Genomic DNA, 230,686 nt, shown 5'->3' on the forward strand with positions numbered 1-230,686 from the left:
CCCGTCATCATGACCGCCTTACCGCTGTATCATATTTTCTCGTTTACCGTGTGCGGCATGTTCGGTCTGTATCGCGGCTGCATCAACCTATTGGTGCCCAACCCGCGCGACCTAGACAGCTTATTAAAGGCCTATGAGGCGCATCCGCCCGCGTTTTTCCCAGCGGTCAATACGCTGTTTAACGCCCTTGCCAACAATGAGCGCTTTGCCGCGATGGACCACAGCAAGCTGACCACCTCAATGGGTGGCGGCATGGCAGTACTTGCACCCACCGCTGAAAAATGGCGACAAATCACAGGCAATGTCATCACCCAAGGCTACGGTCTGTCTGAAACCTCACCTGTCGCGACCGCCAACCCCATTAACAGCGCGCACTTTAATGGCACGATTGGTATTCCGATGCCTGCGACCGATGTGGCGATTTTGGATGAAAACGGCGATGAGTTGCCCCTCGGCGAGCGCGGCGAGATTGGCATCCGTGGTCCGCAGGTCATGAAAGGCTACTGGAAGCGTGACGATGCCACCGCCGAGTCGATGACCGAAGACGGATTTTTCCGTACAGGTGACATCGGCATCATGGACGATGAAGGCTACGTGACCATTGTAGATCGCAAAAAAGACATGATTTTGGTCTCAGGTTTTAACGTCTATCCGAACGAAGTTGAAGAAGTGATGGCCGCGCATCCAAAAATCCTAGAATGCGGTGTGATTGGCGTGCCTGATGATAAAAGCGGCGAAGTGCCCAAAATCTATGTGGTCAAAAAAGAGGACAGCCTCACCGAAGAAGACGTGCTCAGCTATGCCAAAAAAGAGCTGACAGGGTACAAGCGCCCGCGTCATGTCGAGTTCATTGATGAGCTGCCAAAGTCCAATGTGGGCAAAATCTTGCGTAAAGACTTGCGTCAGCTCGAAGAAGATAAGCATGGCAAGAATACCAAAGCGGCGGACACGTCAGCGGCAGCAGACAGCGTAGACGCAGGCGACACGCAAGCCTAACCGCGCTCACTGCTCTGCGGCAACCCAGCAATATCAAGGTATTGACACTGCACTAAGGCTGAGCGCCTTATAAACGCGCTCAGCTTTTTTTGTGGCAGAGAGGTCGTGCGCTGGCACATAGCGCTTTTTCAACAAAACTGCTATAGTGCCAGCGGATGATTTTTTCTGACCCATGCTGTCCGCCACGCGGCTCAAGTGTCACGCGGGCAGACTTGCAGGTATTTTTTTTGCCGCAAGCAAGATGCACAAATCACCATTAACGTATACGATAGTGGTCCCCACATTCCATTAAGCTGTAGTTTTTATCAACACTTTTAGGACAAGTCATGACTGACCATACCAATAACAACACCAGCCAATCATCTGACCAAAAGCCTGCCCATAAGCATAACGATAAAGACATCGCCGAGGTCAATGAGTTTCCGACCATGCCTGAAGTGCCAAGCGACCGTCCGTGGCTGAGTGCCTATGAGCGTTACGGCATCAAGGCAGACATCGACATGCCCGCAGAGGACACCTCGCTCCTTGACGTCTTTGAGCGCAATTTTCGCCGTTATGGCAACAAGCCCGCCTACATTTGCATGGGCTCGAGCATCAGCTATAAACAGCTCGATTTATACAGCCGTCAGATTGCCAGTTATTTGCAATCGATTGGTCTACAGCAGGGTGACAGAGTCGGCGTGATGATGCCGAACATCTTGCAATACCCGATTGTGGCGCTCGGCATTATCCGCGCAGGCATGATACTCGTGAACGTCAATCCACTCTACACCAGCCGCGAGCTGTCGCACCAACTGTGTGATAGCGGCGCAAAAGCGCTGTTCGTGGTCGAAAACTTTGCCAAAACTTATCAAAAGGCAGAAGATAAAGGCGCAGTCAAGCACGTCATCGTCTGTAAACTCGGCGATATGCTCGGTCTGCTCAAAGGCACAGCGGTCAATCTGGTCGCCCGCCACGTCAAAAAAATCATTCCCGCTTATCGCTTGCCTGAGAGCGTAAGCTTTAAACATGCGCTCGGCGAAATCTCAGCCAGCCATTACCAGCGCCCCTCATTGAACCTCAGTGACGTTGCCTTGCTGCAATACACAGGCGGCACGACAGGCGTCGCCAAAGGCGCGATGCTCTCGCACGGCAACCTCGTCGCCAATATGCTACAAATTAATGCACTGATGGAAAGCGCCTTTGATGATGACGTACACGCTGATGACGTGATTTTGACCGCGTTGCCGTTGTATCACGTGTTTTCATTTATGGTCTGCGGCATGTATGGCATGTATCAAGGCTACGCAGGACTGCTCATTCCAAACCCACGCGATTTGGACGGTTTGATTAAAGAGATGGGCAAATACAAGCCTGCCTTTATCCCTGCGGTCAATACCTTGTTTAATGGCTTGGTCAATAAAGACGGCTTTGCTGACCTTGACTTTTCGAACCTCAAAGCCTCGATTGGTGGCGGGATGTCGGTACTGCCGAGCGTCGCTAAAAAGTGGCATGAGATTACTGGTCTGCCGATTGTTGAGGGCTATGGTCTGTCTGAGACCTCACCTGTGGTCGCCTTTAACCCCATGACCATCGCCGAATTTACGGGCAAGATTGGCATACCAGCGTCCAGCACCGATGTTGTCTTGATTGATAATGATGAAAACGAAGTGGCACTCGGTGAGCGCGGCGAGATTTGTGTCAAAGGTCCACAGGTGATGATTGGCTATCAAAACCGCCCGAAAGAAACTGCCGAGAGCTTTACCGCATCGGGCTATCTCAAGACAGGCGATATCGGCATCATGAATGAAAAAGGCTTTATCAAAATCGTGGATCGCAAAAAAGACATGATTTTGGTCTCGGGCTTTAACGTCTATCCGAACGAAATCGAAGAGGCGATGAGCGAGCACCCAGCGGTCAAAGAATGCGGCGCTATTGGTGTGCCAAGCGAAGAGCGCGGCGAAGAGCCAAAGATTTTTGTGGTCAAAAAAGGCGAGGTCAGTGAGCAAGAGCTGCTAGATTTTGGCAAAGAGCAACTGACAGGCTACAAACGCCCACGCCATGTCGAATTCGTTGATGAGCTGCCAAAATCAAACGTCGGTAAAATCCTACGTAAAGAGCTGCGCAAAATGGAAGGGTTGGAATAAACCACCGCCAAAACGCAGTCGCCTAACGCAGCCACTTTCTTGCTATTGCGCGTGGTCCGCGTTAGGATATCCCGATATTGGGCAGGGCAGCGCCTATACTGCCTTGGTGGCAGGCGGGCGTAACAGGCGTCCGCGCATGGCCTGCGTCAATATCACCCCTTAGAGCATCGTACTGGAAAACATTATGCGTATTGATAATCGTCAGCTGGACCAACTTCGTTCAATCAGTTTTGAGCGCCATTACACCAAACACGCGGAAGGCTCAGTATTGGTCAGCTTTGGAGACACCAAAGTGCTGTGTACCGCCAGTGTCGAAGCAGGTGTGCCACGCTGGCTCAAAGGCAAAAACAAAGGCTGGATTACTGCTGAATATGGCATGCTACCCCGTGCGACCAACACCCGCAACCAACGCGAAGCGGCACGCGGCAAGCAGTCTGGACGCACCCAAGAGATTCAGCGCTTAATCGGTCGTAGCCTACGCGCGATGATTGATTTGAGCAAATTGGGCGAAAACACCATCTATATCGACTGTGACGTACTGCAAGCAGACGGCGGCACACGCACCGCGAGCATCACAGGTGCGGCCATCGCGCTGATTGATGCGCTTGAGAGCGTACAAAAAAGCAAAAAGCTTAAAACCGACCCGTTAATCGGCTTGGTGGCGGCGGTGTCTGTGGGCATCAAAAACGGCGAAGCCTATCTGGACTTGTGCTACGAAGAAGATGCCAGCTGTGACACTGACTTAAACGTGGTCATGACCCAAAAAGGCGAGTACATCGAAATCCAAGGCACCGCAGAAGAAAAGCCCTTTAGCCGTATGGAAGCGAATAAGATGCTCGACTTGGCAGAAAAAGGCATCGCCGAGCTGGTTGAGCTACAAAAGACAGCGCTTGACTGGTAATGGGCAGACGGCTTTGACTCACTGATAAGGACTCGCTATGCTTAAACTGACCGATGAGGGCGCAAAAATCACCCTACAAGGACAGCCACCCACGGCGGATAATGGCATGTTTTGGTTTGGGTCGGCGCTGCTTATCGGAGCGGTTGCGGTTGCGATGGCGATGAGCTTTTTGCCTGAGCGCCTAGCGATTGGCGCGCTGGCATTATTGATTATCGGCTCGTTTATTTTTAACCGTCAGCGCTTAAAGCAAAAGCAAGCGAATGCTGGACGCATCTGCGGCGGTGTGTTGTGGGTGCGGGCAGGCGAGCTGGTACATGATGGCAGCAAGCGCGAGCATATCGTGCTTGAGCCGACCGATCACGTCACCATTTATGGCGCGCAGCTACAAATCGTCGCTGCTGACAATACGCGTAAATACCACATCAGCGGCTTTGACAGCGCGCAAGAAGCTGAGGCGACCAAAGCCATTTTAGAAGGCAAAAGCCTCACCAAGCGCCACGTCAATATCAAAATGCAAGACAGTCCCGCACCGTGACTCTGCGGTATGGATTGATGTGAATAAACACACCACCTTATCCCTATCGGGTCGAGCATAGCGCCGTTGTCGGCGTTATTTTTATGCCTAATACAAACCTATCAAATGCGCCTGATGCCTAAAAAATCGCGGTCACATACAGCGCGCTGCCTGTGATAAACACAGTCAATTTGCCCCTTTTGTCCTGATAAGGTCACTTTTTGTCGGTAATAAGACTTGCACAAGCAGGGCAAGATGGTTTATAAAATAGGACGGGTCAGCTCATCACGATAATACGTTTACAGGTAAGATTCTCGTTTTATAACAAGGAGTTAGTTATGCCGTGTTTGTCCCTGTTTACCCCCGCAAGCCAGCGACCGCACTCAGCGCGTCGTTCTTTTTTTAACGTACCGCATGCGTTGTCCGTCGCCGTAGGTCTGGGCGGTATGCTGACTGTGGGCAGTATCAGCGCCCATGCCGACAGTCTCGGCGCGCTGATTGCGCAAAAATCGGTACAAGCGGATGATGGTGTGCCGCCTGCGCGTATCAGCAACCGCATCCGTATCCAGCCCAGTAGCGCACGCGCGAACGTCAATGCCCAAGCTACCATCAGCCCCAGCTACACCAGTACCCGCCGCAGCGCCAGTTATCAAAGCACAAGCCAGCCTGCCCAATCCAGTTACCGTATTTCAAATCAGTCAGGTCGTCAGATGTCCAGCGCGGACAATGCCCCAGCCACCCGCAATACCTACGCCACCCGCTACGTCACGTCCAACACCTATAGCGCACCCACCTACAGCACGTCTTATAGCGCCCCTCAGCCTGCGCAGCAAAGCATCTCGCACCAAGCCTCTATGGCACTGCTCAATCAACTAACCCGCAGCCAATACGACAATGTGGACAGTGCGCATTTGCCACTGGTCAGCAATGCCGAGAGCGTAAGCAATCAGGCGGTGCGTGAGGTGATGAATACCGCACGGGTCATGGCATTGAATGAGCGCGCCATTATTAAAGGCGGCTGCTGGGACTATTTAAACGCGGTATTCAACCGCGCAGGGGTCAGCCGCAGTACCGTGCATAAAGGCGAGTATCGCGGTGGTCCTTATGCCAATCGTGAAGATATCCAAGTCGGCGATTGGCTGTATTACATCAACCACGGCTACAACGATATTGAGCACAGCGGACTGTTCGTCGGCTGGGTGGACAAAGAAGCCAACCAAGCCTTGATACTGAGCTACGCGGGCGAAAACCGCCACGAGCCTGCGCGCTATCGCGTGTATGACTTGAGCCATGTGTATAACATCATGCGTCCCAATGCCTAATTGGGGCATCATTGTGGCGTAATCGGGCGCTGCTGCTGACCCACCAGCCGCCCAAAACCTAGCGACAGGCTCAGCCGATAGCACAAAAAAAGCCCACATAAGGACATGTGGGCTTTTTTGCGGCGGGGCAGCGTACTAAAACGGCTTGACCACCACCAAAATCACAATAAAAATCAAGGCAAACACGGGCACTTCGTTAAACCAGCGCCAAAACTTATGCGTTTTATAATGCGGGTTGTCGATGAGCTTTTTGCGGTAATAGCCGCACATGCCGTGGTAGCCAGAGAGCAGCACCACGAGCGCCAGCTTGGCATGTAGCCAGCCTTGGGTTTTGTACACCTCCCAGCCAAGCACCACCATCCACAGACCGAGCGCCCATGTGGCAATCATCGCAGGGGTCATGATGCCGCGATACAGCTTGCGCTCCATCACCACAAAACGGTCATGACTGACGCCATCGTCACTCATCGCATGGTACACAAACAGGCGCGGTAAATAGAAAATCGCCGCAAACCAGCAGACCATAGCGATGATGTGCCACGCCTTAATCCAAACAAAATACTCTGGCATAATCTCGCCTCTATCGGTGAATCGCTATCGGTCGTTCAATCACTCAGCGAGCATCATTTGTGATTCGTGCCCACTCATGGCATCAACCACAGGCAGCACTTTTGGCGCGCGCGGCTTGGCATACATCGGGGTCAGCCCAAGCGTCTTCATCAAGCGTTGGTCACCTGACTGGCTGGCATTGCCCGTCGTCAATAGCTTGTCACCATAAAAGAATGAGTTGGCACCCGCCATAAAGGCTAAGGCTTGCTCAGCGTCGGACAGGCTCTCACGTCCTGCCGATAGGCGCACATAGCTGCTCGGGCAGCAAATACGCGTCACCGCAATGGTGCGAATCCACTCAAGTACTGACAGCTCGCCCTCGGCAAGCACTTTGTCACCAAGCGGCGTACCTGCGATAGGCACGAGCAAGTTGACGGGAATAGACTCAGGCGGCTTGGGCATTTTTAGCAGTTCATGCACCCAGTCAATGCGGTCGTCACGGCTCTCACCCATACCAACGATGTTGCCGCTACAGACATTGATGCCCGATTGACGCACGTGCGCGAGCGTATCTAAGCGCTCATCATAGGTGCGCGTGCTGACCACTTGCTCATAGTAGCTGCGCGAGGTGTCAAGGTTGTGATTGTAGTAGTCCAAACCTGCGTCAGACAGCTGCTCGGCTTGGTTGGGGCTGAGCATACCTAGCGTCATGCAGGTCTCAAGCCCTAGGCTTTTGACTTCTTTAATCAGCTCGACCACATAGGGCATGTCTTTTTCGCTGGGGTGCTTCCACGCCGCTCCCATACAAAAGCGCGATGAGCCTGAGGCTTTGGCTTGCTTGGCAGCGGCAATCACCTTATCGACCGCAAGGCGCTTTTCGGCTTGTAGCTTGGTTTTGTCGCGGTGGTGTCCTGATTGTGAGCAGTAGCCGCAGTCTTCAGGGCAGTTGCCCGTCTTAATCGACAGTAGGGTGCTGATTTGCACTTCATTAGCGGCAAAGTGCTCGCGGTGTACGGTTTGCGCTTGGAGCAATAAGTCCATCAATGGCAAATCAAACAGCGCGGCGATGGCTTCGCGGCTTTTGGGCGGGGTGGGGGCAGTTGAAGTCATAGGCGTATCGGTTGCTGAGTTGGGGGTATTTGCGGTAGGTTCTGTGATTGAGAGCAGTCCTGCCATGATACAAATCCTTTTATCTGTAAAGCTTAAAAAACAGCGTTAAAGAACGGTGTCTAAGGGTGTCGCCATAGCAGCGCGCGTCGTTTGGGCGCTGAAAAAAAGGCTGCGATACCTGTAGTATACCGCAACCTTTGGTATAAAAGCACACTTGTACACCAAACCATGGCGCAACGCACGAAGCAAAAGCGTAAAAGCGTGTGCTGCACAAGCTAGGACTTATGATTTGCCCATTTTGTGCTTGGCCACACCAAGCCAGTGGTGGGCGGTTTTTTGTGCTTTATACGCATAGGGCTTGGCGCGCTGGATATAAGGCGTCAGCTCTTCTGGTACAGGTGGTACGATGTGTTTTGCCAATTTATTAAACCACATAATCAGGCTGTAATCACCCTCCATGCTCAACTTGCCTTCTTGCACAGCCGTCATAAAGCCTGTGGCGTTGCCTTGGGTCAATAGCTTAACACCCGTCATCGAGTCTTTAAACTTGATAGACAGTGATGGCGCGTCAGCGTGACCGCTGTGCTGAGAAAACTCACCATTGTCAAACACATAGTAGCGCGCGACGCCCGTTTCTTCACTGGTGAACTCAATGGTCGCTTGACGGTCAGCAAATAGGGCTTGCACGTCTTCGTTATCACTTGAGGCCAGCATAGACAGACGATAGCCAATGACGGCAAGCAGCACGTCTAACGGGTCAGATTTGATATCCAAAACAGGAATAGTAAACATAATCGCGCTCCTAAAATTGATCAATATAAGGGGGTCATGAAATATAGCACATCGGTGCTATAGCATTGGCACTGAGTATAAACCATTTCTGCTAAGCGACTCTTTATGAATTACGTAGAAGGTATTAACTATCTTGTAACAATATGCACAAGCGTCGGTTGTTGCTTCTGGCGTATTCAGGCTTGACAAAGCACTTATGCGCGCAGACAACCCGCTACTCAAAGCGCGGCTCAAAATCCTCGCCATAGACGGGGGTGTGCTCGACAAGACGCGGTGGGTGCGTGCGGCGCGCCTGTGCCACTCGTCCGCTGACATCGTCATAACGCAGCGCCCGATACAGCACCCATGCAAACAGGGGCAGCCAGCTGATACCAAGCGCCAGCACATAGCTGTGCCATGTCGATAACTGCGCAAAATGCACAAGGCTGCTGTGTATCAGCGCCACCAGCAGCGTATACAGCACCCCGCCGCACACATACCATAGCAGCCAGCGCTGTGCAGGCAGCAGCACCGCCGCCAAAAATCCCAGCGACATCCCTATCACAAACAGGAGCCCGCCCTGCATCGCGACCGCCCCATGTGTCAAACCAACCAGTAATAGCATCGTTATTCTCGCTGTCATTAGGTGAATGTGAACCCCTGTATTATGACAACAAGCACCCAAAAGCTGAATACGACCCAAGCGCCTAAGCGTCAGCAGCTGACGTTTGGTTTTACTCATGGTACACAGCAAAAACTGCAAGCAGCGCAGTTATCATAAAGGTAACCATCAGCCGCAAAAAAGGGCAGCCAAAGCCGCCCTTATCTTAGTCAATCTTAGGGAATGATATCCCAGCGAATCATCGCTCTAGGTTTGGTATATGTAGCGCATCACGCCTCGTGGCGCGCGCCCCACCATGACAGCAGCCATACCAGTACCGCCCCTAAGATGATTAAGCCCACAGTCACAGGCCACTGCGCCCCACCAGGATAATGCCACGGCGCAACGTTGTGTACCGCTTGGGTCGCAAGTGTCGTCACCTTCCACGGCCAGACCTTGACCAGCGAGCCTGCGATAAAGCCCGTTAGTAGCGCAAGCGTGCCTTGATAATAGTGCGACAGCAGCCACTTTAGCAGACGCGTAAACAGCAGCAGTCCTGTGACCATACCTGCCATCACCGTCGCCACAATACCGATATCCAGTCGATGTACCGCGTCGAGCACCGTATCATACACCCCAAGCAGCAACAGGATAAAGGAGCCTGACACCCCAGGCAAAATCATCGCACAAATGGCAATCGCCCCAGCAAAGAACAAATACGGCAAGCTCGGCTCAGTCGTCAGTAACGGCAATGTGCTGATAACCACTGCCGCCACCATACCGACCCCGAATAAGGCAACGCGTGACAACGTCCAGCGCTTAATCTCCGCCAGCAGAATGACCACCGTCGCCACGACCAAGCCAAAAAAGAACGACCAAATCAGTAGCGGCTGATTGTCCAGCAAGTTTTTGATAATGCCTGCAAGGGTCGCAAAGCTGGTGGCGATGCCGAGCACCAAGCACAATAAAAAGGTCGCATCGACATGTCGCCATACCGCTGCAATGCCGCGCATCCCACCTTCAGCGCGAAAAATCGACCACAGATGCGGGCCAATACGACTGAGCGCACCAATCAAGCGCTCATAAATGCCTGCAATCAGCGCAATCGTACCGCCTGAGACACCAGGCACGATATCGGCGGCACCCATTGCAATGCCTTTGACATAGACGGTGGCGAGTGACTTTGGGGTGTTGTGGTATTCAGGCGGCTGATGCTGGGACGCGGTAGGTTTTGAGGGTGTGGTCATGACCACTCCTTGTAACGACAAAAAAGGTAAAAAAGAAAAAGAAGGCGATAAATAAATCCGCGTCAATCAAGGCGGTCACTATAATTTGGCGTGACCTGTGCCTTATTAAACGCGGATAGCAGTGTAGGGGTTATCAAGATGCCTGTCAGTAATGGACGTGTTATGTTCGGTCGCTTATGCGCGTGCGGGAACCAGCGCAGGGTAGCCAAGCGCGTACAAGACGCCTTCGAGCCCTGTGACATTGACCGCCGCATCTGCGCGCGCTTGCACAATCGGCTTGGCATGATACGCCACACCCAAATCAGCAATGCCCATCATTGGCAAGTCGTTTGCGCCGTCGCCCACACATACCACTTGCGACAGCTCAATGCCCAGCTGCTTGGCAGTTTGTTTGACGATTTCAGCTTTTTTGGCGCCGTTGACAATTGGCAGCTGTACGCGCCCAGTGACCGTGTCTTCATCAATGTCCAAATGGTTGGCGTGGACTTCATCAATGCCCAACTTGTCAGCGATGTATTCGGCAAAATAGGTAAAGCCACCTGAGACCAAGACCGTGTGATAGCCCAAAGACTTGAGCGCACGAATGGTGGTCAGCGCCCCCGTTGATAGGGTCAAGCGCGCACAAATCTCATCAAGTACCGTGGTCGGAATGCCTTCTAATAAGGCAACCCGCTTGGCGAATGACTCATCAAAATCAATCTCACCGCGCATCGCCGATTCGGTGATGGCTTCGACTTGCTCGCCGATGCCTGCGGTCTTAGCCAGCTCAACGATGACCTCTTGCTCAATCAAGGTCGAATCCATATCAAAACAGGCAAGCTTGTGCGTGCGCAGCATGTGCCCGACCGAGAGAATATGGCAATCTACCAAGTGGTCACGGTCAACGGCAAGCAGCGCTGTCTTCTCGCTGTCTTGGCTGTCATAATGGGCAGCAAGGTCACGGCGCAAGCGCGCGGTCAGCTGCTCATCGATGATGTGCGCAGCGGCAGTCTTTTTGGCGGGGTGCATCAAGGTATCGCCGACAGGCACCAGCAGATAGCGAAACACCGACGCGCCTACGAATGAGTTTTTGGGCGCTTGGTTATCAGAGGTGAGCGACACATCGACAAAGCGCGCGTGCTGGTCTTCAGCCACCGTCACCAGATGCCAGCTTGGCTGCTCATCGACCCATGATTGTACATAATTGTGGATATCAAGGGCGGGCACGTGCGCAGGCAGTACCACCACCAGAGCAAAGACAGGTAGGGACTGCAATGCATCAAAATCTCGCAAATTCGTACCATCAGGCAATAATGAGGCCACAGAATCCACAGCTTGTTGCCAAGCTTTGCTGTCTTTTGGTAACGAGTAAGGCGTATTTTTTAGCATGGCTGAATTGTCCCTTGTATGCTCAGATAAGATTAGGAATAATAACAGCTTTACTGCGTAGCGACCATAGGCGCTATAGGAAGTATTTTTGTGCGCTTTTGCCAAAAATAAGTTGATGATAAACTCCCATTGTTACGGGCTTTGGCGTAAAATGGCGAAGCCTGCAAGCGCACAATGAGCAGCGCGCGACACCGTCATGTGCGCGGCATGATGGCAAGAGATGACAGACCGTATGGGGTGTGCGCAACCAGATTATTCTAAGATGAGCGATTGGCTCATTTTTATTTTTTTCATTCAATAAAGTTTTGACATCATGATGTATTTTGCGCCACGGCAAGGGTTGTTTGCCATTATTATCTTGGTTAGTTTTTGTTTGCAGACTCTGCTACTTATTATCAGTACCGACCAACAGCTGACCAAAAGCCGTGAGCAAAAAGGCGAACAGATGGTCACCCAGCTGATTGACGAAGCGCGTCTGGCGATGGAGAACAAAGACCGCGTCAGCCTAAGCGTGATTGCCAACCGCTACACCAGCGAGCAGGACGTGGCGCGACTGGTAATTACCGATGGTAAAAATGATGTGCTCGTTCCTGTCGGCAACGCGCCGATGCAAAAGGGCGACACCATCCGCCAGATTGCCACCCAAGGCGAGTCGGTCATCGGTACGGTCGAGCTGACCTTAAAAGATGTCAGCACCGGCGAGATTATCGCCATGCAGTGGCCGTTTGTGGTCGGTTCATTAATATTGCATCTGTTTTTATGGCTGATTTATGGCTATATCGCTCGCCCAACCAAAGAGCAAATCAATGCCCTAAGCCGTGATATACACAGCTACAAGCTTGACATGGTGCCGCCTGCCGACAATAAAGACGCCCAAGCGCAAGAAGAGGGCGACATCGACGGTCAGCAGCACACCATCGTCAAACGCGCCGCGCTCAAGAGCAAAACCATCCATCAAGAGCTAAACGCCTACCTGAAATCGCACCAGCGTACGGACAAAGACGCGGAAGAAACTGCGGACGCGCCAGTACAGCCCATCAGCGCCCAGCCGACCAAATTGTCAGCGGCGCGCGAGTTTGATAGCGTCAGCGTCAATATCATGTTCCATGATGAATACAATATGCTAGAGCGCCTCGCGCCTGAGATGCGCATGCCGTATCTTGCGCTATGCACCCAGCTGCTGAATCAAGCCATCGACGAGCTGCTCACGCAGCCGATACTCTCAGGCGTGCAGCTACAAAACCGCCCAAGCTTTGATGACAAAGGGGCGTGTGCGCTACTAAAGGCGGACAATCGCCATGCCAAAGTGGCGCTCGCTGGCGTGATGCTCGGCAAGCTGTATCTGATGCTCAACAAAATCATCCATGACAAGCACATTGAGCTGTCACGCTTTGCGCTGCCTGTCAAAGTCGGCGTCAGCGATGAGGGACAAACCGATGCGCTAGAGCGCCTGCTCGACAGTAAAGGTAAAAAAGAGCAAATGCTCATCTTACTGCCCACTGAAGGGCTCAAGCAAATCGGTCATCATGTGCAGGTTTATAGCTTTAAGCGCCCAACCAGCGTTTATGAGCGTGAATGCGCCGTCTTTGATGGCGCCAATGAAACGCTCATGCAGCGCTTGGCGGATGCGCGCAATGCTGTACTTATGAGCGGTAATAACGAAAAGTAAACATTGCCAACAAGTCGTGTAGCCTGACTTAAAGGCACTTTAGTATGCGTTTGGCGTGTGAAAAGGATTGACAAGACGATGCCAAGACTTTATAAGGCATATATAAATCGAAGTAGTTTTTCATACGCCCACATAATAGGAGTTTGTCATGAGTGATTCTGATATTGATGACGATTTTGATGGTGATTTTGCAGATGACGATGATGCCAAACTGGTCGAAGAAGCCGAAACCAGCGCCCGCACGCGCCTAAGCAGCCTAGAAAAACGTCGTTTGATTGACAATTTGCTTGAAGAAAAGCGTTTAGAAAAGGCGCTTAAAGACGAGCTAGAAGACCTAGGCGACGATGACGACTGGGATGATGATGACGACTGGGACGACGATGACGACCTATAATGGCGCGTCATAACCCATATTGCCGCACGACCACTACCACTAGGAGACGTACTTAATGAGCAACCTACTAAGCTTTGATGAATTGCTGGATTTTTTGGACAGCTCAGATAGTCCTTATATCTTAGACAGTGTGGCAACACACGGGTTTTTGACCGCGACCATTATCGGGCCTGAGCTGCCCAACTGGTTGGACGCGTTGTTCGACAACGAAACCAAACAAGTCCCTGACAACGTCGTTGACGGCATTAAGCGCTGGCGCATGGCGATTATCAATGATTTAAAAAACGAAACCCCCATTGAGCTGCCGTTCAATGAAGACGCGGGCGACAGCGAAGTGGCGGTGGACTTTTCTGAGGACTCAGACATCGTGGCGTGGTCGATTGGTTTTGTCGATGCCATGTATGCCGATGATGCCGAAGACTGGTTCGCCGATGACGACACGGCTGATGATGTCGCGGTATTGACCCTGCCAATGGTGGTGCTCAGCGGCGTTGATGACGAAGACGAAGAGCTGATTGCCATGCGCAATGACGAAGACACGCTGGCTCAGATGGCGAACAGTATTGAAGGCAACTTAACGGAGCTGTTTTTGTTGTTTCATACCAACGACTAAGCAGCACGGATTCCACTTTTGGCACATAAGGCACTTCTATGCAGCTATCGAACCTTGAGCATTTGCCCAACTACCGCATCACCGAGCGCCTCGACGTGGTATACGGCAGCACGGTACGCTCTAAACACGTGGGCAAAGATTTTTTTGCAGGGCTACAAAACCTTGTCGGTGGCGAGCTGACCGCGTACACCGAGCTGCTTGAAGAGTCGCGCCAAGAGGCCATCGACCGTATGATTGTTAAAGCCAACGCCTTGGGCGCAGATGCTATCGTCGGCATTCGTTTTTCGACCTCCAGCATCGCTCAAGGCGCATCCGAGCTGTTCGTCTATGGCACGGCGGTCAAAGCTGTGCCGAGCACAGAGGTCAGCCCGCAGCCTTACGTCCAGCCTGCCAGCGCGCAGTCTGCCGATGACTTACCGCGCTTTAATCCTTTTGGTGAGTAACACGGCCGTCTGCATCCTGCGCCCCTACCGAGACGTCTCATGAACGATACGTTAACCAATCTGTTGATTAACTACGGCCCGATACTGGTTTTGATTGCGGTGGGCTGGTTTTTTGGGCGTCGCCATGAGCAAAAGCACCTAAACACGCTGGCACGTGACGAAGCAAGTCTTGCGTACATCAGCGTCTCTAACGAGCGCTTTTATCAGCCGACATTGACCGTAAATACCGAGGGCGCACTGGTGCTCGGCAGTGTGGTCATTGCCCAAGATTACTTTAAAATGTTTATCGCCAGAGTATTGAATTTCTTTGGCAAAAACCTGACCACCTACGAAACCTTACTTGAGCGTGCGCGCCGTGAAGCCTTATTGCGCCTGCGTCAAGAGGCCGCCGAGCAAGGCTATGACGCAGTCTACGGTCTGCGCTTTGAAGTTACTACCTTGAACCCGATGGGCACCATGGTCGAAGCCATTGCCTACGGCACAGCGGTAAAAAGTGCGCCGCGCTAAGCGGATGCTTATCTGTTTTACCTCAATGCCTTAATGCCGCACCTGCGCTTTGGTTTTTTCAAAATCAAATAAGAAGGTACGGTTTTTGAGCACCGCCACGAACACCACACCGCCAATCGTATTGCCCGCCAACACCACCAGCAAAAACCACAAATACGTACCGAGGCTCACTGTAGTGCCGTACATCAGCGCCGAAAATACCTCGATATTGCCAACGATGCTGTGATGTAAGCCCAAAAAGCCAATGCTGCCGGTAATCAACGACACCAGCACAATACGGCTCAAGGTGTCACGCGCCGAAGTCACGAGCCACGCGGCAACGCCCATCATCCAGCCCGCCAAAATCGCACTGCCAAAAATCACCCACCAATCAAAGCCCAGCACGTGATGCGCGTAGGCGTCGATGCTGTCGGTGGTAAACAGCTGCATATGAATGCCAAGCCCAATCATCAGCGCGGCAAACAGACAGCCGCCCGCGATATTGCCCGCAATGACGATGCCCCACAGACGGAGCAGCTTATACAGCGGCTCGATTTTGTTTAACACGGGGAGGCTCAGCAAAGAGGTCTGCTCGGTAAATAACAGCGACTGCCCAATCACCACGATGATAAAGCCAAGCGGATACAGCAGGGAGGAGAGTATCATCGCGTATTGGCTGGGCATTAAATCATGCAGCACCGCAAAGACCGATAAAATGACAAACAAGCTAAAGCCAATCTCCAGCCCTGCGGTAAAGGCACTGGTAAACAGCGCACCGAGTGAACGATTAAACGTTGCCTTAGCGTCCATGACCTGCTCGAGCAAAATGCTGGCGTAGCTCTTTGGCTCGCTGATGTTGTCTTCGCTGGTCACCGCTTCGATGGTTTCTTTGTCCTCGTCGCTGATGTCTTCGGTCAGCGCGTCTTCACTGAGTGGGTCACTGACCGTTGTCGGAGTAGCATCGTCGCTGTGCTTCTCATCGCTATCATGTGTCGGGCAGGTATCGGTTGCTGGGTGTGTGCGCAGGTCGGTCTCAAGTTTGGGGTCGGACATGAAAGCTACTCATTGAAGTGGGGCGACGCATCATGTGATGCGTGCAAGCCGCGTATTTTACCACGATACCTTGACGCTGACTTTTATCCAATTGCTATCAGAATGCACGGACAAAACGCATTCGATGCTAACAAAATGCGCGCATATAAGCTAAAATCAGTGCTATTGTGCTTTTTTGCCGCCGAATCTATAGCTGTTATTTTTTATGACCCGATATTTTTCGTGTTGGTCATCGTAACCAGTATTGGCTACTTCCTATTATCCATTCACTTTTTTGTTTGAGAACTTTATGAGTAATCAGAACTTAACCACCTCTATCCAAGCCGCCTTGCAACAATTAGAAAACGCCTATCACCCTGCGACGGTCGAGGCTGGCATGTACCAAGGCTGGGAAGACAACGGTTATTTTGCCCCCACTTTTGATAAAGAAGAATCGTTTTCTATCGCCTTGCCGCCGCCGAACGTCACAGGCTCGCTGCACATGGGGCATGGTTTTAACAACACCATCATGGACGCCTTGACCCGCTTTCACCGTATGAATGGCGAAAACACCCTATGGCAGCCAGGCACTGACCATGCGGGCATTGCCACGCAAATGGTGGTTGAGCGCCGCCTAAACGCTGAGGGCATCAAGCGCCATGACCTTGGGCGCGACGCCTTTGTCGATAAAGTGTGGGAATGGAAAGAAGAGTCAGGCGGCAACATCACCAGCCAGATTCGCCGTCTAGGCAGCTCGGTCGATTGGACACGCGAGCGCTTTACTATGGATGATGGGCTGTCGAACGCAGTACAAGAAGTGTTCGTGCGTCTGTTTGACGATGGCTTGATTTATCGCGGCAAGCGTTTGGTGAACTGGGATCCCAATTTCCAAAGCGCGCTGTCTGATCTTGAAGTCGAAAACCATGACGAAAAAGGCAGCCTATGGCACTTTCGCTATCACTTTACCGACAGCGATGTGACCACCCAAGACGGCAAAAACTATCTGGTCGTCGCTACCACGCGCCCTGAAACCCTGCTGGGTGATACCGCCGTCGCAGTCAACCCAAGCGATGAGCGCTATGCCCATTTGATTGGCAAAACCGTAACGCTACCCATCACAGAGCGCGTCGTGCCTATCGTTGCTGATGATTATGTCGAGAGCGACTTTGGTACAGGCTGCGTAAAAATCACCCCCGCGCACGACTTTAATGACTATGAGCTGGGTCGCCGTCACAACCTGCCACTAATTAACATCCTAGATGCGCAGGCGCATATCTTGCCTGAGATGCAAGTCTATCCTGATCTGCAAACCCGCGAGCCAAGCCTTGAGACCACGCCTGAGCGCTATGCAGGGCTAGAGCGCTTTGAAGCGCGTAAGCAACTGGTCGCCGAAGCCACCGAAAACGACTGGTTAGAAGCCATCGAAGACTACGCACTCAAAGCGCCACGCGGCGACCGTAGCGGTGTCATCGTTGAGCCGTGGCTGACCGATCAATGGTATGTCGCGGTCGAAAAACTTGCCAAACCTGCGATTGAGGCGGTCGAAGATGGCAGCATCGAGTTCGTACCCGCGCAGTACAAAAATATGTATATGGCGTGGATGACCGACTTACAAGACTGGTGCATCAGCCGCCAGCTGTGGTGGGGTCACCGTATCCCTGCATGGTATAACGAAGCGGGCAACATCTATGTAGCGCGTGACGAAGCGGAAGTGCGCAGTAAATACAATCTGGGCGCGGATGTGACCCTAACCCAAGACAATGATGTATTAGACACGTGGTTCAGCTCGGCGCTATGGACCTTTAGCACCCTTGGCTGGGCAGACGGCAGCGCCGACCCACGCGTGATGGCGACGTTTCACCCGACCAGCGTACTAGTGACAGGCTTTGACATCATTTTCTTCTGGGTCGCCCGTATGATTATGATGACGCTCTACTTCGTCAAAAACGACGACGGCAGCGCGCAAATCCCATTCAAAACCGTCTATGTCCACGGTCTAGTGCGTGATGGCAACGGACAAAAAATGTCTAAGTCAAAAGGCAACGTCCTTGACCCCATCGACATCATCGACGGTATCGACCTTGAATCATTGGTTGCCAAGCGTACCAGCAACATGATGAACCCTAAAGACGCCGCCAAAATCGAAAAGCAAACGCGTAAAGAATTCGTTGATGGCATCCCCGCCTACGGTACAGATGCGCTGCGCTTTACCTTTACCTCGCTGGCAAGCACAGGACGCGACATTAACTTTGACCTAAAGCGTGTCGAAGGCTACCGCAACTTCTGTAACAAAATCTGGAACGCCAGCCGCTTTGTGCTCATGAACTGCGTGGACAAAGAAGGCAACGCCAAGCCCATCGACCAAAGCGCCAACAGTGACGTGTGGGAGCTGCCAGAGCGCTGGATTATGAGCCGTCTGAACTCTACCATCAGCGACATCCGCCAGCACTTCGCCCAGTATCGTCTGGACATGGTCAGCCAAGACATCTATGAATTCATCTGGAATGAATACTGCGACTGGTATGTCGAGCTTGCCAAAGCCAGCCTCAATGACGACGCGGTATCGGACGAGCGCAAGGCGCAAATCCGCTATGTGCTCCTGCATGTACTTGAAACCGCACTGCGCTTTACCCACCCCATCATGCCGTACCTGACCGAAGAAGTCTGGCAGACCATCGCCCCGCTACTGGGTCGTAAAGACACCGACAGCATCGTCGTCGCCGCCTACCCACAGGCGAATGATGCGCAGATCAGCGAGCAGGTCGAGGCGGACATGGCATGGCTACAAGAAATGATCGCAAGCATCCGTAACATTCGCGGTGAGATGAAGCTTGGCAACGCGGTGCGCCTGCCTGTACTGCTCCAAGGCATCACCCAAGACGAGACCGACCGCCTAGCGCGTATCGAAAACCAGTTCAAAGCGCTGGCTAAAGTCGATAGCCTCGATATCCTAAGCACTGATGACACCGCGCCACTGTCGTCATCGAGCATGGTCGGGCAGCTGCGCGTCCTTGTACCGATGAAAGGGCTGATCGACCCCACCGCCGAGCTAAACCGTCTGGGCAAAGCACAAGAAAAGCTGCAAAAACAAGCCGACGGCATCGCACGCAAGCTGGGCAATGAAGGCTTTGTCAGTAAAGCGCCAGCAGACGTGGTCGAAGCAGAACGTGCCAAACTGGCTGAGCTAGAAGGGCAGCTTGATACCATGAATGCACAGATTGAGCAGTTAAAGGCGTTGTGAGTTAAAGCCTTAGCCGTCTGATAAATAAAAAACGCCTCCGTGATGGGGGCGTTTTTTTTGGTTTGATATTAATATTCTGATAAAAATATAGATAATTGTGTGGTATTATTTTAAGCGAAATTATACCAAAGTGAGTATTTTTGAATATAAAGTATTATATTCATATAATTATTTTTTATAAAGGAGAATAGAAGTTGCTAAATTTTGAGCAAAAGAAGAAAGAGTTGGAAGAAGAAGTAGATATTGAGAGAAAGAGATTATCTGCTGATAGAATGGATATATCTTTTGGCGAAATAATAAATATGTATAAGTCTGAAGAGTTAATAATAAGACCTGAATATCAGAGGTTGTATAGATGGAATGATGTTCAAAAGACTGCTTTGATAGAGTCTTTACTGCTATCTATACCAATACCCCCAATATTTGTCGCTGAAGACGAACAAGGTATATGGGAAGTAATAGATGGCTTACAAAGAATATCAACATTCATTAGTTTTTTTGGTGAATTAAAAGAGAATTTTTCTTCTATAGCTAACCAGTCAGAAGAATTTTTTGATGGAGAAGTGCCTGTACAGGAAGACCTCTTAGAGACTGAAGAAGAAAATACCGAAAATCCACAAATTAATGGTAATAGATGGGTGCTACAATCAGGTTCTATATTAGAAAATCTTGAAGGGTTTAATATTGATAACTTACCAGTATCTTTTAAGATAAATCTAAAGAGGTCAGTGTGTAGGGTAGAAATATTGCGAGGGCAAAGTAAGACTGAAATGAAATATGAGCTATTTAAAAGACTTAATTCTGGAGGGTCTAAGCTTACACCACAAGAAATAAGGAATGCTATATATCGAGGTATAGATTCTAGATTGAATGAACTATTATTGAGACTGTCATTAATTAATTCATTCCAATCATTAACCACCCTTAGTCCAAAACAGAAAGAAGAGTTATATGATCAGGAGTTAGTACTAAGGTTTCTAGCATTTTTTGATAGGGTGGAATTAGTTAATGAGAATACTGAAATATACTTAAATAAATTTATGGAAGAAACTGTAAAAGATGAAAATTACGATTATGAAAAAATGGAGAAAATATTTTTAGATACGCTTGAAATATTATATAGTCTTCCTAACAGCCATGATAAAGTGTTTAGAAGTCGTAGGAATAGGTTTGTACCAGCATTTTTTGAAGGTATCACTATTGGTGTGGCTCAAAATATAGATAGATATAGAGATGATCTAAATCTATTAGAAGAAAAAATACAGATGTTGAAGGAAGATGAGGATTTCAAAGCTTATTCTGGTAGTGCTTCTAATAGTAAGACGAGAATTAAGAGAAGATTACAAAGAGCTATTGAGATATTTTCTGAGTAAATTCGGGCTTAAAAATGAACAATTATACAGATAGAATTATGGAGCTTGTACAGGAAACTGAGAGTAATATATATAATATAGAGAAAATTATATATACTGGGAGGTATAGCTATCTAGAAAATGATTTTAAAGTGATATCTAAACAATCTTTGGTAATGTTATACTCATTATGGGAAGGTTTTGTTCAAGATGTTTTTGGTATTTTTTTAGATGAAGTTAATAATAATGTAAATTCTATTTATGATCTGAAAGATGATTTTATGTTATCTCAAGTTGAGAGTACTTTTCAACAATTTAAGGAGTATCCTAAGAAAGACAATAGCAGAAAAAAATTTCATAATGGATTATTTTCTTTTTTTAAAGAAAGTAATCATAATCTAAATAAGATTGTAAGATGTAATAATAACGTAGAGATAGATGTTCTGAATAAGCTTCTTGTTACTTATTGCATGGACGAAATACCTAATAATTGGAGAGAGTATTCACGACCTAATAAAAACCTAAAAGATACTTTGAAGGACTTTCTTCATTATAGGAATAATCAAGCACATGGAAATAGAGCAGCTACAGAAGTAATAGTTAGTCATAATGATTTTGAAATATACAAGAAAGTTGTTATTGATTTAATATATGAGGTTTCCGAAAAAATAGAAAAATGTTTAACAAGAAAAAACTATTTGAAACAAAATGGAGTTCCATGAGCCTCACTATTGGACAGCGTTTACCCATCAGCAGTCTTGCCATTGACGCTAGCGCCCCACTGACACTCACGTTCACGCGCCAAAGTTTGATTTAGTGTGGTATCTTTTTTCATCGGAAGAAAAAACAAGGACGTCCCATGCTCTTAAATCTTAAATATGCCGCCAGTTTAGCAACAGCACTGCTACTCTCAAGCTGAACGAGTACCAGTCAGGCAACATTTTATTATGCTCAAAGCGCTGGCGCTAACTATGCTTTTCCTGACGGTATCTACGAGGGGTTTTGGGCAGCCGATGACGTGATTGACAATCATGCTGTCGTCGTAAAATTTGAAAAAGACTTCAACGTACTTTTCTATTTTGAGTGCCAGTCAGACGCAAACTTTAAACTTGATACTGTCTATAAAAATGAGACTGTACCACGCGCTGAGAGTATGGGGATAAAAGATAGTAAAGGCGTGATATGGACAGAGCTTCGCGTCACCGATATTGTCCCGAAGCAAACGTTGTCGCTGCATCAGAATTATATTGCTAACACGAAGCGCAAGCGTGAAAATCCTAATGGTAAAGACTATACCTATACTTACACACCAACACTGACGCCGAACTGCCCATAGTGAGTCATTCATTAACGCCAGTAGCCACCATATACGCTGTATATAAAATCTGAAATGTAATAAAAACAAAATAAAGTCCGCTTTTTGGTATAGAATCATATGACAAGCCATTCATATATCATTATTAAAGGACATACCATGAGCCATCACACCAAATGTTTGACCGCCTTTGCCCTAGGCAGTGCAGTATTATTATCAGCGTGTGCCAGCACAGGGCAGGGACAGGCAGCGCACACCACCGCAGCCCAGCACCAAAATAGCAACTTATATGCGTTTCCAAACAGTATCTATGAGGGCTATTGGGCGATGACGAGTGACATCAACGGCGAGATGCCCGTGATAGGCTTTCGTGACAATGTGAGTTACAACTATCGTTTTAAATGCAATGCAGACGGCAGCTTTACCCAAGTGGATAGGGAAGTTGCTACACTGGTGCCGAGTAAGACAGGTATGCAGCTCAAATACCCAGATGCTTCTATTATGTCAGAGCTAAGAGTAGATCAGCTCACGCCAAAAAAAGCACTGGCGCTGACGCAAATGTTTATCGAACCGACTTTGAAGGCAGCCGTACCTGATGGCATGCAGTTCATTTATGTTTATCGACCCACGCCTACGCCTATCTGTAAATGAGTCGCCATAGCACGACAAGTGTATAACAACAAAAACCGCCTAAGATAGGCGGTTTTTGTTGGAACGAGAAACAGTTACTCTGCGTATAACGGGCTGAGTATTTTATCTTTTGTATTAACAGTACCTGTTACTGGACTTTTGAATACTTCAGTAGTAATCAGACCTGAGTTGTTCCACTGCACTTGATTGGTTTTTAGATTTACTAAGTGAATAGAATAAACGCTACCTGGTGCTCTATTGATCAAAGCGCCAGCCAGTGGCGATGTAGAGGCTGCTACAAATCTGAGACCAAATGATTGCTTGTTAGCAGCAGCAAGGAGAACAAAGACTTTGTCGCTATTTTCGGTCTGACGAATTTTATTCAGGCTCGCGGTATCTAGATTAAGCGGGACGTTTGTGCCCGTTTTCTGACTTTCGGCGCTCTCTTTTCTAACATTAACCAGAGCTTTATACAGATTTAGATACGCTTGATTGGTAACGTTATCAAAAGCATTGTTCGTACTTAGAATCGGATAATCTGTATTGGGGACATCTTTAGCATCTTCAGTCGCTAAGATATCCATTTCAAGCAATTCTTTTTGTGTCATAGCACCACAGACAAAGGGAGAAGATAAATGGTTGACAGTCACCCCTTGTTTATTCAGGCTGTCTTTTAAAGTGTTTGCCATGGCGACAGACAGCGCATTTGAGTGCTGATACATAATATCGTCTTGTCCCATTTCCACCAACAGTACACAAGCATCACTGACGATACTCACTGGCTGCGCCTTTAAAGACTGCTGGGTCTTGTCATAAGCAGAGCGGGCTTCGGGGCTAACGGTAGTGGTCGCACAGCCAGTCATCAGCGCCATAGCGGCAAAGGCGCTGGCTAGGGCAGTCGTTTTGGTAAACCAAGTTGTCATAATCATCCTTATCTATCGCACAAGAAAAACACAGGTCTCTAGCGTTACGGCTTGGGTTTGCGTGCCTGAAATAGCGCCGACTATGGGCGCAAAACTACACGATGAAACAATAACTTACGCGATGTAACGATATAGAAACGTCATGATTATGCCCAAAATTTAAACAAATATCTATAAAAAAATCAGAACTTTTGCGTATTTTTTTGGAATATTGACGTACGGTTGTGAGCCCATTAAACAAAACACAAACCAAAGCTGCAAAAGTCTGCTTGAGGGCGGGGGCATACTCGGTGATGATAAGGGTTAGACAGCCAGCCCCATTGACCTTTGTTTGATTAGATTGATTGTTTTTGATTATGAGTGAATCCAAGCGCACGTTTTATCATCGTCCCCGCAACAACCAAGCCAAAAGCCCAGCCGTGCGCTGGCTGTTTGTTGTTTTGGGCTGGGTGTTTTTTGTGCTCGGGATTATTGGTACAGTTTTGCCTGTAATGCCGACCGCGCCTTTTATTTTGCTCGCCGCCGCGTGTTGGGCGCGCAGCTCAAAGCGCTTTCATTTTTGGCTGATTAATCACAAATGGTTTGGCAAGTTTGTACGTGATTGGGAGGCAAACCACGCCGTGCCGCGCTATGCCAAATGGCTTGCGACGGTGATGATGGCGGCATCGACGGCGCTGCTGTTTTATCGTCTAGAGGGTAACATGATGTGGATAGCGTGGCTCGTGGCGGTGGTGTGTACGGGTGTGGCGATTTATTTGTTTCGCTTGCCTGATGCCAAGTGAGCCGCGCTTCATTTGACTTTATAATAAGCTAACGCCAACATTAATCAGCCCGCCACCCAAGATAAGCCAACCAAACACTACCGCACCCAGCAACAAGGGCTTGATGCCCGCTTCCTTAATTGCGCCTAAATGCGTGGTCAGACCAAGGGCAAACATCGCCATGGTCAACAGCACATTGTCCATTTGTACCAACGCGCTCACCAGCCGCGCATCGATCGGCAGCCACGTATGCACAGCGACCATCGCAATAAACCCAAAGGCAAACCACGGCACATTGACGCGCTGTAGACGGGTTTTTAGGGGCATTTTTTCGGTATTCGGCTCGCGTTTGGCGGTCAAAACAAAGGACAGTAGCAGCAAAAACGGCGCAAGCATCATCACCCGTATCATCTTAGTGACCACCGCCGTATTGCCGATATCGGCATTAATAGCGTTGCCCGCGACCACCACTTGCGCCACTTCATGAATGGTCGAGCCGCTATAAATGCCATAGCTTTCGGCGTCGAGCCACGGCGCAAGCCAGCCCAAATGATACAAAAACGGATACAGCAGCATGGACAGTGTGCCAAAGACCACCACCGTCGCCACGGCTATCGTCACCTTATGCGCCTTTGCCTCGACCACAGGTTCGGTCGCGATGACCGCCGCCGCGCCGCAAATGCTTGCACCCGCACCGATTAATAGCGTGGTTTGCTTGTCGAGTTTTAGCCAGCGCGTGCCCAACTGATAGGTTAAGAAAAACGTCGAGCCGAGCACCAAGGTATCACACAATACCGCTGGCAGCCCCACGCCCGCGACTTGGGTGAAGGTCAGCTTAAAGCCATAAAGGACAATCGCGAGGCGTAAGAGCTTGCTTTTGGCAAAGCCCACACCCGCCATGAGTTTGGGCGCATAGCGCGGATAGATAGAGTTGCCAAGCAGCATCCCAATGATGATTGCCAGCGTCAGAGATGACAGCCCAAGCGTGCGTCCGACAGATGATGTCGCCGCCACGTGCGCGAGCCACAGGCACAGCATGCTACCGATAGCCACCACCACGATGCCGAGTGCGTGCGGCGTGCGCGGGGTATAGCTGTCGAGCGTGCGCTGTAGGGCGGTGGTCATGGTCTGTCCTTTCTTGCCAATGCGGCATAATATAATTATTTTTCGCAATATAGACAGTATACGGCGCGGCTATTTATAATAAAAACAGATTGATAAGATAGTTATTATCGGTTTTTTAGGTAAATTATTTATGAAGTTATTTGTTAAGTGATTTTTTAAAAAATGACAGTCACAACAAAACAGGACGCGCGATGACGCCAGATACTCCGCCATTACCAAAGCTCACGCTCAAGCAGCTCGCGATCTTTGTCAGTATTTACCAAACGGGCAGCACCAGCGCCGCAAGTGAGTCGCTGCATTTGTCACAATCGGCGGTCAGTAGCGCGCTGGGGACGCTGGAGGCGCGTTTACAGATGCCGCTGTTTGAGCGCGTCGGGCGGCGTCTGCTGCCGCATCACAATGCGCACGCTATTTATGTGCAGGCGCAGACGTTACTTGAACAAGCAGTGAGCCTAGAGCAGTATCACGAGCATCAAGCGGCGCAAATCCGCATCGGCGCGAGCACCACGATAGGCAACTATGCGCTGCCGCCACTTATCGCCCAGTTGTATGGCGCGCTGCCTGAGGCGCATATTGACGTGACCATCGCCAATACCCAAGAGATTATCCGTGAAGTCGAGCAGTTGACCGTTGATATGGCGCTGGTTGAGGGTACACCGCGCCCGAGTGATGCTAAGCAGATTGTGCAGCGCGCATGGCGCACCGATACGCTTATTATTTTTGCGAAGGTGGGCAGTCAATGGCTTGATGCCAGTGATTATGATGCCGATGAGCAGTGCTATCGCTTGAGTTTACAGCAGCTGGCGCGCTTACCGCTGTTAGTGCGCGAGGTTGGCTCAGGCACGCGGCAGGTGATTGACGCACAGCTATTGCAGCATATGCCAGACGCGCGGGTGATGATGGCGGTGCAGCAGTCAGAGGCGATTAAACACATGGTCTGCGCGGATGTGGGTATCGGCTGCCTGTCGCAGCACGTCATCCAGCCTGAGCTACGCTCGGGGAGTCTGGTACCCGTCAAGGTCACAGGCATCAACCTTGCGCGTACGTGGTGGCTCGTCTGGCACAAAGCGCGGCATAAAAGCACTGTTTGGCAAACCTTTATGACGCTGCTAAATACGGATAAGGCGTGAGAAGAAGTAAAAAATCGGGTGTAACAAGAAAAGCGATTCAGAGCAATGAAAAAAGAAACGCATAACAATACCAGCGCTATCTACTAGCGCTGGCAAGTCCCTACAAATCAGACAACGACAAAACGCAGGTCGTTACTCATTTCTATCTTATATGTCGTTTGGTTTGGGTTTGTCCAAGCGTACCACCAAGCTGTCGCAAGGTACATTGGGCAAGATGTTGTCTGCGGTCGCACCGCTCAGCCATGCGGCAATGCCGTGGCGCTCATGGCGACCAATGACCAACAAATCGACGTCGTGTTTGTGGCAATAGTTGACGATGCCCTCGCTGCTTGAGATGGCGGTCGTGACTTCGGAATTGACCGCGTGCAAGTCATTGTCGGTCAAGAACTGCGCCAGTTTCGCGCGCGCTTCTTGGCAGCGCTCGTCATCAATCGCGTCATAGAGGCTGGAGGCGGGCACCAGCTCGTAGCCAAAGCCGACCATAGTATCGCGGACGATATGCAGTACGGACAGCTTGGCATTGGGACGATTTTCGACGATGCGTTTTGCTTTTTGCGCGACGATGTGCGCGTCGGGCAGTAGGTCGGTGACCAGTAAGATATGTTTGTAGCTCATGGGGATGCTCCTCAAAACCGTGTCTTTTATACTAGCACTACTGTGAGGGACTGTTAAGGGGTGCGCGTGTGCTTATTGTGTGCGTATTTTTAGCGCGGTTTTTGGCTGTTCTTAAGTGTTGGTAGGGCATGATGGTTAGCCGTAGGTTACCTCGTAGAGGGATACCCTTTTTTTATAGGTGTCTCTTTTTTCTTTTTCTGAATGCAGCTTTAGGCGTACCTTGATTTAGCGTGCTGCGTCCCCAATTAACAGCGTTAGGCAGGCTCCTTTGGCATGTGCACGCTTCATGTGTACGGAGTACCCCCTCTTTTTTTTACCAACGCTTTTTTATTGAATCATATTTCACGCACTGACCGCGACCCTACAACAACAGACGATAGGGCACCGCGCCATATAAGGACAACCATGACCGAGACTGATTTTACTGCTGATTTGACCTTGCATCCTGAATTTGCGCTGATTGAGCATCGCCATATCGAGGCGCTGTCGATGGATGTGCTGATTAGCCAGCACAAGCAAACGGGCGCAATGCACTACCATTTGGCGCATCCAAGTGACGAAAATGCCTTTTTGGTCGGCTTTCGCACCCAGCCGATGGATTCTAAAGGCGAGGCGCATATCCTAGAGCATGTGGCACTGTGCGGCTCAGAAAAGTTCCCAGTACGCGACCCGTTTTTTTCGATGATTAAGCGCTCGCTAAATACCTTTATGAATGCGATGACCGCCGCCGATTGGACGGCGTATCCGTATGCCACGCAAAATAAAAACGACTACTTTAACTTGCTATCCGTGTATTTGGACGCGTCATTTTTTCCCAATATTCACCCGCTGGACTTTGCTCAAGAAGGCATCCGCGTGGAGCTGGACGAAAACGATAAGCCGCAGTTTAAAGGCATTGTGTTTAATGAAATGAAAGGCGCGATGAGCGGCGAGATTGACCAGCTGTATCATGCGGTCGCGCATCATCTGTTCCCGACCACGACCTATCACTACAACTCAGGCGGCGACCCTGCGGACATTCCTGACTTGACGCACAGCGAGCTGGTGGCATTCCACGAAAGCCATTACCACCCGTCAAACAGCGTGATTATGAGCTTTGGTAATATTCCTGTGCAGGAAACCCAAGCCAAACTGCATGACGATGCTTTAGCGCGCTTTGAAACGGGCAAAAAGCACGTCTCACGCCCTGAGCAGCGCTTGTCAGCACCGATTACCGCGACTGAGACTTACGGCGTGGACGAAGCGGGCGCGAACCAGACGCATCACGTGTTGGCGTGGCTGCTACCGAGCATCACCGACCCTAAGCAGCGCTTGGCACTGCGTCTGTTAGAGGGCGTATTGATTGAGCATGCAGGCTCGCCACTGCGCGCGTATTTGGACAGTCATCCCCTTGGCAAAGCGCCCAGTCCGCTACTTGGTTTGGACGACAGCCATTATGAAATGGTGTTTTATACAGGATTGCGCGGCTCTGAGCCTGAGCACGCCGAAGCGGTCGAGCAGGGTATTTTAGACTTGCTAAACCAAGTTGCCAGTGCGCCGATTGATGATGAAGTCATTGAAACCATTTTGCATCAGATTGAGATTGACCAGCGTCATATTGGCGGTGACAGCATTCCTTACGGACTGAACTTGATGCTCGAAGGCTTTAGCACCGCTGTGCATGATGGCAATCCGATTGATGTGTGGGCGGTGGATGAACATCTGGCGTGGCTGCGTGAGCAAGTCAAAGACAAAGATTGGCTGCCCAACTTGATTAAGACGCACCTGATCGATAACACGCACCGCGTGCGCGTGAGCTGTGTGCCTGACAGTGAAAAATCAGCACGCCAAGCCGCCGCCGAGCAAACGCGCTTGGACACCATCGCCGCGAACCTCACCGACGATGACAAAGCGATTTTGCGTCAGCAAGCGCTTGACTTGGCAGCGCGTCAAGCAGCGCCTGATGATTTGAGCCTATTGCCAAAAGTCGGCTTGGAAGATGTGCCAGAAGACATCCAATGGCAAGACGGCAAGCGCACGACCGTGAACCTAAGCGGACGCGACAGCAGTCTGTTTGAATATGAAGCGGGCACCAATGGTTTGTATTATTATCAAGTGATTGTGCCATTAACCGCGCCACTTGCAGGACATGACAATGTCGGTGATTTGCCCGCCAATGACGTGATTAACCATCCGCTATTACCGATTTATCTCAGTCTGTTATCGGAGCTGGGCACTGACAGCATGAGCGCGCACGAGATGCAGGCAAAGCAAGCCGCGCATTCTTCAGGTGTGACCGCGCGTATCAGTCAGCGTACCAGCGTGGATGCGCGTAATGATATTAACAGCTACTTTGTGGTGGCGACGCGCGCATTAAACCGTAAGCCAAACGCCATCGACTTGTTAAAAGAAGTGATGGAGCACAGTGTCTTTAGCGAGCACAGCCGTATTAAAGAAATCTTGCAGCAGCGCCAAGCGGGCTGGCAGTCGCGTCTGGCAAGTGCAGGTCACGCCTACGCGATGCAAACCGCGAGCCGTGGTATGAGCCGCCAAGCGCACCTTGAGTATGTGCGTAGCGGTCTGCCTGCGTTAAACGCGTTAAAAGGCTTTTTGAATGAAGCGGATAACGATGACAGCGTGTGGGACGACTTGGCGAGTGGTTTAATGGCACTGCATCAACGCTTGATTCATTTGCCCAAGCACGCGCTACTGATTTGCGAAGCCGAGCAAACGGACAACTTGCGCGAGCGCATTATTGACAGCTGGCAGTTGGATGCGCCTGTAGCGTATAGCGGCGCGGACATCAATCAAGACGTGCCTGAAGTGTTTAAGCTGCCGCTAGATGCCGCTTTGTCAGGCGACAACGTAGAAAGTGACAGTGCAGATAGCAACAATGAAGACGCCCAAGCAGTACAACCTGTGACCGACAGCGCGTGGCTGGTGGCGACCAATGTCTATCACAATGCTAGCGTGTACGCCGCGCCGCCTGCGGACAGCGAAGATACCGCCGCTTTGATGGTACTTGCGCCATACTTGCGTAACGGCTATTTGCACAGCGCGATTCGTGAGCGTGGCGGGGCGTACGGTGGCGGGGCAGGCTATGACGCCAACGCCTGCGCCTTTAAGTTCTTTAGCTACCGCGACCCGTACTGCGCGGAGACCTTTGAGCACTTCACGTGCAGTATTGATTGGTTGTTAAATGAGCCGCAAACTGAGGCGCAATTAGAAGAAGCCATCTTGGGCATTATCTCAGGCATGGACAAACCCGGTTCGCCAGCGGGTGAAGCGGTCAAGGCATGCTTTGCCGATTTGCACGAGCGTAGCGCCGATTGGCAACGCAAAATGCGCGCGCTTATCCTTGGGGTGACTATTGATGACTTGCAGCGCGTGGCACGCAAATACCTGCTCGACCAGCCGCATGTCCGCGCCGTACTTGCGCCGTATGACAAAGAAGCGCATGTCCGCGAGCTGGGCTTTGAGGTCAATAAAGTCAAAAGCTAATTTTGCTTAATTAAGTTGTTTAATAAAAAAAGCCAAGCGTGATGCTTGGCTTTTTTGTGCGTGCTTATTTTTACTGTGTTTTATTTATCATAAAGATGATTAATTACACCTAATACCGCTTAATGCTTTTGTCTTTGCTGATGCGGTCTTGATGCACAGGGTAGCTGGCGCGGCTATCATGTGTAACGCGGTCATTAAAGTAGCGCTTGAGCGTGCGTTTGACCGCTTCAAAGGCGACATCATCCCACGGAATGTCCACTTCATCGAACAGCGCGCATTCTAGGCTCTCAACCCCAGCGCCATACGCGCCGTCTTTTAGGTCGGTCAAGTAAATGATATAAATCTGCCCAATATCAGGAATGTCATAGATGCAGTACAGTTGCGGGTTGATGGCGGTGGCGTCCGCTTCTTCAAAGCTCTCACGCGCTGCGCCCTCGGCGATGGTCTCGCCATTTTCCATAAAACCTGCAGGTATCGTCCAATAGCCGTAACGCGGCTCGATAGCACGGCGGCAGAGCAATATTTTGTCTTCATGTACCACCAGCGTGCCGCAGATGATTTTGGGGTTTTCATAATGGATGTAGCCGCAGTTTGGGCAGACCAAGCGCGGCATGTTGTCCATTTCAGGGATTTTGTATTCGGCCTCGTGACCGCATTCTAAGCAATAGCGCATACGGGCTACCTTTTAGCAAAAATAAAAATAAGCCCCATTGTAGCGCAAATGTTGGGCATGCATAGGGACTTCCTGTGACAAAGGGTGGCGCTTTTTATCGCGCTTAGCCATTGGTAATCATGCCGCCATTAACGTGAATCGTCTGCCCTGTGACAAAGCTGCTGTCACTTGAGGCTAAAAACACATACGCACCGCCCAGCTCATACGGCTGCCCGATACGTCCCATCGGTGTGGTCATGGATGTGATAATGTCTTTATCAAAGTCCTTAAACGCCTTTTGGATTTCGGTGGCGATAGGACCAGGGGCGACTTGATTGACACGAATGCCGCGCTCCGCAAGCTGCAAGGCAAGCGCGCGGGTATAGCCGACGATAGCGCCTTTGGTTGCGGTGTAGGGCACGAGCACGTCATTACCGACAAAGGCATTGACCGAGGTGGTGTTAATCACGCTGCTGCCTTTTTGCATGTGGGGCAGTGCGGCGCGAGTGGTATAAAAAATCCCTGCCATATTGACATCAAAATGCTGTTGCCAGTCGTCATCGCTGATGTCGGTCAAATCGTTATACGGCTTTTGCATGCCTGCATTGTTGACGAGCACATCCATGCCGCCCCACGCATCAACCACTTGTTGCACCGCATCTTTGCAGCTGTCGCTATCACTGGCATTGTTTTGAATGACCAGCGCTTCGCTGCCTTCGGCTTCGATGCCTTTTTGTGTCTCATTGGCTTGCTCTTCATCGCTGTGGTAAAAAATCGCGACTTTTGCGCCCTCGCGTGCCATGTGTAGTGCCACCGCGCGCCCGATACCGCTATCGCCACCTGTGATGATGACGCGCTTGTCTTTGAGCTTGTCCGCGCCTTTGTAGTCGTCGGTGATGTATTCTACGTCAGGGAGTAAGTCGTCGAGATGGTCTGCCATGAGGGTTTTCCTTATCGGTTTTATTATTAATAGAAAGTTATTGGTATTTGCAGGCTTGGCGCGTATTTTTTATAAAAACTTTATTGGTGTCGCTTTAAGCCAGCAGTAGCAAGCGTAGCACGCACAGACTTGAGGCAAGGCAGTTTGTTGCTACGGTGCGTTACTGCGCGTAGCGGCGATGTAAAAGCAGCAAGATATCTACAACACGCGCGCCATTTATGCTCAACACAGATACGCGGATGATTCAAATTGCGTTTTAGGCTATGCTAAAGAGCACAGAAAAACATATAAAAATGATAAGGAGTAGGGCATGCCGCTTGAGCACTCACCACGTTTTGATGAATTGAGCGTTGCTTTGCCGCAGCATATCGAGCAGCCGATACTCAGACAAATGACTGCAAGGCTCCAGCAAAGGCTACTCGGCACGGCGGACATCCCAAGCCATGAGAATGAGACCAGCGACATCTCGCACAGCGCGCAAATCTTAGCGCGTTTGTATCAGACGCCCATCGCCGATGCGTCGATTTTGGTCGCCATCACCAATGAGGCACGACCGCGCTTGTTATTAACCCGCCGTGCTGGGCACTTGAACAATCATGCAGGCGAGGTGTCGTGCGCGGGCGGCAAGCATGACGCAGGCGATGGCAATAATGTGGTGACCGCGCTGCGCGAGGCGAGTGAGGAGACTGCGTTGCCCGCAAGTCGCGTGCATATCATTGGGCAGCTGCCGCCGCAAGAGTCCAAAAAAGGGCTGAGCGTGCGTCCTATCGTGGCACTGATTGACGCTGATTTGGTACTCGTGCCTGAGCTTGGCGAGATTGCGCGGATATTTTGGGCGGATTTTGAGGCGCTGCTTGCCGCGCCGACCGTAGAGTACACCGTGCCTTATACAATAGGTGAGCAAAATATGACACTGGTGACGCCCAGCTGGCAGGTCGATGGCGAGACTGTCTGGGGTCTGACGGGGCGTGTACTGGCAAGTCTGATGGAGATTGGTTTTGATAGGGAGTTTGACTGGTATTACCGCCGTCCTGCCAGTGCCCGCGATTGAGTCTACTCTTCATGCGCTAGCGGTTGGCGCGCCAAAGCACTCAACAGGACAGCACGGTACCTTAGCGTTTTTATGACAAGTATTACTGATAATACTTGTCGTTTTGTTTGAGCCACCAGTTCATGTTGTCTTGGCGTTTGGCACGAAAGCGCTCCAGCTTGTCCGCAACTTTATCGTTGCGCTGGCGCGCGGTGTCGAGGGCAAAGAGAATCGGTACGGAGGACAAGACACCAAAGCGCAGTTTGGGTTTGGGTAAGTCCAAGCCATCACCGATATCATCGCCGACCAGCGTACGCGTCACGCTGGCATTGACCTGCTCGACAAAGCGCCCGCGCCGATTGTCTTCACCCATGATTTGGCTGGGCAAGTCGTGCAATGCCTTTGCCAAAGGTCGCCCCATCTTAAAGTCCAGCTGCTGTATCGACAGATAGCTGTACAGCCATTCCCAGCAGGCGGTTTCGTCCTCGGGCAAGCGCTTGATGTCCACACCCAGCCAATAGCTGGCAAGGCTCCAAAGGTGCAATATTCCCGCTGCTTCCTCTTTACTGATACGTGCGCCCAAAAGCTGCAAACCGCGCATAATAAGCAAAGAAAACTGCAAATGCGTCGCCACCATGTCGGTTTGATTGATGGGTATGCCCCAGTAATCGGTATTCCATGTGGGCGTAGCGCCGTTCGCCAATGCCGCCGCGCTCGGCGTCTCGTGCAGTAGCTGACGGCGCACCACGCTATGAATGTAGCGCACCTGAATCGACTGTCGCCAGCCCTCGCTACCAATCGCCAGTACTTGTGACAGGGGCGCGTCCGCTTGTTTTTTGAGGGCAGGATATTCCGACACTGCCAAAATATAGGCATAGGTGCGCATCAGTCGCGGTAGCGCGTCGTGTACCAGCGCTCCTGTTTGTATGAGCGGTAAGGATAGGGCAGGAATGCTATAGCCCGCCATCAATGCCACATTGCGCAGCAGCCAAATCAGCATCAGCGGATAGCGGCGATAAGCGGTCGCGCCGATTTCGGCAAGCTTAGGGTCGAACCACTCAGGATGCGCGGAGAATTGCTCGGTCAATGCCGCAAATTCAGGCAGCGCCATATACTCGTGCGTGTCAATATCGCCTGCCGCCATTTGCTGCAAAGGCTTAATCACAGGCAGCCGCTGCATACACAAACTGTCCATCAACCCATCGCCAATATCATAGCCTGCCGCCATATCGCTCAACAGTGCGGGCGAAACCACGAAATCCTTGGGCAACAAAAAGCGCTTGATACGGCGCAGTACTTGTAAATCACTGTGGTCATCAGGACGTGTGGTGCGCCCGTGGCGTAAGTAACACGCAGCATCAACAGAAGTATGAGCAGTCGGCATAATCAACGCAGCCTATGAAAAGTAAAAAAGGATAACAAGGTGAGCCCTAAATAGCAGGCATAAAAAAACGACCGAGGCACAGGGCGTCGGTCGTTTTTTGACAATCTAGAGCGCACAGCCGTCGACTATCAATGTAGCATCATCGCTACGCAATGTCATTAATGACGCGTCAAGTCCACCGACGTGGTGTTCACATTGTCTTTTAGCGTCAGCTTGAGCATCACATAGCCTGCGATACCTGAGATGATTGAGCCCATAATGATGCCCAAGCGCTCATCGAAGCCAGGCGTCTCGCCGCCAAATGCCAGACCGCCGATGAATAAACTCATGGTAAAACCCACACCGCAGAGCAGCGCCGCGCCATAGATTTGTTTAAAGTCCATACCGCTTGGCATTTTTGAGATACCAAGTTTAAAGATAATCCAGCACATCAGCATCACGCCGACTTGTTTACCAATAAACAGACCTGCCGCGATGCCGAGCGGTACAGAATGGAACAGCTCGGCAACGCCCGCGCCTTGCAAAGAAATACCCGCATTGGCAAAGGCAAAAATCGGCAAAATACCAAAGGATACCGTGTTCTGTAAGTCGTGCTCCAGCTCCTCAAGCGGTGAGTGCTCAGGGTCGGTGCGGTCAAACATCGGAATAAACAGCGCCAAGACCACACCCGCAAGCGTCGCGTGAATGCCTGATTTGAGTACCGCAATCCACATGATGATGCCGATAAGCAAATAAGGGGTGATGCTGGTCACGTTGCGGCGGTTTAGTAGATATAAGAACGGTAAACACAGACCCGCAATCGCCAATGAGCCGAGCGACAAATCACTGGTATAAAACAGTGCAATGATTAAAATCGCGCCAATATCATCAAAAATCGCAATAGATACCAAGAACACTTTGAGCGAGTTGGGTACTTTGTTACCCAATAGGCTTAAAATACCAAGAGCAAAGGCAATGTCGGTCGCCGCTGGAATCGCCCAGCCTTTTAGATAATGCGCGTCATGGTAGTTAAAGAACACATACACCAAAGCGGGCATAATCATACCGCCAACCGCCGCGCCTGCAGGCAGAATAATCTGCTTGACGTTCGACAGCTCACCGACCAAGACCTCGCGTTTTAGCTCCAAGCCGACCAAGAAAAAGAACACCGCCATCAGACCATCATTAATCCAGTGGTGCGCATCTTTAGCAATGGCAAAATCACCAATACGAACGGAGACAGGCGCATGAATAAAGGCTTCGTACCAATCATGTAGTGGCGTGTTCGCGATAATCATCGCAGCGATAGCGGCGAGAGCCAAAACAATGCCACCTGCTGCCTCGTACTCAAAAAACGCCTTAACCCTTTGTATTGCCATATCATCCTCATTTGCTAAATACTAAAAAATATTGCCATCTTTATCCTGTGCCGTCCGCCATCACAAAAGGGATGTCCGCACGCCAGATAAAGGAGTTTTGTCTACTACGGCATCCGTTGCGCGTAGCCGATGTCTTAACAAACACCGTTATAATGGTTGTAAAATCCGTCAAACCCTTGACCCATTCTTGATATCATACCCCATTGTTACGCTTAGGTACGTATCAATGGCGTAGTCTCGTAAGCCTTGTCCCAAGACCCTTGGCGAGGACGACCAAAACGCATCGTTCACCAAAAGTTTGCTCATTTTGCTGTGCAATTTATATCAAAGCTGTTACCTTTTAGCATAATTTTTTTTATAAGGCTAGCAATATGGACATCTCCTTATCATTAGACATCATTGCTATGCTGGTTGTCGTCGCCGCTGTGGCGGGCTTTATTGACGCCATTGCAGGGGGTGGTGGGCTGCTCACCATACCCGCAATGCTGCTGGCAAACATCCCACCCATCCTGACCTTGGGCACCAACAAATTTCAGGCAGCATCGGGCGCGCTTGCCGCATCCATCACCATGATAAAAAAAGGCGTGGTCAAGCCAAGCCAAATGAAAACTGCGATTGTTGCCGCATTTTTAGGCTCAGTTATCGGTACGATAGCGGTACAGCTCTCCCCACCTGACATGCTAGAGACCGTCATTCCTTTCTTGATTGCGGCGATTGGTATTTATACCTTGTTTGCGCCAAGCCTTGGCGATGTGGAAGCAGAGCCGCGCATCAGTGAGGGCAAATGGCAAAAAATCGCCGTGCCCTTAGTCGGTGCCTATGATGGCTACATCGGTCCTGGGACGGGGATGTTTTTTGCGCTCGGCAATGTGGCACTGCGCGGTCGCCAAATCATCGAGGCGACAGGCACCGCTAAGGTATTGAACCTATCTACCAATATCGGCTCGCTTATCTTTTTTATTTTGGGTGGCAAGGTATTGTGGGTCGTTGGCTTTGCCATGCTGGTTGGGCAGACCATCGGCGCGTACTTGGGCTCGCATATGGTGGTCAGAGGCGGCAGCAAGCTGATACGCCCTGTGATTGTGCTGGTGTGTTTGGCGATGGTCACCAAATATGTGATGAGTGAATAGCGGCTTTTTCTTATGTCTCATACCCATGAACAACCATAAAAAAAGCCACCAATACGTTGGTGGCTTTTTTATTGCATGATTGACTAACGAGCGGTTAAACGCCGTTGGCATTAGGGACGATTTTCGTACTCGCTGCCCATTTTGCCATCGTGGAATACCGCTGACAGCTCACGCTCGCTGTCTTCGTCGATGTGACCATCATACACGTCTTTTGAACCTGCATCAGGGTCGTTATACACGGCAAGGTCGAGCTTGCTTTCAGATTTGGCTACGATAGCCGTTACTGCCGCATCACCGCCGACGTTCACTGCTGTACGTAGCATGTCTAGAATACGATCCACACCCAAGATGAGACCAATACCTTCGACAGGCAAGCCGACTTGCGCAAAGACCATCGACAGCATAATCAGACCCACACCAGGGACGCCTGCCGTACCGATAGAGGCGAGTACCGACATCAAGATAACGATAAGATAGTCCACAACGCTCAAATCTACGCCGTAAATATTGGCGATAAAGATGGTCGCTGTACCCTGCATGATGGCCGTACCATCCATATTGATAGTTGCACCAAAGGGAACGGTGAACGACGCGACCGAGTTATCAACACCCATACGCTTGGTGACGGTACGTAAAGTAATCGGAATCGTCGCGTTTGAGCTTGAAGTACTGAACGCAAAAATCTGTACTTCACGCATTTTGGTCAAGAACGTGCGTATAGAGAGTCCTGAGAACAGCTTTAAGATAATCATCATAGTGACAAAGAAGTGGAAGGCAAGCGAGCCAACCAAGACTGCCATATAGCTAAGTAGTGACAAAATCAACTCAAAGCCCAGCTCCGACATGGCTTTGGCAAGTAGCGCAAAGACACCATAAGGGGCTAGGTTCATAATGATGGTCACCATCTTTAGGATGACTTCGTTAATCAGCTCTAGGCTCTGTACCAACCCCTTAGCAGGTTTGCCCACCATCAAGATACTGACGCCAAGCAAGATGGCAAAGAAGATGATGGAGAGCATATCGCCGTTAACCATCGCAGCGATGGGGTTTGATGGGACGATGTTTGAGAATACCTCTAGTAGCGGCGGCGCTTCCTTGGCTTCAAAGGCAGCATCAGTGGCGATGTTCATACCTGAGCCGATACCAAACAGCGAGCCCAAACCAATGGCGGTGGCAATCGCAAGGGCGGTCGTTACCATATAGATAAAGAAAGTCTTGGTACCGATACGTCCGAGCAAACGGATGTCACCAATACCACAAACCCCGCAGATGAGCGAGACCAGTACTAAGGGTACGACCAGCATTTTTAACGAGTTGACGAAGAGTGTGCCGACAATGGCAAAAAAGCCGTTGGTGATGTATGTATTTACAAAGCCGCCTTCACCATTGAGGTTCAGCCCGTTTATCACCAGACCGACGATGATACCGAGTATCATGGCAACGATAATCTTGCCCGTGAGTCCTAAATTTTTCCACATAATCCATATCCTTGGTCATGCATAACAGCGGTCAGCAAAAAGGGCAATAAAGAGCGTATCTACCCATGCCTGCGACACTGCGGTTATGTCTGTAACATTCTTTTGACAATCACTTACGTCAATTGCCCGCGCCACTATAAAAGCATTCACAAAACAACTGCAAGATTTTTTTGAAACTCGTAAGTTTTTTTCATCACAAAGTGACAGCCCGCTTAATGTAAGTCCTTTTAATTAGGGAGGTGGTACGTTATGGCCGATGTTTAGCAAGAAAATCCTTATTTATATCAGCAAGTTTTTCTTGTTAAACAGGCAGCCATACGCTTATATATATTCAATCATTGTGCATAGCCGTTTACTTGACTATACATTCAATATGTCTATTATGTTACGCCTTTTATATCGTAGGATAAACAAAAGTTTTTTTGTTAATGCGTAAAAGGCAGAACTGGCAAGGGCTGGACGGCATAAAAAAGCGCGCCAGTGGTTAGCGCGCGCTCTAAAACAATCCTTGCTAAGCCATAAAAAGACAGATGACTTTACAGGCAATAGCGTTAGCTACTTGCGTGGTGGCGTATCATCTTCCCCATCGGCTTCTGTAGTAGGGTCGTCATACGCATCGTCGTCCAGCGATGCGTGGTTGCGTCCCATACGCTCGCTTAAGGTCGATTCGGCATCGCGGTAACGGTGCGCTAGCGCTTCCTCATCAGGATTGGACTGGTTAAAATTGGTTTGCTGCGCGGCATCTGCTGGCGAGCGTTGCTGATTTTGGGTTTTGACATCGCCATCAGGCTCATAGCCGTGGTTGGGGTTTTCATCGCCGCTGTGCGTCTCAGGCACTTTTGGAGGGAGCGAGTCTTGATAATCACGTTTGCGCTCGGCGTAGTCGGTCAGCTGATACACTGCATTGTCTAGGCTGTGCGGGTTGGGGCGCTCTAGCGCGTTGGTCAGCTGTGCATCGAACACATCGGTCAAGAGCGCATCAAAGCGCATGGCGTTGTATTCAATCAGCACTTCGGCTTCTTCTTCGGTAATAAAGGCTTGCTGGCTGGCGGCAACCACATGGTCTTCAAAGCTCAAACCTGCAAACTTGCCTTGATGCTCCGCCTTTTTAAAGCGCTGCCACAGCGGCTCGACACCAATCAATGACTGATAGGCATTCTCTAGGCGACCTGTAACGTCATCGGGATTGGTGTTGTAGTACACCATGCCTTTGAGATAGTCGCGAAAAGGGTTGTCCGCGCCATCGGTCATAAACACATCACCCAGCTGACGCTTAAGCTCATCGCTGACAGGGCTAAAGATGCGACCCGTCGGGAACGTCACAAAGCGCACCACTTTGGCGGCCATACGGTTCGGGAAGTTGTCAAAGAACGCCAAAAAAGCCTCTTGAATGGTGTATAAGCTGTTGTCTAGCGCTACGCGTGCGTGCAAGCGCTCCGCTTCTGACTGACTGCCATGCTGATAAAATTGCAAAATGGCGGTGACAATAAACAGGTGCGCGTGAATATCTGCAAGACGCCCTGAAAGCATCTCTTTACGTTTTAAATCGCCCGCGAGCAAGCCGAGCGCCATGTCTGCTGTCAAAGCAAAGCCTGCGCTCAAGCGGTTGACGTGCTGATAGTAGGGGCGGGTAAACTTGTTGGCAAAGCGCGGTACTTTGTTGCTGCCGCCTAGATAACCTGCGACAAAGGCTTTTGCGCCACGGTTAAAGGTGTAGCCCAAATGCTTAAAAAATAGCGTATCAAAGTCTTTGAGGGCAGCAGACTTGTCCTCTTGCTGTAATAGCTGCAGCTCATCGAACAAGTACGGATGGCAGCGCATTGCCCCTTGACCAAAAATCATCAAAGAGCGGGTCAAGATGTTCGCGCCTTCGACCGTGATGGACACAGGAATAGACTGATAAGAGGTCGATAAAAAGTTGCGCGGACCCATCTGAATGGCGCGCCCGCCGACCACGTCCATACCGTCATTGATGATGTCGCGCATGGTTTCGGTGGCGTAATATTTTGCCATGGCGGTCATGACCGATGGCGTGCCGCCTTGGTTTAGCCCGCAGGTGACCAAATGACGAAATGCCTCTAGCATATAGGTTTGGCTCGCCATACGGCTGGTCACGTCTTGCACGCCTTCAAACTTACCGACCGAGATTTTGAACTGCTCGCGCACTTTGGCAAACGCGCCGACATTCAGATACGCCATTTCACTGGCGGCGGTCGATAACGCAGGTAAGGAGATACCGCGCCCAACGCCCAAGCATTCCATTAGCATGCGCCAGCCGCGCCCTGCATTGTCCACGCCGCCGATAATGTAATCGAGCGGAATGAATACGTCCGTACCATCGACTGTACCGTTCATAAAGGGCGAGCCGCTTGGATAATGACGCGCCCCTGTAATCACGCCGTCATGGTCGGCAGGAATCAGCGCGCACGTGATGCCGTAGTCGCTTTTTTCATCGTCACCGAGCAGCCCTTCAGGGTCATAGAGTTTAAACGCCAAGCCCACAACCGTAGCAATCGGCGCAAGCGTAATCCAGCGCTTTGAAAAAGTCATGCGCAGACCGAGCACGTTTTGTCCTTCATGCTGACCGATGCACACCACGCCCGTATCAGGAATCGCGCCTGCGTCCGAGCCTGCCTCAGGTCCTGTCAAACCAAAGCACGGAATCTCATCACCTGAAGCAAGACCAGGCAGCCAGCGCTCTTTTTGTGCGTCCGTACCATAGTGCATGAGCAGCTCGCCAGGACCGAGCGAGTTGGGCACCATGCAGCTGACGGCGGCAGTAGGTGAGCGCGAGGCGATTTTACTCATGATGCGGCTTTGCGCGTAGGCGCTAAATTCAAGCCCGCCATACTCTTTGGGAATAATCAGACCAAGCAGTCCGCTGTCTTTAATAAACTGCCAAATATGCGGCGGCATGCCTTGATAGGTGTGCTGAATCTCCCACTCATCGAGCATCGAGCACAAGGTTTCTACTTCGTTGTCAATAAAGCGCTGTTCTGTCTCGGAGAGTAGCGGATAAGGATAATCGGCAAAGGTCTTCCAGTTGGGCGCGCCCATGAACAGCTCTTTTTCCCACCAGCTGGTGCCTGCGTCCAAGGCTTCGCGTTCGGTGTCGCTCATGCTCGGCATTGCCCCTGCCAGCGCCTTATACGTGGGCTTAGTGATGAGCGATTGGCGAATGGGGTCAATCAATAAGGTGAGACACAATAAAATAATCGGCACACCGACAATCAGCGCCCACGGACTGATATAGATGGTCAGCAGTACGGCAATAATCGCCAGTACGCTGCCTGTGGTACGTGACAAGGACAGCAAAAAGATGACCAAGACGACGGCAAGCTGAATGAGGACTGCTAAAATAAATAAGCCAATCGCCATGATTGTCTCCCTAACAAAGCATGAATAAAAACCAATAACAGACGCGCTGAGCGTGCGTCACCCGCTTTTTTTAATGATGAACAACACCGTGTGATAACCTATAGCGCATCTATTGGCCATTATGTAGGTTACTGTGAGGATTATAATATAATTATTCACAATCGCTGAACAATGTTGTCATAAAATAAGGTTGCCCTAAGTAAGAGTAACACTATGTAAAAATGGTCGACGCTTATCAAGAGCAATCATGCTACGCTGTGTCGAGAATCTGTATCAATAGCCATGCTCACTGGCAAAAGTCGATTTTCTGCATACGAAAACACATCGTTGCGCCCCACAATAATATGGTCAACGAGCGTCATGTCTACCAGCGAAGCGGCTTGTGCCAAGCGCTCGGTCAAGTGGGTGTCGGCGGCTGAGGGCATAGCGTCTGTGTGCGGGTGGTTGTGCGCGACAATCAGCTGTGTGGCACTGTGGCTGAGCGCATGGCGCAGCACTTCTTTGATACACACCGAGCAAGACGACACCCCACCGATAAACAGCTTTTCAAAATTGAGCATCTGTAGCGCATTGTCGAGTGACAACAGCGCAAAGACTTCGCGCCGCTCGCGCCGCAGCTGGGTGCTAAGATACGACTTGACCACCTCAGCATGGGCAAAGTTTGGCTTCGCTTTGAGCTGACTGCCCAAATAGCGCGTACCCATCTCAAGTGACGCTATAATCTGTGCGTACTTGGCAGGGCCGATACCATGGCAGGCAAGCACCGTCTCTTGCGGCGCGCCAAGCAGCTCCGCCAAACTGCCAAACTCCTCAATCAATGACCGCGCAAGCTCAATAGCCGATAACGACGCTGTACCCGTGCGCAAAAATATCGCCAGTATCTCAGCATCACTCAGATGCGCTGCGCCCAAATTCAGCAGCTTTTCGCGCGGGCGGTCGTCTGCATGCCAGTCTTTGATTGCCATAAGCGTGTCTCAACAAGCGAATAAAATAAACCATAAGACCAGAAAGTATGACAATTTGCACAATAAATGTCGATAAACGACTTCAAAAAAACCGCGAATAAAACCTTACCCAATACAAAGCATAATTGATACTATAGACGCTCTTTTTTGCGTATTCCTATCTGTGTGAACCTTGCTATGCCAACAACCAATATTTTACTTGCCATCACAGGCGGCATCGCGGCCTATAAATCGGCTGTTTTTGCCCGTTTATTAATCAAAGCAGGCTTTGATGTGCGTGTGGTGATGACCACAGGCGCACAGGCGTTTATTACCCCTTTGACCTTGCAGGCGCTGACGGGCAATGAGGTACACACCTCTTTATTGGATGAGCGCGCAGAAGCAGGCATGGGACATATTGAGCTTGCCAAATGGGCGGACCTTGTGGTGATTGCGCCTGCGTCTGCCAATACACTGGCACGCCTTGCGATGGGGGCGGCAGATGATTTGTTGACCACAGTATGCTTGGCAACCACCGCCCCTGTACTGATTGCCCCAGCGATGAACCAACAGATGTGGGCGCACCCAGCGGTACAGCTGAATGTGACCACAATGCGCGATTTGAACTACCACATCATCATGCCTGAGAGTGGCGAGCAGGCGTGCGGCGATGTGGGGGCAGGGCGCTTGCCTGAGCCCGAGCAGCTGCTCGCGCAAGTGCTGCACTTTTGCGTCCAGCAAGCGACGCCGCAGGTCTTGGCAGGTAAGCGTGTGGTGATTACCGCAGGTCCGACCATTGAGGCGATTGACCCTGTACGCTATTTGTCCAACCACTCATCTGGCAAGATGGGCTTTGCCTTAGCACGCGCCTGTATCGCGGCAGGTGCTGAGGTGGTGCTGGTCGTTGGCGGTAAAGTGGCATTAGAGACGCCGATTGGCGCGACGCGTATTGATGTGCGTGATGCTGCCGAGATGCTGGCGGTCAGTGCAGCATGCGTCGAGGGTACTCACCCTGCGCTGCCGTGCTGCGATGATGAGCATGACCACGACCACGACCATCATCATGACCACGACCACCATCACCATCATGATGACACCCCGCGTCCCGCCGATATCTTTATTGCGACGGCGGCAGTGGCGGACTATCGCACCCGTGACGCTGCGCCGCAAAAGATTAAAAAGACCCAAGACACCATGGCGCTTGAGCTGGTCAAAAACCCCGATATTCTAGCGACCATCGCGGCGAACTATCCTGATTTGTTCGTGGTGGGCTTTGCGGCAGAGACGCAAGATGTCGAGCATTATGCGCGCGGTAAACTGGTCGCCAAAAAGCTCGATATGATTGCCTGTAATGATGTGTCACGTACCGATATTGGCTTTGCCAGTGATGACAATGCCATGCGTGTGTTTTTCGCTGAGCGTTACAACAAAGCCGCCGTCACCTTGGATAAAGACAGTAAAGCAAATATCGCGCAAGCGCTTGCCGCGCTTATCGGTGCGCTGCTGCCCGAGCATACGCCGCAGGTAACCTGCACGCATTAATCTTTTACCCTATCGTCCGCCTAAGGAGCTGACATGACTGACCATTCTGAGGTACAGACGCAGCTCTTAGCGATTATCTTTGCGGCAGCCGCCTTATTGCATGGCATCAGTGGTCTTGGCTCGACCTTGGTGACCACCACCGCGCTTGCCAGCATGTATCCGCTGTCACACGCCATCGTCCTTGTGCTGTTTCCCTCAATGCTGATGAACATCATGACGTGGCTGGTCGGCGGCGGGCAGGGTCTGTGGCACAATGCGATTTATTACCTCAAGCATTACTGGCTGCTGGCGCTGATGAGTCTTATCGGCGGGGTCATCGGCGCGCAAATGCTATTGTGGGTGGACAGCACGTATTTGCTACTATTGCTGGCGGCAGTGATTGCGTATTATGTCATCAGCAGCCTGATGGGCAAGCAAATCCGTCTGCCCAATACACGCGCTTCTTTAATCGGTGCGGGACTCTTGGCAGGCATTATCGGAGGCTCGACCAATGCGATGTCCACCATTTTGATGATGTATCTGCTGTCGATTAGCGATGATAAAAACACCATCGCCAAGGTCGGTAATCTGTGTTATTTCTTTGGTAAAGTGGCGCAAATCATCGTTTTGCGCGAGCAAATTGGCGCGCTTAGTGCGCCCGATTGGCAGCTGATTGCGATATTAAGCGCCTTGTCTATGTTGATGCTGTGGTTTGGTATTTATCTGCGCCGCTACTTATCACAGGCGCGCTTTCGCCAGTTGATACTGCTGATTGTCAGCATATTGGGCGTGCGCGTGGCGTGGCAGGGTCTGGCAGAATTATTGATGTAAGCACCCATCAACCCGCAAAAAACAGCGCCTGCGCCAAGCGAAAGGTGTTGCAGTGCGCCTCGACCACATCATTAATATCTTCTGAATAGCCGCCACCCATCACCACTGCCACAGGAATGCCCGCGTCTTTGGCTTGACTTAAGACAAAGCGGTCGCGCTCATAGCAGCCCGCTTGCGTCAGTGCTAGCTTGCCAAGCTTGTCTGTTGCCAGCACATCGACTGCCGATTGATAAAATATCATGTCAGGCGCGACCTCAGTAATCAGGCGCGGCAGCGTGTCTTTGAGCACCGATAGATAATCGGCATCGCCCGTATCGTTTGGCAGCTCGATGTCTAAGTCGGAGGGCGGTTTGCGAAACGGATAGTTTTTTGCGCCATGCATGCTAAACACAAACACCCGCGGCTCATCTGCCATGATGCTGGCATTGCCATTGCCTTGGTGTACGTCCAAATCTACGATTAAGATTTTTTGCGCTTCCCCGCGTGACAGCAGCAAATTGCTGGCGATACACACATCATTAAACACACAAAAGCCCTCGCCATGGTCGGCAAACGAATGGTGCGTGCCGCCTGCGACGTTCATGGCGATGCCGTATTGTTTGGCATATAAGGCGCATTGATAGGTGGCGTGCGCGATATGGCGACCGCGCTCGACCAGCTCAGGGGTCATCTCAAAGCCAATCGGGCGTGCTTCTTTTGCGCTTAGGGTTTGGGTTTTGAGCTTGTGCCAGTATTCGGCAGTATGCGTGCTCAGTATTTCATCTTCAGTCAGTGCCCGCGGCGCAAAAAAATTCTCCGTCGTAATTGTGCCCTCCGCTAGCAAGCGCTCGGGTATCATGGTGTACTTTTTCATGGGAAAGCGGTGCTTTTCGGGCACGTGATAACGAAAAATCTCGGAATAAGCAATCTTGAGCATACACAATATCTCTAAACGATAAATGACAAACGCGTGAGGGTGACTACTGCACCGAATCGGTGGGCAAAAAGAAGGTACGCGCATCGGCTTCTTGTTGCAGCTCTTGGAGTAAGCTGTCCATATCGCTGGCGGGCGATTGGGTTTTTAGCAAATCCCCAAACACTTCGTACGCCACCGTCGTCATGGCGACCACACTTTGTAGCAGATGGTCGATGATGTCGTGACTGATGCCCACCACCTCGATATCGAACGCGTTTTTGAAGCGTATCTCGCCATCACTGAGGTCCATCTCCAGATTGCCCACAATCATATCGTAGTTAATCTGCGTCATCAGCAGCAGCGCCGCGTTTTTATGACTATCAGGAATGGTAAAGGGCAAGATGCCATACACTGCCAGTAAGCCATTGTTTTCTTGAATACGAAACAGATAGCCACACTCAATGTCTTTGTGGCGCATGCGTAGCGATAAGTGCGTGGTGTGCAGCGCGTCATCGGACTTGGCGGCATATTCATTGTACTGCCAGTCTTGCTGCTCAAAATAGCGCTTGAGCGTATCGGTGATGGGCGTGGCATTGGTGTTGTCCGTTGCGCTCTTAGCGCCTTGCGGCTTGGCTTTTGCTTGAGTATCGGTGGCGGCTTCTGCAATGTCGTCAGCGGCATTATCGGTTGCGGCGCTGATCGGCTGGGCGGTGTGCTCTGCGTTTGCTTCGGTGGCGGCAGGGTTTGACCCAAAAAGCTGTTTGATTTTTTGCCAAAGGGATTTGTTGTTTTGACTCATAAGTAAGCGTGTCTTTATTAGTATAGTAAATATGCTGAGCGTCGTATCACGGTCTGGGGTTATGCCTCGCGTAGCGCGTAGAGGCATCTGTAGGTAGCATCTCATATAAACGCGTGTTAAACCAGTCACCGCGCGCATCTGTACTTTGGAAATGTGCGGCAGCAACGCGCAATCATAGCTGTTTTGGCAGGGGGACAATTTGCTATACTGTGGCGTTTATCACAAGCGGTATGTGCTGCCCGATGCGCCTTGCTGTGTCGCAGCAGCCACACACAATTGCCCCCGATGGGAACGATGAATGAGCCAGATGACGACAACAGAGCCGACCCCTTTGGTATTGGCATTACAGGCGTGGACGGTACAGCGCGGAGAGGCTGCCCTGTGTGAAGGGGTGACGCTGCAGCTGCCTGCGGGCGGTATTTGCCACTTGATTGGTGCCAATGGCACGGGCAAGACGACGCTTTTGATGCAGCTGGCGGGACTGTTGCCTGTATTGACAGGGGAGGTGCGCTATCTGGACGCGGAGACCTTGCCCGTTCAGCCTGTGTACGTGTCGCATCAGTTGGGCATTCATCCCAATCTGACAGTGGCGCAAAACCTGCGTTTTTTGCTAAATCTTTATGGTATCAATCCAAGCGATGAGGACATTGATGCGGCATTGTCTTGGGTGGGGCTGGCAGGCTTTGAGCGCATCAGCTCAAGTCACCTATCGGCAGGGCAGACGCGGCGCATTACGCTGGCACGTTTGTATTTATTGACCCCCAAGATTGCGCCTTTGTGGCTGCTTGATGAGCCGTTCACTGCGCTTGATGTGGAGATGGTGGCGCGAATGGAGGCAAGACTGCAAGCGTTTGCGCAAGCAGGCGGCGCGATACTGATGACCAGCCACCAACAGGCCATGGTCGCCAATCAGACGCTGGACTTGTCCGCGTATATGGTATGACAATAGGATGAGGAGCGCGACTATGCGTAGCAACACTGCGACAAGCCACGCCCAGAGTATCCGCTTTGGGCAGATGTGGCGGCGTGAGTGGCAGCTCAAGCAGCAAGGGGCGGTGCAGTGGCTGTACCCGCTGGTGCTGTTTTTGGTGATTATCACGCTGTTCCCTTTGGCGCTCGGTAGCGAGCCGCAATTGCTACAGCGTCTTGGGGTGTCGGCGGTGTGGATTGCCGCGCTGATATCTTTGGTCATGGGCGTCGATGGTTTGTTTAAGCCTGCCTTAGACAATGGCACGCTGGCACAGTTGATTGTCGCACGCGCGTCGCTTCCGCTGTGGGTGCTGATACGTCTTAGCATCCACTGGCTGTTTAGCAGTGGCTTTGTGGCGCTGCTCAGTCTGCTTGCGGTACCGATGTTTGGGCTAAGCTTGAGCGAGACGGGGGTATTGATGGCGTCTATTTTGGTCGGCAGTCCCATGCTGTTGATGCTGTCCGCTATCGCCAGCAGTTTAACCTTGTCATTAAAAAACGGCGCGGTACTGGTGCCACTCATTGCGCTGCCGATGCAGCTGCCGGTCTTAATCTTTGCCACAGGGGCAGTGGACTTGTTCGCCACAGGGCTAAATGGGCTGCCGATTTTTGCGCTGCTGCTGGCAGGCAGTATCTTTTCAGTGCTGATTGTACCGTGGGTGATTGCGCTGACGCTAAAGATGGCATGGCTAAATTGAGGTACTGTCTGCGCGTTAACTGCCATCAACAGGTGTGCTGAAAACGGGCAATTTTGCTATAATAAGCCTGACAGATGCCTATCCCATCTGAATCGCTATGCGATGACAGGTTCTCATCACCATGCTGTGCAATAGGTCAACTCCATGCCCAATCTAAAAAACGTTTCATCACCGAATCTCTGGCAGCGTCTGTGGCAGGGGTTCTTGATTACTGTGGGTACCAAGCAGTTTTTTCATATCTTTGCGCCATGGGTCAAGTGGCTCTCAGCGCTTGCCGCGCTGTGTCTGCTGGTCGGTAGCGTGTGGGGCTTGGCGTTTGCGCCGCCCGATTATTTGCAAGGCAACAGCTACCGCATTATCTTTATTCATGTGCCTGCCGCAAGTCTTGCCATCTCGATTTATTTTGCGCTCGCGGTGCTTGGGGTTATTTATTTGGTCTGGAAAATCAAGACCGCCAACCTTGTGGCACAAGCGCTTGCACCTATTGGTTTTTTGTTGTGTGTGATCAGTTTATTGACAGGCTCGATTTGGGCAAAGCCCACGTGGGGCACTTATTGGGTGTGGGATGCGCGCTTGACCTCGATGCTGATTTTGGCATTTTTGTACGCGGGCGTGATGGCGCTGTTTGCTGCCTTTGAACACACCGCCAATCGTGGCAAGGCGGCCGCGATACTCTCTATCGTGGGCGCGGTGAACCTGCCGATTATCAAGTATTCGGTGGAGTGGTGGAACACCTTGCACCAAGGCGCAACATTCACGCTGACCGAAGCGCCAAAGATGTCAGCGGATATGTGGATGCCTTTGTTACTGATGATGCTGGGCAGCTATCTGCTGGTCGCGGCGCTGACCATTTATCGCACCAATACCTTAATCCTTGCCCGTGACCAAGGCAAAGCGTGGGTCAAAGAATACGTGCGCATGCAGCACAAATAATTGCTAGGAAATCACAATGCAGCCTTATTTTTATAGCTTGTCTGAGTTTTTTGCGATGGGAAAGCACGGGGTGTTCGTTTGGTCGTGCTGGGGCATTACCGTCGGTGCGGTGCTGCTGCTGATTCTCTATAGCCGCAAACAGCGCCAAACCCTGCTCAAAGAGCTGTCCATACAGCAAGCTCGCCAAGCTCAGCGCGCCGTCAATAAGTCGCTATAACCGCGCCTGTCCTCGGTCTGGCTATGGCAAGTGCTTAGCAAAATGACATAAAAATCAACAGCTTGAAAATACGGCGTGATTGCTGCTATTATCAGGCAGCACACGCAAGGATGAGCGCCTCAGCACCGCAGCCACTGCATTGCAAGTCGCCCCATGGAACGCATCCCCACCCAAGGACGGTCTGGCATATCGGCAGGGTTTGTGCCTGCCATCTACTCTTCTATGAGGTCGCTTAATGAACGCCGTTCGACGCAAAAAACTGATGTGGGTCTTTTTCACCTTGGCAGGGGCTGCCATCGCGGTGGTGCTGGTCATCTACGCCATCGGTCAGCAGACCGACTACTATTTTGACCCCACCGCCATCGCCCAAGGTGAAGCGCCACAAGACAAGCGCATTCGCGCAGGCGGCATGGTGGTGGCAGGCAGCGTTCAGCGCTCCGCTGACAATCCGCTCAATGTCGAATTTGCCATCACCGACTTCAAATCGACTGTGCCTGTCACTTATCAAGGGATTTTGCCCGACTTGTTCGCTGAAAACTCAGGCGTGGTCGCCACAGGCAAAATGCAGGGCAAGACCTTTGTTGCAGGCGAAGTGCTGGCAAAACACGATGAAAACTACATGCCGCCAGAGGTTGCCAAATCTTTAAAAGAAAACAACCGCCAAAGTGCGCCAAGCTCTGAGCAATATAACCCTGCCGAAAAAGTACACCAAAGCGAAACCTTGGTGCAGTAAGCTCAATCCTTGGATAGCGTACCGCCTTGCAGCAGCAATGCTGCGCCCATAAAAAAGCCGCCTAATGATTGGGCGGCTTTTTTGTGCTTAATACATCAATAGAGCAGAGGACATATCAGTCATCCCATTCAGGCGTATAGTCTGGATGCTCAATTTTACGACCATCCGCGCGCGCGAGGCTGTTGATTTTTTCAATCTCGTCATCGCTGAGCGTAATACTGGCAGCGTCTAGGTTGCCTTGTAAATGGTCAGGGTTCGCCGTTTTTGGAATCGCCACGCGGTCTTTGTCTGACAAAATCCACGCCAGCGAGATTTGCGCCGCATTCACGCCATGAGCATCAGCGATTTCTTTTAACACTTCATTGTCAAACACGTCGCCACGCGCCAGCGGTGAGTAGGCTTCGAGCAAGATATGATGGTTGTTCAAAAAAGCTTGCAGCGTGTTTTGTTTGATAAACGGATGAAACTCAACTTGGTTGACGACCAACGGCACGTCCGCGTATTTTTGCGCCTCAGTGAGGTGCGCGATATTAAAGTTTGAGACACCAATATGCTTGGTCAGTCCTTGCTTTTGTAGCTCGCACAGTGCAGGAATGGTTTCTGACAAAGGCACGCGGTCATCTGGCCAATGCAGCAATAATAAATCCACATAATCGGTGTCAAGGTTCTCTAGCGAGCGCTGTGCCGCTGCTTTGAGTTTTTCTGGCTGAAACTTCAAATCATCAGGAAAGATTTTGGTGGTCAAAAAGAACTTGTCGCGCGCAACCCCAGATTGTTTGATGCCTTCGCCGACTTCTTTTTCGTTGTCGTAGGCTTGCGCAGTATCGATATGCTCATAGCCCATTTGTAGCGCTTTACTGACCACATCGATGCAGTCTTGACCTGTGGATTGCCACGTGCCCAGTCCCAAAACAGGAATGTTGGCCGCGCCTGCGGTACGAATGTTATAAGTCTTATTACTCATTAGGTATCCTTATTATCGATTTATCATAGTTATAAAGGCGGTAGCTTTGCCCGCCTTGGTTATCAGTAATCGTTATTATCAATAATGCAAGTTGTGATGATTATAAAAACGAACGATAAATGCCCAAGCGTCAGTGAATATTAAAAAATACGCACGGCGGCTTGAACAAAGCGTCTCTACTATAAGAAAAATGGCAGGCAAACGATAGGGCGAGTGACGCTTTCATACAAAGGACACACAGGCTGTAACGTCAAAATATAGCTGCATACGGGCATAAAAAATACCCAACCAGCAGGACTGATTGGGTATACGTGACGTAAGACGGTGCTTTAGGTACTACTGACAGCAGGATTACTGCGCTGCTGCTGGAGCTTCGGTGCTTGCTGCCGCGTCAGTGCTGGCGGCTTTTTTGTCGCCTGCCATGTGCGCGCCGTGGTCTTCACCCCAGATTTTTGGATACTTGTAGCCAGGGAATGTCTCGTGCGCGTATTTTTTGAACGCGTCAGAGTTGTAAGCGGCGGTCACGTCTTGTACCCACTTGGCGTCTTTATCAGCGGTCTTCACGGCTGACCAGTTGATGTACGCAAAGCTTTGCTCTTGTGCCAAAGCGTCGGTCAGCTTGATGCCAGCGTCGGTGGCGTAGTTACCATTGATGATGGCAAAGTCCACTTCGTCACGGGCGCGTGGCAACTGAGCTGCTTCTAGCTCAACGATTTCGATGTCGTATTTGCTGTTGTCCGCGATGTCTGATTTTGATGCGGTGAGTGGGTCAATGCCTTCTTTTAGCGTAATCCAGCCCAAATCTTGCATCATGACCAGCGCACGCGCAAAGTTACTTGGGTCATTTGGCGCAGACACGCTCATGCCTTTGTAGGCTTCTTCGATTTTGGTCTTTTTGCCAGAGTATAGACCAAGCGGTGCGGTCGGTACTTGGAAGACTTCAACCAAGTCTAGGTTGTTGGCTTGTTTAAAGGTGTCTAGGTAAGGCTTGTGCTGGAAGATGTTGATGTCCAAGTCGCCTTCGGCAAGTGCCAAGTTCGGGCGTACATAGTCAGTGAACGGTACCAGCTCCACTTCATAGCCTTGCGCTTCTAGTGAGCTTTTAACTTGGTTACGAACCATATCGGCAAAGTCGCCTTCGGTCGTACCGATAACGATTTTGGTATGGTTAGGGTCGATGTCACCGCTTGCCGCAGTGGTGGTCGTTTCGCTGGTTTCAGCAGGTGCGCTTTCTGTGCTGCCTTCAGTGGTGCTTTCTGGGGCTGATGAGTTGTTGCAACCGACCAGTACCAAGCCTGATACGCCAGCAATAGCAAACGCGCCAACCACTTGACGGCTGATGTCTGTAAGTTTCATAGGTTATCCTTGAGTGATAGAACAAATAAAGACTGCATGAGCATGTAACACCCCCGTAATGCCAAAATCATACAACAAAGCACTATTGGGGTTATAAATCTGAAGGTGGCGTTTTGCGCATCAATAGGAGCGCGCAAGCCACCATTTGGGTCGATATTTTAACGCTTATCTAAGCGTCTCGCCAGCCAGTTACCAAAGGCCTGAATGCCAATCACCATGATAGAGAGCATCAAGACGATAAACACCATCACCTCTGTTTGGTAACGATAATAGCCGTAGCGGATGGCCAAATCGCCCAAACCGCCGCCGCCAATCATACCCGCCGCCGCCGAATAGGACAGCAAGCTGATACACAAGATGGTCACGGACAACACCATACCAGAGCGCGCTTCATTCAAGAGCACCTTGATGATGGTCATCGGGCGTGCGCCCATAGACTCAGTCGCTTCCATAATGCCGCGCGGCACTTCGCGCAAGTTTTGCTCAACTAAACGGGCAAAGTAAAACGAGCCTGCAATCGCCAGCACCAAAGAGGCGGCAATCGGACCGATGCCCGTACCGACAATCATCTTAGTAAACGGACTCATGGCAATCATCAAAATGACAAACGGGAACGCGCGCATAAAGTTGGTGACCGCGCCCAAGATGCCGTACAGCGTCTTGTTTTGCAAAAACTGCTTGTCGCTCGATAAAAACAAAAAGACGCCGAACAAGCCACCGATGACAATCGCCACTGTGGTTGAGATGCCGAGCATCAAAAAGGTCTCTAGTGAAGCCTGCCAAATCTCTTTACGCAGCGCCCACAGCTTGTCTATCGAGGCGGACAGCTCAGTACCTGTTAACATAATCTCTCTCCTGCCGCGTCAGTCTTCGACAATCAAACGTTGACCAATCTCAGTATTGGCATGAATCTGGCCATCGGCAATATCCGCCACTTCAAGCAAAGCGCCCTTGTGTAAGAGTGCCACGCGGTCGCACAAACGGCGAATCACGCTCATCTCATGGGTCACGATGACGATGGTCACGCCAAGCTTGGCATTGATATCGCGCAGGCAGGTCAATAGGCTACGGGTCGTGGCAGGGTCTAGAGCACTGGTCGGCTCATCAGCGAGCAACACTTTGGGGTTTGGTGCGATGGCGCGCGCAATACCGACGCGCTGTTTTTGTCCCCCTGAGAGCTGGGCAGGGTAGTGCGAGGCACGGTCGGTCAAATCGACAATCTCTAAGCACTCCATCACCCGCTTATGTATTTGCGCGCTTGGGTAGCCAGAGACGGTCAGGTTAAACGCCACATTCTCAAACACCGTGCGGTTACTCATCAGGTTAAACTGCTGAAATATCATGCCGATATTGTGCCGCGCTATACGCAAATCACTGGCAGACAGGCGCATCAAATCGACGCCATCGACCAGTACTTGACCGCTATTAGGACGCTCAAGCAAATTAATCAGACGCAGCAATGTGGATTTGCCCGCACCAGAGTAGCCCATTAGACCGAAGATTTCACCTTGCTTGATGGCAAGGGATGTCGGCTCTACCGCAGTAAAATAACGGGGCGTATCGGCTGGGCTGCCTTTGGTTGGTGTACTGGCAAAGCGCTTGGTCACCTCATTTAAGACAATCATGTCATTCATAGAGTGCTCAAAATACAATAAAAAATAGGTCATCATGCCCGCTGTAGGCAAATACACCACAGCCAAGCATCATGTCATCAACGCGTCAGGCCGCGCAATATAGAAGAATAAGGGGCGCTAATATAGCATATTCACTGCGCTTTGAATATGTGTAGGCGTGACTTGTCAATATGCTAAGTGTCAGTGTAGCTTATGCTTATTTGTCATAAAGCGGATGTTGCAAGTGCCACATCCGCGTTAAATTCTTATTAAGAAGTGCTGTTTTGTGCCGTGAGGGTGGGCAAACGGTGGGTGTTTGCTTCGTTTTTTGGCGCATGGTCATGGTAATGTGGGTCGTGAATGACAGGCAGCACCACCAAAAAGCGCGTGTGACCGTAGAGGGTATCTGTGGTGATGCGGCCTTGATGCGCGGCGACGATTTGAGACACCAAAGACAAGCCAAGCCCTGAGCCTTTGTTCTTTTGCTGTAGGCGCACAAAGGGGCTAAATATCTCTTCGCGCTTGTCCTCAGGAATCCCGCTGCCTTGGTCAATCACTGCCAGCACCATGTATTTGGGCGCGTTGCGGACGCTTTTGGCTTTTTTCAGATGCTTTTTAAACAGGCTTTCTTTTTTGACGTCGGCTTTGTTGTCCTTATCGGTCGCAATGCCTGCTTTGGCGGCATCGCTAGACGCCTCAGGTACGGCGCGCCACATCATCTTTTTGAGTTTGCCTGAGTATTCTGCGACCCAGTGGCTGTCGTGATGCATGGCGGCATCGTCAAACGGTGGCGGTAAGCGCGCAGGATTGTCGGTAGACGATAACGGGTGCGTCGTTGGCAGATAGGCATTGGCGTCTAGGCGCTCGCCATTTTGGTAGAGAGCAGGCCAGTTTTCGATTACTTCTGGCGATATCGGTGGCGCAGCGGTGGCTGTCGCTTCATTTGCGCAATCACCGATCAGCGTTTGTAATACAGGCTTGAGATAAACGGGCGTCTCGATGGCTTCGGCCATCTCTTCGACACCGTACAGCAGTACCGTTACAGGCGGCGTACCGTGCAGCATGGCGTTGTTTAATAGGTTACGAATCAGGTGCGTCAATAGCGGCGGCTGTCCTTCGATGGTCAAATGCTCACCGACAAAGGTCGCTTGCGAATAATGCTGGCGCTCTTGATTGATTAGATCATAGACCTCGATAGGCTCGATTTGCTGCATCGCATGACCCGCGTCCAAGCGACTGACCAATAAGATACTCTCGACCAAATCATTCAGCCCTGATAAATCGCGGTTAATCGCCTGCGCGCGCTTATCGAATTTTGCTTTGACATCGGTAGGCAGGTTGCCCGCCAGCATGTCCATCATCTCAACTTGTAGACGGATGCGGGTGATGGGCGTGCGCAGCTCGTGTGAGGCGTGCGCCAGCAATAAGTTATTGGCATTAATCAAATGCTCGATTTTTTGTGCCGCTTGGTTAAAGCCGCGCGCCAGTGAGGCAATCTCATCATTACCACGGCTGTTGACGCGCACGGTAAAATCGCCGTCGCCCAGCTGACCCATCTGCTGGCTCATCTGATTGATGCGCCACGTCATTGAGCGCGCAATCCACCACAGCACGCCTGCCATGATGATTAATAGCAATAAAGTACCTGTAAATAAGTTCAGCGCGGCAGATAAGACAGGTTTTTTGGGTGGCAGACGCGATTCGTAGAGTAGGGTGTAGCCTGTGCTGCTATACACTTGCGCCTGCTGAGGAATGGGCGGCATGTCTGCAAATGAGGGGAAAATACGTGCCAAAAAAGACGGCGCAGCGGGCAGTTCGCGCGGTAAATCGCTGTTGTCGGTTTGCATAAGCAGCATGCCCTGCTGGTCATACAGCCCCATTTTGGCTTGCAAAGACTCATCAAAGATATCAAAGCTTTTTTTAATCACCGCCAGCATAAACCGCGCTTGCAAGCGGTTGTTGTCTTCAATGGCGGTATTGAGCTCGCCCAAAAAGGGGTCGACTTGCCCCAACACTTGGGTTGCGACGACCTCAGAGCGAATGGTCGCGTCCTTGTCGTGTACCAGCTGAGTCAGTAGCACCATCGCTACCGCAAACAAAATCAGTGCCAGCATCACACTGGCAAAAAGCTTGGCAAAAACAGAACGAAAACCCAGCTGTTGCATTAAGCAGTCTCTATCGTCAAAGGCTTAAAATAAAAGATGCCGCGACCAAAGGCGCGCTTGGCTCGGCACATACAGACGCAAAAAACCACAAAAGGAGGGCAATGCCTCCTTTTATGGTTGGTGCTTATACCTGATCGGTGGCGAACTGATAGCCGACACCGCGAACGGTAATGATGCGCTTGGGCTGACGTGGATTGTCTTCAATCAGCGCACGCAAACGCGAGATGTGTACATCAATCGCGCGGTCGATATTGTCCGAGCTGTCATCATTGGGCATTGCTTGCCACAACTGCTCGCGGTTCAATACCTTGCCTGAATGGGTCGCAAAGTAGTGCAATAGCTGGAATTGATGCGTGGTCAGACGCACAGGCTCATCATCAATGGTCACTTCATGGCTGTCAGGAAACACACTCAAGCGACCGAAGGTCAAACTGTCCGACTGGCTGTCTGCCTGATTGGGCTGCTCATGACGGCGGATAACAGCACGAATACGTGCTAAAAGCTCGCGCGGCTCAAAAGGTTTGGAGATATAGTCGTCTGCACCCATCTCAAGACCCAAGACGCGGTCTGTGGTGTCGCCTTTGGCAGTCAGCATGATGATGGGCACTTTACTGGTAATGTTGTTTTTATTGCCGCGGATTTTTTGGCAGACCTGCATGCCGTCCATATCTGGCAGCATCAAATCAAGCACCACCAAATCGATATCACGCTCTTTGGCGTCTAGGATATCCAAACCTTCTTGACCCAAACCTGCATGATGCACGTCATAATAGTTCATGGTCAAATAATCACTGATAAGCTCTGCCAAATCAGGGTCATCTTCAATCAATAAAATCTGCTTACTCATAAAATATCCTCAATAATGTCACTGTTGTTGTTTTTTCAGCATAAAATCTAACAAATAAGGGTCAAATGCCGCATTTGCCTGCAACAATACCCAGTTATTACCATAATGCCTAATACTGCCCGTTTTGTACAAGACGCGCTTTGTTACGATTTCTGTATAGTGTAACGCGCGTATGGCAGGCATCTAAACGCTTTGCTGCGTTGTCCGCTATTTTTGTGGTTTTTATTTGTTTGTTAATACAAGGCGATAAATTGCCCTTTGGTTATGGGGTTATAAGTTTTATTCATACTGCCCCGATGTCATTGCCCATGGCGATGCTAAGAGATAACCACTTTTTTGCCCGCAGAGGCAATCGGTAAGTCTGCCAAGCAAATCAAGCTGTCATTACTGATACCTGCAACCAGATATTGCTTGGTGTCAGGGTCGTATTCAATCACCTCAACGGGTTGGCGCATCAGGCGCTGGTCTTGTTTGATAATCCAGACGTTCGCTGTTAAAGGCGACAATGGCTGATAAGGGGGCGATTTTAACGCGCTCAAATCAGCATCATGGATACCGCGCTCAGGCACGATGGTGCCGACCTCAATCTGACCGTAGTTGACCCGACCCGTGACCGCCATGCCAGATTGTAAAGGCAAGACCTCTCCTTCTTTTTGAATCACATGCACCGCGACCAGCAGCTGATTGGGCACATGGCTTGCCACCAGCTCACTGATTTGACCGGTGAATTTTTCATCGCGCTGCTCGGTGCTAAAGCTCACCGTTTGACCGACCGACAGCTGTGATTTGGCTTGTAGGGGCACGGCTGCGACAAATTTTAGAGTGCGACTGTCTGCGATATGCAGCAGCTCAGCATCCGCGGGCACACTTGCGCCCTCTTCGACATACAGCTTGTCCACCCGTCCAGCAAAGGGCGCGCGTACCAGCAGTGTTTTTTGGCTCGCTGCCACGCTTTCACTCATATTGTCAGCGAGTAAAGGGGAGCGACTCTCGGCCGCTTGTTCTTGGATTTCAGCCTCACTGTGCCCATCAGGGGCACGCTGCGCCTCTGTCTGACTGCCCTCTGCTTGCGCGCTATTTTTGACTTGCAGTACCATCAGCGGCGTGTCTTTTTCGACCCACTGCTCAGGCTGTACCAGTATTTGGGTGACCTCGGCTGCCCGCTGGGCGCGGTAGATGATTTGATTAATCGGCTCAAGCGTCCCTTGCAGCCCAAGACTCGGCTGATAACGAGAGGACTTGATACTCAAGATATCATCGCTCGCCATCGCCACGCTGTCCTCATTGACAACGATTGGGGTATCGTCCGCAGACGTTTCACCACCCTCGCGCGCGTCGCTAGGGTTTTGCGGCTGGCAAGCACCAAGACCAAGCACCAGCAGCAGCCACCACTTTCGTTTTAGTATCAAAACCAAGTGTCGTTCTCCCTATTGTTCATGATATTACGCTAATAAAGGCAGTATATAGTGAAATCAGAAAGCTGGCGATAGTCATATGCTTATCACATAAAATGTGTAAACTAAAGCTGTGTCGTCGTATTTATCAAACAAAAATAAAATTTCTGGAAAAGCCTTGCAGAGTGTGCTAAAACGAACATAGAATACGATGAAGATACATAAGCGTTACAAAGATAAAAATCATAACGCTCTATCTTCTTGCCACAAAACGGTCTAGGGTAGCGTTTGGTGGTGATAATATCGTAAACACCGTCATACAACCGACAAAATGGACTTGTCTGACAAATGGCAGCGACTACTTTTATTATGAAGTGAAATGCTATTTTATTGTTAAGTGTTGCTTTATTTTTGCTATGATTGATGCGCACATGGGCAAGATATACTGCGGTATATCGACATGATTGCCAATTTGATAGCTACCACTGTTATTAATGATGTACTTATATATTGTCATTGGTATTTAGAGTAAACAGTCATTCATAGGATATGAATAATGGAAAATAATTTTGAAGGGTTAAAGGTCATGGTTATTGATGATTCAAAAACCATTCGCCGTACCGCTGAAACGCTGTTGCAAAAAGCAGGGTGTGAAGTCATTACCGCCATTGATGGTTTCGATGCACTTGCTAAAATTGTTGACAATAATCCAGATATCATCTTCGTTGATATCATGATGCCACGTCTTGATGGCTATCAAACTTGCGCACTTATCAAAAACAACCCCGACTATGCCAATAAGCCCGTCATCATGCTGTCTTCAAAAGACGGTCTGTTTGACAAAGCGCGCGGACGTATTGTTGGCTCTGATGAGTATTTGACCAAGCCATTTAGTAAAGATGAGCTGTTTGATGCCATCAATCAGTATCGTGTCCAAGCATAGCCAAGGGTAGGTATTTGTATCGACAGCAGCATGCTATGGGTGCAGTACGCTGTACCCACTATACCGATGCCACACGTACAAATACCTTGTAAGTCGTAAATGATATGAGCAAGGGTAAAGGGGATATTCATGACAACTGTATTGGTCATTGATGATTCGCCATCTGAAATGGCAAAATTTCGCGATATGCTGGCCAAAAACAACTTTAAAGTGCTTGAGGCCTCAAATGGCGAACAAGGCTGCGCTATGGCAGTCGATCATTTGCCTGATGTGATTTTGATGGACGTGGTGATGCCTGAAATGAATGGCTTTCAAGCGACCCGCAAAATCACGCGTAACAAGGCCACCGCACACATTCCTGTGGTTATTATCAGTACCAAAAATCAAGAAACCGATAGAGTATGGGGCAAACGTCAAGGGGCTAAGGAATATCTTACCAAGCCTGTTGATGAGTTGCAGCTGGTCAATGTCATTCGCAACGTAGTGGGGTAACTCGTGGCTTCTAGAGGGTTCATTGAGCTACTGCGCCTTGCAGATTTAGCCAAATCTCGAAAGAGTGGTCGACTGGGTATTCAGGAGACCGATTGGCAAGGTGTGGTCTTTGAAGTGGGTGGGCAGCGTCTGGTCGCGCCTCTTGGCGAGATTGCTGAGGTGCTGGTCGTGCCTGACTACACGGGTGTGCCACTCGTACAGCCGTGGCTGCTCGGCATTGCCAACGTGCGTGGACGCCTGTTGCCTTTGACCGATTTATGCAAATTTTTGCAAGTATCTAGCCGTGCCCGCCAGCTCAATCAGCGTAAAGTCATCGTAATAGACCAGCCATCGGTGTTTTCAGGTCTGCTCGTCGATCGCGTTTTAGGCATTGAGCAGTTCACCAAGTCGCAGTATCGTCCCGCTGCGATTGATGCCGACTCACCTTTTGCACCTTATAACCACGGCAAATTTATCAAAAACCAAGAAGATTGGTTTATTTTTATGCCCAGTTTATTAATGCAAGACCCGCGCTATATTGAAGCTGCCATATAAGTACAAACACCATCATGGTGCTGCATTCAGCCCATGCAAGATAACTTTGACTGGCATGCCACTGTGATATGTCGGCAAGCATACCGGCTTTAATCCTAGTGAGCGCCATTTTTACGATATAGTGCCCGATAATGAATGGACTCACTATGAATAAAGTCAGTCACGATTTGACTCAGACGACCGTTTGGAAGGAATAAGCACAATGAGCGATACCAAAAGCTTTGTCAATAATGCCAGCACCAACACACCAGGAGCCACAGATTCAGAGAGTTTGTGGACCAAACTACTGGGCGTGTTTGCCCTTGTGAGTATAGCCTGTTTGCTTTGGCTATTTATAGATATTGACCATGAGGTTCTGGCCAGCAGCAACGTTATTATCCCAGGCTTGTTGTTTTTGCTGAGTGTTGCTGGGGTGCTGTATGCCTTTTTCCAGCTGTTCAAACAGCGCGGCGCTGCTGAGCGTCTATTGATTGAAAAAGAAACCCTGCGTCGTCGCCAAGAGGCAGAAACCGACTCTGAGCGTGCGCGTCAGATTCAAGAAGAAAACGAACGTAACCAGATGGCGATTTTGCGTCTGCTTGACGAATTGGGCGATTTGGCAGAAGGGGACTTGACGGTCAATGCCACGGTATCTGAAGACTTTACAGGGGCGATTGCCGACTCTGTAAACTTTGCAATCGACCAATTGCGTCAGCTGGTATTGGTGATTAACAGTACCGCTGAGCGGGTATCGCAATCCTCAGAACAAACGCAGCTAAATGCTGTTGAGCTTGCTGAGGCGTCTGAGCATCAGGCACAAGAAATTGCAGGGGTGTCTGCGGCCATTAACGAGATGGCGGTGTCGATTGACCAAGTATCTACCAACGCCACTGAGTCAGCAGCGGTTGCGCAGCGCTCGGTTGCGATTGCCTATAACGGGGCGGACGTGGTACAGCGCTCTATCGAAGGTATGAACGTGATTCGTGACCAGATTCAAGAAACCTCAAAGCGTATCAAGCGCTTGGGTGAATCTTCACAAGAGATTGGTGATATCGTTGGTTTGATTAACGACATTGCCGATCAGACCAACGTTTTGGCACTAAACGCTGCCATTCAGGCATCGATGGCAGGTGAAGCAGGACGTGGTTTTGCGGTCGTTGCCGATGAGGTACAGCGTCTTGCAGAACGTTCTGCCAACGCAACCAAACAGATTGAAACGCTCGTAAAAACCATTCAGGCCGATACCAACGAAGCGGTGATGTCGATGGAGTCGACCACCTCTGAGGTTGTACGTGGTGCGCGTTTGGCAAAAGATGCGGGTGAGGCACTAGAAGAAGTGCAAAACGTATCGAACACGCTTGCTGAGCTGATTCAAAACATCTCAAACGCCGCCCAGCAGCAGGCAGATTCAGCAGGTCACATCTCGAACACCATGAACATCATTCAAGACATTACCTCGCAGACCTCTTCAGGGACGATGGCTACTGCGCGTTCGGTAGGTGAGCTGAATGAAATGGCGGCGGCGCTACAAGAGTCGGTCGCAGGCTTTAAACTCTCAAGTGATGATGATGAGGGCTACCACAGTTTTTAGGGGTCGATGACACCATCATGGTGAGCGTTGCTGGTTTGCATGGAGTATAGGTACAGTGATGCCGTATTGTGTGCTGGTTTTGGCTCGCATTATTTGCAACCATATCGTAATCAAAGGTGCCTAGCATGGATCGCGGCAGTGTATTTCCAGTCGAGCAATGGCAACACTATATTGAAAAAGAAATAGGGTTCATATTGCCACACGAGCAGCAGCAGTGGCTGATCAATGCGGTCAGTCACACCGCTTGTGCCAATGACTTGTCGGTTGAGGCCTTGTGGCAGCAGGTACCCAATGACCCAGAGTTGCACCAGCAGCTGATTGACAGTGTGTTGATACCTGAAAGTCGGTTTTTTCGGCACCTGCCTTCTATTCAGTTTATTACCAAAGCGGCTGAGTTTGCCGCCAAGCTGCCAGCGACAGCGGCGCAAGCCACACCGCCGTTTCGTATTTGGAGTGTGGGCTGCTCGGCAGGACAGGAGGTTTGGTCATTGGCGATGAGTTTGGCCGCAAAACAGCTGTACCACTATCGCATACTCGGCACCGACGTCAGTCAAACCGCGCTTGCGCAAGCGCGCGAAGCCAAGTATGAAGGGCGTCAGCAGCACTTAATCCCGCACGACTGCCAGCAGTTTATCAATCCCATTCAAGCGTCATATCAAGACCAGAACAACCGAGCGATGAAGGGCACAGCAAAGGAGCTGCCATGCTGGCAAGTCAATCGCATCCTTCGTGAGCGCGTCGATTTTGTTTGGCACAACATATTTACCAAAGAGATGCCCACCACGCACTTGCAGCAAGTGATTATCTGTCAAAACATGCTGATTTATTTTCGGCAGTTTGATCAGCGCGATATTTTAAATCGCTTAGCGGCACAGTGCGCGGTCGGTGGCTACCTTATTTTAGCACCTGGAGAAGGCTTGGGCTGGCGTCCGCAAAACATGCGCCGCCTCAAGCATGTACAAGTAAATGGCTGGCAAAAAGTCAGTCCATAATAGATGATGACACCCCAATAGGGTCGGCATAATATTGCCCAGTATCACTTAATAACATCAAGGCTTCAGTGGTATATGGGCGAATGATAAACGAGTTAGGACAATCCTATGAAGAACCAGCCCAACGAAATGGTGACGCTTGAATGGCTATTGCCACTCTTAAATCAGCAGTTAGAGCAACTGTCTGAAGGCTGGCTTGAGGATACCCAAGCCGCTGACATTGCGCCTTTAGCCCAGCATTATCACGACATTGATGGTGCGTTGGTGATGGCACAGTTGCCGCGTTTGGCAGATTTGGCAGGGGCGCTTAGCCTATTGGCTGCCGCTTGTGCACGTCAGTCGATGGACGCTTCGGTGTCTCGCCAAGCCATCTTTGCGCATCAGCTATTGCAGCATGAGTTGATGGCCTATATACAGACGGGCGTCTATCGTGAAGCGATGGTGTATAAGACCATTGATGGGCTGATTGAGCTGGCACAGCAGCTGTCTGATAGCCGTGATGACACAGACATAGCGCCTCGTATACAGCGCCTGCGTGCGCGCATCACCGCGCCTGCTCTTGATGCGGTAGATGCGGTGAGTCATGAGCCTTTTGTGTTGCCAGATTTGGAATATCGCGCGCAGCTGAGCCAATGGCAAACAGAGGCGCAGGCATTGAGCGCGCACAATATCAATCACCCCGAGCGCTTAGCTGCTCTGCAAGCGATTAGCCATACGCTTTGGCAAAACATATCTGACGCGGTGCATCAGCGTTTGTGGTATGTGGTGGAGATTTGGCTGGACAATCTGGCACGAAATACCCAGCCTACGCCTGAAGCCTACAGCGCCATCTTGTCTGAGCTTGAGCGTATGATTGCGGTCTACGCGGCGTGTCAGTCAGACGCAAAGTTAGACAGCGTCAGTGCGGGACGTATTGAAGCCATCATCGCTGATATTTACCTCAATATGAGCCGCTTTGCCGACTTGGACGATGCGGGCAAGACCCTTATTCATCAAATGCCTGCTTCAGATGTGTTGTCTGCGCGCTTTTTGCCCCGTATTTTGAATGACATTGAATCGATTATTTTTACGTTAGACCGTCCTTTGTCTTTGATTGAGCCATTGCGCCGTGTTGAAGAGCGGTTAGGCATGCGTGGCTGGAAGCTGTATGAAGCGCAAGTCACACAGATTTTGGACGATGTAGAGACGACAGCACATTCAGAAGAGGCCTTTGCACAGGTGCAATGGCAAATCGAGCGCCAGCTGCAAGAGCTGTACAGCGCCATTTATCACACCGAGCAGACCATCCGCACCAAGATTGGTGACGCCACATCTTTCACGGTGCAAGCGCAGCGAGCAGAAGACGAGACACCCCCTTTAAGTCATATCGACGACCATGCACTGCGTGAGCTGCGTATTTTGGTTGAGAGCGTCAAGCGTCATTTTAATGATTACGTACAGCGTCAGCGCCCGCAGTTGTTGCCGCCCATGGAGACTTTCACGCAGATTGCCCATGCGTTTGAAGACATGGGTCTGCCAGAAGCACGCGCCGTTACAGACAACATTGCCTCGTTATTCACACAAATCATCGCGCACGACTTGCACACCTTGGGGTGGAAGCTGACCCAATCACTCGCTGAAGGTCTCTCTGCTATCGAGCTGCTGCTGGATTATCTGGCGCAGCAAGTGTTGGATGCACCTTTGTTGGTACAGGCGGCCAGCTATATCGATGAAGCCAGTCACCTGCTCGACGACTTGATTGCCCGTCCGATTGATCATACAGATGGCAATGACAGCCGTGCCGCATTGGCCTATACCAGTTTGCAAAACGCTGCAGAAAACGTGGTGCGCTACGATGACAGCGGCGAGATTGTGCCTGACGATATCGAAACAGCAGAATCGGACAATACGCACAGTGATACTGAGGGCGCTTTGCCTGAGCATGACGCGGCTGATGATGCAGATGCCGATAGCGATGAGCATGGTGATAGTGAGCAAACAGAGACCGCTGAAAAAGCGGCACCCGCCGTGCCAGAACAAAGCGCCTTACTACAAGAAGCGCGCAGTAAAACCAAGCCAGACAGCTTTGAGATTGACGAAGAGATACGAGAAATCTTCATCGAAGAGGTGGACGAGGTACTCGAAACTTTAGAAGAATTTTTGCCCATTTGGCAGCACGCGCCGCAAGATTTAACCCCACTGACAGAGGTACGTCGCAGCTTTCATACCCTAAAAGGCTCAGGGCGTATGGTCGGCGCATTTAGTATTAGCGAGATGGCGTGGGCCGTAGAGAACCTGCTTAATCGAGTGCTGGACAAGACGCTTGAGGTCAGTGACGAAGTGGTCACTGTGGTGCTGTCTGCGGTCGATGCGACCAAGCCCTTGATTGCTGATTTTGCCGCTGGCGAACCACCAACGGTCGACACTGCAGTGATTATCTTGCATTGTGACAATCTACTGGCGCACCGTGACTATAACGATGGTCTGCCAGCTTCTGTCGCAGCAGGACAGGACAGCGTCCATCACGACGCGGCGCTTGAGTCTGTCAGCGACACATTGAGCGCGCCCGTGCTTACCAGCGATACCGACACCATCGCGGACACAGCGCATACCGCCAGTGAAGCGTCACCTGTGGCCAGTGCGTCTGCCGATACGGGTATGGCAGGACAGGTGCCCGATGTGCTTATGCCTTTTATAGATGAGGCCGTGCTGCCTGCGGACAGCGATGATGCTGACCCTGACATCAAAGAGATTTTTATCGAAGAGGCGGAAGAGGTTCTAGAAGAAATCGTACCGCTTTATGAGCAATGGCAGCAAGCACCTGAGTCACTCGACGTGCTCAAAGATGTGCGCCGTGGTTTTCACACACTTAAAGGCTCAGGGCGCATGGTGGGCGCGCACCATTCAGCAGAGCTGGCATGGTCTATTGAAAATATGCTAAACCGCATACTCGACCATACGGTGACGGTATCAACAGGCATGGTCGCGTTGGTCGGTGATGTGCTGGATGCCTATCCTGAATTGATTGAGATTTTTGCGCAGCAGCACCGCGCGTATCCGCAAAAGATGGCATTGTGGGTGGCATGTGCCAATGCCTATAACAAACAGCTTGGCGATGCGTTTACTTATCTTGACGTACAAGCAGATGCGCCCGCTGACGAGATTCAGGATAGCTATGAGGCAGATGTCGAAGCGCCAATCGTTGACGAAACCCTACAGACCTTGTATTCAGTGAGTGAAATGATTGGTGAAACGCCAGTCATCGAGCACATACCTGATGATGAAGAGCGCGAGCTGTGCCATATCTTTGTCGAAGAAGCGCAGTCGTTATTACAAGTGATTGATGGCTTTATCAGTGAGCATGAACAAGACACCGAGACAGCCGTTAGTGACGAGTTGGTTCGCGCATTTCATACCTTGCGCGGCGCGTCAGGCTCGTGTTCTTTGAGCGCCATCAGTGAAGTCAGCGCTGCGATTGAAAAGAGCCTAGAGCAGCTCCAGCATCATGACACACCGATTAACGCGCAGCACTTACAAGCGCTCAAGCAGTCTGCCGTATTGATTAAAGAGTATCTGATCAATTACGAAGAAGGGCTACAGCAGCATGAGACAGCAGCACCAGATCGCACGCAGCAGGAGCAAGAGCTGCTATCACTCCAAGGTATGCTAGAGAGCACCGAGCAGCCAGTCACCTCAGTATCACATCTGAATGTGGTCGAGCTGTTAGATATCGGCGTAGACGATCTGCTAGATGCAGACATGGAGCTCGAGTCTGTATTGGCGAGCGCCAATGAGACGCAGCTGCTGCATTACGCCAATCAGCAGCAGCAGCAAATCACTGCCTTGATGAGCCAAACCCAGTCTTCACGTAAGTTCACACGTATTTTGACGACGTTACAGAATGCTTATACGCTGCTGGCACAGCACCTTGAGGTGCGTTTTAAGCCTGAGTTTGTGGCATTATTGCTCGGCGGGCACAAGCAGCTGGTGGGTCTGTTCGATGCATTGGCCGCCAGTATGTCTCTTAAAGTAGACGAGGCCGCACTTGAGTCATCAGAGCGCTGGCTAGCAGATTATGAAGCTACCGCGAGCCGTCATGACAATGCAGCGGACGTCGCACCAGTAGTCGAAGACAGCGCGCCGCCATCAGCGGATATGGCGCCCGTCACTGCGGTCGCGCCTGTTATCAGTGCTGAGCCTATGCCTGTCAAGCCTGTGCAAACGACATCGGCGGAGCAGTCAAAACCTGAGGTTATCGATACCGACATTGAGCTGCTGGAGATTTTCTTAGAAGAAGCGCAAGAGTTAGATACCGCTGTGGCCACGACTTTTGGCACATGGCGCGATGATATTTATAACTTAAGTGCACTAAAAGTGCTGCAGCGCCATTTGCACACCATCAAAGGTGGCGCGCGTATGGCAGGCATTCAGAGTATCGGTGACCTGACGCACGAGGCTGAGAGTATCTATGAAGCCTTTGTTGAAAACACGATTGAGCCAACCGATCAGTGGTTCACCATCATGCAGATGGTACAAGACACCTTGTCCTTGCAAATTGACCATGTGGTACGTTATCAAGAGTCTTTCTTTGCCAATGAACTGATTGAGCAGCTACAAGCCTTCTTATACATGAAAGAGCTGCCAGAAACCGTCACTTTGGTACTGCCAGCGCTGCAAGGTCAGAACGCTGCGCAGACTGAAGAAGAAATAGTGACGCCTGAAGAAGACATTACTACACAGGCAGATTCTGACGATATCGTCAGTCTCGACATGATGGTCGATGCCTCATGGAGTGATGGCTTGCCTGACCCTGATATTCTAGAGGTGTTCTTAGAAGAGGCGGACGAGCTTATCTTGAGTAGCAGCAAGTATTTGCAGCTGTTCTTAAACAACATCAGCGACCTTGTGGCGCTACAAACCTTGCAGCGCAACTTACATACCATCAAAGGCGGCGCGCGCATGGTGTCGGCCAATGGTATCGCAGACTTGGCGCACCAGATGGAAACGGTCTACGAAGAGCTGGCCATCCGTCGTCGCCCAGCCACCAAAATGGTCGCGCAGCTGTTGGTTGCTTGTCATGACTGGCTCTCTGATGCGGTGTTTATTCTTAAACACAAAATCAATGCGCCGATGCCAAGCGCCTTGATTGGTGCTTTGCAAAAATTCATCAAAAACCCAGACAGCTTAAAATCGATTCCCACGCAGTCCCTACAGACGCAGCTGTCGGCTGTGCTTGCTAAGCAAAACAAGCAAGAGACGGTGCGCCGCGTTGAAGACATCAGTCGTATGCCACCAATGACAGGGCAGTTCGATACCCAGCAGCAAAGCAGCACCAATGAGATGATTCGTATCTCAAGCAACTTGATTGAGCATATGATTAACCTCTCGGGCGAGTCGGCGATTAACCGTGCGCGTATCGACATGGGTATGAGCAGCCTGACCAACAGCTTGGAGGAGATGGGCACGACGGTACAGCGTTTGGCTGACCAGCTGCGCCGTATGGAAATTGAGCTTGAAGCGCAAATTCTGTCACAAATCGACGATGCTGAGCTGATTGAGAATGAAGGCTTTGACCCGCTTGAGATGGACCAATACTCTGCCTTAAATCAGCTGTCAAAGTCACTGACCGAGTCGGCATCGGATTTGCTTGATATTAACAATACCTTGCTCGAAAAAACGCGTGACAATGAAAACTTATTGCTACAGCTGTCACGGACGCAGGCCGATTTGCAAAACGGTTTGATGAGCTCGCGGATTGTACCGTTCTCGCGCTTGATTCCGCGTCTTGAGCGTATCGTACGCCAGACGGGTAACGAGCTGAACAAGTCGGTGAGTCTGGTTGTCGATAATGCCGATGACGAGATGGACAGAACCATCTTGGAGCGCATCACCTCGCCACTAGAGCACATGCTGCGTAACGCGGTGGACCATGGTATCGAAAGCCCGCAAGAGCGTCTTGAGGCAGGAAAAGAGCGTAACGGTCAGATTCGCCTTGAGCTGATGCGTGAAGGCAGTGAGATGGTGATTCACTTGAGCGATGATGGTCGCGGCATCAATGTTGAGGCCGTCCGCCAAAAAGCCATTGCCCAAGGGTTGATTGATGAAAACGACCGCTTATCCGACCTTGAAGTGATGCAGTACATCTTTAACGCGGGTCTGACCACCACCAAAACCGTCACCCAAATCTCAGGGCGCGGCGTGGGTATGGACGTGGTCATCAGTGAGATTCGTCAGTTGGGCGGCGTGGTTTCGGTCAACTCCGTAGCGGGTCAAGGCTCGCGCTTTACCATTCGTGTACCGCTGACGGTTGCGGTTTCTGATGCGCTGATTGTTCGCGCCGCTGACCGCTATTACGCCATTCCGCTGGTACACATTGAGCGTGTGGTGCGTATTGAGCCTGAGCATCTGTACGACTACTACCGCTCCGAGCGCGCCACCATGCGCATTGAGAATAACGACTACCGCGTGCGCTATTTGAATGAGATTTTGACAGGCAGCAAACTTAATGAGCTGGCGGTTAACACCAGCAGCAGTTTACCTGTTATTATCATTAAAAACCGCGCAGGGCAAAATCTGGCTTTGCAGGTAGACCAGATTGCAGGCTCGCGTATTGAGGTGGTGGTTAAGCCACTAGGACGCCAGCTGTCGCACCTTGCGGGTATCTCTGCCGCGACCATCATGGGTGATGGCTCGGTCATGCTGATTTTAGACCCCATCGCCTTGATGCGTAACACGACCATCATGAAAGAGATGAAGCAGGTCAGTCAGTCCACGAGCCAGAGCCGTGACGATAAGAAAGTCAGCGTCTTGGTGGTCGATGACTCGGTAACGGTCAGAAAGGTCACCTCGCGCTTCTTAGAGCGTCAAGGCATCACCGCGATGGTGGCAAAAGATGGTATCGATGCGATAGAGATTTTGCAAGAAGCGCTGCCTGATTTGATTTTGTTAGATATTGAAATGCCGCGTATGGACGGTTTTGAAGTGGCGACCCAAGTGCGTCACAACAATCGTCTACGCGACATCCCCATCATCATGATTACCTCGCGCACAGGCGAAAAACACCGCGAGCGCGCGTTTGAGACGGGGGTGAATGACTACATGGGTAAGCCATTCCAAGAAAATGAGCTATTAAACAAAATCCAAACCCTACTGGGGATAGAACTAAGTGCGACAGATGACTGATGACACACAGACGAAACCCTTAGCCGACACCTCGACCAGTGACATCACGATGCTGGTCGTCGCCGAGAGCCAACACCAACGCTTGGCACTCAGTGAGACCATTCGTGGCTGCGGTTTTACGCTGATAGACAGCGTGAACCGCGCACAATTAAAACGAAAACCCATTAGAAATAAAATCGATGTCTGGCTGATTGACGGCGACTACGATGATGACACCGCAAGTATGATTGCCAATACCCAATCAAAAGCGGTACTCGTCGGGTTTTCGCAAGCGCCATACTTCAATGCTATCCAGTACTATGCCAAATGGCAGCGTAAGCTTAAACGCAAACTGGCGCAAATCCTTGAAATGCCCGTTCTTGCGGCGTCTCCCGTCTATGAGCACACGCAGCCGCATTGGCAGTACGTGGTGCTGCTGGGCGCGTCTATGGGCGGTCCAAGCGCGGTAAAAGAGTTTTTGGACAACCTATCGCCTGATTTGCCAATTTGTATTTTGCTCGCGCATCACTTTAATCCCAGTATGGTTGAGACGCTGCCACGAGTCATCAATCGGCACAACGATTGGCGCTGCCAGTTAATCACCAGTACGCGGCGGCTACAAGCAGGGCATTGTCTGATTGCCCCCATCAATCAGCAGATTGTCTGCGACTCTACTGGACGCGTGATTGTTACCGATAAAACGTGGCCGGGCGGCTACAAACCTGCGATTGGCGAGATATTGAAAAACGCCAGCGATGTCTATGGCAGCCGCCTTATCAGCATCATCTTTTCAGGGATGGGTACGGATGGGTCGCAGCATTTGGCAACGATTCAGGACAATCACAGCCAGCTGTGGGTACAAGACCCACGCCTAAGCACGTGTCCCAGTCAGCCGCAGAGCGTACTGGATTCAGGGTACTGCCAGTTTTCAGGCAGTCCCACCGCACTTGCACAAAAGCTGACCGACTATATCGCTGAGATGACGCAAATCTCATATTCGCTGTCTTAAAGCGTTTTAAGTAAATTTTGATAATCGTTAACCCATGGTGAGTACCTTATGAGCCAGATTCGCAAACATACCTTTGAGGCAGTCAGCTTATTGTCGGCTGATAACGGCTTACTTGACGTCACAGTTGTACCTGCAAAAAACCAGCCCGATTGGCTCGTGCCGAGCAGCCTGATTTTGAGTGTGGATGACTATCAAGAGCGTATTTGGACGTATCTGTGGCAAGACCAAGAGGTGGCGGTCTTTCACTTGCTGCCTCGAGGACATCAGCCAGATAAGCTGGTGGTGCTAGAGGGCAATACCGATGTACACCGTTTGGCTTTGCAGACCGCAGGTGAGCTTGACAGCTTTACCGTGCGTATCGCCGATGTCAAAGACATTGAGCTGCCTGAGCAGTATCAAGTGGTGGCGGCGGATAACATCGAAAAAAACCGCCAAAACAAAAGCGGCAATATTTTTCGTGAATCGGCGAGCCAAGATAACAATAATGATGCACTTGCAGAACAATTGCGAGAAAATGTTTTGATATCTTATCTGTTCCAGACCGTCATGGTGAACGATCAAATCTATTTGGTACCTGACTTGGATAAAATCGCCCACAATATGGTTGACCTTGACAGCTAGTCAAAGCGCCGTGAAAAACAGTGCCGTGCTGTATTTACTTTTTGCCACAATAATAACCACCGATAACCATCTATAAGATAAATAATAAGAAGACGCCTTATGAATAATACCGCACCCGCGCTGCACAAATGGCCCGTCAGTAGCCGAATTTTTCATTGGATCAGCGCGCTGTTATTACTCATCACGTGGGGCATGATTTTATTGAGTGAAAATATTGGTGGCAGTACCTATATCGGTTTGCACAAAGCATTTGGTTTAAGCTTATTGTTTTGGATGATAGCGCGTGTCATTAATCGCTTATTCACCCAAGCACCACCTGAAATGCCTGCGCCCAAATGGCAAATGCTGGCGTCACGTCTGACCCATTTTGCCTTATATGCAGCCTTGATTGCCATGCCGATTGCGGGGCTATTGATGACTGTTTATGGCGGTCGCCCTGTCGATATGTTCGGTCTGTTTGCGATTCCTGTCTTTGTGACCCCCGATAGAGGTATGGCGCGTTTTTTTAATGACATGCATACTGAGATTATCTGGCCAATGATTATCGCCTTTACGCTTTTACACATCGGTGCTGCGCTTTATCATCAGTTCGTCAAAAAAGACCGTCTAATCCATCGTATGAAATAAAGCCTACATACAAAAAAGCCCCATTCACATGGGGCTTTTTTATTACGGTGCGCAAACGGCAGTCTGCGAGCTTATGGCTTTTTTTGATGCTCAGGCAAGCTGATGTTCATCTCAAGCACATCCAGACTGTCTTCGTGGCGGTGATTGATGTTGACATCATTAATCTGAACACCATTCACGTACTTGTTCACCACTTCTAAGATTTCACGCTTCATCTTTTCAATACGCTCAGCGGTCAAGCGACTGTTCAGACGATTTTCGCTGGCAACGATAACCTTAAGGCGTTCCGTTGCCGCGTTTGCACTGCCACTTGCTTGATTCTCAGAACCAAACAAATTGCTCCAAAATCCTTTTTTCTTGCTCATTATTGACCCCCAAACCAGCGCTGTAAGAAGCTCTTTTTCTTCACCTCAAGATGACGCAGTGGGCGCTCTTCGCCAAGGAAACGAGCGACGATATCGTCATAACATTGACCCGCGACAGAGTCGGTGTAATGAATGACAGGTTCACCGTGGTTTGATGCTTCAAGGACAGCGTGGTTTTCAGGAATAACCCCAAGCAGTGGCACTTTTAGAATGTCATTTGAGATGGTGTCGATATCCATCATCTCATTGGCAGCCGCGCGCTCAGGATTGTAGCGGGTGATGACCAAGTGCTCACGTACCGTGCCTTGGTTTTCTTCCACTTTTTTGGTGCGGCTTTGTAAGATACCGATGATACGATCCGAGTCACGTACTGAAGAGATTTCAGGGTTGGTGACGATGATGGCTTCATCGGCATGGTACATAGCAAGCTGTGCGCCGCGCTCGATACCGGCAGGTGAGTCGCAGATGATGTAATCAAACTGTTTTGATAGCTCATCCATGACCTCCGCCACGCCTTCGTTGGTCAGCGCGTCTTTGTCACGCGTTTGGCTGGCTGGCAGAATGAATAAGTTTTCGAGCTGCTTGTCTTTAACGAGCGCTTGAGATAGGCGAGCGCTGCCGCTGATGACATCAACAAAGTCGTAAACAATACGGTTTTCACAACCCATGATCAAATCAAGGTTACGCAAACCCACATCAAAATCAATAACGACTGTCTTATAGCCTCGTAACGCCAAGCCGGCAGCAAAAGAAGCGCTGGTCGTGGTTTTGCCCACACCGCCTTTACCTGAAGTGATCACAACAATCTTTGCCACAATGGCGCACTCCTATGAATTTATGAGATGACTGATGAATAATAAAAAATTGGCTCAATACCGCAGGCAAAAAGGCACTCAAAAATCAGGGTGTCTGACTTTGACTGTTTTGGCTCAAAATAGCGTGTAATAAGCGCAATCTACGACCGTAAGCCTAGCATAAATAAACAAAAATTTATAGCGAGTCACGGTGAAATAATAAAAAGTGATTTTAAAGCTGTTATTAATAATAACGACAGCTTATGTTATGAATAATGGCATTGATAAATTTCCCACCAATACGCTTAATCTTCGTCGATAATACTAAATATCAAGCCTTCGCCTTCAATAAAGCGCACCTGTACCGCGCGGTCAATGACCTCTTCGGGCAAGTTGTCACGCAAACAGTAAGTACCCGCAACGGACACAAGCGTTGGGTTAAATACTTGGCAAAAAATACGCGCATCTTTATCGCCCGTTGCGCCCGCGACCAAGCGCCCTTGCGCACGACCGTAGACGTGTAGGCTGTTGTCGGTGATGGCTTCAGCGCCGCTGTTGACACTGTTGGTCAAAATTAAATCGCCGCCGACGTGGTTTAGGCTTTGTCCTGAGCGCAGCATTTGATCATAAATCAGCGTGGTGTTTTGCTCAGCAACATCAAGCGTTTCATTGGGCGCGTCATTGACCTTGGCAGTAGGCGCTGCGGTTTCGACAGGCTGCGGGGCAGGGGGCTTTTTGGGGATAATGCGCTCGATGCGTTTGCCATCGGCAGGGAAGATGGCAAGGCGCTGCTCGCGTGCTTGCTCTTCTAAGATGCCTGTGACCACACCGATAGGCTGCAAGCCCCAAGACCACAGCAAATCCACCAATGCGCTCAAGTCCTGCTCGACGCTGCTGTCGATAATGATAGGAATGTTGCTCTCTTTGTTGCTCAGCGTGTGTGCAAGCTGCGCCTCGACGGTTTGTAGGTCATCGGTATGCAACTGCAAGCGCGAAAAAGTCAACATTTTGCCGTAAAAATTAACGGCGGGGGTGGCGGCGTGAGAGTCGGTATCCGAAATCGTCATAGAGCTTGTCCTTAAAAGATACTGGTGCTGCCATCGCGGCGCATGGTGTCATGAGGTTGTGGTTTGGGTCGGTGCGGCTAGGCTACAGATACCCAGCAGTGTACTAAGAGACAGACGGGTTTCACAAGCCCCCGTCTGGATAAAATCGTACAAAAATCTATGGCAACCCAAGGATTGGGTCTCAGATAGAGGATTATAGGTTCAGCATGTCTTTGTGCTTCCACTGCTGGACTTTGACCTGCGCTTCAAGCCCGCTTAAGCTGTCGGCAATCAAGGCGGCAATCAAGGTTTCAAGCGCGCTGTTTTGGGTATCCATATTGGCGATGCCGTGCGCGATATTTTGCATCAAAGCGTCCAAGCGCTCAGCATCTAACAGACGCTCAGTGACGGCGCTGGCGACATTTTCGCCGACATTGTGCCCGATTTGGAGCATCTGCGACTCAATCAAGCTGCCAGCAATCGGAATCATACGCACGTAGCGGCGCAGCTCAGGGGTATTTGCCAAGCCTTCTTCAATCGCATTGCCCACCTCAGTGGCGATGACGTTGCCCGTGGTTGGGTTGCCCTTTAACTGCTGCAACTGCGGTATCAGCTCTTGGCGCAGCATAGAGAGTACCGCCGCCTCTATATGCGCACGATTGCGCGTCAGTGTCGAGTTGATAATCGATTGCTGCGCATTGGTGTCGGTCAGCTCGCCACGAAAATTGGCAATGATGGTCAAGACCACGCGGTCGGACAGCTCTTCGAGCAAAATATCGCCATAAAACTTGATGCGCTCAATCCACAGCTGCGGCAGCACCTGATAGCCGAGCTGATAGAGTCTGCGCCCGATGACCACCACGCGGAACAAGCGCAGCATACGCAGCTGCGGAAAACAGCCGAGCACCTCGTACCAGTGGACGAACGGAAAAAAGAACCAGCGATAATAAGTGCGCCGCTGAATGGCAATCATCCAGCGGACGAACAGCTCAGCGACCAAGAATATGGTAAAAAATCCGCCCGCCGTACGCAGTGGCTCGTGCACGGTACTTTGATACCACACAAGACTTTGGGTAATGTTCAGCCACTCTGCCGCATTGGCGCTGAACTGACTCATCAGCACCGCATCAAGGCTAATCAACAATAAATCAATGCTGATAACGATGAGCATAAAAATATCGTAGCCCAGCTTAAAGCGATTGGGCGGCTTTGGCGGTGGGCTTGGGACGTGTGTGACGGTCTGCGTCGATGCGTTCGAAATCGGAGGTTGGGACACAGGCTTACCTTATTATCAGTGAATATTTATCCGTGACTATGAAAAACAATACGCGTGATGACCGCACGTAGCGGCAGGCGGGTAATATCGCGCTAAGTCACTGGTGATTTTGCAAACATCGCCAGCATGCTGCTGATGCGTTTGTCCTTTTGTTGCCACAGTTCATCAAGCCAATCGAACAGCGCCGACTTGACCGTCTCGTCACGATCATAGCCGCCATCTTTAATCTGTGTAAACAGCTCATCTGGCATCTCGACATGGCGAATGTGAACGCCCAAGTGCTTAATATTGCCTTTCCATAGGTCGCTGTAGGTCGGTACGCCATCAGGATACACGATGGTCATGTCCAAAATACCATCAATCTCCTCGCCGAGCGTCTGTATGGCGAGTGCAAAACCACCCGCGCGCGGCTTGAGCAAATGCTCATAAGGCGCGTTTTGTGCGTCGTGTTTGGCTTTGGTGAAGCGCGTGCCCTCAAGATAGTTGAGCAAAGTAAACGGCTTGTCTTTTAACAAAGCGCAGGCGCGTTTGGCTTCTTGAATGTCTTGTCCGCGTAGGGCAGGATTTTTGGCGATGGCTTCTTTAGAGTGACGGCGCATCATCGGAAAGTCTAAGAAATAAAAGGTCTGACCGACCACGGGAATATAAATCAGCTCAAACTTGGTAAAAAACCGCGTCAACGGCAATCTGTTTTCACTGATGTACTGCATGATGCTGGTGTCCACCCATGATTGGTGGTTACTGACGAGCAGATATTTGCCATTGGGGTCGATGTCATCAGGCAAATCGATGCGCCAGTCTTTTTGCGGCAACAAGTTATCAATCATGGCATTGTTGACCCCAATCCAGTGGTTGGTAATGCCAATCACTGCCTTATCGGCAATCTTTGCCCCTGTGATGATTTTGGCACCACCAGTCAGCCAAATAGGCACGCTACAGGCCAGACTGTTGGCAGCGATGACGCCTGTCGCTGTGGTCAATGAAACGGCTTTGGCAAGCTTGGGGCTGCGTTGGTGTAACTTTTGAATGACAGAGGCCAGTTGCATGGGGAGTGTCCTTTTATCCGCAATAATAATCGGTGGAATAAATGCGCTATGCGTATGATTTTAGCAGAAATATGGCTGAGTGTACGACTGTTAACATAAGCAAAAACACCGAAAACAAACGCAAGATACGTCTCAAAAGCGTCGCGTGCATAAGTGATGACGTTGTTCACAGTAAAGTTATCATTGCGCTGCAATCTATCATGCACATCTCATACATAGGTGTGACAAAATATTACACACAGTTAGGTTTGCCTCGCCATAATGATAATGAAAGTGCCCAGCACTATTATTACATTGATGAACTACCCCATGTCGAGGTGCAGATTTACCATAAATCTATGACCAAAATGCGGCGCGGGGGATGACACTATTTGTTGAGGAGAATTTTATGCGTAACCAACTTATGATTGCAGCACTTGCATCTGGCATGGTATTGACAGGCTGTACCACTGATCCAACGACAGGTCAGCAGCGTCTGAACAAGACCGCTATCGGTACCATCGCAGGCGCAGTAGGTGGTGCAACCATCTCTAAAGCGACTGGCGGTGACAACACAGGTCGTGACGCGGCTATCGGTGCAGCACTGGGTGCAGGCGTTGGCTACTACATGGAGCGTCAAGCCAAGCAGCTTGAGCAGCAAATGAGTGGTACGGGCGTAAGCGTTGAGCAAAACCCAACCACAGGTAACATTGATCTGGTCATGCCAGGCAACATTACCTTTGCTTTTGATGATGCGACCCTAAGCTCATCATTCAAGCCAACACTGGACAAATTGGCAACGACCATGAACCAGTATAACAAAACTACCGTGACTATCGCAGGTCATACTGACAGCCGTGGTGATGCCAGCTACAACATGCGCTTGTCTCGTGACCGTGCGTACTCAGTAGCCAACTACTTGACCGCTCGTGGCGTTTCTGCCAACCGTATCCAAGTGGTCGCTTATGGTGAGTCACGTCCAGTCGCTAGCAACAGCACTGACGCAGGCCGTCAGCAAAACCGCCGTGTTGAGCTGACCATCAACGCCCCACAAAGCGTAAACTAATCTGATTGCTCACTTAGGTGAACAAATCATTAAGTTAGTAAAAAAACATAAAATACGAAAAAAAGGCTGGCGCGATGTCAGCCTTTTTTTGTGTCTGATATTTGGTATTTAGCAAAAGTGAGACTTAGTTTTTAGCTACAGTGTAGCGGTCATAAACAACAGCAAACGACTATGAAGGCTGTATTGATAACCGAAAAAAATTATCAAAAATAAGAGGCTAAGCGCATAAATACTATTTGATAATAGTTATCAATAACATTATAATTTAGCCCATTGTTTGTAACACAATTATTACCAAATTTATCTGAACTTTTATCAAGGATACGTATGAACCCCATCACGACAAGCCGTAAGTTGTTACCGACCACTGTGGCAGCAGCATTGGCAGGTGTGCTGCTCATGACGGGCTGTACCAAAAAAAGCGAAGAAACGCCTGCTACCGATACCCAAGCGCAAACAGACACTGCGGGCGCAGAGTCAGGCAACAAGCGCTCAGCCGTTGAGCAAGCAAGCATCGACAGATTGGTAATCAGTTACGCAGATATGGCGCACGCCGCCTATAAAGACTCTTTGGATACTGCAAAGATGCTGCAAACCGCCATCAATACCTTTGTAGACGCGCCGACTGAAGCCAACTTAGACGCGGCTAAAGCTGCCTACAAAGCGGCGCGCACGCCGTACTCACAAACGGAGATTTTTCGTTTTGACCAAGGCTTTGTTGGCAAAAGTGACAAGCGCGCCATCAGCAGTACCGATGACTGGGAGGGGCAATTAAACGCGTGGCCACTCGATGAGGCGCTGATTGACTATGTCAGCGACGACTATCAAGGCGAGTACAACAGCAAAGACAATATTATCAACAGCGAAAGCATCAGCGTCGGCAGTCTGCAAAAAGACACCAGCAACATCACGCCTGAGCTATTGGCTGACCTCAGCGAAGTGGGTGGCAGCGAAGCCAACGTGACCACAGGCTATCATGCCATCGAGTTTTTATTGTGGGGTCAGGACACCAATGGCGTGGGCGCAGGCGCGGGCAATCGCCCTGTTAGCGACTACCAAACAGGCGCAGGTGAGTGTACCAGTGGCAGCACGAGCAATGAAGACGCCAAGGTCTGTACCCGCCGAGGCGCGTATCTAAAAGCCGCCGCGCAGCTCTTGGTTGATGATCTAAGCGCAATGGAAGCCCAGTGGCGAGCTGACAGTACCGACAGCTTGCGCAGTGACTTTTTGGCGCGTAAAGACGACAACGCACTGCGCCAAATCATGTATCAAATGGGCAGCCTTGCGCTGGGTGAGCTGGCATCAGAGCGTATGCAGGTGGCGTTTGTCACAGGCTCGACCGAAGATGAGCATGAGTGCTTTAGTGACCTGACGCACCTAAGCTATGCCAACAACGCGCGCGGCATCCAAAATATCTTTGAAGGCAACTACGAGACGGTATCTGGTGACAACGTGGGTGGCTACGGTCTCCAGAAATATCTGGTCGATACCAATCATAAAGACGCAGCGGACAAGCTTGCTGCAGATTTCCAGCAAGTCAGCAATGCCTTTAATACCATCGTGGTGCAAGGTGAAGAGCAGGGCGTAAAAGTCGATCAGATGATTGCCACTGTCGGTCAAGCGGACAAGGTCGGCGTTGCGGCAGAAGAGCAAACCAAGCGCCGTGGCTATATCGAAGCTGCCATCAGTAGCTTACAAAACCTCACCTCAGGCATTGAAAACGCCGCCAATGCCATCGGTATTGACAATCTAGACGCTGATACAGGCTCGCAGTTTTAAGCGAGTATTGCTGAATGGGCAATGACGCCATCGTTTGTGGTAACGCGCTGTGCCTACGTGCCAAGTGCAAAGCCGCAATCGGTGGCGTCTTTGGTTGCCGATGAGGGTCACGGCAACGTCGATGCTGCTGATTCGGTGTTTTTTTGCATCATCACTGGTCAATCTCGTGCCTATCAAAGGTGCTCGATATCACGATGACTGACGCATGGATTTTTGTTTGTTTAAGGTCGCTTTTATGAAAACGTTATGGACTGCTGTTTTGGATACCGTGACTGCCGCACCCGCGCGCCGCAGCAATAAAAAATGCGCGCTGCCAAAAACAATGACTGCCCTTAGCCTCTGCGCGTTATCACTGAGCGGCTGTCAACCGACTGAGCAAAAGACAGAGCATACCGCCGCACCCGCAGCGAGCCTAACGGACGCCCGCACCAAAACCATCGAGTCGCTGGCAGGTGTGCCGATGCAGCAGTTGGTCAGCTTTGACCCCAAAGAGATTCAACAAGGCGGCGATACGGGCATCACTATCAGCAGTAGCGAGAGCTACTCTAAGCCATCATCGAACATCAGCGCCTCGCGTAAGGGGCAGTTTTTTATTGGTAATGCGTTTTTTAAGCAGCCGTGGGTCATTGCGCCAGCGAGTACCGACAGCCGCGATGGCTTGGGACCGCTGTTTAATGTCGCAGCGTGTCAGTCGTGCCACATCAAAGACGGTCGCGGACATGCGCCGATGGATGCGACCGACAGCGCCGACAGTCTGCTGATGCGTCTTGCCATGCCTGCAAGCAATGACAACGAGCGCGAGCAACTCAAAAATTCAATGATAGAAAAAGTCGCGCACCCTATCTATGGCGGGCAACTGCAAGACCGCGCTATTGAAGGCGTCCCTGCCGAAGCGCGCATTGAGGTCACGTGGCAAGAGGTGCCGATACGCTTTGCCGATGGCTATGTCGAGACGCTGCGCAAGCCGACGTTTCGCTTGACCCATGCAGGCTATGGCGCACTCGATGATGCGCTGATGCTCTCGCCGCGCACCGCGCCGCCGATGATTGGTTTGGGTTTGCTTGAGCAAATCGCTGACACTCAAATCAAGCAGCAAGCGGACGCGGAGGATGAAGACGGGGACGGTATCCGTGGGCGCTACAACTGGGTGCTTGACCCGCAGACAGGCAAGCAAGCGCTCGGACGCTTTGGCTGGAAAGCAGGACAGACGCGCCTATTGACCCAAAATCAAAGCGCTTTTAATGAAGATATGGGGCTGACCTCAAGCATCCGTCCGCACGAATCATGCACCAAAGCCCAAACCGCGTGTCTAAACGCGCCGACAGGCGCAGATGCGCAAGGCGAGGGCAAAGCGCGGGTCGAAGTCAGTGATGAGGTCGCGCGTTTTGTGGAGTTTTATACCCGCAACCTTGCGGTGCCGAACCGCCGTAACGCCGATGACCCGCAAGTCTTGGCAGGCAAAAAGCACTTTTATGCCATTGGCTGCCAAAGCTGCCACACCCCGCGCTATCAGCTGCCGACCACCGATGACGACCGCCTCGAACAGCACGGACAGGTGATTTATCCTTATACCGATTTGCTGCTGCATAATATGGGCGAGGGCTTGGCTGACCGTACGGTCGCAGGTAAGCTGCCTGCCAAAGACGCGCAAGTAGAGTTTTTGGCGACCTCGTATGATTGGCGCACGCCTGCGCTGTGGGGTATTGGCTTGGCAAAAACCGTTGATGAGCAAGCCACTTTCTTGCACGACGGTCGCGCCCGCACGCCGATGGAAGCAGTGCTGTGGCACGGCGGCGAAGCCCAAGCGCAACAAGAAAAAGTCTTGACGCTCGATAAACAGGGCCGCGCAGAATTAAGCGCCTTTTTGCAGTCTTTATAAATAAATGTATTAGGGCGTGTCTTCAATTCAAACGTCTGTGACTAAATGGGCTAAAAACGGCTAAATCTTGCCAAACATCGTCAAAAATTTTGTGAATATTTCTATATTCTCTGCAATTTTTTCCTTGTTTGACTACGGTTTATCTCATTTTTATCACCATTTTTAAAATGAAGACACGCCCTAGAAAAATTTGTGAAGACAGGCGCGCCGACCCAATCCGCGCCATGTCTAGCAGCCATATTGAGCGCGGCAATACCAAAAACGCGCTCAGTATACATACCTATCAGCCCATTATGCTGAACTCAGCACCGAGAACTTTATGAAAAAAAATCACGCCCTCATGATGGCACTCTCCGCACTCAGCGCAGGCTTTTTAATCAGCTGCGCCAAGCCCGCCGAAAAGCCAGAGAAAAATGCAGACGCGCAAGCCGACAGCCAAAACGTCGATACCAAAACAGACACGAGCGCCGCTACTGCTGACAGCCAGCCAACCATTCAAGCGGCGGACATCAGCCCTGAAGCCGAAGCGGCGTATCTCAAGCACGTCGCCAATGATTTGGTGATTCCCGCTTATGCCGATGCCGCTAAACAAAGCGAAGCTTTAAACACCTTAGCGCAAAAACACTGCCAGAGTGCGCCTGTCTCAGGTGAGGCGCTAGAGGCACTGCGCGCACAGTGGCTGGTCTTAGCGCAAGCGTGGGCAAATGCGGAGATGATTCACTTTGGTCCTGCGACCGAGAGCATGAACAATCTGTATATCAACTACTACCCCGACGAGCGCGGCTTGGTACACAGCGGCGTCGCCGATTTGATTAGCGCCAATCCAAGTCTGACTGCCGATGCGCTCGCCAATGAAAGCGCCATTGTCCAAGGCGTGCCAGGATTGGAAGAAGTGCTGTACAGTAATGACAGCCTAGACGCTGGGCAGTGCGCCTATGTGATGAGCGCAAGCCAAGCACTACAGACGCGCCTACAAAGCATCACCGACAACTGGCAACAAAACGCCAGCAAGCTCTTAGCGATTGATGAGACCAAAGACAACGACATGGGCTTAAACCAATGGATGAACTCCTTGCTGTCCTTGGTTGAAACCATGAAGTCCAGCGCTATTGAGCAGCCGCTTGGCTTAAACGGCAAGAGTAAAGGGCACGTGCCAGCAGCAACAGCAGGTGAAAGCCGCGCCATCATCAATGCCAAAGTCGCCGCGCTAAATACTGCCTTGACCGACCCTGTATTGACCGCCATGCTGAGCAGTAATAACAGCCAAATCGGCAATGACCTATCGACGGCGCTTGCCGAAACCAGCAGTTTGCTCGCGCAAATGCCTGAGGACATCACGCAAGCGGACAAAGCGCAGCAAACCGAATTGCACGAGCATTTGACCCGCGTCACGCAGCTCATCAAGCGCCAGCTGATACCTGCACTCGGTATCCGCGTGGGCTTTAACAGCACTGACGGCGACTAATCATGACCCGCTTATCCAAACCCTCCGCCACCGCGCAGCCTTGGTGGTATGAATCGCTAAAAGCGGTCGCAGGCACGCTTTGCGGTACGGCGGCTATCGTGGGCGTGCATCACTGCTATCGCAAGCGGCAGCACCCTGATGCCACACTGCGTGACTATAGCGATGGCGTGCGTCAGCGGCTGACCGAGTTTACACGTCCGCAAACGCTTGATATGCAGCATCAGTACGAGGCGCTGACCAGCAGCAGCACCTGTAAAGACGGTATCCGCTATCATACCCAGCAGCTGCCGCGTACGGTGCGCTGGGTCAGTGGTGTCGCCTCGATGCCCTATGCGCATCGTACAGACAAGGCCTCTGATAGTACAGAAGCAGGCTTTGGTGTGGTCGGTATCGATGCCGAGCGCCAACTGGTGTGGCAGACCACCATGCCCGAGCGCGTGCATGACATCGTGGTGCAGCCGAGCGCGGATATTGCCACGCGAGATGTGGTGGTGATGGGTCGGCGACCGAGCGCGCGCTTTTGGGTGCTCGGGAGCGCACACGGTCAGCTCAAACACGCGATTACCGCGCCGCCGCATCGGCATTTTTATGGGCATGCGTGCTACAGTCTAGACGGTCTGCTGCTGTACGTCAGTGAAAATGACACGGTCAATTTAACGGGCAAAATCGGCGTTTATGATGCGCAAAAGGATTATCAAAAAATCAAAGAATTCGACGCCTACGGTATCGGACCACACGAGCTGGTGATGCATCCTGATGGCGAGACCTTGATTATCGCTAATGGCGGCATCAAAACCGAACAAGCCTCGCGCGAGGAGCTGAACCTCGATACCATGCGCCCAGCGCTCGCGTACCTGAGTCGCCACGATGGGCGCTTGCTCGAAGAAGTCATGCCCGAGCACCCTCAGATGAGCATTCGTCATTTGGATGTGCATGATAATGGTCGCGTGATGATTGGCGTGCAGTTTCAGGGCGAGCGGCATTTGAACTTACCGCTGGTACTCACGCATCAGCGCGGAGAGCCAAGCCTCACTGCCATGCACATGCCCGATGGCGCGTGGCAGCGTTTTCATCAGTACATTGCGAGCGTAGCGGTGGACAGTGCGCGGGATATATTATGCGTCACCACACCCATCGGCGGCTGTGCGGCGGTGTTCGATGTGGCGACGCATACCTTCATTGACAGTGTACAGCTGCCTGATTGCGCGGGCGCGTCTGTGCATACGCTGGGCGACGAGACAGGCTTTATTGTCAGTGATGGGCAAGGGCAACTGACGCATATTGCCGTGATAGAAAATGACGTTAAACACAAAGACGCGAACAGCGATACAGACAGCACAGGCAATACATGCTATCACCTAAAAGTGCAGCACGTGCGCCACCGCATGTCTTTTGACAATCATTTGCAAGCGGTCAGTGATTAACAGTCAGGCACTCATCAAAAAGCCCTTTGCTTGATGAATAAGCAAAAGGCTTTTTTATTATCCGCTGTATTTGTCTTTGCCGTTATTCAGCCGTGGTATTGGCGGTAAGTGCTTCTTTAAACACATCGCCGAGTAAGTTCACATCGTCCACGCGCGCGTAGTTAAGGCGGGTAACAAAAGCGATGCGGCGATGCGGTCCTTCTTCCGCGAGCGGCACGGCCACGGCATTGCGGTTTTGTAGGTGCAGCTGCTTGAGCGCCATCTCAGGCACAAGCGTCGTGCCCATATTGGTCAACGCCATCTGAATCAAGGTATTTAAGCTGGCATCAGAAAAGCTGGATTTCATATCGCTGCGGTCATAATGACATACCGACAGCGCTTGGTCGGTCAAGCAGTGCCCTTCACCGAGCAGCATCAGATTGGCAGTTGCCAGCGTGTCCGCGTCAATGTTGTCAAGCTTGGCATGACTGTCATCTTGCGGGAACACCGCAAAAAAGTCCTCTGACCAAAACTCAAAAGTATGCAGCCCATCTACCGCATAGGGCAGCGCAATGATGGCGGTATCAATGTGCCCGTAGCGCACTTTTTCGAGCAAGCGCTCGGTCTGCTGCTCAATGATGGTCATACGAAAGCTGGGGTACTGCTTACGCAAGGCAGGCAGGACTTTGGGCAATAGATACGGCGCGATGGTCGGAATGATGCCCACGGTCATGGGGTAGGCAAGCGGCGTCTGATGACTCTGCGCGCGCGCTGTCAAATCATAAATCTCAGCGAACACCCGCTGCGCCCGTGTCAAAATCTCTTCACCGATGGGCGTTATCAGCACCTGCTTGTTATTGCGCTCAAATATCTGGGTGTCGAGCTGTTTTTCCAGCTCAGCGATACCAAGGCTGAGCGCCGATTGAGAGATGTTGCAGTCTTCTGCCGCACGTTTAAAATGGCGGTGTTTGGCCACCGCCAAAGCAAATTCAAGTTGACGTAGAGTAATCATAATCGCTCGCTTATAGTGAAGAGAATAGTCTAACAACATTAATAAAACAAAACATCAGAATAAAAAGTTTTAACTGGATAAACCAACCGATTCACGTATAGTAGTCACAGTAAGTCGAGGTGGTCAAGACGACACGTGGCGACCACCATAAACACAGCACAATAAATCCACAATAAAGGAGCCATTCATGGCAGCAATTATCAATCAAGAAATCCCAGAATTTGCAACTCAAGCATTCGTTAACGGTGAATTCAAAACCATCACTTCAGACGACGTGAAAGGCAGCTGGGCAATCTTTATGTTCTACCCACACGATTTTACTTTCGTATGCCCAACTGAACTTGAAGACATGGCCAACCATTACGAAGAACTAAAAGGCCTAGGCGTAGAAGTATATGCCGTATCAACCGACACCCACTTTGTACACAAAGCATGGCACGACTCTTCAGAAGCCATCGGTAAAGTACAATACCCAATGCTTGGTGACGGTACTGGCAAAATCACCCGTGGTTTTAACATCATGATTGAAGAAGACAACGCAGCACTACGCGGCACCTTCTTGGTTGACCCAGACGGCTTGATTAAAGTTGCAGAAATCCATGACCTAGGCATCGGTCGTAGCGCAAAAGACATGGTTCGCAAAGTAAAAGCGGCTCAGTACGTGCGTGAAAACGACGGCGAAGTATGCCCAGCAGCATGGGAACAAGGTTCAGCGACCCTAAAGCCAAGCCTTGACCTTGTTGGTAAAATCTAAGCAATACGTTTAGGATACCGTGTTATGATGCCCATGCTACCCAGCGCGGGTATCAGAGCACAACGAAAAGCCCCCATTTGACGATGGGGGCTTTTTTGTTGTGCTGAGGGAATGTTGTGCTGAGGGGGTATCAAAAACTAAGTCTGCGCCTCGGTCTTATTTTTTTGGATAATCTGATATATCTCGTCTTTTAGATGCAGTTTGCGCCGTTTCATCTGCTCAATCTCTTCATCTCGGCTGCTGTGCTTGATGAGGTCTTGGTCTAGGCGGTTGATTTTTTTATCAAGCTGACAGTGTTCTTCAAATATCTCTGCAAAGTGGGCATCGGTCTGTTGCAGCTCTTTGATGATGTCGCGATTCTCAAGCCATGTGTCGGTCTTTATCATAAACGCATCCTTGTATGTGGCACCAATGTGGTCGCACCGCGTTGGCGCATCTGATGTTGATAGCCTAAATACTGTCATCGTATCTGACCGATACAGGTCGCGTGACAGCACTGATTTGCATGGCATCATGCCTGCTTTATTTGCGACCTATTCTCGATTGTAGCGAAAATATAAGACACTTGCCAAGATTATTTATGTGCTTTTTATTAAAAATATAAAATTATAAATAACTAACGATTGGTTTTATAAAACTTAGTAATTGGGTTTCTCAGCTTGTCATCACCGCGTGAAGCCTTGATAATAGAGCCACTGATAGCCGCTAGCGCTACTTTTTTTTGGTTTATAACTACCAAAGCGGCTCAACAATTTGATACGTATAGACGCATAGATGACACGTGCGTAACAAAGCTTATAATAAGAGGATACATCATGATAGATAAGAGCTTAATCGACGCCATCACCAGTTACAGCACCAACATGAGCCACGCCGTTGCCTTTGTCCTTGGCGCAGGCGAGCACGAAAAGCGCGCCGAGCTTATCGACTTTTTAAAACAAGTGGCGAGCGCGACCGACAAGATTGTTTTTGATGAGTCAAAAAGCGATGACAGCTTGCCAAGCCCCATCAGCTTTAGTGTACAAAGCCTTGCAGATGATAATGCACGCGATACAGGCATCATCTTTAGCGGTATCCCAGGCGGGCACGAGTTTACCTCGCTGATTTTGGCAATTTTGCAAGCGGGCGGACACACGCTGAAATTGGACGAAGGCATCCAAAGCATCATTAAGCGTATCGGTCAGCCATTAAACTTCCAGACCTATATTTCATTGTCTTGCCACAACTGCCCAGAAGTCGTACAGGCGCTGAACCAATTTGCGCTATTAAATGACAACATCAGCAACGAGATGATTGACGGCGGTCTGTTCCAAGAGCAGGTCGATGCCAACAATATCCAAGGCGTGCCTGCGGTCTTCTTAAACGGCAAACCGTTTGCCAATGGCAAGATTGATACGGCAAAGCTGATTGAAAAGTTGCAAGACCAATATCCTGACCTGTTGTCAGCACCAAGCGAAGACAGTGCTGGGCTTGAGCAACAAGACGTGACCATCATCGGCGCAGGTCCTGCGGGCGTAGCGGCGGCGATTTATACCGCACGTAAAGGGCTAAAAGTGACCATGGTCGCTGACCGTATCGGCGGGCAGGTCAAAGACACGCAAGATATTGAAAACCTGATTTCTGTACCACTGACCACTGGCAGTCACTTATCGAACGATTTTGAAAAGCACTTGTCAGAATATGAAATCACCACCAAGCAGCACGTGACGGTGAAAGAAATCAGCGAAACCGAAGACGAAAACTACCGCATTCATCTCAACACAGGCGAAGCCTTTACCACGCGCAGCATCATCCTTGCGACAGGGGCAAAATGGCGTAAGCTTGGCGTGCCTGGGGAAGAAGAAAACATCGGTCAAGGCGTGGCGTACTGCCCGCACTGCGACGGTCCGTTCTTCAAAGGTAAAGACGTGTCGGTGATTGGCGGTGGTAACTCAGGTATTGAAGCGGCGCTTGATTTGGCAGGTATCGTCAAGCATGTGACGGTGTTTGAATTTGCTGATAGTCTCAAAGCTGACCAAGTGCTGATTAATAAGGCAAAAAGCAAAGACAATATCGACATCATCACCAGCGCGGCGACGCAAGAAATCAAAGCGACGGATGGCAAAGTAAGTGCGATTGTCTACCAAGACCGCGTGACAGGCGAGACCAATACGCTGGACTTATCAGCGGTGTTTGTACAGATTGGTCTGGTGCCCAATACTGAGTTTGTCAAAGGCTTTATTGATGTGAACCGCTTTGGCGAGATTGAGATTGATGAGCGCTGCCGCACTGACCGCAAAGGTATTTTTGCTTGTGGCGATGTGACTACTGTCCCCTTTAAGCAAATCAACATTGCCATGGGCGAGGGCAGTAAAGCGGCATTGTCTGCCTTTGAATACTTGGTTATGCAATAAGTTTTAAATCGTTTTAATCAAAAAGCTATCTCTATTGAGGTGGCTTTTTTTATGCGTGTATATTCGCACAGTTCATAAAATCGTATTTTAAAATTAAAAAACGTCACTTAAGTTGATAAATACAGCAATTTTTTCAAAAAAAAGCCATCATTTATGTTACAAAATCTGCATTTACGTTACAAATTTATCTTTATGATGCGATAATGCGCTCGGCAAAGCCTATTGTAATACCATGTAATATAAGGAAATTAGGTATGGGATATATTGAGACTTTTTTCGCCCAAGTCGGCGATTTAACGTGGGGCTGGGCGCTCGTGCCTATGCTGATTATTTTCGGGTTGCTGTTCACGATTGTGGGCAAGTTCGCTCAGTTTAGATATTTTAAGCGCATGTTCCGTGTGTTTAGGACCGATGAGGTCGGCGACGACGGTATCTCTGCCCGTCAGGCATTGCTCGTCTCAATCGGTGGACGCGTCGGCGGTGGTAACATTGCAGGTGTGGCTGTTGCGATTTCTTTAGGTGGTCCTGGTGCGGTTTTTTGGATGTGGGTGGTCGCGCTCATCGGCATGATGACCAGTATCGTTGAGTGTAGCTTGGCTCAGGTGTATAAGCGCAGAGACCCTGACGGTAACTTCCGTGGTGGTCCTGCCAGCTACATCTTGCATGGTTTGGGCAAAGACTATCGTTGGCTTGCGGTCATTTATGCCATTTCTTTACTCCTGTCTTTCTCGATTGGCTTTGTGGCGTTCCAAGGCAACACGGTGGCAGGTTCTGCATTAGAAAGCTTTGGTATTGATCGCTGGATTTCAGGTGCGGTACTGGTGGTTGCGGGCGGCTTTATCGTCTTTGGCGGTATTCAGCGCATCGCAAAAGTCGCCGACGTGGTCATTCCTGTGATGGCACTCATCTATCTGAGCATGGCGGTGATTATCATCGCGCTTAACATTACTGAATTGCCTGCCTTGATGGCACTGATTGTCAAAAACGCGTTTGGCATCGAGTCTGTCGTCGGTGGTGGTATCGGTGTGGCGATTGAGCAGGGCATGAAGCGTGGCTTGTTCTCGAATGAGGCAGGTCTGGGTTCTGCACCGAACATCGCAGCCACCGCGTATGCCACACACCCTGTGAGCCAAGGTATCTCGCAGTCACTGTCGGTATTTATTGATACCATCGTTGTGTGTAGCGCGACTGCGTTTATGGTATTGCTGAGCGGCGTGTATCAGCCAGGTGCAGAAGTCGATGGCATTGTACTCGCGCAGCAAGCGCTGACCGCTCAGCTGGGTGACTGGTCGCAGTATGTGTTGACCATCTCGCTATTGCTGTTTGCACTAAGCTCAATCATGTACAACTACTACATGGGTGAAAATGCCATTAACTTCTTGGTCAAAAAGAACATCAAAATGGCAACCTTGGTATTGCGCGTGGTTGTGATTGCCATCTTGTTCTTGGGCGCAGTAGCGCCGACGGCAACCGCTGTATTCTTCTTCGCGGATCCGTTGATGGGCGTACTGGCGCTTGCCAACTTACTGGCACTCATCATGCTGTTCCCGCGTGCCAAGCGTCTACTGGACGACTTTGCAGGTCAGCTAAAAGCAGGCATCGAAGAGCCGTTGTTTGATGCGCAAGAGTACGAAAAGCTGGATCTTGATCTGAGCGCATGGGGCAAAAAAGCCGTACAAGAAGCGTTAGAACAAAAGCAGTAATCGTTATCTGACTCGTTTAAAAAACCACTTTGGCTCAGCTAAAGTGGTTTTTTTATGGCAACTACTATTGGCTTGTCAAAACTCCCAATACCGAAACTATCTCACCCGCTTCGTCTTCTGGGATGATGCGTGTTTTGCATCATATTTTTTAAGGTATCTACTTAGAGCCTGAACGGTGACTTACTCAATAGGCTTATAGTTCAGCACTATGTTTTTACATTCAAACACCATAGCCGTGCCGCCCAATAAGAACAATGAGTGTACGACATCACTATCAGGAGTAACGTCTACTTCATGCGCCATGATGGTGATTGGTAATATCCAGCAATCAATATTAAAATTTATAATCTCAGAATAGATGAGTTCTATTAATGCTTTGCCTTGTCTTTGCTCAATCGTCAACGATATTTTTTCATTTTCCAAATCACAATAAATCGTCTTGATAACACCCTTATTAAGCGTTTTTTCTCGATTATCTATGCCGTTTAAATCACTTGATAAGATGGCGCTCAAATCCTCTCTACGTTTAAGTAGCTCGGGCACGACTTCATCGTAGTAGTGCGAAAAATTCCAACTACGGACGCCGCAAGACTCCTTAACGTGTTTGATGTATTTCATCATTGTCCTCGCAACTTTTTATTAATTGGCTGAGCTATAATTATTAACGTTCACAATATGAATGATTAAAAAACTGACTGTATCACGCTATTTGCATGCGTTTTGCCATATACCAGACAAAAAAACGCCCATCCAAATTTTGGACGGGCGCAGCTTATCGTGGTATGTGGCAATTATTGACGCGTTCAAAGGCGTATTAGTCGTCTAATAAATCCATCTGTTTTGCCGCTTCATAAATGCCTGTTGAGCGGTTGCCTGTACGGCAAAAAATTAGCATTGGCTGCTCGGCTTGATTGAAATAATCAGCAAAATCTTCGACATGCTGCTGCGTCAAGCCGTTACCTGAGAACGAAATCTCTTTATAAGCGATGCCCGCTGCTTCACATGCCGCGGCAATCTCAGCGCTGGTTGGCTGGTCGGGAGACTCGCCATCAGGACGGTTATTGATGATGGTTTTAAAGCCATTTTCAGCAATCATCGGTACTTGTTCTGGGCTGATTTGACCGGTGATATGGATATTGTGGCTCATGCGTTTCTCCTTATTATGGTATGTGTTCGGTACAGGCGGCATGCGCGCCGCTAAATACTGGCGTTACAGTAGCATGGATAGCCGCGTTACAATAGTCCTTGTACGCAGGCGATTTGATACAGTTTTTTGGCGCGTGCGCCTGTGGCACAGCACATAAATATCGGCTTGGGCGCGACTTTGTAATAGTCGGCGAACTGCTGCACTGCCTCTTTGCTGATGCTTTGATAGCGTACAGGCAAGTGATAATAGCTCAGTCCTGCCTCTTTAGCCGCATCGGCAATTTGCGCACTGCTCGGCTGCTCAGGCGCCTCATCATCAGGGCGCACATTCATAATGCTTTGGTACCCAAGCGCTTTTAGTGGCGCACATTGACTGGGGTAAATCTGTCGGTAGAGGGTGATATCGTCACTCATAACGCTTCATCGTATTATTGCTATAAAGCAATATAATAACAGAATAAGGGCTGCGAGAATATTGCCCTAAAGGAATATAGTAAAACTTTAACTATCACGTCTCTTTATGCTCGGTACTCAGCGCATGCACGGCATCGACCGTGCTCAGATAGACGTACCCTGACAGCTCGGTAATGATGGGCGTATTGCCGATGACATCCATCACAGGACCTTTAATAAAACTAAAGTGCAAGCGCTTGTCTTGCGCCATCAGCTCTTGGTTGAGTTTGATAAGCATCTCTTGCGCGGTCAAATCAATATGGTTGACCGCCGCCATAATCAGCACGATTTCGGTCGCCTTGGGATAGGCGCGCATGGCATCGACAATGTGCCGATGCACCGATTCGCTATTGCCAAAAAACAAGCTCTCATCGACGCGCAATAGAATCATGTGCTCAAAGGTGCGCACGCTGTGGCGATGGATATTACGAAAATGTCCCGTGTCTGGCAGCTCACCGACGATAGCGACATGCGGGTGACTCGATTGCCAAATCAGGCTGGCAAAGGACACCATCAGCCCGATGACAAGCCCTGTATTTAGCCCAAAGGCTAATACGCCAATAAACGCCGCCAAAAAGCTCGCCGCATCCAAGCGGTCGCGCTGCCATGCTGAACGCAGCGTCGCCACATCAATCAGACCAATAATCGACGCCATAATGGTCGCGCCAAGCAGCGCATAGGGCAGGGGCGCAAGCAATTGCCCAAAAGCAATCAGCGCGCCAATCATTACCAGCACCGTGACAAAGCTGGCAAGCGGGGTTCTTGCGCCCGAATCGACATTGATTGCGGTACGCGAAAAGCCGCCCGCAACCGCAAAGCTTTGGAACACGCCGCCTGCGATGTTTGCCAGTCCCAAGCCTGTCAGCTCACGGTTGGCATCAAACGGCTCGTTACGCAAGCGCGCATACGTGCTGGCGACCGAGCTGCTGGACACAAAGACAATCAGCGCCATCAGTCCTGCGCTCGGCAGCAGCACTAACACATCATGAAAATCAGGGAAATAAGGCACGGTAAAGGCAGGCAAGCCCTCAGGTATCACGCCAATGACCGACACCCCCTTTTGTGACCAGCCCAATACCATGCTGAGCGCGGTGGCAATGATTAACAAGACCAGCGGAAACAAGCGCTCCGCCCATTTTGCCGCCGATGCTGACAATAGTGGACGCCACACCCAATGCGATGCATAGCGGTTGATGACTAATAAAAGAAAAGACAGCCCACCGATAATCAGCGTCAGCAAATGCCAGTCGGTGAGATGCTGCTGCATTGTGGTCAAATAGCCAATCAAGTTATCGCCTGAGATGGGAATGTGCGTCACATACTTAATCTGACTGACAAAGATTAAGACCGCCGCCCCACTGACAAAGCCTGCCGACACCCCGCGACTGATAAACTGCATAATCCAGCCCAACCGCAAGCGCCCTGCGATAAATAGCAGCGTACCGACCATCGCCGCGAGCAAACTTGCCATTAACGCATATTGCGCGCTGCCGTCATCGGCAAAGCTGTGTAGGCTGCTCGCGGTCATAATCGCGGTAATTGCCACAGGTCCGACCGCCTGCACATTGCTTGAGCCGAGCCACGCATACACCAGCACAGGGACAATCGCCGCGTACAACCCATAGACAGGCGGTAGCCCTGCGAGCACCGCATAGCCAAGACTCTGCGGAATGACCAAGATACCGACCACGATACCCGCCACCACGTCGGTCGGTAAGGATTTGAGCGTATAGTGGCGTATCCATGTGGGTAGCCAATCCAGCGCTGTGCGCATGCCGAGTTCACCTTGTTGTGCGTTGATGGTCGCTCATTCGTACGAATGCGTTATGCCGTGGGTTAAAAAAAGGCTTACGAAGCGGGTGTTTTGGCACAAAAGCGCTCGTACAACAGCGCCAAGATCGCCATCGCATCGTCGCTTGCGATACGGTAATAAATCTGCTTGCCTGCGCGGCGGGTGCTGACCAGCTTGTCTTTACGCAAAATGCCCAGCTGCTGTGACAGACTCGGCTGACCAATGCCGACCTGTGCCTCAAGCTCACTTACGCAGTACTCGCCCTGCGTCAGCTGACACAGCAGCAATAAGCGGTCAGGGTGGGACAAGGACTTGAGCAGCTGGCTGGCTTGTTTGGATGCCGACTGCATATGCGTGGTCAAGGCTTCGGCATCGACTTGACTGGCGAATGGCGCGGTCATCTCTACGGTGGTGTTGGCATCTTCAGACGATGCCGTATGGGGCGGGGTTGGCGTCTTTGTGGTCATAAGCGCATCCAAAAAATAACGAATAAAGCATCAACAATAAGGCAGCGACAAGCGCACGCTGCCAAATGATACGCCCATTATTATCAGGCATCTACACAGTGATATCAAGTTATATTTATTTACATTATATAAATTGATATAATGAAAACAGATTGCTAAGGTAGAGCCATACACCAGCGCTGCCAATCAACGCGAATTTTATGCCACGGTCTTACTCATAAAGGGCGACTATTATGCAAGTACATTCATTTTTACACGCAGACACCGAGACTTACACGCACGTACTCGCGGATGTCGAAGCGGGGCAGTGCGCCATTATTGACCCTGTGCTCGATTTCGATGCCAAATCGGGGCACACCAGCACGCAGTCTTTGGATGAAGTGATTGATTTTGTCAAAGAGCAAAACTGGACGCTCACCTATATCATCGAGACGCACGCGCACGCTGACCACGTCTCAGGCGCGATGGCGGTGAAAGACGCGCTGGGCGGCAAGCTGGTGATTGGCAAATACATCAGCGACGTACAAAAGATATTCAAAGAGATTTATAACTTTGACAGCAGTTTTCGCACCGACGCCAGCCAGTTTGATATTTTGACCGATGAGGGCAGTACCTTGATGCTCGGTGATATTAAGATTACTGCCATGCACGTGCCAGGGCATACCCCTGCGGACATGGCGTATGTGGCGACCGATAGCGATAAGCACGCCGTTTTCGTCGGTGACACCTTGTTCGCGCCTGATGTGGGCACAGCGCGCTGTGACTTCCCAGGCGGTGACGCCGCGACCTTGTACCGCTCGATTCACAAGCTCTTGGCACTCAACGAAGACACCATCATGTACCTGTGCCACGACTATCCTGCCCAAGGGCGCAAGCACTGCCCAACCACCACCGTGCGCGCACAAAAACAAGGCAACATCCACGTCAAAGACGGCATCAGCGAAGCGGAGTTTGTACAGATGCGCGAGCGCCGTGACGCCACCTTAGCAATGCCGCGCTTGATTATCCCGTCGGTGCAAATCAACATTGACGCAGGGGCGTTACCTGAGCCAGAAGACAATGGCGTGCGCTACCTAAAAGTACCGCTCAATGTCTTGGGCGTGAGCGTCCACTAAGGCGGTTTTTTGTTATAAATACCGCGTTTACCAAATCCGCACTGACCAAAATCGCCAAGCTGGGTCATGCTAAGACAAAGGGCACCACGCATAAAAAAAGCCTGTCTGATAAGCAGCAGGCTTGGTCTATAAATACCAATAAATCATCGTAAAAAGGAAATCGACTATGAGTGCACCGTCTCAGCATATCGTCTGTACCCACTGTAATGCCACCAACCGTCTGCCCATCGAGCGCCTGCAAGACGCGCCAAAATGTGGCAAATGCGGACAAGGGCTACTGACGGGGGAGGTGCAGGACTTAACGGATACCAATGTCGCCAAAGTCACGCAAAAAAATGACGTGCTGACCGTGGTCGATTTTTGGGCGAGCTGGTGTCAGCCGTGTTTAATGATGGCGCCGCAATTTAAAGAAGCGGCAAATCAAATGCCAAACGTGGTGTTTGCCAAGCTACAAACCGACCGCTACGAGCAAGCCGCCGCCCCATTCAATATCCGTAGCTTACCGACGATGGTCGCCTTTAAAAGCGGGCAAGTTATCGCACGCCAGTCAGGCGCACTGTCCACCGCGCAAATCATGCAGTGGGTGCGCTCGTTACCTGCATAACCTGAATGGCTGGCAGATTTTATTCACCGTACAGTTTTAGATTGCTGGCGAAGTTACAACCCTTCGCGCGTGCCGATTGAATCAGTGCATCACGCTCACCATAGAGGCGGGCAAGTTTGGCATCACGCGCGCGGGTGTTGTTGCTTTGACCGACACCAAGGCTGATGTTGGGCGAGATGCCCCAACGCCCTGCCGAAATACCCACGCCCACACCTGATGCCGCAAGGGTGCTGTGCTCACGGCGCGCGCCATCAATATAGCGCTCCACGCGGGTGTATTCGTTGGCGAGTGTCTGACAGTCGTACGGTTGATACTGCGCAGGGGAGACGTATTGCGGCGCGATGTGACCTGTCGAGGCGCACCCTGTCAGACCCACGCCGCCGAGCAGCAGCACACCAGTGGCTAACCATGCTTTCATATTGCCTCCTTTGCTTTGTATCATTGATGGCGTTTTTCATTTAAACAGACCATCAGCATAGCAAAGATGGCACGCGCCTTCTGTGATTTTGCTGTAGCCTGTTTGCTCGCTTTATTTTTAACGAAGCATTGTAAATAGCACCGTTTCAACGCTGTTTTAAAAAAAGTTATCAGGCTTAATAAAGGCGAGCATCACGATGCCGATATACGCCACGCCCGCGATAAAGACGCCTGCTTTGGTTTGCGCGGCGGTCGCTTGCGGGTTAAAGGCTTTGATACTCGCACTGATGGCAGCGACCAGCAAGACAATCTTTGCCATCACCCATTGCACGGGCGCACCCACGCTCATCAGTTGCATCAGCATCCAGCCACCAGAGAGTATCAGTAGCGCATACAAAATATGCGTGCCGATTTTTATCGCTTTTGGCGCACGTTTATTGGCACTGATTGCCAAATAGCTTTGGTACAAAAACAAGATGATGATCAATACTGCCATCAACATGTGTAAGTGCTTCATAACCCTTATCCTAGGTTCGGTGTGTTTTTATTAGCAAATGATAAAACGGTTATTGCGCTTGGCGTTTGCTCGCGCATAGCGGGCTGTCAGGGCTTTGTCCTTGCCACTCATCAGGCGTGTAGGCATGAATCGCCAGCGCGTGTACCGAGCCGCCTTGCGCGGTCAATAACGGCGCAACCAACGCATAAATCTGCTGATGGCGCGCAACCAAGCGCTTACCGGCAAACGCATCACTGACGATGGTCAGCTTAAAATGGCTCTCTTTGCCCTCAAAATAGCCCGAATGATTCATCGACTCATTAATCAGCTCAATATGCTGCGGCGCTAATACCGTCAAAGCGTTAAGTAAAGCGGCATGGACTGGAGCAGTGGTGGCGTCATACATGGCGTCTTCCTCACAAAAAAATGTCTGCCCGATTATAACAAAGCCGAAGCGCACACACAGAAAATAATGGTGCCAATGACCCAGAGTCGGTCAAGTGATAAACGCGCGACAACAGCCATGCAGAACGCTCATGCACAAAAAAGCGCCTATAAACATAAGCGCTTTTATTATTAAACCTGCTCATCAAGCCAAATACATAGCCCTGTCATCTTAACAAGACCGTATTAGCGAATCGCTTGCTGATACAGTGGACGTACTTTTGGCATGAGGCTTTGTAGCTGTGCGATACGGCTGTTGCTGTTCGGGTGGGTGCTCAAAAATTGTGGTGGCTCGCCGCTCTCAGCGCGCTGCATTTTTTGCCATAGCGTAATGGCGGCTTCAGGGTTGTAGCCTGCGCGTGCCATCAGCTCAAGACCCATCTGGTCAGCTTCACTCTCTTGAGTACGGCTGTGCGGACGACTGATACCGACATCGCCTGCGATATTGGCAAGCTGCGCTTGGTTTTGTGACAGCCCAAACACGCTGGCAGCCAGACCGATACCCGTTTGTGTCGCATACTGACGTGACAGACGCTCGCGCGCATGCTCACGCAGCGCGTGCGCCATCTCATGCCCCATAATCGCGGCAATCTCGTTATCGGTCAGGTTCAAGCGATTGATAATGCCTGAATAAAACATCACTTTACCACCAGGCATCACAAAGGCGTTGAGCTGGTTTGATTTGATGGTATGAACTTCCCAGTTCCATTTTGCCGCATCAGGGCGATAGATGCCCACTTGCGCTACCAAACGATTAGCGATACGCTTTAGGCGGTTTAGCTGTGCGGCATCGGTATCAAGGACACCCTGCGCGCGTGCTTTTTGAATACTCTCGGCGTAGCTCTGTGCTGACATCTGTAGCACCTGCTCGCTCGATACCAGTAGCAGCTGGTTACGGTCAACGCCGACTGCGCCTGTATTGGTCGTACTGGTGCAACCCGTCAGTCCCATCGCTGATACGGACGTTGCCAGTAACGCTGTCGTTAGTAACTTTTTCATAATCATCCTCACAATAAATCTATCAAAACAGACGCAGTGCCGAATAAATAACACCCTGCGCTAATGATAAAAAGTATAAAGAGACAGACGTATAAAAACCAAGAAGTAAACCGTAACATTACTGCGTGCGATTGTAAGTGTATACCTACTTTCAGCAATATTTTCACCCTTAACTACCTATCTGGTACTTAGCCGCCGCCAATGGGTTTAAAAAGATAAAAAAAGTGCTGCCAATAATTATATTTTTATCAAATACTTGGCAAAAATCGCCGAAATATTTTAAAAAACTTTGAGAAAAGGTGTTGACAGTAAAATTAAATTCTCTATAATAGCCAACCTATCAAGACGGCACAGACAGTAAGGCAACGGCGCATCGCTTAGCCAAACGTCAAACACCACAGACCGACTTGAACTATGCGGGATTAGCTCAGTGGTAGAGCACAACCTTGCCAAGGTTGGGGTCGAGAGTTCGAATCTCTTATCCCGCTCCAAATTCTAAAAAAGCCTCACAGTATTTGTGGGGCTTTTTTTATGTCTATTATTTTTTTAATGATTTGCTCTTGCTAGCTATTGAGAGCTAGGTTTAAATTTCGCTTTCGCTTTCGCTTTCGCTTTCGCTTTCGCTTTCGCTTTCGCTTTCGCTTTCGCTTTCGCCTTCGTGAATACAGACGTCATTCTATTTCTAGGTTACATATATAACCTCGCCAAAGCCCATCAGCTATGATGGGCTTTTTTATTGCCTGTAGGCATCATGCCCGCCATCTATAGATAAAAAACAAACATATTTTCTAGTTAATGAAAATAAATCCGTATTTATATAAGGGTTTTTTAAAACAAAAATCTACCTTATTAATATAATTTGTTGACTATTATGATAAGTACGAAGTCACACTCTTTGGTGCTTTTTAATGAATAATTGATTAATTACTTAGTAATAAAGGGTTATAGAGTAATTTTGTTAAGAAAAACTTATAAGTAGATTGAAAAATAAATATTTTTATTGAAATTTTGTTAGCTATATGTATAATCTTTTCTTCATTATATGGAAATAATGTTCGTTATTTTATTCAGTGAAATTTCGATACAGCCTCTATCCATAATTACTTATTTGTCTTTTGTCCGTCATTGGGTAACTATAATGATACTACGTACCATCGCAGTAACTGCTGTACTGACATTGTCGGCCGTGCTATCGGCCTGTGACACAACGGGTAAAGGCAGTAGTGCCACACCTATATCAACGCGAGTCAGTCTCCCTATTCTTAGTGCTGATCATTTGGTGTCTGATATGGTGGATGAGGAAACAGAGCTCACAGCGGATATTTGGCTACAAAGTGCTAAGACGTATTTTGAGGCCAATGACTATACTCGTGCGCTGCGTGCCGCTAACGAAGCCTTATACATAGAGCCAAACACCACAGAAGCACGCAAGATTGTGCTCCTCTCTACCATTCGCATCGCGCAACAAAACAGTGCCATCTATCACGATGAGGCGCTGATCACTGATTCTGACAAAGATGACATCAAAGAAGGTTTAACCACCATCACCAGTTTGATTAATGCCTCTTAGTGACTTCTGTTATGAGGCATAGGGTCAAAACATCAATCAAAAGAATATCGACATGACACATACATACTCTATATATCGTAAAGCCTTAATGGCGTTGATATTGGTACTGCCGTTTCAGCTGGGTCATGCTGAGGACAACGCTGAATTGTCAGCGGAAGATACTGCGTCAGTATCGCTAGAAACATCATCTTTAGGCAATGAAGATGTTGAGCGTTTGGTTACTCAGTTAAATGCGTATATTACAGAAAATCCAGACAATCTACGTGTGTGGGAGACACTGGCGCAGACCTATCATCAATATGGTTATTTATCTGAGGCACTATATGCCGCGGGTGAAGCAGAGGCGCTGGGCAGCGAAGCCCCCACTATCAAAAAAATCTTGCTCAATGACAGTGTCAGTCTTGCCGAAGCACAAATACAAGAAGGATATACCGTCGGTATTACTGAGGCAGATGCGGGTTTTGTGAAAGACTACCAAAACGCCCTTAGCAAAACCTATGGCAATATTTATCAGTTTAACTACGATGAGTCACTACCAAAGCCACGCCGAACAGTTAGAAGTTATCGCGCACCAAAACGTGCCAAAACTGCGCGCCCAGCAACAACTTACAAAAAATCGCCAGCTCGAGCTAGGTATGTCGCGCCTAAAGTAAGACGCAAAAGTCCTACAGTAACCGCGCCAAAACGCCCAGCCAGTAAAGTAAGCAGTGCTCCAAGAGACCCCTTTAAATCTGTACGCTGAGCTGTACAGGGGTTACCTTTTATCATGATTAACGTTAGGTAGTAGATTATGGCAAAGCAAGACAGTATCCAAAAAAAGCTCTCTAAAGTCCGTGCGCCGCGCGTGCACTTGACCTATGACGTCGAGATTGGTGATGCAATTGAGACCAAAGAAATTCCTTTTGTGGTTGGTGTGATGGGGGAGTTCTCTGGTGACTCAACTCTTGAACAGCCAAAGCTAAAAGATAAAAAGTTCGTTGAAATTGATTTAGACACCTTTGATGAGGTGATGTCAGGACTCGCACCACGCGCAACCTTTAAAGTTGACAACAAAATTAGCGAAAAGCGCGGCGAATTTGCGGTTGATTTGGCATTTAACAGTATTGATGATTTTCGTCCTGAGTCGATTGCCAAGCAAGTTGAGCCACTACGTCAATTGGTTGAAGCCCGCGACAGACTGGCAGATATCCGCAATAAAATCTCAGCCAATGAAAAGCTTGAAGATTTGCTAGAAGACGTGCTGAACAACACTGAGCAGGTCAAACAAATGGCAAAGACCAGCACCGCCAATCAGGAGTAAATGACCCATGAGCTTAGCACAGCAATTGCCGATGGCAGAAGAGCAATACGACATCTTAGACGATATCGTGACCCAAAGTAATATTGCTAAATCGACTGAAGAAAAAGACCGCGCGAAAAGTCAAATCTCTGAGCTTGCCCATGAAGTGATGCAAGGTACAGTGGTCATGTCTGACAATTTGGCAGCTTCTATTGATACTCGTATTGCTGAGATTGATGCGCTGATTTCAGAACAGCTCAGTACCATCATGCACGCGCCTGAATTTCAAAAGATGGAATCTAGCTGGCGCGGGCTGCATTACCTATGCAGCCAAACGCCGTCTGAGTCGATGCTAAAAATTCGCATGCTTAACACCACCAAGCGTGAGCTGACCAAAGATTTTCAATCGTCTATCGACTTTGACCAAAGTACGTTGTTCAAAAAAATCTACGAAGAAGAATTTGGTAGCTTCGGTGGTGAACCGTATGCCGCGTTGATTGGTGACTTTGAGTTTACCCGCCAAAATGCAGATATGTATTTGCTGGAGCAGCTGTCACACGTTGCTGCAGCTGCGCATGCGCCCTTTATCTCAGCGGCGTCTTCAGAGATGTTTGGCTTAGACTCGTTCACCGATATTGGTCGTCCACGCGATTTGTCCAAGATTTTTGAGACTGCAGAATACATCCGCTGGCGCGCGTTTAGACAGTCAGAAGACTCAAGATATGTGGCGCTGACTGTGCCGCGTTTTTTAGGTCGTCTGCCGTACAATCCAAAAGACGGTACGGTTGTTGATGGCTTTAACTTTGTAGAGTCGGTATCGGGTGCAGACCATAGCGAGTATCTATGGATCAATGCCGCGTATGCCTTTGCCTCACGATTGACCGAAGCCTTTTCAGATTACCGCTGGTGTGCCGCGATTCGTGGTGTTGAGGGTGGTGGTTTGGTCGAAGGTCTGCCTGTGTATACCTTTAAAACCGATGAAGGCGACTTGGCACTAAAATGCCCAACAGAAATCTCTATCACTGATCGCCGTGAAAAAGAGCTGAGTGATTTAGGCTTTATCCCATTAGTTCACTGTAAAAATACCAACTACGCGGCATTCTTTGGCGCGCAGTCTGCGCAAAAAGCCAAAACCTATCAAAACGATGACGCCAATGCCAACGCGGTACTGTCAACTCAGCTTCAGTACATCATGGCGGTCTCGCGTATTGCTCACTACTTAAAAGCCATGATGCGCGATAAAGTCGGCAGCTTCTTGTCTGCTGGTAATGTCGAGACGTTCTTGAACGATTGGATTTCTCGTTATGTATTGCTTGATGATGGCGCCTCTCAAGAAGCCAAAGCGCAATATCCACTGCGTGAAGCTTCGGTACAAGTTGTAGAAGTACCTGGTAAACCAGGTGTCTACAAGTCGGTGGTCTTTTTAAGACCGCATTTCCAACTTGATGAGCTGTCGGTTTCTTTGCGCTTGGTAACGCAGTTACCACAAGCAAATGGCTAATCAAGTTATCTTACTTTTTTATTTTTAAGGGTTTTTAATGAAAGATATTTATATTCAGTTCCGTGGTAAATACAAGGTTGACGGCGAGTCACGTGACAGCGAGCACAAAGGCTGGCTTGAAGTAAACACATGGGATCACCTGATTCGTCAGCCAAAATCAGCCACTGCCAGTAGCGTTGGTGGTCACACCTCAGAGCGCTGTGAACACGCCGATATGACTTTCCTAAAAGATTTGGATTCAACCAGTCCAAAACTGTGGGAAGCGTGTTCAGCGGGTTATACTTTTGATGAAGTACAGATTGACTTTTACCGTGCCAACGGCGACAAGCGCGTGAAATATCTTGAAGTAAAACTCAAGCATGCACTGATTTCACACGTTGAGCCATCAGTACAAGCAGAAGGCGTACCGACTGAAGAGATTGGTCTAAAGTACGCTGCGGTTGAGTGGACTTACACTCAGCAAGACATTAACGGTACTGCAAAAGGCGCAGTCACCAAAAAATGGTCATTGGCCAACAACACCCCAACGTATACCGCGTAATGGATATGATGGGTTAAACAAAAAAGAAGGGTTTGGAAACAAGCCTTTCTTTTTTCTGATTTAGGTAGGTGCGCGATGAGCTTTGGTAAACAAGCAATTGGTTTTCGACCCAATTTATTCGATTTGCTATTCGATGATAAGCCGCGCGTCGCTGCTGAAGACATGCTGGTCAGACGCTTAAACCTAGAAGAGCTCAAGGCGTCGGTCGCCAAAGATTTAGAATATCTACTCAATACCCGTGCAGTGTTTGATAAAAATGTCGCAGGTTATGAGCATATTGAAGGCTCTATTTTGAACTTTGGCATTTTGGATTTTGTAGGGTTAAGCAGCGCCAATCCTAATGATTGCGATTATATTTGCCGTCAAATTGCGCGTACGGTCGAACTACAAGACAGCCGTTTGAAAAACGTCAAAGTCAGCCTTGATATTGGCGCCGCTGAGGTGAATCAGCTGTGCTTTTCTATTGATGCGCTATTAAAAGTATATCCCTCGCAAGAGCTGGTGAGCTTTGATGCTTATTTTGAGCCAAGCACCCAGCGTTACGAGATTATGTAGTTTTTTAAGACAGCTGTCGTATCAGCGTATTGTGCTGCTACTGATGCTACCGAGGTATTATGGACAGTTTGCTGCCTTATTTTGAGCATGAGCTTAGCTTGTTTAACAAGCAGTCAAAGGCGTTTGCCAAAAAATATCCCAAAATTGCCAGTCGTTTATTGATGGGGCAAGATACGGTCGATGACCCGCATATTGAGCGGCTGATTCAGGCGTTCTCACTCATCAGTGCGCGTATCAATAAAAAGCTCGATGACTCGTATGCGGATTTTACCGAGTCCTTGCTACAAGTGGTCTATCCTGATTATCAAAAGCCACTGCCCGCAACGTCCATCGCACAATTTACCACAGGCGTGCATGCCAGTACGCTCACAAACGGTGTACGTATCCCGCGCCACAGCAGTTTTAACACGCAAAAAATCAAAGGTACGGTCTGTCAGTTCAAATCCACCCAAGACGTGACACTATTGCCGATTGCCATTGATGAGGTGGTTTTTGAGTCGTTAAAAGACCCGATATACTCAAAAGGCAGCTATCTCAATGGCTGTATCAAAATCAAAATCTCACTGACCAATCCCAATATTGATGCCACTTGTCTGATGCAGCATCCGATTGATTTATACGTCGATAATGACGCCAGTCAAGGCACCAGCCTATGGGATTTATTGTACTGCGATGTCGAGCAGACGCGTATTCGCGGCATCCGTGATATCAATAAAACAGGCAGTCCTTTTACGCTGCTGGGCTTTGACCCTGAGCAGCAGATACTGCCTGATACCAATGTCAGTAATGCCGCCTCTACGTTATTAAAAGAGTATTTTTACTTTCCTGAAAAGTTTAACTTTTTGCGGCTAGAGCTTGATACGCTGTGCTCAGCGCAAGATATTGATTCTCAAGGCTTTGAGATACAATGCTTTTTTAAATTTGATAAAAAAGACTCGATTCGCCTAAAGAACTTGCAGCAATTGAGCGCAGGCAGTCTTAAGCTGTTTTGCACACCAATGGTCAATATCTTTGACTGCGCGGCAAAGCCCATTCAAGTTACGCATCAGAGCGTGTATTACGACCTTGTCCCTGATACCAATGCGCTGTATCAACATGAAGTATTTGATGTGACGTCCGTCACCGCATCAAAAAAACGCGACCATCAGCTATTACAGCATCGTTACTATCCGTTTTATGGTCTGAATCACCATGAGCAGCAAGGGGCGGGGCGCTATTATCATCTTAAGCGTGATAAAGATATGGCTGAGTTTCATCAAGGCTTTGAATATCAGATTATGTTTGTTGATAAGCATGCTGAAGACGTCGCCAATACTTTGACGATGAGTGCCACCTTGCGTTGTACCAATCGTGATTTGCCATCGCAGCTGCTCTTTGGGCAAAGCCGTGGTGATTTGTTTAGTGACAGCATGACAGGCTTTAGCCGTCTGGCATTTTTAAAGCAGCCGACCCGTACGGTCCGTGTCAACTATACAGGCGATGAACGCTGGCGCTTAATCTCCTTATTGGGCTTAAACTTTTTGTCCCTGTCCGCACAGAATGCCGACTTGTTAAAAGAATACCTAACGCTGTTTGATGCGCCTGAAACTGCTGCCAACAAACAGCTGATTGATGGTTTGGTCTCGGTAGAGACGAGCGTAAAAACCAAGCGCATCCAGCGCTATCCACAGCCAGGATTCATACGCGGCACCGTCATTCATATTGGCATTCAAAAAGAGCCATTTTTAGAAGTCAGTATCCGTCAGTTTGCGCATTTATTGGCGGTGGTGTTTGGCTACCATGCCAGCCTAAACAGTTTTGTGGAAATTGCGATTATAGATGCCGTAACCAAAGAGGAGATTTATCGATGTCAGCCCCGCAGCGGTTTTGCTCCTCTTATTTAGGCTCGCTACTCGCTGAGCCACAGCGCTACGAGCTGGTACAAGCCTATCGTTTGATTCAGCAAGCGGTGAACCGTAGTGAACAGCCGATAACGGTGAATTTTCGCGCTTCACTATCGCTCGCGTTTCCACTCGCTGAGATTGAATCCATGACCTTGCAGCCGCAGGAGTCGTGGGACAACCATCAGCCGAGCTTAGATATTTGCCCCAGTGTCATTGGTTTGACAGGTCCTTTGTCGGCAATGCCCGCGCTATATACCGATTACTTGGCTTCGCGTGTGCAGCATGGCAAAGACAAAGCTGCTGCTGCTTTTATGGATTTGTTTAATCACCGTCTAACCCAGCTGTATGTCGATGCCAGCTGGTTTTATCACTTGCCGCTGCAATATGAGATGGGCACGCAAAATGATAAATATCTGTTGAGCCTACGCAGCCTTGCACGCCAACCTAAAAAAATCTCGACAACCGATAGCCTGATTGCTTACGCAGGGACGATTGCCCCAGGGCGCTTGACGGCAGCACAGCTCGCACACGCGCTATCACGTTTTTTAAATATTAAAGTGACGGTAGAGCAGTTCGTTGCGGAGTGGTTTGACTTGCCAAGCGAGGAGCAAACGGCGCTGGGCACGCAGTATGCGAGTCTCGGTGTGTCCACCTTTTGTGGCTCGCGGGTGGTGCAGTATGACAGCAAAATCAGGCTGATATGCCACCGTCTTAACGAAGAAGAGTATCTGCGTTTGCTACCATCGGGCGATATGTGCCGCGTGATTGTTGATTTTGTGCGTAAGTGGTGCGGTATCACGCTTGCCATTGAAATGACCCTTGAGCTGCACAAAAGGCACATTCATGGTTTACAGCTCAATAAAAACAGTCTGGGCGGACTGGGTCAGGGCAACTTCTTATGTTCAAAACCCGCGACCGAGCATCACCGCGATACCCGCTATTTGTTACCTGCAGCATAAAGGTGATGACGGTGTCCTTTTACTTTATCTGCTGGTTTCGTTCTTATTGTTAACGCAAACCCCTGTTTATTTAGCCATTATTTACCTAGGATATCTATTATGAGCCAATTAAAAGCGGTCATCACGCGCCTCAGTCCAAGCTGCCGTCAAAGCCTGCAACAAGCGGCAAAGCACTGTATCGAAATGGGGCATCAAGAGGTCGATGTTCTGCATCTGCTCTATGAGCTGGTTGCCACGCCAAATAACGATGTCGCTGCCATTTTAAATAAAAATAGCATCAATCAACCTGAGCTGCTGGCTATGCTACAAGAGCAGCTAGAGGCGTGGTCGGTCAGTCCTGACAGCTCGGTCGTCTTTAGCAGTCGTTTGATGGCGCTATTACAAGACGCGTGGCAAGTGGCGAGTACGCAAACGAACCACAGTGCCCAAGAAGCACAAGTAAAATCAGGGCATATCCTGCTGGTGATTTTAAATTTTGATGACTATCAGCCACTTTTGGCAGGTCTGCCTGAAGCGCTGCGCTATATTGATGCGGTAATGCTAAAGAACGATTACGACAAAATCTGCGCACAAAGTACGGAATCTGCATCAGTCGCTGGCGAATCCGATGCGCCAGTAAACAAGGACAGCCAGCAAGCGTTTGAGCCAGCAGCAACTGTAGACACCACTAAATCGGGTAATAATGACGCACAGGCAGCGCTCGATCAATATACCTATAACTTAACCGCTCAAGCAAGCGCAGGCAAAATCGACCCTGTTATTGGACGTGAATTTGAGATTCATCAACTGATTGATATTCTTATCCGCCGCCGTCAAAACAACCCTATACTGACAGGGGAAGCTGGCGTGGGTAAAACGGCAGTCGTTGAAGGGTTGGCACAAAAAATCGTCGCTAAAGATGTGCCTGCACAGCTGCAAGATGTGGCATTACATACCTTGGATTTAGGACTTTTACAGGCAGGTGCTAGCGTCAAAGGCGAGTTTGAAAACCGCCTAAAACAAGTGATTGAAGCGGTACAGTCGTCGCCGCAGCCGATTATTTTATTCATTGACGAAGCCCATACCTTGATTGGGGCAGGCGGCGCGGCAGGGCAAAACGATGCGGCAAACTTGCTAAAGCCTGCGCTTGCACGTGGGGAGCTGCGTACGATTGCCGCGACCACATGGTCAGAATATAAAAAATACTTTGAAAAAGACGCGGCATTGTCCCGCCGTTTTCAAGTGGTACAGGTCAAAGAGCCTGATACCGAAACCGCGATTGCCATGATTCGTGGGTTAAGCGCCAAGATGCAGCAGCATTTTGACATCATCATCGAAGATGACGCATTGCGCGCCGCTGTCGAGTTATCAGCGCGTTATATTAGCGAGCGTCAATTGCCTGATAAGGCGGTCAGCGTCCTCGACACCGCCGCCGCTCGTGTCAGCTTGTCAAAAACATCCATTCCAAACGCGATTGATAAGCGCCTTGCCACCGATAAACATCTCACTTTGCATATCCAACATTTGGATGATCAGCTTAAACGTGTGGGCAGTACCGAGCTACAAGAAAAGCTGAGCCAAAAAATTGCTGCCCTTGATGAAGAACGTCAAGAAAATAAAAAAGTCACGGACGCGATGACCGCAGCGTGGCAAACCCAGCAAACGCTCAATCAACAGCTAGACACGTTAAGTGCTGAGCTGCGCGGTGAGCTGTCATCAAGTGAGCGTTTAGACAAACAAGCCGAATATCAATCAATCGAGCAAGCCTTAGTAGAGGCGCAAGACGCTTATCACTTGGTACATGCGGTATTGAATGAAGTGGTGATTAAACAAGTCATTTCTGACTGGACGGGCATTCCACTTAACGATATGGCGGGCGATGAAAAAGAGCGTGTGCTCAAGCTTGCGCCTATATTACAGCAGCAAGTGATTGGGCAAGACCACGCCTTAGATGCCATTGTAAAACGCATTCATACCGCAAAAGCGCGCTTGGATGACCCAAGTCGTCCACAAGGGATTTTCTTATTGGTCGGTCCCAGTGGTGTGGGTAAAACACAAACCGCGCATACCTTGGCAGAAGTGCTGTACGGCGGTGCGCAGAACCTGATTACCATTAACCTATCAGAATACCAAGAAGCGCATAGCGTGGCATCACTAAAAGGCTCGCCCCCAGGCTATGTGGGCTATGGTGAAGGCGGCGTGTTGACCGAAGCTGTCCGCCGTCGTCCTTATAGCGTATTGCTGCTCGATGAGGTTGAAAAAGCGCACCCTGATGTGCTCGATTTGTTTTACCAAGTGTTTGACAAAGGCGTGATGGAAGACAGCGAAGGTCGCGTCATTGACTTTAAAAACACCTTGATTTTACTGACCAGTAATGTTGGCTCGTCGACCATCATGCAGGCGTGCCTCAATACCACAGGCGACAGTGAGCATGTATTGCCTGATAGCGAAGCGCTCAAACAGCTGATCAATCCGCAGCTGTACAAAGACTTTAAACCTGCGTTTTTAGGGCGTTTGACCACCATTCCTTTTTATCCGCTAACGGATGATGCGCTAGCAACCATTATTGATATCAAATTAAATAAAATCGTTGCGCGTATCCATACCAATTATGGTGTGGAGTGTCAGATTGATCCTGAAGTGATTGAGGTGATTTTGTCACGTTGTCATGAAGTCGATTCGGGCGCGAGAAACGCGGACGCTATTATTAACCATACCTTATTGCCGCAGCTTGCCAGTCAGTTGCTCGCGCATGATGATACTAAAGGCACACTTGAGCGCATCACAATCAGCGTTGATGAGGCGGATGGGTTTGTTTATGAGTTAATCACCACGCCTGTCGTACCTTTGTCACAAATGGCACAATCAAGCGCACAAGCGGATAGCAGTGCTACTGAGTCAGAGGAGGCATTGTCATGAGCCGTACGGTATTAACGGATATTGAGACGCTACTGACACCGATTGAGCCCAGTGACTACGGCGTAGGCGAGGACTTAAGTTTTGACCCCAGACTGGATGCCATCACGGCTGCCCGCATCGAAGACGACCCAGCATTGGCACAAGGGGACTGGGTAACTGAGCTGCGCGTGGCGGATTGGGATTTTGTCAAATCAGAATGCGCAAGCTTGATCACTGAGACCAGTAAAGATCTTAAAATTGCGCTGTGGTACGTGGATGCGCTCGGTCACACCGATCACTTAACGGGTCTTAATCACGGTCTTGCCTTTTTGAACGCGCTCAATACGCAGTATTGGGCAGCGATGTATCCACCGCTCGATGATGATGACAGCATGGACATCCGTGCAGGTCTGCTGTCTTGGTTCGTCAAAGCGATGATTGATAATTTACGTCAGCTGCCGCTATCGGACGCCGCGCATCACAGTTATAACTACAATCACTTTTTAAGTGCGCGCGAGCACGACAAGCAGCGTCAGCAAAACCATGATGTCGAGGCGGGTCTGAGTGTCGGCGACTATCACCAAGCCATTCGCCAAAGCGCACCGCATTGGCAGACCACACTGTTTGATGCGTTAAAAACCATTCAAACCCGCTGGCAAGTACTGACCGATCAGTTAAATGATGTGATGGGTATGGATGCGCCTGTCTTTGCGCCAGTGACCGAGCTGCTTGAAACCCTAGACGCGCACCTTAGCCCATTGATTGCTGAGCACGCATCGGCAGCGACAGCAGCTGAGACAGCGAGCGCAGTCAGTGAGGGTGTAGAAGACGCGGGGCAACCCATCGCGCAGCCGCAACCTGCTGTATCGGGCTTTAATCCTCAGCACAGCGATCATCTTACCAATCGACAGCACGCACTGACACAGATGGCACAAATTCAAGACTACTTTGCGCGTAATGAGCCACACAGCCCTGTGACTTTTTTATTAAAGCGGGCGATTGAGTGGGCGGATATGCCGCTGGATCAGTGGCTGGCACGGGTCATTAAGGACGAGCAGCAAATGTCTTCATTGGTGGATATGATTGGTATCACACCGCCAGCCCCTGCTTATGATGAGTATTAAAACATACAGCGGCATTGACTAGCAGATGCCGCTATCTACATCGGTCATGGTCTTTATCTACAGAAAAGTCATTAATAAAGACCAAAGACCAAAGACCATAGCCAATCAACGCATTACTTTAATCCTTTAAAAATCAGACGCAGGCAAACACCCAAGATGTGATGTATGGGTCACTGCTCATGACGTGAAGTCATTCAATAGGAGTCAATCATGGTGTGGACACAGGCGCATCGATACCTACAGCTGCGTAGCGCACAAACAGAGCTGGCGCAAAGTATCATCAGTGAGGCGTTCTTATTAGAAAGCTTGCTCGGGGCGGATATCCCTGATGCAGCGTATCAAGAAACTGCCGCGCTGCCTGCGCCTGAGCATTATCCCAGTCCTTATCATCAAGACCTACGCCGACTGTCTTACAAGGCGCGTACCGAGGCGCTATTTTGCGGCTATCGTTATGTCATCACACTGGTCAATGAGCGTGCAGGGCTGTCGGTCGCGTCATGGATCGGTCAGGCGCTGTCTTTGCATTGGCAAACAGGCAGTATGCTCACGCCCAACCAAGTACGCCACGGTATCATCACAGAGGCAATTGCCCTTGGCAGTAATGGCGGTATGGCAACCTATCGCATCGTGGTTGAGCCTGCTTTGTATCAATTGCGCCTGAGCGCGCACAATCGCCGTCACCACCACCTAAGCTTGGCTGCCTTGGTAGAGGACATTGTCAGTCCCTTTGGCTTTGACATAACAATGAGCGACGCGCTCAAAGACTGTCACATACAGCACAGCGTCCAGTACAACCAAACCGACCTTGCCTACTTGCAGCAGCATCTACAGCGCTTTGGTATCACAGGCTACTACGAGCATAGCGATAGCGCGCATATCCTCGTGCTCGTGCGTCACGATGACAAAGCCTTGCACCCTGATGGCGATGACATCATCGATACCCTAAGCCAAAACCCTGCAAGCATGGCAGACACCCAAGACCGCATCACCATGCTACGTCCGCAAACCAGCGGTCATGTTAAAGAAACGCACCTGCACCGTTATGACAATCGCCTGCGTGACCGCTATAGCGGCAGTCATCAAAGCGACACCAAACAAGACAGCGCGCATCAACGCTATCTGCACAGCCATACCCACATGGACAGCGACGCCCTTGAGCAATTGGCACAGCGCCAGCAATACTATTATGAGCAGCGCGCTTATCAAGGCGAGCTACAAGGCAATATTCGTCATTTACAACTGCCGCACAGCTATCACGTAGCAGGCAACCCCTTTGTCACCGAGCCTATTAGTATCAGCGCCATTTGTCATAAGATAGACAACCACCTACCTGTAGAATGGCTCGGGCAATCGTATATCGACCCGACTACCTTGCAGCCCAAACAGCGCGGCAAGGCCAAGCTCGCTAAGACCGACCACACCCATCACCTCATCGCGCACTATCAGCCGCACCCGTATCACCATCACATTCCCTACGGGCAGCAGCTCACCCGTTTAGGGCAAGCGCATCCGAGCCTGCATGGACTCATGAGCGCCAGCATCATCGCAGAGGGCAACCAAGGTATCACCACCGATCGCAATCACCGCGCCCATATCCGCTACCACTGGCAGCACGAAGACGACATGAGCATGGACGACAGCGCACAGTGGGTACCCATCGCAAGCCATCTGGTCGCTGACCACATGGGACAGACGCACCCATTGCGTCACGGTCAGCACGTCTTAATCGACTTTATCGGTGGTGACATTACTCACCCTGTCATCGTCGGCAGCACGCACAATGGTCAAGGCAACCCTGATGCTCAGCACAACAGCATCACCAGTGACAGCGATGCCATTGACGCCACCAGCCCCACATGGTTTATAAACCAAAGTCACAATCATCCTATCGACGGTATCAAGACCCAAAGTATCGATAGCAGCCGTACAGGGGACGCTACCAAAGACAGCAGCACCAACGGCTACAACCAGCTGATGTTCGACCTGTATAGCGGCAGTGAACAAATCAGTCTCTACAGTAGTAGCCATCACAGCATGAACCTTGGGCAACTGTATCAGCAGACCGACCACACCCGAGGTCAAGCGCGTGGACAAGGTATCAGCATCGAAACCCAAGCGGCAGGCAGTCTACAAGGCAGTACAGGTATCTATATCAGTAGCGACAATAGCAAAGGGCACATGAGCCATCAAAGCCACAGCCAGCTACAAACCGCCGACCAGCAGCAACAAGCCTACGCCACCCTAGCAAGTACCCATCACCCTGTTGGACTAAAAGACAACAGTGAACCACCCATGGAAGACGGCGAAACCCCCTATGCAAAGGTCAGTAAAGACAGTACCGACAATGCCTTGAATGATGCAGGTGCATGGCAACAGCCGCATATCCTGATACATGCCCAGCATGATATGGGTATCTTTACAGGGCAGCACCGCCAGCAGACCAGCATGCAAACACGCACAGTCATGCCACAGCGCATACGCATCACCACAGCCAATCGCAGATCAATCATCTGGTCGCGGGCAATGTACAGTACTACAGCAACAAAGCCCAGACGCACACCGCCGCTCATGGCGATATGGTCATCCAAGCGCATCAAAACGAGATGCGCCTAGACAGTGAGCAGACCCTACGTATTCATAGCCGCAGCAGTATCGACATCATCGCGTCTGATACCTTGACCCTTAAAGCGGCAGGTAGTGGCATTGAGATGTCAGGCGGCGATGTGACCTTGATTACGCCAAGCCAAGCAGGCTATAAGGCGAGTAAGGTAGATTGGGGGAGTGGGGGTGGAGGTAATGGTAGTCAAATTTATCTAGCGCAAGCAGAAATAGCAGATGAACCTTTATATACAACACAGTTTCAGCTCTTAGATGCAAGCAATAAGCCGAGAGAAAAAGTTCGATATATTGCAATGTTCGATAACGGAGATGTAACAGAAGGTATTACCAATGCAGAAGGAAAAACACAGCAATTCCAAACTAAGCAGCCAGAAGAAGTAGCTGTTCATTTTGATATTGAACTTTTAAGTGGCGTTGAAATTACTAGAGTAGGTGAGAAGTGAGCAGTCAAATGATAAAAATGAGATGTCAGATTAACTATAAAAATCCTAATGGACGCTTTGGATTCGATGGTGGTGCTTATAGATTAAAGAACGCTAGAAAAGAAGTCATATCTCCTTCTAAATCTTCTGTAGTTTTAGATAAGTATGGTAGGACAGAATATATAAATGTTAGAGATAATGAGAAAATATATATAGAAATGAAGAATATTGCTGAGAATAAATGGCAGTCAATATTTATAGATGGAGTTGCTTTTGTTACCTCAAATAAGAATAAACCTATTATCAATGTAATAGTTGAAAATCACTATTTTAAGATGAAATTAGTAGATAGTAACGGAAAGGCTTTAAATTGGGGTTATATTATTACCTTTAAAGACAGTAAGAAAAGAAGTTTTTCTGTGCATGGAAAGTGTAAAAATGGAGAGTCTAAATATATTTCTTCATCGATATTGACAGGAAAGAATAAAGAGATATTTGATGATATGTCAAAAAATAAAACACATGATGTACATATAAAGGCTATACCTCCAAAAACTAAATTAGTACATCCAGAGTTTAATCTAAGATTAATACCTATAGGATCAGATAAGGCGTATAGGCTGCATAAAATTGCAGTAGCATCAGGAAATACTGAAGAACTAGAAAAAGAATCTATAACTAAGTTAAAGGACTTAAGAGAGTATCGTAAGGTTTTACTAGATATAAATATACAAAAGGGTGCGAGCTATACAATAGAGAGAGAGGACAAAGGAGTCTTGTACGATCATGATATTGCAGAGACAAGAAAGGTAACATTTCAGGACAATACGCTTAGAAATGTATATATACCTAAGAAATATAATGGTAATTTATTATTAAAGAAATCAGGAAAACTGATATCTAAGTTTCCTTTAGGTTCGCTTGATCCTAATAAAAATAATAAGTCTTTGGTATTCTGCTTAAATAATAAATCAAACAGTGTAACAAGACAAAAAATATCTTCTGATAGTATTGTAAATACTGAAGTTATGATGTGGCATTTTGCAACTAAGGAAGAAATTAATGAAGGGTTTTACGAATTCGATAGGGAGAGCAAAGGTAATACTAATGACTTGGTAAAAATTGCTAATACTATATTTAGCTCGATAATGTTTGATGGAGTTGTGTTGCCTACATTAGGAGAAGCGCAGAATGCTTTAAAAGAAAATAATAGAGGTTTTATATATGATTCGCTCAAAAAGCTTAAAGTCGGTAAGGAAAAAAAAGAAGTTCTAAAATTCTATATTAAAAAATCTAAAACTGGAAGCAATATGATTATCTTTAAAGGCTATTCTGGCTTGAGAAGTTTTTTAAAAGGTACAAGATATGGTATAAATAATATGAAGGTAGGAATGATTGCTTCTGCATCTAGCGTGTATATTGCTGCATCTACAGCGGGAGTAGGAGCGGCAGTCAAAACTACTGCATCTACGGCTGGTAAGAGTCTAGGAGGTATAGGGTTTGGTATAGTTGCTTATTTTGAGATAGCAGAATGGCTTACTACAGACGATCCATTCAATAATTGGTCAGATTTATGGATAGGGTTAGGGAGTAGTGCAATCAAAGGAGTCGTCGCGACCGCAGCTGGTGTAGTAATGGGAGGCTTAGCAATTGCAACCATGACGGCAGCTGCACCAGCTATTGCCATAGTTGCAATAGGTGCTGTTACTGTCATTGCAGTTTCGTTTTCACTTGAGTTTGTAGATAGGAAATTTGCAATTACTGATAAAGCTAAAAAATATATAGATGAAGCTGGTTATTAATTTTGGAGAGCTATTTTGAAAAATATGTTATGTCGACTACCTGATATAAATGAATTTCCAGAAAAACTTTATATGCACTTTATTGGGAAAATAAGTATTCCCGCAGTTGTATTAATCGCATCATGGTCACTCGCCTTTGCTCATTATTTATTGGAAATAAGTCAGTTTTGGACAGTTTTCATACTGTCTTTTTTTTTGATGTATACTGTCATTCCTACTACATGGTATATGTATAAAACTTATAGATTTTTCATAGGTTCTTTTATTGGTACATTATGTACCTCTCTGCTTTTTTATTATATTGGAGGAGTTTTTCTTATAGAAACAGGGTTTAAAATTTCATTAAAAATTCTTGCTATTGTGTTAATAGTATTTTACTTTTCCTTGTTTTTTCTGGATATATATATATCTTATAAAAATATAAATATATATAAAGAAATAATTAAGAACTCTATTAAAATTGATAGTAATGGTAGCTTTGTTTTTATGATAGATTTTTGGATTAAAGGTTTGAAAAAATCATCGTTCAACTCAGGGCTAGGTTTGAGTATGATTGTAATGTTATGTTTATCAGTACCCATTATAATTGCTGGTTTGTTTGGTGGTCATCCTCAAGTGTCAGCAAAAATTATGTTAAATAATAATCAGAACTCTTTAGTATCTTTCGTTATTTCTCTATCCATGATTGCATTGAGTATGATGTTTTTATCTTTATCTGTTAAAGAATTTTTAAAATTAAACGCACTGGTTAGCTTTAAGATTTAGAATTATTATCAAGACGCCAGTATTTTTGTATAAATAGTCATAATAGGTATATCGTTAATATCCCGATTTTCTAATGAGACACTAAAACTAGTAGCGGCACTGAAGGTTTATAAAGATATAGAAAATGAATATTATTAGATTTGGGAGCGGGTGATATTACTTGTTGTGATCGCAAGCCATCTGGTTGCTGACCACATGGGGCAGACGCACCCACTACGTCACGGTCAGCACGTCTTAATCGACTTTATCGGTGGTGACATTACTCACCCTGTCATCGTCGGCAGCACGCACAATGGTCAAGGCAACCCTGATGCTCAGCACAACAGCATCACCAGTGACAGCGATGCCATTGACGCCACCAGCCCCACATGGTTTATAAACCAAAGTCACAATCATCCTATCGACGGTATCAAGACCCAAAGTATCGATAGCAGCCGTACAGGGGACGCTACCAAAGACAGCAGCACCAACGGCTACAACCAGCTGATGTTCGACCTGTATAGCGGCAGTGAACAAATCAGTCTCTACAGTAGTAGCCATCACAGCAGCATGAACCTTGGGCAACTGTATCAGCAGACCGACCACACCCGAGGTCAAGCGCGTGGACAAGGTATCAGCATCGAAACCCAAGCGGCAGGCAGTCTACAAGGCAGTACAGGTATCTATATCAGTAGCGACAATAGCAAAGGGCACATGAGCCATCAAAGCCACAGCCAGCTACAAACCGCCGACCAGCAGCAACAAGCCTACGCCACCCTAGCAAGTACCCATCACCCTGTTGGACTAAAAGACAACAGTGAACCACCCATGGAAGACGGCGAAACCCCCTATGCAAAGGTCAGTAAAGACAGTACCGACAATGCCTTGAATGATGCAGGTGCATGGCAACAGCCGCATATCCTGATACATGCCCAGCATGATATGGGTATCTTTACAGGGCAGCACCGCCAGCAGACCAGCATGCAAAACACGCACAGTCATGCCACAGCGCATACGCATCACCACAGCCAATCGCAGATCAATCATCTGGTCGCGGGCAATGTACAGTACTACAGCAACAAAGCCCAGACGCACACCGCCGCTCATGGCGATATGGTCATCCAAGCGCATCAAAACGAGATGCGCCTAGACAGTGAGCAGACCCTACGTATTCATAGCCGCAGCAGTATCGACATCATCGCGTCTGATACCTTGACCCTTAAAGCGGCAGGTAGTGGCATTGAGATGTCAGGCGGCGATGTGACCTTGATTACGCCAAGCCAAGCAGGCTATAAGGCGAGTAAGGTAGATTGGGGGAGTGGGGGTGGTGGGGGCTCTTCTAATGTGTTCTTACCAAGAGCGAAATTACCCGAAAACTTAGACTTCTATCTTCGTTATATTGTTAAAAACCAAGATGATGAACCACTACCTTTTACTAAGTGTCTGCTTATCAAGCCTGATGGTTCGACCGAGGTATGTACAACTGACTACGAAGGTAAGCTAAAACTTATTGTAGATGATGAATCGAAAAATTATGTACTACATGTGATTACCAACGAAGTCGATGAAGCCATAGAACCAGATGAAAATGATACAGAGGTTGAAGAATAAAATGTCCAATTACTATACCAGACTTAAATTAACATCATCTACAGTCATTGATATGAGTTCAGTGAAATATGATCTGATCGTTACCTATAAAAATTTATACTCAAAACCAGAAGGTAAAACGCCACCTATTGATAAAAAAGATTTGAGCTTCGATGCGAATGGATTATCTCAAATACAGAAGTTATCCAATCGTGAGGTAGAAGAAATAGCGTATTATATTAGAGATAGCTCAGGTGATTTAGTTAAGAAAGTTACGGCTAAGCGCTTGTCTAAAACGGGACGATGCAGTGTTTATCCCTTGAAGTTATCTGAGAGTCAATCATTAAATGATCCGAAAAATAATAAAATAGTTGAAGTAGATGATACAGAAGTTGGATGGATGATCATAGAGGAACAGGAGACGCTACATGATTTTCTAACAAGAATATATCAACATCATTATCGTAAAAATGTAGAAGAAGTTAACTTTAGGAAGAATAATCCACATTTAAAAGGAAATCCTATTCTTAATCTCTATCCTGGAGATTTTGTTATTATATCTAACTCTTCAAACGATAAAAATAAAGAGTTAGCAGAAATGAAAAAGGATGTTAAAAAGGAAAAGATTGAGTTCGATAAAACAAAAAAAGAATTTGGTTTTGAAGGTGAAAGGTTCGCAAGAAATATAGATTTTTTACATGATGTGTTATCAAGTTCAGAATACGTGGCACTAACGGAAAAACCTAAAAATCAGAAAAAACCTTCAGATGGTGTTAACTATGCTGCTGTTGCAGCAGGAACTTCCCAAGGAATCGTCACTTTCAATGAAGTGAGTAATAAGAAGGTAACAGAAGCATATTCCAAAATTGTTAAGGCTATGGATTACGAGAAGTCTAAGAAGACTAAATTGGCTAACCCTAAAAACTTCAAATTATTTAAGCAGAAATATAGTAAGCTATTCAAAAATTTTGATAATTCATTTGCACAAAGTTATTTTAAATACAATGCGGGAGTACAGACAGATAAGCTAAGACGACAGATAAAGAAAAATATCTATGCGCGCTCTCCTACATATAAGGGGGGGATAAGTTTACAAAAGTAGGCGGTAATTTGCTTGTGGCTGTTAGCGTTGCTGATGCAACTATGAACATAAAAGATGCATATGGTACAGGAGATAGCAGTCATACTCAGAAAACTATCATTAAAGAAACCTTAAAGCTAGAAGGAAGTCTAGGTGGAGCAGGTATTGGATCAGGAGCAGTAATGTTAGCCGCAGGTGCATTTGGTATTGGAACTTTCGGTGTAGGCTTTATTCTAGTTGGAGTAGTGGCTGCTGGAGCGGGGATCGCAGGCGGTTTATATGGAGCGGGGTTAGGTGAAGATGCTGCTGAATTTATTAATAAGAGAATATGATGAATCAAAAAGATACTTTAGAACTGATTGCTATTTTTATTTTTATAGGAGGAATGCTTAGTTGGATGATTACATATCAATTGTGCATTGTTTATTTTAGAAGAAATAAGAAAGATATATCCTATATTTTGTACTCAGATGAAACGTATTATGATAAAAAAATGGATGGGTATGATATTCATTTTTTTTATCATCGCCATGGCTAGTATTTACATGAATTATCATTTGAAATATAAAAAATATGGTTCGTTTAAAATACCGCAACTAGCTTGGTATCCTGCACTTAGTGACAAAAGTGCACTTAAAATGTACAAGCAACACAAAAAGCTAGTTATTGGTTCATTTTTAACTTTTTCATTAATGGTTTTCTGGTTTGTTGGCAGTAGTTTGTTTATTTGGTTGGCTAAAAAGTAGAATAATATTACAGAAAAGCGTTAGCTTTATTAGAAACTATGAAGACAGTAATGATTGCAAAACATTTATGACGGAGATAGCAATACCGAAATAAAGTTTAGCATATGGAACTGCTGGGGCAGCTTTGGCTACTGTTTTAATAGGCGCTAGTACAGGCGGCGTAGGCTTGATAGTTATTGGTGTTGGAGCAGCTGGTGAGGGGGGGGGTAGCTGGAGGGTATTGGGGTGGTGAAGCTGGAGCATTCTTTGGAGAAAGGCTTGGAGATAAGGTAAATAGTCTATGACTTATGACTTATTAGCAGATATTGGTACTCTTATTTTTATAATAGGTATAGTTTTATGGATGATTTCACAGCAACTAGTTATTCGATACACCCATCGTAATTTAAAGCCTTTATGCAAGTACCTTTATGGTAGTGAAGAATATTATAAAGGAAAGTTGAATATGTATGAAATGTTATTTATGAACTTCATCGCAATCCCTATATATTATTCAATATCAGTTAATATACAGAAAAAAAGGATACTTTCCTATGTTTAAAAATGGTGCTGGTACGATGCATAATAACTTAGACGAAAAAAATACACTTGTACTAATTAAGTATCATTATCAATGGTTAGTTCTAAATGTTATATCTTTATTGATAGCCTTATTCTGGTTCTTTGGTAGTATTCTTTTTATGTTCTTAGCAAAGAGAGCAGATACAGGAAGTTAGTATAGAGAGTGTTTTAAGAGGGATAAAAGAGGTTTTATGAATAGGGTAAAGTTGTTAATTGTACTCGCTATAATTTTTTTAGTTTGTGTGATTTATATTAATTTTATGAATCCGAAAATTATTATTAATAATGATACTAGCCATGATATAAGATTGTATATTACAGAAATAAACAGTAATAATAAATCAGAACCAGATATAGAAGAATCCGATGAAATGACATATGGATACATAGATATAAAACCTAAAGATAGTTATTCAGATATATTAAATTTAGATATTTTTTCTTACAATAAGAAAGACGGTGTTTTGATAGCGGCTATAGCAAAAGATAGTGATTATAATATAAAATTAAATACAAATTCATATTTTTATTTAGATAAAAAGGGTTTTTGTAAGTATGTAATTAATATATACGAAAATAATATAGAATATAATAATGAAGAAATGGGATTGTGTTATAGGAAAATTCTATTAGATGATTATTTTAGGTAAGAGGATATGAAGACGATAAGCTGATCAGCAAAAAAGAACTTATCGGGCGTGATGCTCATACAGGCAAGGCAGAATATAGCGCCGTTCACTATAAGTATGTCGGCAATCAGCTTGTCGCCTATAAAGATGCTTTGGGCAATACGCAGCGCTTTTTTTATAACGATAAAGCGCAACTAACCGAAACTATCAATCCTTTAAAGCATGCCACTAAGTACAGCTATGACGATAAAGGCAATATCATAGAAAAGGTACTGGCAAACGGTAGCCGCTTTAAGTTTGAATTTGATGATAGTGGTAATCTGGTACGTCAAACAGACTGTAGCGGTTATAGCACTGAATATGTCTACGATGAGCAGCAGCGTATAGCACAGGTTGTCAATGCGGAAGGACAAAGTACGCGATATCACTACGATGATAGCAAACCTTGGCTGGATAGCCTTGTGCGTCAAGTTGACTATCCTGATGGTAATACTGTGCAAATGCAATATAACGATCTGGGTCAAGTCACTAAGCGGTCTGCCAATAATGCTAAAGAGGGTATGACGTTTGATTATGACATAGATGGACTATTAAGCAAGCAAACCAATGAGGCAGGGTATAGTCTCACTTATGCTTATGATAGCTATCGTCGTCTGTACGAGCTGACCAATGAAAACAATGAGTATTGGTACTTTAGCTATGACAAAGGCGACAATCTTATAGCAGAAACGCGCTTTGATAGTTATCAGAGTCGTTATACTTATGACGCATTAGGTCATTTAACTACCCAAACAGACAATACCCAACAATCAACGGCACAGCAACGCCGCATCGTTTATGAACGCGACCTACTCGGTCAACTGCGCTACCAAAGTAGCAGTAGTGGAGACCAGACCGAACGCACGGACTATACCTTCAATAAACTAGGACAGCTACTTACGGCAACAAACGAGCACAGCCAAATCAGCCTAACCTATGATGCCAATGTTCAATTGATTAAGGAAAAGCAGTCAAGCTGGCTACCTATCGATGGTATCGAACAGAAATATAATCTTGAGCTACAGCATCATTATGATGAAGTTGGCAACCGTATAAAAACCATTTTGCCAGACGGTAAAGAAATCAATCAGCTCTACTACGGCTCAGGTCATTTGTACAATCAAAGTCTGTTTGACCCCAATGCTGATCAGCATATAGAGCTGCGGCATAGTGAGCGCAACAAACTGCATCTTGAGGTCAGTCGTCAGCAGGGTGTGCTCGATAGTCACTATCACTATGACACTATGGGAAGACTACTTGAGCAGTCCAGTATGTATGACGGACATACCGTCATACAACGTCAGTATCGCTATGACGCAGGACAGCTCACTCAGCTAACAGGTCAGAGCATGGTTCGTCAGCTGAATGATATCCACCCTAACAAAGACAGTGATGACTATGAACTGCTAAACACCTTCACTCGTCATCACCAATATCAGTATGATGTGCTCGGACGTCTCACTGAGCATAAATTCAACAATAGTTATAACGAGCAAGCCACTATTGAACATTTTGCTTTTGATCCAGCCAGTAACCGTGTATCAGTACAAACAGTAGATGATATAGCAGAAAAAGCATTCGCCCATCATGGCAGACCAAGTGAGCTGATTCAGAATAACCAGCGTATTCGCTATGTCTACGACACGCATGGTCGAGTACATCACAAGGCAATAACATCTATTAACGCCACTGATGCCGCATCAAGTGTAGACCTACAACTACACTACAATGCTAATAATGAGCTAAAAAGAAGCGTCCGTATAGAGCACAAAAATACGCAAATCACTGAAACCCAAACCACTTATTACTATGATGCCTTTGGACGGCGTATCACTAAGTACAGTGAAGTTAACAGCCGTACGCAGAATAAAGAGCAGTCAGCACAGGTCAGTACAACCCAATACGAATATATACTTTGGGATGGGGATTTACCGATACAAGCGTACAGTAACCGTCAGGTCTATACCACTGTCTATGATCAGGGCAGCTTTGTTCCTGTTGCTAGATTGATGTGGTTGCGTGATGACCTGTCAAAAGTGGCTAATGATGATTTTAATCAAATAAATCACGAACAAGATAGCAGCGCAATACGAGTCTATCATTATCATAACGATCAACTCGGTACGCCAAATGAGCTGACTAATGAGAAGGGCGAGGTAGTTTGGCTGGCTGATTATGAGGCTTGGGGAAATACTGCAAAGGTTATTTGTCACGAGCAAATGATTGGTAATATACAAGTCAGTCAAAATGAGCTACAACCTATCAGGTTCCAAGGTCAGCACTTTGACGAGGAAACGGGACTACACTATAACCGTTTTAGATATTATGACCCTGATATGGGGATGTTTACCACGCGTGATTCGATAGAGCTCATGGGCGGTAATAATGTGTTCCAGTATGCACCAACTCCCACAGGTTGGGTGGATCCTTTGGGGTTAGAAGTTAGTATTGCAAACGCTGCGAAAACGGCTGGGAGGGTTGGACGTGGTGTGCCAGAAGTTATTTGGCAAGCTATAACGCCGACAACGATGGGTGATGCAACCTTTCATCCTACAGAAGAACAATTAGCGAAAGCGAAAGCAAAATCAGCTACTGATAATCCTTGTACTTCGGGTAATTGTTGTCCACCATGTAATCCTGTTAAAGGCACTATAGGTTACCGCCCCGATTCTGAGGGTTCTGCTCCGCATTATAACAAGCCAAAGGACGTTGCAAAAGCACAAGCACTCGGTGTGCCCGCTGTGGTTGGCATGGAGCCAGCACCCCATTTCAATATGTCTCAAATGAACCAAAATCCAAAAAATTGTCAATGCTTTTGGAAGAGTTTAAAAATAGCCGTACCACCAGTTACACAGCCAGGATGATATGGACCAATGGGAAAAGATTTTTCAAGATAAGGTATTGTAAATATATGGATACAATTTTAATGGGTTACTCCGTGAATATAGTAAATAGTGATCCTGACTGGACTAGGGAGCGAAGGTTACAGTTTTTAATAGATCCTCATATTAGGCTACCAAAGTCAGTAGATAGTAGTGTTTGGGAGGAGAGCTATGATTTTTTAGATGAGTTATCTGAACAAGAGATGATGGATAACTACATTAAATGGCGTGATAAAGAAAGACTGATAGATTTAACAGGTTATAGCGTCACAGAGAAAAATAGGGTGCTAACAGCGAGTTATCTACATTTTTTCGATTATGTTCCAACGGAGGTATGGGCAATGGAATACAGATCAGAATCTATTAACAAGGATTTTATATTTCTTGGATATGATGTTGCAAATGGCAGCACGTTGAGTGGATTATCAAACTGAGGTTATAGTAGTAGCTCTTTAGAATATTGTAGAGAAAATTATTTAAAATATATTAATCAGCATGGTTTATTCGAAAGCTTTGAGGTAGCTTGGGATTTTTTAAGCTATACTAATCAAAGAATCCCAGCAGACTCACCTTTTTATATTTATAGCTTATGTGTAGATAAACCTATTTATTGAGAATCGTAAAATTGGAATAATAAAGTAATAGTATTTTTTAAATTATGATAAATAGCAAAGATGTTTTGAATGCCTTTGCGAAATAGATTGTAAAAAATATATAGCGTTTGATATTTAAGTTAGCATATAAAAATATATGGTTTTTTATGTTTCACGGTATTATAAAAAATAAAAAATAAAAAATAGAGAAAACTAAGAGCTGTCCTATGATAAAGGAGGCTTTAGGAATACGGTTTTAAATGTGTTGTATCGGGTGCGCGCTGGTTGTCCTTGGTGTGACTTACCACTGTATCTTAGCAAGCTTAATATTTTCTATAAATCTTACCAAAAGCGGTTTCGCAGTAGTAAGCTGATTGCACTTTTTACATCATGAGTCAAGTACTCAGATCTTGAATGGATTTTTATAGATAGTACTCATATTAAAGCAGATCAGCACAACAGTAGGCACTATAAGAACCTAGAATAATCTAGTAAAGGTGTGGCAGGGGGAGCGACTAAGACTTACCTAGCAATGGATAAATATACAGAGCCTTATAATAATATACAGAAAAAATTGGGATGTTGTCATGCATGTATCAGCGTTAAGTAAAAGTTTATATTACATATCGAGATTTATACATATATTGCTTTTACCCATAGTATTTTTATCTACTCTTTGGTTTCCTACAGGGCGATGGTGGGAGATAATAGGACTGGTGATACTTTTTGCTATTTGTTTTTATCCTGTCATTACAAAAATAAATATTAAGGTTTTTTTAATATTGATTTTTTCCTCATATTTAATCGTTGCTGTTTTATTCTTTCCAAAAAGCACCTTTGAAAGTGTTTATTTATTCGATTACAGAGCCCTTGTTTTTATGGATGTATTTTTACTCTTCTTAGCAGATGTACTTTATACAAGGAGTATAAGATACTAACAGATAGAGCAGTTAAGTATAAAAGTGGTGTAATAAGATTACAGATTTTTTCTGTAATCTCTTGCGACACAATAAAAAAACAAGAAAAATACCTTTTAGTTATCCTTAATCAACTGGCGCAGCGTCAGAAGTACTATACAAGGCAAAGCAGTAGATGGAACAGAATAAGTTATGGACAGTCATTTAATAGACATGAATGGGCGCTTAGGGTTTACAAAGCGTTTTCCTTATATTTATAGAGGCTACTGGCATATAGGCAGTAAGATTGATGACCTAAAAGGTATTGAGCATATTGTACCGCTGCGCAAAAGCCGTCGCTACGATGTACCGTTGCATCCGCAGCAGACAGTCGTTCAATTCAATTCAACTTATCTTGAGACAATAGGGCGAAATGATAGACGTCGAGGTGATGCGGTAGTTGTTTCAGGCGCTTTAGCAGGTCTAGGAATATATATGCTGATACCTTTTATGAGTTTTGCGTTAGAAGATTTATTAAATGGTGATTACTTTAGTAGTCTTTTTCTAGTTATCGTTTCTCTCACAGTTGGTATAGTAACCTTTCTCATGTTATTCGCTGTTTCTACCGAAGTGCTTACCAGTCGTCATTACCCTGTTCGCTTTAACCGAAAAACACGTAAAGTATATGTTCGTCAATACAATAAAAAAGTTGAAGTATTTAATTGGTCAGACATACACTTTTATATTTTCTATATGAAAGAAGATGCCGATATTAGAGGAGTTAAATTCGCATCAGATGGCGAAACCATAGAAGCGATGTTTGCCTTACCATTTCATATTAAAGGAGATGAAGAAGAGCTAATTATGCATTTTGAATTTTTTACTAGCTATATGAGTAAAAATGAGAAGCAATTTTTACAGGCTAAAAATGCTGTTCGTTATGTCTACCCAATACATAAATATAGAGAAACCCCCATTCAGTCTTTAGAGCGTATCAAGTTAGAGTTTCATTTTGATCATATGAATATGGAATATCCTAAAGAGACCGTCATGCCTAAATACATTTTTGCTATATTCTCTCCTATGATAGCTATTCGGTATGTTGGCAGACTTATTTCAATGCTAACATGCTATCGGCATCGTTTCCCCGAAGCAATCGAAGCTGAATGTAAGATTGACCCCAATGATCCTTATGACTTAAATAAGTATTTACCAGAAGGTAATCTGGAGCAAAACAACAAGCTCTTTTGGAAAACTGTCATTAACCTGATTATGTTTTTATGTGCGCTGATTCTCCTATTATTCGTAGGCGCTTTTCTTATAGATATGATGGGCGCTGCAAGACCACACGGTGACTATCCAAGTTTGGTCGATAAGCTTTGGTACATGGTTAGTTTGGGTTGGTTGCCCTAAAATATAAGTATCTAATATGAAGCATGCTAACGGTCGACATTCTGTCAGTAGAAAGGCTAAACAATGCAATTACGCGACGATTTTTCCAAACACATTAGCGAGCTGAATAACCCGCTTGAGCGACCTTATAGCAGAGATATTGATACCTCTTTACTAAAAAATATTGACGACATTAATCATTTAAATAAAGAAATTCAAAATATAAATCCTGATTATATGACATTTTTACCAGCTTATTTCTGGGTCTTTTACTTTGCTATTAGCTGGGTGTATTTCTCAGTATTTTTCTTTATAATCAGTTTAATTGACGATATAAACTATTTTTATTTGAATGATTGGTCTATTATAAACGTTTTTGTAACGCTTTTTATATTTGTATCATCATGTACACCCTTAATTCTACTTCTCTATCAGTTCATCAGAAAATATCCATACCGCACTCAATACTATTTCTTAAAAAAAGAACAAAAGATTGCGTATTACTATCGTCCATTAATGAAGTTTAGGCAGCCTTATGAGCTTAGAATAGTCGATTATAAAGATGTTCATCCAGACCTACATTTAGATCGCTATAACTAAGCTTATACACCGCTCAATCTTTATGTCGCAGATCCTAAAACGGGTGCTATCACTCATCACCTTAAGCTTGAGGACTATAGAGTGGATCCCCGCGTACAGTGGGCATTTATTCGTACCTATATGGAGCGTCCAGCTGAGGATTTACCGATTGATAACGAGATTTGCCAAGCCTATCCTGCAGATACCAGCAAGTCGTTATTTGCGTGCGCAGATATTATTTATCGTAAATTAGGCATACTAAACAGCCGTCATACAGGCGCTGGGCGGGCGGTTATGCTGATAGTTGGGTCACTCATTGCGCTGGGTAACTTATTTCAATCCAATCATTATCAGTGTACCAAGCGCGCTATTTTACACCCTGAGGTAAATAAGCTATTGACGTGGGATAGTCAGTACAACCCTTACCCCATACAACCGATAACCCCCGAAGCGCAAAAGGCATTTGCAGGTAAAAACTGGCAGGTCAATCTCTCTTGGATGGTTGCTATCGGTATTAATGTCTGGCTATTTGCGCTGGCAGTGATGGCTTATAACGGTTAAATGAAATGCAACTATTGCTATATTGTCACACTGGTCAATGAGCGTGCACGATTACCTAAGCTTGGCCGCCTTGGTAGAGGACATCGTCAGTCCCTTTGGCTTTGACATAACAATGAGCGACGCGCTCAAAGACTGCCACATTGCTGTTCAAAGACCTTTACCACCAAGCAATACGTGGTCTAAAACCTTCTATTATAAGTACAAATATTGCGATGTATATACCTCTAAGAGAAATAACTTTTTAGTCGAATAATCAAGTTTAGATTCTTAAAGTTAAAAATTATTGTCTTAGATGATTAATAGGGTTGTGTTTTTTAAATTTATACGAGCTTTTATATGAAATATAAAACAACTGTATTTACATTGATTGTTGTTGTGTTCGGTGTTTTTTACAGCTTTTTCTTTCCAAAGTTAAAGGTGATTAATAATACAGGTTATGCTATTAGAGCAACTAAAGGTGAATTTAAAAATAAAAATTCCGATCCTGATCTGGATGAAGTAGAGGATATTTTTGATAATATAGTATATGTAAAACCAAATGAAAGTCATACTTATAATATTAGTATGAGATCCATAAGAAATGATGAGAAAATAAGAGTGGATGTATCATACGAAAAAGAAGGTTTGGTTTTAGGAAGGAGTTTTATGATAGGAGATAGCGGATCTTGCAAGTATAAAATAAATGTCTATGATAGTTACAATGACATTGAGAGCACAGGATTGAATATTTGCTATAAGAAGTTATTTTTAACTAAAGGTGGTATTTATTTGAATTAATAATAAAAATTAATCGCTATTGTTTTAGGTAGACAGTGGATGCTAAAAAATATGAGAATTTTAAAATACTCTTTACTGTTTATAGTTTTATTTATAGTTCTCTCTATTACATATTCTTATATTCTGAGCCCTAGGATAGAAGTAGTTAACTTAAAAAATTATGATTTAAAGTTATTTAGAGGTGAGTCTAACGCTAATTCTATAGAGCCTTCATTGGAAGAGGTAGATAGAATGCTCAATAGTACTACTACCATAAGACCCCAAGAGTCATATTCCTTTAGCATTAGACGAGAGTACGTTTTCTCTAGTGAAAAAAACAAAGTCAATATGGCTTTGTATGATGCTGATTCAATCAATACAACATCTACAGAGTATTCAAACGAATTTTTTATTAGTGATAGTGGGTTTTGTAAGTACACGATTGAAATTTATAATGATTATATAGATGTAAAAACAAGTAGTTTTAATATTTGCTATAAGAGGCTGCTTATGGTCGAATAAACCACCAAGATTTTTAAGTATACTTAATATAAAATAAATAATAGTTTTCTTTTATATTATATAGGAAAAGACCTTGCATTCTCAGAAATGTGTAATTGCTTGGTTAGTGGGTTTATTAGGCTATCAGAAAATAACGGCTACTTACGTAAAATTATTAACGCTATAAGTATAAAAAATCGGAAAGATTGAGTGTCTAAAAATATAAAGGCAAAATTTAAAAATATTAACTCTCATAACTAGCGTTCCTATTTACAAGAGTTAAAAAAATTGAGCCCAAAGAGTAGCTTGTTAAAGCTCGTAAAAATTTCATTGCAGCCATAAAATATCTTGCTATTTACGCTGGCAGTGATGGCTTATAACGGTTAAACGGTTTGTTTATACCTAACAGCTTACCCTAAACTGACTAAAAGTGTAGGGCAAGACATTAAGTAAGCTTTATGAACTCGCTGGAGTTTTGGCGGCATCTTGCTCACTACGCTGCCACTCATACAAGCCCACAAAGGCATTGACCTGATACACCATGGTTTGAATGGCAAAGATATAGTTGCCTGACATCAGATTGACGACGAGCCAAACGAAATTCACAATAATCCACAGCCACCAGTTAAATGAATAGCGTAAAATCATCGCCGCCTGCGCGGTGATAGACAGCACGAACGCCAACACGTTAATCCAAAAGAACGATATCACGCCCAAAAACAAGCTGTTGTCATTTTCGACCACCGCATAGCCGTAGCTGGCGAGCAAACGGTTCACGGTTGGGAAAAGCGCCAAGCCAATCACAATAAATGCGGCAGTAATCAGCCACACCCATTTGCTTGCCGATTTGGGTACCATATCGCCATCAGCATCGGTGTGCTTTGACCAATAAAAAATACCGTAGACATGAGTAAAAAAGTTAAACAACGGCGCGAGCATCAGACCCACCGCGCCTGAGGTCGCCTGTACCACCACTTCACCTGCGGTCGCTGCCATGCCCAGACCATTGCCCATGACGTTTTTACGAAATGACAGCGACACCACGCAGATGAGTCCCACAAAGGACACGCCCAAGTAAAACATGTCCAGTCCCGTGTGTTCTGTCGTCAGCCAAAACCCCGCTGATAGCGCCGCGACCCCAAAGATAAACCAAGCGACAATCCATTGCATCGCCCATTTGCCTGTTAAATTGTCCAAAAATTCAATACGCATACGCTCATCCTTACTCGTGTTGGTTGTTCTTTTTATTATTAAAAATGATTAACAAAGGGTCAAAATCTCAAAAATCGTGCTTAATAGGCACGTTGTCCGCGCACAATAAACAGTCAATCAATCGTCATTTTGCTGATAGATATGCGCGTTAATAAATGCCACTGCCGCCTGATAGCGCGCGTCATAATCAGGCTCATCAATCACATGCGGGGTGATGTTATGGCGCGCAAATATCTCAATCAGCCGCCCTTCAAAGCGTCCACGCGCTTCAGGGTCGCCCAGCGAGCGCATGCCATCATCGACCCACGGCGTATTGTTGTCGAGCATGATGGTGTAGTCGCAGCGAAAGGTCTCCGCGCAGGCAGCCACAAACGGATGCGTGCGTCCCTCATACTCTTCACAAAATGCCTGCGTGGTCACAAAGTCGGTGTCAATGATGGTGACAGGCGCCAGCGCTTCTTTTGTCGCAGCGCGCATCGCCTCGGCATGGTCGAGGGCAATCGGCGCGTAGTCGCTGTATTGCAAGCCCAGCTCACTACCGCCCAAGTCCGTGCCCACATACAGCCGTCCCATTTCCAGCGCGTAGCTTGCGCCATAGTGGTTGACCAGCTTGTGTACCAAGGTGGTTTTGCCTGAGCTTTCACCGCCGACGATAGCCACGGTTTTGGTATAGTCGCCGCGCGCCTCAGGATGCAGCGTTGACCAATGCGCCACAGGGTTTGCCGCGATGGCTAAGCTATCAAAGTCCGTTTTTGCTAACGTCACAAAGGGCAGGGCAGCGGTTGCTATCTCTTTGTCGTGAACGTCATCTAGCTGAGCAAAGATACTGTCTTCGGTCACATACAGCGGCGTCTCGGCAGGGCATTCTAGCGTTTTATAAAGGTCAGTAATTTGCGTTTGATAATCGCTCAATGATGTAGGCAACGCCTTGGTATCGTAAGCAGGAATAGGGTCTTGTGACAGATGCAGCACCACAAAAGGCAAATCGGCGCACGCCATCTGTAGCCAGCGCGCCTTGTCTTGCAAGGTAATGGCAAAATCAGTATGCGGGTGCGCACTTGGGGTAATCACCACATGCAGCGTTTTGACTTGTCCTACTGCTGCCATAATGTGGCGCAAATGTCCCAAATGTAGCGGCTCAAAATCCGATATCAATACGCCAATCTCATCTGTCATCGCTTGTCTTATCCTTATTGTTTTTGTTGTGTGTGTTACCTACGCGCCTTAAGGCTGCGTTACTTCGGATATGGTATAAACAATCGCTACGGCTTGCAGGTGGGTTATTGTAAATGGCGGGGCGGTTGTGCTGCATAGATGTAAATAATCACCGAATCAAATTTATGCGTTTAATTTGAAACACTTAGCAGTCAAAACAGGCAAAAGTAACATGAGCGCAACAAAGCTCACGTCGAAACATTTTGAAATAGTTATTTAGAATCAGGGGTTTACATTAAGGCGTGACAGGTAAGGGCAACGTTACGTTGCACAAGTTCACAAAGTACACTCATACACTCAACAGTAACAAAGCATCTGCTTGTTATACTCAAAGGCAAGTACACAGCACGATACTTTTATAAAAAAATACGCTCAACAAATGAGTAAGTAGAACAATAAAATAAATATAAAAAAGTGTCGGTGCTGTGTTCTGATATCTGACGGTTACTATTTATAAGTAGGGCATGATCAATCGCTTATAAAACATAAAACGAATAAAAAGTGTCACAACACATTATAGAGAAGAGAGGTACGTATTTTGGCATCACTTGCAAAACTACACAGGTCACGAAAGAACCGCATGCTTGCTGGTGTGATGGGTGGTATTGCCGAATATTTTGGCTGGTCGCCATTTTGGGTACGCGTACTATTCGTTATCATTTCTTCAGTGAGTGTTGCCGTTCCTGGTATTTTGATTTATATCATTTTATGGATTGTGATGCCGAACGCGACTGACGCTTCCTATCGTTGATGTTGATATGGTTAACTGTAGACGATAAATCAATAAAAACGAACCCTTTAGTAATGAATGATAAGCAGTAATGAACGATAGCGAACATAGGGACGTGTTCGCCTGATAGATTCAGTTACCAGTATAAGTGACAGATTAATAATAATAAGAACAAGTGCGTACTTATAATAATAAACCTGCACAAGCAGGATTACCGACATCCGCTTTTCCTCCTGCCCAGATGCTCATCCATCTGGGTATTTTTTTGTGCAAAAACTGCCACATAAAGCCTTGGCCGAAAATTTAGTTGCGCGACGTATGGATAAAACCCCCATTTTTTAGTAAGGTGAGCAAGCAAACGGACGCACTAAGGCTACGCACGCTGATATTGCCAGATGCGCAGGCGCGCTGCGTTCGTCTGGTCTCATACTTTTTATTCTAAAGTGACTTTTTTATGACTTCCCAAGCTATGACCTCACAACCGATGACCTTTCAAGATTTGATTCTCACGCTACAAAATTATTGGGCGTCTAAGGGCTGCGTGATTTTGCAGCCGTATGATATGGAAGTGGGCGCAGGCACGTTTCATACCGCGACATTTTTGCGCTCGTTAGGTCCTGAGCGCTGGAACGCCGCCTATGTGCAGCCATCACGCCGCCCAACCGACGGACGCTATGGCGACAACCCCAACCGTTTGCAGCATTACTACCAGTTTCAGGTGGTACTAAAGCCAAACCCACCAAACATCCAAGAGCTGTATTTGGACTCGCTGCGTGCGATTGGCATTGACCCTTTGGTACATGACATTCGCTTTGTCGAAGACAACTGGGAATCACCAACGCTCGGCGCGTGGGGTCTTGGCTGGGAAGTGTGGCTGAACGGTATGGAAGTCACCCAGTTTACGTATTTTCAGCAAGTGGGCGGCATTGAGTGCTTCCCTGTCACAGGCGAGATTACCTACGGTCTTGAGCGCCTTGCGATGTATGTGCAAGGGGTGGACAGCGTATATGACCTCGTGTGGGCGGACGGTGAGTTCGGTCGTGTGAGCTACGGCGATGTGTTCCATCAAAACGAAGTGGAACAATCGACCTATAACTTTGAGCACGCCGATATTGAAAAGACCTCAGAGCTGTTTGATTTTTATGAAGACCAAGCGGATAAGCTAACGGCGGCAGGCTTGCCATTGCCAGCCTATGAGATGGTGCTCAAAGCGTCACACGCCTTTAACCTACTGGACGCACGCGGCGCGATTTCGGTCACTGAGCGTCAGCGCTTTATTCTGCGTGTGCGCACGCTAGCGCGTAAAGTTGCCTTTGGTTATGTCGAAGCGCGTGCCAAACTGGGCTTCCCATTAGCGGACGACGCACACCGCGCCGAGGCGTTAGAAAAATACCTGCCCAAAGAAGAAACGGCAGCCACTACCGAAAGCAACACCAAAGACAGTACCGAAAACAACACTGCGAACGCGCAACAATAGGAGCACCTCATGACCACCATTTTATTTGAATTAGGATGCGAAGAGCTGCCCCCAAAAAGTCTAAAGCCACTACGTGACGCGCTTACCAGCAGCGTGACTGAGCAACTAAATGCCGCTGAGATTGGCTTTGCCGAGATTGTTGCCTTTGCTGCGCCGCGCCGCTTAGCGATTCAAATCAAAGACATCGCGGACAAACAGCCTGACCGCAGCGAGCAAAAACGCGGTCCTGCGATTAAAGCCGCCTTTGATGCGGACGGCAACCCAACCCGCGCAGCCATCGGCTTTGCCAAAGGTTTGGGCATTGAGCCATCGGAGCTGACGACCATCAACACCGATAAAGGCGACTACGTGGGCTATGAGCAGACCATTCATGGTAAAGCCACTGCCGAGCTGCTGCCTGAGATTTTCCAAACCGCGCTCGATAACCTGCCGATTGCCAAGCGTATGCGCTCGGGCGCGTCAAAAGAAGAGTTTGTACGTCCTGTACAGTGGGTGGTGTTGATGCAAGATGACGCGGTGATTGACGCGACCATCCAAGGACATCAGACGGGCAAGCAAACCCGTGGTCACCGCTTCCACAGCCCTGACTATCGCGACATCGACCATGCCGATAACTACGAAGCCCTGCTCGAAGACGCACGCGTGATTGCCAACTTTGACAAGCGTCAGATGATGATTGCCAATCAAGTCAAGGCATTAGCGACCGAAGTCAACGCCCAAGCTATCGTGCCTGAAGCGCTACTCGATGAAGTCACCGCACTGGTTGATTTACCGATTGCATTGCGCGCCAGCTTTGAGCCGCGCTTTTTGCAAGTGCCACAAGAGGCGCTCATCTCGACCATGCAGGCGGACCAAAAGTATTTTTGTCTGACCGATGATGCGGGCAAATTGCAGCCGTACTTTATTTTTATTACCAACATCGAATCTAGAGACCCTGCGCAGATTGTCTCTGGTAACGAAAAAGTGGTGCGTCCACGTCTTGCCGATGCTGAGTTTTTCTTCTTACAAGACCAAAAGCAACCTTTGTTTGCGCTGACCGAAAGCTTGAAAACCCGCGTCTTTCAAGAGCAGCTTGGCACGATTTTTGAAAAATCAGAGCGTATCGCTAAGCTTGCTGGCTTTATCGCAGGCTTGCTACAGCAAAACGGGCACACGATTAATATTGATGAGACCGTACGCGCGGCGATGCTCGCCAAAGCCGATTTGACAAGCTCGCTGGTCGGTGAGTTCCCTGAGCTACAAGGCATCGCTGGCACGTATTATGCGCGTCTGAACGACGAGCCTGAAGCGGTCGCCGCAAGTTTAGAGGAGCAGTATTTGCCCAAGTTCAGTGGCGACGCATTGCCACAAACGCCGATTGGCATTTGCTTAGCACTTGCTGACAGACTCGATACCTTGGTCGGTATTTTTGCCATCGGTCAAGCGCCGACAGGCTCAAAAGACCCGTTCAGCCTACGCCGTCAAGCGATTGGTATTTTGCGTATCTTGATTGAAAAGCAGCTGCCTATCAATGTCGTGGCGCTGGTTGAGCAAGCGATTAAGAACTACAACAGCGGCGAGACGCAAAAAGTCGCTAAGATGGGCGAGACCTTTACCCAAGTGATGGCGTTCTTAAACTCGCGCTACCGTGCGATGTACACCGAGCAAGGCGTGAGCGTGGACACTATCCAAGCGGTGCAAGCGATTAACCCGCACATGCCGCTTGATTTTGACCAGCGTATCCACGCCGTGCAGCACTTTAGAGCCTTGCCACAAGCGGCAGGTCTTGCTGATGCCAATAAGCGCGTGGCGAATATCTTGGCAAAGTCAGAAGATAAGCCAAGCGATGCGGTAGATACAGCGCTACTACAAGAAGCGCCAGAGCAAGCCTTGTATGAGGCGATTGAGCAGGCGAAAGCAGTCACCGCGCCGCTGATTGATGACGCCAATTACACGCAAGTGCTTGAGCAATTGGCGCAACTAGAAGCGCCGTTGACCGCGTTCTTTGCTGACGTGATGGTGAACAGTGAAGACGTGGCGCTACGCCGTAACCGCTTGGCGTTACTCAGCCAAGTACGTGCGCTGTTCTTAACCGTTGCCGATATCAGCGAATTGCAGATGTAAGGCTATAGCTGGTTATCCACGACAATAAAAAAACTGACCATCATGGTCAGTTTTTTATGGCGGCTGAATAAGAAAAAGGAATAAGACAGACAGGCAAAGCGGCTCACGGATACGGCAAAAACTGTATTTATATCCTGATTTACAGTACACTTAAGACCACGCGGACGATGGTTTTTATTGTCCAAGCGCTCATTGATGTCTGCCATTAGGCAGCCGCTTGGGTGTCAAAACGCGCTTTATATTAAGGAGCTTTCCTGTGTTTGCTGTGCTTACCACGCTGATTATTATTTGGATTGTGATGTGGGGCTTTTTTAAGTTTATGTACCCACGCCCGCCCAAAAGCATGATGCCCAAAAAAGGCGATGTCACGACCCCGCGTAACTGCGACTATTGCGGGCACAGTCTGGCAGAATATCGCGGCGTGCTAGAGAGTCCTCCTGACGCGGCAAGTACACAGACCGACGTGCCTGCGTTATTCTTTTGCAATTATGAGCACCAAGCGGAGTTTCATCAAGCGCGCGGTACGACGCCGCCTAAGCGACCTGAGCCGCCGACCGCGCCCCCTTCTACAAACGCCTCGTAAGCGCTTGTCTGCTAAGTTTATGACGCGCTTGTTAATACCGAGTGCGCGTCTTCGATAATTTTATTCAATAACGCGCTCGACTGCTGCTCATGCTCGTGCGTATCCATGTCTTCTTGCTCACGCTTTTGGATTTTTTCATACAGGTGCAGGCAAGAGAGCAGCAGCAGATTTTCTTGCGCAAGGTTTGGCGCGTCTTTTTTGATGTCGAGTACAAAGTTATTGATATAGCTTGCCGCTTGACGCAGATGCGCCTCTTCATCAGCAGGGCAGTAGATGCTGTAAGTTACGCCTGCGATGGCGATGCTGACTTTTTTAACAGGGTTCTCATCCATTACTTGTGGGTCGCTCGATTGCTCGGGTACGTGGTCGTCTTCGTACTCAGGCGCGGTAGGCTGGTCGGTCATGGTCAATCCTAAAAAGTTGGGTAAAGATTCGGTGGTTGATGCGGCGCTTACTCAGCGTTCATCTGGTCGATTTGCGTTAGGCGCTCTAAGACCACTTGCGTACGCTCAGCCGCCAGCTGATTTTTTTCTTGTAGCTCATGGTTGATTTTTTTGATGTCCATGGCTTGTTGTTTAAACAGCTGGTTTTGTTGTTCAAGGCGGGTATTGCGATGCTGCAATTCTTCGATTTGGTTTTGTAGCTCTTCGTGCTCCTCACCCATCATGTGATGCGCTTCGGCAAGGCTTTGATAGCGGTGGTCAAGATCAGCGAGTTGCTGCTGCGCGCGCTCATGAGCAGCGACACTGTCATCACGCTGCTTTTGCAACTGATGGACGTCGCGGTCATCGGTTTTTGGTTGGCTTTTTAGATGCTGAAGCTCTGCACTGACCTTATGATACTGCTGTTTGATGTCGAGTATCATGGCTTCTAGAATTTTGAGTTGTTCATACATAGTCAGTTTTTAACCTTATCAGTGAGCGTCGAAGAATTAAAGTCGCGATATTTAATAATGCCATAGGTGACCACATAATATCTATATCAACAAAGTAATTGCACCGATTGTGTATGTTTTTCTTAAGATTGGCGGTAGCGCTGCGAGTGGCGTAGGGCTATGATGGTCAGTCTACATGTAGGACGATTGATTATGAATGACAATATCTCAGGTTGGAACGACTGGTCAGCCGCATTTAGCGATTGGACAGACGTCAGTATCAGTGAGCTGCATGGCTTGATGACGGGGCTGATGACCGCGTGTCATGCGCCCGATGAAGATGGCTGGGCGGTACTGCTGAACGAGCTGAGCTTTGCGCCGTTGCCAGAGCCTGCGCTGACCTTATTGACCGAAGAGGCTGAAGACACGGTGTTTCAGCTCAAAGACAAAGACGAAGCCTACGCCTATAATCCGCTACTCCCTGATGATGAGCACGATTTATACGAGCGCGTGATGGCGCTAAAAGGCTGGGCAAATGGCTTTATGACCGGCTTTGGCGTGTCTGATTGCAACATCACTGCCGAAGAAAACGAAATGCTGTCTGATTTGGCAAAAATTGGCGCGATTCGTTTGGAAGAAGACGAGGACTTTGAGGGCGGTGAAGAGGCGTTTTTATACTTATATGAGTTTGCGCGCATGGTGCCTGTCAGCTTTGCGACCAGAAAGCGTAAAGCGCTCAAGTCACTGTCACTCATCGCAGGCTTGCCAATAGATGCCAAAACGGTAAAAGAGCAGCAAGCAGAAGGCATCACACAAAAGCCGATGCCGCCTGTTGTTGACGTGATGAACCAAAACACCCCATCATAATATTTGTCTTATGATAACGCCGTGCATGCGCGTTTGTGTGCATGGCGTACCCTTTGCTTTGCTCTAATCAAGCACGCATTTGCTTTGTAATACATTTTTCTACCTTTTTTTGCATGACCGCGACTTGCCATAAGCGCTATAACTAGACAATAAATGATAAATACATAACAGGAGGCACGATGTCTGTATCTATAAATGACAACCCTCAAAGCACCAACGGTCATACTGCTGACGCATCCCACTCGCTTGCCAACAGCTATCCAAGCAACAGTATCGATTGGCTGACGCGCTTGATGGGCTTTAATACCGTCAGTCGCTATTCCAATTTGGCGCTGATTGAGGACGTGCAGGCGTATTGCCAAGCGCTTGGGCTACAACCGACCTTGACGCACAATATCGAGCACACCAAAGCCAATCTGTTTGTGACCGTGCCGGCAGGGGCAGCGCAAGAGATTGTCTCAGGCGGCGTGGTGCTGTCAGGGCATACCGATGTCGTGCCTGTCGATGGACAAGACTGGGACAGCGACCCCTTTGCCGCGACCATTCGCGGTGACAAGCTATACGGGCGCGGCGCTTGTGATATGAAAGGCTTTATCGCTTGTGCGCTGTCTATCGTGCCCGAGGCGGTGCGCTTGTCTAATGCAGGCAAGCTCAAACGCCCCCTACATTTGGCGTTGTCGTTTGATGAAGAGGTCGGCTGCTTGGGTGCGCCGCTGATTTTGGCAGACTTGGCAGAACGTGGTATCACGCCTGATTATTGCATTGTCGGTGAGCCGACCAGTATGAGTATGGTCGTCGCGCACAAAGGCATCTCCGTCTATCGTTGCCGTGTGCATGGCAAGTCGGCGCATTCGTCGTTGACCGCGCAAGGCGTGAATGCCATCAGCTACGCCAGTCAGCTTGTCGGCTATGTGGACAGCCTTGCCGAGCGTATCAGCCGCCGCGATGATGTTGATGCGCTGTTTGATGTGCCGTATTCGACCTTGTCAGTCGGTACGATAAAGGGTGGCACGGCGACCAATATCGTGCCCAATCTGTGCGAGTTTACCTTTGACTATCGTAACTTGCCGCACATGACGCAAGACGATATCTTAGTACCCATTGAAGAAAAAATAGCCGAGCTACGCGCCACCATGCAAGCGCGTGCGCCCGAAACGGATATCGAGCTGCTACAAGAAGAAAGCGTGCCTGCGATGACTGATGCCGACAGCGCTGCCTTACAAACGCTGGTAGCGGGGCTGATTGACGATGATGCGCGGCATAAGGTTGGCTACGCCACCGAAGGCGGGCAGTTTACCAATGCGGGTATCCCAACCATTATTTGTGGTCCTGGCAGTATTGAGCAGGCGCACAAAGCCAATGAATTCGTGCCGCTTGATGATATGACGCGCTGCGATGCCTTTTTGGCGCGCTTGTTAACCCATTGCCAAGCGGATGCATAATGTAATAAGGCACTATTGCACCCATATTTTATGACTCATCACAAGCGCACTGTTAACCCAGTGCGCTTTGTTCGTTGTACGCTAAAGTACAGCCAAAGTACGCGCAAATTTATTCCAACATATGTATAGTATATAGGGCGTATCCTCAATTAGACCATTTAAGAATTTAGCGCTCTTAAAAGGGCTAAATCTTGCCAAACAGCGTCAAAAATCTTGTGAATATGCCTATATTCTCTACCATTTTTTCCTTGTTTGACTACGATTTATCTTATTTTAAACCTCGCTATCTAAATGATGATACGCCCTCGAGCGGCGCATGATTTTGTGCTGCATTTTTTTGCTTTGAAAGTCGTCGTTAAGGAACTGTCAGTATGTCATTACAGCTATTTATGGTGTTTTTCGTCAGCGTGTTTTTTATCTCCGCGACACCAGGTCCGAACATGCTGCTGGCATTTCAATACGGTCTAAATTACGGCTTTAAGCGCACGCTGTGGACGCTGGCGGGACTGAGTGTTGGCTTGTTAATACTCTTACTATCAACCTTGCTCGGTATCGATGTCATTAGCCGCGAGATGCCGTGGCTGTTAGAAGTCGTCAAAGTGGTGGGCGCGCTGTATCTGATTTATTTGGGCGTCAGCGCGTGGTATGAGCGCGGCGGCGACAGCGGACTGGGTACGCCTGCGGATGTCGATGCCTTTGATACAAACGACTACACGCCTAACAGCTATGCCTACGCGCAAGCACAAGGCACCAACGTGCGCGCAAAAGCCATGCCCAGCCGTGGCAAACTGTTCCGCACGGGCGTATGGGTGTCGCTATCAAACCCGAAGGCGATTTTGTTCTTTGCGGCATTTTTTCCAAAATTTATTAACTTTAGCGCACCGCTGTTTCCCCAATACCTACTACTCACCATCGGTATGTTCGCAAGCGAAACGCTGTGGCAGATGATATACACCGTCGGTGGCAAGCAGCTGGCAGGCTGGCTGAATGTCGGCGACCGTCTGCTATGGCTCAATCGTTTTTGTGGTGGGATTTTTGTTTTAATTGCGGCAGCGTTATTGGCAGAAGTGTTGTTAAAAATATAAGAAAAATATAAAGGGTTTTAAAATAAATAACTTTTAAATTTTAAAGTAGTTTTATTTTTTTAAAAATAAAACTTGACATAAAAAATAAATTTATTATTATATTGGCTATATTAAGTGGCGCCTCATTGATGACAGCTGCTTAATATCATTATCCCTACGCTGATGCGATTCATCAGCAGTCATTCACTTATTATCGCTTGGGACTCACTTGCGCTGATAGCAACCTACGGAGGAATTATCATGTCCCATCATCATGTACTGCCCGTGTTAAAGACAGTGTCGATGTCAGATGTCATCGCGATAATTTTGCCGTACGGATTCGATAAGTTTTAATCATTCAATTACCAGTATTATTCAGACACCTATTTTGCTGTGCCGATGTGTGCTGCCTTTACTATATAAGGTATTGCTCAATCAGCACGCATACGTGACGGTCTTCTTATATCGTCATTAAGGTCTGAGCCGCTGCTATAAGCGCAGTGTACTGTACTTATCTGCCTACCGCCTTTTTATTGTCCTTGACGTCATCTGTCGTCCTGTTGCCTATGCTGCGCTTGGTTGTTGCCTTGTGTGCATACTGGCGCTATGCGGCTGCCTGTGTGTTTTTGCGCTTTGCCTAGCGATGCGTTTTGCTGAGCCATGCGCTGACACATCACAGCTACTGTCTGCATTTTTTGCTGTCTTTAACTTTTTTATTTTAATTAAAAATTAATTTTATTATTTATTTTTATCTTATTTATTTAAGAGGGGTGAGTATTGCCTAATAGTTTTAAAAATAAATAAAATGTATGAATAAATAAAAAGAGTTTGGATTATGAGCATTAAACAGATATTAAATAAAAGTGGCAAACATGGCGTGCCTGTGAAGATTTATACCGATGAGGTGGACATCAATGCCATTCAGCAGCTACGCAACTTGGCGCAGCTGGAATTTGTGCATTCACACATTGCGGTGATGCCTGATCTCCATGTGGGCAAAGGTGCGACGGTGGGCAGCGTGATACCGACCAAGTCGGCAATCATTCCTGCGGCGGTCGGTGTGGATATCGGCTGCGGGATGAATGCGGTGCGTCTGTCGCTGACTGCGTCTGACTTGCCCGACAACTTAAAGGCGCTGCGGGGTCTGATTGAAGAAAAAGTTCCTGTGGGCTTTAATATGCATCAGCAAATCACGGCAAAGATGTCGACCTTGAACCCGCTGGCCAAGCGCTTGCAGCCGATTACCGACAAGCATCCTGGGTTATTAAAAATGCTCAAAGGCTTTGAGCGTACGTGGGCAAAGCAGCTCGGCACGCTCGGCGGCGGCAATCACTTTATCGAGCTGTGCCTTGATGAAAATCAAGACGTATGGGTGATGCTGCATTCAGGCAGTCGCGGCATTGGCAACTGTATTGGGCAGTATTTTATTAACCTTGCCAAAAAAGAGCATCAGTCGCGCTTTGGTCATGTGCCTGACCGTGATCTATCGTATTTTGCCGCAGGCTCGGCAAGCTTTGATGACTATATCGAGGCGGTCGGCTGGGCGCAGGAATACGCGCAGCACAACCGTACGGAGATGATGCGTCTGATATTGCAAGTGATGCAGTCGCCCAAGGCGGGGCTGCCACGCTTTCGCCCGACCAAAGAGGCGATTAACTGCCATCACAATTACGTCAATGAAGAGGTGCATTTTGGCGAGTCGGTATACGTGACGCGTAAAGGGGCGATTAGCGCCTATAAAGACGAGCTGGGCATCATTCCTGGTTCGATGGGCGCAAAGTCCTTTATCGTACGTGGTCGCGGTGAGCCTGAGTCGTTTTGCTCCTGCTCACACGGGGCAGGGCGGCGCATGAGTCGTGGCAAGGCGGTGCGCGCCTTTACCATTGATGAGCTAAAAGCGCAGACCGATGGCGTGGAGTGCCGTAAAGACAAAGGCGTGATGGACGAAATCCCGAGCGCCTATAAAGACATTGATACGGTGATGGCAAACCAAAGCGACCTTGTGGAAGTGGTACATACGCTAAAACAAGTGATGTGTATTAAAGGGTAGTTGCCTTATAAATTTTTATTTTCACCCTTAGCACTTTATCAGACAAATACTAAGGAGATCATTATGAAACGTTATCCTTATATCAATAGTAACGGTAAAAAAAGACCTCAATCGAAAGAGTGGTCTGATGTACGAGCAGAAATTATGTGCTTAAAAACAAAGTTGAATCTAACAGATAAATTTCTCCGTATGTTAACCCCTTATGAAGACTACAAAGGTATAGAAGAGCAGATTTCTGAAAATTTTCTTAACATTAAAAGCGGTGCAAGCAATCCAGATTGGCCATTACAAGGTCTAGTACAGGAAGCATATTCAGTTGAAATTAAAAATGCCCTCGAGAGTTATTTGTTACACCTCGTTCCGCTTAATGAAGAGATTTGGTTTGGTGTAACGGAAACATTTAAAGAGCGTTCAAAAATCTGGTTTTATGAAGGCAGGATTGAGGGAATAACAAAAATACTCAATGAAATCTGCTTCTTTGATGAATGTTACTTTGTTTCGAAAAAATATGATTGGCTCATACGTTATGACCGCCATGACATATTGATGGTTACAGGCAAAAATATACCAGAAAAGTTAAAGGCTATAGAAGATGTAGCCAAGCATAAAGGATAAAATAATGAGCTTAAAACAAACCTTAAAAACCGCGCGGCAACTTGACGCGGCGGCAAAAGACGGGCAACTGTCCTTGCCGCCCATCAAGCCGCGCAACCCACTTGCCAATGACCCGCTGCTTAAAAAAGGCGGCGTACATGCCAAAGATGATGTGCGCCTGCAACACAAAAAGCAGCGCCACGCACAAAAGCGCAATTTGCGGCAGGTGGATTGGCTGTCAAAGTAAGGATAAGGTCTGACCATCTTTGCTGATTTTTGCAAAGTATCTACGCGCTAACAACGGAACGCATTATGACTCGCAATGAGCCATGGTGCGTTTTTATTACCAACATAATTTGAGCAAAATCTGTTTTCGCCGTTGTTCACTCGGTATAATCATACGTCCATAAGATGATGCGTTAGGTATTCAGGGCGATTTTGAGCAATAAAGGAGAAGTTATGAGTGATAATAAGGCGGTTAAAGCGTCAGTAGATTTTGAGATGATAGCGGCATTAAAAGACAAAACGCTGTGCAACGTTCGGACGGTGACGACGTTCGTCCGCTTAACGTCCGATGAGTCGGCATGGCAAGCGGTGTTAGAGGCAGCCATTAGCCACTGTGAAAACATCGCTGCTGGACTGAGCAATCAAGGATATAACGTACAGTCCATACGCATCGTGACCAATCCTTACGGCGAGTATTTAGATATCAGCAGTCTGTCCACGGCGGCGGCGGGACTGGCAACCATCACGGATATTTTAAACACACTGAATGAAGGCAAAAATAGTCTAAGAGTACGCTTTGCCATTGGTGAAGCCAAGACCGTACGGGAGATTGCCTTACTGCCCGAGCTGATTGCTGAATATGGCGACTTGTGCAACGCTTGCGTGAACGTGCCTGCCAACGAAATAGGGGTGCTTGATAACGAACTAATTGAGCAATGCGCCGAGACAGTACAAGCCATCGCGGCACTCACCCCCAGAGGCGAGGGCAATTTTAACTTTACCGTCAACTTTAATTGCGATGAATTTATTCCTTATTTTCCAGCGAGCTATCACAGTGGGGAGGTAAAAAAAGGCTTTGTCGTTGGGCTAGAGACGCCTGATTTATTGGTCAATACGTTGCAACACATCCATGACAATGCGCTATTGGAGGGTCTCACGTACCAACAAAGTCGCCATCTTATCTTTAATGCGCTGCACGCTGCCTTGCAGTACCATATTGATATTATTGATGGCTGTGTGCGTAAGTTGAATGCGGCATCCGACTGGCGCTATCTGGGCATCGATACGTCGCCCGCACCGTCAAAAGACTGTCATTCTATGGTCGATGTTTATAAGTTACTGGGGGTGCCTTATTTTGGCGCTTCGGGGACGGTTGAGAGCTCGGCACTATTGACCAGAGTGTTTAAATCTATCGAGAATGTCGACATGGTTGGCTTTTCAGGGTTGATGCTGGCGGTCACTGAAGATAAAGGCTTGGCGCAAGCGACACTCGATAAAGAATTTGATATTCCGATGCTGCTGACCAACAGTGCCATTTGTGGTATCGGTCTTGATACCGTGCCCATTCCAGGGGACACGTCAAAGGATAAGCTCTGTGCCTTGATGCGTGATACGGGCACGATGGCGTACCGATTAAACAAGCCACTGACCGTGCGCGTCTTTCCTGTTCCAGAACTGACGGCGGGCGAGGTAACGCAGTTTGAAAGCAGTGACTTGTGTAACTGTGCTGTGTTGGCAGTGCCTTAAAAGCACAACTTTTTAGCCCATTTTTTAATCCTAATAAAAAAGCCGTTCCTCACAGAACGGCTTTTTTGTTTAAGTAGTCAAACAGCTTATGCCAAAACTTCCAGCAGCTCGCCTTTGACCATGTGCGGGCTGACAAAGTCGGTGACTTTGACTTGGACGATTTTGCCCAGCAGCTCGTCACGCTTATCGATATCGTAAGGGAACATCACGGTACGTGTGTTGTCCGCAGTGCCAATCAAGCAGTCAGGATGACGGTCGGCGATTTGCTCGACCAAGACGCGGGTGGTGGTGCCGACCATTTCGCGAGTTTTTTGCAAGGTCGAATCGACGATGACTTTTTGGAAGGTGGCAAGGCGCTCTTTTTTGGTGGCAAAGCTCACATCATCAGGCAGCTCAGCGGCAGGCGTGCCGGGACGCTTGGAATAAATAAAGCTGTATGAGTGGTCAAAGTTCAAATCTTTTGCCAGCTGTAGCGTGTCGTTAAAGTCCTCATCCGTCTCGCCAGGGAAGCCGATAATAAAATCGCTCGATAGGTGAATGTCAGGACGTATCGCTTTTAACTTATTAATCTGATTGATATACACATCAATGGTGTGGTTGCGCTTCATTGCTGCCAAGATGGTGTTGGAGCCACTTTGTACAGGCAAATGTAGATGCGATACCAGCTGCGGCAGCTTGGCATAGGCGTCAATGATGTCATCGGTAAACTCTAGCGGGTGGCTCGTGGTGTAGCGAATGCGCTCAACGCCGTCAATATGCGCCACATAATGCAATAGCTCAGCAAAGCGGCAAATGCTGCCGTCATCTTTTTCACCGCGATAGCCGTTCACATTTTGACCGAGTAGATTAATCTCGCGCACGCCTTGGGCGGCAAGGTTGTCAATCTCAGCAAGCACGTCATCAAGTGGACGCGACAGCTCTTCGCCGCGCGTATAGGGCACGACGCAAAACGAGCAATACTTTGAGCAGCCTTCCATGATGGAGACGAATGCCTTGTAGCCTTCTACGCGTGGCTCAGGCAAAAAGTCAAACTTTTCAATACTTGGGAACGACACGTCCACCGTACCGATACGGTCTTTGGGCGCGATTTTGCGCTGTTCATGCGATTGGTCGTACAGCTCAGGTAAGCGGTGCAAGGTCTGTGGACCAAACACCATATCGACATATGGCGCGCGTTTTTGGATATTGTCGCCTTCTTGTGACGCCACGCAGCCGCCCACACCGATGACCAAATCAGGACGTTTTTCTTTCAATTTACGCCAACGACCCAGCTCAGAAAATACTTTTTCTTGCGCTTTTTCGCGGATAGAGCAGGTATTCATCAACAGCACGTCGGCTTCATTGATGTCGTGCGTCACCTGCATGCCGTGCGAGTCGCCCAAGACATCGACCATCTTGTCCGAGTCGTAGACGTTCATCTGGCAGCCTTGGGTGGTGATAAACACTTTTTTAACAGGCGCGTCCGCACTTGGCGCGGCTTGGGTATGGTCAGCGCTCGATTGGGTGTCTGCGCTGTCATCAAGGCGGGGATTAAATACAGAAACACTCATAAGCGACTATCCATCATGACCAATAAAAATCAAAAATAAGACCGCTGGTCGTGCGCCGCTTAGTAACACGTGGCGCGGGCAGGGTCAAAAGGAGGCGTATTTTAACATAATTTGCATGCAATGTGAAAAGTTGCCATCGCAGCCGCCCTAGAAAAGTTGCAAACTATTTGTAATACTATCAAGCGTTTATCACAGGAAGTGCTGTATATGGGACAAAGGCTGCGCCATGACCGACGCTGTAAGCGTTAGACGGTCAATACTTCTGTGCTACTAACACGGCTGTGTTACAGATTGCTGTCTTATTTTTTAACAAAAGGTAAGTCGCATGGGCGCATGCTGCTGAGTGTAGTATGATGGACGCGTTAGGCTGTGCCAAAAAGTCGTCCTTTGTGGAAACGATATGGTGTCAAGAAGCCGATAAAAACGGCCCACGTGCCCCGTTGATAATGATGCTTGTGACCAAGCACCCCCAAACCATATAGAAAATCACACAATATAGAGAGTTATTATGGCAAAGCCGACCAACGCCGCCCAGTCGTCTCCTTCTCACCCGCATGCTGCGCCCTATCAGAGGCGAGGCAAGATGGGCATGCTGTCGTCTGTATCCTATGCACCGCGTACGCTTGGGGTCAAGCTGTTTGGCGCGGCGGCCACCTTGGGCGCGCTGGGTCTGATGCAAGTGGCGTGCGCTGAGCCTGCCAGCTATAGCGGCTACAATCCGAGCTATCAGACGGACAGCAGCATCAACTATTTTACAGATGCACTACGCGCGTCAGGGCAGGGCGATATCGGCTCGCTGTACAACTACGAGCAGCTGATGAGTGGCGGATTGTTTGCCATGTATCCGACCTATTGGCGCTTGAATGACCGCTTGGTTGAGCAGAGTCCTGCGACCATCAGCCAGTTTGTACGTCAATATAAAGGCTCGGTGATGGCAGAAAAGCTGGTCGCTGACTATGCCGAGGACAAGGCATCTGCGGGCGACTATGGTGCAGTGCGTCAAGTGGCAAACCTTATCACCAATGCCGACAGTAGCGAGCGCTGCGCCGTGGCTTTAGGGTTCAACCATGGCGGCGACACCATGCGCGCTTTGTCTGAAAAGTCAGGGGTATGGCTGACCACGCAAAAGCAGCCCGCGCTGTGTGATCAGCTGGCGATGGAAATGAATGACAATCCTTTGATCAGTAATAAAGACCGCGAGTCACGCCTCAAGCGTATGCTACGTGTGGGTAAGACGGGCGACATCATGGCATTATCGGCACGTCTAGGTACGCCCATCAGCTACGATATGCTGAGCAATATCCAGCGCTCGCCTGCGCGCTTTATCAACGAGATGCAAAGTCAGCCATATAGCCAGCTCAATCAGTATCTGTATCTTTACGCACTTGGGCGCATCACTGATGACTCTTACCGTCAGGCAGGCATTCAACTGGCATCAGACATCAGCGCGGACAATCAGCGCCGCCAGCATCTGCTCTCTGACGAGACGCGCCGCTATGGCTATCGTATGCTGGGCGTCAAGCGCATGAACTTTAATACCGACGACGGTTTTGATGCGCAAGCGGTCGATTGGTTCCGCCAAAGTTTGGATGATGATTTTAACTTTGAAGAAGCCGAAGATTACGCCATGGCTGCCATTCGTTTTGGTCGCTGGGATGATGTGATTGAAGCCATCTCTCAGATGGACAGCGAAACGCAAAAAGAGAACCAATGGCAATATTGGCTGGCACGTGCGTACGCGCAGTCTTCGGACAGCAAAAAGCGCAGTACCGCCACACGTATGTACCAGCATCTGGCAAAGAGCAATGACTATTATGGCTTGCTCGCCAAAGACAAAGTCGGGCAGCGCTTTAGTGCCAGCAGTGGTACTGCCTTGCCAAACGTCAGTAGCCAAGACACCAACCGCGCCTTACAAGACCCGCATTTTGCGCGTGCTTTTGCCTTATATAACGCCGATGCCAGCCGCGCCTATGCCAACCGCGAATGGAACTGGGCGGTCAAAACAGCGCGCGACAACCATGATGACCAGCTGCTCATTGCCGCCGCCCGTCAAGCCCATGATATTGGCTGGCTCGACCGCGCCATTTATGCCATCGACAATACCGAGCGCGTGGACAGCTATGCGCTGTCGCATCCGATGCCGCACCAGTCGAGTGTCGTGCGCTACAGCGAATCGGTGGGCATCGACCCCGCGTGGGCATACGGCATCATGCGTCAAGAGAGCCGCTTTGTCACCTCCGCGCGCTCCAATGTCGGCGCAAGTGGCTTGATGCAGATTATGCCAGGCACTGCCAAATACATTGCCCGTAATCTAGGCGAGTCTTATAGCGCCAGCCGCGCCAATAGTGGCGATACCAACATCCGCTACGGCACATGGTATATGAGTGACATTTTGGGCAAGCTCAACTATCAGCCTGTCCTTGCGACCGCAGGCTATAACGCAGGACCAAACAAAGCCAAACGCTGGCAGCCAGATTATGGCTCGCTTGCCGCTGACCAGTATGTCGAGACCATTGCCTATCCTGAGACGCGCAACTATGTGAAGCACGTCATGGAAAATGCCACAATCTACAGTCACTTGCTTGGACGCAATTTGCCTATCAGCCAGCGTATGGGGGTCATACCCGCTGGTTATTGATAGCGCTTATGCTATAAGTTTGTTGGGCGGCAGCGAAAGGGCAGTCCCTATAGCCCACGTGCCGTCCGAAAGCAGAAGAACAAAAGTTACGTTCCTGCTATAGATAAAGCCACGTGATTTGCTACCATTATCTTAGTTTGCGTCCACAGATGTGGTTAAGATGAAAAGCTTGGTGTACTGTGGCCAGTTTTTTATGGTGTACCTAAGGCAGCATTGCCTTGGGTATAGGGCATATTGCCGCTGACCCTTGATAGTCGCCTGTTTGATAATTGCTAGATGTCTTATTGATTATGATGAAAACTCCCATGCCACCGCCAGATACCATGGCATCCAAGCCAGCAACGTCTGTGACGCCGCCAGTACTGCTGTCAAAAATACTACCTGCACGTATTCTAAGCCCGATCCCTTTATGGTCCTCGACCGCCTGCGCCGCCCCCCTCCTTTTTGCATTACTGCCCTTGTCCGCACCTGCACACGCAGCGCCGAGCAGTCCTAGCGTCTTGATGATTGAAATGACGCCAGCGCTGTGCAGTATGCAAAGCTCTCGCTCGCGTATGCGTCAATGTTTAGAAGGCTACTCATTGACCGTCTCAGGGCTGGATTTGGGCTACGGCAGCAGCTGTAACAACCGCAGTGAGCCGCGCCTGACGCCGCTACAGCTCAAAGTCGTCAACCGTATCATGCCTGACAATACCGTACGTACCCAAGCATGGCAGCGCTACGGCGCATGTAGCCCCTATAGCAGCAGCAGTTATTTTCGCCAAATCGTCAATATGGCAAGCGAGCTTGAGCTGCCGCGCGAGCTGAACACAGGCAACAGCTATACTGTCACCAAGACCAGCTTTGTCAATCAGATGCTGCGCCTCAATCCTGGTATGCGTGCGAGCAGTTTGGACCTCATCTGTAAAGACGGCAACCGTCGCCAATCTATCTTGACCCAAGTGCGCGTCTGCTATGAAGGCGGCGGTTTTGGTCAATGTCGCACCGTGGTCGATAACTGCGGCAACAACTTTATCATCTCAGGCGGCAAGTAATCGCCTTGCTTGCTGTCGCTGACATGACGCACAAACGGCGCGTCCACCCCTGTATATAGGGTATAAAATGTAACAATATTGCCCGCATTGCCCGCGCGCGATATTTGATTGTCCCTAGACGGCTTGTGAAATGAAGTGCTACACTAACCCTCGGTTTGTGCCTGCACAAACAAGACAACCACACCACAAATGATAAGCTTGTATAAGACCACAAATGATAAGCTTGTATAAGTCAATAACTTGTATTATCTAATAACAAAACGAGGGAGTATTGTATGAAACAGCCTTTACGTGTTGCCGTGACAGGAGCCGCTGGTAATATCAGCTATGCCATGTTATTTCGTATCGCATCAGGTGAGATGCTAGGCAAAGACCAGCCCGTTATCCTACAGCTGTTAGAAATCACGCCAGCACTTGACGCCCTAAAAGGGGTGGTCATGGAACTCGAAGACTGTGCATTCCCATTACTGGCAGGTGTGGTACAAACTGACGACGCAAGCGTTGCTTTTAAAGACGCAGACTACGCGCTATTGGTAGGCGCACGTCCTCGTGGTCCTGGCATGGAGCGTAAAGATTTGCTTGAAGCCAATGCTGCGATTTTCTCAGCACAAGGCAAAGCATTAAATGACGTGGCAAGCCGTGACGTTAAAGTATTGGTCGTGGGCAACCCTGCCAACACCAACGCGCTCATCGCGCAGCGTAATGCACCTGATCTAGACCCACGCAACTTTACTGCCATGACGCGCCTTGACCACAACCGTGCGATTGCCCAGCTTGCTGAGCAAACAGACAGCACTGTCAATGACGTCAAGCACATGACCATCTGGGGCAACCACTCATCAACCCAGTATCCAGACCTAACCGCTTGCACCGTCAACGGTAAACCTGCGCTTGATTTGATTGAGCGCGACTGGTACGAAAACACCTACATTCCAAGCGTACAGCAACGCGGCGCGGCAATCATCAAAGCACGTGGCGCGTCATCTGCCGCTTCTGCTGCCAATGCTGCCATTGCCCACATGCGTACATGGGCGCTCGGCACTGATGAGAACGATTGGGTCTCTATGGGCGTGTACTCAAATGGTGAATACGGCATCGCTGAAGGTTTGATTTACTCATTCCCATGCACGTGCAGCAATGGCGATTGGCAAATCGTTGATGGCGTAGACGTGTCATCAGACTTCTCAAAAGAGAAAATGGCTGCCACTGAGCAAGAGCTGACAGAAGAACGTGACGCAGTAGCGCACTTGCTGCCATAAGCGTTTTTGCTCGATTGACAAAAAGCCCTTTTTATAAAGGGCTTTTTTTGTATTAATAACTTGTGACGGGCACGCCACTTCACACAATCACTAACAACCGATAACGGTTCTTTGGTAAAAACTTGCTACACTGGCAAACAGTTTATAGTCATAATTAAAATCACTATCTATTAAATAAAAATTGAGCGCAGGTATGTGCTCATCATAAAGACAACGATGACAACAAGTGACCAAGGAGTGTACGATGTTAGGTGAACCAGAATACAGCATGAATGATTTGTTTGCCCAGTTGGGACTGGACAGCTCGGATGACGCGATTGAAAGCTTTATCGCTAACAACCAATTAGCAAAAGAGGAAAAGCTCGTTGACGCCCATATTTGGAGCGACAAACAGCGTATGTTTCTACAAGAAGAGTGGCGCCAAGATGCGGTATGGGCACAGACGATTGATGAATTAAACGTCCGTATGCACCCCGACGCGTAAGGCGCGATTAACCGTATTGCGGTTAGTAAAAAAATCCACCAGCAATATTTGGTATTGATGGTGGATTTTTTATGCCTGCAATAAAATCGCTTAATCCGTGCGGCTGGCAAGCGCGGCGTTGCGCCATGCCAGCAGCGCCTCAACGTCGTCTTGAATACCTGCTTTTAGTGCGTCCAATCCTGCATAGTGCTTTTCACCGTGCAAAAAGTGTAAAAAGCGCACGTCCAAATGCGCGCCATAGAGGTCAGCATTCAATTTGGGAAAATGCACTTCAAGACGCCATTCTTTTTCATTATTGACCGACGGGCGCGTGCCGATATTGGCGGTGCCGAAGAGGCTGTGCGCACGCAATCCTGTCAGACCCACTTGCTCCGCTTTTGCTAGTGGGGCAAAGCCGTCTGGCATCACATGACCGTCCTCATCCAAGCGCACCACGTCCACCGCAAAAATCCCGTGTAACGCAGGTTTGATACGTGCAAGCTCAATATTGGCCGTAGGGAAATTTAGCGTGCGACCAATCTTGTCGCCACCGACCACCGTCCCGCGCATGCTGTAATCACGTCCGAGCAGGTCGCCTGCGGCATCAATATCGCCTGCCAAGAGCAGCTCGCGCACCCGTGTTGAGCTTATGCGCTCTGGTGTCTGTCCGCTGTCGGTGACGGTCTCAAGGTTGGTGACTTGTAAGCCATAATCGCGCAAAAACTGGCTATCGCCTGTGCGGTCGTGTCCAAAGCGAAAGTCATCGCCGAGTACCAAAGCACGCACGTTTAATGGCTGTACCAAAATATCGGCAAAAGCTTTGGCGCTTAATGCGCGAAACTCCGCATCAAACCCTGCCACGATAAGCGTCTCCACACCACATTCTGCGAGCAAGGCTTGTTTTTCTGCCAAATTGGTCAGGCGAGCAGGGGCGCGCTCAGGCGCGAAAAACTCACGCGGCTGCGGCTCAAATATCATTACCGCTGAGGTCAGCTGCATCGCCTCTGCTTGTGCTTTGACTTGCGCCAGCATCGCTTGGTGTCCCAGATGCACCCCATCAAAGTTGCCAATCGTCAACACGCATGGCGGCAGCTGGTGTGAATGAGAGGGCGTAATCAGTTGCTCTAAAAAATAGGTATTCATAAATGTGCAGCTATGATGGGACCAAAGCACCGCAATAGGGGCGGCTTTAATCAAAGAAGAGGGTTTATTGTGCGTTATTATAAAGTAAAATGGGCAAGCTCACACCACCCGCACCCAGCTATGGCAAATTTCGTATGACCGCATCTGATTTTTCATCGACCAGCCCTTTTACCACCGTCCTTGAGCGTCTGTTGGACCATGACGTGCGTTTGGCGCGCCCTGATGACTTGCCCGCCATTACCGCCATCTATAATCAAAACATCGCGAGCAAACGCGCCACCGCTGACTTGTTACCCGTGACGGTGGCGCAGCGTCAAGCATGGTTTGACGCGCACTATGACAATCCCAAACGTCCCATTTATGTGCTTTGCAATGAGGCAGGAAAAATTGTCGCGTGGGGCAGCTTTAGTGATTTATACGCCCGCCCAGCCTATCATATCAGCAGCGAGATTAGCGTCTATATCCATGAAGACGCGCAAAAACGCGGCTTAGGCGCAGCCTTGGTCGACTGGATGCTACAGCAAGCGCCAAGCCTTGGCATTCATCATGTGGTGGCGCTGATTTTTGCGCACAACACGCCCAGCATCAAGCTGTTTAATAAATTGGGCTTTTGCCAATGGGGGCATATGCCCAGCGTGTGCGACATGGATGGCTTTTATGCGGATGTCGTCATGCTTGGGCGGTCTGTTTTCACTGACATAATGCAGCCATCAGCATAAGCGGCTCATAAAAGCTTTAGCCCAAGATTTTCCACGCGCCATCGACTTTTTGTAGCTCGTAGGTAGCGGGGGTTGGTTTGTCTTGACCTTTGAGCATCAGCTCGCCATTGACGGTAGCTTTGGTTTTGTCCTCATTGTATTTGGTGTCGGTCAAGGTGATGCTGTCGACCGTCTTTTGGAACGCCATTTGCGTGTCAGCCAGCTGCTGTTTAAAGTCAGCCATGTCCACCTTGTAATAGTCAACCGCGTCTTCCACGTTGCCATAGTAGGTGGCGTTCAGTGCTTTTTTGACGGTATCTTCAGGCGTGCCTGCGCTTGTGGTGTTGGTCACGATGCTCGATTGACTGCTGGCAGAGGCGTTGTCTCCTGCATCGACCATCACGTCAGAGAGAGTACTGTCCGTCTCGGTAGTGTCTGCAGCTGAGGTTTGCTCGGCGGGTGCTTCCGACTCAGCATTCATGTCTGCATTTTCAGTCACAGCCATATCAGGACCTTCGGTGGTCTCGACTTCTTTATCACTGGCATTGCTGCAGCCGCTCATCATTAGGGTGCTGATGACCGTACCGAGCATTAGGGCAGACAAGCGTTTCGATAACATGGGCATAAAAAAGTCCTCAATCAAAAATACGAATGAGGACAATTATGCCAAGGATACGGCACTTGGGCAGTGCAACTATTGCGAATGCCCGTATGCGTTTGGTAAAGCGCCTAGCCGTGCTTGAGCTGACGCGGGCGAAAACCTGAGGCGAGCAGCACGCCGCCGTATACCACCGCACCCAAAACGCACAGCAGTATCAATGCGCCCACGCGCTCCCACTGCGAGGCATGGGTCGGAAAATAAGGAATCGCCACGTACAGCGCGCCGACCATGGCCAAGGTGGAGACAACAAACTGGGTGAACAGTTTTTTCCAGTGCGAACCAAAGCGGAAAATACCGCGCTGGTGCAAGAAGTAATACAACAAGCCTGCATTCACAAACGATGCGCCCGTGGTGGCAAGCGCCAAGCCGCCATGCAAGGGCTTGTCCAAGATATAAAAAATACCGATAAACAGGACACTAAAAATCATATTGGCAAACACGGAGATGATGCCGATTTTAACAGGGGTGCGTGTGTCTTGACGGGCAAAAAAGGCGGGCGCAAAGATTTTAATCAACATAAAGCCCAAAATACCACCCGCCATGCTTTGCAAGGCAAGAGCGCTCATGTCGGCGTCACGTAAAGTGAATTCACCGCGCAAAAACAGCGCCTGCATCAAGGTGTCTGACAAGATAAACAGTGCAGCAGCGGCTGGCATGCCGACCAAGACAATCAGACGCGCCGCCCAGTCGATGGTCTTTTTAAAGGTCACATCGTCTTGTTTGGCTTCACTTGCCGACAGGCTGGGCAAAATCACCGTACCAATCGCCACGCCAATCAAGCCAAGCGGCAGCTCACTCATACGCTCAGCCGCATACAGCCACGATACCGAGCCGCCAATCATGAGCGAGGCGAACACGGTATTTAACAATAGGTTAATCTGCGTGACCGACACGCCAAAGATGGCGGGCAGCATCAGTTTTAAAATACGCTTGACGCCTTCATGTTTAAAGTCAATCTTGGGGGCGACCAAGAGCTTTTGTTGCCACATTTGCGGCAGCTGTAGTAACAGCTGGAGCAGACCTGAGAGGGCAACGGCGTAACCGAGCGACATAATCGGCGTGTCAAACATCGGCGCAAAAATCAATGCTGCGCCAATCATACACAGGTTCATTAGCACAGGCGCAAAGGCAGGTGCGGCAAAGCGCCCGTAGCTTTGTAAAATACCGCTGGCAAACGCCGTCATCGAGATGAATAACAAATACGGAAAGGTCAAGCGCAGCAGCTCTGCGGTAATCTCAAATTTGTCAGGCTGGTCGGCAAAGCCTGGCGCAAACAAGGTGACGACCCATGGGGCAATCAGTATCACCACCACGGTCAGCATAGATAGGATAAGCAGCAAAGCGCCTGAGGTGCGACTGATTAAAATCTGTACCTCTTGCAGGGTATATTTTTCTTTGTATTCGGACAACACAGGCACGAAGGCTTGACTGAACGCGCCCTCGGCAAACAGCCGCCGCAAAAAGTTGGGGATTTTAAATGCCACCAAAAAGGCATCCATCAGCCCGCCTGCCCCAAACACACTAAGAAGCACCACATCACGCACCAAACCTAAAATACGTGACAACATGGTCATGCTGCTGACCACCATCGTGGAACGAAACAATCGACTTTTTGCCATGAGAACCTATTGTGCTAATTTGCAAACACCAGCGGCTATGAGCTGCGCTTGTATCGGGCAGCTCATCAAGACTGATGATATGAGTGGAGGAAAAAACGCACGGATTATAGCATTTTCAGCCGTGTGATAAATGGAACGCTCATGAAATTGCACGGATGGACGGTCAGCAGGCTTTTCTTATCAAAACATTACAGCGCGCCAGACTGCATCAGCTGAGAGATACGCGCGCGTATCCGCGCCCAGTCAAAATACTCGCCAGGGTCGGTCTTGCGATTGGGGGCAATATCGCTATGACCCGTCAAGTGCTGGCGTGTCTTAGGATACGCGTGATGAATGGCGGCGATACACTGCGCCAATGCCTCATACTGCGCGTCGGTAAAGGCAATAAAATCTGACCCTTCAAGCTCGATACCGATGCTATAATCATTGCAATCAGGGCGACCCAAATAGCTGGACTTGCCCGCATGCCACGCCCGCGCCTCAAAATTCACAAACTGGGTGATGCTGCCGTCGCGCTCAATAAAGAGATGCGCGGACACCTCAGCGCCTTTGATGGTCTGAAAATACGGATGCGCGTCCCAGTCTAAGCGATTGGTGAATAAGGCTTTGACATAATGCTGACCTGATGCGTCACATTGAGCAAATTCATTGGGTGGCAAGCTGATATTATGAATGACAATGGTGTCAATCGCGCACGTGTCGGGACGCGTATTTTGGTTGGGTGAGACCAGCCATGTCGCCGCAGACAAGCGCCCTTTGCAGACAGTCATAGTGCGATGGGACAGCGCCGCGTTAGACACAGAATGTGACATGAAAACCTCAACGATAGACAGCAGACTGCGGATTGTAGCGCAAATGATTTGCATTCGTACAGTTGCTTTGTTTGTTGTCTGCTACAAAACGCGCGGTGCCTCAGCTTCATACCCACGATTCTAGGGATTAAGTTCAGGCAAGCCCTAAGGATGATGCCATGCGCCCGACCACACGCTTTGCCAAACGCTGCTTGTCAGTCTACCGACCCTTACCCGTTATCGCGGCGCTCAGCAGCTTGCCGATAATCAGCGTTCATGCTGCCAGCACAACGCCGCCTATAGCGCCAGATGCTGCGCTCACAAGCGACGCTGCCATTACCCAAAGAGTTAATGACAGCAGTGTTAGCGAACACGCTCAGACCGCTGATGATACCGCCCAATTGACAGCACTGCGCGCACAGATTGAAGCACAGCGCTTGTATGAACATACCACATGGCGGCGCTTGCTGTATTTTGTGGACAAAGGCGGCATCACCCCTAAAAGGGCAAAAAGCAGCGCCGTTACCGACCGCAGCTTTTATTTGACCAAAAACGGGCAGCATGACCCCGCGGCGGAAATGGACGCGCTATTGCTCGCCATCACCACGCATCAAGCCCGTGCCGATAAGGCACGCACGCCAATCACCTTGCCTGACGATGATGCGCTGTGCCGTTTTCCTGCGCGTGCACGCTGGCTGAGTGCTCAGCTGGGACTGGGCGATATTTATACGTCTGTGGATTGCCAAAATCTGGACAATTGGATGGACACATTGTCGGCAAAACAGCTGTCGGTGATGTTCGCTGAAGAGTATCTGGACAATCCGATGTCCGCCTTTGCCCATACCTTGTTGCGTATTGACTCGCAAACCACAGGCAGCCCTGAAGCGCGCATTCGCCATGCCTATTCGCTCAACGACACGGTCGATGGCGACGCGGCAGACAACTTTGTCATTTATGCCATCAAATCCATCTCAGGCATTTATGACAATATTATTGAGATTGACCCATATCCTGAAAGATTGACGAAGTATGTCAATGAGGATGAGCGCGATGTGTGGACGTATGATTTGGCATTGACGCCTGCTGAGGTCGAGCAGATCATGTACCACGTGTGGGAAACCAAAGACTTAGCGCTGCCGTATTACTTCACCACCGACAACTGCGCCTCTGAGATATTGCGCCTTATTGACGTGGTGCGCCCTCAGAATGCTTTGCTCCAGCAGCTGCCGTATGCCGTCGTGCCCGCTGAGGTCATTACCTTATTGCAAGACTATCAGTTGATTGACGGTCAAAGCTACACCCCATCCGCCGCGACCCGCCGCCAAGCACTGCGCAATAAAGCCGCCGCAGATGGTGAGATGCTAGACAAAGACGCGCTTGCCAGTGCCATTGATGCCAGCGACATTCAGACGCTATTGCCCGATGATACATTGGTCGCCTCAGACAACAACCCCTTGACCCGCCACCCGCTACAGATGGCGAGTATTGGCGTGGGGCAGGCGGGCGGTGACCGTTATACCGAGGTGGGTATCCGCGCAGGCTATCACGACCGCTTGGATAGTGCGTCAGGCTTTCCGCAGTTTTTTGACTTGGGCGGGCTTGAGGCGCGCGTGCGTTTTAATGAAACAGACACCGATAGAGACAATGACCGTGTTGAGTTACAACAGGCGACCTTGATTCGCGGGCGCTCCTTTAACCCTTTAAACACCAGTCACGCTGGCAGCAGCTGGGGCGCTGCCATACAGGCAACGCGCGTCAATGATGGTGCTGACCCTGAGGGACGCGACCATCTGGTCGGTAGCCTCGGCTATGAGCGCGGGGTGTCGTGGGCACTGGGCACGCCGCGTGCAGGCACAGGCGAGATGCCGCCGCAGCTGTGCTATGGCTTAGCGTCTGCGACGGGGCAGGTTGGTCGCGGTATCAGCAAAGGCTACCGCGTCGGCGCGGGCGTCAATCTGGGCTGCGACTACCAGATTAACAATCGGTTACGCGCACAAGCCCAATTGCAGTTGCCATATTGGTATCATGGCAACAGTGACGTGGCGGGCTATCGCGGGCATTATTGGCAGCCGATTACTATGCTGGGATTGCAGTACGATATCGATAAACAAAGCGCCATCCGCCTAGAAGCCAATCACGAATGGCAAGAGCGCATCGAAAAAGGCGATGAGGTACAAGTCGCCTACCGCCGTTATTTTTAAGGCTGTCTTTTCTTTAAAAAGACAATCGCCAAAATAGCAAAGACAACCGCATACAGACACAACAAAAGGTAAGGCTATGACCAAAGAGCACTGGCTCATCATCGGACAAGGCGCGATTGGTCTTGATGTGACCAACCAACTGGCAGCAGATGGTCATCCTGTGACAGGGCTGGCACGGCGCGCGCGTAGTGCGTACGATTTGGCAGCGAATGCGGACTTTATACAGCACGATGCGCGCACATTGACCGCCGAGCAGCTTGCACCGTTTAGTCATATCGCTATTATTGTCACGCCTGATGCGTATTCAGAATCGGGTTATCAAGACAGCTATCTTGCGATTGCTGAGCATTTTGCCACGCTCGCCGCGCAGTTGACCACCTTGCAGCGCGTGGTGTTTATCTCCTCAACAGGCGTATACGGTCAAGACGGCGGCGAGTGGATAGACAAAGACACCGTACCGACCACGCCCGCGCGTGCTGCCTCAAAAGTGATTTATCAGGCGGAGCAGGCACTGCAGTCGGCGTTTGCGGCGCGTCTTAGCATCATTCGCCCAAGCGGAATCTATGGCACGACGCGTCTTATGCGCCTGCGCCAAGCCCAAAAAGGCGCAGTGAGTGTGGATGCTGAGCACTGGAGCAATCGCATTATGGACAGCGACTTGGTGCAGATTATTGTCAATGTCTTGACCTTGGATACGCCTGAGCCTTTGTATATCGCCACCGATTATGCGCCAGTGACCACCCAGACCTTGATGACGTGGCTGTGTGCAGCGCTTGGGGAAGCAGAGCCGAGCGTCAATGACAGCGTGGCAGTAACGGGTAAGCGACTGCACAGCAATATTCCATTGACGTGGCTTACGTATCCTGATTGGCAAGCGGGGTATCGCCATATTTTAGCCGCGCAGCCTGATAGCGACAGTATCGCGCCTTAGCGCCATAAGTGTTTAGTACGATAAGCCCAACAGTAACGGAGAGATGATGACTCAGCCACATGAGCCACACCATGATGCGTCTGCGTCAACACCAGATAGGGAGCATGCTGCCAGCAGCCATACGCATGCAGGGCGACCAGCACGGATGCATCCGAACTTTGACCCGGCGCAAACGCCCATCAATCCTGCCCGTCCATTAAATGACATCCCTGAGCCTGCGCGGCGGATGAATCAGCAGCTGCGCCGCCTATACGGTCAGCGCTGTTCCCTGCATACCCCGAACGATGCGCAACTGTCCAAGTGGCAACTGATGGCGTCACAGCCTTTTGCCGAGCACTTGGCGTTTTTGCAGGCAGGCGGGCTGATAGATTTGCCTGAGAGCTTTTATCACAATCACAGCAGCTATCCGCTGTTGCCATTATTGACCGATATGCCGCTGCTTGATATGGCGGATATCCAAAAAGCCTTGCGCGTTTATCCGCAGTTGACCCGTTACGGCATGAGCGCGACCGACAAAAAAAGTGACACCACTTCTGCAAAAAATGCAGCGAGCCTACGCGCATTGGTGCGCCGCTACGACCCTGATGAGCTGATGCGCAGCGACTATGCGGATGATTGGCAAGTCATCTTGCAGCCGCAAGACTTTGAGACAGGCGCAGGCAGCCTTGCCACGGACATCATGGCCTGTAGCGTGGCAATACATGTAATCAAATCCTGCCCCAAACGCCAAAGCATCAACCACAGCTACAGCGCGGACGACATTTGCCAGTATGTGCGCAGCTATTTGCTGAGCCAAACTATCCTGACTCCCGCGCAGCGTGATGCGTATCGGCAGATGCCTATTTTTACAGGGCACATCATTGTCGCGGCGCATCATTTGGGCTTTGACATTCAGGTTCAGCGTGATGGCACGTGTTACTTTAACCTCTCGTCGCGCTGTAGCTTGCTGGCGCGTTATGCCAATATACAGGACTATCACATCAATGGTTGGTCAAGTTAAATAATAATGCGTACAATAACGCCTCATTTGTTGTTAGACCTTTTGACTGTTTTTATTCTAAGGAATGCCTTATGCATAGCGACGCTTTTTCAGCCCATCAATTTATTGAGCTGGCACTGGACAATCAGGTACTAAAATTTGGTGAGTTTGTTTTAAAGTCAGGACGCATCAGCCCTTATTTTTTTAATGCAGGCTTGCTTGCGACGGGTGAGATGCTGTCGGTATTGGCAAACGGTTACGCCGATGCGTTGGCAGCACAAATGAAAGATGATAACCAAGACGAGCTGGTCATCTTTGGTGCGGCATATAAAGGCATTCCGTTTGTCGCCGCGACCGCGCAGGCGCTATGGCTCAATCACGGCATCAATGCCAAATGGGGCTACAACCGTAAAGAAGTCAAAACCCACGGCGAGGGTGGCAATCTGGTCGGCGCGGATGTGTCAGGTCGTGCGGTCTGGATTCTGGATGACGTCATCACCGCAGGCACCGCAATGCGCGAAGTGGTCGATATTTTATCGAACGCAGGCGCGAGCGTTGCGGGTATTTTGGTGGCGCTCGACCGTAAAGAAAAAGGTCAAGCCGAACACTCTGCCATTCAAGAGCTTGCCGCGACCCTTAATGTCCCCGTACAAGCGCTCGTCGATATGGATGACATCATCGGCTATCTTGAAGCTGATGACAGCCCTTATCAAGACGCCACCCAGCTTGCAAAAATGCAGCATTACCGTAACCAGTATGGCGTATAATTTTTAGGTTTTTTGTCTGTGTTTGTCCGTCTGCCTTTGGCGCTGTATCACAACGGGCGTGTCTGTTGTGATACAGCGAGGGGCAGTGCCTATTTGTCTATTAACCAAGTGAGCGCCTTATGACTCAAGCAGCTACCACCGCATCATTACATATTTTGGTCGTGATGGACCCGATTGAGCGGGTCAATTATAAAAAAGACACCACCCTTGCTATGATGTGGGCGGCGCAGGACCGTGGGCACACGCTCAGCTATTGTCAGATTCATGATTTATGGCTGGACAAAGGACAATTGATGGTAGACGCGCAGGCAGTCAGTGTGGCGCGCAATCCTGATAATTTTTATGAGTTAGCGGCGCAAAAGACCGAAGCCATCACCAGCTTTGATGTGGTGTTGATGCGTAAAGACCCGCCATTTGATATGCGTTTTATTTACGCGACGTACTTATTAGACCATGCTAAGGCGGCAGGGGTGCTGGTGGTCAATGACCCAAGTGCCATCCGTGATTGCAACGAAAAGCTGTTTGCCACTTGGTTTAGCGAGCACATGAGCCCGACCATCGTCACCAGCCGTCAGGCGCACATTCGTAAGTTTATTCAAGAACATCAAGACGTCATCGTAAAGCCGCTGGATGGTATGGGCGGTACAGGTATTTTCCGCCTGCAAGCGGACAATCACAACATCGGCGCGACCCTTGAGATGCTCACCGAGCTTGAGACTTTGCCGATTATGGCGCAGCGCTATTTGCCTGAGATTAAAGAAGGCGATAAGCGCGTGTTAATCGTTGATGGCGACGTGGTTGAGTATTGCCTCGCGCGTATTCCAAGCGATGGCGAGACGCGTGGCAATCTTGCCGCAGGTGGGCGCGGCGTGGCGATGCCGATTAATGATGCCGAGCGTAAGGTCGCTGAAGTGGTCGCCCCGATTGTCAAAGAAAAGGGCTTGATGTTCGTCGGTTTGGACTTGATTGGCGGACGCATCACCGAGATTAATGTCACCAGTCCGACCTGTGTGCGCGAGATTGACGCTCAGTGCGGTACGGACATTGCGACCCAACTGATACAGGCGATTGAGTCACGGTTTTAAGCCGATTTTTTACACAGCAGTACCGCGTGTCAGCACAGAGCAGCGGGTAGAGATGCCCTCACAGACAGCGCAAAAATAAAGCCGCTATCTGCGTATAAAATACGGTGTATCTGCACAGGCTTTGCTCTATACTAGGCACGCTTTTTTTAGGACGGTATGTGGTACGTTTTGCTTGAATAAAAGCACGCGTTTTTACCACGACAAGACAATACAGGCATGCGCTTATGAAAACACCGCACATATTAATGATGGCTGCAGGCACTGGCGGACACGTGTTCCCCGCCTTGGCAGTCGCTGAAGTATTGACTGAGCGGGGCGCTGTCGTGCATTGGCTTGGCACGCCTAGTGGTATGGAGAATGACTTGGTTCAGCCGACAGGCTATCCGTTTCATGCCATCAACATGCAAGGGCTGCGCGGAAAAGGGGTCGGGCGCGTGCTTAAGCTACCGACGACGTTATTGTCTGCCACGATGGCAGCGATTAAGGTCATTCGTAGCAATCATATTGATATGGTGGTCGGGTTTGGCGGCTATGTCAGTGCGCCTGGCGGTATTGCTGCGCGCGTAACGGGCACGCCGCTGATTATCCATGAGCAAAATGCCATTGCAGGGATGAGCAACCGCTATCTGGCAAAAATGGCGACCCGCGTCTTGCAAGCCTTTGAGCATACCTTTCGCCAGCCGTCTTTACAGTCCAAGCTCGCCACAGTTGGTAATCCTGTGCGTCAGAACATTACAGGCGTTGCCGCGCCAGCTGCGCGCTATGATGTGCACGATACCAGCCCGCTGCGTATCCTAGTGGTCGGCGGCTCGCTGGGCGCGCAGGTGCTCAACGATACCCTGCCAAAAGCGCTTGCCAACATGACGCAGCCTGTGGCGGTCAGACATCAGTGCGGTCGTAATAATGAAGCAGCAACACAAGCGGCGTATTCATCGGTCGATATTGCGCAACACGACGTTACGGTGCAGCCCTTTATCCGTGATATGGCGGAGGCGTACAATTGGGCGGATGTGGTGGTGTGCCGCGCTGGCGCATTGACCGTCACCGAAATCCAAAATGTCGGTATCGCGGCGATTTTTGTGCCGTTACCACACGCGGTAGACGACCACCAAACCGCCAATGCGCGCACCTTGACCGAGCATGATGCCGCGATATTGATGCCGCAAGCGACGCTGACGGCAGCGCGTTTAAGCGACACCTTAACGCAGCTTGACCGCAGTCGCTGCCTTGAGATGGCGCAAAAGGGTCACGCCTTAGCCAACCGCAACGCCAGCATGCAGGTTGCCGATATTCTTTGGCAGCAGCTGTCGATGTGATAAGCCGAGCGCCCAGCCGTTCTGATTTGTACTTATTTTACCCATTATAGAGAATTTACTATGTCACCCACCGAGCTACGCGATAACGCCCAGCAATCTGATTTTCCAAAACGCCTGATTGAGATACCCGAGATGCGCCGCATCGAACACCTACATTTTGTCGGTATCGGTGGCTCTGGCATGTGCGGTATCGCTGAGGTGATGTGTAACCAAGGCTATCACGTGAGCGGCTCAGACATTGCGGAGAGTGCAGTTACCCAGCGTCTAGCGAGCATCGGTATTGAGATTTTTATCGGTCACGACTCCAAAAACATCGCCAATGCCGATGTGATTGTGGTGTCATCTGCCATTGACCGCAGCAACCCTGAAGTGACCGCCGCCCTAAAAGCGCGTCTGCCAGTCGTGCGCCGTGCGGACATGCTTGGTGAGTTGATGCGCTATCGTCACGGTATTGCTGTGGCGGGTGCGCATGGTAAGACCACCACCACCAGCTTATTGACCACCATGCTGGCAGAAGGCGGCTTGGATCCCACGTACGTGATTGGCGGTAAGCTGAATGCGTCGGGTAAAAATGCTGCGCTTGGCAGCAGCCGTTTTTTGGTGGCTGAAGCCGATGAGTCAGACGCGTCGTTTTTGTCATTGCATCCGATGGCCGCGATTGTGACCAACATCGACCAAGACCATATGGAAACCTATGAAAACAGCTTTGACAAATTAAAAGCCGCCTACATTCAGTTTTTGCAAAACATGCCGTTTTATGGTCTCGCAGTCGTTTGCGGTGATGACCCTGAGTTGTATGCGATGATTGATGACATCTCACGCCCTGTATTGACCTTTGGCTTGGAGTCTTATAACGACGTACAGGCGGTTGATGTGGTCAGCGATGGTACTAAGACGCACTTTACCGTACTGCGCCGTGACCGCGACCCATTGCCACTGACCTTGAACATTCCAGGCATTCATAACGTCTATAACGCGCTTGCCGCCATCACCATGGCGACCGATGAAGGCGTGGATGATGAAGCGATTAAGCGTGCATTGCAAAAATTTGCAGGCGTGGGTCGCCGCTTTGAGCAGCAAGCGTGCGTTGCGCATCAAGAAGGCGATGTGCTACTGATTGACGACTACGGTCATCATCCAAAAGAAGTGGACGCCACCATCAAAGCGGCGCGCCAAAGCTTTCCTGACCGCCGTTTGGTCATGTTATTCCAGCCGCACCGCTACAGCCGTACGCGCGACTGTTTTGATGATTTTGTTGAGGTGTTGTCCACAGTCGATGAGCTGTTGATGCTTGATGTTTACTCAGCGGGCGAAGCGCCTATCGTTGGTGCGGACACCAAAGCCTTAGCACGCAGCATTCGTTTGCGCGGCAATGTCGAGCCGACCATCATTGATAAAGACAATATCGCGCCTGCCATGCAGCGCCTGTTACAAGGCGGCGATTTGTTGATTACGCAAGGCGCGGGCAATGTCGGTCATATCGCGCTTGAGCTGGCTGCAAATGACTTGTACTTAAAATAGCGTTGTTTGCCAAGTTTATTTAATTTTATCTTTTGTCATTATTTTGGATGTTTATTATGAGCCAATCTTCTTCGACGCAAAGCCTTGATAGCACAGACAACGCGGCACAGACCGCGCCTGCCAGTCACATCACCGACGCCAAAGCATTTGGTCGTGTGGCGGTGGTGTGCGGCGGCAACAGCAATGAGCGCGATGTGTCCTTGAACAGCGGTGCTGCGGTGCTAAAAGCGTTACAAAATCGCGGCGTCGATGCGGTACATTTTGACCCAAAAGAGCAAGATATCACTGAGCTTAGCAGTTATGACCGCGTGTTCAATGTGCTGCACGGTCGCGGTGGCGAAGATGGCTTGCTCCAAGGGGTACTGCAGTGGCTCGACATTCCGCAAACAGGCTCAGGCGTCTTGGCGTCCGCGCTGGGTATGGACAAAGTACGTACCAAGCAGTTGTGGCAAGGCTGCGGCTTATCAACCGCGCCCTTTTCGCTACTGACGGCGCAGACCGACTGGCAGCAAGTGGTCAATACCCTAGGGCTGCCGCTTATCGTCAAGCCTGTACATGAAGGCTCGAGCATCGGCATGACCAAGGTCAATCACTTGGATGAGCTGCCCCTTGCTTACGAAACCGCCGCTGCGTGCGGAGATGTGGTGATGGCAGAGCGCTGGATTACAGGGCGCGAATTTACCATCGTTATCATCGATGATGAAGCCTATCCTGTCATTCGCCTTGAGCCTGCGGACATTACCAACTTCTATGATTTTGAAGCCAAATATAAGCGCAACGACACCAGCTACTATATCCCCTGCGGACTGAGCGAGAGTGAAGAGCAGCATTTGCAAGCGCTCAGCCTTGCTGCCTTTCGCGCCGTTGATGCCAAAGGCTGGGGGCGTATCGATGCCATGCAAGACCACAATGGCAACTTTTGGTTGTTAGAGATTAATACCGTACCAGGCATGACCAGTCACAGCCTTGTACCGATGGCAGCCAAGGCGCGCGGCATGGACTTTGACAGTTTATGCTGGCACATTTTGGCGCAAACGGTGGCATAAAGTTTGTCTGTTCATCGGGTGAGGGTTGCATAGGTTTACGGATAATAGGCGTGTGGACTGGATGTTGACGCATCAAATGGCAGATAACTGGTCAAACAGATGCCAGATTGTGCGCGATAGCATGACGCCAGCGTCTGTTTTCCATGTAAACTTATGTAATGTAATCTCTTGATACAAAGCTTGAGCTATTGTTTGTTACCAAAATACGTTAATATTGCAAGAATAATTTTGCTATGGCACTATTGCTTGGGCGTTGACCCATACTGATGAATGGTCAAAAAATCAAAGCAAATCAAGGCTTATGGATGATGCACTGCTACATTGCGGTCAGATGGTAATACCGACACTTGTCGTACAAAATCATCACCCTAAGTAGCGTCGAGGAAAGGGGTTTTTAGTAACATGACTCAAACTGTCAACGAGGTAACTGACTTGATGAGGTCGACACCCCGCAAATATAAAATGCCGCAAGCGCTTTCAGGACATACCATCAAGTATGTTTTTATCAGTGCTCTTGTGCTGCTTTTATTATTGATTGTATTTATGGGCACCAAGCGTCTGCAAGAAGCGCCGCCTGCCGATGTATATATCGACGCCTCTACACTAAATACTGCCCAATACCAGTCATTAAAGCAAACCGTCAGCCATCAGCAAGTGGGCAGCTTCTTTAATACCGACTTGCAGGCGCTGCGTGATGTGGCGTTAAGACTGTCTTGGGTCGATGAGGTCAGTGTCAGCCGTGATTGGCAGCAAGGCATCGTGATTACCGCTTTGCCCAAAAAGGCAGTTGCCCATTTTGGTACCGAGCGTTTGATTGATGCAAAAGGCGCTGTATTTGTTCCTGCCGATGGTCGAGAGCTGACCAATGACAGCTACGCTACCTTGCAAGGCGAGTCGGATAAAGGGCCGGTGATTATGCAGCAGATGCAGCAAGTCAATGAATGGTATGAGCCACTGAATATGCACGTGGCAGATATCATTTTGACCCCGCGCATGACGTGGGTGGTGCGTTTTGATACGGGTTTGCGCGTTATTGTGGACAATGAGAGCACCGCACAAAAGCTGATTGCGCTGCGTGACGCGCTGAACCATCAGCTCAAAGACCGCCGTGCTGAGATTCAATCGGTAGATTTGCGCTACAAAAACGGTTTTGCGATAGCATGGCACAGCAACGCAGCATCCTAAAGTGTCTGTAGCCGTACGGTGGGAGATAGGCGTACCCACAGGGAGTCGTACAAAAAAATACAATACATACCCTTCGTATGTAGGCCATGGCTTTGTAACGTATGTTTTTAATGATTTAATAAAGGTCTTTGGGCTTTTTATTCAGCGATAATTTATTTGTTACCATGAAAAATACTGAAAATCTGGTTGTTGTTCATCTAAGTGCCACCGCCGTCCATGTGGTTATCGGTCATGTTGTGTCTGCAAAAGACATTCGTATTATCGGGACAGGACACGTTAAAAACAGCGACTTTTATCAGGGACAAATCAAGCATCGCGAGCGCTTACAAAGCGCCATCAAGCAAGCCATTCAAGACGCCGAAGACATGGCCAACTGCCGTGTACACAGCGTATGGCTGACCCTTGCGACCCCCGATTTGGTCAGCACCAACAGTGCAGGCAGCGTATTGATTGAAGAGGACAGCGTCCATGCTCAAGACATGGTCAATGCCCTAAGCGCTGCTAAAAAAGCCGACCTGCCTTCAAATTACTACCTCATGCACTGCTGTCAGCAAGGCATCTATATCAACGACCATGACCATATGGTCGATAATGCGATCGAAATCGTCGCCGACGAGATTACCGTCATGTATCACATGATGATGATACCTGTCAGCACGCGCCAAAACATCCAAAAGCTGCTACAAAGCTGCGATGTTGGCATCGACCATGTGGTGTTCGATGCGGTGACCAGCGCCGAATACAGCCTGATGCTAGAAGAGCGTCAGCAAGGCGTGTGCTTGGTCGATATTGGTGCCAGTACCACCAGCATTTGTGTGTATAAAGAAAACAAGCTTATCTTTACCCGCTGTATCCCAAGCGGCAGCCACGAAGTGACGATGGACATCTCAGCGGACATTGGCATCTCGATGATAGAAGCGGAGAAGCTCAAAAAACTGCATGGCACTGTCGATATCAACAGCATCGACCCAGGCTACTTTTTTAAGTTTAAGCCGCAAGGCACCAGTGAGGCGCTGAACATTCATATGTACAGTTTGGCGCAGATTATTGAAGCGCGTTACATCCATATCTTTACCGAAGTGGTGCGTCAGCTGCACGAAGCGGATTTGTTGGGCTATATCGACCGTGGTATGGTACTGACAGGCGGCGGCAGCAGTATCAAAGGCATGGTACCGTTTGCCAAAAAATTGCTGAAAATGCCTGTGGTGTTGACCAACACGCATCCGCACATTACTGCTGATGACCAGACGGACGATGAAGACATTTTCAAAGTGCTTAACACCAGCATTCATAACCGTGAGTATCAGACGGCATTTGGGGCGCTTTTGTACAGTCAAAGCGAGCAGTTCCGTAACAGCGAGCAAAGTGAGCCTGAAGCCATTGCCAATTCAAACTCATTGAGTTTGTTTAAAGGGATGCGTCAGAGCTTTGGTAATGTGCTCAAAAAGATACTATAATCAACCGCTATGAACCACGGATATAAGCTCAGCTGCGCCAAATTTTATTGACACCCCTTATATATATCGTTAGTAAGTCGATAGCCCATAAAATGAGCGCTTGGTCACAGGCTTCTCATTTTGCTATGTAACTGGAGAATCTTTTTTATGCTAAAGTACAACATGTCAGATGACAACCAAAACCCAAGTAACGGTCAAGCGCACTTTACCGTATTTGGTGTTGGTGGTGGCGGTGGTAATGCGGTAGAACATATGGTACAGCAAGGTATCAAAGGTGTGACATTCGTATGTGCCAATACCGACAAGCAAGCCCTTGACCGTCTGTCTACCCCGCACAAATTGCAGCTGGGCGCGAAGACCAACCGTGGTCTTGGTGCTGGTGCCAATCCTGAAGTGGGTCGTGAAGCCGCTGAGAGTGAAGAAGAAGCCATCCGCGGTTTGCTAAAAAACTCTGATATGGTCTTTATCACTGCGGGTATGGGCGGCGGTACAGGTACAGGCGCGGCACCTGTGGTTGCGCGTATTGCCAAAGAGATGGAAATCCTAACCGTCGCTGTGGTCACCACGCCATTTCGCTTTGAAGGCGGCAAGCGCGTTAAAGCAGCGCAAGCGGGTATCGATCAGTTGTCTAACTTCGTAGACTCTATCATCACCATTCCAAACGACAAGCTGATGAGCGTGTACGGCAACATCTCAATGAAGGATGCGTTCAAAAAGGCAGATGACGTACTGTTGCACGCCGTACAAGGCATCGCTGAGACCATCGCCAGCGAAGGTATGATTAACATCGACTTTAACGATGTCCGCACCGCAATGACTGCTAAAGGTCATGCGATGATGGGTATTGGTCGTGCGAGTGGCGACGACCGTGCGCGTCAAGCGACCGAAAAAGCCATCCGCTCGCCGCTACTTGACGATCTACGTCTTGAAAACGCCAAAGGTCTGTTGGTCAACGTTATCTCGTCTGAGTCACTATCATTGGATGAGTTCAGCAAAATCAGTGAAATCGTGGACGACATCACCGATATCGATGACGCACACATCTTCTACGGTTCAGTGATTGATGAGCAGATGGGTGATGACTTGCACGTGACCGTTATTGCAACGGGTCTGACGCTAAATGAAGACATCGAGCCTGAGCCAGTTGCACCGCAAGCCGTACCGTCAGCGAACAGCACGCAGTCGGTAGATCCTAACGTACACACCAGTGCGCTAAACAGCCAAAAGCGTCAACAAACGCAGCTGTATCAAGAAAACACGGTTCGCCCAAGTACCAACCAAGAGCAACCACAGACCAAAACCAACAGCATTCAGGACTATTTGAAGCGTCAGCAAAACAAATAGACCGACCAGTCATACAAAAAAAGACCGACGCTTTGGCGTTGGTCTTTTTTTATTTTATAGACCTACCCATATAGATTCGCCCTACGAAACCCATATAGCGTCTGACATGGCGAGCAATATGGGGGCATAAACGTGCATGACTTTTGTAGGCTGATAAGCAATATCAATCAACACGATAGAAAAAATTGCGTTTTTTGACTATAGCGGATAGGGGTGTGCTAATGGTACACTAGGTTAATTGTAACAAATTATGTGAGAGCGCCGCCATGAATCAACGTACTATTCAAACAGCGATTGCCGTTACGGGTATTGGTTTGCACAGTGGCGAACCGGTTGATCTTGCGTTTTACCCGCAGCCGACAGACACAGGTATCATTTTTGAGCGTTCGGACATTATTGGCACCGCGCCAGTACCCGCCGATGCCTTTTTGGTACAAGACACGTTGATGTCGTCTAATCTGGTATTAGACGATGTGCGTATCGGTACCGTTGAGCACTTACTCAGTGCCGTCGCAGGTCTTGGTATTGATAATTTATTGGTACGTGTTTCAGCCGCCGAGATTCCGATTATGGATGGCAGCGCTGCACCTTTTGTCAATATTTTGCTCGATGCGGGCATTTGCGAACAAGAGCAGCCCAAGAAGTTTTTAAGAATCTTGCGTCCCGTGCGCGTGCATTTGGGTGACAAGTGGGCAGAGCTGCGTCCTTATGACGGCTTTGAGCTGAACTTTGAGATTGATTTTGATCATCCTGCGTTTGATAAAGACCAACAGCACGCGCAATTTCATTTCTCAACGCACAACTTTATCGAAGAGCTGAGCGCTGCCCGTACCTTTGGCTTTTTAAAAGACATTGAGCTGATGCGCCAAAACAATCTGGCGCGTGGTGGCAGTATGGACAATGCCATTGTCATCGATGACATGCAGGTTCTGAACGTAGATGGACTGCGTTTCATGGATGAATTTGTTCGTCACAAAATCTTAGACGCGCTCGGTGACTTGTATTTAATCGGTTATCCTATCTTAGGTCGCTTTAATGCTTATAAATCTGGTCACGCTTTGAACAACTTACTCGTGCGTGAGATTTTGTCTGATGAAAATAATTTTGAAATTGTAACATTTGATGACAATGTAAGCTCACCAATCGACTATTTACGCTCTACTGACGCAATCGTTTAAAGAGAAGTACAGGGATATACACGATGTATCGCAACACTTACGTAATATTACATTTTACGGGGTAGGCGAATATCAATACAGATGTTATGGCAATGCTCTAGATTTTGTGACAAGTTGCCAATCCCCGCCAGCACGTCCTTTCACAGACTCCTTATTGATACCCAGATTCTTATTTCTTAAAAGAAGTAAAAAATCTGGGTATTTTTTTTAATTAAATTTTGAGAACAATTCTTGTTATTGATAGTTCGCTACTGACAAAGTTTACACAAAATTACAAAGTAAACGCGTAAAAATCAGTCATTAACTAAGCGCAAAAGTGCATTTTTGAGTTTTTGGTCGGTGGTGACATGCTCAGCAGCCTGTGCTATAGTCCGCTTTGTGTTTTGGCTAAGGGCCTGATTTACATTGGCTTTATAGGGATTTTCAGACACATCGGGTCGATGAGTTTGGGAAGACTGAGCAACCTTACTGGCGCAATTGTCCACTACCACGACACGCAACTCCTTGAGTTGTCGAAATGTAAGTGATTGATTGGTCAAGAGTTCTAGATACGCTTTTTGTAAATAGCGGATATGGTTGGCAGCGGTGACGGAACAAACACTGAGTGTAAGCTCAGTATCAGTGAGCCCCACCACCCAACAGGTAGACAAGATTTCATCTGGCAGACACTCTGCCAACAGGCGCTTTATTTCAGCGGTCGCCGTAACGAATCGATGCATGTCATTGGTCAGCGTCGCAGGTAAAGCACTACCAGCAAAGGCTTGATGTTCAATAAGCTGAGCGAGCCGATTGGGCTGTTTTTTTGACATCGTAAGCGTCATCCCCGTGGTGATAAAAATACGGTTCAAAAATCCATTTAAGATAAGAGGTGCGGCAAACCACCACCACGGATATGCGTTCATAGACCGTTGCAGGTTTGCTGATATGAAGAGTGTAGCATGATTGGTAATCGGTACTCTTCTAAATGATTTGATGCTTTGTTAAGGATGACAAGCACTCTTGTATTAACAATAGGTAGCAACTTTATGAAACGAGCTTTATTTCTTTTTTCAGTATTAGGCATGGGTGTGGCACAAACGAGTGGTGCGGCAGAAGTCTATTACCAACCAAATAACGCTTCTATCAACACGGTCACTAACCGTACGATTACTGCCAATTATGGCTCTAGCAAGAATATCTACAGCACCAACAGCGGTGCTCACGTCTTTAGCAATGACGAAATCAGTCAAGCTATCGATAACCTAAGCGCACATGCTAAGCAAAAAGAGTATGAGCTGGCGTCATTGACCAGCAAGCTATCATACGAAAAGCGTCAGCAAGCACGCGCTTCAGTGCCAAGCAGCAGCTCAGCGCCTGCGCTTGCCGCCTCTCGTGCCTCTAGTGTGGCACTATCAAGCAGCTCAGGCTGGTGTGCGCGTTACGTACGTAAAGCGCTACAGTACGCAGGCTACGACTTTACGCCAAACCCATCGGCCTATCAGTACGCGACTCGCGGCACTTTGGCAAATGCAGGCTTTAGCAAAATCAGTAACGACAGTGCGCCACAAGTCGGTGACGTGGTGGTCTTTGACCGCACCTCTAAGCACCCACATGGTCACATCCAAATCTTTGACGGCTCGCATTGGATTTCTGACTTCCGTCAAAACGGTCTAAGCCCATACAGCGGTGTGTACAACTACACCACATGGCGCGACACGCGCTACGTTGATGACGCCTCAGATCGCGGCATCTACCTTGCCATGGCAGACAAATAAGCGAAGTATGCTTGGGTAGCATCGCTGCCGCCCAATACGCGCAACCGTTTCTCCAAACCCAGCAATTTTCACGTTGAGATTGCTGGTTTTTTTTGTCTGTTTGATGGCAATGTTTTTATAAATGGTGCGGCTTGAATAAGCGCAGTACTGGTGAATAACAGCGCTAATAACAGATAAGACACGAAACGCTATGAGCGCGCTATAGCGCTGTCCAATACTGTCTGTCATGAAAGTCGGGCGGCATAGGATGCTTAGGCGCAAAATACAGATAACTATCGGCAAATCGTAATATCACACACGGATGCAGCCGTGCGGGGTGGGCGGCATGGTCTGCGCCAAACAAAACCGCCAAAGGCAGCGAAAAACGGCGCTGATAGCTGTATCCTGCCTTCGTCAATGTGCCATCGAGCGCGGTATCAGGTTGCCAGTCAATCTGTGCCTTGGTTTGCTGTATTGGGTCAATCAGTGCAGGCGGCGGCAATGTGCTTGGGTGGCGGTAATGCTCAAACTGATAGAGGGCATAACGACCATCAGGGTGCGCGTTGATTTCTAGGTAGCGGCTGTCCGTGCTTGGGGCAATGAAGCACTCAAGACAGGTCTCTTGCCACAGGTAATCGGTAAAGCCCACACGCTGCGTTTGCCACGGTGTCCACGCCAGCTGCTTGGCAAGCGCCTTGTCCGCAATGCTTATTTGATAATCAAAAAAGAGTGTCGGCTGCGGCTGCTTATCGAGCGTCACCGTCACCACAATACGTATGCTGTTTAACGCCGCTTGCGTGGTGTTGAGTCGCGCGCGTATGGTAGCCAACTCAAAATCTGCGCACTGCAAACAAAACTGCCAGCGATGAGGGACGGTATCTGATGGGGCGGCGCAAGCCATGGCAGTCAACCTTGAGAATCAATAAAAAGTTTTGGTATGGGACATTCAGCTACCAGTCAGCTGTCCGTCAGCGCCAATGTATGCCCATAAAAAAGGCGCTAGCCGCAGGATAAGGACAGTTGCCTTGATGCCTGCGGTGCGCCTAAAGCTAACCTGACAGGCTTAGCCGTGGCGGGTTAGATTCGAGAGTTTTGGATTGGCATTCGGGTTTTGGCGCAAAAGCAATGCCATACGGCCGATGCTTTGAATCAGATACGCATTGGCAGTGGTCGCAAGCTCAGTACCAATCATATCGCGGTCGTGTTTGCTACCTGCTGGCAGCTTTACCTTGATAAGTTCGTGATCGTTCAAAGCGCGGTCAATCTCTTCGATGATGGCAGGGGTCACGCCGTTGTTGCCAATCATGACCACAGGCTTTAGCTCATGACCGATGCCTTTTAAGCGTTTGATGGTGGCGTTATCTAGTTCCATAAGTGTCCTAATAATGTCAAAAATAATCTGGGGTCAATACAGCGCAGATGCGCATAAGAGTGCCGCAATCAGCGTATAAATAATCTGTAAACAGCGGCGTAAAATATCAAGCCATCTAAAGCGGGCTATACCGTTATTTTAACACTGTCCTTTTATGAATATGGGCGGATATGTTACAAAAAGGCGGTTATCTGATATAAAAGCGTGTCTATAGCCAGATTTGGGCGCTGTGATGATGTTATAAGAAATGCCTGCTACGAATGACTGCCTGCTGTGCGCCGTATCAGGCTTTTTTTATAGCCGTTATTGGCACACAGAGCATATATGCTGGCGTCTGATGTTGGCAAGTAATGTAAAAACGCGCTAGTGTAGCAACAGACCCTTTTATAAGCAATTCCTGCCATCAGATTATTTATAAATTCCGTATAAAACGTTTGCTATTGCTTCGATGGATTGCTGATTGATAACGCGAGATGGATATCGGGCAGATTAGATAAAAGAGCAGGCGCAAAAATGATAAACTGACGCCTTTTAACACATTGATATTGCACCACATCAGCACCACATAAAGGTGATAAGCGATGATGATACGCCACTGCTGATAGAAGCGGTGCAGCTTAGGCTGGTGCGGCATCACAAAGGATAAGGAGTAAGGGTTGGCAACGCGCATTGAAAACAAAAAACTGTCAAAGAGTAGCCGTGCTTGGATGAAAGAGCATCTTGATGACTATTACGTCCAGCAAGCTCAAAAAGAGGGCTACCGCGCCCGTGCGGCCTACAAGCTGCTTGAGATAAATGACAAGACCAAATTGATACGCCCAGGTATGACGGTCGTAGATTTGGGTTCAGCGCCTGGCAGTTGGTCACAAGTGGCGGGTCGGCTGGTCGGTGACAACGGCATTTTGATTGCCTCAGACATTCTGCCGATGGATGCCCTAGAAAACGTCACCTTTATTCAGGGTGATTTTCGTGAGCAAGACGTGTTTGAGCGCATCATGAGTGAGGTCGGCGGTCGTAAGGTCGATGTGGTGCTCTCTGATATGGCGCCGAACACCTCAGGCAACACCGCCGTTGACCAGCCACGTATGATGTATCTGTGCGAGCTGGCGGTTGAATTTGCCGAAGCAGTCTTACCCGCAGGCGGTTCACTGATTATGAAAGTGTTCCAAGGCGAAGGCGAACAAGCGCTACGCCAAGACATTCAGCAGCGCTTTAGCAAAGTGCGCAGCATCAAACCTGCCGCCTCGCGCCCACGCTCCAAAGAGATGTTTTGGGTCGCAACAAAATAGCCCTTGATGTAAAAGGATGGCATTGACATCATCGGTCAAATCAAGCACAGTCATACGCTGTGGTGCAAAAGGAAGGCACTGTCATAATAGTCAAGCAATAAGTGGCGCTGTTGCTTGAATTATACGGGGCAAAACCACATATCATGATATATTAACTTTGCTTGCTTTAAGCAAAGTCGTCTGACAACGGATGACTTATCATACAAGGACACGGCAGCGCATCAACGCAAAAACCGCGCACCGCTCCTTGAGCAGATAAAGCATTCATAGGCGTTACGTGTTTGATAAAACACACCAATAAGTAAGGGATGGGAATAACTAGTGAGCGACATGGTAAAAAATACCTTATTGTGGCTGGTGGTCATCGGCGTTTTGGTACTGGTATTTAGCGGCTTTGATCAGTCGTCTGAACCAGACAACCTGAACTATTCTGAATTTGTGACCGCAGTGTCAGAAAATCAGGTAGCCAGCGTAGAGATTGACGGCGAGCAGATTACCGGCGAAAAGAAAAATGGTTCAACGTTTGAGACCATTCGTCCTGCCGTGTCTGATGATCAGCTCATGCCACTGTTGCGTGAAAAAGACGTTGAAGTCCAAGGCACTGCGCCCAAACGCCAAAGCATATTGATGCAGCTATTAATAGCCAGTTTCCCAATTTTATTGATTATTGGTCTGTTTTTATTCTTTATGCGCAATATGCAAGGTGGTGCAGGCGGCCGTGGCGGCGGACCGATGAGCTTTGGTAAATCAAAAGCCAAGATGCTGACCGAAGACCAAATCAAGGTCAACTTCGATGACGTGGCAGGCTGCGAAGAAGCCAAGCAAGAAGTGGTCGAAGTCGTTGACTTCTTACGCGACCCTGACAAGTTTACCAAGTTGGGTGCGATGATTCCTCGCGGTATCTTGATGGTCGGTCCACCAGGTACGGGTAAAACGCTACTTGCTAAAGCCATTGCTGGCGAGGCCAAAGTACCGTTCTTCTCAATCTCAGGTTCTGACTTTGTTGAGATGTTCGTCGGTGTCGGTGCGTCTCGTGTGCGTGACATGTTCGAGCAGGCGAAGAAAAGCGCACCATGTATCATCTTTATCGATGAGATTGATGCGGTCGGTCGTCATCGTGGCTCAGGCATGGGCGGCGGTAATGATGAGCGCGAGCAGACCTTGAACCAGCTACTCGTTGAGATGGATGGCTTTGAAGGTAACGAAGGCGTGATTGTCATCGCCGCGACCAACCGTGCGGATGTATTGGACAAAGCGCTATTGCGTCCAGGTCGTTTTGACCGTCAAGTGCAAGTGGGCTTGCCAGACATCAAAGGCCGTGAGCAAATCTTAAACGTGCATTTGAAAAAACTGCCCAATACCGTTGGCGTTGATCCAAGATCATTGGCACGTGGTACCCCAGGCTTTAGCGGTGCGCAGCTTGCCAACCTTGTGAACGAAGCCGCGCTATTTGCCGCCCGTCGTAACAAGCGCAGCGTCGATATGCACGATTTTGAAGATGCCAAAGACAAGCTGTATATGGGTCCTGAGCGTAAATCGATGGTACTGCGTGAGGAAGAGCACCGTGCGACCGCTTACCATGAAGCGGGTCACGCCTTGGTCGCTGAGCTGCTACCAGGTACAGACCCTGTGCATAAGGTCACCATCATGCCGCGCGGCTTTGCCCTTGGTGTGACGTGGCAGCTACCAGAGCACGATACAACCAGTATGTATAAATCAAAAATGCTGAACGACATTGCGATTTTGTTCGGTGGTCGTATAGCAGAAGAGGTCTTTATTCATCAGATGTCAACAGGCGCATCAAACGACTTTGAACGTGCGACCAAAATGGCACGCGCCATGGTCACCAAGTACGGCATGTCCGATGCGCTTGGCGTGATGGTCTATGAAGACGATGACAACTCGCAAGGCTACTTTGGTGGCGGTCGCAGCATCTCAGAGGCCACTCAGCAAAAGGTCGATGATGAAGTTCGCCGTATGCTAGAAGAGCAGTACGACATCGCGCGTGAGCTGATTGAAGGCAACCAAGACAAAATGCACGCGATGGTCGATGCCCTAATGAAGTGGGAAACCATTGACCGCGATCAGTTGCAAGACATCTTGGCAGGTGAAGAGCCACGTCCACCAAAAGTGTATCAGCAAACAGAAGTGTCTTTGTCAAAAGACGACAAGAACACCTCAGTGACGCCGCCGCCGCTACCTGCGATGTAATCACTGACTGCTAGGTTTACCAAATCACTGTCAAAAAGGCCCTTTTTTCATAAAAGGGCTTTTTTATTATCTGTTTTTTGTTGTTATGATTGATACCGTTCATTCCTCACAATAATACTAAAACACCACTCAATACGGACGTCTTATGTCATTATTTCAACCGCTTCCACCTTATATCATCAGCAGCCGTCATAAAAATCTGGATTTGTCGCATCCGCACGTGATGGGCATTTTAAACGTCACGCCCGATTCGTTTTCAGATGGTGGGCAGTTCACCTCAGTAATGACCGCCACACGCCACTGTCAGCAGATGCTCAGTGCTGGTGCCAGTATCATCGATATCGGCGGCGAGTCGACACGTCCCAATGCCGATAGCGTCAGTACCAGCGAGGAGATACAGCGGGTGGTGCCAGTGGTCAAGGCCATCCGCCGTCAATGTGGGTCAGCGCCATGGCTGTCTATCGATACCAGCAATCCTGAGGTGATGCAGGCCGCCTTTGAAGCAGGCGCGGATATCTGGAATGATGTGCGCGCCCTCAAGCGTGAGGGTGCGGCCGAGATGGCAGCCAAGCTCGATATCCCAGTGATGCTCATGCATATGCGCGGTGAGCCTGATACCATGAATGATTTGGCCGCGTATCAGCAGGTCGTGCCTGAGGTGAAGCATGAGCTGATTGCGCGTATTGATGAGGTGACGCAAGCAGGGGTACGCCGTGATAACATCATTATCGACCCAGGTTTTGGTTTTGCCAAAAACTACGAGCAGCACTGCACACTATTGACCCAGCTGCGCCAGTTCGAGAGCTTGGGCTTGCCTTTGATGTTCGGCATCTCACGCAAACGCTTTTTGGCAGAAATCCTTGTCAATAGTGGTATTGATGCTTTTGCTCATACCGAGGCCGATGAGCGCGATGCCGCAGGGACAGCAGCGGGACTGTTTGCCATACAGCAGGGCGCGTGTATCGTGCGTACGCACAATGTGCCGATGATGGCGCAAGCTGTGGCGCTGTGGTCGCAGTTGTCTGAGCGAACGCACAATACGTTGTCGCTATAAGCGTACGGCGTATCTTGGCTATCTATCTTTGCCAAGGTTATTTACAATAGCGTGCAAGCGTTGTGATTCGTGCCCGAATAGGTCGGATGCTGCGCGTCTTTTTTATTGTTATGAGGTTTTATTATGAGTCAGTCTGTTGCCCCTGAGCCGACCAATGAGCAGCGCCGTGTTATTTATCAAGCGCGCCGCGGGTTAAAAGAGCTGGATTTTTATATCGACCCGTATGTGAAAGAGCTGTATTTGCATGCCTCGCCCGAAGAGCAGGCGACCTTTGCAGAAATGCTGACTTATGAAGACCCTGACCTGCTAGATTATTTTACCAATCAATCGCGCCCTGATGATGATGCGGTATGGGCACTGGTCAATCAAATCAAAACGTGGCGTCATGGAAAAGCCCTATAGGGGAGCAGCATTACGCGTTGATGCTGCCGTGCATCCAAGTCGAGTTCCTGTTGTTATCTTTGCACTGCTTGGGATGCTATGGACGCTCGCACTTCTTGCTGACTTACTGTGGTGGCACTATGCGCTTTTGCTCGCGGTATGTGCCCTCACAGGCTATCTGACCCAGACGCGCTGGCAGGTTATACACCTGAGTCAGCCGCCTTTGTCTCAAGGGCTGCATACAGGGTGGCAGCTACTGATAGCACAGTCACCGCGCCCCGCGCTCTGGCAAGCCCAGCTCCTTGGCGCGCGGCATTATGGTTGGGCGGTACACTTAGACTTTATGGTACAAGAACCATATCCCCGCCGCTTGTCTTTCCTCCTTTATGCCGACCAGTTCTCTGATACCGATTGGTATGCGCTCGGTATTTTGGCGCGCAGTATATCTGCACATACAAACGGATAGCTTCGTATTCTCCATCTTACTTGTATCTTCGTTTATCGCTTCATGCCTTAATCGCTTTATGCCTTAAAAGCCCAATACCATGTCTGCCTGTTCTATGGCACATATCCCGCGAAAGCGCGGCACTTGTGATGATTAACAAAGCGCTACAGCTCATAACAAAACCCTTATTTTAAGTATTGCCTCATCTGCTATGGTAAAGGCAATCAAAAGCTGAGCGTTATTTCTTGGCGTATTGAGTACGAATAATAAAACAAGTTTTTCATTACATAATAAACAAGGACATCATTATGAGCTTACTGGGCAGTCTTATCACACAAATCGCACGCAGCGCCGCCGACCCACAAGACGCCGAGCGTCATCCTGTGGGTCAACGTACCACCACTCGCCGTACTGGTGGCTTGGGTGACATCTTAGGCAGTGTCTTGGGTGGCAGTACGCAGCAGCCCCGCACGCAGCCACAAAGCCGCCAAACGCAGCAAGCGGATAATGGCTTTGGCTTAGATGATATCTTAGGCGGTCTGGCTGGTGCAGGTGGCGCGCGTCAAGGCGGCACAGGTGGTCTGGGTGATATCTTGGGCAGTGTCCTTGGTAGCCAGCGCAATAAAGGCGGCTTTGGCGGTAAAGGCATGCTGATTGCGGCGTTGTTGCCATTGGTGCTGGGCTGGATTCAGCGTAATGGTGGTCTGGGCGCGGCATTGTCCAAAATGACCAATATGGGTTATGAGCGTCAAGCGCACTCGTGGATGAGCAATCAAGAGCAAAATGACAATATCGACCCTGATGACATCAGCCGTTTGTTTGATGAGCAAGAGATTCGCCAAGTGGCCGCCCATACAGGCGCAGACACCGCAGAAGTGCGTCAAGGTCTTGCTGAGTTGCTCCCTGAAGTGGTCAATCAGCTTACGCCAAATGGTACGCTAGACAATGAAGCAGAAGCCAACCAAGAGGTAGACACCATCATCAATCAGCTGTCTGACCGCCTAAAAGTCTTACAGTAAGCTGTTTTGTTACTGAGCTATAGCGCATGCACTGCTATCATGCTATGTATATAACCATAAAAAAGGAACGTCGTTTGGCGTTCCTTTTTTTATGTGTGTTTATAGCTTTGGTGTGCGCGTTGTAGGTATGAAATAATCATCCGCATAAGAACCACTCAAAAGGACATCTAGATGCCGTTTAAGCCCATTCCGACACTACTCGCCATCGCCACCGCACTCATTATTTGGTTTGTGATACCCGTACCTGAGGGCGTCACGCCCAACGCATGGCACATGCTGGCGCTATTCGTTGCCACTATTGTTGCGATTATTGGTAAAGCGCTGCCCATTGGTGCGATTGCGATTATCGCGGTGACTTTGGTCGCACTGACAGGCGTGACCAGTGACAGCCCAAGCACGGCCATCAGTGATGCGCTATCCAGTTTTTCAAGTCCGCTGATTTGGCTGATTGGTGTGGCGGTGATGATTTCGCGCGGTCTGATTAAGACAGGTTTGGGCAACCGCATTGCCTATTACTTTATCTCAATTTTTGGTAAAAAAAGCATCGGCGTGGCGTATTCGCTAGCAGCGGCGGAGCTGATGGTCGCGCCGATTACACCCTCAAACACCGCACGTGGCGGCGGCATCATCCACCCGATTATGAAGTCCATCGCGCAGAGTTTTGACTCCACGCCCGAGGCAGGCACGCAAAATAAAATCGGTCGCTATCTGGCGATGGTCAACTATCACAGCAATCCAATCACCTCAGGCATGTTCATTACCGCGACCGCACCCAACCCGCTGGTGGTGGATTTGGTCAATAAGGCGACGGGCAGCGAGATACAGCTGTCATGGACGACGTGGGCAGTGGCAATGTTCATTCCTGGCATGCTGTGTCTGCTGGTCATGCCTTGGGTGATTTATTTTTTATACCCGCCTGAGCTAAAAGCCACGCCCAATGCCAAAACCTTTGCAACAGACAATCTGGAAAAAATGGGTAAAGTCAGTCAAGCTGAAAAAATCATGCTCGGTGTGTTCGCGCTGATGCTTCTACTGTGGGCGAACATTCCTGCCATGATTTTAGGCGATGCCTTTAGCGTCAATGCCACGACCACCGCCTTTATTGGCTTGAGCGTATTGATTTTAACAGGGGTGCTCAGCTGGGATGACATTTTAAAAGAAAAGTCGGCGTGGGATACCATCGTCTGGTTTGGCGCGCTGATTATGATGGCGTCTTACTTGAGCAAGCTTGGGCTGATTGATTGGTTTGCGGGCAGTATTGAAACCATGATTGGTACGACGGGCGTCGGCTGGGTCGGTGCAGTCGTCATTTTGACCTTGGTGTATTTGTACATTCATTACTTTTTTGCCAGTACCACCGCGCACATTACCGCGCTGTTTGCCGCGTTCTATGCCGTGGGTCTCAGCCTTGGTGCGCCGCCGATGCTGTATGCGCTGATTTTGGCGGCGGCAGGTAACATCATGATGACCTTGACCCATTATGCGACGGGCACCGCACCCATCATCTTTAACTCAGGCTATGTGACCTTGGGTGAGTGGTGGCGCTTGGGGGCGGTGATGAGTGTGGTAAATTTGGTACTGTGGATTGGCGCAGGGCTACTGTGGTGGAAGCTGCTGGGCTATTACTAACTATTAACGGCAAAACGATTGAATGAAATAAACCCAAAATGGCTCGTTATTCGCGCTCCTCTAACGTTTGCAAATCGTGGTTTAAGGCTTGAAAGCAAATGTCCGCCTGAAAGCCGCGATACTGCAAAAAGCGCAGCTGGCGGGCTTTTTCTTTGGGGGTGCTTGGGATAGCGTCGCCGTATTTTTTAATGCGCGCCTCGACCGCTAAGCGCAACCAGTCAACGCTTGGTTCGTTGTTCTCACTGTCTTCACGCACGATATCGCTAAAGGCTTCGGACGCCGCTTGCGCTTCATCAATCAGCGCATCAATATTGGGCGGTATGTCGACCTTGCGCTGATAAAAGCTGCGCTTGATGTGCGTGCGCCCGCGACCTTTGCGGATACCTTCACGAATCAGCATCAGCGCGGTGCGATAGTCGCTTTGGTAGCCTTTTTCGGCAAATTCTTCTAATAACTTTTCAGTTTGCTCAGGGTCTTGCTCTTTATCGAGCAGCTTTTGTTTGAGCTCGGCGCGTCCATACTCACGCCGCGATAGATAATAAAAGGCAAGCCAACGCAAACGGCTTTCAGCTTTTACCGCGTCGATGTCGGCTTGGCGCTCTTCTGGGCTACGCAAGTAGGCTTTTAAGGCAGCGGGCAGATTGTCGGTATCGTCTGTCTCGCCATTATTGTCCTCGCTATCTGCATCAACAGCGGCGCGGGCATCTGCGAGCAGCTGGGCAATGCTGCCATCAGCGATGGACTTGGGCGCTGTTTCGCTTGGGGTGTCAGGGTGATAGGGCGCGGCGGGATGCCATTTTTTTTTGCGCTTTTTACGCGACTGTATAGGATTTAGTGTGTCGTTGTCATCAGCACTGGTGTGATGGCGGGTGCTAGCATCATTATCCGCCATAGCGACAAACGCTGTCGACGCGACAAAGTCTTCTGTATCATCAGTATCCGATTGACCAGTATATGCTTGGCGTTTTTTATTGGGGCTGTTTTTAGAGTTGTATTTGGTGTTGTTTTTTTTATAAGCCGCTGGTTTTGCTTGTGGCTTTGGAGTTTGGGCAGTATTTGAAGCGGGGGTAATAGCAGATACGGCGGCATCGTCACGCGTTGCCGCCGTCTTTTTGGCTTTGGGTTTAGGCTTAGTGCTTGCTGAGTCTGTGTTCGACTCAGCAAGGATTTGCGCCAGTGTTTTTATTTCCATAACGGGTTACTTATGCAATCAGACAATCGGCAGCGTTATTCGACGACTGCGGCATCATCTTCAGTAGCCGCAGGCTGCGTGCCTTCTTCTGCGGGCAAGCCCAGTTTTTCGGCGCGGATTTTACGCTCAATCTCTTCGGCAATCTCAGGATTTTCTTTGAGGTACTGCGCTGAGTTGGCTTTACCTTGACCGATTTTTTCATCGCCGTAGCTGTACCATGCGCCCGCTTTGTTAATCGCGCCCACTTCAACGCCGAGGTCAATGACTTCTGCCAAGTGGTTGGTGCCTGAGCCGTAAGTGATTTCAAACTCCGCTTGGCGGAACGGCGGTGCCATTTTGTTTTTGATGACTTTGACGCGGGTTTGGTTACCGATGATTTCATCGCCATTTTTGACCGCACCGATACGGCGAATGTCCATACGCACTGAAGCGTAGAACTTAAGCGCATTACCACCTGTGGTGGTCTCTGGGCTGCCGAACATGACGCCGATTTTCATACGGATTTGGTTAATGAACACCACCATACAGTTTGAGCGTTTGGCGTTACCTGTGATTTTACGCAGCGCTTGGCTCATCAGACGCGCTTGCAAGCCCATGTGCGAGTCGCCCATTTCGCCTTCAATCTCAGCGCGTGGGGTCAGTGCCGCGACCGAATCGACGACAATCATATCAATCGCGCCTGAGCGTACCAACATATCGGTAATCTCGAGCGCCTGCTCGCCGTTGTCAGGCTGTGAGATGAGCAAGTCATCGGTATTGACGCCCAATTTGCGCGCATAGACGGGGTCAAGTGCGTGCTCGGCATCGATAAAGGCGCAGGTGCCGCCTTGTTTTTGACACTCAGCAATCGCTTGCAAGGTCATGGTGGTTTTACCCGAGCTTTCAGGACCGTAAATCTCAACAATACGTCCCTTTGGCAAGCCGCCGATACCAAGCGCAATATCTAGGCTCAATGAGCCTGTCGATACCACATCGACATCCAGTTTGGCACCGTCATCACCGAGGTGCATGATGGTGTTTTTACCAAATTGTTTTTCAATCTGACCGAGTGCCGCTTTTAGTGCTTTGGCTTTGTTCTCGTCCATGGTGGACTCCTTTATTAAGATGAGATGATGCAATAAACAATCATAATGGGTAAGGCAAAATCTGACGGCGCGCGTGGGCTGACTGCCATAACCGCGCAAACCTGGTGCGACCGCGCCTATAAACGCTATAAAGTATGCTAAGCCACTATGCGTTGATAGCGCGCTCCAAGGCGGTGTGTACTGGTGCTGATGGTCATCGTGCTATGACGCAAACAGCAGCGCAAAAACAATCGACTTGGTTTTGGCTATTTACTATAAAACGAAAAAGTGGCGGTGTGAATCGATGAGATGATTATAACAAAGTCGAGGGACAATAGGAGGGCTTGGTCGATGCTAGGCGACACTAAGTGTCGTCTCAATGCACTGTCATCAAGACGACAAAAAGTATTAGGACAATGACAGAAGCTGTGCTAAGTTAAAAGCAGTATCTTGTATGAAAAAGGTGCCGCATTTATGCCAAAAAGCCGCCAAATAGCGCTCGTATTGTGAAACACTTATGACAACGACGTCTTTTTTACATAAAAAATACATGAATGATGCAAAAAGTGACCTTAGCTGTAACTCACTGATTTTATTATCAAAAATAATTGTACAAAAAATGAGCAATTTTACCTAAGCCGTTGTCTTATTAAGGCATATGAGCGCTAAAAAGGCAGTTATCCACAGGGTTATCCACAGCTTATGGGGAAAACTCAGCAAGCCCTTATACGACCGATGATTGCGCCGATGTTAAGTTATGCCGAGTTGCCATTATCTGATTGTGCCATCTGCGCTGCCGATGGCTTTTTTTGTGCCCAAAGTCTGTAATCGCTATGTTTCACATGCCATAAGCGTGTGGCGCGTCTAGGGTTATCTTGAGCTACAGCTGTACAGTGTAACGGGTGCAGTTGATGCCTTTGCTATGTCACTACCCCATAAAAAAACGCCGCGAACAGCTCGCGGCGTTTTGACTACTATTTGTCTTGATAGGTGGGGTGGCGAATTTAGTCTTTGGTATAAATCAAATCCCAAACACCGTGTCCGCGCTCGATGCCGCGCTTTTCAAATTTGGTCATTGGGCGAAAGTCAGGTCGTGGGGTAAAGTTGCCGCGACCTGCGTGATTGCTCAAGCCTTCAAAATCGTCCAACACCTCAACCATCCAAAACGCATAATGCTCCCAATCGGTGGCAGTATGGAACCAGCCGCCTGACTTGAGCGCGCGGGTGACAATCTTCATGCGCTCAGGGCTGACAAAGCGGCGCTTGTGGTGGCGCTTTTTTTGCCATGGGTCAGGGAAGTACAGCTGAATGCGGTCGATGTGGTTCTCAGGCAGCTGTTGTAGCAGCTTGATGGCATCACCGTTGATGATTTTGACGTTGGTCAGTCCGTGTTGGTCTGCCATGTACGCGCATTTGCCAATACCTGGCTCGTGCACTTCGATACCAACAAAGTTGCGCGCAGGCTCGGCTTGCGCCATCTCAATAAAAGAGTCGCCAAGACCAAAGCCAATCTCAAGGGTCAATGGTGCATCGCTGCCATTTGGGGTGTCAGCGAATAGGGCGCGCAAGTCGGTGATACCGCTCAAGTCGCCATCGCCTGTGCCATTATTGACCAAATAGCGTGCAAACTCAGGGTGATTGAGCGCGTGCTCGGCTTTTTTGTTCATGTGCGTGCGGCGCTTCATGAACGTATTGACGATGCGCTTGTATGGCGCGTCATCGTTTACGTCTTGGGCGGTGGGGTCATTATCAAGGGGAGAATGTGAGCTCATAAGATGGGGTACTTTGTTTGTCAAAAATAAAATATAAAAAACAATACACTAGGGTAGCAGGCATTATAAGTGAAATCCCTGTCAGTGGAAACGCACAATCAATGCCTGTAGGGTGCCACCGTCACAATAGCACATTGCGCGCGGTACTTGTGTGCTGACAGCGGTCGCAACGGGTTCAGGCTTGGCTTATAATAAGGCTGGGTTTTGGTATCTGTAGAGCTGGGCTATGTTATTTATCGAGACGGATTCACCGCCGCCATTTTATCAAGATCAACTGACCGCAAGCAGACGGCAGCAGCTGGACAGATGGTTTATCGGGCATCGCTCGCAGCGGTATTACATGAAGCGCTTTGAGCAGTTTGATGCGCAAGGGTATCTGTCCCCCAAGTGGCATTGGGCGGCGTTTTTTATGACGCTGCCGTGGCTGTTGTACCGCAAGCGCTATATGGACGCCATTGTCTATAGCGTGGCAGGCTGGTCGTTTATTCAGTTGAATATCACACTTGTGCTACTGGCGTTTGAGTTCGTGGCGATGTCTTATGTGCCCGAGGCGTATCAGATGGGCGTGCGCGTCGGTATCGCATTGGTGATTTGGGTGTTTTGGGCAGCGATGGTGGCGCGCTGGACGGACGCGTATTATTACCGTATGGCACGGCGCGAGATTGCAGACGCCATCAATGACTACCCGCGCGATATGGCGCAGCAAGAGGCACATCTGCGCCGTGAGGGCGGGGTCAGCACGGTGGGACTGGGGCTGGGCTTTGGGTTTTTTGCCTTTGTCTTGATGGTCATTTACGGGCAGTTTTTACCCATATTTGCACTCAAAAAAGAGCGTGAGGTCTTGTTCGACGCCTATAACGTGACCCAAAGCGCGCAAAGCCGCGTGGCGCTCATCTATGAGCAGACAGGGCGCTGCCCGACAAACTTACCACTCGGCACGGATTTGCAAAAAGTGCGCATGCACATCACCCAAGAGGTGGCAGGGGTCGCGGCGACTGATTGCGCGGTGGTGGCGACCGTGCGCGAGGTGCAGTTTCCCATCCGCTATTTAAACGGTAAGACGATGGTGTTTTATCATCAGCCGAGTACGGGCAACTGGCGCTGCATCAGCTCGCTTAATAAAAAACAAACGCCCAAGCGCTGTTTGGCGAACTAGGGCGTTTGTGTATTTTTGCGAAACCTAGGCGTTATTGTTTAGGGTTGTCCTTATTTGCTTTAGAGGCGTCGTCTGCGTTATCGGTTTCGGTGTCTGTAGGCGTGTCTTTAGATACATCTACTTTTGCCACACCGTCCTTTGCCGCGTCTGTTGATGCATCTTCCGATGTCTCTGCATTCTGCCTTTCATCGTTTTGCAACACGTTATAAAACTCGCTCAAATCCATCTTACGCGCCTTGCCAATATCTTCATCAAACAAGCTCTCAAGCTCGGCAATCGCGGACTGTGACGACTCAATCATACGCGCTTCGTCATCGTAGATGGCTTGCTGACGCTCAATCAAATCATCATCATAATCGCGGAACGTATGAATGGTCTCGCGGGCCTTTTCGGGGGTGATGCCGAGCAGTTGCAGCGACTCACGCGACATGTCCAGCGCTGAGAGGTAGGTTTCGCGCCAGATATGACGCACGCCGACTTCACGCAAGCGATAATAATGCTGACGGTCACGCGCCCGTGCCAGCACAACGAGGTTGGGGTAGTTGTGATGCAGATACTGTGCGGTGGTGATGGAGCGTTCCAAATCATCAACGGCGATGATAAACAAGCGCGCTTTGCCAATGCCTGCGGCGCGCAAAATCTCAGGGTTTTTGGGGTCGCCGTAGTACACCTGATTACCAAACTTGCGCACAAAATCCACGCGGTTGGCAGAGCGTTCAATGGCGGTAAATTCGATATTGTGCATACGCAAGACGCGCCCGATAATCTGCCCCATACGCCCAAAGCCTGCGATAATCACAGGATGCTCGTGGTCGGGAATGGTGTCGTAATCGCGGCTTGGTTTGCGTTTGGCAAAAAAAGGCTCGCCGATTTTTTCGAGCAGTAAAAATGCCACAGGCGTCAATGCCATGGACAAGGTCACAATCAGATTGAGCATGTTTGCCAGCTCAGGGCGCAAGACGTTTTGACTGGTCGCCACGCTAAAGAGCACAAAGGCAAACTCACCGCCCTGCGCGAGCGTCACCCCAAGGCGAATACTGGTCGGCCAGCGGTTGCCGAGTATCTTGGCAGTGATGGCAATCACCGCAAACTTAATCAGCATCAGCGCAATCGCACAGCCCATAATAAATAGCGGCTGCGCCATGATGAGTTTGACATCCGTCAGCATACCGACCGACATAAAGAACAAGCCGAGCAGCAAGCCTTTGAACGGCTCAATACTCGCCTCTAGCTCGTGACGGTACTCTGAATCCGCCAGCAGCACGCCTGTCAAAAATGCCCCCAGCGCCATAGATAGCCCAATTTGCCCCATCAAAATCGACACGCCCATGACGATAAATAACGCCACGGCAGTGAGCAATTCGGTTGCGCCGCTCGATGCCACAAACTTAAAGAACGGACGTACGATGTAGCGACTGGCAATAATCAGTCCGCCAAAGACGGCAAACACTTTAGCAAAATAAATTAAATCATAGCTTTGCTCGCGCACGCCCGATAAAAAGGGAATGACCGCAAGCAGTGGAATCACCGCAATGTCTTGGAACAAGAGGATGGTAAAGGCTTCGCGCCCGTGTGTGCTCGACAGCTGCTGCTTTTCGGTCAAAATTTGCAAGACAAAGGCGGTCGAGGAGAGCGCAAGACCAAAGCCGACGATAAACGCGGTGTCCAAGTGAAACGGGAAAATGCTATACACCAGCCCCATCAAGAGCACGCCTGTCACGCCGACCTGTAGCCCACCAAGCACGAAAATGGAGCGGCGCAGCGCCCACAAGCGTGAGGGCTGTAGCTCAAGCCCGATGATGAACAGCAGCATCACCACGCCAAATTCTGAAAAGTGCAAGAGACTCTCAGCATCGCCTGCCACATCAAGGACGCTAGGACCGAGTATCAGACCCGTAATCAAATAGCCCAGTACGGTTGCGATACCAAAACGCTTTCCTAACGGCACAAAAAGCAGCGCCGCCCCTAAAAAAATCGTCGCTTGTAACATCAAATTGGGTGAGCCAGCAGCAGCGGCAGCGAACATATCACATCCTTAACAATCAATATCAATTCACGCCATATTTTTATGGCGCTGGTGAGCATGGGCGTCAACGGTGATGATTACCCAAGCTCAAGCGTTGTGCGTTATTTTTTCTTATAAATCTTCCACACGCCATTATCGGCAATGGGGTCTTTGTACGCATCATTGCGGCGTTTTCTTGGGGTTTGCCGACTGTCGACAATCTTAAAATTGGGCAGCGCATGGATAATGAGCCCAGTACGGTAAAAGCGCAAACGCTCAGGCTCAAGCAGCTCGCCTTTTTGATTGACACAAAACACATAGGCGCGCAGGTCAATAAACTCACGGTGCGCCACCAAGCGCGCGTCATCGTCTTTATCAAAAACGTCCTGCATGCGCGCCACGTGCGCGTCGCTATACTCGCCGCACTTGTCCACCAGCGCCCCCACTGAGCCAAAGCTTTTGGACTCTTTGGCGCGGGTCTTGGTCAGGTGCAAGCGCTGCACATGATAGACGAACTGTGGTATCTCAAGGCTGGCGGGTAAAGGGAGATGCTCTGGCGGCAAATAGGCGGACGGATAAAACGCCATCGCGCGGGTGATGAGCGGCTGCCACTCGTCTTGATAGGCCTGCACTTCGGCAAGATTGCCTGAAAAGATGGGCATGTCACGCACTTGCTGCAAAATATCGGGCGGAAACTTGGCATGACGAAAGCTGGCAATATCGTCTTGTAACGTCGACAGCAAGGCTTTGGCTTCTTTTTTGCCTGCCTTGGAGGTCGGGTCAAGGATGTCACTGGGCGCGACAAAAGCGGCGGAGCGTCTGGACATAGCAATGGCTCATTATTCAGTAAATATCAAGTCGGTGGTCGGTAGGGCGAGACCATAGCCAATACCGACGTTCTGGCTTTAAGCATAATCGCTTACGTCAGGCATGGCAATGCCAAGCGCCATAGCGGTGGCGTCAGTGGCGTATTTATTGGCGTTGTTGGTACGCTGTACGCCTGGCTAAAAATACCTTAGTGGTTGTGCCCGCTGTGCGCATCAACGCTGTGTCCTGCATTGATATCGCAGACCAATTCGTCTGAATGCGTCAAGGTATGCGGGTGCGCGGCGCCTTCGACCTGAATGGTGGCGTGATGAATACCAATCGCTTGCAAACGGTGCGTCAGCGCGTCAATCAAGGTGCTGGACTCAGAGATACGCATGTCATCATGCACCAGCACGTGACAAGATAGGGCGTGTAAGCCGCTCGTAATGCTCCAGACGTGCAAATCATGCACCGCCTGCACTTGCGGATGCTCAAGCAGACGCGTCTGTACGTCAGCAAGCGAGATGCCTTTGGGCGTGCCTTCCATCAAGATATGCACCGAGTCGCGCACCACGCGCCAGCCACTAAATAAAATCAGTACCGCGACGATGACTGAAGCCAGCGCATCCGCCCACAGCCAGCCAAAGCCCATCATCAGTAGCGCGGCAATAATCGCCGCGACCGAGCCGAGCAAATCACTCAATACATGCAAATACGCGCTTTGCATATTCAGATTGGTTTCACTACCGCCCTCATCGCCATGGTCGTGTCCATGACTGCCGCGATGCATAAACCACGCCACCACGATATTCACGAGCAAACCAATACTGGCAATAATCAGCATGCCCGTGGTGGCAATCTCAGGTGGAGTAGAAAAGCGCTGCACCGCCTCATAAAAAATCATCAAGGCAATGGCGATTAAGGTTGCGCCATTACCCAGCGCGACCAAAATCTCAAAGCGTTTGTAGCCATAGGTTTTGTGCTGGTTGGCGGCTTTTTCGCCGATTTTAAAGGCAAGTAAGGTCGCCCCAAGTGCCGCCGCATCGCTCAGCATATGCCCTGCGTCAGAGAGTAGCGCCAGACTGCCTGTCAGCCAGCCACCGACCGCCTCAACCAACATATAGCCTGTGATAATGACAAAGCTGATCAGCAGCGTGCGCTGATAGCCTGAGGTATCGGTGGCAGCGTTTTGCTTATCATGGTCGTGGTCGTGGTCGTGGTCGTGGTCGTGGTCGTGGTCGTGGTCGTGGTCGTGGTCGTGGTCGTGATCGTGATCGTGCTTAGGAGTATGCGAGGCATCGTTTTGCATCATTCAGGCTTACCGAAGCAATATATGTAGCAAAAAGATAGCACGTGCGCGCGCTCGATGCTGTATTGCCGAAGTAAGCGTATGCGTCAGCCAGAGCTTGCGCGGTTACCAGCCTGCGGGGTCGACATCGAGGCTTAGGCGCAGATATTTGCTCTCAGAGAGTCCCAGCACTTGTGGCCACCAATGGCTTAAGCACTGATGCAGGTGCGCGCGGTCTTTGGCAAGCAGCAGCAGCTGGCTGTGGTAGCGGCTGTTTTTCTTAGTCATCGGCGCGTCAATGGGTCCAAGCACGGCAAGCTGATGCTTGGCAGGTAAGATGGCGATGGCCGCGCGCAAGGCTTGGGTGGTTTGGCTCAGCGCCTTGCCCTCACAGCGTACCAATGCTGCATGACGATAGGGTGGCAAGCCCATCAGTTTGCGCTCAGCGAGCAGCTGGCGGGCAAAGCTTAAATAGCCGTCTTTGACCAGCTTGAGCAACAATGGGTTTTCAGGCTGCAAGGTCTGAATCAAGACGCGTCCTGCCTTATCGCCACGCCCCGCACGTCCTGCGACCTGAATCATCAGCTGAGCGGTGTGCTCAGGCGAGCGAAAGTCAGCGGACAAAAACCCACGGTCGGCATTGGGCAGACATACCAGCGTCACGCTTGGAAAATGATGTCCTTTTGCCACCATCTGTGTGCCCACCAAAATGGCAGGCTTGCCTTGGCTAATCTGCTGATAAATCTTCTCCCAGCTGTCTTTACGTCGTGTGGTGTCTCTATCAATCTGAATGATGGGGTAGGTTTGCTTACTGGTTTGCGGATTGCCAAAGATGGCGTGCAGATTGTCACTCAGGCGCGTCGTGCCCATACCGCGCGCGTCCAAGTTTTGACTGCCGCAATCGGGACAGGCGGCAGGAATGTACGCCTGCCAGTCGCAGTGATGACATTTGAGATAGCTGCTGCGCTCAGCGCCTTGGGTATGGTGGACGGTCAAGTGCGCATCACAGCGTGGGCAGTCCGCTTGCCAACCACATGCCCCGCACAGCAAAATGGGCGCATAGCCGCGCCGATTTAAAAATATCAATACCTGCTCGCCTGCCTCTAACGTCTGGCGAATGGCGGTCAACAGCTTGTCCGTCAGTCCTGTGTCGTAGCGCGTGCCATCTTGGCTGTTTTGATAATGCGTGCTTTCAAGACGCGCATCAATCAGCTGCATAGGCGCAGGTTTAGCACGTCCCGCCCGTGTCAGTAGCGTGCATTCCACCAGTTTGCCTTCATCGACCAGATGCAGATGCTCAAGGGTTGGGGTCGCCGTGCCCAATATCACAGGTATCTGATGCTGGACGCCGCGATACAGCGCCACATCAGCCGCCTGATAGCGCAAGGTATCTTGCTGTTTGTACGATGCGTCATGCGCTTCATCAACGATGATGAGCCCCAAATCAGCAAACGGATACAGGATGGATGAGCGCGTTCCAATGATGATTTGCGCGTGTCCTGTACGGCAGTCTTGCCAACCCTGCATGCGATGGGTGTTACTCATGCCTGAATGCAGCATCACCATATTGCCTGCAAAGCGACTGGCAAAGCGCGCGCGTGTCTGCGGCGTCAGACCAATCTCAGGCACCAAAATCAGCACCTGCTTGCCCGCTTCCAATATCGGCTGCATGACCTGCAAATACACTTCGGTTTTGCCGCTGCCTGTGATGCCGTTTAATAAAAACCCCGTATAGCACTTATCCTGATGCGCTTTTAAAATGCGCGTGACCGCCACTTGCTGCTCGTGATGCAAATCCAGCGGCATACGCGCCAAGCTGACCTGCGCGGGTGGGGCTTTTTCTTCGATATAGTGCTCAATCAGCCCTTTTTCTTCTAAGCGCTGCAAAAACGGTCGCTCCATACCCTCCATCAGCAGCACTTCCTCACTCGCGCCGCGTTTGCCGTGCAGTTTTAGCATATCAAACTGCTGTTTTTGTTTGTGCGCACTGGGGTGAAAGTCATCATCGGTGACATTGGGCTTGATACGCCAATGAGTGATGAGCAAATCAAGCGGCTTGCCTTGACGAATCAAAGTCGGCAGCATGACCGCAAACACATCGCCGAGCGGGTAATGATAGTAGCGCGCCAGCCACTGCGCGAGACTGAGCAGCTTGGGGTCGATGATGGGGTCATGGTCGACAGCTTGCTTGATGGTTTTGAGCTTTTCAGGCGGAATGCTGCTGTCTGCCAGTGGCACATGCGCGACCACAATACCAATTAGCGTCTGACGACCAAAGGGCACCTGCACGCGGCAGCCAATCTGTGGCAGCGTATTACCTGCGTCAATGCGGTAGTCAAACACCCGATAAAGGGGGACGGGCAGCGCGACTTGTACCAACATAAAGGCTCACAACGTAAATAGAAAAAGAAGAAATAAGAGGAACATCAAAAAAGGGGTAAGCAATAAGCAATGCCCGCAAGTTTTCCCAGCGGGCATCACATGTTACCTAAAACTTTAACGCCTATCAGAGCAAGAATTAGCCCAAATGCAAAATCGCCTCAATCTCAACCACCGCACCTTTTGGCAATGCCGCGACCTGTACGGCGGCACGCGCAGGATACGGCTCGCTCAGATTCGCCACGAACAATTCATTCAGCGCGGCAAAGTCGCCCAAATCGGTCAACGAGACATTAAACTTCACCACATCTTTTAAACTGCCACCCGCCGCTTCGCAAATCGCTGCGATGTTGGCAAAGACTTGTTTTGCTTGCGCGTCAAAGCCTTCTTGCAAGGTCATGGTGCTTGGGTCAAGACCAATCTGACCTGAGACATACACGGTGTTGTCTACTTTGACCGCTTGTGAGTATGTGCCTACGGCGGCTGGGGCATTGTCGGTATGGATGGTTTGACGGCTCATAATAATCCTTATTTATCATAATAAACGGCATCACAGTGGATAGCCAACATCGAGAACGCAAAAAATACTGCTGGTATAGATTTTAAAAATAAGTGGCATTTAGCCTGTCTGTTTATAAAACGCATACCAGCAACATGAGGTCATGTTCCCATGGTTTGAGATACTGCTGCGCAGCGGGTTTATAGCTGATAGAGGCGCATGATGTTCGGAAAACCGAGCAGCGCGCGCAAGTCGCGAATACCTTGGGCTAAATGCACGCGGCTACGTACAATAATGTGCAAGATGGTATCACTATGGCGCACATCGACTTTCTCGACCCCGATGTTCAGCTGCCGCAAGTGATAAATCACCTCGCTGATTTGCTCATCGTTTAGCACAATAGACAGCTTTAGATAGGCAGGGAAGCGCACTTTTTCTTCATACTCGCCTGCATCGCTTTGGCGCAGGGCATGGTCATCACGCCAGCGCAGCTGAATCGCTTGGTAGGGGTTGTCTTTACGGATGTCATCGAGTGAAAAGCACTTGTGACGATGCACCACCAAGCCATGGCGTGATAAATGCCCCAAGATAGGGTCGCCATAAATCGGATGGCAACAGTTGGCAAAGTGCAGCTCCACCCCTGCGGCATTGGCAATCAGCTGCTGCGGATGCGTGGCGTCTGAGGCGTTTTGGCGGTTGTTGACTTCATCACTAAAAAAGCGCGATACCACCAGCTGCGGCAACAGATTGCCTGAGCTGATTTCTTCAAACAGCGCCGCCTTAGTCTCCACGCCGCGCCATGCCAACAGGTTTTGCCAGTCACTGTCGCTTAAATCATCGAGCGATTTTTGGTAAGTGCGTAGCGCACGGTCGAGCGCTGCTTGACCATGGTGCTGTTTTTGCTCTGCTGATAGGTCTTTGAACCAGCGCATAATCTCTTCACGCGCTTTATTGGTGACCACAAAGCCGAGCCATTCCGCTTTTGGTTTGGCATTGCTGTCGACATCAATCTCGACCATTTGCCCATCTTTGAGCGCGGTGCCGAGCTTGGCAGGCACGTTTTCGATATTCGCGCCAGTAGCCACGTTACCGACCATCGGACCGACCGCGTAAGCAAAATCGAGCGCGGTTGAGCCTTGCGGCAGCTCGTAAGCATGACCCTGCGGGCTGTAGCAGATGATTTTGCTCGAATGCAGATAGTCCATCAAGTCATTAATAATCGACACCGCCGCCGAAAAGTCCGCATGATTGTCATTGATATTGTCTTCATCAACCAAGTCTTTCATATTGCGTAGCGAGGCTTGGATGACCGACTGACTGACGTCTGAGGCGTGCTCGACACCGATGACGCCAAGGCGCGCGGCGTGCTGCATTTGCTTGGTCAAAATCGTGACTTTGATGGTGTCGTTATCGCGCTCATAAATCAGCGTTAATGACTGATTGCCACCAGGGCGCGGGCGGCGAATGTTGTCTTCAATATGGTCGTCATCGATTTGATATTTTTTAATCAAATAATACGCAAGCTTATCGCAGGCTTCGACATTATCCAGCACAATCTCGAATGAGTAATGACGCAATAAGGTATTAATCTCGCCGCGATTGCGGAAAAACTGACGATACATCGACACGCGATTGTCCAAGACTTTGACATGACCGCCCAGCCCAAGATTGGTCAAGACGATGGTCAAATAGCGATGGATAATCTCTTTTTGAAAGTTGCGCCCGAGTCCATGCTGTAAGAGCTTATCCGAGAGCTTGTTGTACATGTTGGAGTTCAGATTGCGGTAGCACAGCACCTCAATATAATCGGCGATGTCGTTGAGACCCATCAAGCGAGCAAAAGGCACATAAAAATCTAAAGTCTCTTGCGCGGTAGAGCGCTGCTTTTCGGCACTGACCGCATCGAGCGTTGACATGTTGTGCAGACGGTCGGCAAGCTTAATAATCAGCACGCGCGGGTCGTCTAACGTTGCGGTTAGGATTTTATGAAAGGTAGCGGCTTTGTTTTGCTGCTTGTTGTGGTTGGACGATTTGAGCTTGGTCACGCCATCGACCAGACGGGCGACGACTTTGCCATAGCGGTCCTCTAAATCCTCACCGCTGACCTCGGTGTCCTCGACCGTGTCGTGCAAGATGGCAGCGATAATCGTATCGCGGTCAAGGCGAAAGCCTGCGAGTATCTCAGCCACCGCAATAGGGTGGGTGATGTACGGCTCACCTGATTTACGCTTGTCTTTGATATGGGCGACATCGCCAAACTCGCAAGCATCAATCACATCTTTGCGCTCTTGGGCGTTTAGGTAGCCAACCGAACGTAATAGGTTATATTGAGCGTCGTCTACCATGGGGTGACTGAGTTTTGGCAAGGTTTGAGTCATAAATGGGCAGTCCTATTGCTGATGATGGGTCTGCTGCGCTGGCAGCCATGCAGGCGGGGGATGACTAAAGTACCAATGAGTAGCTGTGTCGGTATCAGACACAGACAGTGTCAGTATCGCAGCATATAATTAATCGCAAATCGCGCCCAATGTCAACTACTAAGCCGCCCGCTGACGTAAAAACGCGCCAAACGCCTCTTACACGTCGCCTTAAACGACAAAAAGCCACAGCATCAGACTATGGCTTTTCAAAAAAACGGTCACCAACAGCACTTAGAAGCTGTGGTCTCCTGACAATGCCAAATCCAGTGAGCTGGTAGCAAAGTTGTGTTCAGGCTGATTGAGGATATCACGGGTGATTTTGCCAGCGGCAATCTCGCGCAGTGCCAATACAGTTGGCTTGTCGTTATCCACCTCAACCATAGGCTCGGCGATGCCTTTTGCTAACTGACGCGCGCGCTTGCTGGCCACCAAAATCAGCTCAAAGCGATTATCAACATTATCCAAACAATCTTCAATCGTCACTCGTGCCATAGATAGCTACCTCGGTTGGTTATATAGACGGTATGTGAGAGGGACCTAAATATCCACAGTCACAAACAAAAAAGCGGTATGAAAAATAGCTAAGGAGTATAACACTTTTTTGCTCAAGGGCGCAGCGGCTTTTTGTGAGTGCGCCCAACTTAGCCCTTTACTTAGCCCTTTAATGGGTGACCCAATCAAGGAGCGAGTATAAAACGCCTTTTACGCCTGCGTGCCAACAAGGGCGGCGATGGTGCTGGCGTAGCGGTCCTGCTGGCGCGCTAAGGTCTGTCTGTCAGCGATGATGATGGCTTTTAGCTCAGCGAGCGCCACTTCAAAGTTGTCATTAATCACCACGTAATCAAAGTTCACATACTGCGCCATCTCAGTGACGGAGCCTGCCAAGCGTTTTTCAATGATTTCTTGTGAGTCTTGACCACGTGCCGATAGGCGCTGACGCAAAGTTGCTACGCTTGGCGGCAAAATAAAAATCATCACCGCATCGACGAAGATTTTTTTGACCTGTAGCGCCCCTTGCCAGTCGATTTCCAAGATGACGTCCACACCTGCCTCTAGCTGCGCACGCACGCTTTGCTCTTTGGTGCCGTAATAATTGTCAAAGACCTTGGCATGCTCCAAAAATTCGCTGTTGTTCACCGCATCGACGAATGCCATCTCAGTAGTAAAGTGATAATGATGCCCATCAATCTCACCGGGGCGCGGGCTGCGCGTGGTGTGTGACACGCTGACGGTCAAGTCATTGGTGGTCGCAATCAGCTGCTTGACCAAAGAGGTTTTGCCTGTACCTGAGGCGGCAGTGATAATAAAAAGTGAACCTGTCATACAAGCTGTCCTAATCAAAGAAAAAATCTAAAATGAAGCGGAATAAACGCCTTGTGCCGCGCAGCACTTTGGGCAGCAAATGACTTGCAATTCAAGCGCATCCGCCCCAAATTATGCTAAAGTAGCGTCGTCGTTATGACGTTCTTGCTGCAACTGTAGTTTGTCATCACTGTAAATTATCCAATGATAGGTCGCCTTATGCAAATTTATCTTGCCAATCCGCGTGGGTTTTGTGCTGGTGTGGATCGCGCCATCGCGATTGTCAACGAAGCCTTGACGCGCTTTGAACCGCCCATTTATGTCCGTCATGAAGTGGTGCACAACAAATTTGTGGTGTCCGACCTTGCCAATCGGGGCGCGGTATTCGTCGAAGAGTTGGACGAAGTGCCCGATGGCGCGATTGTGATTTTCTCCGCGCATGGCGTGTCAAAAGCCGTTGAAGACGAGGCCACCCGCCGCGACTTGACCGTCTTTGATGCCACCTGTCCACTCGTTACCAAAGTGCATATGGAAGTCTCTAAGCTTGCGCATGACGGTATGGATGCGGTGTTGATTGGGCATGAAGGGCATCCTGAGGTTGAAGGCACGATGGGGCGCTTTAGCCGCAAGCACGGCGGCAACATCCATTTGGTCGAAGACGAAGATGACGTGAGCGCGCTGGAAGTCAAAGACGCTGACCGCTTGGCATTCGTTACGCAAACGACCTTGTCCATGGACGATACCGCGCGCGTGATTGATGCGCTGCGTGTCAAATTTCCCAATATCCAAGGACCACGCAAAGACGACATCTGCTACGCGACGCAAAACCGCCAAGACGCGGTCAAAGACTTGGCAAGCCGCTGTGAGGTGGTGCTGGTGGTCGGCTCGCCCAACTCCTCAAACTCCAACCGCCTGCGCGAGCTTGCTGAGCGCATGAACTGCCGCGCCTATCTGATTGACAATGCCAGCGAAATGAACCAAGCGTGGTTTGACGGCGTAAGCAGCGTCGGCGTCACTGCGGGTGCTTCTGCGCCTGAAGTCTTGATTCAAGACGTGCTGAACCAATTGCAAACGTGGGGCGGCGACTTACCAAATGAGCTGTCAGGCATTGAAGAAAACGTGACTTTTAGTTTGCCAAAAGCCTTGCGCATCCCTGTGACGGAGGTCAAAGGGTAAGCGGTTTTAATAAAGTTTAAGACAGTATAAATAAGTCACGTTATACATAAAAAGCAGTGTCCGCTATTGGGCGCTGCTTTTTTTTGCCGTCATAATCCTGCCGAATAACCTCCCGACAATATCTCTATGTCATGCGTTGTCACAATTTTGCGCTACTTTTCTAGGCATCGCGCTTGAATTTTAATCCGCTGACCCTATTTGTATACACAGCACAGTCGCCGATTGTCCGCCCTTTAGGTCATGTTATCGACACATCTCTTGGGCAATAATCATAACGGACACGGCCGCTGGCATTTTTGTCTTATTTTTAAGGAGTTTTTTGTATGAGTGATAATCATCAGGCAGACAAGCAAAATCCTGAGCCAACCAAACACAGCTTTGAAGCCGAAGTCGCGCAGATATTGCATTTGGTGACCCATTCGCTGTATTCAAACGCCGATATTTTTGTGCGTGAGCTGGTCTCAAACGCCTCGGACGCGTGCGACAAACTGCGCTTTGAAGCGACCAATGACGACAGCCTATATGAAGACGATGGCGAGCTGCGTATCCGTATCGACATCGATAATGATGCCAAAACCATCAGCTTCATTGATAACGGAATTGGCATGAATGAGACCGATGCCATCGAAAACTTGGGCACGATTGCCAAATCAGGCACCAAAGCCTTTTTGGACAAGCTGTCTGAATCACAAAAGCAAGACGGTCAGCTGATTGGTCAGTTTGGCGTGGGCTTTTATTCAGGCTTTATCGTTGCCGACACCATCACCGTTGAATCACGCAAAGCGGGCGAGCCTGCGGATAAAGGGGTGCGCTGGGTGTCTGACGGCACAGGTGTATTCACCGTTGAGACCATCGACAAGGCGACTCGTGGCACGACCATCACCTTGCATCTAAAAGACGAATACGCTGAGGGCGAAGACAGCTACCTTGAGCGCAGCAAAATCAAGCGTTTGGTCAACAAATACTCTGACCACATCAGCTTGCCGATTCAGATGCGTAAAGAAGTGTGGCAAGAAGACGTCAGCGAAGATAGCGATGACGAGACGCCAAAAGGCGGCGAAATGGTACTCACCGATGAGTGGGAAACCATCAATAAAGCCAGCGCCCTATGGACACGCAGCGCCTCAGAAGTCGAAGACGACGAGTACATCGACTTTTATAAAAACATCAGCTACGACATGGACGACCCATTAACGTGGACGCACAACCGTGTCGAAGGTCGTGTACAGTACACCCAGCTGCTGTACATCCCCAAAAAAGCACCGATGAACCTATACACCCGCGAGCAGCAGCATGGTCTCAAGCTGTATGTAAAGCGCGTGTTTATTATGGATGACGCCGAGCAGCTGTTGCCGATGTATTTGCGATTCGTCAAAGGGGTGATTGATTCGGCGGACTTGCCGCTAAACGTCAGCCGTGAGCTGTTGCAAGAATCACGCGATGTGAAATCTATCCGCGATGGTAACGCGCGCCGTATCCTAACTTTGCTTGCCAGCCTTGCCAATAGCGAAGATGCCGACAAACAAGCCAAGTTCAGCGAGTTTTACAAAGAGTTTGGCGATGTCATCAAAGAAGGCTTGGGCGAGGACATGGGCAACCAGTCGCGTATCGCCAAGTTGCTCCGCTACACCACGACGACGCATGACGGCTTAGAGACCAGCTTTGCTGACTATAAAGCGCGCATGAAAGACGGGCAAAAAGCCATTTACTACCTGACTGCGGACAATCTCGCTGCCGCCAAAAACAGCCCACAGCTTGAGCTGTTTAAGAAAAAAGGCATCGAAGTTATCTTGATGACCAGCCGTGTGGATGAGTGGGCGATGAACTTCTTGACCCAGTTTGACGACACGCCGCTACAAAACATCGCCAAAGGCGCGGTGGACTTGGGCGACTTGCAAGACGACGCCGAAAAAGAAGAAGCCAGTAAAGCGCAAGAAGCCATGCAGCCTGTGGTCGATAAGCTAAAAACCACGCTAAACGGTCGCGCCAAAGACGTTAAGGTGTCAACGCGTCTGGTAGACAGTCCCGCGTGCTTGGTCGTTGGTGAGGGCGAGCTGTCGCCACAGATGATTCAGATGCTCAAGCAAATGGGTCAAGACGTGCCTGAGAGCCAGCCGACGCTTGAGATTAACCCTGAGCATCCCTTGATTAAAAAGCTGGATGGCAACGCGCAGTTTGACGACTTGGCGCAGGTCATCTTTGACCAAGCCTTGCTCGCGGACGGTGGTCAGTTAGACGACCCAGCGGCGTATCTAAAACGCGTCAATGAACTGTTGATGAAATAATCGTATTTTATAAAGCACACGCATAACAAAGAGGTCTGTTCGCAGGCCTCTTTTTTTTGTATTTTTATGGCAAAAATGCGTTAACGTGAGCAGCCATGCATGAGGTTTCTTTTACGTCTGCGACTTTACAATTTAGCCTTATCCTCTTTACTGACAATCCGTTACAATTTCGTTAGATTGAGCAGATACACTAACCATAATGACAATAAGCGCGTGCGCTTATGCCAGTGTACGCACCCGTAACAAACATGATGCATTGACGATATCGTCGGTGTGGGGCTGTTGTTATTCGACCAGATAGAGGTTCTAAGTCTTTGTCACTTTCGTCATTCAAAACCATCTCATTACAGCGATTTTCGCTGAATTTTGCTGCCAATATCATCGCTGCGCTGTGGATGTTGGTCGGCTCCAGTCGCGCCTTCTCTTGGGTCAAGCCCACCTTTATGCAGTTTGCGGTCTTCGCTTTATTGGCGCTCGGCAGCAATGTGCTGTTTTCGTGGCTCACCGCCGACACAGGCAGCATTTTTAATGAGCAGGGGCTGATTAGCTATCTGATTTGGCCGACCATTATTTTGCTTGGCGGGATTATTTTAGCGCGCCGCTCGGGCAATCAGATGCTGGTTTTTGTGCCTGTGGTGTTGTGGTTGGTCGCAGACAGTCTGCTAGTATTGTTAAAAAGCGCCTTGCAGTTTTTGGGCTTGCGCGGCTGGTTGCCAGAGTGGAGCTATTCGTTTTTGCCGCTGTTATTTTTGGTGCTGTTTGTATGGCAGACTTTGGCGCTGATATGGATTTTTACCCGCCGTATGCGTACGCCGTGGTGGGAGCGCATCATCTTATTGGTCGGCTCAATGGCGCTACTCACCATTTGGCAAAGCAACGTCGCAGACCAGCCGATTTTTAAACCCGTCCTTGTGCAGCCGGTACTGCCTGAGGCAGCACTCTACGCGCAGCCCACACTGCTACAGCAAGCATTGGGCGATATTCGCAGCAGCACCGCAGGGCGCACCGATTGGTATTTTATGGGTGTGGCGGGCTTTTCTGAACAAGACGTGTTTCGCTCAGAGATTGACCATGCGCGCCAGCTGTTTGATGTGCGCTTTGGTACCAGTGAGCATTCTTTGGCGCTGATTAACAACACCTTTAGCTGGATGGATGAGCCTGTCGCCACCAAGACCAGCATCTTACGCGGACTCAAAACCATCGGTCGGCGCATGAACACGGATGAAGACGTGCTGTTTTTGGCATTGTCATCGCATGGCAATCAAGACGTGTTTCAACTCGCCAATCCGCCGCTTGAGATGGAGAATCTGGACCCTGCTTGGCTGCGTGATGCGCTCGATGCGTCAGGCATTCGCTGGCGGGTGATTGTGGTATCGGCGTGCTATTCAGGCTCATTTATTGATGAACTGGCATCCCCGACCACGGTGGTGATTACCGCGTCGGCGGCGGACAAGGCCTCATTCGGCTGTACCAATACCGCGGACATGACCTATTTTGGGCAGGCGTTTTTTGCCGAAGGGCTGCGCAGCAATACCAGTTTTGCCGCTGCCTTTAATGAGGCAAAGGTACGCGTGAGCGAGCGTGAGGGCTTTATGGGCTTTGAACCGTCCGAGCCGCAAATGGTGGTCGGTAGCCTCATGAAAACCGCCTTGCCCGCCTTTGAGCAGGTCTTGTTTGACCAGACGCGCTTGTCACAGCAGGCAGGTGCGCCATTGACCACAGCTGCTGAGCCGCCTGCAAGCATCAATAGCACGGTCACGCCTGCGCCGAGTACGCAGCCCAATGCCAGCCCCTAGCCGCAATACATAAGACCATTAATATGTGACAAGGGCATTTACCAACGCACATACCAAAGTCAAGGTTGAACCTGTATCATGGTAACGAGGCTGAGCAAGGCACCTTGTTTTAAGCCATTTGCTTTTATTATTCATCATAACCAATCATAAATAACGCATAAGGAAACTAAGAATGAAAACCACCGCCGCGATTGCTTGGGAAGCCAACAAACCATTAACCTTGCACGAAGTCGATTTGCAAGGGCCAAAAGACAATGAAGTTTTAATTGAGCTCAAAGCCACAGGCATCTGCCACACCGATTATTACACATGGTCAGGCGCTGACCCTGAAGGGCTGTTCCCTGCGATTTTGGGTCATGAAGGCGCGGGCATCGTGCTGGAAGTCGGCAAAAACGTCAAAAGCCTCAAGCCTGGCGACCATGTGATTCCGCTATACACACCTGAATGCCGCGAGTGTAACTTTTGCTTGCACCCAAAAACCAATCTCTGCCAAGCCATCCGTACCACCCAAGGTCAAGGCGTGATGCCTGATGGTACATCGCGCTTTAGCTTGGACGGTGAGCCGATTTTGCATTACATGGGCACATCGACCTTTGCCCGCCATACCGTATTGCCTGAGATTGCAGTCGCAAAAATCCGTGAAGACGCGCCGTTTGATAAGGTGTGTTACATCGGTTGCGGCGTGACCACAGGCGTGGGCGCAGTCGTTTATAGCGCACAGATGGAAGCGGGCGCGACCGTGGCGGTCTTTGGTTTGGGCGGTATTGGTCTGAACGTCATTCAAGGTGCAAAATTGATTGGCGCGCGCCGTATTATCGGTGTGGATGTTGACCCAAGCCGCGCTGAATGGGGTCGCCGCTTTGGTATGACGGATTTTGTCAATCCAAATGACGTGGACAATGTGGTTGACCATATCGTACAGATGACCGACGGCGGCGTGGATTATTCATTTGAATGTATCGGCAATGTCGAGGTGATGCGCCAAGCACTTGAGTGCGCGCACAAAGGCTGGGGACGCTCGATTGTGATTGGCGTTGCAGGCGCAGGGCAAGAGATCAGCACCCGTCCGTTCCAGCTGGTAACAGGGCGCAAGTGGGAAGGCTCGGCATTCGGCGGCGCACGTGGGCGTACCGATGTACCAACTATCGTTGATTGGTATATGGAAGGCAAAATCGATATCGATTCACTGATTACCCATAAGCTCAAACACGAAGAGATTAACAAAGGCTTTGAGCTGCTCAAAGACCCAAGCTGTATCCGCAGCGTGATTGAGTATTGATAGGACACGCGCGTCTGTATCTGTCCGTTTGCGCCAAATGTGCAGGCGGATAGGTCGTTTGTTATGTCATCATTGATGGTCTTTATTTTTATTGTTTTTATCTAATGAGCGCCCCTATGAGCTATTACGCACGCAACACCTCAAGCCGTTCGACATTGACGCAAGTGAGCGTCAATCGCTGCTTTGACGGCGAGCAGCATTATTATCGTCATCAGTCATCAAGCACCAACACACCGATGACCTTTAGCATTTATTTGCCCGATGAGGCGCTGGCAGGTCGCTTGTGCCCTGCGGTGCTTTATCTGTCAGGCTTAACCTGTAATGCTGATAACGTTACGCACAAAGCGCATTTTCAGCAAAAATGCAGCGAGCTTGGTATGATTTTTATCGCGCCAGACACCTCGCCGCGCTCAGATGCTGAGGGCACTATCGATGTCGCTGATGATGAGCGTTTTTTTGTTGGGCAAGGGGCGGGCTACTACGTCAATGCGACGCAAGCGCCATGGTCTGAGCATTATCAAATGCAAAGCTATATCGTCGATGAGCTGTATGATTTGTTGCGCAGTGAGTTTGCCATCGGCAGCATCGGTATCATGGGACACTCGATGGGCGGGCACGGCGCTTTGCTGCTTGGCTTTACCTATCCGAGCAAGTTTATTAGCGTCTCCGCCATCGCCCCTTTGTGCGCTGCGAGTGAATCAACGTGGGGTGAGGTCGCTTATCAGGCTTACTTTGGCGATGATAAGGACCAATGGGACGCCGCCGACGCCAGCAAAGTCATTACCAAAGCCGGTCGTCAATACAGCCAAATCTTGGTTGACCAAGGCGGTGCAGATGATTTTTATAACCAAGGCGAGCTACAGCCTGAAAAACTGCAAGCCGCTTGCCAAGCTGCTGGGCAGCCGTTGACCTTGCGCTATCAAGCAGAATACGACCACAGCTATTACTTTATCCAAAGCGTCATCGGCGAACACATCGAGCACCATTGGCGAATGGCGCAGTTAAACTGATTTGGGGCTTGATATCCCCGCCCATCGTCATTATGTATACCACCCCAAGACTGAGACGGACTCTGTTATGACAACGACCAACAGCACACAGCCTGAGTATTTAATCGCGCCTTCTATTCTTTCAGCCGACTTTGCCCGTTTGGGTGAAGAGGTCGAAAACGTACTGGCATCGGGTGCCGATGTGGTGCATTTTGATGTGATGGACAACCATTACGTGCCCAACTTGACGTTTGGTAGCATGATTTGCCAAGCGCTGCGTGATTATGGCATCACCGCGCCGATTGATGTGCACCTGATGGTCTCACCTGTCGATAGCATGATTGAGCAGTTTTTGAGCGCAGGGGCGAGCATCATCACCTTTCACCCTGAAGCCAGCCAGCACGTTGACCGCTCATTACAGCTGATTAAAGATGGCGGTGCAGAGTGTGGCTTGGTATTGAACCCAGCCACGCCGCTACATCACTTGGATTATGTGATGGACAAAGTCGACCAAATCCTTTTGATGAGCGTCAACCCAGGCTACGGCGGGCAGTCATTTATCGAAGGCACGCTCGATAAAATCCGTGCGGTACGTCAGCGTATCGACGAGAGCGGTCGCAATATCCGTCTCGAAGTCGATGGCGGCATTAAGGCGAGCAACATCAAAGCGGTTGCAGAAGCAGGCGCGGATATGTTCGTGGCAGGCTCCGCGATTTTTAATCAGCCTGACTACCATGCGGCTATTGATGCCATGCGCGCAGAATTGGCACAAGTACAGGCGTAATCGTGATGCAATCTGATCATAAACCCACGACCGACAATGCCTCTGCCGCCCCGCGTAACGAGCAGCACTTGGTGCCCAAATACATCACCGTTGGCTTGGCGCTATTTTCATTAGTGCTGAGTCTGGCAGGCTACGGCTTTCGCTTGGCAGTCGGGCACGAGCTGGTGGACGTGCTGCGTCATGCTGCTGTGATTGTGCCTGCCTTTACATTGGGCATTCCGCTGCTGTTTTGGCTGGGTGCAAAGCTGTTTAACAAGGTACAAGGCACGCACATTGAGACCCGCAACGCGCTGAGCCTTGGCTGGCTGACTGCGTGTGTGTCCATGCTGTGGCTTATGGGCAGCTACAGCTAGCAGTGGCACACGTTCGTTGACGCGGCTGTCAATCATCGATAACAAACCTCCTTTTATCGTTTAAAGATAGGGGAGCTGGGCGAGACTATGACATTATCAAAACTGACCGACACCTTATTTCCAAAAGAGATTCCCAAAGTACTGATTTTTATGCTGATTATTGGCTGCTTGCTTTTGGGCTTAGGGTCATTGAGGCGCGGCGCGGACATGCAAGGCTGGCTCAACGTTATTGAAAACTGGCTATTGATGCTGCTCATTTTACCGACAGCCATCACCACTTTGGCACTGCCGTTTAAATATCGTGACCCCAGCTTTGATTTAAAGCTCACGTATTACATGGGTATGTTCGTGGCGTTTTTATTCACATTAGGTAAGCTGCGTTATTGGCATTAGCCATAGGGGTTGGCAATAAAGGGTGCGCTGCCCTTGAATTTTAAGCACAGCGTAACCACCTATGAGCTATGATGAGTTAACCTGTATTCAGTAGCGCTGGTTTGTTACTGTCAGGATAATAAGGAAAGGCTTATGTCCTATTATGATTTTGAAAACGAGATAGAAGTGGATAACGATACCAAAGACGCGCACGCAGGATTTGCTAAAGAGACCACCCTTGAGCTGGTTGAAGCCGACGATGGTACGCTGCTGCTTCGTGACGCCAGTACCGATGACGCCCCGCTGATGAGTATTGATTTTTCAGATCAGCTGAAAGAAATCATGGGTAACGACACCCAGCTGATAGGTCAGCATATGATTCATGCGGCGATTCAGGTCATTATGCAAAAGCAAATGAGCCAGTGGCACGCTCGCGTCTATGACAAAGAGCCTGAGCATTACAGCTAATGCTATTATAAAAACACACGCATAAAAAAGGGCTTATCTGATGATAAGCCCTTTTTTATTGGCGTATGCTTGGCGCATCTTATACAAATCTGAGCCAAACACACTGCCGAAGCGGTAACGCTTAACGATAATCAGCAAGGCCAATTATCAGTAAAGCATTACTTGATTTTCGCTTCTTTAAAAATCACGTGCTGGCGAATTTTTGGATCAAACTTTTTGATTTCCATTTTGCCAGGCATTGTGCGTTTGTTTTTGGTGGTGGTGTAGTAGTAACCAGTACCCGCGGTAGACACCAACTTAATTTTATCTCTCATGATAGCTTTCCTTTCAATAATGGCATGCAGCGCGTGGTTTAGATTTTTTGACCTTCGGCGCGTAGATCGGCCAATACTTTGTCAATACCATGCTTATCAATGATACGCATACCTTTACTAGAAACACGTAGGCGCACAAAACGGTTTTCAGATTCTACCCAAAAACGATGGTTGTGTAGGTTTGGTAGAAAGCGACGACGGGTTTTGTTGTTTGCGTGCGAAACATTATTACCCACCATAGGGCGCTTTCCAGTCACTTGGCAAACTCGAGACATGGCGAACTCCTAATTTGTGAGGTATGAGATACTCATACCAGTCTGGGCAAGTTGCGCTTTTTTGCGGCATGGACACAGCAAGCGGGCACATTGCACCAAACAAAACTATATGAAGATTGAGCTGGTATTTCTGTCATCTAAAGGCAAATTACAGATGCACCAATTCAGAAAATTTTAAAGCCGACATTTATACCACATAATCCTAAAATACTCAAATTATTTTACAGTTATCGTCCTGTTGCCAGTGACAAAACGATGCGGTGTCAGCCCGTGTTATCTTATCGATTTACGACAGTTTTAGGTTGTAAGTTATAACAAAAGTCAGTAAAGTTACTGTTATAATTTTCACACAATATATTAACAAGAATGACATAGCAGTAATCTCATTCTTAGACGTTTTTTATTTGAGCGTGCCCAGTTGTATGTGCATAACATACATCACTGCGCCGCAGCGGAGTATCAACATGCGATATGGTATACGCCCAGTAGGGTCAAAGACTTTTGGATTCACAAGCTTGGTACTGGCTTTGGCCTTGGCAGGCTGCGGTGGTGGCGGTGGAAACGACTCTATCAAGCCTGAGCCAGACTTAGGACCGATAGGCGGCGGTAGCGGTACGCCAGGTGATGGTACGCCCGGCAGCACCAATGCGCTAAACATCAACAGCAGCACGCTACTTGATACCAGTGGCAATACCATCAGCGCTGTAGGCATCAATGGTGCCTATTATCAAGTCACGGTTACCGATGCAACAGGCGCACCTGTACCTAATGCGAAAGTCAGCTTTGCCATTGATGCCACTGGGGTCAGCTTGACCCAAAGCACTTCAGGCTCGGTACTGACAGACAGCGATGGTCAGGCACGGGTGTTTTTAAAGCCAGACAGTCCTGCTGTGTCAGGGGCGTACACCGTAACGGCGACCGCTACCTTTAATGGCAACACCGCAACATCGAGCAAAACCTTTTCGGTACAAGCCACCAATGTTAGCGTTGTCGATTTGCGTGCAGACAATAGCGCCTTAGAATCAGGCGCTCAGACCTCTGTGTCACTTAAAGTCACGGACAATACGGGTGCTGCGCTAAATGGCGTATTGGTCAATCTAGATGCCAGCTGTGGTCAATTGCCAGCGCAGATGGTTTCAGATACCAACGGTATGGTTGAGGTGGTATATAAAGCCATCAATGAAAACAACACCCTATGTAGTGGTCCTGTGACCCTCACCGCAAGTGCTGGCAACAGCACCCAAACGACCAACATCAATGTTGCGGCACCGCAGGCGACCTCAATTGTATACACTTCAAGTGAGTTGACATTGGGTATCGCCAACAGCGGCTCATCGTCGAGCGGTACGGTTGAATTTACCGTGTACTCTAATACCGCGCCCCTTGCCAATGCAGAAGTGATTCTGTCACTAGAAAAATCACCTCTTGGCTTGTCTTTTGGTCAACTGGGCAGTACCGCTGATGTCATTAGAAAGACAGATGCCAATGGCAATATCTCAGTCAATATCTATCCAGGTTCAACCCCAGGACCTGTCGAGATTAAAGCATCGCTCGCCAGCGATACCCGCATTAATGCCTTATCAAAGGGCATCTCTATTGCCAGCTCACGTGTGACCCAAGATGGATTGAGCATCTCGCAAGAAAGAAATGTACTTGATTGGAGCATGGATGGTGACAGTACAGATATTGTTGTTCGCATGGTGGATCGTAATGGCAACGCAGTGCCTGATAATACCGTGGTTAACCTAACGGCAGAAGGCGGCAAAGTATCTCCTGCGCAGTGTCTGACCGATAACGGTCAGTGTACCGTGAGCTTTTCAACACAGAACCCGCGTCCAGGTGATGGGCGTGTGAGCATTCTAGCAGTTGCCGAAGGTGAGAAAGCGTATATTGACAATAACCGTAACAACGCATGGGATCGCGGTATAGATACCTTGGTACACAACATCGGCGATACCTTCCGTGATGACAATGAAAACAACATTTTTGATAGTGGCGAGTTTATTTACCCGCTAACCACACAAGCCACAGGTGTTTGTGAAAACAATCTTGATCAGTTTATTCAGTTGAAGTTCCCGACTGCTAGCGTGAGCAAGAAAGATACTTATAAGCAAAGTTATATCAATAGTTTTGTTAATCCTAATATTGATAATACTTGCAATTCAGATCTAGATGCAGTGGTGCGTTATCAATCTATCCAGCTACTCTCTGATGGCAGTAGTGCACGTTTTACTTTAGTGAATAGTATTGGTTTACCTTTAGGCTTACAGGCTGTGCGTGCTTCTGATACATTCGTTAATGTTCGTATAAATAGTGGTGGTTTTTATGACTTGAACCCAATGCCATCAGGTACGACCATTGCTGCTACTGTAACAGATAAAACAGATGGCCCTACTAGCGGAAGCTGCAAAGTAGAAATGATATCAGGCTATAGCAAGGTGCCTGCCCTGGTGAATACTGGTTCGCTAGGACAAAATTTAGGTACGATTACAGGCTATGCTCTTACAGAGTGCGAAGCCGGTGACTATTTCAAAGTTACTGTCAACACACCGAAAGGTAATAATTTTACACGTACATATATCATCCAATAAGCCAATAGCGTCTCACCCAAAACCCCGACCCTGCGTTGGGGTTTTTTGTAGCGCTCCTGATGCCAAAATGCTAAAAAGCGCAAACATCCTCAGCAAAAAAGTGTAAAAGCGATTAAAATAGCTGCCTTACTTGATCTGTGCGCCTTATTGCTCGCGGACGAAGTTCAATTTTTTGTTTAACTGGATATCTTATGCCAACTAAAAAAACCAATCCAACACCACCTGCTGCTGACGCTGCCAACCCAGCCACAGACACTGCCACTTTACTCATTAAATGTAAGGATCAAGCAGGTATTGTCCAAGCGGTTTCTGAATTTACGCACCGCTATGGCGCGAACATCATCACTCTAGACCAGTACTCAACCGCACACGAAGGCGGGCAGTACTTTATGCGCTTGGAATTTGCACTAGCGGGGCTGAGCGATATTATTGATAACTTTGAAGCCAGCTTTGCGCACACGGTTGCCAAGCGCTATGAGATGACGTGGCGCTTACATGACAATGCCATTAAAACCAAAGTCGGCATTTTGGTGTCGAAGTTTGACCATGCGTTACTTGACTTGTTGTGGCGTCATCAGCGCGGCTTGCTCGATTGCGAGATTACGTCTGTCGTCAGTAACCATAACGATTTGCGTCAAGCGGTCGAAAACTTTGGCATCACCTTCCACCACGTGCCTGTGACCAAGAGCAACAAAGCCGAAGCCGAAGCTGAAATCCACAAGCTGATGCAGGGCAATGACTTATTGGTCTTAGCGCGCTATATGCAGATTCTATCTCCAGACTTCGTCTCGCGCTGGCCGATGCAGATTATTAACATTCACCACTCGTTCTTACCTGCATTCGTCGGTGCAGACCCATATCGCCAAGCCTATGACAAAGGCGTCAAACTGATTGGTGCAACGGCGCATTACGTGACCGAAGAGCTGGATCAAGGACCGATTATCGAGCAAGACGTACAGCGCGTGACCCATCGCCAAAGCGTGCCTGAGCTGCGCGCCATCGGTCGTGATGTCGAGCGTAATGTGCTGGCGCGTGCGGTCAACTGGCACGTACAAAACCGCGTCATCGTTGCAGGCAACAAAACCGTGGTTTTTAACTAAAGTGCTGTTTATAAAGACCTACATTGGTTTTATAAAAACTGAGTGATTACCCATAAAAAAAGGTCTGATACGTTATCAGACCTTTTTTTATGACGTGCTCAACATCAAAGCAAAAGCTCAATCACAAACTTACTGCCAACAAAGCCAATGGCCAATAAGATAAAGGCATAAACGGTTAAGTTTGCCGCCCGCTTGCCGCGCCAACCTGCGCGCCAATGCCCCATCAATAAGCCACCGAGGAGCAGCCAAGACAGCACACTAAACACCGTCTTATGCACGATATGCTGCGCAAATAGGTCTTGGACGTACACAAAGCCCAAGCCCAGCGCAATGCTGAGCAGCACAAAGCTGACCAAAATCATATCAAAGAGTAAGCCTTCCATGCTTTGTAAGGGCGGCAGCTTATGCACCCAAAAGCGGTGAATGGTTTGGTGCTTCAGTTCACGAATTTGCAAGCGCAAAAACAGTGCCTGCACCGTCGCCATCAGCAGCACACAGTAGGCGGCGAATGAGATTAAAATATGCGCCTCTAGCCCCATGCTAAGGTCCGTCAATGGGCGATACGGCGCACGGCCAAATGCCCCAATGGTCATTCCCAATAGCGCTGTCGGCGCCGCCAATACCCCAAGACTTAAAATCGGACGGTATAAGCAAAACAGAATATAAAACAACAAAAACAGCAGACTGATAAAGCTCAAGACATTGAATAAATTAAAATTCAGCCCATATAGCGTGACCATATGGGGATACAAGACCGCCGCGTGTGCCACGACACCCACCAACAATCCTGCCAAACTGATGCCTTTGTGCATCGGCGTTTGCTGAATCAGCGCCCATACAATATGGGCACCCACCGCAATATACGCCATACTGGCTATCACAAATGCAAACGACACAGGCAAGCCTCACTACATATCAAAAGCATATTAACGACGCGACGACGCGTGAAAATGGTATGATTAGAATAATCCCTCAATTTATCATAAAATAGAGCCAGATTGAGCGCCATCTCACTTATTATTTGAGACAAATTATCAATAAGCATCTTTTGCCCGCCCGCGTATTGCCGCGGCGACCGTGCTGTATTGCAACCGATGTATAGATTCACCCGTAAACTGAGAGCCAGATATGTTTGATACTTTAACTGAACGCTTATCATCAAGCCTGCGCAACATCGTTGGCAGTGGGCAACTGACAGAAGACAACATCAAAGACACCCTACGCGAAGTGCGCATGGCATTACTAGAGGCCGATGTGGCCTTGCCTGTGACCCGCGACTTTGTCAAACGCGTAAAAGAACAAGCCCTCGGCGCAGAAGTGCTCAAAGAGCTCGCGCCAGGTCAAGCGTTTGTGAAAATCGTCCATGACGAATTGACTGAAATGATGGGCAGCGCCAACCAGCAACTTGAAATGACGGGCAAGCCGCCTGTGGTGTACTTGCTGGCAGGTCTGCAAGGTGCGGGTAAAACCACCACCGCGGGTAAACTTGCCAAATACTTGCAAGAGCGCCAAAAGAAAAAAGTCATGCTGGTGTCTGCCGACGTATACCGTCCCGCCGCGATTAAGCAGCTTGAGCAAGTCGCAGGTCAAGTGGGCGCAAAATTCGTGCCTTCAAGCACCGACCAAAGCCCCATCGATATCGCTCGCCGCGCCATCGAAGAAGCCAAGCTGCAATACCAAGACATCCTTATCATCGATACCGCAGGTCGCTTGCACATTGATGACAACATGATGGACGAAATCAAAGCGCTGACTGCGGCTGTGAATCCATCAGAGACGCTATTCGTCGTTGACTCAATGACAGGGCAAGATGCGGCGAATACCGCCAAAGCCTTTAACGATGCGCTGCCTTTGACGGGTGTTATCTTAACCAAGACCGACGGCGATGCGCGCGGCGGTGCGGCGCTATCGGTACGCGCCATCACAGGCAAGCCGATTAAATTCCTCGGTCGTGGTGAAAAACTGGACGCGCTTGAAGCCTTTCACCCTGAGCGTATTGCCCAGCGTATCCTTGGTATGGGCGACGTTTTAAGTTTGGTCGAAGAAGTCGAGCAAAAAATCGACCGCGAAAAAGCCGAAAAAATGGCGCAAAAAATGCAAAAGGGCGGCGAGTTTGACCTAGAAGACTTGCTCACTCAGTTCCAGCAAATGAAAAACATGGGCGGCATGGCAGGCTTTTTGGATAAGATGCCCGGTATGGGCGGCTCAGACATGCAAAAAGCGGTCGAAGATGCCAAGCCTGAAGAAAAAGTCAAAGAGATGGAAGCGCTGATTAACTCGATGACGCCGTTTGAGCGCCGCAATCCTGACAAAATTAACCCAAGCCGTAAGCGCCGTATTGCCGCAGGCTCAGGACGCAACATTCAAGACGTCAACCGTTTGCTCAAGCAGCACAAGCAAATGGCAAAAATGATGAAAATGATTTCCAAACCTGATGGCATCAGCAAAATGATGAAAGCAGTGCAAGGTCTGGCAGGCGGCGCTGCAGGTGGCGGCGGTCCACTGTTCGGCGGCGGCAACCAAGGCAAAGGCGGCATGCAAGACGTAAACCAAGCGGAACTTGCCAAGCAAATGGGACTCGACCCCAACAACATGCCAAGCGCTGAAGAGATGCAAAAAAAGATGCAAGAAATGCAGTCGCAAGCGCCAAAGAAGTTTAAAACCCGTTTTTAAGTTAATCGGCGCACAAGTACGACATCACTCATCATGATTGACACGCCCTTAAAGCGCGCTGCTTTGAGGGCTTTTTTATGTGCTTATTACAAGATATTAGTGATGAGTGTATTGTGCTGCAAACGTGCTTATAGCGTGTTTGATTCGCAGGTTTAGCACGCATCTGCTCACGTGAAGAAACGATGAAAATCACAGAAAATCACACCAGAAGACATGCTAAGTGCTATGATAGGCGCAATTTTGTATTGCCGATTGATACAGCTGAGGTGAGGATGTTTTTAGCGATAGATACCGTATTTGACCAGTGCTCTGTGGCGCTGCTGGACGCATCGGGCAAGGTGCTCGGCGAAGCAACCAAGCGCGACAAACGCCAACAAACACAGCAAATCCTACCGATGATTGATGCGCTCTTAGGCGCCCATGATTGCAAGCTGCCTGATATTCAGGCACTTTTTTTTAATCGCGGACCAGGGGCATTTAGCGGTATTCGTATCAATACGGCGGTGGTACAAGCCTTATCGGTCGCCCAAAACATTCCGTGCGTGGGTATCTCAAGCCTACAAGCCATCGCGCAGCAAGCCTATAGCGAGCATCAGCTGACTGAGCTGTACAGCGCGCACGATGCGCGGATGTCTCAAGTGTACTTTGGGCAATATGCCTTACAAGCAGGCATCATGCAGCCTGTCAGCCAGCAAGATGCGGCAGGTGAAGATGCAGACACTGAGTGCTTGCTCGATTATGATACCGCGACCGAAGCGCTGCTGCCCATCGCAGGTGATGGCGCGCCCTTGTCAACCAAACAAGCGGGGCAGACGTATTACGCCGACATTATTCCCACTGCCGCCGTTATTGGTATATTGGGGGTTGCTGAATATCATAAGATGGGCGGCGTAAGCGCTGCCCATGCCCTGCCCAAATATCTGCGCAACAAAGCATGGAAAACCCTCAAAGAGCAAGGCAAAGCCTAAACCCTATCTTTATCTTTTTTCGAGTACCGAGCGCCAAGCCGCGCTTGGTACAGTATTCTCAACGCACACATAACACTGCATATACGACCAGTATACTGGTCTTAGGACTACCATCGTGGATATCATTTTATTAATCAAAGCCGTCATCATGGGTATTGTTGAGGGCATCACCGAGTTTTTGCCCATATCGAGTACGGGGTATTTGATTTTGTCTGCGGACATCATGAACTTTTGGGACAAAGACAAGGTCGACTTGTTCGTGGTGGTGGTGCAGCTCGGCGCGATTTTGGCAGTGATTTATGATTACTGGGGGCGTTTGTGGCAAGCGCTGGTCGGCTTATTGACGGGCAAGGCTGACGGCATGAGCAATCCGCGTCAGCTCGGCTTAAGCCTGATTGTGGCGACCATTCCTGTGATGATTGTCGGCTTTACCTTCGCCGATGAAATCAAAGCCTATTTGTTCAATCCCATTACCGTCGCTATCATGCTGATTATCGGTGGTTTGCTAATTTTTTATGTAGAAAAACGTCCCAAAGAAATCGTTGCCCATGAGGCGGAGCAGATCAGCATTAAGACTGCGTTGTTGATTGGTTTGTTTCAGTGTTTGGCATTGATTCCTGGCACGTCGCGTTCAGGCTCGACCATCATTGGCGCGCTGTGGCTTGGCGTTTCGCGTAAGGCATCGGCGGAGTTTTCGTTTTTCTTAGGCATTCCTGTGATTGTTGGTGCAGCGCTCTTAGATTTGCTCAAGCATCACGAAGTGCTGAGCAGTAGTGAAGACTGGTGGGTGCTCGCGGTGGGTACGGTTGTCTCCTTTGTAGTGGCATTATTATGTATCCGCTGGCTGGTCGATTGGGTCAGCCGCCGCGACTTTACCATTTTTGCGTGGCTGCGTATCATTACGGGTATCTTGGTGTTGATTGCTACATGGGTGTTTGGCTATCAAATCACCGCCTAAGCGATAGACCGCGTATTTTTCAGACAAACGCGGTCGATTATGAGATATACGCGCTGTGACTTTCATAAAAACAGCGCTATGATAAGGACAATGATGTATTCATGAGTACTTCGCTTACAGCGCTTGGCTGCCAGCTTTTATATACCGATTCGGTGGCGCTTGAAGATATTGCGGCGATTGAGCGATTGGTTGCCGATGCGGCAATTCCGCTTACGCTGCAAGCTGCGCCGTTAACAGGGAAGCTGAACACGCGCTACAAGCGCCAGCTCAGTGAAGAAAGCGCGTCTCCTGTCTTGATATTGGAAGGCAGCTATGAGCTGTCATGGCTCAGCGGTGAGCTGTTGGTGACACCTGCATGGCACAAGCTACAGCGGCGCGTGGTACGGGCAGGGCGCAAGTATGAGCTGTTATTGCAAGCGGCAAAAATCAACGAACACAGCCGCGTTGTTGATGGAACTGCAGGGTTTGGTCATGACAGCCTGATTTTGGCCAGTACTGGCGCAAAAGTATGTATGCTAGAAGCTGCGCCCATTATGGCGCTTTTGTTATTGGCTGAGCAGCAGCGTATGCGCGGGCAGCCCAACTGGCAAAAGCTGATGGCGCGTTTGCAGATTCGCTACGGCAGCATGCAGCAGTATGCAGATGCCTTGGCACGCACGGCAGATGTCGATATGGTGTATCTGGACCCGATGTTTCCAGAAGGCAGTTACCAAGACCGCAAAAATGGCAAAGGCGCAAAGGTCGGTAAAGAGATGCAAGCCTTGCATCGTCTAGCGCTACCCCCTACTATAGAAGAAGAAAAGACCTTGCTTGCGGCCGCCACGCGCTTATGTCAGACCGATACCCGTGGCGGGCGTGTGATTGTCAAGCGCCCAAGCGATGCCCCTGTATTGGCAGACGCATCGCCTGATGAGCAGTGGCACAATGATGCATTGCGTTTTGATGGCTATTTTGTGTGACACGCTCAGCGTAAGATACGCTGCATTTGATAAAACCCGAACCATTTTTTATTTGTAATTTGATATGCCTATGACGTTGTCTGCCCCTGCTATGAGTCTTAAAGACAAGCTGCACGCTTATATCCAGCTGACACGCTTTGATAAGCCTGTGGGCATTGAGCTGCTGCTATGGCCGACATTATGGGGCGTGATGCTCGCAGCAATGAGCGCGGCACAATCGGAAGGGCTAAGCGCGGGTCTGCCAGCGCTAAAGATACTCACGATTTTTGCCCTTGGTGCGATATTCATGCGGGCGGCAGGCTGCGCGATTAATGATTTTGCTGACCGCAAGGTCGACGGTTTTGTGACACGCACTAAAGGACGCCCACTTGCCGATGGTCGCTTGAGTGGTAAAGAGGCGGTCGGCGCGTTTGTTGTCTTATCGCTTATCAGTGCCAGTTTGCTGTTTTTCTTGCCCGTCTCGGTGTTTTATTGGTCACTTGGCGCGGTTGCTTTGGCGTTTATTTATCCGTTTATGAAGCGCTATACCCATTTGCCGCAAGTGTTTTTGGCCGCCGCCTTTGGTTGGGCGATACCGATGGCCTATGTGGCGATAGCGGGCGCGCCTGATATCTGGTGCTGGCTGCTGTTTATGGCCTATATGTGCTGGACGGTGGCGTACGACACTCAGTATGCGATGGCAGACCGAGCCGATGATTTGCAAGTCGGTATTAAGTCCACGGCGATACTCTTTGGTCGTTTCGATATCGTGATGATTGCGCTGTTACAGACCGCGTTTTTGCTTTTGATGGGTGTGGTGATGTGGCATTACTTTGTGCCAACGTCGCTGAGCGTTGCCCCTGTATTTGGGCTTGCCTTGGTGGCGATGATGTTTGCCAAACAAAACCGCGCCTGCGCCACCCAAATGCCCATGGCGTGTTTTCGCGCGTTTTTGGACAATGTGTGGGTGGGGCGTTATTTGTTTGTGGTGATTGCTATGGTGTGTGTGTGGAGTACCTTCAGCGCCACATAATACGGATGTTTGTCTGAATCGAGGTCATGTATTTGTTATGCAACGTTTAAAAATCGTCTTTAGTGGCCCGATGGGGGCAGGTAAAACCGCGGCAATTGCCAGCTTGTCCGATATCGAAGTGGTCTCAACTGAGGTGCAAAATACCGACCTTGAGCAGCACAGCAAGTCGCTGACCACTGTGGGCATGGATTACGGCGAGCTAAGAGTCGATGCCAATACCAGTATTGGTCTGTATGGCACGCCAGGGCAGGAGCGCTTTAGCTTTATTTGGCCGATTTTGGCACAAGGGGCGCTTGGGGTGATTATCCTCATTGACCACTCAGCGCGTGATTCGGTCGCGGACTTGGCGCACTATCTTGAGACCTTTGATAAAATCTATCAAGGGCGCGTGGTGGTTGGCGTCAGTCACGTTGACGCCATGCCTGAGCGTCCTTTTGATATTTATCGTGAGTGGCTTGACAGCAAAAACCGCATGCTGCCGATTTTCCCTGTTGACTTGCGTGAAAAAGACGATGTGCTGCTGCTGGTTGAGACCATCATCACCGCGCTAGAAGACGCCTAATGTCATACCTTGCCTGTATTTGGGCAAGCGCTGTAACTGCTGTATAAAAAAGATGTATGTTGATGGCGCTACTGGCGCTGGTATTTAACCGTGTTATAACCTTGATGACGGATATATTATGTTCGATGATGCGTTGTTTCAAAATCAATCTAGCCGCGTAAAACCTTCAGATGCCTATATGGGCGCTGCCAAGGCGGTGCTGCACGAGCTGGTACACACCACCAGTGGTATCGATGGGGTGCTGCTCGCCTCAACAGATGGCTTTGAGATTGTCTCTATTTTTCAAAAAGACTACGACGCGGGCAAGCTGTCGGCCGTCGGCAGCTCAATCTTGGCACTGGTGCAGGCGTTGACCGCCGAAGCCCAGCTGACGGGTTGTCGTTCGGTGATTTTGGACGCCAATAATGGCAAGGTCATGATAAGCTCAGTCGCCAATGAAAATCAGCCGATGATTATTATCCTTGTGACCAAACAACAAGTGCTACTCGGGCAAATCATGCACGGCATGAACAAAGCCACCAACGAATTGGTGGCGTTGGACGCCGAGCATAACGTTAAAGCGTCTGCATAAATTATTTGCTGTCTTTAAAAGTGGCAATGGTGTCTTTACGCGCCGCCTTGTGATCGACGATAGGGGCAGGATAATCAATATCGTAATAAGGATTGTCCTGCTTTTTGTCTTTTTGCTTGTTCTTGTCTTTTTTCTTTTCTTCTTTGTCCTTATCCCCAAATGCCTTGTTCAGCTTAGCTTCAGAGTGCAGGACATCCGCAGGCACGTCCGCGAGCTCAGGCAGCCATTTTTTGATAAACAGTGCGTCTTTGTCATGGCTTTTGCCTTGGCTAAAAGGATTCATGATGCGAAAGTAGGGCGCAGAGTCTGTACCTGTCGAGGCGCTCCACTGCCAGCCGCCATTGTTTGAGACAAAGTCGCCATCAATCAGATTTTGCACAAAGTACGTTTCGCCCCAGCGCCAATCTATCAATAAATCCTTGGTCAAAAACATTGCCACCACCATACGCAAGCGATTGTGCATAAAGCCTGTGGCGTTTAAGCAGCGCATCGCGGCATCGACAAGTGGCACGCCTGTACGCCCGCAGCACCACGCGGCAAAGTCATCTTCGTCATACGACCAGTCCACCGCTTTATCCAGCTTTTTGTTATACGCCTCGTGGCGAATCAGCTCAGGCTTATCACACAGCACGTGGCGGTAGAAGTCGCGCCACGCAAGTTCACTACACCAGCGGGTGATGTCCGTCTCATCGCTGTCCTTGTTGCTGCGCTTGCGCTCTAGGTGCTCTATGGCGGCAAGGTAGCAGCGGCGCGGGCTAATCATGCCTGTCGTTAGATAGGCGGATAGGCGGCTGGTGGCGTGCGAATGCGGGGTGTCGCGGTGGGTATCGTAGTCGTCGATATCGTCGCTGATAAAGTCATGTAAACGCGCCTCTGGGGCGTCCATATCGGCAGGATAGTTGTCACGTGTGCGCGCCAACTGCTCGGCAATATTGATGTGTTTGAGCGCATCACGCTTTTGCCAGTCGTCTTGATAGGCGTTGACAATGTCTTTGGTTAAGGTGTCGATGCTGCTTTTGCTATCGGCATGCGTGACTTTTTTGGTTAATGCCTCGGCAAGCGATGTTACGGGCGCTGGCGTGTTTTCATTGACCAGAGTAGGGCTGTGACAACTCATCGGACTGACGTCGAGATGCTGCTGCCACTTTTTATAAAATGGCGTAAATACCTTATACATCGTGCCTTCACCTGTGGTGATGCTGGCGGGCGGCAACACGCATTGGTCGTGATGGCGGATGACGCTGATATTGTGCTCGGCAAGATTGGCAATCAGCTGGGTGTCGCGGTTGATTTCGTTCTCTTCATATTCATGGTTTGCCATCACGCAGGTGACATCGGTGTCGATACACAGCTGCGTTAATATCTCGGCGCAATCATCGAACGTATCACAGACCGCGACCGTTAATGTGATGTTGAGTTTGTCTTTGAGTGCTTGAGCCAAATGCGGCAAACGGCGGGCGATAAAGTCCACTTGCGTCACCGCCGTGTCGTGCTGTTGCCACTGTTTGGGTGTCATAAAAAAAACAGCGGACACGTGGGCGCGGTCTTTTTGCGCTTTGTCACACAATGCGCTCAAGGCAGTGTTGTCATCGATGCGCAAATCGCGGCGAAACCACATCAAATAATGCAGCGGCGTCAGTTGGTTGTTATCATCGGTTTTTTTATCAGCCATCGGGTGTCCTTTTTTTTAATTTTTTAACGTCAATTTAAGGTAAAAATAAAACAACTACACCAGCGAACGCCAGCGGGTACAAGATGGCTAAAAGTATGCTAGGATAAGTTTTTACGCGCAATTGAAACCCCGCAGGATTAACATTATTACCTGTACGGGTAACAAATTGTCATCACTTCTTTACCCCAAAGACCGCAAAATAAAGGGCATTTATGCTTGCGGGATTTGGGTTTGTCTTTTTTAGCCCATCGGCTTGTTGGCAGAGTGCAGCAAGCGCGGTCGAGCGATACAGGTGGCAGCATGCAAGTGAAGTTTTGTGGATTTACCGAGGCAGCAGACATTCAGGCGGCGGTGACGCTGGGTGCGGATGCGATAGGCTTGGTGTTTTATCCACCCAGCCCGCGTGCGGTAGACATCGAGACGGCGCGTGAACTGGTCAAGGCAGTGCCTGCCTTTGTCAGCATCACCGCCTTGGTCGTCAATATCTCCGCGCAAGATTTACAAACACTTGCCGATTCAGTATGCTTTGATGTCGTTCAGTTCCATGGCGATGAGTCGCCCGAGCAGTGCCAAGCGCTGGCAGGTGCGATTAACAAGCGCTGGATAAAGGCGCTACGCGTCAATAAAGACACGCACAGCTTAGCCCGTATCACCGATGAGATTGCCGCTTATAGCGAGGCAGGCGCGAGCAGTGTGCTGTTAGACGCTTATCATAAGGATGCTTACGGCGGCACAGGGCACCGCTTTGATTGGTCACTGATACCCAACGACAGCGCTGTGCCCTTGATTTTGGCGGGCGGGTTGACCCCTGACAATGCTGCCGATACCTTGCATCTGCCCATACAAGCGCTGGATGTCAGTGGCGGTATCGAATACGCCAAAGGCAAAAAGGACAAGGACAAGATGCAGGCATTTATAGCAGCAGCTAGCGGCAACTAAGGGCAGGTGATGCGCCTCAAGCGCTTTTTTATCACGCTACGAATAACGAAAACGACAACGACAAAGATAAGGATAAGACGATGCAAGTGATGGTCACTGGTGCAAGTGCAGGATTTGGTACCGCGATAGCGCGCGCGTTTATTGAAAAAGGGCACACCGTTATCGGTACAGGTCGCCGCCAAGAAAAGCTCGATGCGCTGCAAGCTGAGCTGGGCGATAACTTTATTCCGCTAAGCTTTGATATTACTGACGTTAAAGGCACTGAGCAGGCATTGCAATCTTTGCCAGAAGCACTACAAACGCTCGATGTACTCGTGAACAATGCAGGGCTTGCCATTGGTCTTGAGACGGCGGACAAGTCGGACATGAGCGAATGGCAACAGATGATTGATACCAACATCACGGGTCTGTGCAATATCACCCAGCTCTTATTGCCAAAGATGGTCGCTGCCAACTCAGGCTACATCATCAATATCGGCTCAACGGCAGGCACATATCCGTACGCAGGCGGCAACGTCTATGGCGCGACGAAAGCCTTTGTGCGTCAGTTTAGCCTAAACCTGCGCGCCGATTTAATCGGTACGGCACTGCGCGTCACCAATGTCGAGCCAGGCTTGTGCGAAGGGACGGAGTTTTCGAATGTGCGCTTTCGCGGTGATGATGAGCGGGCACAAAACGTTTATAAAGATGTTGATGCCATCCGTCCAGAAGACATCGCAAATATCGTGTTGTGGCTTACCGAGCAGCCAAAGCATGTTAATATCAACGCTATTGAGGTCATGCCGACCGCCCAAAGCTTTGCGCCCTTACACGTCCAGCGCCAAGCCTCATAATAAAATGTGAATCGTAAGAACCACGTAAGATAACAAGGATACTTTCCATGTCAAATGCAACTGCAATTAACTTTAATGCCCAGCCCGATGCCAGTGGACACTTTGGGGTTCATGGCGGCCGTTTTGTGTCTGAGACGCTTATGGCAGCCCTAGAAGAGCTAGAAGCGCTTTATACCAAGGTTAAGGCAGACCCAAAGTTTTGGGAAGAGTATCACAATGACCTCGTCAACTACGTCGGGCGTCCAACGCCGCTATATCATGCCAAGCGCTTAAGCGATGAGATTGGTGGCGCGCAGATTTATTTTAAGCGTGAAGACTTAAACCACACAGGCGCGCACAAGGTCAATAACACCATTGGTCAGGCACTGCTTGCCAAAATGTGCGGTAAAAAACGCATCATCGCCGAGACAGGTGCAGGTCAGCACGGCGTGGCAACCGCGACCATCGCGGCGCGTCTTGGACTTGAGTGTATCGTCTATATGGGCGCAGACGACGTCGAGCGCCAAAAGATGAACGTCTACCGTATGCGCTTATTGGGCGCAAAAGTCGTGCCCGTGACCTCAGGCTCTCGCACCCTAAAAGATGCCATGAACGAAGCGATGCGCGACTGGGTGACCAACGTGGACAGCACCTATTACATCATCGGTACGGTCGCAGGGCCGCATCCGTATCCGCTACTGGTGCGTGATTTTCAAGCGATTATTGGTAGAGAAGCGCGCATTCAGCACTTAGAAAAAACCGACAAGCTGCCTGATGCGCTGGTTGCCTGTGTCGGCGGCGGCTCGAATGCCATCGGTCTGTTCTATGACTTTTTAAATGACAAAGACGTTGCCATGTATGGCGTGGAGGCGACAGGCGATGGTATTGAGACAGGTCGCCATTCTGCCCCGCTAGCGGCAGGTCGTATCGGCGTCTTGCACGGCAACCGCACCTACCTGATGGCCGATGATGACGGTCAGATTCAAGAGACGCATTCTATCTCGGCGGGTCTTGACTACCCAGGTGTGGGTCCTGAGCACAGCTTCTTAAAAGACGTTGAGCGTGTGCAATATGTGGGCTGTACCGACAAAGAAGCGTTGTACGGCTTTCATGAAGCGACCAGCAAAGAGGGCATCATCCCTGCGCTTGAGTCAGCGCACGCGGTCGCCTATGCATTAAAGCTTGCCAAAACCATGACCCCAGAGCAAAGCATCATCGTCAATATGTCAGGTCGCGGTGACAAGGACTTGCATTCTGTGATGACCGCAGAAGGAATTGAGCTGTAAGTACCCACACGGCTCACGTCTTGCATGTATATTATTGTCATCATTTATAGGATTTAAAAAATATTATGACCCGAATTAAAAGCACTTTTGACACCCTAAAGTCACAAAACAAAAAAGCCCTGATTCCCTACGTGATGGCAGGCGACCCAAACCCCAGTGTCACCGTAGATTTGCTACACGACTTGGTAGCGCACGGCGCGGACATGATTGAGCTGGGCTTGCCATTTTCTGACCCGATGGCAGACGGTCCGACCGTATCACTGGCAGGCGAGCGCGCCTTGGCGGCAGGTACGAGCACCCGCGATGCGCTGGACATGGTTGCCAAATTCCGCGAAAAAGACAGCAGCACGCCGATTATCATCATGGGCTATTTAAACCCTGTAGAAATCATCGGCTATGATAAGTTTGTCGCGCGCTGCACCGAAGCGGGCGTGGATGGCGTATTGATGGTGGATTTGCCGCCCGCTGAAGCAGGCGATTTTACGCAAAAGCTGCAAGACCACGATATGAATGGGATTTTCCTATTGTCACCGACCACGTTAGCAAAGCGCCGTAAGCAAGTCTTAACCCATTGCAGCGGCTACATTTATTATGTCTCATTAAAAGGCGTGACGGGTTCTGCGACGCTAAACACCGATGATGTGGCGACACAAGTACAAGCGATTAAAGCGGACACGGATTTGCCTGTGTGCGTGGGCTTTGGTATTCGTGATGGCGAGTCAGCAAAGGTGGTCGGTCAGCATGCCGATGGCGTGATTGTCGGCAGTGCGCTGGTGCAGAACTTCGCTAATGTGGGCGAGGACGCAATCGCGATTGCCAATGCCCGCGCCAATATCATGGCAAAAATGGACGAGCTGCGTGCCGCATTAGACAGTCTGTCTGTCACAACCGCGTAGTGCGCTGTTACCCAGATGACTTTGCTAAATTTAGTTTACGTGTGTAAACTAATATGACGTATAATCCTTAATAATGAGCATATAGGCGCGTCTCATAGCCGTCTGTGTGCGCCAGATTCTTTATTTAAATGGATGAGTGTATGAGCAAGCTCGTCCAGCAGCCTTTGATAATGGCAACGACTATGACTGATACCCAAACCCCAACTGACGTGGCAGCTGCTGCCAACAACAAAAAATCCTCTTGGTTAGAGCGCGGTGTGCCTGGTGTAAAGCAACAGCTGACCGCACCTTTGACAGCGGTGAATACTGAGCCATCAACCGAGTGCCCGAACTGCCACACGGTAACCACCAATACCGCACTGATTTTTAACTGCTATGTGTGCCCGCATTGTGACCATCACTTGACCATGACCGCGCGTGACCGCTTGCAGTGGTTTTTAGACGAGGTCGAAGGCGAGCTGGGTCAGCAGTTCTCTGCAAAAGACCCGCTACAGTTCGTGGACAGCAAGCCGTACCCTAAGCGTATGGCAGAAGCGCAAGACAAGACGGGCGAGAGCGAAGCCTTGATTGTGATGCATGGCAAGCTGCGTAACCTAACTGTGGTCGCCTGTGCCTTTGATTTTCGCTTTATGGGCGGCTCGATGGGCTCAGTCGTCGGTGACCGTTTTGTCGAAGCGGCAGAGTACGCACTAGAGCACCGTGTACCGTTGGTGTGCTTTGCAGCCTCAGGCGGCGCGCGTATGCAAGAGGGTCTATTGTCATTGATGCAGATGGCGCGTACCGCGTCTGCCGTTGAGCGCCTGCGCTTGGCAGGTGTGCCGTATTTGGTGGTGTTGACCAACCCAGTCTACGGCGGCGTGACCGCGTCTCTTGCGATGCTCGGTGATATCCACTTGGCAGAGCCAAAAGCCATGATTGGTTTTGCAGGCAAGCGCGTGATTGAGCAGACCGTACGCGAAAAGCTCGAAGAGCCGTTCCAGCGTGCTGAGTACTTGCTCGACCATGGTGTGGTCGATGAAGTGGTGCACCGTCACCAGCTGATTGACACCAGCTACCGCTTACTTGCCAAATTATGTCAACAGCCGAATATCCAAGCGTAAGGCGGCATTGTTGCGCGCTCATTTAAGCTGAATATTTTTATAAATAGCATTTGTCACTTTGAGTGATAAGTGCTATTTTTTGGCCTGTACATTTCGGTGTGCTACCACTGCGTTTTATTTATTGGTTATGGTCTTTGACCACTCTTTATAGGTGCTTTTATGTCTGCCTTATCTGCCTCTCCCACACCGACTGCCCATTCTGACTTGGGCGCATGGCTTGACTATATATATCAGATTCATGTCTCTGCCATCGACATGGGACTCTCACGCGTGACGCCTGTCGCGCAAAAACTGGGCTTAACCAGCACCGCAAAAAAAGATGCCTACGTGTTTACCGTAGCGGGCACGAACGGTAAAGGCTCGACCACCGCGACCATCGCGGCGATGTGTCAAGCCGCAGGCTACAAGACCGCATTGTACCAATCGCCGCACTTGATTGATTTTAATGAGCGCGTGCGTATTGATGGGCAGATGGTCAGCGATGCCGAGCTGATCGCTGCCTTTGCCAAAGTCGATGCCGCGCGTGCTGAGTGCGACGTGACGCTATCGTTTTTTGAGATGACCACCTTGGCGGCATTTTTGATATTTGCCGAAGCGCACTGTGATGTGTGGGTGCTCGAAGTCGGTCTTGGCGGTCGTCTGGACGTGGTCAACATCATCGATCCTGATATGGCAGTGATTACCAATATCGGCATCGACCATGTGGACTGGCTCGGTGACAATGTCGAATCGATCGGCGCAGAAAAGGCAGGTATCTTGCGTGATGGTATTCCGCTGATTTTTGGTTCAGACAAGATGCCAAAGAGTGTGCAAGCCCGCATTGACGCGCATCAATCAACCGCGTATCAGGCAGAGCGCGACTACACGCATCAGGTCATCGATGAGACGACGTGGCAATACAGCAGCAGTAGCGTCACCCTGCGCCTGCCGCGCCCAACCTTGTCGCTCATCAACACCACCAATGCGCTCTCCGCTGTCCTTGCAAGCCCGCTTGACATCTCAACCGATGCCATCGAACACGCCTTGCAAACCGTACGCTTGGCAGGTCGTTTTGACAACCGTCATATCGCAGGACGTGACTGGGTATTTGACGTCGCGCACAATGAAGAGGGCGTCAGATTTTTATTGGCGCAGCTGGTACCCAAATGGCAGGCACACGTTGAGAATAAACCCAATGCCCGTATGCACTTGCTGTTCTCGATGCTGATGGACAAGGACATCAACACCGTGGTCACGAGCCTCAAAGCCGCTGGACTGCCGATTGCCAGCTGGTATGTCGCCCCCATCGACCACCCACGCGCCGCTGAAATGACGCAGCTGGTCACCGTGCTGGACAAACACGTGGACAGCAGCAGCGTGCATACCTTTGATGGCTTGCCGCAGGCGACCGCCGCCATCATTCAAGACAGCCATGCCGATGACCTGCTCGTTGCGTGTGGCTCTTTCCACACCATCTCTGAGGCGCTGACCGCTTTGAGCACAGATGATACACCGACCAGTGCTATGCTGAGTGCTTAGACCCACAAACCGTGGCAGACAGTATCGGTAATATACTTTATAATCGGTGTGTTTATTATTAATAATCAGTCATTTAAGCGCCCTTATGTTCAGCATTTTGGGCGCTAAAGACATATAAAGAGACGAGTACGGATGAATTTGTCAAGACAAGCCTTATTGGGTATGGGAATGATTGTTGGTGGTAGCGTGATGTTATACGCTATGGTCAATCAAGTGAACAACAACCCAGCGCCTGCTGCCAAGCCTGCTGCCGTAGCGCAGACAGAAAAAGCACCTGCCGCCAAGCCACCGCTCACCACGGATGTCGAGACTGAAAAACGTCTGCTCGCACAAAAACAAAAAGAGCGTGAAGCCCGCGTCGCTGAGCAGCAAAAGCGTGCGCAAGAAATCCTCGCCGAGCAAGAAGAAGCCGCGGCGCAAGCGCTGGCAAAATCACGTGCTGAAAACCAGCAGTACCTAGAAGACAACAGCTCGGTCGGTGGTGACAGCGACAGCCCAGAAGCCGCGCAGACCAAAACCGACAGCAAGACAGAAGACAACGCCGCAGAAAGCACAAAAGAAGCCGAAGCGGTCGCTAAAAAAGCACAAGCCGAAAAAGACAAAGCTGAGAAAGAAAAAGCAGCAAAGGCAGAAAAAGAAAAAGCGGCGAAGAAAAAAGAAGCAGACAGCAAAAAAGACACCAGTAGTGCCAGCAGCACCGCAGGCACACACACCATCCAAAGTGGTGACGTGCTTGGCAGCATCGCCCGTCAATACGGCGTCTCAGTTGCCGCACTGGCAGCCGCGAACAACATGTCACCCTCAGACCCCATCAAATTGGGCAAAACCCTAAAAATCCCAGCCAAGGGTGATGTCGAAAAACTGGAAAAATCGGCAGCAGACGCAAAAAAAAAGCGTGAACTAGAACAAAAGTCGGCTGAAGAAAAGAAAAAAACCGCAAAGTCTGAAGACGCTAAACAAGACGCGCAAAAAAAGCTTGAAAGCGCGCGTCAAAAGGTCAAAGAAACAGATGCTAAAGGCAGCTTTGGCGTCCAAGTCGCCCTAGCAACCAGCCAAAACTCAGCCGACGAAGTCGCCAAACGCTTCAAAGCGGCAGGGTATAAAGTCAAAACCAGCCGTACCAGTCGCGGTGTGCGCGTGGTCGTTGGTCCCGAGCGCGGTAAAGTGGCCGCCCTTGCGCTAAAGGACAAAATCAATAGCGACCCTGAGGTGAAAACCACCAGCGCATGGGTACTGTACTGGTAGTCGTCGCGTCAACAACGCTTTGATAGCGACGAGAGTGACAGCATACAGGCAAAGGATATAACGACAGAACACGGCAGCTTTTGCCGTGTTTTGTTATTTGGGCAACACATAGAATGTATAACAATAGGCAGCAGTTATGGAAATGGTAGTGGTCTTGGGGTTTGTGGTCGTGGCAATCGGCTTTATCGTATTGCTGATGCGGCGGCGCACTCATGAGGCGACCATAGCACATACGGACTCAGACGACACGCCATCTGCCGCCATCCAAGATGCGGACGCGCAAAGCGTTTGGCCCTTTGTGCCGATGCCGATTATGACCGATACTGAGGTTGTCTTTTTTGATAGGCTGACCCAAGCCATTCCTGAGTGCTATATCTTTGTGCAAGTGCAACTGTCACGCATGATTGAAAGCGACAGCGATACCGCGTCCGAGCGCAATTT

The 230,686-nt window shown here is 49.3% G+C and carries 203 protein-coding genes, 1 tRNA gene and 1 pseudogene (2 of these 205 running past the window's edge); 135 read left to right on the forward strand and 70 right to left on the reverse strand.

Annotated features, from left to right (window positions below; translation table 11 throughout):
• The 5 genes from JMW05_RS08045 to JMW05_RS08065 all read left to right on the forward strand — a co-directional run.
• Positions 1 to 996, forward strand: the 3' portion of a protein-coding gene (locus JMW05_RS08045) for an AMP-binding protein (RefSeq protein WP_201504785.1). 798 nt of this gene lie to the left of the window's left edge; only the last 996 of its 1,794 coding nucleotides appear in the window; its start codon lies beyond the left edge, outside the window; the stop codon is at positions 994 to 996.
• 326 nt (positions 997 to 1,322) lie between these two features.
• The gene (locus JMW05_RS08050) at positions 1,323 to 3,122 is read left to right on the forward strand and encodes an AMP-binding protein (RefSeq protein WP_201504786.1); all 1,800 of its coding nucleotides are present in this window, start codon (positions 1,323 to 1,325) and stop codon (positions 3,120 to 3,122) included.
• Positions 3,123 to 3,306: 184 nt separating this feature from the next.
• Positions 3,307 to 4,023 (forward strand): ribonuclease PH, encoded by a 717-nt coding sequence (rph, locus tag JMW05_RS08055; RefSeq protein WP_201504787.1) that lies wholly within the window; start codon positions 3,307 to 3,309, stop codon positions 4,021 to 4,023.
• A gap of 37 nt (positions 4,024 to 4,060) precedes the next feature.
• Positions 4,061 to 4,558: a hypothetical protein gene (locus JMW05_RS08060; protein ID WP_201504788.1), complete on the forward strand. Its 498-nt coding sequence runs from the start codon at positions 4,061 to 4,063 to the stop codon at positions 4,556 to 4,558.
• A 317-nt stretch (positions 4,559 to 4,875) separates the two neighbouring features.
• Positions 4,876 to 5,859, forward strand: coding sequence for a hypothetical protein (locus tag JMW05_RS08065; RefSeq protein WP_227691483.1), 984 nt, complete (start codon positions 4,876 to 4,878; stop codon positions 5,857 to 5,859).
• 135 nt (positions 5,860 to 5,994) lie between these two features.
• Here the strand turns inward: JMW05_RS08065 and hemJ are convergent, their stop codons facing one another.
• The 6 genes from hemJ to serB all read right to left on the reverse strand — a co-directional run bounded on the left by hemJ (position 5,995) and on the right by serB (position 11,505).
• Complete coding sequence (hemJ, locus tag JMW05_RS08070; RefSeq protein WP_201504789.1) at positions 5,995 to 6,429, reverse strand: protoporphyrinogen oxidase HemJ; 435 nt, start codon at positions 6,427 to 6,429, stop codon at positions 5,995 to 5,997.
• A gap of 39 nt (positions 6,430 to 6,468) precedes the next feature.
• The gene (gene bioB / locus JMW05_RS08075) at positions 6,469 to 7,518 is read right to left on the reverse strand and encodes a biotin synthase BioB (RefSeq protein WP_227691562.1); all 1,050 of its coding nucleotides are present in this window, start codon (positions 7,516 to 7,518) and stop codon (positions 6,469 to 6,471) included.
• A 282-nt stretch (positions 7,519 to 7,800) separates the two neighbouring features.
• A complete protein-coding gene (locus JMW05_RS08080) occupies positions 7,801 to 8,310 on the reverse strand; it encodes a hypothetical protein (RefSeq protein WP_201504791.1) in 510 nt (169 codons plus the stop codon).
• Between the two features lie 214 nt (positions 8,311 to 8,524).
• Positions 8,525 to 8,914: a hypothetical protein gene (locus JMW05_RS08085; protein WP_201504792.1), complete on the reverse strand. Its 390-nt coding sequence runs from the start codon at positions 8,912 to 8,914 to the stop codon at positions 8,525 to 8,527.
• A gap of 266 nt (positions 8,915 to 9,180) precedes the next feature.
• The gene (locus JMW05_RS08090; RefSeq protein WP_201504793.1) at positions 9,181 to 10,137 is read right to left on the reverse strand and encodes a DUF368 domain-containing protein; all 957 of its coding nucleotides are present in this window, start codon (positions 10,135 to 10,137) and stop codon (positions 9,181 to 9,183) included.
• A 174-nt stretch (positions 10,138 to 10,311) separates the two neighbouring features.
• Entirely contained in the window at positions 10,312 to 11,505 is a 1,194-nt protein-coding gene (serB, locus tag JMW05_RS08095) for a phosphoserine phosphatase SerB (RefSeq protein ID WP_201504794.1), read from the reverse strand.
• 313 nt (positions 11,506 to 11,818) lie between these two features.
• Between serB and JMW05_RS08100 the strand changes: the two genes are divergently transcribed.
• The 5 genes from JMW05_RS08100 to JMW05_RS08120 all read left to right on the forward strand — a co-directional run bounded on the left by JMW05_RS08100 (position 11,819) and on the right by JMW05_RS08120 (position 15,131).
• A complete protein-coding gene (locus JMW05_RS08100; RefSeq protein ID WP_201504795.1) occupies positions 11,819 to 13,174 on the forward strand; it encodes a hypothetical protein in 1,356 nt (451 codons plus the stop codon).
• Positions 13,175 to 13,322: 148 nt separating this feature from the next.
• Entirely contained in the window at positions 13,323 to 13,568 is a 246-nt protein-coding gene (locus JMW05_RS08105) for a PA3496 family putative envelope integrity protein (RefSeq protein WP_201504796.1), read from the forward strand.
• 55 nt (positions 13,569 to 13,623) lie between these two features.
• Positions 13,624 to 14,181 (forward strand): YecA/YgfB family protein, encoded by a 558-nt coding sequence (locus JMW05_RS08110; protein WP_201504797.1) that lies wholly within the window; start codon positions 13,624 to 13,626, stop codon positions 14,179 to 14,181.
• 38 nt (positions 14,182 to 14,219) lie between these two features.
• On the forward strand, positions 14,220 to 14,624 hold the full coding sequence (locus tag JMW05_RS08115; protein ID WP_201504798.1) for a YbjQ family protein: 405 nt from the start codon (positions 14,220 to 14,222) through the stop codon (positions 14,622 to 14,624).
• 39 nt (positions 14,625 to 14,663) lie between these two features.
• On the forward strand, positions 14,664 to 15,131 hold the full coding sequence (locus JMW05_RS08120) for a YbjQ family protein (protein ID WP_201504799.1): 468 nt from the start codon (positions 14,664 to 14,666) through the stop codon (positions 15,129 to 15,131).
• 30 nt (positions 15,132 to 15,161) lie between these two features.
• Here JMW05_RS08120 and JMW05_RS08125 read toward each other — a convergent pair whose 3' ends face one another.
• The gene (locus JMW05_RS08125) at positions 15,162 to 16,163 is read right to left on the reverse strand and encodes a formate/nitrite transporter family protein (protein WP_201504800.1); all 1,002 of its coding nucleotides are present in this window, start codon (positions 16,161 to 16,163) and stop codon (positions 15,162 to 15,164) included.
• A 289-nt stretch (positions 16,164 to 16,452) separates the two neighbouring features.
• Between JMW05_RS08125 and JMW05_RS08130 the strand changes: the two genes are divergently transcribed.
• From JMW05_RS08130 to JMW05_RS08150, 5 genes are all read left to right on the forward strand, one after another.
• Positions 16,453 to 19,383 carry a valine--tRNA ligase gene (locus JMW05_RS08130; protein WP_201504801.1) on the forward strand — a complete coding sequence of 977 codons (2,931 nt, stop codon included), beginning with the start codon at positions 16,453 to 16,455 and terminating at the stop codon, positions 19,381 to 19,383.
• A 194-nt stretch (positions 19,384 to 19,577) separates the two neighbouring features.
• Entirely contained in the window at positions 19,578 to 20,756 is a 1,179-nt protein-coding gene (locus tag JMW05_RS08135; RefSeq protein ID WP_201504802.1) for a DUF262 domain-containing protein, read from the forward strand.
• Positions 20,757 to 20,794: 38 nt separating this feature from the next.
• The gene (locus tag JMW05_RS08140; protein ID WP_201504803.1) at positions 20,795 to 21,457 is read left to right on the forward strand and encodes an MAE_28990/MAE_18760 family HEPN-like nuclease; all 663 of its coding nucleotides are present in this window, start codon (positions 20,795 to 20,797) and stop codon (positions 21,455 to 21,457) included.
• A 296-nt stretch (positions 21,458 to 21,753) separates the two neighbouring features.
• The gene (locus JMW05_RS08145) at positions 21,754 to 22,071 is read left to right on the forward strand and encodes a hypothetical protein (protein WP_201504804.1); all 318 of its coding nucleotides are present in this window, start codon (positions 21,754 to 21,756) and stop codon (positions 22,069 to 22,071) included.
• Between the two features lie 138 nt (positions 22,072 to 22,209).
• The gene (locus tag JMW05_RS08150) at positions 22,210 to 22,701 is read left to right on the forward strand and encodes a hypothetical protein (RefSeq protein WP_201504805.1); all 492 of its coding nucleotides are present in this window, start codon (positions 22,210 to 22,212) and stop codon (positions 22,699 to 22,701) included.
• Between the two features lie 74 nt (positions 22,702 to 22,775).
• On the opposite strand, the gene JMW05_RS08155 is transcribed toward JMW05_RS08150, so the two are convergent.
• Positions 22,776 to 23,603 (reverse strand): hypothetical protein, encoded by an 828-nt coding sequence (locus JMW05_RS08155; protein ID WP_201504806.1) that lies wholly within the window; start codon positions 23,601 to 23,603, stop codon positions 22,776 to 22,778.
• A 356-nt stretch (positions 23,604 to 23,959) separates the two neighbouring features.
• Between JMW05_RS08155 and JMW05_RS08160 the strand changes: the two genes are divergently transcribed.
• Complete coding sequence (locus JMW05_RS08160; RefSeq protein WP_201504807.1) at positions 23,960 to 24,385, forward strand: YbaN family protein; 426 nt, start codon at positions 23,960 to 23,962, stop codon at positions 24,383 to 24,385.
• 18 nt (positions 24,386 to 24,403) lie between these two features.
• Here JMW05_RS08160 and JMW05_RS08165 read toward each other — a convergent pair whose 3' ends face one another.
• A complete protein-coding gene (locus JMW05_RS08165) occupies positions 24,404 to 25,489 on the reverse strand; it encodes a YeiH family protein (protein ID WP_201504808.1) in 1,086 nt (361 codons plus the stop codon).
• A gap of 191 nt (positions 25,490 to 25,680) precedes the next feature.
• Here JMW05_RS08165 and JMW05_RS08170 point away from each other — a divergent pair, with 191 nt between their 5' ends.
• The gene (locus JMW05_RS08170; RefSeq protein WP_201504809.1) at positions 25,681 to 26,619 is read left to right on the forward strand and encodes a LysR substrate-binding domain-containing protein; all 939 of its coding nucleotides are present in this window, start codon (positions 25,681 to 25,683) and stop codon (positions 26,617 to 26,619) included.
• 147 nt (positions 26,620 to 26,766) lie between these two features.
• Here the strand turns inward: JMW05_RS08170 and JMW05_RS08175 are convergent, their stop codons facing one another.
• The gene (locus tag JMW05_RS08175; RefSeq protein WP_201504810.1) at positions 26,767 to 27,234 is read right to left on the reverse strand and encodes a universal stress protein; all 468 of its coding nucleotides are present in this window, start codon (positions 27,232 to 27,234) and stop codon (positions 26,767 to 26,769) included.
• A gap of 405 nt (positions 27,235 to 27,639) precedes the next feature.
• On the opposite strand from JMW05_RS08175, the gene JMW05_RS08180 reads away from it, so the two are divergent.
• A complete protein-coding gene (locus JMW05_RS08180; RefSeq protein ID WP_201504811.1) occupies positions 27,640 to 30,714 on the forward strand; it encodes an insulinase family protein in 3,075 nt (1,024 codons plus the stop codon).
• A 109-nt stretch (positions 30,715 to 30,823) separates the two neighbouring features.
• Here the strand turns inward: JMW05_RS08180 and JMW05_RS08185 are convergent, their stop codons facing one another.
• Both JMW05_RS08185 and JMW05_RS08190 read right to left on the reverse strand, forming a co-directional pair.
• The gene (locus tag JMW05_RS08185) at positions 30,824 to 31,387 is read right to left on the reverse strand and encodes an NUDIX hydrolase (RefSeq protein WP_201504812.1); all 564 of its coding nucleotides are present in this window, start codon (positions 31,385 to 31,387) and stop codon (positions 30,824 to 30,826) included.
• A 103-nt stretch (positions 31,388 to 31,490) separates the two neighbouring features.
• Entirely contained in the window at positions 31,491 to 32,306 is an 816-nt protein-coding gene (locus JMW05_RS08190; protein WP_201504813.1) for an SDR family oxidoreductase, read from the reverse strand.
• Positions 32,307 to 32,616: 310 nt separating this feature from the next.
• On the opposite strand from JMW05_RS08190, the gene JMW05_RS08195 reads away from it, so the two are divergent.
• Positions 32,617 to 33,357, forward strand: a complete 741-nt coding sequence (locus tag JMW05_RS08195) for an NUDIX hydrolase (protein WP_201504814.1) — start codon at positions 32,617 to 32,619, stop codon at positions 33,355 to 33,357.
• Between the two features lie 82 nt (positions 33,358 to 33,439).
• Here JMW05_RS08195 and JMW05_RS08200 read toward each other — a convergent pair whose 3' ends face one another.
• Both JMW05_RS08200 and nhaA read right to left on the reverse strand, forming a co-directional pair.
• On the reverse strand, positions 33,440 to 34,720 hold the full coding sequence (locus tag JMW05_RS08200; RefSeq protein ID WP_201504815.1) for an oxygenase MpaB family protein: 1,281 nt from the start codon (positions 34,718 to 34,720) through the stop codon (positions 33,440 to 33,442).
• 158 nt (positions 34,721 to 34,878) lie between these two features.
• Positions 34,879 to 36,078: a Na+/H+ antiporter NhaA gene (gene nhaA, locus JMW05_RS08205; RefSeq protein WP_201504816.1), complete on the reverse strand. Its 1,200-nt coding sequence runs from the start codon at positions 36,076 to 36,078 to the stop codon at positions 34,879 to 34,881.
• 371 nt (positions 36,079 to 36,449) lie between these two features.
• On the opposite strand from nhaA, the gene JMW05_RS08210 reads away from it, so the two are divergent.
• The gene (locus tag JMW05_RS08210) at positions 36,450 to 37,208 is read left to right on the forward strand and encodes a TSUP family transporter (protein ID WP_201504817.1); all 759 of its coding nucleotides are present in this window, start codon (positions 36,450 to 36,452) and stop codon (positions 37,206 to 37,208) included.
• A 110-nt stretch (positions 37,209 to 37,318) separates the two neighbouring features.
• Here the strand turns inward: JMW05_RS08210 and JMW05_RS08215 are convergent, their stop codons facing one another.
• The 3 genes from JMW05_RS08215 to radC all read right to left on the reverse strand — a co-directional run bounded on the left by JMW05_RS08215 (position 37,319) and on the right by radC (position 43,029).
• Entirely contained in the window at positions 37,319 to 38,686 is a 1,368-nt protein-coding gene (locus JMW05_RS08215; protein ID WP_201504818.1) for a dicarboxylate/amino acid:cation symporter, read from the reverse strand.
• Positions 38,687 to 39,241: 555 nt separating this feature from the next.
• Positions 39,242 to 42,064 (reverse strand): acyl-CoA dehydrogenase, encoded by a 2,823-nt coding sequence (locus tag JMW05_RS08220; RefSeq protein WP_201504819.1) that lies wholly within the window; start codon positions 42,062 to 42,064, stop codon positions 39,242 to 39,244.
• Positions 42,065 to 42,309: 245 nt separating this feature from the next.
• On the reverse strand, positions 42,310 to 43,029 hold the full coding sequence (gene radC / locus JMW05_RS08225; protein ID WP_201504820.1) for a RadC family protein: 720 nt from the start codon (positions 43,027 to 43,029) through the stop codon (positions 42,310 to 42,312).
• 177 nt (positions 43,030 to 43,206) lie between these two features.
• Here radC and coaBC point away from each other — a divergent pair, with 177 nt between their 5' ends.
• Positions 43,207 to 44,550 (forward strand): bifunctional phosphopantothenoylcysteine decarboxylase/phosphopantothenate--cysteine ligase CoaBC, encoded by a 1,344-nt coding sequence (gene coaBC, locus JMW05_RS08230; protein ID WP_201504821.1) that lies wholly within the window; start codon positions 43,207 to 43,209, stop codon positions 44,548 to 44,550.
• Between the two features lie 33 nt (positions 44,551 to 44,583).
• On the forward strand, positions 44,584 to 45,360 hold the full coding sequence (locus JMW05_RS08235) for a sulfite exporter TauE/SafE family protein (protein WP_201504822.1): 777 nt from the start codon (positions 44,584 to 44,586) through the stop codon (positions 45,358 to 45,360).
• 7 nt (positions 45,361 to 45,367) lie between these two features.
• Here the strand turns inward: JMW05_RS08235 and JMW05_RS08240 are convergent, their stop codons facing one another.
• Positions 45,368 to 46,276, reverse strand: a complete 909-nt coding sequence (locus JMW05_RS08240) for a histone deacetylase family protein (protein WP_201504823.1) — start codon at positions 46,274 to 46,276, stop codon at positions 45,368 to 45,370.
• A gap of 43 nt (positions 46,277 to 46,319) precedes the next feature.
• Positions 46,320 to 47,054, reverse strand: a complete 735-nt coding sequence (locus tag JMW05_RS08245; protein ID WP_227691484.1) for a YbjN domain-containing protein — start codon at positions 47,052 to 47,054, stop codon at positions 46,320 to 46,322.
• 298 nt (positions 47,055 to 47,352) lie between these two features.
• On the opposite strand from JMW05_RS08245, the gene ccmA reads away from it, so the two are divergent.
• The 5 genes from ccmA to ccmE all read left to right on the forward strand — a co-directional run bounded on the left by ccmA (position 47,353) and on the right by ccmE (position 50,604).
• Positions 47,353 to 47,997, forward strand: coding sequence for a heme ABC exporter ATP-binding protein CcmA (gene ccmA / locus JMW05_RS08250; RefSeq protein ID WP_201504825.1), 645 nt, complete (start codon positions 47,353 to 47,355; stop codon positions 47,995 to 47,997).
• A 22-nt stretch (positions 47,998 to 48,019) separates the two neighbouring features.
• Positions 48,020 to 48,721: a heme exporter protein CcmB gene (locus JMW05_RS08255; protein WP_201504826.1), complete on the forward strand. Its 702-nt coding sequence runs from the start codon at positions 48,020 to 48,022 to the stop codon at positions 48,719 to 48,721.
• A 144-nt stretch (positions 48,722 to 48,865) separates the two neighbouring features.
• Positions 48,866 to 49,654 (forward strand): heme ABC transporter permease CcmC, encoded by a 789-nt coding sequence (gene ccmC, locus JMW05_RS08260; RefSeq protein ID WP_201504827.1) that lies wholly within the window; start codon positions 48,866 to 48,868, stop codon positions 49,652 to 49,654.
• 16 nt (positions 49,655 to 49,670) lie between these two features.
• Positions 49,671 to 49,871, forward strand: coding sequence for a heme exporter protein CcmD (gene ccmD / locus JMW05_RS08265; RefSeq protein WP_201504828.1), 201 nt, complete (start codon positions 49,671 to 49,673; stop codon positions 49,869 to 49,871).
• 235 nt (positions 49,872 to 50,106) lie between these two features.
• On the forward strand, positions 50,107 to 50,604 hold the full coding sequence (ccmE, locus tag JMW05_RS08270) for a cytochrome c maturation protein CcmE (protein WP_201504829.1): 498 nt from the start codon (positions 50,107 to 50,109) through the stop codon (positions 50,602 to 50,604).
• 115 nt (positions 50,605 to 50,719) lie between these two features.
• Here the strand turns inward: ccmE and JMW05_RS08275 are convergent, their stop codons facing one another.
• The 7 genes from JMW05_RS08275 to JMW05_RS08305 form a co-directional block, all read right to left on the reverse strand.
• Positions 50,720 to 51,568, reverse strand: coding sequence for an aldo/keto reductase (locus tag JMW05_RS08275; protein ID WP_201504830.1), 849 nt, complete (start codon positions 51,566 to 51,568; stop codon positions 50,720 to 50,722).
• 351 nt (positions 51,569 to 51,919) lie between these two features.
• On the reverse strand, positions 51,920 to 52,924 hold the full coding sequence (locus JMW05_RS08280) for a MetQ/NlpA family ABC transporter substrate-binding protein (RefSeq protein ID WP_201504831.1): 1,005 nt from the start codon (positions 52,922 to 52,924) through the stop codon (positions 51,920 to 51,922).
• A gap of 158 nt (positions 52,925 to 53,082) precedes the next feature.
• A complete protein-coding gene (locus JMW05_RS08285) occupies positions 53,083 to 53,769 on the reverse strand; it encodes a methionine ABC transporter permease (protein WP_201504832.1) in 687 nt (228 codons plus the stop codon).
• Between the two features lie 18 nt (positions 53,770 to 53,787).
• A complete protein-coding gene (locus JMW05_RS08290) occupies positions 53,788 to 54,558 on the reverse strand; it encodes a methionine ABC transporter ATP-binding protein (protein ID WP_201504833.1) in 771 nt (256 codons plus the stop codon).
• Positions 54,559 to 54,806: 248 nt separating this feature from the next.
• Positions 54,807 to 56,702, reverse strand: a complete 1,896-nt coding sequence (locus JMW05_RS08295; RefSeq protein WP_201504834.1) for a HAMP domain-containing sensor histidine kinase — start codon at positions 56,700 to 56,702, stop codon at positions 54,807 to 54,809.
• Between the two features lie 124 nt (positions 56,703 to 56,826).
• A complete protein-coding gene (locus JMW05_RS08300) occupies positions 56,827 to 57,549 on the reverse strand; it encodes a response regulator transcription factor (protein ID WP_201504835.1) in 723 nt (240 codons plus the stop codon).
• Positions 57,550 to 57,866: 317 nt separating this feature from the next.
• Positions 57,867 to 58,958, reverse strand: a complete 1,092-nt coding sequence (locus JMW05_RS08305) for an efflux RND transporter periplasmic adaptor subunit (RefSeq protein WP_227691485.1) — start codon at positions 58,956 to 58,958, stop codon at positions 57,867 to 57,869.
• Positions 58,959 to 59,499: 541 nt separating this feature from the next.
• Here JMW05_RS08305 and pilG point away from each other — a divergent pair.
• The 9 genes and pseudogenes from pilG (at position 59,500) to JMW05_RS08350 (ending at position 72,871) form a co-directional block, all read left to right on the forward strand.
• Positions 59,500 to 59,886 (forward strand): twitching motility response regulator PilG, encoded by a 387-nt coding sequence (pilG, locus tag JMW05_RS08310; RefSeq protein WP_201504837.1) that lies wholly within the window; start codon positions 59,500 to 59,502, stop codon positions 59,884 to 59,886.
• Positions 59,887 to 60,015: 129 nt separating this feature from the next.
• Positions 60,016 to 60,378: a response regulator gene (locus JMW05_RS08315; protein WP_201504838.1), complete on the forward strand. Its 363-nt coding sequence runs from the start codon at positions 60,016 to 60,018 to the stop codon at positions 60,376 to 60,378.
• Positions 60,379 to 60,381: 3 nt separating this feature from the next.
• Positions 60,382 to 60,912 carry a chemotaxis protein CheW gene (locus tag JMW05_RS08320; protein WP_201504839.1) on the forward strand — a complete coding sequence of 177 codons (531 nt, stop codon included), beginning with the start codon at positions 60,382 to 60,384 and terminating at the stop codon, positions 60,910 to 60,912.
• A 373-nt stretch (positions 60,913 to 61,285) separates the two neighbouring features.
• Positions 61,286 to 62,482: pseudogene (locus tag JMW05_RS08325) on the forward strand (methyl-accepting chemotaxis protein); the annotation flags it as partial.
• Positions 62,483 to 62,607: 125 nt separating this feature from the next.
• Positions 62,608 to 63,474, forward strand: coding sequence for a CheR family methyltransferase (locus JMW05_RS08330; protein WP_201504841.1), 867 nt, complete (start codon positions 62,608 to 62,610; stop codon positions 63,472 to 63,474).
• A 108-nt stretch (positions 63,475 to 63,582) separates the two neighbouring features.
• Positions 63,583 to 70,635, forward strand: coding sequence for an Hpt domain-containing protein (locus JMW05_RS08335; RefSeq protein WP_201504842.1), 7,053 nt, complete (start codon positions 63,583 to 63,585; stop codon positions 70,633 to 70,635).
• Positions 70,628 to 71,623, forward strand: coding sequence for a chemotaxis protein CheB (locus tag JMW05_RS08340; protein ID WP_201504843.1), 996 nt, complete (start codon positions 70,628 to 70,630; stop codon positions 71,621 to 71,623). The genes JMW05_RS08335 and JMW05_RS08340 overlap by 8 nt, the downstream gene beginning before the upstream one ends.
• A gap of 48 nt (positions 71,624 to 71,671) precedes the next feature.
• Positions 71,672 to 72,244 (forward strand): hypothetical protein, encoded by a 573-nt coding sequence (locus tag JMW05_RS08345; protein WP_201504844.1) that lies wholly within the window; start codon positions 71,672 to 71,674, stop codon positions 72,242 to 72,244.
• Positions 72,245 to 72,343: 99 nt separating this feature from the next.
• A complete protein-coding gene (locus JMW05_RS08350) occupies positions 72,344 to 72,871 on the forward strand; it encodes a cytochrome b (protein WP_201504845.1) in 528 nt (175 codons plus the stop codon).
• 71 nt (positions 72,872 to 72,942) lie between these two features.
• Here the strand turns inward: JMW05_RS08350 and minE are convergent, their stop codons facing one another.
• From minE to JMW05_RS08375, 5 genes are all read right to left on the reverse strand, one after another.
• Positions 72,943 to 73,236, reverse strand: a complete 294-nt coding sequence (gene minE, locus JMW05_RS08355) for a cell division topological specificity factor MinE (protein ID WP_201504846.1) — start codon at positions 73,234 to 73,236, stop codon at positions 72,943 to 72,945.
• Positions 73,236 to 74,051 (reverse strand): septum site-determining protein MinD, encoded by an 816-nt coding sequence (minD, locus tag JMW05_RS08360; RefSeq protein ID WP_201504847.1) that lies wholly within the window; start codon positions 74,049 to 74,051, stop codon positions 73,236 to 73,238. The genes minE and minD overlap by 1 nt, the downstream gene beginning before the upstream one ends.
• Before the next feature lie 284 nt (positions 74,052 to 74,335).
• Complete coding sequence (gene minC / locus JMW05_RS08365) at positions 74,336 to 75,097, reverse strand: septum site-determining protein MinC (protein WP_201504848.1); 762 nt, start codon at positions 75,095 to 75,097, stop codon at positions 74,336 to 74,338.
• Positions 75,098 to 75,290: 193 nt separating this feature from the next.
• Positions 75,291 to 76,352 (reverse strand): hypothetical protein, encoded by a 1,062-nt coding sequence (locus JMW05_RS08370; protein WP_201504849.1) that lies wholly within the window; start codon positions 76,350 to 76,352, stop codon positions 75,291 to 75,293.
• Positions 76,353 to 76,444: 92 nt separating this feature from the next.
• Complete coding sequence (locus JMW05_RS08375; RefSeq protein ID WP_201504850.1) at positions 76,445 to 77,398, reverse strand: acyltransferase; 954 nt, start codon at positions 77,396 to 77,398, stop codon at positions 76,445 to 76,447.
• Positions 77,399 to 77,786: 388 nt separating this feature from the next.
• Between JMW05_RS08375 and JMW05_RS08380 the strand changes: the two genes are divergently transcribed.
• The 5 genes from JMW05_RS08380 to JMW05_RS08400 all read left to right on the forward strand — a co-directional run bounded on the left by JMW05_RS08380 (position 77,787) and on the right by JMW05_RS08400 (position 84,990).
• Complete coding sequence (locus JMW05_RS08380; RefSeq protein WP_201504851.1) at positions 77,787 to 78,443, forward strand: OmpA family protein; 657 nt, start codon at positions 77,787 to 77,789, stop codon at positions 78,441 to 78,443.
• A gap of 327 nt (positions 78,444 to 78,770) precedes the next feature.
• Positions 78,771 to 80,222 carry an imelysin family protein gene (locus tag JMW05_RS08385; protein ID WP_201504852.1) on the forward strand — a complete coding sequence of 484 codons (1,452 nt, stop codon included), beginning with the start codon at positions 78,771 to 78,773 and terminating at the stop codon, positions 80,220 to 80,222.
• 322 nt (positions 80,223 to 80,544) lie between these two features.
• The gene (locus JMW05_RS08390) at positions 80,545 to 82,101 is read left to right on the forward strand and encodes a di-heme oxidoreductase family protein (protein ID WP_227691564.1); all 1,557 of its coding nucleotides are present in this window, start codon (positions 80,545 to 80,547) and stop codon (positions 82,099 to 82,101) included.
• Between the two features lie 319 nt (positions 82,102 to 82,420).
• Positions 82,421 to 83,566, forward strand: coding sequence for an imelysin family protein (locus tag JMW05_RS08395; protein WP_201504854.1), 1,146 nt, complete (start codon positions 82,421 to 82,423; stop codon positions 83,564 to 83,566).
• A 2-nt stretch (positions 83,567 to 83,568) separates the two neighbouring features.
• Positions 83,569 to 84,990 (forward strand): DUF1513 domain-containing protein, encoded by a 1,422-nt coding sequence (locus JMW05_RS08400; protein ID WP_201504855.1) that lies wholly within the window; start codon positions 83,569 to 83,571, stop codon positions 84,988 to 84,990.
• Positions 84,991 to 85,072: 82 nt separating this feature from the next.
• Here the strand turns inward: JMW05_RS08400 and JMW05_RS08405 are convergent, their stop codons facing one another.
• Complete coding sequence (locus tag JMW05_RS08405; RefSeq protein ID WP_201504856.1) at positions 85,073 to 85,981, reverse strand: hydrogen peroxide-inducible genes activator; 909 nt, start codon at positions 85,979 to 85,981, stop codon at positions 85,073 to 85,075.
• A gap of 187 nt (positions 85,982 to 86,168) precedes the next feature.
• On the opposite strand from JMW05_RS08405, the gene ahpC reads away from it, so the two are divergent.
• Complete coding sequence (ahpC, locus tag JMW05_RS08410) at positions 86,169 to 86,735, forward strand: alkyl hydroperoxide reductase subunit C (RefSeq protein WP_201504857.1); 567 nt, start codon at positions 86,169 to 86,171, stop codon at positions 86,733 to 86,735.
• A 137-nt stretch (positions 86,736 to 86,872) separates the two neighbouring features.
• On the opposite strand, the gene JMW05_RS08415 is transcribed toward ahpC, so the two are convergent.
• Complete coding sequence (locus JMW05_RS08415; protein ID WP_201504858.1) at positions 86,873 to 87,121, reverse strand: YdcH family protein; 249 nt, start codon at positions 87,119 to 87,121, stop codon at positions 86,873 to 86,875.
• Positions 87,122 to 87,550: 429 nt separating this feature from the next.
• On the opposite strand from JMW05_RS08415, the gene ahpF reads away from it, so the two are divergent.
• On the forward strand, positions 87,551 to 89,128 hold the full coding sequence (gene ahpF / locus JMW05_RS08420) for an alkyl hydroperoxide reductase subunit F (RefSeq protein ID WP_201504859.1): 1,578 nt from the start codon (positions 87,551 to 87,553) through the stop codon (positions 89,126 to 89,128).
• A 254-nt stretch (positions 89,129 to 89,382) separates the two neighbouring features.
• On the forward strand, positions 89,383 to 90,831 hold the full coding sequence (locus JMW05_RS08425; protein ID WP_201504860.1) for an alanine/glycine:cation symporter family protein: 1,449 nt from the start codon (positions 89,383 to 89,385) through the stop codon (positions 90,829 to 90,831).
• Positions 90,832 to 91,011: 180 nt separating this feature from the next.
• On the opposite strand, the gene JMW05_RS08430 is transcribed toward JMW05_RS08425, so the two are convergent.
• From JMW05_RS08430 to JMW05_RS08450, 5 genes are all read right to left on the reverse strand, one after another.
• Entirely contained in the window at positions 91,012 to 91,449 is a 438-nt protein-coding gene (locus tag JMW05_RS08430; protein WP_201504861.1) for a hypothetical protein, read from the reverse strand.
• Between the two features lie 196 nt (positions 91,450 to 91,645).
• A complete protein-coding gene (locus JMW05_RS08435) occupies positions 91,646 to 91,978 on the reverse strand; it encodes a TIGR01244 family sulfur transferase (RefSeq protein ID WP_201504862.1) in 333 nt (110 codons plus the stop codon).
• A gap of 86 nt (positions 91,979 to 92,064) precedes the next feature.
• A complete protein-coding gene (locus tag JMW05_RS08440; protein ID WP_201504863.1) occupies positions 92,065 to 92,391 on the reverse strand; it encodes a beta-lactamase hydrolase domain-containing protein in 327 nt (108 codons plus the stop codon).
• Between the two features lie 94 nt (positions 92,392 to 92,485).
• A complete protein-coding gene (locus JMW05_RS08445; protein WP_201504864.1) occupies positions 92,486 to 94,204 on the reverse strand; it encodes a SulP family inorganic anion transporter in 1,719 nt (572 codons plus the stop codon).
• Positions 94,205 to 94,278: 74 nt separating this feature from the next.
• Positions 94,279 to 94,689, reverse strand: a complete 411-nt coding sequence (locus tag JMW05_RS08450) for an ArsR/SmtB family transcription factor (RefSeq protein WP_320158759.1) — start codon at positions 94,687 to 94,689, stop codon at positions 94,279 to 94,281.
• Between the two features lie 233 nt (positions 94,690 to 94,922).
• On the opposite strand from JMW05_RS08450, the gene JMW05_RS08455 reads away from it, so the two are divergent.
• Positions 94,923 to 95,804 carry an MBL fold metallo-hydrolase gene (locus JMW05_RS08455; RefSeq protein ID WP_201504865.1) on the forward strand — a complete coding sequence of 294 codons (882 nt, stop codon included), beginning with the start codon at positions 94,923 to 94,925 and terminating at the stop codon, positions 95,802 to 95,804.
• Between the two features lie 166 nt (positions 95,805 to 95,970).
• The gene (trxC, locus tag JMW05_RS08460) at positions 95,971 to 96,408 is read left to right on the forward strand and encodes a thioredoxin TrxC (protein WP_201504866.1); all 438 of its coding nucleotides are present in this window, start codon (positions 95,971 to 95,973) and stop codon (positions 96,406 to 96,408) included.
• A gap of 19 nt (positions 96,409 to 96,427) precedes the next feature.
• Here trxC and JMW05_RS08465 read toward each other — a convergent pair whose 3' ends face one another.
• From JMW05_RS08465 to JMW05_RS08480, 4 genes are all read right to left on the reverse strand, one after another.
• A complete protein-coding gene (locus tag JMW05_RS08465; RefSeq protein WP_201504867.1) occupies positions 96,428 to 96,826 on the reverse strand; it encodes a hypothetical protein in 399 nt (132 codons plus the stop codon).
• A gap of 156 nt (positions 96,827 to 96,982) precedes the next feature.
• On the reverse strand, positions 96,983 to 97,342 hold the full coding sequence (locus tag JMW05_RS08470) for a SirB2 family protein (protein ID WP_201504868.1): 360 nt from the start codon (positions 97,340 to 97,342) through the stop codon (positions 96,983 to 96,985).
• A 49-nt stretch (positions 97,343 to 97,391) separates the two neighbouring features.
• Positions 97,392 to 97,727, reverse strand: a complete 336-nt coding sequence (locus tag JMW05_RS08475) for a BolA family protein (protein WP_201504869.1) — start codon at positions 97,725 to 97,727, stop codon at positions 97,392 to 97,394.
• Between the two features lie 224 nt (positions 97,728 to 97,951).
• Complete coding sequence (locus tag JMW05_RS08480) at positions 97,952 to 98,764, reverse strand: M48 family metallopeptidase (protein WP_201504870.1); 813 nt, start codon at positions 98,762 to 98,764, stop codon at positions 97,952 to 97,954.
• Positions 98,765 to 99,180: 416 nt separating this feature from the next.
• Here JMW05_RS08480 and JMW05_RS08485 point away from each other — a divergent pair.
• From JMW05_RS08485 to JMW05_RS08610, 26 genes are all read left to right on the forward strand, one after another.
• Positions 99,181 to 99,255 (forward strand) — tRNA-Gly (locus tag JMW05_RS08485).
• Between the two features lie 647 nt (positions 99,256 to 99,902).
• Complete coding sequence (locus JMW05_RS08490; RefSeq protein ID WP_201504871.1) at positions 99,903 to 100,334, forward strand: tetratricopeptide repeat protein; 432 nt, start codon at positions 99,903 to 99,905, stop codon at positions 100,332 to 100,334.
• Between the two features lie 52 nt (positions 100,335 to 100,386).
• Positions 100,387 to 101,076 (forward strand): tetratricopeptide repeat protein, encoded by a 690-nt coding sequence (locus JMW05_RS08495; protein WP_201504872.1) that lies wholly within the window; start codon positions 100,387 to 100,389, stop codon positions 101,074 to 101,076.
• 48 nt (positions 101,077 to 101,124) lie between these two features.
• The gene (gene tssB, locus JMW05_RS08500) at positions 101,125 to 101,634 is read left to right on the forward strand and encodes a type VI secretion system contractile sheath small subunit (protein WP_201504873.1); all 510 of its coding nucleotides are present in this window, start codon (positions 101,125 to 101,127) and stop codon (positions 101,632 to 101,634) included.
• Between the two features lie 7 nt (positions 101,635 to 101,641).
• Positions 101,642 to 103,114: a type VI secretion system contractile sheath large subunit gene (tssC, locus tag JMW05_RS08505; RefSeq protein WP_201504874.1), complete on the forward strand. Its 1,473-nt coding sequence runs from the start codon at positions 101,642 to 101,644 to the stop codon at positions 103,112 to 103,114.
• A gap of 37 nt (positions 103,115 to 103,151) precedes the next feature.
• Complete coding sequence (locus JMW05_RS08510; protein ID WP_199507656.1) at positions 103,152 to 103,655, forward strand: Hcp family type VI secretion system effector; 504 nt, start codon at positions 103,152 to 103,154, stop codon at positions 103,653 to 103,655.
• Between the two features lie 75 nt (positions 103,656 to 103,730).
• Positions 103,731 to 104,210, forward strand: a complete 480-nt coding sequence (gene tssE, locus JMW05_RS08515) for a type VI secretion system baseplate subunit TssE (protein ID WP_201504875.1) — start codon at positions 103,731 to 103,733, stop codon at positions 104,208 to 104,210.
• Positions 104,211 to 104,269: 59 nt separating this feature from the next.
• Complete coding sequence (tssF, locus tag JMW05_RS08520; RefSeq protein WP_201504876.1) at positions 104,270 to 106,093, forward strand: type VI secretion system baseplate subunit TssF; 1,824 nt, start codon at positions 104,270 to 104,272, stop codon at positions 106,091 to 106,093.
• Positions 106,057 to 107,052 (forward strand): type VI secretion system baseplate subunit TssG, encoded by a 996-nt coding sequence (gene tssG / locus JMW05_RS08525; RefSeq protein WP_201504877.1) that lies wholly within the window; start codon positions 106,057 to 106,059, stop codon positions 107,050 to 107,052. The genes tssF and tssG overlap by 37 nt, the downstream gene beginning before the upstream one ends.
• A gap of 99 nt (positions 107,053 to 107,151) precedes the next feature.
• Positions 107,152 to 109,950 carry a type VI secretion system ATPase TssH gene (tssH, locus tag JMW05_RS08530; protein WP_201504878.1) on the forward strand — a complete coding sequence of 933 codons (2,799 nt, stop codon included), beginning with the start codon at positions 107,152 to 107,154 and terminating at the stop codon, positions 109,948 to 109,950.
• A complete protein-coding gene (gene tssA, locus JMW05_RS08535; protein ID WP_201504879.1) occupies positions 109,947 to 111,053 on the forward strand; it encodes a type VI secretion system protein TssA in 1,107 nt (368 codons plus the stop codon). The genes tssH and tssA overlap by 4 nt, the downstream gene beginning before the upstream one ends.
• Positions 111,054 to 111,263: 210 nt before the next feature.
• Positions 111,264 to 113,666: a type VI secretion system Vgr family protein gene (locus JMW05_RS08540; RefSeq protein ID WP_201504880.1), complete on the forward strand. Its 2,403-nt coding sequence runs from the start codon at positions 111,264 to 111,266 to the stop codon at positions 113,664 to 113,666.
• The gene (locus JMW05_RS08545) at positions 113,564 to 114,115 is read left to right on the forward strand and encodes a DUF2345 domain-containing protein (protein WP_227691565.1); all 552 of its coding nucleotides are present in this window, start codon (positions 113,564 to 113,566) and stop codon (positions 114,113 to 114,115) included. The genes JMW05_RS08540 and JMW05_RS08545 overlap by 103 nt, the downstream gene beginning before the upstream one ends.
• Positions 114,112 to 115,896 (forward strand): hypothetical protein, encoded by a 1,785-nt coding sequence (locus tag JMW05_RS08550; RefSeq protein ID WP_201504882.1) that lies wholly within the window; start codon positions 114,112 to 114,114, stop codon positions 115,894 to 115,896. Before JMW05_RS08545 ends, JMW05_RS08550 begins: the two co-directional genes overlap by 4 nt.
• A 15-nt stretch (positions 115,897 to 115,911) precedes the next feature.
• Positions 115,912 to 116,661: a hypothetical protein gene (locus tag JMW05_RS08555; protein WP_201504883.1), complete on the forward strand. Its 750-nt coding sequence runs from the start codon at positions 115,912 to 115,914 to the stop codon at positions 116,659 to 116,661.
• A 150-nt stretch (positions 116,662 to 116,811) separates the two neighbouring features.
• Entirely contained in the window at positions 116,812 to 118,251 is a 1,440-nt protein-coding gene (locus tag JMW05_RS08560) for a DUF2345 domain-containing protein (RefSeq protein WP_201504884.1), read from the forward strand.
• Positions 118,252 to 118,303: 52 nt separating this feature from the next.
• On the forward strand, positions 118,304 to 119,332 hold the full coding sequence (locus tag JMW05_RS08565; protein ID WP_201504885.1) for a hypothetical protein: 1,029 nt from the start codon (positions 118,304 to 118,306) through the stop codon (positions 119,330 to 119,332).
• 8 nt (positions 119,333 to 119,340) lie between these two features.
• Entirely contained in the window at positions 119,341 to 119,643 is a 303-nt protein-coding gene (locus tag JMW05_RS08570) for a hypothetical protein (protein WP_201504886.1), read from the forward strand.
• The gene (locus JMW05_RS08575; RefSeq protein ID WP_201504887.1) at positions 119,640 to 119,849 is read left to right on the forward strand and encodes a hypothetical protein; all 210 of its coding nucleotides are present in this window, start codon (positions 119,640 to 119,642) and stop codon (positions 119,847 to 119,849) included. Before JMW05_RS08570 ends, JMW05_RS08575 begins: the two co-directional genes overlap by 4 nt.
• Before the next feature lie 960 nt (positions 119,850 to 120,809).
• A complete protein-coding gene (locus JMW05_RS08580; RefSeq protein ID WP_201504888.1) occupies positions 120,810 to 121,268 on the forward strand; it encodes a hypothetical protein in 459 nt (152 codons plus the stop codon).
• Between the two features lie 131 nt (positions 121,269 to 121,399).
• Positions 121,400 to 124,150: an RHS repeat-associated core domain-containing protein gene (locus JMW05_RS08585; protein ID WP_201504889.1), complete on the forward strand. Its 2,751-nt coding sequence runs from the start codon at positions 121,400 to 121,402 to the stop codon at positions 124,148 to 124,150.
• A 47-nt stretch (positions 124,151 to 124,197) separates the two neighbouring features.
• Positions 124,198 to 124,602 carry a hypothetical protein gene (locus JMW05_RS08590; RefSeq protein WP_201504890.1) on the forward strand — a complete coding sequence of 135 codons (405 nt, stop codon included), beginning with the start codon at positions 124,198 to 124,200 and terminating at the stop codon, positions 124,600 to 124,602.
• Between the two features lie 1,268 nt (positions 124,603 to 125,870).
• Positions 125,871 to 127,070, forward strand: a complete 1,200-nt coding sequence (locus tag JMW05_RS08595; protein ID WP_201504891.1) for a DUF6708 domain-containing protein — start codon at positions 125,871 to 125,873, stop codon at positions 127,068 to 127,070.
• A 63-nt stretch (positions 127,071 to 127,133) separates the two neighbouring features.
• The gene (locus tag JMW05_RS08600; protein WP_201504892.1) at positions 127,134 to 127,649 is read left to right on the forward strand and encodes a hypothetical protein; all 516 of its coding nucleotides are present in this window, start codon (positions 127,134 to 127,136) and stop codon (positions 127,647 to 127,649) included.
• 81 nt (positions 127,650 to 127,730) lie between these two features.
• Positions 127,731 to 128,189: a hypothetical protein gene (locus tag JMW05_RS08605; protein ID WP_201504893.1), complete on the forward strand. Its 459-nt coding sequence runs from the start codon at positions 127,731 to 127,733 to the stop codon at positions 128,187 to 128,189.
• Positions 128,190 to 128,525: 336 nt separating this feature from the next.
• The gene (locus tag JMW05_RS08610; RefSeq protein ID WP_201504894.1) at positions 128,526 to 128,966 is read left to right on the forward strand and encodes a hypothetical protein; all 441 of its coding nucleotides are present in this window, start codon (positions 128,526 to 128,528) and stop codon (positions 128,964 to 128,966) included.
• Between the two features lie 936 nt (positions 128,967 to 129,902).
• Here JMW05_RS08610 and pnuC read toward each other — a convergent pair.
• Both pnuC and nadR read right to left on the reverse strand, forming a co-directional pair.
• The gene (gene pnuC / locus JMW05_RS08615; RefSeq protein WP_201504895.1) at positions 129,903 to 130,658 is read right to left on the reverse strand and encodes a nicotinamide riboside transporter PnuC; all 756 of its coding nucleotides are present in this window, start codon (positions 130,656 to 130,658) and stop codon (positions 129,903 to 129,905) included.
• Between the two features lie 117 nt (positions 130,659 to 130,775).
• Positions 130,776 to 131,834 (reverse strand): multifunctional transcriptional regulator/nicotinamide-nucleotide adenylyltransferase/ribosylnicotinamide kinase NadR, encoded by a 1,059-nt coding sequence (gene nadR, locus JMW05_RS08620; protein WP_201504896.1) that lies wholly within the window; start codon positions 131,832 to 131,834, stop codon positions 130,776 to 130,778.
• A gap of 577 nt (positions 131,835 to 132,411) precedes the next feature.
• On the opposite strand from nadR, the gene JMW05_RS08625 reads away from it, so the two are divergent.
• The 3 genes from JMW05_RS08625 (at position 132,412) to glyS (ending at position 136,183) form a co-directional block, all read left to right on the forward strand.
• Positions 132,412 to 132,624: a PspC domain-containing protein gene (locus JMW05_RS08625; RefSeq protein WP_201504897.1), complete on the forward strand. Its 213-nt coding sequence runs from the start codon at positions 132,412 to 132,414 to the stop codon at positions 132,622 to 132,624.
• 463 nt (positions 132,625 to 133,087) lie between these two features.
• Positions 133,088 to 134,080: a glycine--tRNA ligase subunit alpha gene (gene glyQ / locus JMW05_RS08630; RefSeq protein WP_201505578.1), complete on the forward strand. Its 993-nt coding sequence runs from the start codon at positions 133,088 to 133,090 to the stop codon at positions 134,078 to 134,080.
• 9 nt (positions 134,081 to 134,089) lie between these two features.
• A complete protein-coding gene (glyS, locus tag JMW05_RS08635; protein ID WP_201504898.1) occupies positions 134,090 to 136,183 on the forward strand; it encodes a glycine--tRNA ligase subunit beta in 2,094 nt (697 codons plus the stop codon).
• Positions 136,184 to 136,185: 2 nt separating this feature from the next.
• Here glyS and JMW05_RS08640 read toward each other — a convergent pair whose 3' ends face one another.
• Positions 136,186 to 136,389 carry a hypothetical protein gene (locus JMW05_RS08640; RefSeq protein WP_201504899.1) on the reverse strand — a complete coding sequence of 68 codons (204 nt, stop codon included), beginning with the start codon at positions 136,387 to 136,389 and terminating at the stop codon, positions 136,186 to 136,188.
• Between the two features lie 50 nt (positions 136,390 to 136,439).
• Between JMW05_RS08640 and JMW05_RS08645 the strand changes: the two genes are divergently transcribed.
• Positions 136,440 to 136,766, forward strand: a complete 327-nt coding sequence (locus JMW05_RS08645) for a hypothetical protein (RefSeq protein WP_201504900.1) — start codon at positions 136,440 to 136,442, stop codon at positions 136,764 to 136,766.
• 17 nt (positions 136,767 to 136,783) lie between these two features.
• On the opposite strand, the gene JMW05_RS08650 is transcribed toward JMW05_RS08645, so the two are convergent.
• On the reverse strand, positions 136,784 to 137,170 hold the full coding sequence (locus JMW05_RS08650) for a cell division protein ZapA (RefSeq protein WP_201504901.1): 387 nt from the start codon (positions 137,168 to 137,170) through the stop codon (positions 136,784 to 136,786).
• A gap of 47 nt (positions 137,171 to 137,217) precedes the next feature.
• Positions 137,218 to 137,661 carry a hypothetical protein gene (locus tag JMW05_RS08655; RefSeq protein ID WP_201504902.1) on the reverse strand — a complete coding sequence of 148 codons (444 nt, stop codon included), beginning with the start codon at positions 137,659 to 137,661 and terminating at the stop codon, positions 137,218 to 137,220.
• Between the two features lie 192 nt (positions 137,662 to 137,853).
• Between JMW05_RS08655 and JMW05_RS08660 the strand changes: the two genes are divergently transcribed.
• From JMW05_RS08660 to JMW05_RS08690, 7 genes are all read left to right on the forward strand, one after another.
• Positions 137,854 to 138,507, forward strand: coding sequence for a UPF0149 family protein (locus tag JMW05_RS08660; protein WP_201504903.1), 654 nt, complete (start codon positions 137,854 to 137,856; stop codon positions 138,505 to 138,507).
• A gap of 179 nt (positions 138,508 to 138,686) precedes the next feature.
• Positions 138,687 to 139,949: an acetylornithine deacetylase gene (gene argE, locus JMW05_RS08665; protein WP_201504904.1), complete on the forward strand. Its 1,263-nt coding sequence runs from the start codon at positions 138,687 to 138,689 to the stop codon at positions 139,947 to 139,949.
• Positions 139,950 to 140,320: 371 nt separating this feature from the next.
• Positions 140,321 to 141,034, forward strand: coding sequence for a LysE family translocator (locus tag JMW05_RS08670; protein ID WP_201504905.1), 714 nt, complete (start codon positions 140,321 to 140,323; stop codon positions 141,032 to 141,034).
• A gap of 814 nt (positions 141,035 to 141,848) precedes the next feature.
• Complete coding sequence (locus JMW05_RS08675) at positions 141,849 to 143,063, forward strand: RtcB family protein (RefSeq protein WP_201504906.1); 1,215 nt, start codon at positions 141,849 to 141,851, stop codon at positions 143,061 to 143,063.
• Positions 143,064 to 143,126: 63 nt separating this feature from the next.
• Complete coding sequence (locus JMW05_RS08680) at positions 143,127 to 143,678, forward strand: DUF6756 family protein (RefSeq protein WP_201504907.1); 552 nt, start codon at positions 143,127 to 143,129, stop codon at positions 143,676 to 143,678.
• A 4-nt stretch (positions 143,679 to 143,682) separates the two neighbouring features.
• Positions 143,683 to 143,904: a hypothetical protein gene (locus JMW05_RS08685; RefSeq protein ID WP_201505672.1), complete on the forward strand. Its 222-nt coding sequence runs from the start codon at positions 143,683 to 143,685 to the stop codon at positions 143,902 to 143,904.
• Positions 143,905 to 144,116: 212 nt separating this feature from the next.
• Positions 144,117 to 145,409, forward strand: a complete 1,293-nt coding sequence (locus tag JMW05_RS08690; RefSeq protein WP_201504908.1) for a DUF711 family protein — start codon at positions 144,117 to 144,119, stop codon at positions 145,407 to 145,409.
• An 86-nt stretch (positions 145,410 to 145,495) separates the two neighbouring features.
• Here JMW05_RS08690 and miaB read toward each other — a convergent pair whose 3' ends face one another.
• Positions 145,496 to 146,959: a tRNA (N6-isopentenyl adenosine(37)-C2)-methylthiotransferase MiaB gene (miaB, locus tag JMW05_RS08695; RefSeq protein ID WP_201504909.1), complete on the reverse strand. Its 1,464-nt coding sequence runs from the start codon at positions 146,957 to 146,959 to the stop codon at positions 145,496 to 145,498.
• A gap of 589 nt (positions 146,960 to 147,548) precedes the next feature.
• Here miaB and JMW05_RS08700 point away from each other — a divergent pair.
• The 4 genes from JMW05_RS08700 (at position 147,549) to JMW05_RS08715 (ending at position 152,374) form a co-directional block, all read left to right on the forward strand.
• Positions 147,549 to 149,597: a lytic transglycosylase domain-containing protein gene (locus tag JMW05_RS08700; protein WP_227691568.1), complete on the forward strand. Its 2,049-nt coding sequence runs from the start codon at positions 147,549 to 147,551 to the stop codon at positions 149,595 to 149,597.
• A gap of 305 nt (positions 149,598 to 149,902) precedes the next feature.
• Positions 149,903 to 150,631, forward strand: coding sequence for a T2 family ribonuclease (locus JMW05_RS08705; protein ID WP_227691487.1), 729 nt, complete (start codon positions 149,903 to 149,905; stop codon positions 150,629 to 150,631).
• 275 nt (positions 150,632 to 150,906) lie between these two features.
• Positions 150,907 to 151,890 (forward strand): malate dehydrogenase, encoded by a 984-nt coding sequence (locus JMW05_RS08710; RefSeq protein WP_201504910.1) that lies wholly within the window; start codon positions 150,907 to 150,909, stop codon positions 151,888 to 151,890.
• A 244-nt stretch (positions 151,891 to 152,134) separates the two neighbouring features.
• Entirely contained in the window at positions 152,135 to 152,374 is a 240-nt protein-coding gene (locus JMW05_RS08715; protein ID WP_201504911.1) for a DUF2789 family protein, read from the forward strand.
• Positions 152,375 to 152,464: 90 nt separating this feature from the next.
• Here the strand turns inward: JMW05_RS08715 and ribF are convergent, their stop codons facing one another.
• Positions 152,465 to 153,496: a bifunctional riboflavin kinase/FAD synthetase gene (ribF, locus tag JMW05_RS08720; protein WP_201504912.1), complete on the reverse strand. Its 1,032-nt coding sequence runs from the start codon at positions 153,494 to 153,496 to the stop codon at positions 152,465 to 152,467.
• A gap of 134 nt (positions 153,497 to 153,630) precedes the next feature.
• Here ribF and JMW05_RS08725 point away from each other — a divergent pair, with 134 nt between their 5' ends.
• On the forward strand, positions 153,631 to 154,215 hold the full coding sequence (locus tag JMW05_RS08725; protein ID WP_201504913.1) for a GNAT family N-acetyltransferase: 585 nt from the start codon (positions 153,631 to 153,633) through the stop codon (positions 154,213 to 154,215).
• Between the two features lie 16 nt (positions 154,216 to 154,231).
• Here JMW05_RS08725 and JMW05_RS08730 read toward each other — a convergent pair whose 3' ends face one another.
• The 3 genes from JMW05_RS08730 to ampD form a co-directional block, all read right to left on the reverse strand.
• Positions 154,232 to 154,819, reverse strand: a complete 588-nt coding sequence (locus JMW05_RS08730; protein ID WP_227691488.1) for a nuclear transport factor 2 family protein — start codon at positions 154,817 to 154,819, stop codon at positions 154,232 to 154,234.
• A gap of 104 nt (positions 154,820 to 154,923) precedes the next feature.
• Positions 154,924 to 156,474: a murein biosynthesis integral membrane protein MurJ gene (murJ, locus tag JMW05_RS08735; protein WP_201504914.1), complete on the reverse strand. Its 1,551-nt coding sequence runs from the start codon at positions 156,472 to 156,474 to the stop codon at positions 154,924 to 154,926.
• A 188-nt stretch (positions 156,475 to 156,662) separates the two neighbouring features.
• On the reverse strand, positions 156,663 to 157,286 hold the full coding sequence (ampD, locus tag JMW05_RS08740) for a 1,6-anhydro-N-acetylmuramyl-L-alanine amidase AmpD (protein ID WP_201504915.1): 624 nt from the start codon (positions 157,284 to 157,286) through the stop codon (positions 156,663 to 156,665).
• A 158-nt stretch (positions 157,287 to 157,444) separates the two neighbouring features.
• Between ampD and JMW05_RS08745 the strand changes: the two genes are divergently transcribed.
• From JMW05_RS08745 to lpxC, 12 genes are all read left to right on the forward strand, one after another.
• Entirely contained in the window at positions 157,445 to 159,466 is a 2,022-nt protein-coding gene (locus JMW05_RS08745; protein WP_201504916.1) for an Lnb N-terminal periplasmic domain-containing protein, read from the forward strand.
• Positions 159,467 to 159,542: 76 nt separating this feature from the next.
• The gene (locus tag JMW05_RS08750) at positions 159,543 to 160,397 is read left to right on the forward strand and encodes an SDR family oxidoreductase (protein WP_201504917.1); all 855 of its coding nucleotides are present in this window, start codon (positions 159,543 to 159,545) and stop codon (positions 160,395 to 160,397) included.
• A 46-nt stretch (positions 160,398 to 160,443) separates the two neighbouring features.
• Positions 160,444 to 161,397 carry a hypothetical protein gene (locus JMW05_RS08755; protein WP_201504918.1) on the forward strand — a complete coding sequence of 318 codons (954 nt, stop codon included), beginning with the start codon at positions 160,444 to 160,446 and terminating at the stop codon, positions 161,395 to 161,397.
• A 71-nt stretch (positions 161,398 to 161,468) separates the two neighbouring features.
• Positions 161,469 to 162,143: an orotate phosphoribosyltransferase gene (pyrE, locus tag JMW05_RS08760; RefSeq protein WP_201504919.1), complete on the forward strand. Its 675-nt coding sequence runs from the start codon at positions 161,469 to 161,471 to the stop codon at positions 162,141 to 162,143.
• Positions 162,144 to 162,262: 119 nt separating this feature from the next.
• A complete protein-coding gene (gene gshB / locus JMW05_RS08765) occupies positions 162,263 to 163,228 on the forward strand; it encodes a glutathione synthase (RefSeq protein ID WP_201504920.1) in 966 nt (321 codons plus the stop codon).
• Between the two features lie 224 nt (positions 163,229 to 163,452).
• Entirely contained in the window at positions 163,453 to 164,544 is a 1,092-nt protein-coding gene (murG, locus tag JMW05_RS08770) for an undecaprenyldiphospho-muramoylpentapeptide beta-N-acetylglucosaminyltransferase (protein WP_201504921.1), read from the forward strand.
• 60 nt (positions 164,545 to 164,604) lie between these two features.
• Positions 164,605 to 166,065, forward strand: a complete 1,461-nt coding sequence (gene murC, locus JMW05_RS08775) for a UDP-N-acetylmuramate--L-alanine ligase (protein ID WP_201504922.1) — start codon at positions 164,605 to 164,607, stop codon at positions 166,063 to 166,065.
• A gap of 128 nt (positions 166,066 to 166,193) precedes the next feature.
• On the forward strand, positions 166,194 to 167,111 hold the full coding sequence (locus tag JMW05_RS08780; RefSeq protein ID WP_227691569.1) for a D-alanine--D-alanine ligase: 918 nt from the start codon (positions 166,194 to 166,196) through the stop codon (positions 167,109 to 167,111).
• Between the two features lie 543 nt (positions 167,112 to 167,654).
• Complete coding sequence (locus JMW05_RS08785; RefSeq protein WP_227691489.1) at positions 167,655 to 168,296, forward strand: cell division protein FtsQ/DivIB; 642 nt, start codon at positions 167,655 to 167,657, stop codon at positions 168,294 to 168,296.
• A gap of 164 nt (positions 168,297 to 168,460) precedes the next feature.
• On the forward strand, positions 168,461 to 169,753 hold the full coding sequence (gene ftsA / locus JMW05_RS08790; RefSeq protein WP_201504925.1) for a cell division protein FtsA: 1,293 nt from the start codon (positions 168,461 to 168,463) through the stop codon (positions 169,751 to 169,753).
• A 147-nt stretch (positions 169,754 to 169,900) separates the two neighbouring features.
• A complete protein-coding gene (gene ftsZ / locus JMW05_RS08795) occupies positions 169,901 to 171,097 on the forward strand; it encodes a cell division protein FtsZ (protein WP_201504926.1) in 1,197 nt (398 codons plus the stop codon).
• 266 nt (positions 171,098 to 171,363) lie between these two features.
• Entirely contained in the window at positions 171,364 to 172,275 is a 912-nt protein-coding gene (gene lpxC, locus JMW05_RS08800; RefSeq protein ID WP_201504927.1) for a UDP-3-O-acyl-N-acetylglucosamine deacetylase, read from the forward strand.
• Between the two features lie 293 nt (positions 172,276 to 172,568).
• On the opposite strand, the gene JMW05_RS08805 is transcribed toward lpxC, so the two are convergent.
• Complete coding sequence (locus JMW05_RS08805) at positions 172,569 to 173,084, reverse strand: DciA family protein (RefSeq protein WP_201505582.1); 516 nt, start codon at positions 173,082 to 173,084, stop codon at positions 172,569 to 172,571.
• A gap of 216 nt (positions 173,085 to 173,300) precedes the next feature.
• Here JMW05_RS08805 and JMW05_RS08810 point away from each other — a divergent pair, with 216 nt between their 5' ends.
• The gene (locus JMW05_RS08810) at positions 173,301 to 174,029 is read left to right on the forward strand and encodes a CHAP domain-containing protein (RefSeq protein WP_201504928.1); all 729 of its coding nucleotides are present in this window, start codon (positions 173,301 to 173,303) and stop codon (positions 174,027 to 174,029) included.
• Positions 174,030 to 174,228: 199 nt separating this feature from the next.
• Here JMW05_RS08810 and JMW05_RS08815 read toward each other — a convergent pair whose 3' ends face one another.
• A complete protein-coding gene (locus JMW05_RS08815) occupies positions 174,229 to 174,909 on the reverse strand; it encodes a DOMON domain-containing protein (protein ID WP_201504929.1) in 681 nt (226 codons plus the stop codon).
• Positions 174,910 to 175,071: 162 nt separating this feature from the next.
• Entirely contained in the window at positions 175,072 to 175,380 is a 309-nt protein-coding gene (locus JMW05_RS08820) for a YhbY family RNA-binding protein (protein WP_201504930.1), read from the reverse strand.
• 656 nt (positions 175,381 to 176,036) lie between these two features.
• On the opposite strand from JMW05_RS08820, the gene rlmE reads away from it, so the two are divergent.
• From rlmE to JMW05_RS08855, 7 genes are all read left to right on the forward strand, one after another.
• On the forward strand, positions 176,037 to 176,669 hold the full coding sequence (gene rlmE / locus JMW05_RS08825; RefSeq protein ID WP_201504931.1) for a 23S rRNA (uridine(2552)-2'-O)-methyltransferase RlmE: 633 nt from the start codon (positions 176,037 to 176,039) through the stop codon (positions 176,667 to 176,669).
• 321 nt (positions 176,670 to 176,990) lie between these two features.
• Positions 176,991 to 178,880: an ATP-dependent zinc metalloprotease FtsH gene (ftsH, locus tag JMW05_RS08830; protein WP_201504932.1), complete on the forward strand. Its 1,890-nt coding sequence runs from the start codon at positions 176,991 to 176,993 to the stop codon at positions 178,878 to 178,880.
• Between the two features lie 145 nt (positions 178,881 to 179,025).
• The gene (gene folP / locus JMW05_RS08835; RefSeq protein ID WP_201504933.1) at positions 179,026 to 179,934 is read left to right on the forward strand and encodes a dihydropteroate synthase; all 909 of its coding nucleotides are present in this window, start codon (positions 179,026 to 179,028) and stop codon (positions 179,932 to 179,934) included.
• Positions 179,935 to 180,057: 123 nt separating this feature from the next.
• Complete coding sequence (locus JMW05_RS08840) at positions 180,058 to 180,336, forward strand: FAD assembly factor SdhE (protein ID WP_201504934.1); 279 nt, start codon at positions 180,058 to 180,060, stop codon at positions 180,334 to 180,336.
• Positions 180,320 to 180,781: a hypothetical protein gene (locus tag JMW05_RS08845; protein WP_201504935.1), complete on the forward strand. Its 462-nt coding sequence runs from the start codon at positions 180,320 to 180,322 to the stop codon at positions 180,779 to 180,781. The genes JMW05_RS08840 and JMW05_RS08845 overlap by 17 nt, the downstream gene beginning before the upstream one ends.
• 287 nt (positions 180,782 to 181,068) lie before the next feature.
• On the forward strand, positions 181,069 to 181,779 hold the full coding sequence (locus JMW05_RS08850) for a YidB family protein (protein WP_201504936.1): 711 nt from the start codon (positions 181,069 to 181,071) through the stop codon (positions 181,777 to 181,779).
• Between the two features lie 171 nt (positions 181,780 to 181,950).
• Positions 181,951 to 183,408 (forward strand): anion permease, encoded by a 1,458-nt coding sequence (locus tag JMW05_RS08855; RefSeq protein WP_201504937.1) that lies wholly within the window; start codon positions 181,951 to 181,953, stop codon positions 183,406 to 183,408.
• A gap of 46 nt (positions 183,409 to 183,454) precedes the next feature.
• Here the strand turns inward: JMW05_RS08855 and JMW05_RS08860 are convergent, their stop codons facing one another.
• The 3 genes from JMW05_RS08860 to trmB form a co-directional block, all read right to left on the reverse strand.
• Positions 183,455 to 184,600, reverse strand: coding sequence for a regulatory protein RecX (locus JMW05_RS08860; protein ID WP_201504938.1), 1,146 nt, complete (start codon positions 184,598 to 184,600; stop codon positions 183,455 to 183,457).
• Between the two features lie 35 nt (positions 184,601 to 184,635).
• Positions 184,636 to 185,685 carry a recombinase RecA gene (gene recA, locus JMW05_RS08865; protein WP_201504939.1) on the reverse strand — a complete coding sequence of 350 codons (1,050 nt, stop codon included), beginning with the start codon at positions 185,683 to 185,685 and terminating at the stop codon, positions 184,636 to 184,638.
• Positions 185,686 to 186,668: 983 nt separating this feature from the next.
• Complete coding sequence (gene trmB, locus JMW05_RS08870; protein WP_201504940.1) at positions 186,669 to 187,436, reverse strand: tRNA (guanosine(46)-N7)-methyltransferase TrmB; 768 nt, start codon at positions 187,434 to 187,436, stop codon at positions 186,669 to 186,671.
• 226 nt (positions 187,437 to 187,662) lie between these two features.
• On the opposite strand from trmB, the gene JMW05_RS08875 reads away from it, so the two are divergent.
• On the forward strand, positions 187,663 to 188,592 hold the full coding sequence (locus JMW05_RS08875; RefSeq protein ID WP_201504941.1) for a pilin: 930 nt from the start codon (positions 187,663 to 187,665) through the stop codon (positions 188,590 to 188,592).
• 31 nt (positions 188,593 to 188,623) lie between these two features.
• Here JMW05_RS08875 and JMW05_RS08880 read toward each other — a convergent pair whose 3' ends face one another.
• The 8 genes from JMW05_RS08880 to gmk all read right to left on the reverse strand — a co-directional run bounded on the left by JMW05_RS08880 (position 188,624) and on the right by gmk (position 199,313).
• A complete protein-coding gene (locus tag JMW05_RS08880; protein ID WP_227691491.1) occupies positions 188,624 to 190,618 on the reverse strand; it encodes a monovalent cation:proton antiporter-2 (CPA2) family protein in 1,995 nt (664 codons plus the stop codon).
• A gap of 101 nt (positions 190,619 to 190,719) precedes the next feature.
• Positions 190,720 to 191,424, reverse strand: a complete 705-nt coding sequence (locus tag JMW05_RS08885) for a hypothetical protein (RefSeq protein ID WP_201504942.1) — start codon at positions 191,422 to 191,424, stop codon at positions 190,720 to 190,722.
• A gap of 188 nt (positions 191,425 to 191,612) precedes the next feature.
• A complete protein-coding gene (locus tag JMW05_RS08890) occupies positions 191,613 to 192,713 on the reverse strand; it encodes a cation diffusion facilitator family transporter (RefSeq protein ID WP_201505583.1) in 1,101 nt (366 codons plus the stop codon).
• A gap of 105 nt (positions 192,714 to 192,818) precedes the next feature.
• Positions 192,819 to 195,074, reverse strand: coding sequence for a primosomal protein N' (locus JMW05_RS08895; RefSeq protein WP_201504943.1), 2,256 nt, complete (start codon positions 195,072 to 195,074; stop codon positions 192,819 to 192,821).
• 136 nt (positions 195,075 to 195,210) lie between these two features.
• Positions 195,211 to 195,591 carry a Rid family detoxifying hydrolase gene (locus JMW05_RS08900; RefSeq protein WP_201504944.1) on the reverse strand — a complete coding sequence of 127 codons (381 nt, stop codon included), beginning with the start codon at positions 195,589 to 195,591 and terminating at the stop codon, positions 195,211 to 195,213.
• A gap of 179 nt (positions 195,592 to 195,770) precedes the next feature.
• Positions 195,771 to 197,948, reverse strand: a complete 2,178-nt coding sequence (locus JMW05_RS08905; RefSeq protein WP_201504945.1) for a RelA/SpoT family protein — start codon at positions 197,946 to 197,948, stop codon at positions 195,771 to 195,773.
• A 273-nt stretch (positions 197,949 to 198,221) separates the two neighbouring features.
• The gene (gene rpoZ, locus JMW05_RS08910; RefSeq protein ID WP_201504946.1) at positions 198,222 to 198,482 is read right to left on the reverse strand and encodes a DNA-directed RNA polymerase subunit omega; all 261 of its coding nucleotides are present in this window, start codon (positions 198,480 to 198,482) and stop codon (positions 198,222 to 198,224) included.
• A gap of 210 nt (positions 198,483 to 198,692) precedes the next feature.
• Positions 198,693 to 199,313, reverse strand: a complete 621-nt coding sequence (gene gmk, locus JMW05_RS08915) for a guanylate kinase (protein WP_201504947.1) — start codon at positions 199,311 to 199,313, stop codon at positions 198,693 to 198,695.
• Positions 199,314 to 199,511: 198 nt separating this feature from the next.
• Between gmk and ispH the strand changes: the two genes are divergently transcribed.
• The 9 genes from ispH to JMW05_RS08960 all read left to right on the forward strand — a co-directional run bounded on the left by ispH (position 199,512) and on the right by JMW05_RS08960 (position 208,794).
• Positions 199,512 to 200,468: a 4-hydroxy-3-methylbut-2-enyl diphosphate reductase gene (gene ispH, locus JMW05_RS08920; protein ID WP_201504948.1), complete on the forward strand. Its 957-nt coding sequence runs from the start codon at positions 199,512 to 199,514 to the stop codon at positions 200,466 to 200,468.
• Positions 200,469 to 200,791: 323 nt separating this feature from the next.
• Entirely contained in the window at positions 200,792 to 202,753 is a 1,962-nt protein-coding gene (htpG, locus tag JMW05_RS08925; protein ID WP_201504949.1) for a molecular chaperone HtpG, read from the forward strand.
• A 314-nt stretch (positions 202,754 to 203,067) separates the two neighbouring features.
• A complete protein-coding gene (locus JMW05_RS08930) occupies positions 203,068 to 204,549 on the forward strand; it encodes a C13 family peptidase (protein ID WP_201504950.1) in 1,482 nt (493 codons plus the stop codon).
• 172 nt (positions 204,550 to 204,721) lie between these two features.
• Complete coding sequence (locus JMW05_RS08935; RefSeq protein WP_201504951.1) at positions 204,722 to 205,828, forward strand: S-(hydroxymethyl)glutathione dehydrogenase/class III alcohol dehydrogenase; 1,107 nt, start codon at positions 204,722 to 204,724, stop codon at positions 205,826 to 205,828.
• A 116-nt stretch (positions 205,829 to 205,944) separates the two neighbouring features.
• The gene (fghA, locus tag JMW05_RS08940) at positions 205,945 to 206,838 is read left to right on the forward strand and encodes an S-formylglutathione hydrolase (RefSeq protein ID WP_201504952.1); all 894 of its coding nucleotides are present in this window, start codon (positions 205,945 to 205,947) and stop codon (positions 206,836 to 206,838) included.
• Between the two features lie 67 nt (positions 206,839 to 206,905).
• The gene (rpe, locus tag JMW05_RS08945) at positions 206,906 to 207,601 is read left to right on the forward strand and encodes a ribulose-phosphate 3-epimerase (protein ID WP_201504953.1); all 696 of its coding nucleotides are present in this window, start codon (positions 206,906 to 206,908) and stop codon (positions 207,599 to 207,601) included.
• 5 nt (positions 207,602 to 207,606) lie between these two features.
• Positions 207,607 to 207,954 carry a hypothetical protein gene (locus JMW05_RS08950; protein WP_201505584.1) on the forward strand — a complete coding sequence of 116 codons (348 nt, stop codon included), beginning with the start codon at positions 207,607 to 207,609 and terminating at the stop codon, positions 207,952 to 207,954.
• 87 nt (positions 207,955 to 208,041) lie between these two features.
• The gene (locus tag JMW05_RS08955) at positions 208,042 to 208,347 is read left to right on the forward strand and encodes a hypothetical protein (protein WP_201504954.1); all 306 of its coding nucleotides are present in this window, start codon (positions 208,042 to 208,044) and stop codon (positions 208,345 to 208,347) included.
• Between the two features lie 132 nt (positions 208,348 to 208,479).
• Positions 208,480 to 208,794 carry a hypothetical protein gene (locus JMW05_RS08960; protein ID WP_201504955.1) on the forward strand — a complete coding sequence of 105 codons (315 nt, stop codon included), beginning with the start codon at positions 208,480 to 208,482 and terminating at the stop codon, positions 208,792 to 208,794.
• Between the two features lie 158 nt (positions 208,795 to 208,952).
• Here the strand turns inward: JMW05_RS08960 and rpmG are convergent, their stop codons facing one another.
• Both rpmG and rpmB read right to left on the reverse strand, forming a co-directional pair.
• Positions 208,953 to 209,108: a 50S ribosomal protein L33 gene (gene rpmG, locus JMW05_RS08965; protein WP_068037488.1), complete on the reverse strand. Its 156-nt coding sequence runs from the start codon at positions 209,106 to 209,108 to the stop codon at positions 208,953 to 208,955.
• A 38-nt stretch (positions 209,109 to 209,146) separates the two neighbouring features.
• Positions 209,147 to 209,383: a 50S ribosomal protein L28 gene (rpmB, locus tag JMW05_RS08970; RefSeq protein WP_201504956.1), complete on the reverse strand. Its 237-nt coding sequence runs from the start codon at positions 209,381 to 209,383 to the stop codon at positions 209,147 to 209,149.
• Between the two features lie 515 nt (positions 209,384 to 209,898).
• On the opposite strand from rpmB, the gene JMW05_RS08975 reads away from it, so the two are divergent.
• Entirely contained in the window at positions 209,899 to 211,974 is a 2,076-nt protein-coding gene (locus JMW05_RS08975) for an Ig-like domain-containing protein (RefSeq protein ID WP_201504957.1), read from the forward strand.
• 191 nt (positions 211,975 to 212,165) lie between these two features.
• On the forward strand, positions 212,166 to 213,074 hold the full coding sequence (gene purU, locus JMW05_RS08980; RefSeq protein WP_201504958.1) for a formyltetrahydrofolate deformylase: 909 nt from the start codon (positions 212,166 to 212,168) through the stop codon (positions 213,072 to 213,074).
• Positions 213,075 to 213,178: 104 nt separating this feature from the next.
• Here the strand turns inward: purU and JMW05_RS08985 are convergent, their stop codons facing one another.
• Positions 213,179 to 213,970 carry a cytochrome C assembly family protein gene (locus JMW05_RS08985; protein ID WP_201504959.1) on the reverse strand — a complete coding sequence of 264 codons (792 nt, stop codon included), beginning with the start codon at positions 213,968 to 213,970 and terminating at the stop codon, positions 213,179 to 213,181.
• Positions 213,971 to 214,202: 232 nt separating this feature from the next.
• Here JMW05_RS08985 and ffh point away from each other — a divergent pair, with 232 nt between their 5' ends.
• From ffh to JMW05_RS09020, 7 genes are all read left to right on the forward strand, one after another.
• Positions 214,203 to 215,747 (forward strand): signal recognition particle protein, encoded by a 1,545-nt coding sequence (gene ffh, locus JMW05_RS08990; RefSeq protein WP_201504960.1) that lies wholly within the window; start codon positions 214,203 to 214,205, stop codon positions 215,745 to 215,747.
• Between the two features lie 272 nt (positions 215,748 to 216,019).
• Complete coding sequence (gene tsaB / locus JMW05_RS08995) at positions 216,020 to 216,715, forward strand: tRNA (adenosine(37)-N6)-threonylcarbamoyltransferase complex dimerization subunit type 1 TsaB (protein WP_201504961.1); 696 nt, start codon at positions 216,020 to 216,022, stop codon at positions 216,713 to 216,715.
• Between the two features lie 115 nt (positions 216,716 to 216,830).
• Positions 216,831 to 217,673 (forward strand): undecaprenyl-diphosphate phosphatase, encoded by an 843-nt coding sequence (locus JMW05_RS09000; protein WP_201504962.1) that lies wholly within the window; start codon positions 216,831 to 216,833, stop codon positions 217,671 to 217,673.
• Positions 217,674 to 217,774: 101 nt separating this feature from the next.
• Positions 217,775 to 218,632, forward strand: a complete 858-nt coding sequence (locus tag JMW05_RS09005; RefSeq protein ID WP_201504963.1) for a class I SAM-dependent methyltransferase — start codon at positions 217,775 to 217,777, stop codon at positions 218,630 to 218,632.
• 91 nt (positions 218,633 to 218,723) lie between these two features.
• Positions 218,724 to 219,644: a 4-hydroxybenzoate octaprenyltransferase gene (gene ubiA / locus JMW05_RS09010; RefSeq protein WP_201505585.1), complete on the forward strand. Its 921-nt coding sequence runs from the start codon at positions 218,724 to 218,726 to the stop codon at positions 219,642 to 219,644.
• Between the two features lie 37 nt (positions 219,645 to 219,681).
• Positions 219,682 to 220,206 (forward strand): GTP-binding protein, encoded by a 525-nt coding sequence (locus JMW05_RS09015; RefSeq protein WP_201504964.1) that lies wholly within the window; start codon positions 219,682 to 219,684, stop codon positions 220,204 to 220,206.
• Between the two features lie 118 nt (positions 220,207 to 220,324).
• Positions 220,325 to 220,777, forward strand: a complete 453-nt coding sequence (locus JMW05_RS09020; RefSeq protein WP_201504965.1) for a roadblock/LC7 domain-containing protein — start codon at positions 220,325 to 220,327, stop codon at positions 220,775 to 220,777.
• Between the two features lies 1 nt (position 220,778).
• Here the strand turns inward: JMW05_RS09020 and JMW05_RS09025 are convergent, their stop codons facing one another.
• Positions 220,779 to 222,449, reverse strand: a complete 1,671-nt coding sequence (locus tag JMW05_RS09025; protein WP_201504966.1) for a cryptochrome/photolyase family protein — start codon at positions 222,447 to 222,449, stop codon at positions 220,779 to 220,781.
• 300 nt (positions 222,450 to 222,749) lie between these two features.
• Between JMW05_RS09025 and JMW05_RS09030 the strand changes: the two genes are divergently transcribed.
• From JMW05_RS09030 to JMW05_RS09065, 8 genes are all read left to right on the forward strand, one after another.
• On the forward strand, positions 222,750 to 223,388 hold the full coding sequence (locus JMW05_RS09030; protein ID WP_201504967.1) for a phosphoribosylanthranilate isomerase: 639 nt from the start codon (positions 222,750 to 222,752) through the stop codon (positions 223,386 to 223,388).
• Between the two features lie 80 nt (positions 223,389 to 223,468).
• The gene (locus JMW05_RS09035; protein WP_201504968.1) at positions 223,469 to 224,221 is read left to right on the forward strand and encodes an SDR family oxidoreductase; all 753 of its coding nucleotides are present in this window, start codon (positions 223,469 to 223,471) and stop codon (positions 224,219 to 224,221) included.
• 47 nt (positions 224,222 to 224,268) lie between these two features.
• Complete coding sequence (gene trpB, locus JMW05_RS09040; RefSeq protein WP_201504969.1) at positions 224,269 to 225,486, forward strand: tryptophan synthase subunit beta; 1,218 nt, start codon at positions 224,269 to 224,271, stop codon at positions 225,484 to 225,486.
• 65 nt (positions 225,487 to 225,551) lie between these two features.
• Positions 225,552 to 226,382 carry a tryptophan synthase subunit alpha gene (gene trpA / locus JMW05_RS09045; RefSeq protein WP_201504970.1) on the forward strand — a complete coding sequence of 277 codons (831 nt, stop codon included), beginning with the start codon at positions 225,552 to 225,554 and terminating at the stop codon, positions 226,380 to 226,382.
• 182 nt (positions 226,383 to 226,564) lie between these two features.
• Positions 226,565 to 227,482, forward strand: a complete 918-nt coding sequence (accD, locus tag JMW05_RS09050) for an acetyl-CoA carboxylase, carboxyltransferase subunit beta (protein ID WP_227691570.1) — start codon at positions 226,565 to 226,567, stop codon at positions 227,480 to 227,482.
• A gap of 159 nt (positions 227,483 to 227,641) precedes the next feature.
• Positions 227,642 to 229,000 carry a bifunctional tetrahydrofolate synthase/dihydrofolate synthase gene (gene folC, locus JMW05_RS09055; protein ID WP_201504971.1) on the forward strand — a complete coding sequence of 453 codons (1,359 nt, stop codon included), beginning with the start codon at positions 227,642 to 227,644 and terminating at the stop codon, positions 228,998 to 229,000.
• 132 nt (positions 229,001 to 229,132) lie between these two features.
• Positions 229,133 to 230,245, forward strand: coding sequence for an SPOR and LysM peptidoglycan-binding domain-containing protein (locus tag JMW05_RS09060; protein ID WP_201504972.1), 1,113 nt, complete (start codon positions 229,133 to 229,135; stop codon positions 230,243 to 230,245).
• Between the two features lie 136 nt (positions 230,246 to 230,381).
• Positions 230,382 to 230,686, forward strand: partial view of a DUF2726 domain-containing protein gene (locus JMW05_RS09065; protein WP_227691493.1) — the 5' portion only. It continues 247 nt past the right edge of the window; 305 of the gene's 552 nt are visible here — the first part of the coding sequence; the start codon lies at positions 230,382 to 230,384; its stop codon lies beyond the right edge, outside the window.

The organism is Psychrobacter aestuarii (genome assembly GCF_904846035.1).
In the GTDB taxonomy this organism is placed as follows: domain Bacteria; phylum Pseudomonadota; class Gammaproteobacteria; order Pseudomonadales; family Moraxellaceae; genus Psychrobacter; species Psychrobacter aestuarii.

Bases quoted from the DNA above. Each gene is read 5' to 3' on its own strand.
- JMW05_RS08050 (WP_201504786.1), top strand. From the start codon at position 1,323: ATGACTGACCATACCAATAACAACACCAGCCAATCATCTGACCAAAAG.
- rph (WP_201504787.1), top strand. From the start codon at position 3,307: ATGCGTATTGATAATCGTCAGCTGGACCAACTTCGTTCAATCAGTTTT.
- JMW05_RS08060 (WP_201504788.1), top strand. From the start codon at position 4,061: ATGCTTAAACTGACCGATGAGGGCGCAAAAATCACCCTACAAGGACAG.
- JMW05_RS08065 (WP_227691483.1), top strand. From the start codon at position 4,876: ATGCCGTGTTTGTCCCTGTTTACCCCCGCAAGCCAGCGACCGCACTCA.
- hemJ (WP_201504789.1), bottom strand. From the start codon at position 6,429: ATGCCAGAGTATTTTGTTTGGATTAAGGCGTGGCACATCATCGCTATG.
- bioB (WP_227691562.1), bottom strand. From the start codon at position 7,518: ATGACTTCAACTGCCCCCACCCCGCCCAAAAGCCGCGAAGCCATCGCC.
- JMW05_RS08080 (WP_201504791.1), bottom strand. From the start codon at position 8,310: ATGTTTACTATTCCTGTTTTGGATATCAAATCTGACCCGTTAGACGTG.
- JMW05_RS08085 (WP_201504792.1), bottom strand. From the start codon at position 8,914: ATGCTATTACTGGTTGGTTTGACACATGGGGCGGTCGCGATGCAGGGC.
- JMW05_RS08090 (WP_201504793.1), bottom strand. From the start codon at position 10,137: ATGACCACACCCTCAAAACCTACCGCGTCCCAGCATCAGCCGCCTGAA.
- serB (WP_201504794.1), bottom strand. From the start codon at position 11,505: ATGCTAAAAAATACGCCTTACTCGTTACCAAAAGACAGCAAAGCTTGG.
- JMW05_RS08100 (WP_201504795.1), top strand. From the start codon at position 11,819: ATGATGTATTTTGCGCCACGGCAAGGGTTGTTTGCCATTATTATCTTG.
- JMW05_RS08105 (WP_201504796.1), top strand. From the start codon at position 13,323: ATGAGTGATTCTGATATTGATGACGATTTTGATGGTGATTTTGCAGAT.
- JMW05_RS08110 (WP_201504797.1), top strand. From the start codon at position 13,624: ATGAGCAACCTACTAAGCTTTGATGAATTGCTGGATTTTTTGGACAGC.
- JMW05_RS08115 (WP_201504798.1), top strand. From the start codon at position 14,220: ATGCAGCTATCGAACCTTGAGCATTTGCCCAACTACCGCATCACCGAG.
- JMW05_RS08120 (WP_201504799.1), top strand. From the start codon at position 14,664: ATGAACGATACGTTAACCAATCTGTTGATTAACTACGGCCCGATACTG.
- JMW05_RS08125 (WP_201504800.1), bottom strand. From the start codon at position 16,163: ATGTCCGACCCCAAACTTGAGACCGACCTGCGCACACACCCAGCAACC.
- JMW05_RS08130 (WP_201504801.1), top strand. From the start codon at position 16,453: ATGAGTAATCAGAACTTAACCACCTCTATCCAAGCCGCCTTGCAACAA.
- JMW05_RS08140 (WP_201504803.1), top strand. From the start codon at position 20,795: ATGGAGCTTGTACAGGAAACTGAGAGTAATATATATAATATAGAGAAA.
- JMW05_RS08150 (WP_201504805.1), top strand. From the start codon at position 22,210: ATGAGCCATCACACCAAATGTTTGACCGCCTTTGCCCTAGGCAGTGCA.
- JMW05_RS08155 (WP_201504806.1), bottom strand. From the start codon at position 23,603: ATGACAACTTGGTTTACCAAAACGACTGCCCTAGCCAGCGCCTTTGCC.
- JMW05_RS08160 (WP_201504807.1), top strand. From the start codon at position 23,960: ATGAGTGAATCCAAGCGCACGTTTTATCATCGTCCCCGCAACAACCAA.
- JMW05_RS08165 (WP_201504808.1), bottom strand. From the start codon at position 25,489: ATGACCACCGCCCTACAGCGCACGCTCGACAGCTATACCCCGCGCACG.
- JMW05_RS08170 (WP_201504809.1), top strand. From the start codon at position 25,681: ATGACGCCAGATACTCCGCCATTACCAAAGCTCACGCTCAAGCAGCTC.
- JMW05_RS08175 (WP_201504810.1), bottom strand. From the start codon at position 27,234: ATGAGCTACAAACATATCTTACTGGTCACCGACCTACTGCCCGACGCG.
- JMW05_RS08180 (WP_201504811.1), top strand. From the start codon at position 27,640: ATGACCGAGACTGATTTTACTGCTGATTTGACCTTGCATCCTGAATTT.
- JMW05_RS08185 (WP_201504812.1), bottom strand. From the start codon at position 31,387: ATGCGCTATTGCTTAGAATGCGGTCACGAGGCCGAATACAAAATCCCT.
- JMW05_RS08190 (WP_201504813.1), bottom strand. From the start codon at position 32,306: ATGGCAGACCATCTCGACGACTTACTCCCTGACGTAGAATACATCACC.
- JMW05_RS08195 (WP_201504814.1), top strand. From the start codon at position 32,617: ATGCCGCTTGAGCACTCACCACGTTTTGATGAATTGAGCGTTGCTTTG.
- JMW05_RS08200 (WP_201504815.1), bottom strand. From the start codon at position 34,720: ATGCCGACTGCTCATACTTCTGTTGATGCTGCGTGTTACTTACGCCAC.
- nhaA (WP_201504816.1), bottom strand. From the start codon at position 36,078: ATGGCAATACAAAGGGTTAAGGCGTTTTTTGAGTACGAGGCAGCAGGT.
- JMW05_RS08210 (WP_201504817.1), top strand. From the start codon at position 36,450: ATGGACATCTCCTTATCATTAGACATCATTGCTATGCTGGTTGTCGTC.
- JMW05_RS08215 (WP_201504818.1), bottom strand. From the start codon at position 38,686: ATGTGGAAAAATTTAGGACTCACGGGCAAGATTATCGTTGCCATGATA.
- JMW05_RS08220 (WP_201504819.1), bottom strand. From the start codon at position 42,064: ATGGCGATTGGCTTATTTATTTTAGCAGTCCTCATTCAGCTTGCCGTC.
- radC (WP_201504820.1), bottom strand. From the start codon at position 43,029: ATGGCAATCAAAGACTGGCATGCAGACGACCGCCCGCGCGAAAAGCTG.
- coaBC (WP_201504821.1), top strand. From the start codon at position 43,207: ATGCCAACAACCAATATTTTACTTGCCATCACAGGCGGCATCGCGGCC.
- JMW05_RS08235 (WP_201504822.1), top strand. From the start codon at position 44,584: ATGACTGACCATTCTGAGGTACAGACGCAGCTCTTAGCGATTATCTTT.
- JMW05_RS08240 (WP_201504823.1), bottom strand. From the start codon at position 46,276: ATGCTCAAGATTGCTTATTCCGAGATTTTTCGTTATCACGTGCCCGAA.
- JMW05_RS08245 (WP_227691484.1), bottom strand. From the start codon at position 47,054: ATGAGTCAAAACAACAAATCCCTTTGGCAAAAAATCAAACAGCTTTTT.
- ccmA (WP_201504825.1), top strand. From the start codon at position 47,353: ATGAGCCAGATGACGACAACAGAGCCGACCCCTTTGGTATTGGCATTA.
- JMW05_RS08255 (WP_201504826.1), top strand. From the start codon at position 48,020: ATGCGTAGCAACACTGCGACAAGCCACGCCCAGAGTATCCGCTTTGGG.
- ccmC (WP_201504827.1), top strand. From the start codon at position 48,866: ATGCCCAATCTAAAAAACGTTTCATCACCGAATCTCTGGCAGCGTCTG.
- ccmD (WP_201504828.1), top strand. From the start codon at position 49,671: ATGCAGCCTTATTTTTATAGCTTGTCTGAGTTTTTTGCGATGGGAAAG.
- ccmE (WP_201504829.1), top strand. From the start codon at position 50,107: ATGAACGCCGTTCGACGCAAAAAACTGATGTGGGTCTTTTTCACCTTG.
- JMW05_RS08275 (WP_201504830.1), bottom strand. From the start codon at position 51,568: ATGAGTAATAAGACTTATAACATTCGTACCGCAGGCGCGGCCAACATT.
- JMW05_RS08280 (WP_201504831.1), bottom strand. From the start codon at position 52,924: ATGAAACTTACAGACATCAGCCGTCAAGTGGTTGGCGCGTTTGCTATT.
- JMW05_RS08285 (WP_201504832.1), bottom strand. From the start codon at position 53,769: ATGTTAACAGGTACTGAGCTGTCCGCCTCGATAGACAAGCTGTGGGCG.
- JMW05_RS08290 (WP_201504833.1), bottom strand. From the start codon at position 54,558: ATGAATGACATGATTGTCTTAAATGAGGTGACCAAGCGCTTTGCCAGT.
- JMW05_RS08295 (WP_201504834.1), bottom strand. From the start codon at position 56,702: ATGCAACAGCTGGGTTTTCGTTCTGTTTTTGCCAAGCTTTTTGCCAGT.
- JMW05_RS08300 (WP_201504835.1), bottom strand. From the start codon at position 57,549: ATGAGTAAGCAGATTTTATTGATTGAAGATGACCCTGATTTGGCAGAG.
- pilG (WP_201504837.1), top strand. From the start codon at position 59,500: ATGGAAAATAATTTTGAAGGGTTAAAGGTCATGGTTATTGATGATTCA.
- JMW05_RS08315 (WP_201504838.1), top strand. From the start codon at position 60,016: ATGACAACTGTATTGGTCATTGATGATTCGCCATCTGAAATGGCAAAA.
- JMW05_RS08330 (WP_201504841.1), top strand. From the start codon at position 62,608: ATGGATCGCGGCAGTGTATTTCCAGTCGAGCAATGGCAACACTATATT.
- JMW05_RS08335 (WP_201504842.1), top strand. From the start codon at position 63,583: ATGAAGAACCAGCCCAACGAAATGGTGACGCTTGAATGGCTATTGCCA.
- JMW05_RS08340 (WP_201504843.1), top strand. From the start codon at position 70,628: ATGACTGATGACACACAGACGAAACCCTTAGCCGACACCTCGACCAGT.
- JMW05_RS08345 (WP_201504844.1), top strand. From the start codon at position 71,672: ATGAGCCAGATTCGCAAACATACCTTTGAGGCAGTCAGCTTATTGTCG.
- JMW05_RS08350 (WP_201504845.1), top strand. From the start codon at position 72,344: ATGAATAATACCGCACCCGCGCTGCACAAATGGCCCGTCAGTAGCCGA.
- minE (WP_201504846.1), bottom strand. From the start codon at position 73,236: ATGAGCAAGAAAAAAGGATTTTGGAGCAATTTGTTTGGTTCTGAGAAT.
- minC (WP_201504848.1), bottom strand. From the start codon at position 75,097: ATGACGATTTCGGATACCGACTCTCACGCCGCCACCCCCGCCGTTAAT.
- JMW05_RS08375 (WP_201504850.1), bottom strand. From the start codon at position 77,398: ATGCAACTGGCCTCTGTCATTCAAAAGTTACACCAACGCAGCCCCAAG.
- JMW05_RS08380 (WP_201504851.1), top strand. From the start codon at position 77,787: ATGCGTAACCAACTTATGATTGCAGCACTTGCATCTGGCATGGTATTG.
- JMW05_RS08385 (WP_201504852.1), top strand. From the start codon at position 78,771: ATGAACCCCATCACGACAAGCCGTAAGTTGTTACCGACCACTGTGGCA.
- JMW05_RS08390 (WP_227691564.1), top strand. From the start codon at position 80,545: ATGACTGCCCTTAGCCTCTGCGCGTTATCACTGAGCGGCTGTCAACCG.
- JMW05_RS08395 (WP_201504854.1), top strand. From the start codon at position 82,421: ATGAAAAAAAATCACGCCCTCATGATGGCACTCTCCGCACTCAGCGCA.
- JMW05_RS08400 (WP_201504855.1), top strand. From the start codon at position 83,569: ATGACCCGCTTATCCAAACCCTCCGCCACCGCGCAGCCTTGGTGGTAT.
- JMW05_RS08405 (WP_201504856.1), bottom strand. From the start codon at position 85,981: ATGATTACTCTACGTCAACTTGAATTTGCTTTGGCGGTGGCCAAACAC.
- ahpC (WP_201504857.1), top strand. From the start codon at position 86,169: ATGGCAGCAATTATCAATCAAGAAATCCCAGAATTTGCAACTCAAGCA.
- JMW05_RS08415 (WP_201504858.1), bottom strand. From the start codon at position 87,121: ATGATAAAGACCGACACATGGCTTGAGAATCGCGACATCATCAAAGAG.
- ahpF (WP_201504859.1), top strand. From the start codon at position 87,551: ATGATAGATAAGAGCTTAATCGACGCCATCACCAGTTACAGCACCAAC.
- JMW05_RS08425 (WP_201504860.1), top strand. From the start codon at position 89,383: ATGGGATATATTGAGACTTTTTTCGCCCAAGTCGGCGATTTAACGTGG.
- JMW05_RS08430 (WP_201504861.1), bottom strand. From the start codon at position 91,449: ATGAAATACATCAAACACGTTAAGGAGTCTTGCGGCGTCCGTAGTTGG.
- JMW05_RS08435 (WP_201504862.1), bottom strand. From the start codon at position 91,978: ATGAGCCACAATATCCATATCACCGGTCAAATCAGCCCAGAACAAGTA.
- JMW05_RS08440 (WP_201504863.1), bottom strand. From the start codon at position 92,391: ATGAGTGACGATATCACCCTCTACCGACAGATTTACCCCAGTCAATGT.
- JMW05_RS08445 (WP_201504864.1), bottom strand. From the start codon at position 94,204: ATGCGCACAGCGCTGGATTGGCTACCCACATGGATACGCCACTATACG.
- JMW05_RS08450 (WP_320158759.1), bottom strand. From the start codon at position 94,689: ATGACCACAAAGACGCCAACCCCGCCCCATACGGCATCGTCTGAAGAT.
- JMW05_RS08455 (WP_201504865.1), top strand. From the start codon at position 94,923: ATGCAAGTACATTCATTTTTACACGCAGACACCGAGACTTACACGCAC.
- trxC (WP_201504866.1), top strand. From the start codon at position 95,971: ATGAGTGCACCGTCTCAGCATATCGTCTGTACCCACTGTAATGCCACC.
- JMW05_RS08465 (WP_201504867.1), bottom strand. From the start codon at position 96,826: ATGAAAGCATGGTTAGCCACTGGTGTGCTGCTGCTCGGCGGCGTGGGT.
- JMW05_RS08470 (WP_201504868.1), bottom strand. From the start codon at position 97,342: ATGAAGCACTTACACATGTTGATGGCAGTATTGATCATCATCTTGTTT.
- JMW05_RS08475 (WP_201504869.1), bottom strand. From the start codon at position 97,727: ATGTATGACGCCACCACTGCTCCAGTCCATGCCGCTTTACTTAACGCT.
- JMW05_RS08480 (WP_201504870.1), bottom strand. From the start codon at position 98,764: ATGAAAAAGTTACTAACGACAGCGTTACTGGCAACGTCCGTATCAGCG.
- JMW05_RS08490 (WP_201504871.1), top strand. From the start codon at position 99,903: ATGATACTACGTACCATCGCAGTAACTGCTGTACTGACATTGTCGGCC.
- JMW05_RS08495 (WP_201504872.1), top strand. From the start codon at position 100,387: ATGACACATACATACTCTATATATCGTAAAGCCTTAATGGCGTTGATA.
- tssB (WP_201504873.1), top strand. From the start codon at position 101,125: ATGGCAAAGCAAGACAGTATCCAAAAAAAGCTCTCTAAAGTCCGTGCG.
- tssC (WP_201504874.1), top strand. From the start codon at position 101,642: ATGAGCTTAGCACAGCAATTGCCGATGGCAGAAGAGCAATACGACATC.
- JMW05_RS08510 (WP_199507656.1), top strand. From the start codon at position 103,152: ATGAAAGATATTTATATTCAGTTCCGTGGTAAATACAAGGTTGACGGC.
- tssE (WP_201504875.1), top strand. From the start codon at position 103,731: ATGAGCTTTGGTAAACAAGCAATTGGTTTTCGACCCAATTTATTCGAT.
- tssF (WP_201504876.1), top strand. From the start codon at position 104,270: ATGGACAGTTTGCTGCCTTATTTTGAGCATGAGCTTAGCTTGTTTAAC.
- tssG (WP_201504877.1), top strand. From the start codon at position 106,057: ATGTCAGCCCCGCAGCGGTTTTGCTCCTCTTATTTAGGCTCGCTACTC.
- tssH (WP_201504878.1), top strand. From the start codon at position 107,152: ATGAGCCAATTAAAAGCGGTCATCACGCGCCTCAGTCCAAGCTGCCGT.
- tssA (WP_201504879.1), top strand. From the start codon at position 109,947: ATGAGCCGTACGGTATTAACGGATATTGAGACGCTACTGACACCGATT.
- JMW05_RS08540 (WP_201504880.1), top strand. From the start codon at position 111,264: ATGGTGTGGACACAGGCGCATCGATACCTACAGCTGCGTAGCGCACAA.
- JMW05_RS08565 (WP_201504885.1), top strand. From the start codon at position 118,304: ATGAGTTCAGTGAAATATGATCTGATCGTTACCTATAAAAATTTATAC.
- JMW05_RS08575 (WP_201504887.1), top strand. From the start codon at position 119,640: ATGATGAATCAAAAAGATACTTTAGAACTGATTGCTATTTTTATTTTT.
- JMW05_RS08580 (WP_201504888.1), top strand. From the start codon at position 120,810: ATGAATAGGGTAAAGTTGTTAATTGTACTCGCTATAATTTTTTTAGTT.
- JMW05_RS08590 (WP_201504890.1), top strand. From the start codon at position 124,198: ATGGATACAATTTTAATGGGTTACTCCGTGAATATAGTAAATAGTGAT.
- JMW05_RS08595 (WP_201504891.1), top strand. From the start codon at position 125,871: ATGGACAGTCATTTAATAGACATGAATGGGCGCTTAGGGTTTACAAAG.
- JMW05_RS08600 (WP_201504892.1), top strand. From the start codon at position 127,134: ATGCAATTACGCGACGATTTTTCCAAACACATTAGCGAGCTGAATAAC.
- JMW05_RS08610 (WP_201504894.1), top strand. From the start codon at position 128,526: ATGAAATATAAAACAACTGTATTTACATTGATTGTTGTTGTGTTCGGT.
- pnuC (WP_201504895.1), bottom strand. From the start codon at position 130,658: ATGCGTATTGAATTTTTGGACAATTTAACAGGCAAATGGGCGATGCAA.
- nadR (WP_201504896.1), bottom strand. From the start codon at position 131,834: ATGACAGATGAGATTGGCGTATTGATATCGGATTTTGAGCCGCTACAT.
- glyQ (WP_201505578.1), top strand. From the start codon at position 133,088: ATGACCTTTCAAGATTTGATTCTCACGCTACAAAATTATTGGGCGTCT.
- glyS (WP_201504898.1), top strand. From the start codon at position 134,090: ATGACCACCATTTTATTTGAATTAGGATGCGAAGAGCTGCCCCCAAAA.
- JMW05_RS08640 (WP_201504899.1), bottom strand. From the start codon at position 136,389: ATGGCAGACATCAATGAGCGCTTGGACAATAAAAACCATCGTCCGCGT.
- JMW05_RS08650 (WP_201504901.1), bottom strand. From the start codon at position 137,170: ATGACCGACCAGCCTACCGCGCCTGAGTACGAAGACGACCACGTACCC.
- JMW05_RS08655 (WP_201504902.1), bottom strand. From the start codon at position 137,661: ATGTATGAACAACTCAAAATTCTAGAAGCCATGATACTCGACATCAAA.
- JMW05_RS08660 (WP_201504903.1), top strand. From the start codon at position 137,854: ATGAATGACAATATCTCAGGTTGGAACGACTGGTCAGCCGCATTTAGC.
- argE (WP_201504904.1), top strand. From the start codon at position 138,687: ATGTCTGTATCTATAAATGACAACCCTCAAAGCACCAACGGTCATACT.
- JMW05_RS08670 (WP_201504905.1), top strand. From the start codon at position 140,321: ATGTCATTACAGCTATTTATGGTGTTTTTCGTCAGCGTGTTTTTTATC.
- JMW05_RS08675 (WP_201504906.1), top strand. From the start codon at position 141,849: ATGAGCATTAAACAGATATTAAATAAAAGTGGCAAACATGGCGTGCCT.
- JMW05_RS08680 (WP_201504907.1), top strand. From the start codon at position 143,127: ATGAAACGTTATCCTTATATCAATAGTAACGGTAAAAAAAGACCTCAA.
- JMW05_RS08685 (WP_201505672.1), top strand. From the start codon at position 143,683: ATGAGCTTAAAACAAACCTTAAAAACCGCGCGGCAACTTGACGCGGCG.
- JMW05_RS08690 (WP_201504908.1), top strand. From the start codon at position 144,117: ATGAGTGATAATAAGGCGGTTAAAGCGTCAGTAGATTTTGAGATGATA.
- miaB (WP_201504909.1), bottom strand. From the start codon at position 146,959: ATGAGTGTTTCTGTATTTAATCCCCGCCTTGATGACAGCGCAGACACC.
- JMW05_RS08700 (WP_227691568.1), top strand. From the start codon at position 147,549: ATGCTGTCGTCTGTATCCTATGCACCGCGTACGCTTGGGGTCAAGCTG.
- JMW05_RS08705 (WP_227691487.1), top strand. From the start codon at position 149,903: ATGCCACCGCCAGATACCATGGCATCCAAGCCAGCAACGTCTGTGACG.
- JMW05_RS08710 (WP_201504910.1), top strand. From the start codon at position 150,907: ATGAAACAGCCTTTACGTGTTGCCGTGACAGGAGCCGCTGGTAATATC.
- JMW05_RS08715 (WP_201504911.1), top strand. From the start codon at position 152,135: ATGTTAGGTGAACCAGAATACAGCATGAATGATTTGTTTGCCCAGTTG.
- ribF (WP_201504912.1), bottom strand. From the start codon at position 153,496: ATGAATACCTATTTTTTAGAGCAACTGATTACGCCCTCTCATTCACAC.
- JMW05_RS08725 (WP_201504913.1), top strand. From the start codon at position 153,631: ATGACCGCATCTGATTTTTCATCGACCAGCCCTTTTACCACCGTCCTT.
- JMW05_RS08730 (WP_227691488.1), bottom strand. From the start codon at position 154,819: ATGCCCATGTTATCGAAACGCTTGTCTGCCCTAATGCTCGGTACGGTC.
- murJ (WP_201504914.1), bottom strand. From the start codon at position 156,474: ATGGCAAAAAGTCGATTGTTTCGTTCCACGATGGTGGTCAGCAGCATG.
- ampD (WP_201504915.1), bottom strand. From the start codon at position 157,286: ATGTCACATTCTGTGTCTAACGCGGCGCTGTCCCATCGCACTATGACT.
- JMW05_RS08745 (WP_201504916.1), top strand. From the start codon at position 157,445: ATGCGCCCGACCACACGCTTTGCCAAACGCTGCTTGTCAGTCTACCGA.
- JMW05_RS08750 (WP_201504917.1), top strand. From the start codon at position 159,543: ATGACCAAAGAGCACTGGCTCATCATCGGACAAGGCGCGATTGGTCTT.
- JMW05_RS08755 (WP_201504918.1), top strand. From the start codon at position 160,444: ATGACTCAGCCACATGAGCCACACCATGATGCGTCTGCGTCAACACCA.
- pyrE (WP_201504919.1), top strand. From the start codon at position 161,469: ATGCATAGCGACGCTTTTTCAGCCCATCAATTTATTGAGCTGGCACTG.
- gshB (WP_201504920.1), top strand. From the start codon at position 162,263: ATGACTCAAGCAGCTACCACCGCATCATTACATATTTTGGTCGTGATG.
- murG (WP_201504921.1), top strand. From the start codon at position 163,453: ATGAAAACACCGCACATATTAATGATGGCTGCAGGCACTGGCGGACAC.
- murC (WP_201504922.1), top strand. From the start codon at position 164,605: ATGTCACCCACCGAGCTACGCGATAACGCCCAGCAATCTGATTTTCCA.
- JMW05_RS08785 (WP_227691489.1), top strand. From the start codon at position 167,655: ATGGGCACCAAGCGTCTGCAAGAAGCGCCGCCTGCCGATGTATATATC.
- ftsA (WP_201504925.1), top strand. From the start codon at position 168,461: ATGAAAAATACTGAAAATCTGGTTGTTGTTCATCTAAGTGCCACCGCC.
- ftsZ (WP_201504926.1), top strand. From the start codon at position 169,901: ATGCTAAAGTACAACATGTCAGATGACAACCAAAACCCAAGTAACGGT.
- lpxC (WP_201504927.1), top strand. From the start codon at position 171,364: ATGAATCAACGTACTATTCAAACAGCGATTGCCGTTACGGGTATTGGT.
- JMW05_RS08805 (WP_201505582.1), bottom strand. From the start codon at position 173,084: ATGTCAAAAAAACAGCCCAATCGGCTCGCTCAGCTTATTGAACATCAA.
- JMW05_RS08810 (WP_201504928.1), top strand. From the start codon at position 173,301: ATGAAACGAGCTTTATTTCTTTTTTCAGTATTAGGCATGGGTGTGGCA.
- JMW05_RS08815 (WP_201504929.1), bottom strand. From the start codon at position 174,909: ATGGCTTGCGCCGCCCCATCAGATACCGTCCCTCATCGCTGGCAGTTT.
- JMW05_RS08820 (WP_201504930.1), bottom strand. From the start codon at position 175,380: ATGGAACTAGATAACGCCACCATCAAACGCTTAAAAGGCATCGGTCAT.
- folP (WP_201504933.1), top strand. From the start codon at position 179,026: ATGTCATTATTTCAACCGCTTCCACCTTATATCATCAGCAGCCGTCAT.
- JMW05_RS08840 (WP_201504934.1), top strand. From the start codon at position 180,058: ATGAGTCAGTCTGTTGCCCCTGAGCCGACCAATGAGCAGCGCCGTGTT.
- JMW05_RS08845 (WP_201504935.1), top strand. From the start codon at position 180,320: ATGGAAAAGCCCTATAGGGGAGCAGCATTACGCGTTGATGCTGCCGTG.
- JMW05_RS08850 (WP_201504936.1), top strand. From the start codon at position 181,069: ATGAGCTTACTGGGCAGTCTTATCACACAAATCGCACGCAGCGCCGCC.
- JMW05_RS08855 (WP_201504937.1), top strand. From the start codon at position 181,951: ATGCCGTTTAAGCCCATTCCGACACTACTCGCCATCGCCACCGCACTC.
- JMW05_RS08860 (WP_201504938.1), bottom strand. From the start codon at position 184,600: ATGGAAATAAAAACACTGGCGCAAATCCTTGCTGAGTCGAACACAGAC.
- recA (WP_201504939.1), bottom strand. From the start codon at position 185,685: ATGGACGAGAACAAAGCCAAAGCACTAAAAGCGGCACTCGGTCAGATT.
- trmB (WP_201504940.1), bottom strand. From the start codon at position 187,436: ATGAGCTCACATTCTCCCCTTGATAATGACCCCACCGCCCAAGACGTA.
- JMW05_RS08875 (WP_201504941.1), top strand. From the start codon at position 187,663: ATGTTATTTATCGAGACGGATTCACCGCCGCCATTTTATCAAGATCAA.
- JMW05_RS08880 (WP_227691491.1), bottom strand. From the start codon at position 190,618: ATGTTCGCTGCCGCTGCTGCTGGCTCACCCAATTTGATGTTACAAGCG.
- JMW05_RS08885 (WP_201504942.1), bottom strand. From the start codon at position 191,424: ATGTCCAGACGCTCCGCCGCTTTTGTCGCGCCCAGTGACATCCTTGAC.
- JMW05_RS08890 (WP_201505583.1), bottom strand. From the start codon at position 192,713: ATGCAAAACGATGCCTCGCATACTCCTAAGCACGATCACGATCACGAC.
- JMW05_RS08895 (WP_201504943.1), bottom strand. From the start codon at position 195,074: ATGTTGGTACAAGTCGCGCTGCCCGTCCCCCTTTATCGGGTGTTTGAC.
- JMW05_RS08900 (WP_201504944.1), bottom strand. From the start codon at position 195,591: ATGAGCCGTCAAACCATCCATACCGACAATGCCCCAGCCGCCGTAGGC.
- JMW05_RS08905 (WP_201504945.1), bottom strand. From the start codon at position 197,948: ATGACTCAAACCTTGCCAAAACTCAGTCACCCCATGGTAGACGACGCT.
- rpoZ (WP_201504946.1), bottom strand. From the start codon at position 198,482: ATGGCACGAGTGACGATTGAAGATTGTTTGGATAATGTTGATAATCGC.
- gmk (WP_201504947.1), bottom strand. From the start codon at position 199,313: ATGACAGGTTCACTTTTTATTATCACTGCCGCCTCAGGTACAGGCAAA.
- ispH (WP_201504948.1), top strand. From the start codon at position 199,512: ATGCAAATTTATCTTGCCAATCCGCGTGGGTTTTGTGCTGGTGTGGAT.
- htpG (WP_201504949.1), top strand. From the start codon at position 200,792: ATGAGTGATAATCATCAGGCAGACAAGCAAAATCCTGAGCCAACCAAA.
- JMW05_RS08935 (WP_201504951.1), top strand. From the start codon at position 204,722: ATGAAAACCACCGCCGCGATTGCTTGGGAAGCCAACAAACCATTAACC.
- fghA (WP_201504952.1), top strand. From the start codon at position 205,945: ATGAGCTATTACGCACGCAACACCTCAAGCCGTTCGACATTGACGCAA.
- rpe (WP_201504953.1), top strand. From the start codon at position 206,906: ATGACAACGACCAACAGCACACAGCCTGAGTATTTAATCGCGCCTTCT.
- JMW05_RS08950 (WP_201505584.1), top strand. From the start codon at position 207,607: ATGCAATCTGATCATAAACCCACGACCGACAATGCCTCTGCCGCCCCG.
- JMW05_RS08955 (WP_201504954.1), top strand. From the start codon at position 208,042: ATGACATTATCAAAACTGACCGACACCTTATTTCCAAAAGAGATTCCC.
- JMW05_RS08960 (WP_201504955.1), top strand. From the start codon at position 208,480: ATGTCCTATTATGATTTTGAAAACGAGATAGAAGTGGATAACGATACC.
- rpmG (WP_068037488.1), bottom strand. From the start codon at position 209,108: ATGAGAGATAAAATTAAGTTGGTGTCTACCGCGGGTACTGGTTACTAC.
- rpmB (WP_201504956.1), bottom strand. From the start codon at position 209,383: ATGTCTCGAGTTTGCCAAGTGACTGGAAAGCGCCCTATGGTGGGTAAT.
- purU (WP_201504958.1), top strand. From the start codon at position 212,166: ATGCCAACTAAAAAAACCAATCCAACACCACCTGCTGCTGACGCTGCC.
- ffh (WP_201504960.1), top strand. From the start codon at position 214,203: ATGTTTGATACTTTAACTGAACGCTTATCATCAAGCCTGCGCAACATC.
- tsaB (WP_201504961.1), top strand. From the start codon at position 216,020: ATGTTTTTAGCGATAGATACCGTATTTGACCAGTGCTCTGTGGCGCTG.
- JMW05_RS09005 (WP_201504963.1), top strand. From the start codon at position 217,775: ATGAGTACTTCGCTTACAGCGCTTGGCTGCCAGCTTTTATATACCGAT.
- ubiA (WP_201505585.1), top strand. From the start codon at position 218,724: ATGAGTCTTAAAGACAAGCTGCACGCTTATATCCAGCTGACACGCTTT.
- JMW05_RS09015 (WP_201504964.1), top strand. From the start codon at position 219,682: ATGCAACGTTTAAAAATCGTCTTTAGTGGCCCGATGGGGGCAGGTAAA.
- JMW05_RS09020 (WP_201504965.1), top strand. From the start codon at position 220,325: ATGTTCGATGATGCGTTGTTTCAAAATCAATCTAGCCGCGTAAAACCT.
- JMW05_RS09025 (WP_201504966.1), bottom strand. From the start codon at position 222,449: ATGGCTGATAAAAAAACCGATGATAACAACCAACTGACGCCGCTGCAT.
- JMW05_RS09030 (WP_201504967.1), top strand. From the start codon at position 222,750: ATGCAAGTGAAGTTTTGTGGATTTACCGAGGCAGCAGACATTCAGGCG.
- JMW05_RS09035 (WP_201504968.1), top strand. From the start codon at position 223,469: ATGCAAGTGATGGTCACTGGTGCAAGTGCAGGATTTGGTACCGCGATA.
- trpB (WP_201504969.1), top strand. From the start codon at position 224,269: ATGTCAAATGCAACTGCAATTAACTTTAATGCCCAGCCCGATGCCAGT.
- trpA (WP_201504970.1), top strand. From the start codon at position 225,552: ATGACCCGAATTAAAAGCACTTTTGACACCCTAAAGTCACAAAACAAA.
- accD (WP_227691570.1), top strand. From the start codon at position 226,565: ATGACTGATACCCAAACCCCAACTGACGTGGCAGCTGCTGCCAACAAC.
- folC (WP_201504971.1), top strand. From the start codon at position 227,642: ATGTCTGCCTTATCTGCCTCTCCCACACCGACTGCCCATTCTGACTTG.
- JMW05_RS09060 (WP_201504972.1), top strand. From the start codon at position 229,133: ATGAATTTGTCAAGACAAGCCTTATTGGGTATGGGAATGATTGTTGGT.